This window comes from Paenibacillus sp. MT86, from assembly GCF_058792535.1.
In genome coordinates this window covers 3309458-3540143 of sequence record NZ_CM179499.1, presented here as the reverse complement: position 1 = coordinate 3540143, position 230686 = coordinate 3309458, and the positions used below count along the sequence as shown (strand labels likewise).

Sequence of the window (230686 nt, the reverse complement as noted above, 5' to 3'; positions counted from 1 at the left end):
AATACCGAAATTAATGGAGCAATTTCATGAACAGGGGTATTTGGTTATACCAGATATTTTGTCGCAGGAAGAGGTAAGCCGGCTGAATGCCGCGATCGACGAAATGGTCTCGATTGAACCGGAAGCGCTTTCGCATAATATTTATAACAGCGTAGAACGCCATGCCGAGATTGCTGCATTAATCGATCAGCCTGCCATTCTTCCGTTAATCGTTAATTTGCTTGGCCACAACATCCAGCTTCATATCTCCCACCTCACGATCAGACAACCGAATCCAAGCGAAACCCAAACGGACACGCACAGCTTTATCGATTGGCATCAAGACGGTCCGCATCCGCAGTTTCCTGTCATTAACGGCTTGACGGCAACCTATTATATTAAGGTTTGTTATATTTTGAGCGATATGTCGGAGCCGGATCGCGGCAATACGAAAGTGATTCCGGGCAGTCACAAGCAGCCGTACAATCCGAATCACAAGGATGTGCGCCAGCAGCTTGACGGAGAGGTACAAGTGTGCGGAAAACCAGGTGACGTCTTCGTGTTCGCCCAAAACTTGTGGCATGCTGGCTCGCCGAATCGCTCCACATTCACAAGGAGGCAGCTGTTCCTGGGCTACAGCCCGATCTGGATGCGTCCTATTGACTATCACTCGGCGTCTGTGAGTCTGCTGAAGGACGCCGATCCGATACGCCGCCAGCTTCTTGGACAGATCAGCGACAACAAATTCAATTATTACGTCCCAGAGGAATCGATGGTGCCTCTCAAATCCATGCTGATCAAATGAAGAATGTCAGGGTTTGTTATGTTGATACCACGGTGCCCTGACGATAGCTCAAACGCACCAGGAAGCAGCTTGCCGCCGGCAGAAGCTTCAAAGTCCATTAAATATAGGGCAGGATAGATTGAGATCATGTGCGGTGAACCGTAATTACAAATCATGGCAAGTTTTTTTCGATTGACGGCAATAAGAATACGTGATACCTTGATGGCAGGATAATAAAGGCAATGCAACCTTCGGGTTCAACCTCGCTGAAAAGTGGGTTGGACCCTTTTTGCATTCCAAAACTAGGGGAGGGTTCGTAATGTTGAGAACGGAATTGCTGTTACAGCGGCTGGGCGAGATCGGCAAGTCGCTCGAACGCAAGGGGGGAGCTCTTTTATTATTAGGCGTTGGTTCCGTTGGGGTCGAAACTGAACGGTTGGATGAATATTCGGATTTAGATTTCTTTGTCATTGTAGAGCCAAGGGAGAAAAACCGATATATAGACCGATTGGATTGGCTCGAGGACGTACACCCTCTTGCCTATGCGTTTAAGAATTCGGATGTTGGCTACAAAGTATTGTTCGAGGATGGTATTTTCGGGGAATATGCTGTATTCGAGGAGTGGGAGCTGGCGAATGCGACCTATACGGAAGGCAGAGTCATATGGAAGAACCCCCTGTATTCCAATACGGCCATCGCCAAACCTTCCAACCCGGTCCCCAACCTAAAAGTGGATTCCTTGGACTTTCCTTTGAATGAAGCGTTAACCAATCTATACGTGGGGCTCGGTCGCTATGCAAGGGGAGAGCGTCTCTCCGCGACAAGGTTTGTTCAAGGTTACGCAGTGGATCGGATTCTATCCGTGCTCCATCTGCTGGAGCAAGAGGTGGACTACTTTCCCGATCCGTTCGGCAATGAGAGGCGGCTAGAGAGGAGATACCCGCGTTTTGCTGGAATCATAGGAGATATGATTCAGGGATACGATCATGTTCCAGAATCGGCACTTCGTATTTTAAATTTCATAGAAGAGGTGTATCCAGTCAATCGAAAGTTAAGCGATGAGATACGGCGATTGGCTAACCTGACTTGCCGATAGAATTCTGTCGAGGGACAAGAATTGGGGCAATTGCCGTAAGGGACAAATTGCTGACCAATTCTTTGAAGGTACACTAGAAAAATGACCCTATTGCTTTGTGCAATCAGGGTCATTTTTACAAGATTAATGAGTGGCGAACCGAACCTCCGTAATGCTGCGCTCCTGACGGACATATCCAGATTTATATTGATCATGCCGGCATCCCAACATGCGTCTGTTTTGGTCGAATGTGCGTTTATGACCGTCTGGCGAACGAGCTTAAAGACGCTGCCGCAATACCTATTTAGTAATGTGGGAGCGGGCAATCGTTTAGGGGGCCGATAGGATTTAAAGGACTTTAAGCGTTATCTAAAATTTTTGGCAAAGCAGCACACTACAGGGCCCCGCCATGTCCCAAGCCCATTCGCAAACTGTGTTGGAAAAGACCAGAAATAAAAGGATCGACCTCTACTCCCTCTGGGCTGCCTCCCCTACAATAAGAGACAAGACAGAGAAAAGTAGGTGGAGATCGTGAGCAAACGCAGCGGAAGAGAAGGCACTCTCCTGTACGCCGGCGGACGGCGTTGGAAGCTGATTAGAGGCAACTTGGATATGTATTTGCTGCTTATACCGGGCCTTGTGTTCTTGTTATTGTTCAAATACACGCCGATGTACGGGATCGTTATCGCTTTCCAGGATTTCAACATCTTCGGCGGCATATCCGGCAGCGAGTGGGTAGGGATGGCGCAGTTCGAGAGGTTGCTGCAATCGGATGAATTTCTGCAAGTATTAGTAAATACGCTGCTCATCAGCTTGTACAAAATAACGATTTTATTCCCGATTCCGATCGTCATCGCGCTTATGCTCAATGAAGTGAGGCGCATGTTCTTCAAGCGGACGATCCAGACGATCATTTATTTGCCGCATTTCCTTTCCTGGGTCATTATCTCGGGGTTGTTCCTTAACATTCTGTCACCTACCGGCGGTATCGTGAACGAAATCATCCGTTCGTTCGGCGGAGAGCCGATCTCGTTTTTTACCGACAACAGCCTGTTCCGCAGCTTGGTTGTCTTCACGGCCGGGTGGAAGGAAATCGGCTGGAACGCTATCGTGTTTATCGCCGCGATTGCGGGTATCGAGCAGGAGCAATACGAAGCCGCAGCCATCGACGGGGCGGGGCGGATCAGACAGATGTGGTCGATCTCGCTTCCGGGCATGCTGCCTACCATCGTGTTGATGTTCATCCTGCGGATCGGCAGCCTGCTGGAGGCGGGGACGGAACAAATTTTGACCATGTATAATCCGCTCGTGTACGAGACCGGGGACGTCATCGGCACCTATGTATACCGGATGGGACTCGGCCAGCAGGATTACAGCTTCAGTACGGCGGTTGGCCTATTCAACTCAGCGGTCGGATTCCTGCTTATCGTCATCGGCAACATGCTCAGCCGCAAATTTCTGAATCGCAGCATCTGGTAAAGGAGGAACCACCATGTATAGGAAAACTGTCAAAGATTTCATGCTCGATGGCTCTATCTACGTTCTGCTCATCGCAATGGGGCTTATTACACTGCTTCCGTTTGTAAACGTATTTTCCAAGTCGATCAGTGAAGAGTGGGCCATCCTGTCGGGCCAAGTCGGAATTTTCCCGGTCGGCTTTCAGCTCGAAACGATGAAATTCGTCGTCACGAACAGCCAGTTTCTAAACTCGCTCTGGATATCGGTGCTGATTACAGTCATCGGTACCCTCGCATCGCTGCTCATTACGGCGCTGACCGCTTATCCGCTCTCGAAGCGCGAGCTGCCGGGCATGGGTATCATCATCATTTTGTTCATCTTCACGATGATGTTTAACGGGGGCATCATCCCCAACTATCTGCTCATCCGCGAGTTGGGCCTCATTAACCATCTAGGCTCACTCATTTTGCCGGCGCTCATCAGCGTGTTCAACATGCTGGTCATCAAGAGCTACTTTGAAAGCTTGCCGGCCAGCCTGGAGGAATCCGCCAAAATCGAGGGCGCGAGCAATTTAACGGTTCTGTTCCGTATTATTTTGCCGCTAAGTGGTCCCGTGCTTGCGACGATTGGTCTGTTTTACGCCGTTTATTATTGGAATGACTACTTCAACCCGATGCTGTACATCAACAGCTCGTCGCTGAAGCCGTTGCAATTGTACCTACAGGACATCGTCATGAATGCCGATACATCTTCGGCGCTTGACAAGACGGCCGACGATCTCATGAACGTGCCTGCGGAAGGCGTCCGTTCAGCAACGGTCATCGCATCCACGATTCCGATTCTGCTCGTTTATCCGTTCCTGCAGAAATATTTTATCAAAGGCGTGCTCATCGGTTCCGTAAAAGGTTGATGGAGGCATGTAAAGCAGCTTTCCAAAGGCATTAACTTTTCCAGCAATGGCGATGAACTTCAAGGCATGACATCAGGTACCGGAGAATTGCCCCTTCATCGGGACGTTGCGGGAAAATTAATGATATAGATTATATTAATTGCAGGAGGGTCTCATTATGAAAAAAGCATTCAAATTGATGTCTGTCATGGTCATCTCTGCGCTTCTGGTAATGAATATGGCTGCTTGTTCCGGCAACGGAACGAACACAGGCAACGGAACGAACACGGACAACGAAGCGACGGCCAAACCGGATGCGGAAAAGCCAGCCTTAAAGCGACTGAACGTATGGCAGAACGAAGAATACAATGCATACCCGGTAGCCAAGCTGCTCGAAGAAAAAACGGGCTACAAAGTGCAATACGATATGCTGCCTCAAGACAAGTGGGCGGAGAAGCTGAACCTAATCATGTCCTCCGGCGAAGCGTATGACATCGTCACTTCCTATAACGACATGGCTTTATATTCGGATTATGCGCAAAAGGGTGCGCTCGTCGACCTGACGCCGCTTATCGACGAATTTGGCCCAAATATTAAGGCGGCTATAAAGCCCGAATCGATGGAAGCGCTTAAGGTAAATGGCAAGCTATACGCAATCCCGGTAACCGTTACGTATGATATCAACAGTTCCATACTCATCCGTACGGACTGGCTCGATAAGCTGGGTCTGTCCATGCCGACGACGACCGAAGAGCTGACAAACGTTCTCACGCAATTCAAGGAGAAGGACCCAGGCGGCAACGGCGACCGCAACGTACCACTTACGATCAAGGGTGACCAATCGATGATCGACAATCTCGTAGGCGCGTTCGGCATCGCCAATACTTGGAACGACGTAGACGGCAAGCTTGTGCCGCGTGTCATGGACCCGGCATTTAAGGATTATGTCGCTTACGTAGGCAACTTGTACGAGAAAGGATTGATCGACCGAGAATTCGTAGCCAACAAAGACGCTACAGCGAAGGAGAAATTCGCAAGCGGCGTAGCTGGCGCCATCGTTGTTCACTGGGCGGACATTCCGGCCATCTCGGATTCCCTTGCGAAGACCAAGCCGGAGGCCAAATTCGCTTTCGTGCCGGCGCTCAAGGGGCCTAACGGAGAAGCCGGCTTCGCGGCAAACGCCGGATTTGACCGTCTGACGTTCATTCCGAAAGCATCAAAGCATCCGGAAGATGCGATCAAATGGATCAATGCAAGCCTGGAGCCGGAAACGTTCAAAAATATGGCGATCGGTGTAGAAGGCACGCATTATAAAGTAGTAGACGGAGCATACGAGCCTATCCAGCCGATCTTCACCGACGAGCGCAACTTGGCGAATAACTACATGGCGGGAACGGATGAAGAAAACTATCCGCAATATTGGCAAGCGCGCGTTCGCAAAAACCCGGTAATGTTTGATGCGTTTAACTTCCTGAACAACGAGCAGCCAGCCGAGGTGAAAATCAAAAACGTTCTGGGTCTTGCTCCGTACATGCAGCAATATTCGAAGACGAATCAGCAATTGAGCACCATGGTTGGCGACTACACGGTCAAACTGATCGCCGGCGCGGAGACCATCGATAGCCTTGCCGACTTTCAATCCAAGTTTATGTCAGCGGGCGGGGAAGCGGCTTCAAAGGAAATTAACGATTGGTACGCAACGACTAAATAAAAAACAGGATAAGCGGTGGTGATCCTTTGTTGCTCACACCGCTACTTCGATCTAAGGGAGAGATCATCATGAAACATGCAGTGTATTCGTTCGAACGTCAAGTGAAAACCCATGCCAAGGCCGACGTTGTCGTCATCGGAGGCGGACCTGCGGGGACGGCCGCTGCCATTGGCGCGGCCAGACGCGGCAAACAGGTGATCTTGCTGGAGAAGTCCGCTCAACTCGGCGGTATGGGGACGCTTGCCAACGTAAGCGTGTTTATGCCTGTCGGCAATGTGACCGGCATCTACCGCGAGATCATCAAGGAGATGCTGGCCGACTATCTGCCCGCAGGCCATGACGAATCGGTCGCGCCGCAATATTCGCCATTTTTGCTACGCCAATACTTGAATGACAAAATGAAAAAGGAGGGGGTATCAGTCTACTTCCATTGTGAATTCGTGGGCACGATCCGCAGCGGCAGCGGGATCGGTTCGGTTATCGTCTCGACGCGCGAAGGCCTAAGGGCGATAGAAGGCGATGTCATCATCGATTGCACGGGCGATGCGCGAGTAGCCATGGATGCGGGTGTACCTTACCGCACGGGCCGCGAGTCTGATGGACTCACGCAGCCGATGACACTTATGTTTACGATGCAGGATACGGGAAAGCCAGTAGAGAAGATACTTCCGGAAGGCTGTTATTATTACGAGGAGGTATCCGATCTGCCGCAGGGGCGCAGGTTATATTGGAAGCAGCGCGAAGACGGCGTTTTGCTCATTAATATGTCGCGCGTCAAGGCGAACGGAGCCGATATGGAGCAAGTCAATTACGCGGAGACCGAAGCGCTTAAGCAGGTGTTCTCGATCGCGCATTATTTGCAGAGAACGGGCTTCGAGACATACGCCATCGCACACATCGCACCGCAGACAGGTGTTAGGGAGACCAATCAAATTGAAGGGCTGTACACGTTGACAGAACAAGATGTTGTAAGCGGTACGCGTTTCCCGGACGTGGTCGCCCAAACAAATTACGAGATCGATATTCATAGCCCGGATGCGGGCAAGACAACCGACGAGCGCCGCGTAGACGGCTACGATATTCCGTATCGCACGATGGTGCCTGTCGGCGATATCGACAACCTGCTCGTTGCGGGCAGATCGATTTCCGCAACGCATGTCGCGATGTCTTCGATGCGCGTCCAAGCGACTTGTTATGCGCTGGGTCAAGCAGCAGGCATTGCGGCCGCGATCTCGCTCGAAGACGGCGTGCCCGTTCGCGAAGTAGACATTGACAAGGTGCAGGCCGAGCTTGCCAATCAAGACGCTAGACTGTTAGGCCGTTAAATTAGGAGAAGGGAGATGGCGGGCGATGTATCGATTGCTTATCGTGGATGACGAACCGGCGGTCCGAGCGGGCTTGCGCGCTTATTTCGATTGGGCCGCTTACGGAATTGAAGTGGCAGGCGAAGCGGATGATGGAGACGTGGCTCTTGAGATGATCGCCCGCGATCAGCCCGACCTTATACTAACGGACGTCCGAATGCCGAACATGGACGGTATTACGATGTCGCAGTGTATCTCGTCCGAATATCCGGCCATGAAGATCATATTCGTGAGCGGGCACGACGACGCCGATTATCTTAAATCAGCGATGAAGGTCAGCGCGGTCGACTATATATTTAAGCCGGTTAATTTGCAGGAGCTGAGTACGGTCATCAAGCGCGTCGTTGCCGATCTGGACGCGGAGAGCTCCGAACGGATTTATAAGCAGGAGCTGCTCGTTAAACTAAAGGAAGGTATGCCGCTCCTGCGTGAGAAGTTCCTGCTCTCCATGATCAGAGAGGATGCGCCGAAGTCGGAATTGGCGGAGCGGGTGTCGTTTCTGGGATTGGACTTGCCCGTGAATGCTTCCTATTGGGTGATGGTCGTCTGCGTGGATGATCTTGCCGATGTGATGGCCAGCCGTTCCGAGCGCGACCGCCAGCTGCTGTGGTATTCGGTGCTGAACATCTACGAGGAGCTGCTGGATGCGCATCTGCGAGGGTATGCCTTCGAGCAACGTACCGGCGAATTTGTAGGCGTGCTGAAGGTGTCGGAGCCCGGCGGCGATTCGGTATCCGAAGCGGCGGAGGCACTGTTTGCGCTGGCCGGCGACCTTCGCTCCAATCTGGAACGCTGGCTCAAGATCGGCGTGACGATCGGCATTAGCGATATGGCAGGCGGCTTATCCGGACTGGCGCCAGCTTACAAGCAAGCTCGCGAAGCGGTCGATTACAAGTGGTACCTTGGCAAAAACCGTATCATCACTATGGACAGTCTGGAGAGCGCAGAGCCGGAGGAAGGCGCCATGCGGAAATACGATTACGAGCTCAATGAGAAGCTGATTTCCGCACTCAAGGCGGACGATGAGGACAAGATTAGTGAAGCCGTGGAGATGATTTTTGCCAGCTTGTCCTACTCCCGCCCGGACGGCCTGAAGTACGGCCGCAATCTGTGCATGCAGCTCGTGCTCGCGATCGGACAGCTGCTCATGGAGCTTGGCGCGGGGAACCCCGAACTGGAAGTTATGGAGGGAGAGCTGACAGAGGCGTTGTACGCGAAGGAGACGTTAAAAGATATGCGGGGGCTGATCGAATCGTATCTGGCGACTGTTGGGGAACACATTCGGGAGAAGCGGACTGGCAGGGTGGCAAACGTCATTGAGCGAGTACGCGGGTATATCGATCAGAACTACGCCAATGGCGGGCTTACCGTAGCCGATATCGGCAAGGCGGTCTATTTGTCTTCCACGTACGTCAGTCTCCTGTTTAAGCAAGAGACGGGGCAGACGCTGGGCGAATATTTGACTAAAGTGCGCGTGGATAAGGCGAAGGAGCTGCTGCGCGATCCGCAGTACAAGTTTTATGATATTTGTTACGCGATCGGATATACCGACCCCAGTTACTTCTCAAAGCTGTTCAAAAAGGTAACGGGTGTTACACCTAGCGCATACCGGGGGTCTCATGCGTAGAGCCTGGGTCGCCGTAACCGGCTTGCTTTCGCCGCTGCTCCAGCCAGCGGCGATTCGCCGTTTCTCGATCCCCCGTTCTTGGTTAATCGCGTATCTGCTGCTCATTGTGCTTCCGGCGGGCATTTTCTTGTATGGTTATTACGCGCGTTCCGCGGATATTCTGAGGAGCGAGGTCATCCGGACGATGCAGCAAGCGCTAAAGCAGGCCGGGAGCAATCTCTCCTACCGGCTGGAGCGCATCGAGGATATTAGTGACGCTGCATTCATGAACGCAAACCTGCATTCGTACTTATCCATTAATTCGGATGATCAGTCCATCGGCACACAGATCAAGGTGATTGAGGATTTGCGGTATTTGGTCGAGACCGTACAGTCTAACTCCGACGTGTTTCATGTTCGGGTGTTCGTGGACAAATCTAAGCTGTATGCAGAAGAGAGAATCAATTTCTTTACGCTGGATAGCTTGATGGTTAGACCGTGGTTTCATTCCATCATCGATGGAAACGGTGGGATCGTATGGACGGGTGTCTACGAGGAGTCGTATCTCGGCGGCTCCAATGAGACGATATTATCTGCTGCCCGAATGCTGCGGGATCCCGATAATTATGACAAAGTGTCCGGTGTGCTCATGATCGACGTCCGTCAAGACATCGTCTCCAATATTTTATCCGATCTTCAGTTCGCCCCGGGCACAGCAGTTTATCTTGTTGCTCAGGATGGCTCAATCGTTTATCATCCCGATGAGGCACTTATCGGCAAGGCGGTTGAACCTCACCTGTTGGATGCGCTGAACGAGGGGGCGGAAGGAACAAAGTCGCTTCTGCTGAACAATGAACAAAGCGACGTGCTGTATACGACGCTTGCGCCGACGGGCTGGAAGCTTGTCGCCCAGGGAACGGAATCCCAGCTGTCGCCCGCTACGCAGCGACAGACGAAGCAGTCAGAGTGGCGCTCGCTGATTGAATATGTCGCGTTGTTTCTGATCCTTCCGTTTGTCCTTCTGGCGATTATCGTGCGGGGGATGAACCGGCGAGTCAATCACGTGATCACCGTCATCCGAAAGGAAGGGAAGGAGGGCAAGGAAGCGATCGACGGTCTGCATGAGTTACCGGCGGTTAATGGTGACTTCCATATGCTGGAGCGAAGCGTCGACCATCTGATCCTAAGGGTGCGTACGCTCGTCGAAGAAAACTACAGAGCTGAGATTCGCGAACGGGAAGCCCAGCTGTCAGCGTTGCAGGCGCAGATCAATCCGCACTTCCTTTACAACACGCTGGATACGATCAACTGGATTGCCATCGGTAAGGGTGCGACCGACATCAGTATGATGATCGACAGTCTCGCGAAGTATTTCCGTCTCAGTCTCAATAAAGGAAATACCATCGTAAGCGTTACGGACGAGCTGAGGCTGGCAGAGGTGTATCTCGAAATTCAGCAGAGCCGATTTTTCGGCTCGTTCGATTTCAAGGTGGCTGCGGGGGATGAGTTGAAGGCATATCGCATGCCTAAGCTTATCTTGCAGCCGATCGTCGAGAACGCGTTGCTGCACGGCATACGCAAGGCGAAGGACCGGAAAGGGCTTATCGATATTACGGTGGAGTTGGATCAAAGCGATCTCGTTTTCGTGATTTCGGACAACGGCATTGGCATGGACGAGGAGATGTCACGCAGACTGCTGACGGAGGAGCGAGTCAGCCCTGGTGATCACACGGGCAACGGAAGCTCCTACGGCTTGTTTAACGTGAACGAGCGGATCAAGCTGCACTCTGGTGAGGGGTATGGCTTGAGCGTCTCGTCGAAACTCCGTGCGGGTACCTCTGTCACCGTCCGGATGAAAGCAGAGTTTATGACCTCCCGAGATTCTGAAGAAAATAAAGTTTAGCTGCATGCGATAGGGGATCGGGGTTATCCTGGCATCGTCTACGAGCCGTAATCGCAGAAGACATTCGTTGAGTCGCCTCATTGAAGGGTGGAGACACAGTATCGGAACCTGATAGAAAGTCGCTATTTTAGCGGCTTTTTTGTTATATCGATACAAGTTCATGTCTCGAGGACGAGAACTTGTATCGATTGCCGCAAAGGAAAAGAACATGAGCTGACTATTGATTAGTTAAGTTTCTAGTTAAGTCTACATGCTCATTCATCCATAGCTTGCGAGCACAGCTCCTGAAGATGGCGGCTGACGATCTGCTCAATTGTCTCCGGCGTGTAGAGCTCAGGGCGGAGCAAAGCGAGTATCGTCAAGCCTTCGACAATCGCGGCCAATCTTAATGTTTCAAGTTGAATGTCTACCGAAGGGAGGAGAAGCTTCGCCTCAGCTAGGATTTCGAGGACGGCTTTTGTCAGGTAGTGGAGTCCGTCCGTGAGCTCGTCTTTTTTAGCTTGTAATGCCAGACTCGTGAGGGAGCGGATGGCGAAGACCCACCAGACGCCGCCGGCCGTTCGTTTTTCTGCATCCAAAGGGAGCAGTTGTAACAGAATATCCCTCGCAGCCTTCATCGGAATAGGGCTTATTTCGAGGCGCTCTTCTGCTCTGGCAACTCCTCTTGTCAAATAATAATCCACGATAAATAGCAACAGCTCGTCCTGTGTTGAAAAATAATGCCGCAATGCGCCGGGTGATAACCCTGCCGCAGCTGCAATGGCACGGATTGACGCGAATTCGATCCCTTTTTCTTTAATAATATTCCATGCTGATTCGGCGATCAGTTTTCTTTTTTGTTCGTGATCCACGACTTTCGGCAAGGCTAACGCCCCCTTGTTTTATTTAGCACAATGAATTAAAATAAATAACACACTGTGTTATTTAGAGTTTATTTAGTTATATCGCGTCGCAATTAACACGTCAATAGTACTGGACTTTGTTGTGATTGACGGGAGGGAAGCAATGCTAGAGCAAATCGATGGATTTTTTCGTTTTCGTACCACCTGTTATCATTGCAGAAGAGAGTTTTATGTCATTGAGGGGACTCAAGCTTACGACCGTGTGAAACGAAATTTCAATGGAATGCATTGCTGCGAAGATTGCAAAAACAGGATCGAGCTTGAAGCACGATTGCAGTTAGGAAGACGACTGTTGACCGGCAGAGATTAGGTTGCAGGACAGAAGGGGCCATCCCTGAAATGTATGGGCACTCGTCATACTTGCATGTTACAGGCAGAACTTCATACTCATAGGGAAGGAGCTTAGCTCCATTGGGTATTACATGCCCGGCAATGTCGAGGGACTAGAACATGGCCACATAGAAAGTCGCTAATTTAGCGGCTTTTTGTTATATCGGTACAAGTTCTTATCCCGAACAGCGGACAAGAACTTACGCAGCGCCAATGACAATTACCGACAAGTTAAATAATATGCCGCGTTTATTATAGCGGCTCCTTGAGTGCGTAACGTCTGTAAACCGCACCCTAGTGCGGTTTTTTAGAGGCTAGTCGTATTAGAAGTTATCCTGGCCGTGCACATCCGAGCACGAAGATTGTTCTTTACGCTCAATGTGTCATCTGCAAATGAAATTAGCTTATAGAGCTAGGCGAAAAGGTAGCATATTTAGCTTGTCAAACTTTTTTATCCTTTATAATATGTAAGTAGCACTTTGACTGAAGTGAGCATTCTTCAGCTGATGGTTTGAAAGCGCTCTCCTAAGTTATCCGGTTGACGAATGATCAGGTGTAATTAATTGAACGTATTTTTTACCAGATGGGTGCAACTGACATTAAAGACAGAATCAGATGGTTAAGGAGGACTGCGTTGGTTACATACAAATGGCGAATCAGGCGGTCGTTGTTCTGGAAAATTTCGGTTTCGTATCTCCTTGTGCTTGTTATCCCCATATTAATTAGCAGTTTTGTATATAAGACAGCTGTTCAAGCGGTTAAAAAGGATGCGATGCAGCATAACTTACAGATGCTGGAGCAAACGAGATTAATTATGGATGCCCGCCTTAAGGAGATCGAAGGAATTGGTAGACAGATTGTCCTGGATTCTAAGATGAATTCACTTATGAACGCCAGAGACATTGAGGAGGGCTCTCCGAAACAATACCTTGTTTGGAAATCGGTTCATGATAGTCCAAATTTCCACCCGATCAACACGTTCGTTCTTAATCATTTCGTGTTTTTTCGCAATAATTCCGTGGTAATCTCATCAGATACGGCATTTCCAGATATAGAATGGTTTTGGAAGAGCTTGTTCAGGGACAATGCATCCCTAGACAAACAACAATTTCAACGTATGCTCTGGGAACAGTTTCATCAGTCGACATTCTTGACCGGCAGTCAAGTGACACTGGATAAGAAACAACATCAAGTACTCTATTATCTACATTCGTTTCCAGTGGATGCTATAAATAATCCTCTCGGTGTCGTTCTGATTTTGATTGACCAGTATCAAATCAATCAGTTATTAAGCAAGCTGGATATCGGGGAACGCGGATTGATATATATAAGTGATAATGAAGGCAATATCGTCACATCCGTTACAGGTAAACAGACGAAGATAGCTCCAGAGGAGCTAGAGGGTACATCGAACAAAGACGGTTTTTTCAAAACAGATCATGGGGACCAGTTATATATTTCACAAGTAGTTTCGAGTCTGAATGGCTGGAAATATGTATCGGCTGTGCCTGCTTCAATGGTACTTGCCAAAGTACACCACATTAAAAACGTTACTATGGCAGCAGCGCTCATAACAATCGTATTAGGTACTTTTCTTGCCTTCTTTCTAGGTTATCGTGATTGGAAGCCAATTAAGCAATTGCTTCAACAGTTGCGTGGGTGGATGGGGAGCGGAGAGGAAGGACATACCAATGAGTATAGTTATTTGAAAGACTCCATTTCCCAGTTGATTCAAAATCACCAGCAGCTAAATGAGAAGGTTCAGGAGCATATTCCGCTGCTTCAGCAAGCATTTTTCCGGAGACTTCTTTATGGCGAATTTATTAATGATAAAGAAATAGAAATTTTTCAAAGTAATATTGGCATGGAGTTATCGGACCGGAGTTTTTTCGTTTTGCTTTTACGCCTTGATGAAGGAAAAGGAAACACAAGCGAAGCCTCTCTAGAAGAAATACGCATGTTAAAGATTGTAATTAATAATGCTATTGAAGGTTACATGAAGCATTTAACGTATTTCCAATACGATATCGACGAATATAAATTTGCGCTTATAATCGAATATCATGACGAAGACAAAGAAAGGCAGAATGGGATCGAGGGAGTAATAAAGATTATGCAGAACATAACCAGTAGCCTAGATCATCTTTGTCAAATGAGATTGTCCTTTGCTTTCGGCAGAATTTATAAGGGAATACGCGATATAAGCATGTCTTTTTATGAAGCAAAGCAAGCCCTTGAGTACGTATTGAGTAAAAACCAAGAGCAAAGATTTGCCTGCTATGAGGACATTCCTCAAGAAAGCGATAAGTACTACTTTCCAATAGATCTGGAATTAAGATTGGTAAACAGTATTAAATCAGGGAATCAAACAGATGTCGAACAAGTATTAACACTTCTCTACAATGAAAATTTTGCAACCAGGAATTTATCCTTGCCTGATGCAGAACAGTTCCTTTATTTGATGATTGGCGCTGTATCTCGGGGAATAGATCAGACAAAAGATATGGCAATTCATGAACTGTACATCGAAATACAGCAAAGAAATGAAGTCATTGAAGAGCTATTTATTAAAATCGGGAAAGCATTCCTCCGTTATTGCGAAGCAATTCATTTCAATGATCAATGTGCGAAGACTGAATTGCGAAATCAAGTAAAGTCATTTATCCAGCAAAACTTTGTGCGCGATGATTTGACGCTAGCCATGGTCGCCGACGAATTCAGAATAACAGAAACAATGATGTACCATCTTATAAAGGACTATTTGGGGATGACATTTAGTGACTACATCGAAAGCTTGCGGATCACTCGAGCTTGCGAACTGCTTAGAAATCGAGAAGTTGCGATCAAGGAAGTTGCACTGATGGTCGGATACAGCAGCGATCGTTCTTTTCGAAGAGCATTTAAGCGAGTAATGGGAGTTTCACCGATGGCCTATTCCAGTTAACCAAGAATTAATGAGTTTAAACAGATGTCCGTTGCTCTGGTCTCAAAACCAGGCAAAGGTCATCTTTTTTTTGATATTAACGAGTTTTTGACATGGGTCCGCCCTTTACAAAATGTCCTCATCAGCATCGTTGTTGCCAATATTGCTTAACATCACCTTTTTAAAGAAATGTCCGCTCATTAAATGATGTCTGTTGTGTACATTAACTTTTCCATGATAGTTTGAATTACAGTTTCCTATGACGAGTGAAGGGAGGTGAACAAATTTATGAAAGCGAATACGGAATCAATCCTACACAAACCACCGATTAGAGTTAGAATGAGAACCGGCTTTAAAAGAATGCTGAATCACTGGCCATTGTATATTCTGATTTTACCGCCGATCATTTATATAGCTATCTTTAACTATGTTCCAATGTACGGTGTCCTTCTCGCCTTTAAACAATATCTGCCTTTGGAGGGCATCATCGGTAGTCCATGGGTGGGATTCAGTCACTTTGAACAATTCTTCAGTTCCCCGTCCAGCTGGAGAATAATAAAAAATACGATTCTTATCAGCATATACTCGCTAGTCGCTGGTTTTCCGCTACCGATCCTGCTGGCTGTAGCCCTGAATGAAGTTCGAATCAAGTGGTTTAAGAAAACGGTACAAATGTTAACTTATGCGCCGTATTTTATCTCCTCCGTCGTCCTGGTAGGGATCGTGATGCAAATATTGGATCCACGTATTGGCCTTATCAATCAATTCATTCAATTATTCGGCGGGGAATCGATTAATTTTATGGGTGATCCGCAATCGTTCAGATCGATTTACGTTTGGATGGGAATATGGCAAGGAACTGGGTATGGGGCCATCATTTACTTAGCGGCGCTTGCCGGAGTAAGCAAAGACTTACAGGAAGCTTGTATCATTGATGGTGCAAGCAAGATAAGACGGATATGGCATGTTGACTTGCCAAGCATCAGACCAACTATTGTGATCTTACTCGTACTAAACGTCGGTGGCATTATGAGTGTTGGATTTGAGACCATTTATTTAATGCAAAACAATCTGAATCTTTCTGTTTCTGAAATTATATCGACTTATGTATATAAAGTGGGACTCATCAACTCTAACTATGGATTTTCTACTGCAATTGGTTTATTCAACTCTGTAATTAATTTGATTTTACTTATCACCGCCAATTTTACAGCTAGAAAGTTAACGGATTCCGGGCTCTGGTAGGCGTGGAAATTGAAAAAAGTTCAGAGGAGTGGCATTGTGAGCAAATTGATTAAACCAACAGTTGGCGATCGAATTTTTGATGTATTTGTATATGCTGTACTATGTGCGGGGTTTATTATTGTGGCTTACCCACTCCTGTATGTTTTAAGTTCATCCTTTAGCGATCCACAGGCTGTTGTTTCTGGTAAGGTGTGGCTTTTTCCGGTAAAACCAACGCTGGAAGGCTATGCTGCCGTGTTCAAAAATTCGCAAATTGTAACCGGATTCATGAATTCATTATTCTATATGATTGTTGGTACGACAGTGAATATCGTTATGACTGTACTAGCGGCTTATCCACTATCTCGCAAAGAGTTACAAGGAAGAAGCGCAATAACACTTTATTTTGTCATTACAATGTTTATTTCAGGGGGATTAATCCCCAGTTACTTACTTGTTAAAAATCTGGGATTGTTAGATTCGCGCTGGGCATTGATTATCCCTGCCGCCATGTCCGTATGGAATGTAATCATAACACGAACGTTCTTCCAGGCAACCATTCCGCAAGAGCTTTATGAAGCAGCACAGCTAGACGGCGCGGGTGATTTCCGCTTCCTCGTCAGTATCGCAATCAAACTGTCAGCTCCGATCATTGCTGTCATGGCGCTTTATTATGGCGTAGGTCATTGGAACACGTACTTTAATGCACTCATTTATTTAAAATCGCCCGATTTATTTCCTTTGCAAATCATATTAAGGAGCATTCTGGTGGTGAATAATATCGATCCGACCATGGTGGTAGATTTTGAAGCGCTTCAGCGCAAGCAAGGTCTGGCCGATGTATTAAAATACTCTGTGATCGTTGTCGCTAGCGTTCCGGTTCTGCTCATTTACCCCTTTGTACAAAAATATTTTGTTAAGGGGGTCATGATTGGCTCGATTAAAGGCTAGGCTGAAAATTTGTAGGGCGTGACAGGTTGAAAACAAATTGATGTGGGGGGTTACAATGAAAAAGAGACTTCATTTGATGGTTTTAATTATCCTTGTTTTTGCAATCACGGCCTCAGGATGCTCTTCTAACAAAGCGAATACACAGATTCCTGAAGAGCGTGAAGAAGCTGCTGTTGGGGAGACATTTCCTATTGTAAAAAACAAAACAAAGCTCAAATTTTTGGTTGTACAAAACCCGATGATCATCGATTACAAAAATAATGAATTTGTTAAATGGTACGAAGAGAAATCCAATATTGAGATCGAATGGGACGTCATTCCGTCTGATTCAGCCACGGAAAAGGTAAATCTGATATTAAACAGCGGTGATTTGCCGGATGCATTTTTTGGGGTTACTTTTAATGAGGAACAATATGCCGTGTCACAGCAGATGTTTTTGCCATTGGATGACATGATACCCACATATGCGCCAAACTTCGAAAAAGTTATGCAGAAGCATGATGGATTGAAAGGCATTATTACGGCCACAGATGGAAAGATATACGGCCTGCCTTCATGGAATGATTGTTATCATTGCAGCATGTCGAAGAAAGTTTGGATAAATAAACATTGGCTGGAGCAGCTCGGGCTGGAAGAACCGAAAACTACGGAAGAATTTTATCAGGTATTAAAAGCGTTTAAAGAGAAGGATCCGAACGGCAATGGAAAGGCTGATGAAATTCCGTTTGCCGGAGCTGCAAGCGGTGGATGGAATACCGATCCAAACATATTTCTTATGAATGCGTTTACCTATAGCAGTGCGGATGACTTAAAACTCATAGTTAAGGACAGCAAAATAGAAACCATTGTGAATACACCGGAATACCGCGAAGGGCTGTCTTACATCCAAAGATTATATAAAGAAGGTTTGCTATATAATCCATCGTATACACAAAATAATGATCAATTGAGACAATTGGCAGCTAACCCGGATGCCGAAATTTTAGGAGCTTTCGTTTCAGGAGCCAATGTTAACATTATTGATGAGGCAACCGTTGGACCGGAACGATACAGACATTTTGTCGCGCTGGCGCCGCTGGAAGGTCCTAAAGGCGTTCGACATGCGACCCATTCGAAGTATGATGCAGCTATCCCCGGATCGTTTTATATTCCTGCTACAAGCAAAAATCCGGAAGCTGCGCTTCGGTGGGCCGACTATCTCTATACTTTTGAAGGAGCTATTACGAAGAAAGTAGGGCTGAAAGGAGTTGGATGGGAAGAGGCCAAACCGGGAGATGTAGGACTGAACGGAAAACCGGCTTTATCGAAAAGACTTATTCCTTATGCCGAGGAACCCCAAAACCATTCTTTGATGCACATCGGGGTCGATTATGCACCCGAGGAATTCCGGTTCGGCGAGGCGGTGGATCCGAATGTGGATCCCTTTACGGCTGAAGGGCTGGAAAAGTTGTTACGTGATGAAACGAAAAATAAATATGAACCGTATGTACCGAAAACCGATGCATTATCTGTTTTACCACCAATTAAATTCAAGGCGAATGAGAGTCAACAAATCCAGACAATATCCGTTGAACTAGCCAACTACGTAAAGGAATCAGCTGTTCGCTTTATAATGGGTGATTTAAATCTCGATGCAGATTGGAATAAATATGTTGAGAGTTTGAACAATATTGGGTTGGAACAATACTTGGAAACTTATCAGAAAGCTTACGATCGTCAGTACAAAGAATAGACGCAATTCTAACGGCAGTTCTCCAAAATCTTTAATAAATGAGGACCCTAACTAACGGGAAGTGATCGTTGAATAAAGTAGAGCAGGCAGTTGGTCAGAGGGGACTGAACCCATAACGTGTGACAAATTAAAAACACCTTCAAGAGAATGCAACCATGTCGTAAGATATGGGGACAACTTTGGAGGTGTTTTTGCGTTGGCAACAAGAGTCAGCAATCCAGTAGAAGTGAAAAAGAAAGCTATTGAAATGAGGTCGGATGGGATTCCAGTGAAAGAAGTCATGGACAAACTAAATATACGAAATAAGACACAAGTGGATACCTGGATGAGATGGTCCCCGTCTCACAAACGAGGGTCAGTCCCTGTCTTAACTGGAAACTTTTTTTTATAGTGTGTTAATCTGTAGTGGACTCCATTTAAAAAGAGGGATGTTACTTGAAAAGAAACGTATTATATATTGAAGATAATGAGAAAATAGGCAGTTGGGTAAAGGAAGAATTGGAACAGCGAGGGTTTTCGGTTCAGTGGCTGCTAACTGGTGAAGGAGCTGAAAAAGAAGTCAATCAGCAAGACATTGTTATTTTGGATATCATGTTACCCGGTTTAGACGGATTTACTGTGGGAAGACGATTAAAGAAGACAGCTCCTGCTATTCCTATTTTGCTGTTAACTGCTCGAACATCGATAGATGATAAAGTAGATGGTTTGCAATTTGCTGATGACTACGTAACGAAACCATTCCATACAGATGAATTAGTTGCAAGAATAGAAGTATTAATCCGTCGTAGTGGTGGATCCACATCCGATCGCATTTCGTTAGGAAATCAGATTGAAGTAGATCCGGAAGGTCAAATGATATTTGACAAACACACAGGAGAAGAAATTATTTTAACAGGGAAACAGCATCAAATCTTAATGTACTTCATACGCCACCCTAATCAAGTTTTAACAAAAGAACAAATTTATGAAGCTATTTGGGAAGAAGCTTATATAACAGGCGATAAAACACTGATGGTGCATATCCACCGACTGCGTCAAAAGCTGGAACGTCATCCCAATTCCCCCGAGATTATTGAAACGTTGAAGGGAATAGGCTATCGGGTGAAACTATGAAGCGAAACAGATCATTATTTCGTCGTTTTCTAAAAGTACATTTTCTATTTATCTTTTTTCCTCCCATTATGATTATTTTCATCAGTGCGTTTTTTGGGGTTTCAGATATCCATGATAAAAATGTAAATACGTTAAATCTGTTTTACGTTACCGTACTAGTGTTTGGTTTTATTATTGTCGCATTTGTGATCTTATCTTGGCGCTTCTTCTTGAAACTTCAAAAACGTCTTGCCCGCTTACAAGAAGTCATGTCATTTTCAGCTAAAAACAACTCGTTTCCTAAAACCATATCTGTTCAAAATGATCGTATGGATGAGATAGACCAGTTAGGAAGTTCTTTTAATTGGATGATTCAGCAGCTTGAAGACAGTCGTAAACGAGAATATGAAGAGGAGTTATTACGACATCGACTCATTGCGAATTTATCTCACGACTTACGAACACCGCTTACCATTTTGAGAGGACATGTCACCCGTTTAAATAAAGAACCCATGAGTCAAGAAGGACAAAACTCGTTAACGGAGATCAACCATACGATTACAAGAGTCGGAGATCTAATGGATGATTTACTGTCCTATACATTGCTTACCTCGGGAAAACATCCTTTCGTGCCCGTTTCAACAGATATTGGACGTCTAGTAAGAGCATCTGTTGCTGCGTGGTACCCTGTATTTGAAGACAAAGAAATTCAGCTTGATGTTGATTTACCGGGAGAGGAGACTTTTTATTGGGAAGCAGATCCGAATTGGATGACACGGGTTTTGGATAATTTATTTCAGAATATTCTTCGCCATGCAGCAGAAGGGAAATATGCAAACATTGTGGTTGATGTAGAAAAAGAACAGATCATTATTGCAGACAGAGGTCCAGGTTTGGATAACTCTTCCCATGAGCATGGGGCAGGGATTGGTTTATCGACTTCAAATTATATGTTGAAAAAAATGAAGCTGAAAGCTGACTTTACCTCAAATGAAAATGGCACAAGAGTAGTTATTGGTAGAGCGTAACCCAAAGGTAACCCGGAAGTAAACACCATGATAACCGTGATGTAACTTTGCTACTTTATAATGAGAGCCATAACAGAAAGGGAGTGTTATGGTTGCTTGAAATTAATAACTTAGTCAAACATCGCGGATCTCAAGAAATCTTATCGGGTATCAGTTTTAAAGCGAGACCTGGCAGAGTGACTGGTTTTTTAGGTCCAAATGGGGCAGGTAAAAGCTCAACGATTCGCATCCTGCTTGGATTAGATCGCGCCACATCAGGGAGTGCTCTCATAAATGGCAAGCCATTCTCAGAGTTACATAATCCTCTAGCAACAGTAGGTGCTGCACTTGATGGATCTGGGGCCCATCGTATGCGAACAGGGCGGGCACACTTGCGCTGGATTGCTCGTGCCGCAGGATTGTCTAACTCACGTGTCGAGGAAGTTTTGGAAATCGTAGGTCTTACTAATGCAGCTGACAAAAGAGTGGGAAAATATTCGCTTGGTATGGGGAGAAGACTTGGAATGGCCGCTGCACTGCTGGGTGATCCCGCGATATTGGTTCTAGATGAACCCGTAAATGGGCTCGACCCGGAAGGAATTCGTTGGATCCGGACATTTTTACGTAAACGGGCTGAGTCTGGCAACACGGTGTTACTATCCAGTCATCTAATAGGGGAGCTTGCAGAGACAGTTGATGATGTGGTTATTATTAAGCAAGGAACAATCGTTGCAGATGGAACGTTGGACGAAGTAATAGGTACCCATTCCACGCTGGAGAAAGCTTTTTTTGCCCGGACATCTGATCATGCTGGTGGTGTTGTATGAGAGCATTCAACGCGGAACTATCTAAATTGTTCTCCCTGCCGGGCATTTGGCTTGCCTTTCTTGTTGGAGCATTTTCTCCTGCGGTCATAGCCGCCTTAGACAGTATAGCTCAAAAAGAGGAGATTATAACTGGAGTTAGCACACGGCTTTTGGAAGTTGGCTATATTGGATTAGCCCTTGGTGTACAAGGTGTCATCATCCTTGGTGTGCTTGCTGTCAGCAGCGAGTATTTGACAGAGAGCAGTGAATCTGGCGGAGGACAACAGATTACAACAAGTTTAACGGTTGTTTCATCAAGGCTTCAATTTTTGCTGGCAAAAGCAGGCGCTGTGACAGTAATCAGTATACTGCTTTGTATTGTTGCTATCATGACAACTGTGTCAGCTACGCATCTTGTTCTTGGTGAGTATTCCCCAGCATTTGAATGGTCGAAGCTGCTCGGTGCAGTTTGTTACTGGACATTCACTGCTCTATTAGCATTCGGGATTACTGTACTAACTAAGAATGGCACGATTCCGCTTGCTGTGCTCATCATAAATACATCCGTTGTTTCATTTAGTTTCCTGCTTTCTAAAGTTACAAAGTTAGCGTTATACCTACCGGATCGGGCTGGCCTTGAAATGTTTATGTTTCTGAGCGACAGATTCCTCACCCCGTTCATAGGCGGCATAGTCATGTCTGCCTGGGTAGTCGTTCTTTTCATTGCTGCAGCTATCGTATTCCATAGGAGGGACGTTGCTGCATGAGTGTCCCATCTATTAAAAAGATAACACAAATCCTTCGTGCTGAACTGGATAAATTAGCTACATTACCATTGATATGGCTCACTCTTATGGGTACATTCATTCTTAATTTAGGATTAGCCGCAGCTTTTACTTCTATAGGTTTACAAGGAGCAATAGGGACGCAAAAAATACTGAATATAGGGTTTGCTTCGATGGGTTATCTTCAAGCAGGATTCATTATTCTTGGGATCCTAGCTACTTGTTCAGAGTATATCGGTGGACAGATTCGAACTACGTTAGCTGCGATACCTTGTCGTGGGATTCAATTATCCATGAAGCATTTGGCATTGGCAATCATAACGGTTCCCGCGGCCTTTATTATCGCTGCATCCGGTGTACTATATACTTATATGATGATGAAAGACACAGCAGCAGCGATTGATATAGATACCATGGTAGAAGCATTAGCAGGTGCAACAGGCTATCTGACACTAACCTCACTTCTCAGTGCAGCTATAGGTGCTTTATTAAGACGAACCACCCCTGCTTTAGTGGTGCTGCTTGGTTATTATTTCGTTGTCAGTCCATTATCGAGAGATCTTCTGCCTAGTTTTAAAATGTATTTTCCGGATACGGCAGGATATTATATGTATATGCCGCCTTCCTCTGATGAAATAAATGTCCTTTCACCAATGCAAGGGACAGGGATTTCAATGATATGGACACTGATTTTTATTACGGCAGCTATTGTATTTTACCGTAAACGAGATGCTTGAGTGTAAGTTTCATCCATTCAAAAATATAACGCTAGTGATTTTTTAAAAAATTTCTGAAAAAGTACGATGGTCTATATGATAGATGTGACGGAGTACAAAAACAAAGTCTCATTGAGAGTCTCATTGAAAGTTGTAGATGGAAAAGAACCTAGACCCATAGAAAGTCGCTAATTTAGCGGCTTTTTTGTTTTATCGGGACAAGTTCTTGTTAGAACACTATGACAAGAACTTGATAACATTCCCGATATGATTTGATCGACGGCGACACGCCCTTATATTGAACTAACGGGCAGATTAGATTAGCAATCTGTAAGAAACAATCCGCACGGAAATGTACTATATTATAGTTTATGTAGCCCCTAAAGTCTAAAGAATAAACGACAAACGCAACAAAGGAGTGAAGTTATGAAATTATTGCTCACATCTGCCGGCATTAATAACAAAAGCATACACAATGCGCTAGTTGACATGCTGGGCAAGCCGATCGCCGACTGCAATGCCCTGTGTATTCCCACCGCGATGTACGGACACCCCTGGGTAGGCCCCGGCGTCAAAGCCTGGCAATTCATTAGCGGGAATTCCGAGAATCCCATGGTTGACCTAGGCTGGAAGTCCGTCGGCGTGCTGGAGCTCACAGCGCTGCCAAGCATTGACAGAGACCGCTGGGTGCCGCTAGTAAGGGAGACGGACGTCCTGCTGGTTTCGGGCGGCGACGCCCTCTACCTGTGCCACTGGATGCGGCAGTCCAGACTTGCAGACCTCTTACCGTCTCTGCAGGCAGTTTATGTGGGACTGAGTGCCGGGAGTATGGTGATGGCACCTAACATCGGGGAATTCTTCGTTGGCTGGACTCCACCCACTGGCGGCGATGACGCGCTGAGTCTGGTTGATTTTGCAATATTTCCGCATCTGGATCACGAAATGCTGCCGAGAAACACCATGGCTGATGCAGAGAGATGGGCCGCCGGGATGCAAGGGCCAGCGTATGCGATTGATGATCAGACCGCCATTAAAGTGATCGACGGAACGGTTGAAGTTGTTTCCGAAGGGAATTGGAAACGTTTTTCGCCCCTCCTATAGGAAGAGTGGAGAAGTGCACAATGGAGAAAAGATTGCCTCATTGTCCTCTAGTATTTCTCCGAGCTACACCAGGGGAAAAACATCGCATTTAACCTTGTTTTGATAAAAGGCTAGAATAAGAATGAACAAAGGGATGGTAAGCTATGCGGGCAAATGAGGAATTCAAACTGGAAGAAGGGCTGGAAGACATTACGGGAGTTACTTGTATTTACGTACCGGTAAGTGATGTTTACGAGTCTATTAAATGGTATCAAAAGAATTTAGGGTACCAACCTGCAAACAACGATCATGTTGAGCCTGGGATGGTCATGGCTGTTTTGAATATTCCCGATCGGAATGGAAACCTGCCTTCGCCTGGTTTAAGGCAAGTTGTACCCGCTCTGTTCCTTCACAAATCAGACGAAGAGGGCGGGCGATTACGCTTTTCATGGTCATTGGACAACGGCAAGCCCCACGCAATTGCATGTTTTATTACACCACGGATCGAAGAGCTATTTGAACGTTTTAAGAAAAACGGAGTGAATATTTTAGGAGAACGGGTCACAAGCGGACCAAACATAACGTTTGCTGACCCTGACGGTAACATATGGGAAGTTTGGCAGCCTTTAATCGATTAATCAGATCAATTTCGCTAACGGGAGCTGAATAAAGAAGAGGAGGCAGCCGGTCAGAGCAATCGGTTGTCTTTTTTAAATGTCGAGGGACAAGAATATGGACCATTGAAGTCGCTATTTTAGCGACTTTTTTATTTTATCGGTATAATTTTTTTGCACATGCCTTGGTACAAGAACTTGTACCGATTACCGATTAGATAGATTTATTTGAATTTTTTGAACGACCGGTCGTTAAATTATTGACAATGCATTATGATAATCCTTATAATGGCATTAATTCAGATGAAGGGAGCCTGAAGGTTATCAAGAAAAGAGAGATTACATCAAGTCATATCGTCCAAGCGGCATATGAGCTGTTTGCAGAGCATGGGATAGAGAGAACGAGTTTAGGCTTGATTTCTAAAAAAGTAGGCATAACGAAATCCTCCATATACTATCATTTTGCAACAAAGGAAGAGTTGATTAGCCGAACATTTGATTATATTTTTAGGGATCATTATTTTTCTGCTTACTTTAACGCTGAATCCGTTAATAAAGACAATTTTGTAGAGACGATAATTCGGGGCGGTTTAAATATGCTGCCAAGCGATGATGAAGAGTATCGTTCAACATTAAGAGTGCTCAGTGAGTTCACGATGCTAGCCGAGCGTGATGAGCAATTTAGAGCTCCCTTATTGAAAGTTCAACAAGATTTTATCAACGGTTTCTGTGATTTATTGTCAAAAGGCAGTGATCTGGGTCTAGTTGAACCTACAAAAATCGAAGTCAGTGCTAAAATTCTTGCCCTTCTTATTGATAATTTGTCTAGATGTAAGATGATGAAGATGGATTTGGAGTATCAGATGATTTGGGAAGAAACGGTTAATAGAATTATTATTCGAGAAAATACATAGTTAACTTATAAGGAGAGATCCGGTTGAAACATATATTGATAACAGGTACATCAAGAGGTATTGGTGAATCGTTGGCTAATCAATTAATCGATAAGAACCATCACCTTATATGCATTTCTAGAACTACGAACCAACGGATTATCGATCTAGCCCAGGGGAGGGACTGCAGAATTGATTATTTTAATTTTGATTTAACAAACATTGGCGAGATTGATCAACTTTTTGAGGACATCTTCCGTCAAATTGAGCTTTATTCCAACGATGAAGCGATCTATCTTATCAATAATGCTGCCATGTTGACTCCAGTGAGCCCAATTGAACGGATAGAAACGGATAAAATAATTGAGAACATCCATTTAAATCTATTAGCACCAATGATAATAACAGCTAACTATCTTAAACGTACCCAAGATATGAATGTGGACAAAAGAATTTTAAACATATCCTCAGCATCCGCAAAATATTTATTACCCTCACAAAGCTGTTACAGCACTGCAAAAGCTGGCCTTGACTCATTTACCAAAAGTATAGACATTGAGCAAAAGCTCGTGACATATCCAGCAAAAGTAGTCGCTGTATATCCAGGTATGATCGATACCCATTTACAATCGGAAATTCGATCTGTAAGTAATGATCTTTTCCCATATGTTAATGAGTTCATTCGATTTTCTGAGGAAGGGAAGCTACAAACGCCTGAATACACTGCGCACAAATTAATTGAGATTCTGCTAAGCGAAGATTTTGGTAAGAATGTTGTTATAGAAACCATGGACCAATAAACGTGAGTGAAGAACACCTGCGAGACAGGTTGTTTATGGGTGTGATTTGATAGAAGAAGAAGGAGAGGCATTCCAGCGCTTCGCCTTTTCTAAGAACCCATTTGTGATTAGCAATCCGTAAGAAACAACCCAAGCTGAGTTGTCCTATAATGTAGTTAATGTAGAGATCCCTCATGAACAAAGGAGAACTGAAAATGAGAAAACTCGTTCTATTTTTGCACGCATCGCTTGACGGTTTTGTAGAAGGGCCGAACGGTGAAATGGACATTGGCTGGGTTGCTTACGATGCTGATTTGGAGAAGCACGCGAAAGAAATTCTGAGTACTGCCGACACTGTCATTTGGGGACGTGGAACTTATCAGATGATGCACAGTTACTGGCCATCTGTGCCCTCGAACCCATCAGCTTCGCAGCATGAACTTAATCATGCCGAGTGGATCGAAAAGACAGCCAAAATCGTTTTTTCCAAGACGCTGGAGAAAGTCGAATGGAACAATTCCAGACTGGTGAAAGAAGATGTCGAGGAAGAGATCAAAAACCTCAAACAGCAGCCAGGCAAGGATATGGTCATCCTCGGCAGTCCTAGGTTCGCACACTACCTTATGCAGCTTGATTTAATAGATGAGTATAAAATTACGGTTTCTCCCGTCCTGATCGGCAGCGGGTTGCCGTTATTCCAAGGTCTCAAGGAGAAGGTCAATCTTAAACTTATCGAAAACAAGACATTTGATTCTGGAGCTATAGGCCTCGTTTACCAGACGGTTCGATGACTCTGTCTCCAAAAGTAGATTACGCTAACGGGACACGATATATCTCAATGAAGAAATTGAAGGTAGCCGGCCGACTCCAAAGTCGGCTACCTTTTTCGATATCTATTGCCACAGCCGTGATGAATAGGGAAAAGCCCGCTTGTTATTTAGACACCTGTCGAGGGACAAGAACATGATGACTATGAAAGTCGCAATCTATGCGGCTTTTTATATTTATGTTATCAAGTTCTTGTCAAAACATAATGACAAGAACATGGTTACATTCCCAATATTGACATCGACAGCGGCAGACGCCCTGTTATTATAACGGGCAGGATAGTCCAATCGTTCGGTGAGTAACTTCAAGCATATAATAATGAAAGCAGGGAAGTACATGAAACACGTGGAATAAATATACAGCGATTCAATAGTGGCATGACGGTGAAACAGATGTTCCTACGAAGGTCATGTTTGATTTCGTGTGCAAAGCTGTGGGTGGAGAGTTAGCTGAATCGACTGAAGAAACTAGCGAATGCAGGTGGGTTCCAAAGGAAAATGTTCTGGATTTGATCACTTTACCCGCAATCCGCATGCGTTATGAAGCTTATTTGAACTTTAACGGCTCTGTGAATTATGTGGAGTACGTCACTGCGACAACGTCAGAATGCAATGTCAAGCTTCAAAGGAATGTTTAGTTGTACGTGTTCTTAAATCCTTAGGAGGGTGACACTATGAATGATACATGGAACCCCGAATCGTCAGGTGTGCTGCGCCTTCCTTCAGGTCGACTCGTCCGCGGCCGAGCACTAAAACGTCCACTTCCCCAAGGGCTTCAGCCCACTTTTGCACTCTACCTGCTCGGACGACAACCAGCGCCCGTTACTTGGGAAAGCCGCTGGATTCCTTGGCCGGACTTCTGGCTGCCAACAAACAAGGCTGCAGCCGTTGATGCGCTTCGTGAAGCATGGACTCGGGCTGAAGTTGAACGGGTTGAAATCGCCTGTGGGGGCGGGATTGGACGAACAGGTACGGCACTAGCCTGTCTCGCTGTGATTGATGGATTACCCAATCATGAAGCTGTCGACTATATTCGGCAGCAATACAGTCCACGAGCTGTTGAGACGCCTTGGCAACGCCGCTTTGTCTCTCGTTTCAAATAGGGGGGCCCTATAGGTGGAGGATAACGCCGTGAGGTAGACAATGGTTAACTGTCAGGTGACAAAATCATAGTGACATTAGAAGCCGCTAATTATGCGGCTTTATATATTTATGTAATCAAGTTCATGTTGTCAAAGCACAATGAGTAATAGGAGGAAATAGATGATAGATATTACTATAGGAATAATATTCTATTCATTTGTAGCGGTCTTTACGATTTGGTTTAGTTTCAAACAAATTAAAAATGGTCTAAAGAAAAATCAAACCAGTACTATAATTAAAGGGTCACTTCTTCTTATGGTAGTAGCGATCCTTACTATTGCGTTCTACAATTTAGCAAAATCATTTATTTTAATTTATAGTACTTATTACAACCTGCCACTAAAAGAAATTTTCATAGTGTCAGTTTTTTTGCGACATTATGTCATCATCCTGAAAACAGGGCAACCTCAGAAAGTTGATCGAATATTTTTGTTACATGCCAATCAAATGTATGGCCGGCAAATGAATTGACCCGCCTGGAGCTAATCGTGATGATCGTCAGAGCCAAAAAGCTTCGATTGGAATCGGAAGCGAAGGCCGAAATTACCGATGCAGATCAAATCCCTGCATGGGCAAGACCATACGTGACCGCAGCAGTTTAAGCAAAACTGGTTCAAGGAAGAGGACAAGGGCTGTTCGCTCCCAGGCTCGTGCAACCCGAGCCGAATCCGTAAGTTTGATTGTTGCACTTCTCGGCCAGTAAACTAAAGTCGAATATATATGGATAGAGCTAGAGAGTACGGTTTCCTGGAAACCGTACTCTTATGTCATGTTGTATATCTTATAAGGGCTTGACTTTCCCCTGCACAGGAAACTGTATACTCTCATTATGTTACAGATTGGAGATGATATTTTGTTCAAAATCAGTGCATTTTCCAGGCTAAGCAAGGTCTCTTTAAAAACACTGCGTTATTACGACCAGATTGGCATACTTAAGCCGAGAAAGGTAGATCACGATACTGGCTACCGGTACTATTCAGCAGATCAGCTTCTTGAGCTCAATCGAATTTTATTTATAAGGAATTGGGGTTTACATTGCCCCAAATCACACAGCTGCTCCAGGAAGATATTACATTGGAGAATATTCAAGGCATGTTTAAGCTGAAAAGAAGCGAAATTCAGCAAAATATCGATTAGGAACAAGCCAAACTTGTCAGGATTGAGGAGCGTATGCAGCTTATAGAAAGAGAGGGGCAATTCGAAACTGGCCAAGATATACGAATCAAAGCCGAAGGTGCACAAACATTTCTTTTTCAAAAAGCATACGGAAGTGAAGAAGACATTCCAGGGTTATTTCATCAATTGGATCTGTTATTAACAACGGAAATTCGCCAGTTGATCCAAGGCCCTCAAGTTGTTTTATGGAAAAACATAGACGGAAAAGAGGATGAGTTTGAGTTTGAAGTCGGTTATTTCTTAACCTGCGAGCTCCAATCATCTCTAGAGCCATTTCAACAACGGATTCTTCCTCCTGAACCGATGATGGCTACAATGGCTTTTCATTCAAATTCAAAATTTGATGTTGCGGCCTGTGCCCATATAGCGAAATGGATTGAGAAAAATAACTATCAGATCAAAGAAAACGAAGCGGGTAGAGAACTGTATATATCGTTATCTCCAGAACGAGATGCACAATTCATCGAAATACAAATTCCAATACTAAATAGATAACTGAAGAAGGTGGGTTGGAATAAATTGAAAAATAAAGGGATCATCTACGTCTTGGCACTAGCCGTTTTTTTGATTGGAACCATTGAATATATTATTACAGGAATCATTGAGATGATGGCTGTGGACTTGGGAGTATCAACTTCCGAAACTGGGTTACTGGTGACTGTGTTTGCTCTTGCCGCGGCCGTTGTCGCTCCGATTTTGATTGCAGTGACGATCAATGCAGATCGGAAAAAGCTTCTGATAACCGCCCTAAGCGTATTCATTGCCAGCAATGGATTTATGTTGGTAGATCTTCCTTATGAAATAGTACTATGGGTACGAATTATACAAGGAGCTAGCGGAGGAATCGCAACCGTAGTGGCCATGGCAGTAGCGACACGACTCGTTGAAAAAGAAAGAAGAGGCAATGCTATCGGTATTATTTTGATGGGGCTTAGCAGCTCGCTAGTGCTCGGTGTTCCCATGGGCACATTTTTTAGTGAGATGTTTGGCTGGAGAATTCTATTTATATTAATCGGATTATTAAGTGTTTTTCCATTACTTATCATCTATAAAAAGGTTCCGGCAATCAAAGAGGAAGAAAAGGTTACCCTCAGAATGCAGCTCTCCATTTCTAAGGAATTCATCCATTCTGACCGCCTTGGTTATTACTTTATTTTATATCGGCGGCTATTCTTCACTGTTCACTTATATTACGCCTTTCTTGCAAGCTACATCTTCTCTTTCCATAGCCCAAATTAGCGGTGTTTTATTCCTGGCGGGAGTTTGCAGCTTTGTCGGATCAAGAGTGGGTGGACAATTGGCCGATGCAAAGGGATCGAAATTTACCATATGTCTCGGGCTCCTGTTACAAGGGGCGACTCTTCTTTTATTCGCTCTAGCCGGTGTCCATCTCTTGGTATTAATTTTGAATTTAATGATTTTTATGTTAGCAACGTGGAGTATTTCCCCTGCCCAGCAACTATATCTGGTTACTCTAGCACCTCGAAATCCAGACATCGCCCTTAGCGTAAATACCTCGTTCATCCAATTTGGTTTTGCATTGGGATCTGGACTAGGCGGGGTTGTCATCAGTCGTACATCTGTCCTGTATTTAAATTGGCTGGGTTTGGCCGCTGTATGCATAGCTTTACTTCTTTCCATCTTGTTATTTAAAAAAATGAGCAATAGGATTAAAACTCCTATGGCTTCTTAATAAGAAATGGACTGGACTCCGATTGAGTCAGTCCAGGAGACGGTGCGCAGTTTCGTCGGCGTGAAGCACCGATTTCGGTGGGTGGCAACTGTGGGCGACGTGCAATATTTCTACAAACCAAAAGTGCTGTTGATCGCGGGAGGTCGAGATAATAAAGTACCGTGGTTAAGCTGCTCCCTGATCGTGACAAGGTACTGTGTTGATAGGAGAACCGGCCAATCTAATTGAGGCTGCGGCACTATGTTGGTGAAGGCTGGGGCTCGTATAAAGGGGGGCTGATGGTGCTAGTTGAGGTAGGCGGGTTCCGCACCCGAAAAAGGGAAAGGTGAATGGTCGAAAGATAAATGTGTAGCTCTTATATATGAACCGGCCTCCAGCCAGTTCATTGTTTGATGTCGAGGAACAAGAACATGCTCCCATAAAAGTCGCTATTGCAGCGACTTTTTTTGTTTTATCGGCTACAAGTTCTTGTACCGAGGCGAGGACAAGAACATGAGCCGATTACCGATTAGATGAGGATCTGACTAGATTTCCCTGCCGTTTCATTAAGCTAATGAGCAGGATAATCCAATATTTTTATGGAATATAACAATAAATGGGACGAGGGGGGACGCAAATGCTTTTTCACTTCAGTGAAGACGATAGTATCCATATATTTGTGCCAAAAGAAAAGCAAAATCGTCCGGATTTTCCTGCGGTAGTTTGGGCACTTGATGAAGAGCACGAGTTTACGTACTATTTCCCTAGGGATTGTCCCCGAATTGTGTGTAGAAAAGATGAGGCGACAACAGACCAACATTTACAACTCTTCTTTAATAATTCTATTGCCAATACCATAATTACAGTAGAAAGTGACTGGTATTCGAGGATATCAAAGCAAAGCATATTTCGATATGGTTTTGACGATGAGGGTTTTGAGCTTTTTGATAAAACAGCTGGCTACTACATTTCTCGTCAAGTAGTGAAACCCAAATCAGTTGAAAAATATGAGAATTTGTTGGAGAGATTATTCCAAAAAGGAATTGAATTAAGAATCACATCAAATTTATACCCGCTTAAGGAAGCAATATTAGCTTCCGACTTCACTGGATATGGGATACATAGATTTAATAACGCAAAGAGACTCTAAATTAAGCTTACTGCGAAACGTTAGTTTAACAAAGACAAGAAGGCAGCCGGTCAATTGATCAGCTGCCTTAATTATGCTAACGGGCAGTTTTATAGAAGAATCGAGACAGAGGAGGCGTTCCAAAGGATCTAAGGAGAATTTGCGGCCGAAGGGATGATTAACTCGGAAGCATATGAGGCTCCGTTTAACCGACTGTTGGCCATCGTTACCGACCGAAACGGCGTGTGCTGGGTGCTGTCCTATTATCATCGAACTAAATGGCTGAGAAGTCGAGAAGCGAGTCGTCCTATGGGGCGACTTGTAGACTCTTTAGGAGCTGGAACAAGTATTGTTTCCTGTCGAGGACAAGAACATGTTACATGAGTGGGTGAGTAACTGATATTTTTGTAGCCTGTACGCAATCCTGTTTCAGCCATTTCCTAATCCTGGCGCGGGATATTTTAATGTCGACTATAGAATGTCTTATCGTCGTTAATTAACGAAACTCGATGGTTCAATGGGAACGCATAAGTGTAGGTGTTTTAAATAAAAGTGCAGGATTTATTCTTGGATGATCAGGTCCTTGCGCGCATCATCGTCAATCTTACAAGCGTGTAAGGTAATTGTCATCTAAATCAATGGTACCAACCTGGCTGCTCCTCTAAAATACTCCCTTGATAGGATTATTTTTAAGGGGGAGTTGGCGTGAGGTTTTTTGAAATGCTGCTATTCTTTTCGAGTGCGTGTTTGTTGGCAATCCAGTTCATTGTCAATCAGCGTATCCGAAGATCAGCTTTGCTCCTGACAAGCGGAGCAGGCTCCATTTTTTTAGTAATCCATTTGCTAGTCGAAGGATACAGGGCTCAGCTATTATTTTTATACGGATTTACGCTCATGATGCTTATTCTATCACTGAAAGACGCTTTCAAAAAACCTGCAGCCGTTAAGACTGCTTCGCGAAACCGTAGGGTGCTGGGCCGCCTTTTTATCGGGTTTGGGTTAATCGCAACGGGATGCTTCCTATATGTGTTTCCCGTATTCAACTTTCCGGAGCCAACTGGCGAGCTGAAGGTAAGTACACAAGTCTTTCATTTCATCGATTCAAGCCGAGAGGAGACATTTGGCACAACCGCGACAGGCAAGAGGGAATTGATGGTTCAGGTATGGTATCCGGCCCAAGCGGGCTCCGGCAAGTATGCTTCCTTTATTCCAGATACCCGGATTTTACGTTATATGGCTGCGAACTATGGCCTTCCCGGGTATACTTTTCAACACTTGAAGTACGTAGCCAGTCATGCTTATTCGGGGGCCGAAGTCTCTTCAGCACAGACTTCATACCCGCTGATCCTTGCGAATCCCGGCTTCGGCTCTTCTAGGTTCCTCCACACGTCGCAAGCCGAAAATCTCGCGAGTCACGGATATATCGTGGCCGTGATCGACCACACCTTCAATACATTTGCAACTGAGTTTCCGGATGGTCGAATCACGACCAGCACAACCAACGACTTATTTTCGCCCGACCACGATTATCGGACCGAAAGCGGAAACCGCGACAAATTGGGAAAAGTTTTAACAGATGATGTGGCTTTTGCGCTGGACCAGTTCGAGCTTATCCAATCGGGGCAGATTCCAAGTCGATTTAAAGGGAAGATTGATCTTAAGCATATCGGGGTGTTTGGTCATTCCATCGGCGGAGCGACGGCCTATGACGCTTCTTACGATCCGCGAATCACGGCTGGAATAGACTTGGACGGAGGGCTGTACCGACTGCGTGACAGAAAGGGTCTGCAAAAGCCGTTTTTATTCATCCACTCGGAAAGCGAATTTGAACAATTAAAAAAGGTGAGGGATAACCGAGTTTACACGGATGCAGAGCTTGACCGTATGGGCTCAACAAGAGAGTGGATGGATCAGGTAACGGAAGATAAAAAGCTGGAGCTTGAACGGATGCGCGAAACGGTCAGCGAAGGGGGACAAGTCCTTTATATTGAAAATACGGAGCATTTGAATTTTACCGATGTCCAATTCATTTCTCCTATTTTCAAAATACTGGGCATTACAGGGGAAATAGCACCCGAACGAGCGAGCTCCGTTATTAATGCCTATATGCTGGATTTCTTCGACATGTATCTGAAAAATCAAGGTGGAAACTTAATGAAAGGACCGGATAGCCGCTTTCCCGAGATGAAGTTCGCAACCTCGCTGTTATAAATGATGGAACAAGTAAATTTAGGACCATTTCGATCCCCCGATCAATAAAGCTCTCGTGCAGTCTGAAGGAACAGTTTCGTCCCGTGTAAAGCCTCCTTTAATGAAGTAACTGCCAAGAGAATGTCTCTAAAAGGCTGCGGATTAATTGTCCGGATGCGGACATTAGGTGGCAGTGTCGATAGCGACAAAGAAGTTTCGATACGATCGAGATTCCCAGTTCTTCTTGAATCACGCTTAATGCCGTGTTTATGTTGTGTCTGTTATATTTGGCGTACAAAGTGGTTCCAAATTGCTTAAATAACTCAAAAATCGGCGTTACGAACCCACCTTTGCACACAATCATAGGTTCATTGTCCAGATCCGTAATATGGATGGTTTGATTCTGGATTCTAGCCATTTTTTAATCTCTTCGATGGTTCCTTCGTGAAGTTCAAATGTCAGCCCCGGATGTTTCTCACCAATGATTCGCAATATATTCGACAAGAAGTGCGTGGAGGCGAAGCCGGCAAAATCGGATCGTTTAATTTTCTGGTCCCTCTCATTGCGATCGTGATCAGCGTTCTCTTTTTGGGAGAAACGATTACGACCAAGATGGGGGTGGGACTTATTCTTACCCAATATGGTCGTATTCGTTCGGAGACAGCCCCAGTATCACGGATTGTCTTTGCTGCTATTACTTGCGATCAGATGTTCTGACCACCCGAGACTTCGATTCTCTGCGCATTAACCCAGCGATTGTCGGATCCAAGCAGGTTGGCGACTACAGGACCAATGTCCTCAGGTACGCCGACTCGACCAAGGGCAGTCATCGAGGCAAACGTGTCATTATAAGCAGGTATGTCGCGTACAGAACCTCCTAGAAAATCGGTTTCGATTGCTCCAGGTGCAATGGTATTAGCGGTAATGCCTCGGTGACCAAGTTCTTTGGCCATATAGATGGTTAGAATCTCGACCGCGCCCTTTGCGGCGGAATAGGCAGAGAAGCCAGGATAAGAAACGCGAGTGAGTCCCGATGAGAAGTTCACGATACGACCACCATCTGCAAGAAGCGGCAGAAGAGCCTGGGTCAAGAAGAATACGCCTTTGACATGCACATTAAACAGGCCGTCGAACTGAGCTTCTGTAGTTTCGGCATAGTCTATCATTTCTCCGTGGCCGGCATTATTCACTAAATGATCGAAAGTGGTACGATCCCAAGTTGACCGCAGGGTCGAACGTACTGTCTCAGCAAAGACCGCAAAGCTGGCAATATTTCCAACATCAAGTTGTAATGCCACTGCTTTACGACCCAAAGATTCGATCTCAGCAACAACAGACTTTGCTTCTTCTGCTTGGCTACGATAGGTCAAGATGACATCACCGCCATGACGGGCAATACTGATGGCAGTATTGCGACCAAGTCCACGGCTACCACCAGAGACGATTGAGATATTATTCATTGTAACTTCATCCTTCCAGGCTCATTTTTAATTACATTGTTATCATAGATTATAAAGTTCACTTTAAGTCAAGACTTTTCCACTGAAGAAAAAGTGTATAATGAAACAGTGAAATAATTGATTTCATCCTATCTTCCTTCTTCTTTCACAGCATAAATTTGGATTATTTAATTAGATATGCCAAAAAATTAATTAAAGTTTACTTTAATAGGAGGCGATGAGTTTTATTTATGTTGACTATAAGGAAAGTGACTGAATTGACAGGAATAGCGGCTCCCACACTTCGATATTACGAAAAGGAGGGGCTGCTTCCACATGTGAAGAGAAATGAAAATGGGAAGCGGTTATATGACGAAAATGATTTAAGCTGGATTCACTTCGTTACTGCGCTTAGAGCTACAGGAATGCCGATTGCTCAAATTCAGAAGTATGTCTACTTGTATAAAGAAGGGGATTCGACGATTTCGGAACGAAAAATGATGATGCTCCATCATAAAAAAGAAATTGAGAAAAGCATAAGAGAGCTATATTTTAATTTGGATAAAATAAACTATAAACTTGCTCTATATGATGTAATAGAATCTCAGATTGAACGAACTAACATCAAAATTTGATTATGCCCAAATACAAAGTCGCTAATCTAGCGACTTTGTATTTTTGTATAATCCGAAATATCGGTCAAATTTAATGAACTTCAACGATGTTACAGATACGGAACGATTCCAAATAGCGCGGGAGCCCCGACAACCGTTTCATGGCATCGAGTAGGACGTACGGTTGCGCACATCGGTTTTTTTAAGATAAGGAGAGGACGAGAGGAACATGAATGTGGAAGTGTATACGTTAAATGCTTTTGCGAAAGGGGACCGTTGCGGTAAACCAGCAGGCGTCGTCTTGGAGGATGGCCTTTCGGACCGGTATAAATGCCAAGAAAATTTAATGTTCCTTCGGTTATGTTGAAAAAGCCGACCATTCAAAGAATCAATGGAGGCAGTCGAGAAATGTTTGAGACACTGAATCATGCGATTACAGCGAATCAACTGCATCCGGTCATCGATCGTGTGTTTCCCTTTGGGTTTTGGAAAAGTTGCGATTAAGCTATAGTTAGTCAGGCTGTCTTATGCGCGTTTTTTATAGTTATACAACATATGGATTCGGTTTGAATGACAGGCTCATTCTTTAAAATAGGGCGTAATCCCTCTTGAATATAGGTTCTCCACTAACTTGAAAAATTCTTCTGACGATAAGTCGTTTTGACGCTGGAGCCAAAGACGAAATAGAGAAAGGGAAGTTGTGAGGTAAAACTCAATGAAGTATGGCGTTAAGGAATGGTTTTGCGGAACGTTTAATTCTAATTGATCCAAAGTGATTTCTTTTTTTAAGCGTTTTAAAAAACGGGTACTTCCATAATCACCCAAAAGGGCATTAAGGATCAGGAGATGTTCTCTTTTATCCAGACAATAGAGCGTATCTTGATCCGTATGCATCGATAGCTCTTTATTCGCCAATTCTTTTTTCATGTCATTTAATAAGTCATTTTCAACATAGTCTAACAATTCGTAAATGTCAGTAAAGTATTGATAAAAGGTGCTGCGGTTATATCCTGACTTATTCGCAATTTCCTGAACCGAAATCTTTTCAATCGGCTTTTGGCTATATAATTCACAAAAAACTTCTATAAACGTTTGTCTTGTTTTCTCCATTATTTGGGGCTGCTTTTTCATGATACCCTCCTACTAGCCAATAAAAATATCATCCGACAAATTCTAAAATACTGATGGTTGATCAAGGAATAATAAAGATTTATGATCACATCATACAACATGTTGTCTGATAATCCAAAGGAAATGTTAATAAGTAGGGGTGGTTTTCATGTCAGCAAAACAAGACAGAATTTTAATTTTTGGTGCAGGTGTCATCGGGAGCATGTACGCAATGAAGCTTATTGAAGCAGGGTTTGACGTTACGCTGTTTGCACATTCAAAAAGATTTAAATCATTAAGCGAAAATGGCCTGCAGTATACAGAAAAAGGTTCAGTTAAATCTATACAAGTGAAGGTCATTGATTCGCTCGAAAATGACGATATATACGATTTTATTTTCGTCACCGTTCGTTATGATCGGTCCGAATCAGCGTTGTTAGCGCTAAAAGATAATCAAAGCAAACATATAGTTACGATGACTAGTAATTCAATTTGGTTTTCTTCGTGGCTGGATATTGTAGGGGATCGACTTTTACCCGCTTTTCCCGGCTTCGGCGGACAGATTAAAGATGGAGTATTGCATGCACGATTTCTACCAAAGTTTATAATGGCAACTGTATTTGGAGAGATTAATGGTGTAGTGACAGAACGCATAGAAAACCTCGCAAAATTATTTAAAACAGCAAAGCTTCCGTACGTTATTAAAAAGGATATGCAATCGTATCTCATCACACATTCCGTATCAGACATTGCCATGTTGAGCGTTTTGCATTCTGAAAATAAGATAATTGACAAAAAAAGAATCGGAACCAGAAAGACGGCACGCAAAATAACAGCCACTTTAAAAGCGTATCTATTGGCAATACAAAAAGCTGGCGTTTCAATTGATCCACCAATGCTTAAAATGGTGCTTAAATTTCCAAACTTATTTTTGGATCTTTTCTTTATGACATGGCTACGAACTAAAATGGTTAGGGATATGATGTTGCCGGATTATGCGAATAATGCGAATAATGAGATTGTGCAGCTGAGTCATGATTTAATGAAATTTTTAAATCAATATGATGTCAAATCGGAAATTCATCTTCAGTCATATTTTTGTTAAAAGTATTATGGTGATGTTTGATTTATTTTCCATTAAATCCTTCAAATTCACAGAACAATAAGCGGATGCCCGCATAAACGGAGGTACAAAGCTAAACTTGCTGCAGGCATTAAGCTAACGGACTGTTTATTGGCGGATCGGCATTTCTTGTCATGCGAAAGCATAAAGAAAAAAGAACTACTGTAATCCGCTTAATCGTCATATCGACGGTTTAGCGGATTTTGTGCAAAGATGAATTAAATCAACTTATACATAGCAACCGCACCTCTAAATCGATAGACTCTAGTTGAGGTTGTTGTGATGAAGGACGGCCAGCTCATACGAAGGGGTGTAACGAATGAACGAAATCATAAAGAAGAAGCTGCTGGACAAAAATGAACTGCTGATCAACATGGTGATCGAACGCGCAAGAAGAGATTTTCAAGACGATATCGCAATTATTGGGCTTACTGGTTCGTTTAGCACCGGGGACTTTCACGAAAAGAGCGATCTTGATTTAATTATCATAAATAATACGGAAAGGGGATGGGGAATATCCGATTGCTTCATCTTAGATGACGTTGGCTATGACATCTATTGCACCCCATGGGATACAAGAATACACGCACAATCCATCTTAGAGAGTCCTAACGTGTCGAGCCTAACCGAGCTTAAAATTCTCTATTATGCAAAGTCTGAGGATTTGGAGAAATTGAACGACTTTAGGCAGAAAGCTCTTGATGCGCTTGCGGAGCCGATAGGAGAAGCGTGTCTTAATCGAGCAAAAAAATGGATCGATCTGGCTAAGAAAGCATACAGCGATACGATGCTGGGTGATAATATCGGTTCAGTGAGACATGCATCTGCCGGCGTTCTGTACAATTTGGTCAATGCCTTGGTCAGCATGAATAACACGTGCATCAAACGAGGTGTCAAGCGATATTTAGAAGAAATACGCTCGTATCGCCATGTTCCAGATGACCTCGAATCCTTATACATGTCTGTCATCGAAGCTCATACCATTGAAGATATCAGAATTGCCTCTTTTAATATGTTGAACAGCGTTACGAGGTTACATAGCAAGATGTGTGATAACTTCATTGTTAAACCCGCTCCGACTTTTGATAATCTGAGGGGAACTTACGAAGAATTGTGGTGCAACTACCGCAATAAAATCTTGAACAGTGTTAAAACGAACGATGCCTCCTATGCCTTTCTTACGGCCTTTGGAGCACAAGGATATCTTGATGAAATGGCTGCGGAGAAAGGAACCAAGAAATTTGATCTTATGCAGTACTTTGATGCAAGTGATTTATCAGTAATGAAAGAGAAGTTCCTTGAAATGATGGATGAATATGTAGACGAATATGGTAAGGTCGGTAGAGAAGTCGAACGTTTTACAACCATCGAGCAATTATATGACCATTATATCAATCATTGATCTTACATCCCAGTTCGTGTACTATCTTTGATCATGCTTGACACGATCAACCTTTTTATCTAAGGTCCATATAAATATCAGGCGCATTCCCGTAATTTAAGTACTCGTCCATTTTTTTCGATATTGATGCGGCGTGATTCCCATTTGCGACTTAAACAATTTGCAAAAATAAGAGCTATTCGTTAATCCGATCTCTTCCGCAATAAGCGAGATCGGTTTTTTTGTAGTCGCTAGGAGCTGTATGGATTGATGAATCCTTCGGGCTGCTATGTATTCCGTGATGCTGATCCCTGTCGCTTCTTTAAAGAGATGTGATAAATGGTAGGGAGATAGATGCAGCGACTTCGCCATGTCGTCCAATCGGAAAGGAATCGTATAATTGGTCTCAATCCAGGTTAAGATGTGCTCCACCCGATGATTTTTACGGGCTTGGTAACTTGAACTCCGTAATTTCCGCTTATCCCAGATTGGTTTCAAGGAGCGAAAAAGTGCGACAAGAAACAGCGAAATTTCTTCATGTTTTTCCGTGTCGGACAGCGTCGGGAATCGATCGTTCATGCTCTTGTATACACCTTCCAGATACGGGTCGTCGACCTCGTATAAACAAGGGAAAGGAAGATTGCCTAGATAAATAAAATTGTAAAATTCATGGAGAGCGGGCCACTGTTTAAAATAAGCCTCAAACACCGTCGGTTCAAAAATCGCAATCGAACGTTCGAAGCATTGATGATCGTCGTATTCAAGCTTTAGGTGGTGGAGTTGACAGGGCTGAAATATACAAAGCATGCCCGGCTTAATCTCATAGCTGTTGTTGTTAACGATCATGGTCCCCCTTCCTTGATGAATGAACAACACTTCAAGGCCAAGATGGGAATGGAAAGTCTCTTTATGCTCGTAATTTTCGCTTTTACGTCTATAGGCAAAGTACAAGGAAGAGATACTGTAGTTGCTTGCAACGAATGACAACTTGTTTGCCTCCTTCTTCCTCGTCTTCGTACATGCATTGAATATACCATACAATCCGCAATCTAGCGTTATTTTTCCCCCATAGCAAAACACATTTACAAGTTTGCACCGGATATAATTTTTAAATAAAAAATAAAGTTGGGAGGTAAAAAATAACGTATGTTAAAGGTTGCGATTATAGGTACGGGTGCAATTTCGCCCAGTCATATCGAAGCATATCTGCAGTTTAAGGACCGCTGTAAAATTGTTGCCTTATGCGATCTTTACCCAGAGAAGGCTGAAGTAAGGCGGGAGCAGTACGGACTGGAAGCTAAAATCGCACACGATTATAAGGAACTGCTTCAAGACGGAATCGATCTCGTGTCCATTTGTATGCCTCCGTACGTTCATGCGCAGGTTGCGGTCGATTTCCTGAACGCAGGAAGCCATGTCATTGTTGAGAAACCTATGGCAGCGTCGCTTAAGGAGTGTGATGACATGATCGAAGCGGCACGGAATAACGGCAAGGTGTTGTCCGTGATCGCCCAGAATCGATTCAGAAATCCGATTATGAAGCTGAAACAAGTGCTGGATAGCGGTCTGGCCGGCAAGATTCTGCATGCCCAAGTGGATTCTTTTTGGTGGCGGGGCCATAGTTATTACGACTTATGGTGGCGCGGCACTTGGGAGAAAGAGGGGGGAGGCCCTACGCTGAACCATGCCGTACATCATATCGACGGATTGCTGTGGATGCTTGGTCGTCCTAGCCACGTACAAGCCTACATGGCTAATGTCGCGCATGACAATGCCGAGGTTGAGGATTTATCCATCGCGATGATGAAATATCCGAATGGAGCCTTGGGGCAACTTACCAGCTCGGTCGTCCACCACGGAGAAGAACAGCAATACATCTTCCAAGGACAGTATGCACGGATTTCTGCCCCGTGGCGGGTAACGGCTTCCACTTCCTTGCCGAACGGATTCCCTGATCGCGATTTGGAACTAGAAGAAAAAATCCAGAAATACTATGACGAATTGCCGGATTTGCCGTACGAAGGACATACTGGTCAGATCGACAATGTGCTGAGCGCGATCGAGCATGGAACGCCGGTGCTCATCGACGGAGAAGACGGCCGCAGCACGCTAGAGTTGATCATGAGCATCTACCAATCCGTAAGCATGGGAGAGAACGTGCAACTCCCGCTACAAAAGCATGATCCCTTCTATACGCAAGAGGGTGCTCAACTAAACGTTCCTTATTTTTACCAAAAGGGCAAGAGCATTGAGAATTTTGAGGATGGGAAGATCACGACAGGAAGCAATTATGGCGAAAAAAAATGATATAGGTGGAGGATTATCATGATGCAGAAAAGCGACGGAATGAACTATGCCCCGAAGGGGAAGCCCCAGTCCGGTGGTGAAGCCGGGCGAATTTATCATCGCCGCTGTTGCGCTCGATCCGCTTTTATGGCGGCAGAACTGTGTCTGAAAGCGCAGCAGAAAGCTATGCGGATAACGTAGTGTGTTTACAGGATTTCTCTACAATGTGATGGAATGCACATTTACTCATTTCAATTCAATATACAATTTGACATGCTGTCATACCCGTACATAGCCATGCATATATATCCCCGAGAATGTAGGTATGGGAGGCGGGTCAATGGACGGTAACAAAGCTAACAATCAGGCAAACGATCGAAGCTGGCAAAGAGGCAATGCTCAATCACAATGGAGTGCTATGCAGTCGCCGGAACACCATTCGCAAACGGTGGGGGAACGGGGACCGATTCTGGAACAGGACAGCATGCTGCATGAAACACTTGAAACCTTTGTCCACGAAAAGCTATTAGAGCGTCCGGTCCACGTGAAGGGGTTTGGTGCCATGGGTTATTTTGAAACCCTTCACTCGATGGCCGCTTATACGAAACTGTGCTTCTTGCAGCAGCCGGGACAACGAGTACCCGTTACAGTTCGTTTCTCACTTGCGGTCAGCAACAAAGGGACACCCGATACATCCCGCAACGTGCGTGGACTCTCGACGAAATTTTATACCGAGCATGGCGTATTCGACCTGCTCTGTAATCATATCCCTGTGTTCCTCGTACGAGACCCGATCAGGTTCCCTGAGTCAATTCATGCTTTCCTGCCATCACCAGTTAACAATCTCATCGATCCGAATCGATTCTGGGGTTTCATTGCTACAGCGCCAGAGGCAACCCATTTCGTTGTACGTCTGTACTCGGACGAAGGGACGGTCAAGAGCTTCCGCCATACGCCAGGACACAGTGTTAACACCTATGTTTGGAAAAATGCACAGAACGTCCGCTTCTACGTCAAATATCGCTGGATTCCGTTGGCTGGAGAGCAATATATCGATGCGCAAGAAGCAGCTCGTTTGGCTTGCGAGAACCCGGATTATTCGGGTAAAGATCTGTATGACGCGATTGCCAAAGGCACACCGGTCCAATACGGGCTGTATGTGCAGTTGATGAACCCAGAGGATGAGGCGATGCTGTCGTTCGATCCGCTGGATGACACGAAAGTGTGGGATGTGCATCAATTTCCTCTGCTGCCAGTTGGTCGACTCGTATTGGATACGAACCCTACTGATTATCAGGAGCAGGTCGAGAAGCTGGCATTCTCCCCGTCAAATCTTTTGGATGGTGCCGAGCTGTCCGATGATAAAATGCTGCAAGGTCGCAGCAATATTTATTGGGATTCACAGCGGCATCGCCTTGGATCGGATTTCCGCAAAATTCCGATTAACCAACAAGCAAACTGGTCACCGACTGAACAGGTAACGAGCGGGGCAGGTCGCTATGTAGCCGGTCGGCTCGTTCGATCCGATATTCCGAAGGCCGATAATTTCACGCAAGCGGGACAATTCTACCAATCGCTCACACAAGTTCAGCAGGATCATCTTGTTCAGAACCTCGCTGATGACTTATCGGCGGCTTCTCATGAGATTCAAAGGGTTGTGTTAGGCTATTTATTCCAGGCCGATGCAACATTAGCCGATAGGGTAGCACGTCAGATCGCCGCACCGAAGAAGGGATGATTCACGCAATGACATGAAGGAGAATGAGGTCAGCCAATCCATTCGGTTGGCCTTTTTTGGATCATAGCTACAGGTATATGTGGCCAAAAAAAGAAATCATGTCGAGGGACAAGAACATGGTCCCATAGAAAGTCGCTAAATAGCGGCTTTTTTGTTTTATCGGTACAAGAACATGAGCCGAATACCGATTAGAAAAGCATCTAACTATGTGTTCCAAACAAATTCATTAATCTAAGTGGCAGTTTTGCGTAATGGGTGGTCATTATTATCAGACAGATGGGGAATGTTTCCTTTATAATATTTAGGTGACACTCCATTGCACTAACGGGACATGTTAGTGCAATTCCAATTGGTCAGTGAATATTTAACTAGGTTTAAGAGGTTAAAAGGATAAGGGCGAATGATGTGCCAATAGGGTAAAGCCAGAGAAGAGAAGGAAATGGTGGAGGGATTGAAATGATAAACATAATTGAAGAGCTTAAGAAGATGTCCCAAAAAAAAGGGTATGAAAATAAAGACGATTTTCAACAGCTGCTGGAAAAATGTAAGGATATAACGTTGTCAAATGAAGATGCTGAATTTTTAATAGAACTGTATTTTAAGGCTAAAAATTTGTACACTCGCAACACAATATTGAAAGCACTTGTGTTCTGTGAAGATATTGATTTAAAGGAATTCTTCTTAAAAGCGTTTAAAAAAGAGCGCTACCTAGATATGAGATTGACTGCAATTCGAGGCTATGCAAAGTATGCAACTGAGAAAGAAGTAGAGAAACTAATGACTAAATTCATTGAAATTCTGATGAAGCGTCCTGAAAGCACGCCTTATAACTATCAAGAATATGAGCTGCTTCGCTCTGCTTTTGGGCTGCCGTATCTAGTAAATCAATATGGATATGCTTGTTTTGTTCAGGCATATGAGCAGGAAGAAAAACAATATCATGCCATGCCAGATGCTTTCAAAGGACATTTTACTTTAAATGAAAGAGGGGATATTGTCCAGCTTCGCTCAATAGGAGAAAGCAAGAAGATGCTTGATGAATTTAGAAGCAGAGGTAATTGAAGTTTGAAAGGTAGTGACACTAATGATGAAGAAACAACTGTTGTTTAAATTCAACAGATTCTCAGCAAATGAAGTTTTGACGGCATGGGAAAACGCGGATAAATCAAAAGATGTAATACTATTAGAATCCGCCCATTCGGATTGGTCAATAGAAGTAGACGGTTTCCAAAATATCTCTCATCAAATATTTGAACACTTTCTATCTAAAATGGATGTATTTGATAATGGAGTGCAGCTTTATTGTAAAGAAGTCTATGAAAACAGTAATTTTAATATAGAACATTTTATCGTGTCATTGCAGTGGATTTCATTACATGAAAACTCTATTACACTGGGATATTGGGGAGATTATGTAAACGTAGAGCTAAGATCCATCATAGAGTGCGACAATGGCATCTGGGAGCAGAAAGACATCTATTATCAATAGAAGCAAGATGCTTATATCAACGTGATCTGCTGCCTTCTTGTTCAACAAATGGACAGTGAGACCCTGGTATATTAACGGGAGGTTTACTGTGAAAATAAAGATTAAACATGCGATGCTTTTGGCAGTTAGTATTGTTTGGGTTGTTATCTTAGTAGGGTGTGGCAACGACAATGAGTTAACGATTGATCAAGTGGACGTTATGGCCAAGGTAATGGCGGACGGGGACTTATATGTGGAAGAGCTATTCACTTACACAGTACAAGGAGAGTATGAAAGAATTCCTAGATATATGGACAATTTCGGGGGAGCGAATATTGAATTTTTTGAAGCTTATGTACCACCGAATGACCGAGAGCTCGGTAATCTTGGTTATGTTAATTTGGAGCGTTATCCGGTCTATTTAAGAACTAAATCGGGTTCTTATTACATCGAATTACAAGCTAAAGATGAAACGAGGCAGATCTATTATCGCTATAGGCTTGATCGAGAAGCTGTGAAATATGACGATCGTGGAGAGCTGGATTGGACCGTACTCAAAGATAACAGGTTTGATCATCGCAACGTAACCGTTAGGGTATATACGGAACAGCCTGCAAAAGAGAATTTATCTGGATTTGCTTACGATCGCTCAAGAGGCAGCTTGACAGAAGTAAACAATCGTTGGATCAGGTACGAAAACACGCTATTACCTGAAGGGGATAGTGCGAGGCTGAAGTTGTATTTCCCCCCAGAGGTGCTGACGGAGAGGGAAACAGAAGAGACCTCAGCCTCACTCTCGGAACGACTGTTAGCTGAACAGAAGCTTCAGCAAAGATTCGAAAAGCGTGAACATTTACTGAAAGCGGGTCAACATATCAGCCGCTGGCTGACCTATGCAGCCATAGCAGGTATCGTTTATTATTCCCTTTCACTGCGTAGGATTTCATCCTGGTGGAAGGGGAGGCGGGTCAGCTTCGAAGATATCGCAGCGATGGATCCAATCAATATGATTTACCTTTTCCGGAAGGGAAAGCTCCGGCTTGCAGATGGGCTGGCCGGTGTATTTTCGCTGCGCCGTAAAGGCATGGTGAGTCTTTCCTTAGTGCCATCAGCTATGCGATTCCAGGAAGATTCGAGAGCGCCGAAGAGGCTTCCCGAGTTTACATTCAAGGGTAATCGTACAGCCCTGAACAAACCAGACCGTTACTTGCTTGGTTGGCTGTCTCACGGTACGACTGTCCTGAACCTGGATAAATTTTCTGGCCCTACGAAAACAGAACGCAGGAATAAAGCGACTATGGGTAAATACATAAAGCGCATGAGAAGTCTTAAAAAGGGACTGAGCCGCTGGCAGGAGCTTGTGGAGACTGAGAATAGCAAAGGGATCATGTACAAGGAATACGCGGCGAGAAAAGTCATCATACCGGCACTAGCTCTCATACATCTGGTTTTGCTCATCTATCTGTACATTGCAGACGTAACACCTTGGGGATGGGTAGGAGTATTGGCCACTGTTTTGGGCGGCGGACTCATATTAGCTATTTTTCGCTGGCGCCTCAAAAGATACATCATCGTCTTTTTGGTCGTTTGCTTTTTCGTGGCAGCTCCAATTTTGTATGATCCCCTGGTAGACGAATACTTGAACTTCGTAATTCTTTCGTTTTTACTTGTTGGGTTTTTACCCCGAGGAGCATTAGATCGACGTTCGGCAGCTTACCGAAGCGCTATAAAGCGGTATCGACGAAAGCTGGCTAGAGGCGGACATGACGTAGGAAAGGCTTGTAATGACCTCAAATGGCTGGAAAAGATGAGGGAAGATGCGCTATTACTTGGTGTGGGAGAACGTTTTATGAGAAAGGTAAGCAAAGAAATCCCGGATTTTACTTTCTCAGAGGCTTCTTCTCTGTTTAATAACGATGTGGATACCGCTATCGATTATGTCTTTAATCGTTCTTGGAAGGGAATACCTGGGGGGACAACTTCCGGGAGAACTTGGAGCAGTAATAGTGACAGTGGAGCAGACGGGGGGAGCTCATACGACTACAGTAGTGACAGCGGCAGTGATGGAGGTTCGGGAGATGGCGGTGGGGGAGGAGATTGACTAAGTTAGTAAAAATTGTCGGGTGACAAAAACATAGTAACATTAGAAGCCGCTGATTATGCGGCTTTTTATATTTAGGTTATCAAGCAATGATAAGAACATGGTTACATTCCCGATTTGATTTCATCGAGGCAGCAGACGTCTTTTTATTAAGTAAACGGGGGAAGGCGTGTCATATGACATTTTGACACTGTTGTACATAACAACGAGTGCAGTAGGATACAGAAGAGAGTTCTGGGAACTAGAAGATATCTCATCAAACCAAATCACAAAGTATTTAAGGAGAGGATTTTATGAAACAGAAAATGGGTATCGCAATTGCTGCTTCGATGATCACACTGGCTGGTTTTACAGGAAATATTCATGCAGCTTCGAAAGTAGGTGCTTCTCTTATAGCTCCCTACAACTCCAATCAGAAAGCCGAGCAGATAAAATGGTTAGAAAAGCATGCCATGCCATTAAAGTCAACGGATCCAACAGCATCTCTTCAGGATTTAAGACCGCTTAAGGATATGATCGGATCAGCTACAATTGTTGGTTTAGGCGAAGCGACGCATGGAGCTCACGAAGTTTTTACCATGAAGCATCGCATTGTTAATTATTTGACAGCTGAAATGGGCTTTAAGGCCTTAGTGTTAGAAGAGGGATGGGACAGAGCATTGGGACTCGATCGCTATGTTCTTACGGGTAAAGGGGACCCAAGCGAATATTTAAGTCCTGTATTTAACACAAAAGAAATCATTGATCTGCTTCAATGGATACGCCAATATAATGCGGATCCAAAGCATAAATCCAAAATACGGATCATCGGGATGGATATACAAACAGTAAACGAGAGTGTTTATAACAATATCCTAGCGTATATAAAGAAATACGATCCGAAACTAGTCACTCGCTTCGAACAAAAGATGAAAGGCCTTATTCCTGTAACCAAGGATTTAGATACCTTTGGCGGTCTTAAGAAAGAAACGAAAGCACGGTATGTTTCAGATGCGAAACAAATCAGCGCTTTATTAGAGCAAAATAAACATAAACTGAATGGAAAATCCCCAGAGTTCGCATGGATCAAACAAAATGCCCGTATTATCGAGCAATTTACGACAATGACAGCCGCATATCCTGATAACCTGGAAGACTTTTATTTGAAACACGATATCGCCATGTATGAGAATGCGAAATGGACTGAAGAACATATAGGAAAAACAATCGTGTGGGGCCATAATGGGCACGTGTCGAAAACAAATATGCTTCCTTTCGTATACCCTAAAATGGCTGGGCAGCACTTAGCAGAACATTATGGCAAACGGTATGTAACCATTGGAACATCTGTTTTCGAGGGACGTTACAATGTTTATAACACCAGCCAACAATTCGGGCCCTATGGAATCTTAAAATTAGATGACCCGAACAATTTTAATTATACGTTTGGACAAGTCAAATACGACCAGTTTTTTGTTGATTTACGTAAGGCAAGCGGAGTGACTAAAACTTGGCTAAACCAGCAACATCCCATTTTTGCCGGAGTAACAACGGTAGGTCCAGATATCCCAACGACTGTTGATGTATCATTAGGTCAATCATTCGACATCATCGTTCATATTCAGAAAGTGAAGCCATCTCAACTGAATCAATAAAATCTTAATTATGTATGCTTAAAAGTCGCTTAGTTGCGGCTTTTTTGTTTTAACGATTTATGTTTGTCAAAAACCGATAGACTTGAAGATTTCTTTGCAGGATCTGGAATTCCGAGTTATTTCTGTACCTTATCTTTCCAAAATATGGACTGTCATGTTGACAGCGAGAATACGGTGTATGATTTTGTTCTGGGCTGAATTTTAGAGCGGTCATTCAATATGAAAGCACATTGAAAGAGAAAATGCATAAAGCTGGCTGATTTGGTATAGTGCTTAATTACTTTTTTCCCTGTAGTATAGTAAGAGAATACTGGCACACAGGGGTCTTCCTGAGTTTTGAACAATTCTACTGTGCAGTTGGTCATAACCGTAGCTTACACTCCGTTCATTTTATGTCATATGACATTATGACACTGGCAGAATTGACATCAAGAGCAGTAGGATACGTTTACTACTTGCAAAGGATGTGAGCTCTTTGATCGCAAGAACCGTCGCCAGTTTTGTTCAAAACGGCTATTTCCTGCTGTTTACTTTCGTCACCGGATTGTTTTACTTCTGCTTTTATTTGGTTGCCATTATTCTGGGTTTGAGTCTTTCGTTTACTGTCGTGGGCGTTCCTCTCCTGGCTAACGTTTTGCGCACGACAACTGCCTTCCTGCAATTCGAACGAGTACAAACCAAGATCTATATGGATATCACCACCGAGCCTTGTGTTAAAGCTGTCACCCCGAGAGTATCCAACTGGCTCCAAGCGAAAAAGGAGTTGTTGAACCGACGCAACTGGATCGCTATTGGCTGGCTGATGTTGAAGTTTCCGGTAGGGATTTTAAGTCTGATCAGTGCGGCCTTACTCTATGTGGCGCCGCCTGTATTGATTGCGGTTCCGTTCCTCTATCCGTTTATCAGCCTTTCCATTATGGGTGCAACGGTAGACACGTTTGCCAAAGCTATGATGGTATCGGCCACAGGGATCGTACTGATGTTGGTGAGCTGCTGGCTTGCAGACCGCTTGGCGCGCTGGATAGGCGGCTACACGCGTCTAATGATCAAGCATGTGAACCGGTAGACGAATGCCCCGCTTCGCCTCGTAGGTCGTCGGAGGATAGTTTACTCTATAGCAGTTTACTTTATAATAGTTACGTAATGTCATACTGAAAGTCTTTAGGGGATGATGGTTTTGTTCGATATGATCAAGCAATGGTACTGGTACGACTGGCTCATGTTTATAATCCGCCTGATATCCAGCATTTCTCTCGTGTTTACGACAATAAGTCTGCAACAATATTTCACGCTGCCGATTGTGGTCCTTGTCCTATGGCAGCTTATTGCTTTTTCCGTTCCATGGCTTTGCTTGCAGCTCAATTATAAATACTACTTGTTTACCGAAATTGTGATCTCGGGTGGGTTGTGTTTGTATCTGGCTTCATTTTTTCCCCAAGCCTACTTAGCATTCCTGCTGTATGCATTTTTCATTGCTGCCCATAGCGCGCATAGGACCTATCTCTGGTCAGGGCCAGTAACCATCTTGCTCCTGCCAGCCATAATCAAGCAGCTTGCAGAGCAGAGTGAATACTGGGTCATGGCCGTTCACATCGGGCTGGCGTATATCTTCGGATTCTCCTTCCATTTACTCGTGCTCAATCATCGTCAAGGCGAAACGATTCGCGAGCAAAATGCGGTGTTGGAGCAGTACCTGTCCCAAATCGAGCGTATCACGCTTGCCGAAGAACGGAGCCGGCTGTCCAAAGAGCTTCATGATACCGTCGGTCATGCCTACACTTCGCTCATTATGGGATTGGAAACGTTGCGTCCTCAGATGGCAACGGATACGGGAACCGAAAGTCTCGATTCCCTATTGAACCTGGCCCGCCAAAATATGGAGGAGGTCAGAGGCTACGTGCATCAAATCGAATCGCCGCATGAGACTCTCCCCCTGCTTCAGTCTTTGAGGAAGCTGGCGAAGGAGTTTCAGGAACATGCCAAGGTGCCGGTTACTTTCCATGCCTACGGGGAGGAATACCCTGTAATGAAGCAAGCGAAGACAGCGCTCTACCGCTGCCTGCAAGAGTCGTTGACGAATGCCGTGCGCCATGGACACTCGACAGAGATTAAGGTTACCGTGCATTTCGAGCCCCAACAGACGAGACTGGAAATTCAAGATAACGGCCGCGGGATGGAGCAAGGAAGGGAGGGCTTTGGCCTCAACGCCATGAAAGAGCGGGCGATGATTTTGCAAGGCCATGTGGCCGTCTATACGGAGCGGGGAGAAGGCACTCTCGTTACCTGCACGCTACCCAGACAAACGGAGCTTAAGGATCAAGTCATCCGCCTGTTGGTCGTCGATGACCACCCCGTTATTCGTGAAAGCTTGCGGACTTTGCTGGAAGAGCAGCAGGATTTTCAGGTTGTCGGGACGGCAGAGGATGGCGAGCAAGCGATCGAGCTGTGCAGGCAAGTTAAGCCGCAGCTGGTGCTTATGGATGTTGAGATGCCGAATGTGGATGGAATCTCCGCATCCCGTACGATAAAAGAATCGTGGCCCCACATCCGGATTCTGATTCTCACCACGTTCGAGGATACCAAACAGGCTATGGAGGCGATGCGAAGCGGGGTGGATGGATACCTATTGAAGTCCATGCAGCCGTTAGAGCTGGCTGAAACGATTCGCACCGTCCACCGCGGGGGCACGCTGATCGATCAGGGCATGTCGCACAAATTATTTGCCCAACTGGAAGCGGACAATAGCGTCGATGACCATTCGTCAATCAAAGCGTCCTCGGCCTATGATTTAACGCCGCGGGAACTTGAAATTTTACAGTTTGTGTCCAAAGGGCTGCGATATAAAAGCATTGCTTCCAAATTGTATTTATCCGATGGTACGGTTCGAAACTATGCGTCATCGGCTTATATGAAGCTGGGGGTCCGCAACCGGGAGGAAGCGGTGCAAAAAGCCAGGGAGGCTGGGCTTCTGGAATAACCGCAAGTTATGTATCCTGGTGACGGGTGTCGATCATACGTGAGTGATTTACTCCGTATGATCGACACCCGTCATTTCAATTTTTATAGGCCATTTTTATTTATCAGAACTATGGTTTCTGTTCATTACGGATTGGCAATCTGTAGTAATCAAATGCTAGATAGAATAAGGCACTTGCTTCCTGCCGCTTCAGCAGCTGTATGGAACTTAGATAAGTATCTAACTGGTTTCTATGTTCATTAAGCTAACGGGAAGTTCCAATATGTGGTATTATCTATTTATTAACTTAATGACCGCGTTACTTGAATGAGTATTTTGCAGTAATCTAAGCCCTTGCTACGCAAGGATTTTCAGGCATAAAAAAGGGACTTCACCCCAACTTGCAGAAGTTTTCAAGAGACCAATCCAGAAAACTCAAGAAGGGGTAAAGTCTCTTGTATATTCTCCAAGAAAGTCTGTTTTCCTTTGAGGAACTGCTAAAAATCGAGTCAAAAGATCGTTTGCCGATCTTTTTCAGTGTGCTGGACCTCCGTCCTTACGCGAAAGAACTGAGAAGTCGTTCACCCCGAGGAGCCGACGGGCATTGCAGAGAAGGCATTTTGCGCGCCCTTCTTGCTGCTCCTCTAGAACGTATCCAGACATTTACTGGTTTACATCATCGACTGAGTACCGATCTTAGGTTTCGCTATCAATGCGGACTTCCACTCGACCGCGAGGCTCCATCCATCGCTACATTAAGCAGAGTCTTTGCCGAGCTGACGAAGAAAGAGCTGGCCAAACAGTTGTTCGAAGACTTGGTCAATCGCTGCAAGCAAGACGGCATCATCGACGGAAATCATGTTGCGATCGACAGTGCCTCGATTCACGCTTACGAAAAGAAGCAGCCTAAGCGAAAAAGCGAGCAAACGGGCAATGCGAACTGGGGAGCGAAGTTCGACTCCTTCGGTAATAAAGTGACTTGGTTCGGCTATAAGCTCCACTTGGCGGTGGATACGAAAAGCGAACTTCCACTTGCGCTCGAAGTCACGCCAGCGCATGTGAATGATGGAGAAATGGCGCCGAGCCTGATTGAGAAGGTTGCTGTCGATAAACGCACGAGATTCTTCATGCTTGATGCGGGCTATGACCAAATGAAAGTGTACGAAGCGGCTCGAAAGGTGAACGCTCAAGCCATTATTCCTCTCAATCCTCGGGGAGAAAAAGAACCGCCCGCTGGCATGACGACAAACGGAACACCCTGCTGTACGATGGGGTTCGCGATGACTTACTGGGGCGCCGACGGCGATTACTTGAAGTTTCGTTGTCCGCATGCCACAGGCAAAGTAGATTGCCCGTTAGGCATGGCCACTTGCTCAGCGTCCAACTATGGCATGGTCGTCAAAGTCGATACGAAGGACGATCTAAGGCGATATAGTAATCCGCATCGCGATACCAAGCGCTGGAAAGAGCTTTACAATGAACGAACCAGCGTGGAACGGTGCAATTCTCGAATGAAAACGTATTTGTCCGCGGATAGCCTGCATGTCTGGGGCGTTCAAAAAGTCACTACGCAGCAGTATTTGAACGCCATCGTCCTACTCGTATCTGCGCTCTCAACTGCTTCGAGAAGAAAGCAAGCCGCCGCTTAAAAAGTTCAAACTTCAAAAATTCTGGAGGTCTGTCCTTTTTCAGAAAACGCGTGATTTAGAGACGAGACAATGTCTGTTCTTCCTATGATTTATCCAAATTCGGAATTATGCAAAATGCTCCATTAAGAACAATCAGGTATTTTTTAGTCTGACTTCACTCAAAGATTTAGGTGGCTTAACGTTTGCCTGGAATAATACTGCCAAGCAAGCGACAGTGAAGGGGGGCGACACAAACTTGCAGTTGACTATGAATAATAAAGTAGCACAAAAAAATGGATCTCCTGTTTCATTAAGTACTGCTCCATTTGTTCAAAACGGTAAAACAATGATTCCCTTACGTTTTGTTGCAGAAGCATTGGACGGTTCAGTAACTTGGAATCAAAAGACCCGAACGGCGTTTGTTTCAAAACCAAGCGCGAAACTGCTGACTGACTTTAAGAGTAGTGCATTAAGCACGGCCAGAAATGCTGCAATCAATCTTCCTAGAGTATCACAGCTCACGGAGGACTTTAAACCAATTATGGAAGCATCCAGTCTTCAATATTATTTTCCGGAAAACACCCATGACCGATTCATCGAGGTCAATAATAATGTAATCCGCTATTATAAAATCACGAAGAACACTGCTTATCTTAAGTGGCAAGCTAGCATTAGCGAAAAAACCACTACGCAAGATAACCTTTATTTCATAAACCGCTCCTTTGCAAAAGAGAACGGTTCCCTACCGAATTTTAAAGATACGACATTCGCCAACTTTCGCTGGATGCCTCATATTACTTCTACTGGATATGGTTTAATCACTAAGGAGAATTGGAATGACGTTGTTTTTAAACAAGCCGAACTTCCTCAAGTTAATCTAAAAGAAAACTATATTATTGTTGACATTCCAGAAGAAAAATAATTAGAGTTGTCATAAAGAGGAGTTTGCAGTTGACGCAATTATTATCGTAACGCCGCATGTCGGTATCGGTCCTTTTCGGATATGAATGCGCAGGGAAGAGGTGGAGCGGACTTTCCAAGCTTTGGGCCATTGGAGAGCTAATCATCGTATACATGGTAATCCTAGCTATATAGAAATGCTGTTTATACGCGAACATTTCAATACGATGACAATAGTCGGGTGAAGTTCATTCAACTGATAATCCGCAATACGCGAATAACATCTGCATTCCCTGCCTGTTTCAAGGTGCAATTTCATTAAGCTAACGGGCAGGATAGTGGATCGGTTTAACAATTGTGAAAAATGTGATATAACCTTAAAGGAGTGTAAAAACACAGATCGGTTGGTAGTCCGGTCGCACAGGGTCAGTTCCAGTGTCAGTGACCTTCCCCCCTCGGGATGTCCATCACTCCAGTAAAACAGAGGGGGAGTAAGTGTGAAGCTTACCGTATTGTTTGATGAAAGTTGTAAGTACTGGATTGGTGTGATTGAGCAGGAAGAACAAGGACGTCTAAAAGCTTGTCGTCATATTTTTGGCAACGAGCCAAAGAATCCGGAGATATTAGAGTTCGTTAGCGAGAAAATGATGGAATTGATGAACCTTACGAAGGTAGGAACGGATGCGAAACGAAGTAAAAACACTCGAATAAATCCGAAAAGACTAGCTCGGCAGGCGTCTAGAGAAATTGCCCAACGAGGTTTATCTAGCCATGCTCAGGAGGCAATAAAGCTGGACCTCGAATCCAGGAAACTGCAACGAAAAGTGCATAATCGTCAACAAAATCTTGTGGAAAATGAAAGAAAATATCAACTTAGAGTTCAAAAGGCGAAGAAGAAGCACAGGGGCAAATAATCAAAACCAAGTAGCGTTTCAGATGAAGCAGGTGGGACTGGCTCCATAGCGTGAGATAAATTAAAAACACCTTCAAGAGAAAACCATGTCATAAGATATGGAGACAATTTCGGGAGGTGTTTTTGCGTTGGCTACAAGAGTAAGTTAACCGGAATATTGGATGGCATTCCAGTGAAAGAAGTCATGGACCAAAGGTACAGGCGGAAAATCGTTTTTTTTGGTTTAAGTGGAATAAGTTTTATAAGGAGTTGAGAACAGCATGATTTACTATAAAGGAGCCGTACCTGGATCAGATAACTTCATTTATTTTAAAAGCGAAGTCAAGTTGAAGGAAAGTGATGTTGTTGTATTAGATGATAAGAAGTACTTCATTGAGAGTATTGATAATGGATTGTTGATTCTTCAGAGGGTTGGGTCAATTATATCAGTAAGTGTCTAATAGGTAAAAGGACAATAAGCTACGGTTGTCTGAAACCAGTGACGAGGAAATGTAAACTGTCATTAAGCTTTTTTATGTAGAAAAGGATTCCAAGAGGTCTAGGGACAAGAACTGTCGAGGGACAAGACATGCTCCAATATAAAGTCGCTATTTTAGCGACTTTTTTGTTTTATCGGTACTAGTACTTGTTAACGGACAGGATAATTCAATGTTCGTATGGAATATAAAGAAAATTGTTTTGAGGAGGGTTTGCGTGCTTTTTCATTTTAGCGAAGACGCCAGTATCAAATTAGACGGGATGAACGGTTACAGAGGGAAGAGTGAGAAAGAAGCGAAAATGTGTTGAATGAAAGAAGGTATAGAAAATGATACGAGAAATTGAAGAGCAATTCACTGAAGAGATCCTTACCGAAGCAATAAAGCGATATGACATTAATAAAGACACTGTTCGTTCATTGGGGGGTTATGAAAGCTTTGTTTATGAATACCAGAAAAACAACGCATTTTTCATATTAAAAATCTCACATACAATTAGAAGATCAAGAAATAATATATTGGGTGAAATTGAATTTTTAAATTTTTTGTCGAATAAAGGACTGGCAGTTTCAAATGCTGTTCCATCGACCAGAGGTAATATGGTTGAAGAAATTGCTGCAGAAAATGGTTCGTTCCTAGCCACTTCATACGAAATGGCTCTTGGAAAAGAAGTGTCGGATGAAGATTGGAATGAATCGCTTTACGAAAAATGGGGCGAATTTCTAGGGAAAATCCATCATGCCACAAAGAGTTACGAATGGAGTAATCCGGCGTTTAAACGACAAGCCTGGGACCAAGAAGTTCAATTAAAGGCCGAGAAGTACCTGCGACCTGATGATGTAATGATTTCAATTGTAAAAGAAAGATTATCAAAACTTACTTCTCTGCCCAAGTCCAAAGATACATACGGTTTGATTCATAGTGACTTTAGTCAAAGTAATTTTTATCTGCATAACGGCGACATTTATTTGTTCGATTTCGATGATTGCAGTTATACGTATTTCGTAAACGATATTGGGATTACATTGTGTTATGCACTTTTTTTTCCGTATAAGGAATTTGAAAATAAAACGGAATATTATAGATTGTTTTTCCGCCATTTTATAAAAGGATATCTAAAGGAAAATACAATCCAAGAAGAAGAAATAGAATATTTACAAGAGTCTATTAAACTTCGTTATGTATTGCTGTATGTTTATTTTCATCAAGCAAACGATGTGTCAAATTTGGATGAAGTATCAATGAACAGGTTAAAAGAGCTTCAACGAGTAGCCGCTTCTGATGATCCTATGCTGCCGATTGACTTTGTTCAAGAATTTAAAAGCATTTATAATAGTATTCATTAATCTGAGAGCATCGTATTTTACTAAAGTAGGGGGAAGGGCTGACTCAACACAGCTGCTTATAGGGGCCGGCTGGGTTGTCGGGTGACAAAAACATAGTAACATTAGAGGCCGCTGATTCTGATTATGCGGCTTTATATATTTATGTTATCAAGTTGATATCAAAACACTCGGAAACCGGATTTTTAAAAAGAAATTATAGGCCAATTGGCGAATGTATAAACATTCATCCTAAATATTAGTACTACAAAGATTTTACTGATAAATAGTTAATTATCAATTACATTGTGAGGTGTAATATGAACTCCAATTTCAAGGCACCTAAATTGCTGCAACAACTTGTGGAATGGGAAGGTTCTTTTGCACATGAGGTTGCATATCTAGAAAACCCATCAGGACTTTTCCTCGGATTAGATTATAGTCAAGATGGTTACTTCTGTACTCCCGTAGACAGCATTCCATTTGCCAGCACTGGTGGAGACGGTGTACACTTTGCGCTCCTAACAGATTTTGGAATAGTTAAAGATTTAGAAGAAGCTTTAGTTATTAGAGTGTCTCCTATGGATCATGAACGTGTTCGTATAGTTGCGAAGAATATAAATGATTTTTTTTCACTTCACTTTTACAATGAATCGTTAGCATGGAACGAATTCCAAAATGAAGATCGATACTTAAGTCATCTCCAAGAAGAACAAAGTAGGGAAAGTAATTCAGAATGGTTTGATCATGATCGGTGGAAGTTCGAAAAAGGAAAGGTGTTAAATGAAGTAAAGAATCGGTTCAACATTTTGCCTATAGAACAGCCATTTTCCTATATAAACAATCTTCGTATAGAAAGATCATTCCAAGTAACTGTAAATACTCTAGATTCAATAGGCACCAAACAATTTATGCCAGCAGTGTCTAATGAAACTATAGAAATGTTAGCTCTCGTTCGCCATCTTCAACATACTTGCTCTGGTGATAAAACTTTAATTGACCGAATTGCCAATGATCTTCGTTTATTAGGGTATAACCACGAGGCTGACTCACTAGTTTCTCGTCTATTCATTTAAACATCGAACAGTTGCCGGTTGACAGCTGCACCTGCACTCCATTGCACTAACGGGCAGTTTAATGCATCTGAAGGAATTCCGGGAAATATGGGGAATTCTATTTTTACCCCCTATGGGAGATATTAGTAAAGTGAGGGAGATACGATGAGTCAAACCGCAAATAAATTTGAAAAAGAAATAATTAAAAGAGTGCGGATGAAATACCTCTTACATTTGCCAGATCAACATGAAAAAGAATCCTCAATTAAGTGGCCTTTAATCTTATTTCTTCACGGGGCAGGTGAACGTGGAGATGATCTGGAGTTGGTTAAAGCACATGGAATTCCTATGATAGCAGAACGCGATCCTTCTTTTCCATTCATTACGATCTCCCCTCAATGCCCGGAGGATTCTTTTTGGAATGCTGAACAAGACGGATTGATGGCATTAGTAGATGAGATCATTGCAAACTATAACGTAGATCCAGATCGGATATACTTGACGGGGCTAAGCATGGGTGGTTATGGGACGTGGCACTTAGCAGCAGAATATCCAGGAAGGTTCGCAGCTATCGCTCCAATATGTGGTGGAGGTAACCCCAACCGTGTACATGAGCTAATAGGAACACCCACCTGGGCATTCCATGGCGCGAAGGATGATATAGTGCCCATTGCTGAATCAAAAAAAATGGTAGACGCACTTCGCGAAAACGGTGGAAATGTCTCTTTCACAATTTATCCTGAGTCGAATCACAACTCTTGGACAGAAACATACGATAATCCGGAATTATACAGCTGGTTTCTAGGTCATTCTTTAATGGTAAGGAAATGAAGTTGTTTTACACCAACGGGACACGTTAATTTAAAATAGCATGGAGCAGTTCGCCTGTTGGCAGCTGTTCCTTTTTTTTAAGCTAACGGGCAGGGTAGTTCAATAATTTCGTGAATACTCTACATATGGAATGATTCACGAAGTGTGTGATCGAAGTTCGTAGATATATCGTTAATCGGAAACCGATAGATCGAGAGCGAACCCTTAGCAGTGCATGGCTTATAGACAGAATAAAAGAGTCGCAAATGCGACTCAATTATTACCTGTCGGGGGAGAACATGGTCCCATTGAAAGTTGCTAATTTAGCGGCTTTTTTGTTTTATCGGTACAAGTTCTTGTCCCGAGTCGAGGACAATAAGTGAATGAGTTTAAAGGACAAGCGAGTTTACAACACGAAAGGACAGGAGTTCCGGCCCTGTCCTTTCTAAATGGAGAAACCGGACCAAGGTTTACAGTTCGACTCTCCAGTTGCCCATCATCTTGGCGACTCCCGGATCGCGGTACGATAAGAATAGACTCTCCCGAGTATCAAGGGTGGAAATGTGTTCCATATCGTCCGCGTCCAACTCAAAATCAAAAATGTTGATATTTTCGACGATTCGCTCTTTTCGTACTGACTTTGGAATGACAACAACTTCTCGTTGAACAAGCCATCGCAATACGATCTGGGCGACGGTTTTATTGTGTTTTCCCGCGATCGAGGTCAGCACTTCGTTGCCGAACATATTGTTTCGTCCTTCAGCGAACGGCGCCCACGACTGGTGCTGCACGCCCTGCTCTTTTACGAAAGCAGCGCTCTCTGTCTGCTGGTAGAACGGGTGCGTTTCAATCTGGTTGACGGCGGGCACAATTTCGTTATGCACAATGAGGTCCATCAGACGATCGGGCATGAAGTTGCTGACCCCGATGGCCTTGATTTTGCCGTCATGGTACAGTTCTTCCATCGCACGCCAAGTGCCGTAGTAATCGCCAAATGGCTGGTGAATCAGGTACAGATCGAGATAGTCAAGCTGCAGCTTCTTCAGGGATTTTGCAAATGCAAGCTTGGCACTCTCGTAGCCGGCATCCTGAACCCAAATCTTGGTCGTAATGAACAGCTCCTCACGCGGTACACCGCTGCGCTTGATCGCGCGTCCGACCGCTTCCTCGTTAAGATAACCGGCGGCGGTGTCGATCAAGCGGTAACCGGCCGACAGCGCTTCGTACACCGCGTTTTCGCACTCATCAGCATCGGGAATCTGGTAGACACCGAAGCCTAGGATTGGCATTTTCACACCGTTGTTCAAAGTTACAGTTTGCATTGCGATTCCTCCTATTGATCAAATGTATAACAGCAACCGGCGCGTATCCCCAACATCGTGGACTGAAGCGGGAATTCCGATTACGACAAAGTTGCGTTACAATAAGCATAGTGCCTTCGTGTTACACGAAGGCAAGAGGCTCTTATTCTTTTTTTTCAAGGGGGATTCCACATGTATACGGTCAAAGAAGCCGCTCAAATCACGGGGCTCACTGAGCACGCCGTGCGCTTTTATACGGATAAAGCTCTAGTGCCAAGCGTACAGCGCAATGAGAATAATATTCGATTATTCGACGAAGAATCGATCAACTGGCTGCATGGCATCAAATGCCTCAAGCAATCCGGGATGCCGATCGATGTCATAAAAATGTATATCGATTTATGTCTCGAGGGGGATTCTACCATTCCACAACGCTACAGACTCATGATGGAGCATAAAGAAGCTGCGCTCGCTAAGCTCGAAGAAGCCAAACAGCACGTTGACCATTTGGAAGAGAAGACGGCACTGTACCAGGCCATTCTGGAGAACCGCTCACCAGACACGATGAATCCCGCCCACTGGGGCAGAATTCAGCATATGCACGGGGACGTGTTTTACTCGCGCTCTGCTCGTTAGGCGTGAGATACCTTTTTGACAGGACCGGCGTGCTTACCCTCGGTTATGCCTATCCGAATCTGGTGATGGCGGAAAATTATAAGGAAACGGGACAAGATCAACACATCGAGAGAACAGGCAGCCTGGGATTGTCGGTCGACCATGCGCTTGGCCGAAGCGGCATTTATGGCTTGAAAGGGTACGAGAGGGTAGAGCTGGTATATCCGAATGCCAAAACAAATGTACTTTATCCCCGAACAGTTTTGCCGACTCTGCAGGCAGACCTTGAGCCGGGAAGCCATCTGCTTCTGTCGGCGGTATGCGGGGAGACGGCAAGCAGCAAAGCTGTCCATTCTCCGGAAGAAGCATTGCGTAAACTTGGCATTGCTCTAACACAAGACGGAATCTCTATCTCGAAAGGGAGAAGCGGAAATAGGTATTCCGTTCATTTTGGGCAACTTTTTCATGGAATAGGACGTCTAAATAAATAGGACTGGAAGAAATTAGGGCTGATTTGAGGGGGAGCGCATTTGAAAAAGATATTGATTAGCATATCGACGTTCATGATTTTTTTTCTTGCGAACGTCATTCCAACACAAGCATCAGGCAATGAAGTAATCGAGCATGGTATTCTAAAGAACAATCGAGTGTTGATCCCTATACGGGCAGTATCTCAGAACATGGGTATCGATGTGAAATGGAACCAATTTCAAAAAACGGCTCAATTGACCAAAGGCGAAACTGTAATCACACTTGCGGTTCAATTCAAAAGGGCCTTAGTAAACCAGGACCGCGTTGATTTTGATGCTCCGGTTGAGCTCATCCAAAACACAACTTATGTACCTTTAAGGTTCGTTAGCCAAACCATGGGAGCAGATGTAAAGTGGGATCAGAAAACCAAAGAAGCCACCGTTATCCTTGATGGCAAGCAAGTCGTCGTTAAGTTGATGAAGCCGAAGTATCAAGTACCTACCAACCAACGACTAAGTGATACTCGTATTGCGCGGTTATCGGAGAAATTGAACGAGGCATCTGATCTATCGAAAGTGAAACAGGTTCGCACTTACTTCAAACCTTGTTTTACGGATCGTCTAATTAAGCAAATCATAGAGCAGGAAGGACTTCACTTTAAAGAAATGAATTTTGATATGAATACGGCAACGGTAAACTATGCAAGCAATACTAGCGCGATCCTTATTCAATCCTACATTCCAGGAAATATATTAACGGGCGAGCTGCATTATGTTTTTGATCGGGAAGCTCACATTATTTATGCTAATGGAGCATGGAAGGTGGACAAGGTAAGCGATCATTTGAGACAGATCCCTAATATGAGCCTGGAACCCGATCTTCAGTAGTGATATCTAATCAACTCATGCCCAGCTCAATGAATAGAGAGGATCTGGCTTAGTCATTATCCATGTAAACTAAAGAAGCCGCAATTTTGATATGATCCCCTTTAAGTAGACAGTGTGTAAAATGCGCATAAAAGTCTTCTTGGAGGAGATTTTTTTCATAGGCGAATTACGAAAAACATATGATATCGAAATCAAGCGCTAGGCTGTTGCGATGTTCCTGGAGGAAGATCTTGGCTACTGTCGGGTGACAAAACATAGTAACATAAGCAGCCGCTGAATAAGCGGCTTTTTCTATTTATGTTATCAAGTTGTGAGATAGGTCTTACTATATAAACATAGTTCGATATTACTACTTTCTGTCTGTTCTATTGGACCTAGATCTGTTATTATAAAACAAATAACGGAAAAGGCGAGGACATCAGCATGGCTAAAAAATTGAATATCTTTTTATCTTTTCTAATATCTATTATCATCGCGTTCAGCTGCGGTGTGTATTTCTCGGAAGACTTGGGTTATAGTCGGAGTGAACCAACTATAGTTAAAGCTGGGCAAACAGTGGATGCCGAAAACGAACCTTCCAACGGAGATGGCGAAAAAGGCGCAACGATTTCCACGGCTCAGAATCAAGGAGGTAACGAAACGGCCAACGACGAACCCGAAGCTACCCGAGTGACAGCGGAGAATCGTTTCAGCGACCCAAGAGAGTTCAGATACAGTGTCAATTCAGCGAACGGTATCACGCTGACGTGGCTCGTCGATAATTTGACCGGCAAAACGATCAACTACTATACCGTGAAGGTCAGCACATTTAATCCCGTAGGAGACCCTTCGTATGACGAGTACTCCGGAAAGAACTCTTTCAATCTTCAATATGTCGGTCCGGTCATACCGGGGTTAGAACTCGGTGTGTTTGAGCTCTTCACGTATCAAGGTGCTTTGGATTCAATCCGTATCGACGAAGTTGACCTGGAATACGCGGACGGCACCAAAGAAACCGTCGTCTACAATCGTACGACTAAGGACGATAGCGGGCTCAATAATTGATAGAAAAGTTTATATTGCCACTTGCATAGTATTCATGTAAGAGGAAAGAACATACATATCCATTTAAGTCCGCGTTTTACGCGGATTTTTTTTGGTTTGAAATATGTTTTGTCTCGTAATTTAGATTGAAATATCTTTGAGTGTATATCATGATATTGAATGTTAATGGTGAACAAACTAATTAATTGCAAGGGGGTTCAACGCGTGAACGTGGTATGTCTGGCACTTAGGCACTTTAGATGCAGGTCCTACCGTGTCTTTTTCAGATGGAACCTCTTGCTTAAATCTGATAAGTTTTTTTGAAAAGTAAAAGGATCAATTGTCACTCTTCTTTAAGATTCGCGAAATAATTGTATTCGTTGATATGTACCGGAGCTGGGATTTGCGTCAGCCGGATAATTGGACTCGCGATGTTCTGAAAGATAGTCGGATGCGGATCATCAATGGATTTTCGTTGATCCACGATTTTCTATAGTATTCAAATAAATGGATAGCGCTGTATAACGGGAAACGTTAGCTCATTGAAGACATAAAGAGGCAGTCGGCTTTTGGGTCGGCTGCTTTTTCTCGGGCAGGATATTTCCAATATGTGGTGTATATGATTTAATGCCCATACGTGCCCCATAGTTTAACGTGTTAGCATGAGGAGCAGATGTAATTGAATTGAATTCGCTATGTAAAAGGGTTATTAACCCATGAACCCTGACATAATGTAGTCAGAGTTCATGGATTATTATGAGTATATCAGCAAAACAAACATTTAAAGGAGGAAGTTCACATGACAAATACAAGCCCTATTATTTCCGAGGAAAGCACAGAAATTCAGCCGTTCCGTATCTCCGTAGCGCAAGACGATCTAGAAGACCTTCGGTATCGTTTATCTCGGACTCGTTGGCCGGAAAAGTTAGGTGAAGCGGGCTGGAAATATGGGGTATCGCTGGATTATGTGAAAGAATTAGCACTCTATTGGGAGAAAGAATACGATTGGCGTAAATTCGAAGCTCGCCTGAATGAGTATCCTCAATTCACTACGAATATCGATGGTGCCAACATTCATTTTTTACATGTTCGTTCGCCAGAACCAGACGCATTTCCACTACTGCTTACCCATGCATGGCCTAGCTCGATTGTCGAGTTCTTGGAACTCATCGGTCCGCTCAGCGATCCGCGCAATCACGGTGGTGATCCGGCTCAAGCGTTTCACCTAGTCATTCCTTCCGTTCCTGGATTTGGGTTTTCAGGGCCAATTCTTGAATCGGGATGGGATATCGCTCGTATTTCAAAAGCATGGGATGTCTTAATGAAGCGTTTGGGATATAAGGAATACGGTACCCACGGCAGCGATTGCGGTGCACTTGTATCCAGAGAACTCGGCATTCAGAAGCCGGAGGGTCTTCGCGGCATTCATGTACTGCAGCTGTTTTCGTTCCCTTCCGGAGATCCGGCAGAGATGGCTGACTTAACGGAAGAAGATCAGCGAAAACTTCAATTCCTTGCCAATTTCCATGAACGGGCAGGCTTTAATTCGATTCAATCCACACGCCCGCAAACACTCTCCTATGGGCTAACAGACTCGCCGTCAGGTCAGCTTGCTTGGATTGCCGATTTATTTTGTGGCTTTGGTGACCATGTGGATTTTATCGACCGGGACGCATTTCTGACGAACGTCACCTTGTATTGGTTGACCAATACGGCGGAATCATCTTCTCGCTTGTATTATGAGAACGCGCACAGCCACAGTCAGGAGCCGCAGGGACCGAATACGACACCGACAGCAGTGGCCGTGTTCGGAAATGATTTCAAATCTATAAGACGCTTTGCTGAACGTGACAACACGAATATTGTGCAATGGTCAGAATTTGAGCGCGGAACCCACTTTGCCGCAATGGATGCACCGGATCTTCTAATCCCTGACATTCAGTCTTTTTTTCGGAGATTCCGTTGACACTATTTAATATGGTTATAGAAGATAGGAGCTATAACACGTGAGTAAGCTGAACAAAGAGCAAATCCAAGAAGCAGTATCGATCAATAACCCAGTAAAATTTATAGTAACCCCGACTTGAATCGCTCGCTAGTACGCATAGCGCGTCAGACCCTGTACCTAGACTCTTTCCCGTAAAGCATTACAATTACGTCCCTTGCTGGAGCCCGGAGGCTGTAGCGGGAGTGGTTCGGAACAAGGTACCGTTAGTGCAAATCTCCCGGCGGGGCATATGGGGAAAAAGGTTTACCATATGTCCGAGGACAAGAACAAAGCCCTATTTGAGAGTCGCTAATTTAGCGGCTTTTTTGTTTTATCGGTACAAGTTCTTGTCCCAATTCGAAGACAAGAGCTTGTACCGATTTCCGTAAAGGATAAGAACATGAGCCGATTACAATTAGATAAGCGTCTAACTATATTTCCATTCAATTTCATTAAGGTAACGGGCAGGATTACTCACCAATCTGAATTGAATGAAGAATCGCTTGTGAAAGATACATTAAAACTGGCTTATGTTGCGTTAAGCAGACCGCGCTATTTCGCAGGCGTAGCGATGCATAAAGAAAATGTTTCGGATGAAACCATTTTGGTCGCAGCAAGGCATTATTGGAGATCGTAAAAGTTGAAGAGGAACACGAATCCTTTTCAGAGGAGTTGTCGCATCTGACATTACAATCCGTTAATTGATTTTGGAGAAAAAGCTATTTGAAGTGCATATCAAGCCGTTTATATGCCATGAGACACCATTCTAATCCGACTTATTATGTCGTCCGACGGGCTGCTGGATAACTATTGGGGACGAACTTAGTCCCAACCATCAAAACGCTTCTGATAACCCGAATTATATAAAGAAATATTTCAAACTGACCGAACCTATAGAAGGATTCGATATTCGATAACATGAAGAAAAGCCAATTGCTGGCACCCATAGCCTTGATTAACCGTAGAAGGCCAAATGTCCACATTTGTATATGGAATGTAAACACATGTATATCGATGCTTCATTGCCCTCTACTTATAATGAAGTTGCCGCAGCAAATAGCATGGAAGGTCATGCGGGTTGCTTGTGGTAATTCGTGCAAATGACAAAGGGAGGGATATTCGTGGGTTTACGGCAGAGGGTTATTTTTTTAGTTATATTTGTTACCGCTTTCATAATGGTGACCACCCTTTCGGAGAGGTCCAATGCCGCAACAGGGAATATGGCTCTAGGGAAGACGGCTTATTCGTCGTCGAACGAAGTGGATTTTCTCGGACCTGAGAAAGCGGTCGATGGGGGCACCGAACATGCAAGCCGCTGGTCTTCGGAAAGAACGGACGATCAGTGGTTTTACGTTGATCTGGGTGTGCCTGTAGAAATCGGAAGAGTAATCATCAACTGGCAGACTCCGGCGGAGCAATATCAGATTCTCGTATCCGACGATGCGGTATCCTGGCGGAACGTATTCGCGGACAACCGCGTGCTCGTCGCGTCCGGGCCGGGTGAAGATACGATCGATTTCGAGCCGACTGTGGCGCAATACGTCAAGTTTCAAGGGGAGACGCGACGTCCTATTGAAGGCGTTTATTACGGATACTCCTTCTGGGAATTCGAGGTATACAAAGGCAGACCTCAACTGCAGCCAATTATGGACGCGGTGAAAAACAGCATCGTCGTCTCGGAAGGGGATACCCTGCTGAATCTGCCCGCTGTACCGGAAGGTTATACGCTGACGCTGGTGAACACGGACAGCTTGCCGGTGATCGACGTGCAGGGCAATATTCATGCGCCGCTTGTCGATACTCAGGTTCAGCTGCTGCTGCAAATCCAGAGCGACAGCGATCCGACTTATCTTTTAACGGATAATGCGCTAGTCACCGTACCCGGTCTCTACGAGCAGACGAGCGATCGGAACCCGGAGCCGCGCGTCATTCCTTCTTTGCGTGAGTGGCTGGGCGCAACCGGCGAGTTCCGCTTGTCGGACAAATCCAAAATCGTCATTCGCGCAGATGATGAGGCGGCTCTGCGGGGGACGGCTGACATTTTGCAGCAGGACTTATTGGATTTATCGAAGTTGTCACTGACCGTTGAGGTTGGTTCTCCTCAAGAGGGAGATATCTATTTGATGCTGGATGCCGCCCATACGGGATTGGGGAAAGAGGGATATGAGCTGAATATCGGCGAATATGCTTCTGTTGCTGCGTCCGAGCAGACGGGTGTCATGTTCGGCACGAGAACGATCTTGCAGCTGCTCGGCCACGCTGCCGATCATAAAGCGATGCCTAAGGGGCAATCGCGCGATTATCCGAAATACCCAGATCGGGGCTTTATGCTCGATGTGGGCCGCAAGTTTTATACGATCGAGTTTTTGCAGGACTATGTCAAGCTGATGTCCTACTATAAGATGAACCGGTTCCAGATTCACCTGAACGATGATGTCGGCGATGTCGGTTACTTCCGTCTGGAGAGCGAGAAATTTCCGGGAGTGACGAGCAAGGACGGCTATTATACGAAGCAGCAATTCAGAGACCTGCAGCTGCTTGGGATGGAATACGGCGTAAACGTCGTGCCGGAAATTGATACGCCGGGCCACTCCGGCGCGTTCATCGCCTACGATTCTCGATTGGGCAGCAACAATCAACTGGATATCCATCGTCCAGAGACGCTCGACTTCATTAAAGCGCTGTTTGACGAGTATCTCGACGGCAGCAATCCGACCTTCGTCGGCCCGGATGTGCACGTCGGCACGGATGAATATTTCGGCGACGACAAGGAGGCGTTCCGCAGGTACGCGGATATGCTCCTTAACCACATTAACAGCAAAGGCAAACGCGCCCGTCTATGGGGCAGTCTGTCCGCATACGACGGCACGACGCCGGTCAGCAACAATGCGACGATGGACATCTGGTATGAACCGTACGGAAGCGCTCAGCAGGCCGTGGAGCTCGGCTACGATATTATCAATACCAATACGAATTTGCTCTACATCGTTCCGCAGCTGTACCGCAGTTATTTGAATTACGATTTTATTTACAACGAGTGGGAGCCCAACGATTGGCTGGAGACGAAGCTTCCTTATGCGCATCCGCAGGTCAAAGGCGGCATGTTCGCGCTCTGGAACGATGTGTCCGTAGAGAAAGGCGTATCCATGGCGGACTCGCATCAGCGGATCTTGCCTTCCATGCAAGTGCTGGCGGAAAAGCTGTGGAGAGGCAACCGAATCGATCGGAACTTCGCAAGCTTCCAGGCGGATGCCGCAAAGTACGTGGACCCGCCGGGTGTTCATCAGTCACACAAGCTTCAAATCGACAATGAGCGGCATCTCGTGCTGGATTATACCTTCGACGAAGGCTTCGCGGACCGTTCGGGGAACGGCTTTGACGGCAACGCGGTGAATGCTGGAACAGAGAAGGGAATCTTCGGTCAAGCCGTGAGGCTAAACGGCGGGGCCAGCTACGTGGAAACGCCGCTTCGCACGCTTGGTTTCGGCTGGACGATGTCCATGTGGATCAAACCGGACGCTGACAACCCGCAAGGAGTTGTGCTGCTGGAATCTCCGGACGGACAGCTGAAATACAACATTGGGGGCAGCGGCAAAATCGCCATCACAAAAGAAAATTACGTCAGCGAATTCAATTATAAGCTGCCGACCGATCGCTGGACCCACGTCAGTATGATCGGCGACGACACGGGGACCTCCATCTTCATTAACGGCAGTGAATATACGGCTACTCTCAAAGACGGCTCCAAGCTGGAAACATTCGTTCTGCCGGTAGCCAAAATCGGCAGCGAGACGAATGCCTTTCAAGGCTTGATTGACGAACTCATCGTAAGGAACACCTACTTGGACCTGCATGGAAATCTGGCTTTGCATAAGCAAGCTGAATCATCGCAGCCGGAATCTTCGTCCTACACGGCGGATAAAGCGGTGGACGGCAGAGGGGATACCAGATGGTCCAGCGATTGGGTGGACGATACCTGGTTCATGGTGGATCTAGGTGAAGTGAAGAACATAGATGCTGTATCTATTTTGTGGCAAACGGCATATGGTTCGAAGTACCGCATTCTCGTGTCCGAGGACAAGGAGAACTGGACGAACGTTGTGAAAGACAACAACGGGGAGATTAACGGAAAGCCGGGACGTGTCGTGACTACCTTCCAGAGCACGCAAGCCAGATACGTGAAGTTCGAAGGGGTGTCCAGAGCTACTATGTTCGGCTATTCCTTTGAGGAATTTGAAGTGTACGGCGAGGAATATAAACTCGGCAATCTACGGCCGATTATCGACCTGTTGACGGCAATCGAGGCCGACAAGCTTGTGGAGGACAATTACTCTCCTGAGGGCTGGGCACAGCTTCAGCAAGCGATTGGCCAAGCGACTGCGGCTATTCAATCCGCCCAACTGTCTCGTCCTCAGGCCGAGCAGGCGTATGCCGAGCTAAGCGTTGCTCGCGATCGTCTCACGATCGAAGACGTAATGGACCTGATCGAGCTTAATGTGAACGGAAGTATCGCATCCAACCTTTACCTGCCGCAGAAAGGGCAGCTCGGTACGCGCATCGTCTGGAACAGCTCAAAACCCGACTACCTGAATGCGAATGGACAGTTGTTGAAACGTCCGTCAAGCGGGTCGGGCGACATGGAGGTCGTGCTGACCGCGACGATCAGCAAGGGAGCTGCATCCGCGGAGAAAACGTTCAAGATCAAAATCAAAGCGCTGCCTGGCTCCGGCGGCGGAGGATGGGTTCCGACTCCAGTAACTCCTGATCCGGAAGAAGGCCAAAACGGCGGTTCGAATCCGGGAGGTGAAGATCCAGGCAATGGCAATGAGAACGGCAGCGGCAATGAGAACGGCAACGGCAATGGCGGGGAGTCCGGCGGATCGACAACGGTTCGGCTGAACGATATTGCGAGCCATTGGGCAGAAGCGTCCATCAAACGGGCGGTTGAGCTTGGATTCGTAACGGGCTACACCGACAAGACGTTCAAGCCGAATAAGACGGTCAGCAGAGACGAATTCGTCGTCATGCTGGTCAAAGCGTTGAAGCTGCGGGGTGCGAACAGTTCGCTGGACTTCGCGGACGCAGGTTCGATTCAAACCTGGGCGAAGCCTTATATTGCGCAAGCCTTGGAATCCGGCCTGATCAGCGGCTATGCGGATGGAACATTCCGACCGAAGGTTTCGATTCGTCGAGCAGAACTGGCAGCAATGATTGTTCGCGGCTTGGGTCTGAAGACTGCGGAAGGGCATGGGCTCTCTTACGCGGACGCGGATCAAATCCCGGCTTGGGCGAAGCCGTACGTGGCAGCAGCCCAGGAGGCGAGAGTGATGAACGGTCGCGGGGACAACCGTTTCGCGCCGGCCGTCTCGGCGACGAGAGCTGAAGCCGTGACCGTTATTCTGAATATGCTTGATGCGCTTGGGGAGTTGAAGGAACAGGAGCAGAACTAATTATGCATAGAAAGAGAGCGTGAGATTAGGTGAAAACTAGACGAAGTTTGACTGCTATGCTGCTTGTCCCGGTCATGCTGTTATCGTTAATCTCCTCCGTGTATGCGGAGGAGGCGGGCGGAGAAAGCGCCGGCTTTTATAATCTGGCCCAAGGGAAAACGTACACGTGGTCGGAACAGCCGGAGGGCGTTTTCCCGGATGACGGGACGAAGCTGACGGACGGCAATGCCGCCGACCCCTCGCGTGACAGCGGCAACTGGGTGGGCCACCGCAACAAGAAATCCCGTTCGGTTGTATTTGATCTAGGCGAGCAAAAGACGGTTCAGGAGGTGAGCGCGCGTTTCCTGCACGATTGGCCGAACAACGAAACGCTTGTGCCGCTCACCGTTTCGTTCTACGCGTCGGACGATGGGGTGAGCTGGGGCGTATTGTCTCATAATGCAACTCAGTTGTTATGGGGCGACCAGACCAACATCGAGACATTTGCATGGGATGGCAGCCCTGAAACTGGAACTGTCAAGCGTGGCGATTATACCGAAGGACTCGTATATGCTCGGTATGTGAAAGTGGTGTTCTCCATGCATCCGAGGGCATGGAGCATGATCGACGAGGTGACGATTACCGGTGCGGATGGCTTGATCGCCGGAGCACAGCCGGTACAGCCTGAGCCGTACGCCCTCCTGCAGCCTGGAGATGCAACTGGCGGGATTCAAAACCTGGGCTTGCTGTATAACGGACACTACGCGGACGGCACAGGAAATTGGACGAAGGAACGGGCTATCCCTAATATCAGTTATGTGAACGAGCAGGGAGAGCCTGTCGATTGGCTGTTCGACGGCGTACTGTATCTGGGCTTGACGTCGGATAACGGCAGAGGCTTCGGAGCGGCAGAAGCGGCCGGCAAAGCCAGAAAACAGGAATGGGAATGGTATTTGGATAAAACGTTTAACGCTGGCGGCGATATGAGCGCGTTGAACGAGGCGACGGTCGATGCAGGCGTGAAGCTTGGCGAGCCCGACCATAAGACGAAGGTTGTTCTGATGATTCCAGAACCGGGCGAGTATCAGTCCGACTTCGGCAGCATTGACGGCGAGGATCTGAACTTCGATGTAGGTGCGGTCGGCGATGCCGCATCGCTGGATAACAGGTCCAAAGCGATTCAGTGGTGGGTCGATGAAGTGCAAGCCAGATGGACGGCTGCGGGCTACTCGAACCTGGAGCTCGTCGGCATGTATTGGCTGGAGGAACAAATCAGCACGCATGCGACCGGGCCGGAGATGGTCAAGAGAGCGAGCGACATCGTTCATAACGCAGGCCTGAAGCTGTTCTGGATTCCTCATTTTATGGCCTATAAGGCATTCATGTGGAAGGATGTCGGCATTGATGCCGTATCTCTGCAGCCGAACTATTTCTTCGAGAAACTGGACCCTTCGCGTCTGGAGGATACAGCGGATATGGCGAAGCGGTACGGCATGTCGCTGGAGCTGGAATTCGACGACCGGATGATCAACGACGCCGTCTTCCGCGAGCGGTTCATCGAGTACTTGAACAGCGGCGTGGATACCGGTCTGATGCAGCATGGATATAAAGCTTACTATCAAGGCAACAACGCTGTATACAACGCGGCGAAAAGCACAGACCCTGCTACCCGAGTGCTTTACGATTGGCTATACCAATTCTCTAAAGGCACTTATCAGAAGCAAGACGCTGCTCCGCCTGATGTTGTAGCGCTCATGAACGGGCAGCCGATCTCGGAGCATACGATCGTGCCTGATACGACACAGGCCGCATTCACCTGGACCATTCCGGGAGACGACGGGAGCGGGATCGTTAAAGTTACGGCCAAGTATGACGGCAAGCCTTATACGGAAGGAACTGTTGTAGATCTGACGGGTAAGCCGGGCAAACATGTGCTGGAGCTGACGGTGGCGGCTGCCAAATCCAAGACGGTTAAATTCGTAATAGAAGCTCGTTTGGGCGCTGAAGGCCTATTGGCTCTTGTTGATAAGTACGCGGACAACAAGCAGCTTAGCAATGCCGATACGGTTCGCGCTATGCGCAACGCCTTGATCATGATGGAGCGTACGCAAGAGAGCGACCCTGAGCAAGCCAGGGACTATTTGCTGGCATTCTATGCGAAGCTGGAAGAAGCTAAAGGCCTTGAGTTTGTAACGGAAGGCGCTTATACAGCGCTGAAGGAAGGCGTGTATTTCGAGGCTGGCAGCATCGCACAAGATAAAGAAGCAGAGGCATCCTCAACGGAAGCCGCAGGTCTGGAGCCTGCGAAGGCGCTCGACGGCGCACCGGCCACGCGTTGGGCAAGCGAAGTCCGCGATACGGCTTGGTTCCAGGTTGATCTGGACAGCCAGCAAACCTTCGATACGATCCGCATCGATTGGGAATATGCGCGCGCGGACCAATACCGTCTGAGCGTCTCGGATGATAAGCAAACGTGGGAGCCCTTGAAGGTCGGCAACAATGGCGTAGTTAAAGCTGCCGACGGCAAGAACACCCTGGTTTTCCCGGCAACGACGGCAAGATACATCAAGTTCGAGGGATTGAATCGGGCAACGTTTTACGGTTATTCCTTCTATGAATTCGGCGTGTACGATCTTGCTCCGCAGCAAGAACTAAAGACGTTGGACGGCATACAAGCCGCTGTGGACGCTTCCACGAAGAAAGTCACGATTGACGGTCTGGTCATGATTGGCAAGAAAGAACATTTGTATGTGAAAGTGCTTGACCCAAAAGGCAACATTCAATATACCGGTCAGACGGGCACTGAGGATGACGGAAGCTTCCGCATCGCCTTTACGTTGACCGGAGAAGAGCAAGGGAAGTATGCGGTCGAGCTTGAAACGGATGACATGACGATTCCCGAGCTGGTAACCTTCGAATACCGCAAGGCGCCTACGAGTGGTGGAGGCAATGGAGGCGGCGGTGGAAGCAATGGTGGTGGCAGCAGTGGAGGCAGCGGCGGAGGCAGCAGTGGAGGCAGCGGCGGAGGCGGTCAGGCGCAGAATCCGTATACCTTGCAAGCGGACGGTTCAGTCAAAGCCGTGCTTGTCCCAACGATGAACGGCCAGCAGGCTGCCGCTGCGGTCGGGGCGTCGGATCTGAAGGCCGCCATTCAGAGGGCAGTGGCCGACAGCAAAGGCAATAAACATGTTCATGTTGAATTGAAGCCGTCGAACGCGGCTGGGAGCTATGCTTTGGAGCTTCCGGCGGCTAATCTGACGAACCAGCCTAATCTGATTCTGCATATCTCCACGCCGTACGCTCAGCTTGTTTTGACTGGTGACATGCTGGCAGGAGTCAATGAGAATGCTGGAAAGCTGCTCGTAATCGTAAGCGATTATGCGGGCGAGTATCGCAGTAACGAAGCGGCCGGGCTGATCGGCAACAGGCCAATCGTAGAAGTTGCATTGCAACTCAACAGTGAAGCTCTGTCTTGGAAAAATACGAAGGCATCGATTTCGATTGCCATTCCGTATTCGCTTCAAGCAGGAGAGCAAGCTGTTGATCTGCAAGCTTTCGAGTTGATGGGCGACAGCGCGGCGGCAATTAATGGCGCGTCTTATGACAAAGACAAGAATATGCTGCGATTCTCCATCGACCATGTCGGCGTCTATGCTATCGGCGGCAAGAATCCGGCTGCATTTAGCGACCTTGGCAAGCATGAATGGGCGCGCGAGGCGATCGAGAAGCTGGCGGAAAGAGGCATCGTCAAAGGCACCTCGATCGAAAAAGGCAAGTTCAGCCCCGCAAATCAGGTAACGCGAGCTGATTTTATCTTGATGCTGGTGAACATGCTTGACCTGCGTGCCGAAATCGCCTCGACGTTCGCCGATGTGAAACCGAATGATTATTACTATGATGCGGTCTCCATCGCCAAGCAATTGGGAATCGCTTCGGGAGTGAACGAAGTTAACTTCGCTCCTCGTGATTCAATCAGCCGCCAGGATGCTATGGTTATGCTGACCCGAGCGCTGCAAACGACGGGGGCAATAAAGCCGTCCGCATCCGGTTCAACGCTTGAGGGCTTCCGTGATGCGAGCCAGATTGCGCCATATGCTGCGGACAGCGTGGCAACGATGTTCGAGTATGGGCTGGTTACGGGCTCTAACGGCTACATGAAGCCGAAGAGTACGACCAGCAGGGCTGAAGCGGCGATGTTCTTGTATCGCGTTCTTCAATTAATCGAGGGGCAGCAGCAGTAGAAGCGGGAACAATTGATTTAAGCACATTCCGATTAGCGCGGCAACGCGCCCGGGGTGTGCTTTTTCGACGATACAGAATAGAACTTCTTAAACGGAGGGATGAGAGGTTGAAGAACTACTTGAATGAACAAACTATGTTATGCTGGATACAACAAAGTGCGTTCATTTCAAGAAAGGGGTTTAAAATGCCATGTGCCGAAATATCAAGACCTTATTCAATTTCGACCCGCCTGCGACGGATGAAGAAATTCAGGCTGCAGCGCTGCAATTCGCAAGGAAGCTCTCGGGGTTTAACCGTCCTTCCAAAGCGAACGAAGCGGCGTTTAACCAAGCGGTGCAAGAGTTTACCGCCGTTGCACGGCAGCTTCTGGATTCTCTGGTGACTCAAGCCGAACCCCGCAATCGAGAGGTCGAGATCGCTCGGGCCCGGGAACGAGCCGCTAAGCGATTCGGAGAATCCTAAGCGGGTATAGACGGAATCCCACTAAAGGTACCTAGGTTTTTTGGAAACTCGATCGTTTTGACTCCTGAACGTAAACGCTGTCGAAAGTATTGAAACTCCGCCTAAAGCTTCATTGTTTCCACCGACAAAAGAGGACGTTCAACATGAAATGCCAGACGGGGGTTAATTGTTACCATTCGAGATCTCTCTCAAGTATTGTATGGGTGGGAGAATGTTATCAAGTTCTGGCGAGAGACAAGAACAAGGTCCCAATGAAAGTCGCTTATTTAGCGACTTTCTTTGTTTTATAGGTACAAGTTCTTGTCCCGAGTCGAGGACAAGAACTTGTACCTATTACCGTAATGGACATGAACTTGGTCCGATTACCGATATGATAAATATCTAATCAGCTTGTTATTCTAACCATGATTTTGTATTATACGTGTTTTTTGATATCGTTGTCGCACATTATCACAGAGCTGCTGGGAACAATCAGTTTAAGCCACCCCAAATAAGTTGGAGGAAGTGCATGAAATGTTTCGGATCAGCGGCGATTCTCCCAGTGATCCCATCGCCCGGAGCCCGGAAGCCTACGGACGACCAGTTGGAATGGTCCTGCAAAGTGGCTGCCGCGCAGGAGAAACTGGTTAGGGGGTATGATTAATGCCAAGGATGTGGAGAGAAGACAGGGCAAATAAGAAGTCTGATGGATGGAATCGGCCTGCGATAATCGCCTATGACTCTTCTCGATGGGGTAGTGTTACCGGGCTCAAGGTGTGACGACCATTCGCTTTGGAGTCTTGATAACCCTTGTTGTACTTGAATCTTAAGTATATTCTTGAAGAAGGGAGGTGGCCAGATGGAGAAGAAACGTTCCGCCAAATATAACACACCAAAGGATTCACGTTTGCTTGAATCAGACAAAGAAATTCGTTTCGAGCTTCCTTACGAGACCGAATTTGAAAATTTATCTTATATTGGCGTCGTTTTATACGAAACATGGCATGTGCCCGGTCACCATCATGAACATTTTGAACTGTGTTATGTGGAAAGTGGGCAAGGGTGGTTTACGATAGACGGATCTTACTACACGGTTAGTCAGGGAGATCTTTTTATAACGAAACCAGGCGAAAGTCATCAAGGAGCTGCCGCTGGAGACTTGCCGTTTAGGTTGTATTACCTTGGCTTTAATCTCGAGCAGATGAGAAGCTTGGAAGTGGAATATTACAAAATCGGTTTTAATCGGGTGGAGAAGGACGAAAATGGTCTCATAAAAAGCATTTTCGATAACATTTTTGAAGAACTGCGCATGAAAATCTTTTTAAGTAAACCGATGGTACAAGGATTGTTTATCCAATTGCTTGTCTCCATAGCACGAATCTATAAGGCCTCATCGCAAGAAAGAAATCATGGAGCGAAAAAACTGCCTTCGGACATTATCGAAATTTTAAATTTCTTGCATGCCGAAATTCGTGCCGACCTTACAATCAATGACCTTGCGCATCAGTTCCATATCAGTCGTTCCCATCTGGCCCGGGAATTTAAAGAGCATTTGGGGGTAACCATCGGGGAGTATATTCGTTCACTCTGTTTGGACAAGGCGAAGCACTTGCTGCTTGAAACCGGTGAATCGGTAAGTTCCATCGCCGTGAAGCTGCATTTCACATCGATCCATTCGTTCAGCATATTCTTTAAGCGGCACAGTGGAAAATCCCCCCTCGAGTTTCGGAATCACAATACCTCTCGTTGACCGGTCCATCCTGCGCAGTGCAAGACGCAGAAAAGAGTTTAATTGGTGAAAATGTTTAAATTTAAAGCAATTATTTAAAAATACATCCCGCAGTATCACAAGTATAATTACAGCAGATTCAAAAAAAGTTAGGATGAGGTGTTGACAGATGGTAAATCATCATGATGTACGTGTGAATTGTCTTCCATCGGAGCGGGATGTTGCTTTTTTTGACGAGAATGGTTATTGGATGTCTCCGGTCATCTTCTCGGCGGAAGAGCTTGCTCAGATTAAGGAACATCAAGACAAGATGTACAAAGGTGAATACGAGACGGGGAGAGAACCGGTATGCAATTGGTTGGAAGGTCAGAATAACCCGAAAGCATTGCGAAAAACGGATAACTCTCATTGGTCCGATAGGACGCTTCGTCAGGTTGCGACCGACCCTACCATCGGAGCCATTGCCGCCAAACTGATGCATGCCGATGCGATTCGGCTGTTTCACGACCAACTGCTTTATAAACCGGGCAGAGGTAATGGTAAGGAAACGGCTAATGTGGGCTGGCACCAAGATTATTCGTATTGGCAATGCTGTAAGGAGCCGTCGCTCATTACTGCGTGGGTGGCATTTACCGATGTGGACTTGTCCAATGGGTGTATGCAAATGGTGCCGCGAAGTCATAAATGGGGGCTTCTGAACGTGAGTGATTTCTTCGAGCAAAACATGGAGAAGCAGCAGGAAACGATGGATATTCCGGAAAATGAAAGCTTCACTACAGTTCCGATGGTGATGAAAGCCGGTCAGGTAAGCTTCCACCACGCACTGACCATTCACGGCAGCGGCCCTAACATAACCGAAGGCGCTCGACGCTCGATGGCTGTGCATTTGATGACGGGGGAGACGAGATACACCTACAATCCAAGAGGAGATGGCCATTTTAATGCGCAAATGATGGCAGGTAAAGATGGAGAGCTATTCGCAGGTGAAGCCTGGCCTGTGCTTTATGAGGCCAAGATCTAATGAAAGTAGCGATATATAAGGCTTTGTGGGGCATGACCGGCAGTTGGGAAGAAAGCTTCAAGCCGATCGCTGGGGCGGGATACGATGGGGTTGAAGCTGGCCTTCCCGGCCCGCAGGATCAACAGCGTAAAGCTCACGATCTCGAGATCCGTCCAAATTCATGCCCGTGTCGGCTATGCTCAAGGACCGCAAGTTCCGCATCCCGCAGCTCCCGAATACCAGCAGGAACTCTTAACTCATACCCGTTGGTGGCGCGAGATTTATCAACATCGTAGTAAAGAGGGAGCAGAGTGCTTGTCGGTTACGACCGATTTCGGCCCGCCAAATTATTTGAACACAATGCATTTCAGCAATGAACCTGTGGCGAATTTATGGGAGGTGTGCGACTGGATGAGACAATATATCGCTGCTGAAATTGCACACGAATCCTTTAAAGAGTAACGATCAGCCGACATCATGTTCAAGCGTATTCTCTATTACAATGAGAATGCGCTTTTTTGTGCTTCCGTACCATAAGCAACTTTTGTTCAACTAATAGGCAGGATAGTCAAATATCCAGATGTGTTGATGGTATCCTTATCGACGATCATTACCTTACTGGCGGTCCAAACGATACAATTGTTCCTCGTTAATGATAAGATAGAAAATTTATCAAGAACCAGGCACTACAAAAAAATTTCATCATATATAGTTGATATCCGTTCGGATTTGATGAGGAGGATATTATGCAACCTATGTTACCTATGGAAAAATATTTTGGGCAGTTTGAACTGGTCCATGCTTTTTATGGGGCAATGCCTACAGGTGTCAGCGTTTCCGAAACCGGTCGTATTTTTGTTTGTTTTCCGAAATGGGGAGACGACGTTCCATTTACTGTGGCGGAAATTGTTGAGGGTGAATTGCAGCCTTATCCCAGTTTAGAAAACAATATGGTTAGTACTGGTAATATCACAATGTCTTTCGTCAGTGTCCAAAGTATCGTTGCCGATGGAAGAGGAACGCTTTGGGTACTAGATACAGGGGCACCAAATTTTTCTGAACCTATTCAAGGGGGAGCAAAATTAGTTGCTGTTGATTTAAGCACGAATACAATAAGGAGAGTATATACCTTTACAGAAGATGTTGTCTTGCCAACCACTTATCTGAATGATGTCCGTTTGGATTTTCGGGTTGGAAGCGCGGGATATGCATATATAACGGATTCTTCTTCCAGAGGGCCAGGGGCTGTTATCGTCGTCGATTTAGACAATGGGAACGCGTTTAGACGATTAAATGGGGCAGAATCAACTTCACCTGATCCCTATTTTTTACCGAAAGTAGAAGGTGAAATTTTGATGAATCGAAACCCGGACGGCTCGACTTTCCCATTTAGATTGGCTTCCGATAGTTTAGCGATTTCTCCTGATGGAAAGGTTTTATTTTATGCTCCGCTAACCAGCCGTCAACTGTTCTCCATCTCAACAGAAGCCCTTAGAGACAGAAGAATACAGGACATGAATTTATCCCAATATGTGCAGTATTGGGGAGAAAAAGGTGCGTCTGATGGAATGATCACCGGCGCAAAAGGAACTGTTTATGCGGGAGACTATGAAAACAACAGTATCCGGAAGATATTGCCGAATGGCGCAATGGAAACCATCGCGCATGACCCGAGAATTTTATGGCCGGATACTTTTTCGATTGGACCCGATCAATACTTATACGTCATTGTGAATCAATTACATCGGCAGGCGAGATTTCATTATGGGAGAGACCTGCGGGAAAAACCATATAGTTTACTTCGTATGAGAATTGATGAATTCCCTGCTCCTACCTTTTCATAATAATCATAAACAAGGTAGCTATCCCTCATCAGGGGGCTGCCTTTTTTGTCAGTTGAAATTATGATATATTCCCGCAACTGGGCACCTGACCCCGAAAAACGCTTGCGCAGCAAATATTAAAGGGCTTTTTGAGGTCGGATGACGATGGTGTACTTGGCGGGAAAATGTTGCTTCCTAGAAGCAAAAGCCCCTCCGCAGTTTTGCGGAAAGGGCCGTGAACCATTGTGGTTTTATGCATTTTGCCTGGACGAAATACGGTGTCAGGACAGAATGTTCATGGCGGTCTGAATGTTTTTCAGATCAAGCTGAATTTGCTCAGGAATATGGTAGGGATGGTATAGGCCCCTCTGCATCATGTAGTTTGTTATCTTTTCATGGGACTCTATGGCTTCTTCGAGCTGTTTCATCAAAATCTGCTTGATTTCAGGGGTGGCACATTCGGTCACGGCCATGGCGTAGTTCCTGACTCCGCTCTTGGCATTCATCAAAAAATCCATTGCGATCACGTCATCGGTCAGCATATGAAGCCCTGTCATGTGTTCTAATATTGGGTTCATGTTTTATCTCCTATAGGGTCGCTTTAGACAGCACTCCACCGAGTTCCTGAAGCTGCTGTTGTGATAGTTGTACGTCTTGTTGCAAAATTTGCATGAGCTCAGGGTCGGTTACCAGAGCTTGCATGGTCTTGGATTTGGTCATGCAAACCGTCTTGAACGCAGCTATTTCATGTACCTCAAGCATCTCATGCAAAGCATAATTGGAATTCATTCGGATTGTCCTCCCGCGTATCTATCCATAATTTAAGGCTTTAAGATGACTTTAATGCAATCGTCCGTTTTGGTATCGAACACTTCATAGCCCCGTTTTGCTTCGCTGAGCGGAATGACGTGCGTAACAATGTCTCCTGGATCCACTTTTCCAGAAGTAACCAGATCATACATGTACGGCATGTAGTGAATGACCGGAGCTTGTCCGGAGCGGATATTCACGTTTCGCTGCATGATGTCGCCGAGCGGGAATCCGTTATAGCGTCCGCCGTATACACCAGTGACTTGGATGGTCCCGCCTTTGCGGACAGCCTGTGACGCAATGATAAATGCGCTCATGGTGCCGCCTTGCAGTTTCAAACCGCTGGCTAGAAATTCGAGATCGCTCATCTTGCCGTCCATGCCTACCGCATCAATGACGACATCGGCGCCGCCTTTGGTCATTTCCTTGAGATTGTTGCCGATATTCTTATCCTGTTCGAAGTTCACGATTTCCACATGGTTCGTTCGCTTTGCATGCTGTAAGCGGTAATCGACATAGTCAACGGCGATGACCCTCTTTGCTCCCTTTAGCCAGCAGAATTTCTGGGCCAGAAGTCCGACCGGACCGCAGCCGAGCACGATGACCGTATCTCCATTCTTGACGCCGGCGTTATCTACGCTCCAGAATGCCGTCGTCATGGCATCGGCGATCAAGCTTAGCTTTTCGTCCGGTTGCTCGCAGTTTTCAGGAATCTTGAAGTGGGTGAAATTAGCAAACGGAACTCGTAAGTACTCAGCTTGCCCACCAGGGTAACCACCGGTCGTTCCGGAGTAACCGAAATAGGCGCCCATATCCCCGTGTTCGTTTGAATTGTCGCATTGGCTTTCCAGCTGATTCTTACAATAAAAGCATTCTCCGCATGCGATGTTGAAAGGGATGATCACCCGGTCGCCTTTCTTTACCTTGGTCACTCCAGGACCTACTTCTTCTACAATCCCCATCGGTTCATGCCCGATGACATAGTTTTCCTGAAGGTTAGGGATCATTCCGTGAATCAGGTGAAGGTCCGAACCGCAAATGGCGGAACTGGTGACTCTTACGATCATATCGTCCGGTTTTTCAATCTTCGGATCCGGCACCTCTTTGACCACGACATTTTTAATCCCTTGATACGTTACCGCCTTCATGCTTTGTGTCCTCCAATATGTTCATCTGGGGTCCGATCAAACATCCCTTTACGCGACGTATCATCCGGGAACAAATCCATCTGCCCGATCATCACCGTATTGTTTGCCGAAAGCTGGTCGAGTTGGTACTGTTCGTTCAGCTCGTAAGGATGGAACCATTTTTTGCGAATCATGAGCTCCGTGATTTCTTGGTGCATTGCAATACCCTGCTTAAGATGATTGTGCAGCAGGGCTCTTACATCCGGTGAAGCCGTTTCCGTCAGGGCGATGGACAAATTACGCACACCCTCCTTGGCACGAAGAAGGAAGTCCATGGCAAACGTCATATCTGCCATTTCCGGCATATTTAATGAATTAATCGGATCTAAATAATCGGTATTCATTTGAATTCCCCTTAATGTGTTATAGGTGTCGGACTATTCGGAACAGGCGCTTGGAAAGGAGCTCTTGCGTAGATTGCTTGCAGCTCGGCGAGCTGTTGTATGGATTGGATTACGTCTTTCTGCATTAAGTCCTTTAGCTCTTGATCAAAGACCAGGCCTTGCATAAGTTTTGACTTAGCGAGGCAGAGCGTTTTAAAGTTTAACGCTTCATGCAGTTCCATCGATTCGTGCGGTGCTAGCGTTGGATTTTTCATTCAGAAATGATCACCTCCCTTTTCATCAACGTTAGATTTTCCAACGAATCGGATCTTATACTAAAATGGATTGCCAGAGATGTAAGATCCGTATATTCCCATACCGTTCACAGGAATATAAACAAATTCTTAACCTCATACTTAATTCTGTTTAACTTAACTGAAAGATCTTGCTCAAGGGAGGAGTACTCACTGTGCCCAATAAAAACAAAATTGATCTAGGCACCGAAACTACAAGAGAACCGGCAGAAGGTACACTTAATTCCAGCGGTAATACGCTGGAGCAGCATGCATCTAACGCTGCTTCTGAGGCACAAACTGCTTTAAATCAGGCGATAAGCTCGATAAGTGAATCTAATGCGGCAACAAATTCACAAGCTTTGGAGAGGGCCCGGCAGCAATTGACCCAAGCTGAGGAATTTTTAGATCAAGCGCAAACTTCAGCATATGCATTACGTCTGCCTGACCAACGATAAAACGGTTTTGGCATTTCTTCTTTTTCGGATACAGTAGAGTCAGGCTTATTAATGTCGAGGTATGGTCGTCTGTCTATATCGAGTATATCCCGATGATGTTTCCGAACTTACGCCGATACTTTTTCCGCATGGGCAAATGACCTGCGTAGCTGCTCAAGGAACGTATTTGCCTTAGACACGGTGAGTTTCCGTCAAAAGGCTTCGGCTTTTGACGAAGCTTTTTGTTTTTTGAGCTGTCTCAGACATTTTCAAAAAAAATTATCGAAACCGGATATGATTAAGCAGTGGAGCCCAATATATACAATTTGCCGGACTTTGATCACTTTTTTGGGAAAAATCCCCTTTCAGTAGACAAGAGAAAAAAGACATCTGTTAAGATGGACTTAATCTTGCCTAACGAATGAAGGGATTTTTTCATTACTAAAAAAGAAAAGGACAAGAACATGTGCCGATGTGTCCCAAGCTGATCCGTCTACCCAGTAACCGTGTCGCCAATCACAAGTATTTCGTTGGTAATGGGCGCGGGCTTACGCTTTTGGGTCCGGAAAAAATGATATTATCAATTACGATAAACGAGATTTATGTATAAGCCATCCTTTATTTCAAATTCTGCAAATCGATCGAGCCTGTTGATCTTGTTACCAATTATTACATACCTTATAATCTCATTATGTGACAATGCGTGCACAGTAAGAAAAAGAACAAATTCAAAAAGATAGGAAATCACCCATGAGAAAATTGCTAGTATGCACGTTAGCTATCATGCTAAGTTTAGCTGCGTTTACCCCCGCTATTTACGCTTCTGAAGTCCAAGTATCCGTGGATGGGCGTGATGTGCAATTCCCGGATGAGCACCCATATGTCGATCAGAGATCCAACCTTACGATGGTTCCACTTGCTTTTATATCCGACAAGCTTGGAGCTGCTACGAAATGGGACTCAAAATTAAAACAAATCACGATCTCGCTTAACCGTGACACTGTTATTTTGGTGATTGGCGATCATCATGCACTGGTGAACGGTAAAAGAGTAGACTTTGAAGGGTCGGCAGTGCTCAAAAACGGCCGCACGATGGTTCCGTTGCGTTTTATAAGTGAAGCCCTGCATGCTAATGTGGAGTGGCAGCCCACGCGCAATCTGGTGAGCATTATGACCTCCGTGGCCAATGTTCCGAAAGGAACATGGATATGGGACAGTCAGATCATCAAACAGGATCAAGAGAAAATTATAAGCTTTGCAAAAATGAAGGGTGTGACATCTGTTTACCTTCAGGTGAATAGAGATATCGATCCAGCGATATATGAAGGTTTTATACGAAAAGCCAAAAGCGAAGGAATTCAAGTGGAAGCCCTTGAGGGGCGCCCCGAATGGGTCTATAAGTCTAAGCAGGAGGATATTCGAAAATTCATCACGTGGGTTAAAACCTACAATTCCTTTGTTGGCCCGGAGGCAAGCTTTACAGGACTGCATTTCGATATTGAACCTTATGCGCTAAGCGAATGGAAAAAGGACAACAAGGCGATTATTGAAAGCTGGATGGACAATTTGAGACTGATCGAGAAAGAAACCAGAGGGAGCGGCTTGAAAATTGCTATCGATGTTCCGTATTGGCTGAATACGATTAATGTTCCGGGGAAGGATTACAGTATGAGCGCATGGCTGCTCGAGAAGTTCGATTGCCTCGTCATAATGAATTATCGGAATCATGCATTAGGCAGCAATGGAATTGTGGAAAATGCGCAGGCCATGCTGAGAGAAGCATCCACTCTGAAGAAGAAAGTTGTTGTTGCTGTAGAAACGGTCAAAAGCACAGAGGGTCCGCGGGTCTCATTCTTTTCCATGAGCAATGAAGTGATGGAAAAGGAGCTTCAATCTGCCCATAATCAATTGGCTCGCTACGCAAGCTATGCCGGCTTTGCCGTTCACGATTTTAAAAGCTGGCAGGACATGAAATAAGCAGCTGGTGTTTATCTAATTGTCTGACGTTTAAGTCGAAGGGCATTAAAACGGCTTGCTGATCGGGGAAAACTTTACCGCATATGCCATAGCTCATAGCACTCCCAAATAATTAAGCTAACGGTGTCGAGGGACAAGAACAGGGTCCCATAGAAAGTCGCTATAATAGCGGCTTTTTTGTTTTATCGGTACAAGTTTTACAATTTTTAATGAAGAAGGAGAAGTTGATGAAATTAGATTTTCCCCCATAGACGAACTACCATCTCCTGTCATATTTCACTGTACAAAGGATAAGAGATGCAGTCCATTTCCAAGGTAAGGTCTTTACGAGAACAAAATATACGTACGTAATTATGTAATAGGCGATACAAAAGGACATTAAAAAGAAAATGGCACCCTTTGGGTGTCGCTTGAGCATGTTATGGTTTTAATAACTTATCCGATAGCGTGAGGTGATACAGATCTCGCCTGTCGCCGGTGTCGGCTGTGGCCCCTGCAGCTGTAATTTGTATGGAGTTAAAGTTAGTTTTGGTAAAGCTCAAGCTCGAACCGGGGTCAACCTTCAACTTTTATCGAGATTTTATCTGATATTGAACTTGTGAACAATTTAAGTACGTAAGGGAGGTATGGAAATCCACTGGACTTACAAGTGGTATCGTATGGAAAAGAATCTAGATTAACAATATACTAGCTATAACAGTTTATTGTTGAGGAGAATATTAAATGGATGAAGTCAACGAATCAAAACAAATTGTATTACAAATGGGCGGTGCCTTGCCGGACATACTGTTGGATGATAAAATCTAGACATAAAGAAGGCTGCATATGGAACGTGCAATCTTGATGATGAATGTGCGAGAAAACCAGGGAGGAGAGTCAGTTACATGGCAAAGATCGTTTTCGCATTGAACCAGTCTCTGGACGGATTCGTTGACCACGACCACACGGCATTTCAGCCCGACCCCGTGCTATTCCGTCATTTCATCGACGACGTGCGCGGCCTCGCAGGCATCCTGTACGGGCGCCGTATGTACGAGACCATGCGGTATTGGGACGGAGACCATTTAGAATGGGATGCGCCGGAACGGGAATACGCAGCGGCGTGGCAAAGCAAACCGAAGTGGGTGGTGTCGAGGACGTTAAAGTCCGTCGGTCCAAACGCTTATCTGATCGAGGGCGACCTCGCAGCGGCCATACGTGGGCTGAAGGCTCAGCATGAAGGAAAGATTGAAGTTGCCGGACCGGAGTTGGCCCACAGTCTAACGGAGCTTGGTCTCGTTGATGAGTATCGACTCTATCTCCATCCAGTCGTGCTGGGTCACGGCAAGCCGTTCTTCGCCGGTCCGCGGCCGCCGCTGCGCCTCGTGGCAAGCGATCGAATTGGCGAGAAGGTGATAAGGTTGACCTACGTTCCAGCTTAGTGTGCGGTTGACCCAGCGGCCTAAAGGGCACGTTACTTTAATAGGGATTCTCCTTCTGTAGCGGCAGTCAGAGGATCTCTTATTCTTTGAAATTTGTTCAGTTATGTGAAATGACATAGTTATTAATGGAATTGACGATTGACCTTCGTTGGAAGCAAAGTTATCCGAAAAACGGAATCTCAGACAAAGCAGTGAAGGCAAATTGAATTTTCCATTAAAGTAACGGGAAACGAAAGCACGATCAAAATAAGAAAGCAGCTGATCTAGGTGATCAGCTGCTTTTGTTGTAGTATCAGGAAGATTTTTCATATTCCTTTATTTGGTGTAAAATATGAAATAAAAAGGAGTAGACGAACGGTTACAGAGTGAAAAGTGAGAATGTATTCTAAAAGATTTACAAGAAAAAGATAAATTATTGAGCTGAAAGGTGGAAAACGGTGAGACTAAAAAAAAGAAGAAACCGGATGTTCTTTGTATTTATCATCAGTGTATTGTTTGTCCTCATTAGTGCAGGATGTTTTGCATCACAGGAGACTCATCAGCTTGAGCAAGTGAAAGAGCAGGAGCAGAAGCAGAAGCAGGAGTATGACCAAGGAAGTGGAATGAAATTTTCCAGCCTTTCTGAACAGAAGATCGAGGATTTTGCTAAGCTCAGTAAGGTATGGGGAGTGGTGAAATATTACCATCCAAAGGTTGTATCTGGGGATATAAATTGGGACTATGAGCTATTTCGTGTGATGCCTTCTATTTTAGAAGAAAACTCGGATGTGAATTCAATTCTCTATGATTGGGTTCATACGCTAGGTAATGAGAGCATTTCCGGGGATCTTGAACAGCAATACCAGTTTTCCGATGATTCCATACAAATCAGTCCAACCACAGATTGGTCCAAGGATGAGGAATATCTTGGAACAGATCTGAGTCTTGAATTATCAAAAATTTTAGATTCTAACATTTCAGAACGAAAAAATGCATACGTTAGCTTTAATGATGAATCACCCTTAGGGATTATGCATAATGAAAACGCTTATACTAATATGAAATTTGATGACACGGGCTACAGGTTGCTTGGCTTATTCCGCTATTGGAATATTATCGAATACTATTTTCCTTATAAAGATGTCATAGGAGAGGATTGGGATCAAGTGCTTATAGATTTTATTCCTAAAATGATAGATGGATCTGATTATCATTCCTATTTCATGACATTAGCAGAACTAACAACTAGAGTACACGATTCTCATGTTTATTTGAGTGGCAAAAATAGAGAGTCCATTACTGAGTATTTTGGAACGTATCGGCTTCCCGTAAACTTTGTTGAAATTAACAATCAGATTGTTATAAGTACAGTCCATAACAAATGTGGACTTGAGGTCGGAGACATTGTACTAAAAGTAGGTGATAATAATATTGATGAATTATTAGAAGATAGAAGAAAATACATCTCACAATCACGAGAAGACACGTCAGGACATGTCTATAATGCATTATTCCGAACTCATCAAAAGAATATGGACGTTACTGTCATTCGACAGGGAAAAACAATGAACATAAGTGCGACAAGCAGCCTAGAAGAGAATAATTACTTTGTTTATACGAAATCACAAGCAATGGAGAACGGAGAGATCTACTATATTAATGCCGGTCTGTTGGAAGATGGCGAGATTGATAATATCATGAAAAAATGGTGGGACACTAAAGGTCTGATTGTTGATCTTAGAAACTATCCTTCTAGCTCAGTTGACTATAAATTGGCCCAATATCTGATCCCTTCTGAGGAAGAGTTTGCCAAAGTATCACTTCCTAATCGTGCAGTACCAGGTGAATATTATTTTGAACCTCTTACCTCAGGGAAGCCTCAACGGACAGATGACGAGGTTTTTAAAGGGAAAATTGTGATTCTAATCAATGAACATACGATTAGTAACGGTGAGTTTACAACGATGTTGCTGAGAAAAACAGAAAATTCAATAGTTCTTGGGAGGCCAACTGCTGGAGCGGATGGCAATGTATTCAATATTACTCTTCCAGGAAATATAAAAACTGGCATAAGTGGAATTGGTGTATTTTATCCAGATAAAAAACCAACGCAAAGAATAGGAGTGCAGCCTGATATTCGTCTTGATCCAACGATTGAAGGACTTATGGAAGGTAGGGATGAGTATGTTGAGAAAGCTGTTGAAATAATTAAAAATGGTTATTAAACTATTTCCTCCTACATAGACAAGAACTTCATCGGTTGAACTATAAATTTAATAATTGAATTCTTTTTAAAACCCGTTTGATGGACCCATTGAAAGTCGCTAATTTAGCGGCTTTTTTGTTTTATCGGTACAAGCTAGCCTAAGATGTCGGGGACCCAAGGCGATGACAAGAACTTGTACCGATTGCCGGAATGGACAAGAACAAAGTCCGATTACCGATTAGATGAGTATCTAAATGAAAAGCGATTAAAACCTCATGAAGTAGCATTATGTAGGACAGTTTCCGCATTTTATAAATGCTCCGCCGCGTGCCAGAGCGAAGAAGATGAGCAGTGCAATAATCGAGCCAACGATGGCTGGAATAATATGAAATCCGCTAATAACCGACCCCCTTGGTCCCAGCAATTCTGTTCCTAACCAGGAACCGATACAACCCGCAATAATGTTCCCAAGTACACCGCTCGGTACGATCCGCCCAAACAAGTTGCCGCTTAACCAGCCAATAATTCTACACCAACAATGAGTACCCAGAGCAGATCCATGGATTGTTCTCCATTCTTCGGGTTTATTACTAGTTATGTTGGGCTCAGGGTAATATACCTCATCTTCCAGTTGGTGGAGGAATCTACAGTGTCTGTGCTAAGATGAGGGTAAATGATGATTCAAGCTGGGGAACAAGGCTAGAAGGGGTGCACATTGAAGAAAATACTTGTCATTGACGATGAAGTCGCAATCAGAGATTTAATTGAGCTCGTACTGAGAAGAGAAAACTACGTCGTTCAAACGGCTGAAAACGGAAAAATAGCCCTGCAGCTGCTGGATGCTTTTGGGCCGGACCTGGTGCTGCTTGACTTGATGCTGCCTGACTGCTCCGGATATGACCTGTGCAAGGAAATCACCGGGAAACGTGCCGTTCCTGTGATCATGCTCTCTGCCAAAAATGAGGTAATCGACAAGGTGTTGGGACTAGAGCTAGGGGCGGAAGATTACATGACCAAACCCTTTGACAATCGTGAATTGCTCGCTCGGATCAAGGTGATTCTGAGAAGAAACGAGAGCAATGAGGAATCAAGTGAAGGAACAGAAGTGAAATCTACACGCATCATTCATGAAGAGCTGACATTTGATCTGGAAAGCCGAAGGGTGCTGAAAAACGGTGTACCCGTGTCTTTAACGGCCAAAGAGTTTAAAATTCTGGAAACGTTACTCAAAAGGCCGGACAAAATCTTTACCCGGGATGAGCTGCTGCAGATCGGATGGGGATATGACTTTATGGGAGACAGTCGCAGTGTGGATATGACCATCATGCGATTGCGGAAGAAGCTGGAGGATAACGCGGACGAACCGAAGTATGTCAGGACGATCTATGGATTTGGCTATCAACTTGGAGGTGGCGAGGCCTGAAGTATGCAACCCGGTTACTGCTGAATTATTTATTTTTCTCCGTGCTGTCCTTTGGCATCATCATTTTTGCGGTGAATAAAGCCATCGATTACTACAGCTTCATTACCATCGAAAAACAGATGATGGAGAAGGCGGATCTGTCCGAGTTGTCTTTCCGTGAGGTGTTGGCACAGCATAGATCATCGACAGGAGAATCGCAGACAGAAGAAATCGTCAGACTTGCTCTGGAGAAGCTGAAAGCTTCAGGCAAGGAAGTACGTATCTATGATAGCTCCAAGCGGTTGCTGGGCTTGGCAGTGGATGGCATCATCATTAATGAAGGCAAACCGCTTATTTTTGACAAAAATATTGAGAAAGCCCTGAGCGGCAGTTATGCCTACACCGTAACGGAAGATCATCTGCTTTATTTTGCAACTCCCATTCAGAATCAATTTTACGAAAATGCTTATGTGTATGAGTTCGTGGACGACATTTCGTACTTTTATGCGATTATGGATCAAATCCGTTATATCTTGTTTGCGGGTGCAGGCGGATTCATTGTGCTGATTACGTTAGCCAGTCTGTGGATTGCCCGCAACACAACCAAGCCGATTAAGGTGCTGCTTGGCGCAGTGCAAAGTTTCTCTAGACAAGAGTTTCGAAGGGTTCATCTTAACCGGAAGGATGAGCTGGGCATGCTGGCAGATGGGCTGGATTCCATGGGGCGTCAGCTAAATGATTACATTCAGTACCAGAAACAATTTGTCTCCAACGTATCTCACGAGTTAAAAACACCATTGGCAGCCATTCGTGGTTTCTCTCAATACTTGGTTGAAGGGGAGAACGAGAACAAGGAGCTGCAAAAAATCTATGCTCATCTGCTTCAGGAATCGGATCGGCTGACGCGCTTGATTAATGAATTGTTGTTGCTATCCCGATTCGACAAGGCTGGTTCTAACGAACTGGAAGCCCGGAAAACGGAAATGAACGAACTGATTCAGCAAGTGGCAATGAATATGGAAGCGAAGGCTAAGGATAAAGGGATCAAGATTATGGTTAGTAAAGCACAGGGAGAATCGGATGATGAAGGTACAACAAGAGTTTATGCCAACACAAATCCAATGTTAATGTCCCATGCGATCGCCAACCTTGTGGACAACGCTATCAAATACTCAGGCAATCACTCACAGATTAAAGTAGAGATGGAACATACGCCAAGCGAGGTAGTTATACGGATACGTGATCAAGGTATCGGTATCGCGGGCGATGAGCTGGAGCGAGTGCAGGAACGATTTTACCGGGCGAAAAATGCAAGCACAGCGAACGGTTCAGGTCTTGGACTTTCGATTTGCAAAGAGATTGTAGAGCGGTTTAATGGATATATTGACATGGAAAGTCAGATCGGGGAAGGAACGACCGTTACGATTGTTTTGCCTCGTGTGTAGACCTGCATCTAAACCCAAGCCTAAATAGGTAACGTTACAAGATTGGTACATTTCTGTTATGAGACTAACAAATGCTTTTTTTATAATCACTTCATAAGAACAAATCACACATTTATGGAGGGATCATGATGAAACGGATAAACAAAGCTGGAGCTGTTACCCTGCTGAGTATTTTACTAACGGTAGCATTAGCAATGACGGGCTGTCAGTCTAGTGGTGCCAAGTCGCCAGAGGCGACGCAGAACGAACAGGCCAAAGGCGAAGGAGCATCAAATTCTACTGCGCCTGCTTCAGAAAATTCGGAAGGACAAAGTGCTGAAGCTATTAAGGAAGGTTCGATGGAGAAGGAAGGCAATGTAGTGCTGAAGGAGCTTGCTTTTGTCTATAATGAGCACACCATTGCGATTTCGGATACAGCGAATGAAGATCAGATGGAACAGATGCTGGGCAAACCGGATAACCTGAAATCTCATACGTACAGTGCCGGCGATGGAACAAACATGGATACGTTAATCGGTTTTACAGAAAAGGTTTATACGTATCCTGGTCTGGAGATTAAAACAATCAGTATACCGGAGGGGAAACAAGACTCCATCTTTCATATCGAAATTACAGATCCTAAGTACGCGACAGTGCGAAACATTAAAGCAGGAGATAGCCTGGATACACTCAAAAACGCCTACCCTGAGGGGAAACTGCTTGGTGATGGAGCCCCTAATGAGGAGGATGACTTCCGTTACGAGCCATCCAATTATGTGGATGTGATGTCGTTTCATATCAAGGATGCCAAGGTGGAGAGCATTCAGATCTACAGCCTTCTGGACTAATATTTAGTGATCGATGTTGGTAAGCATTCATACGATTCACCTTTAATACCTGCCCGGGAGAGGGGCAGGTATTTTCTGGTTTATAGACTCGTTTTATAGAATGTGTCGGAGGACAAGAACTTGTGCCGATTACCGATTAGATAAGTATCTAACTATGTTTCGAAGCAATTTCATAAACTAACGGGCAGGATATTTGAAGATCAAACACATTGAGCCTTACACAAGTGACGGTGAAATTTTGGGCTTCACCGTGTATAAAAAGGCAGGAGGTGCCCTTATCCTGCCCTTCTTGCGTGTTTTAGATTTTGGCTTCTACTGTACTAAACTATCAAAATCCGGCTGCAATTTGTTCCGCAAAACATACAGCATGATGGCACCGACAAGGAATGCGACGGCATCCGCAATGACGAGCGACCAGATCACCCCGTGGAAGCCGTTCATCCAATTGGCGATATAGAGCACAGGAATCAGAGTAGCTCCTTGAATAACGGACATAATAAACGCGGCCGTTCCTTGCGCTGTTGCTTGGAAAATCCCCGTAAACAACGTGGTCATTCCAGTAATGAACAAGGATAAGAATGTCACATGCAAAATGTAGCTGCCCATTTCAATTAATTGCGGGTCATTCGTAAATAAACCGATTAAGTGATCGGAAATCAGATAGACGATGACACCGAATACGATGGCTAACGCCACAATCGTTTTGATCGTAAATCCAATGGTTTGCTTCATCCGTAATTTATTCGCTGTAAAGGAAAAGGCAATGAGCGGCACGACTCCCTCGCATAAGCCCATCAGAATAAACTCAGGAAATTGCAATAAACGTGATGAAATTCCGTAAGCCGCTACGGCCGGATCTCCATATTCAATAAGAAAACGATTTAAGATGAGCGACATAGCACCCAAAAAGATACTCATAATAAAGACGGGAACTCCGATTTTGAATACATTGCTCAGAATCTCCTTGGAAGCCTTGAACCATTTTACGGAGACGGTTAAGAATTGGCTCTTGTATCCAATATGGAAGGCGTAGAATGCACTCGCAACCAAGTTGGAAATGACCGTAGCAGACGCAACGCCAATCACATCCCAATGAAACACGAAGATGACGAACGAATCGAGAATAATATTGACGACCACACTGAGAATCATACCGATCATCGATGTGATGGCTGCACCCTCCGAGCGCACGATATTCTCCAGCGTGAAGAATAATACGACGATTGGTGAACCGATAAGCATAATCGTGACATAGTCCTTCGTGAATCCGAAGGAGTCAGGCGTTGCCCCCAGGCCATAAACGATGGGATCGATCAACGGAAGACCGACGGCCATCACAATCAGACCGAGAACCAAACTGCTGTAAAAAGCGAATGAAGATACTTGCTTTGCACCATCATATTTTTTCTCACCCAGCAAACGGGAGATGAATGTACCGCTACCCATGCCAATCAAGTTGCCTAGCGCCATAATAATTGCGAATAACGGCAAGGTTAATGCGAGTGCGGTTAACATGGCGGTATTTTGAAGTGTACCAAGGAAATAGGCATTCAAGATGGAATAGATGACACTCATTGACGTGCCTAGCATCATAGGTACAGCGAAGTGAGCTACGGCTTTTGCGACCGGGGCTTTTTCAAAGTAATGGAGGTTTTCTGCATCCATGCGGGTCACTACTTTCTTTATTTATTTTGGGTCCAATCTTACAGTGTTAGATTGAACCTTACAGTGTTAGATGATATCATGAACCTATGAACCTGTAAAGAATAAACTTACACTGTTAGATAAAAGGGCGGATAACGATGAAAAAACAGCAACCTCAGATTTCGGAGGATAGGATTTTGGAAGCCTCGTGGGAGTTACTCGGTGAGGAGGGGATCGAGAAATTCAGCATGAGACGATTGGCCGTTAGGCTAGGGATTCAGGCTCCCTCTATATACTGGTACTTTAAGAGCAAGCAGAATCTCTACCAGCGTCTGGCCAACCAGGTATCGAAAATCATTCTGGAGGAGTACCACCCCGAGGGGGACTGGAAGGAGCAGTTGAAGGGACTTGCGGTAACGGTCCGAAGCGTGCTCAGCCGGTATCCTTGCTCCACGCAGCTCATGATGTCGACGCTGCCCCACGAACCGGACATCATCCGGTTCACCAACCGTATGCTGCTCTGCGTGGAATCGACGCCGCTTGAGCAAGAGCAAAAAATACAAACGGTTCTTACGATCATGAATTATGTCTTCAACTTCGTTTTGGATGATTATGAGCACCAGCGCAATGTCTCCGCGATTCTTAAGGACCATGGAGCGGGAGCGCTTCCGGGTGAGGAAATGACTCGCCTTCTGGATTCCATGAGCGAGACGGATGCGGGACTGTTCCGGAGAATGTTCACGAACGGGCTGTTCGAACTAATGGGTACCGACAAGGCGTTCGAATTCGGCTTGAAGCTGATTCTGCTCGGGATTGAGCAGGTGATCAAGGAGCAGGAGAAGTAGGAAGTAAGAACCGCCCATCCGGTGATCGGATGGGCGGTTTTGAATAGGTTTACCGTTTAGTCGCACCAAAATTCGCGCTATAGATGATACGTTGAATCGTATCATAAGTAAGGGCAAGTTTTTTGCGGAATTTCTTGTAAGTTACGGATTTTTGTATATAGGTTTGCAGGTTCCGGACTATGGTAACGTTTGAAAAGGTACATAGGGTTATCGTATAAGTGTTGTATTTGGTAATGTGAAAACCGTCAATGACTGGGATGCATTGTTCCAATCCTTGATGTCCGGTTAAACCGTTATCCTCGTAGGCGGAAAAAGTGAAGCACTGATTGACAGCACCAAAGGAGGGGAACGGCGATCCGTTGAAGTTTGCGGGTTGTGGAGGATTTCTTTTCGGGGACAAGAACATGGTCCCATAGAAAGTCGCTAAAATAGCGGCTTTTTTGTTTTATCGGCACAAATTCTTGCCCTCGAATCAGGACAAGAACTTGTACCGATTGCCGTAAAGGACAAAAACATGAGCCGATTCCCGATTAGATAAGAAATTTCATTAAGCTAACGGGCAGTTTACTTTAATAAGAACGAAACTAATTCAAGAAAATTATCGTTTATAATATGGGATTAATTTACAAACTAAATCATTCGGGAGGGCTTGTGTGGATGTCAAAAAAGCCAGTAGGAGCAGCTGCGGTTATTATGAATTCGGAAGGGCGAATTCTTCTAGTAAAACATAACTACGGAAAATACAATTGGGAACTACCTGGTGGGTTATCTGAGCAAAATGAGTCTGCAGAGAATACAGCAAAGAGGGAAGTGTTTGAAGAAACTGGTCTTGAAGTTACTGTAGAGCGCTTGACTGGCGTGTATTATGAACCCAATCACGATATGCATCACTTTGTTTTCACTTGTAAGGTGGTCGACAATCAACAACCACAGCCAGATGCGGAAGAAGTTACTGAATGTATTTTTTTCAATTTAGAGGATTTGCCTAGGCCGATTAGTGATTTTACTATTTCACGTATAAAGGATGCTTTTAATACAAGTAGTGATCATTTATTCCACATCATCGGACCTAGACAGTGGTTTGAATAATGTTTTTTACATAAATCATTAAACTAACGGGAAACGATAGCTCAATAAGAACAAGCAGCCGATCAACGTGGATCGGCTGCTTGTGTTCAGTTTATAAAGGAAAATGTACATACAATCCATAAACGGGATCAGAACTATAAACAAGGAGAATTGTTGGGCGACTGTCGAGGGACAAGAACATGGTCCCATTGAAAGTCGCTATTTTAGAGATTTTTTTATTTTATCGGTACAAGTTCTTGTCCCAAGCCAAGGATAAGAACTTGTACCGATTGCCGAAATGGACAAGAACATGTTCTCATCTACGATTAGGTATATATCTAATTAGTATTCTACTTAGCCGATTCTCACGATCAGCTACCGCTTTCTGTTGAGGTAACAAAGGGTAAGCTACATCTGTCAGATAACTAGGACTCATGCAACTGCCCGGACTCCTTGTGACGCCAATTTACGAATAACAAGGCCAATGCAATTAACGTGAGGATAATCCCAAGTACTCGAAATCCCTCGAAGCTGAAGTTATCTCCCATTACGCTGCTAATGAGTAATGAAGAGAGAATGGTTCCCAGGTATCTTGAGGTATTAAATATTCCAGATGCTACGCCTATAATTTCTTTTGGTGAACTTTTGAATAAGGCCGCTTGCATAGCGACACTGTTTAACCCGTTGCTAATACCGAATGCAGCTAAAGCCAGACACACACTGATAACCGGTGAAGTCTGATCCAGTGTCATGATCACGATCCATACGGACCCAAATGTCATCAACATTCCGGACATAAGCAATGCTGGCCCGGGTCCTGATTTATCGATCCATCGTCCTGCCATTGGAGAAGCAACGAGCGAGCACAAGCCTAAGCTTAGCATGAGCATCCCGGTATGGAACTCGCTGACATGACGTACGATTTGCAAGTAGGACGGAAGCCCGAAAAAGAGAGAGTAAAAAAGCAAGTTAACGACCATGAATTCGACATTGACCCAAGTCATTGCAGGATATTTAGCGAATGTGCGTAAAGGAATAAAGGGTGCCTTCGCTTTTAACTCATGTCGCACGAAAGCTCCCAGTCCAACGAAGCCAATCAGCCCGACAATAACGTTACTAAATGAAATTTGACCAGATGATTTTGCGGACAATACTCCAACGAGCAGAGCAACCAGACCCACGGTGAATAGCAGAACTCCTGGCGCATCAATCAAATCAGACCATCTGCGAAAGGACATGTTGCGAGCAACGGATGTCATAGACGGAACATCATTAGGAATATGCCTCCAAGCTAATAAAAAGCTTGTCACTACGAAGGGGATATTAACCAAAAAGATAGCAGGCCAGCCCCACCAGTGAATGATGACCCCGCCAATAAAGGGGCCAACCGCTGCCGCTCCGGATAGGAATATGGTCAAGACTGACAGTGCAGTTGCTTGTTTCTCCCTAATATGAATTCGCACAAGGGCCATTCCAACTGCAACCATCATGCTTGTTCCGATGGATTGTACAATGCGGAACACGATGAGCCAACCAAAGTTTGGCGATAGTGGAGCTAATAATGATGCAACGAAGGATACAACAAGCCCGCTAAGAAATATCCTCCTCCGACCGAATAAATCGCTGGCTTTTCCCATGATCGGTTGAGCGATAGCACTCGCAATGTAGAAAGAAAAAATGATCCAGGATACCACTGTAAAGTCGAGTTGGAACACATTTTGTAGCCTTGGAATAGCAACTGAAACCATTGAAGAATTCAAAGGGTTCAATAGAATCCCTAGTCCAACGGAGATCATCAACCACCTACTGCGAATACTCATTTCAATCCCCCACTCTGTATATTTGTGTCATCATCGTACTTGAAATCATTTATTTATTCCAACGCATTTTATGTTATGATTTCATTGACTCAAGGGAATGAGAGGAGGGTGTGAAATGGAACTTCTTCAACTGAAATATTTTCTCGAGGTAGCTCGTTTGGAACATATGACTGAAGCAGCACGAAGTCTGCATGTCACTCAATCGTCACTAAGCAAAACGATTGGGCGCTTGGAGGAGGATTTGGGGGTCCCGTTATTCGATCGAATAGGGAGGAAACTGCGATTGAATGAGTTTGGAAGCAGATTCTATCGCCGTGCTGAAAGGGCGTTGTTTGAATTGGAACAGGGGAAGCAGGAGATTAGCGATGTGTCCAGCCAAGAACATGGCACACTCGAATTGGCGGTGACCACCGCAAGCACATTGCCTCAGATCCTTCGAGAGTTTCGGAACAAGCGTCCCGATATCCAATTTCATGTGCAAATGCTCACCACGCAGGAAATGGTTACGCTTCTTCATAGAGGAGAGGTTGATTTTTGCTTGTCCTCACCTCCTATAAATGGGGAAGACATTGAATGTCAAATCATGTTCATCGACCCGATTCTTGTAGCTGTTCCCACAGGGCATCGGCTTGCTAACCGAAACAGCATATCTTTGACTGAGCTAAGGGATGAATGTTTTGTTGGTGTAAAAAGAGGCTACGGTACTCGTGATCTGGTGGATTCTATATGCATATCGGTTGGATTTGTACCTTCATATGTGTATGAGGGTGACGAACCTGCAAGGCTAAGTTCTCTAGTAGAAGCGGGAATTGGCATAGCCTTTATACCAAGTACGGCAAGGCATTCTGGGGAACATATCAAATATCTCAAAGTAGAGAATCATGAATTGGTACGGGAGATCGCTTTGTTATGGCACAGGAGTCGGTACATTTCGCGGGCTGCTCTCGAATTCCGTGAGGTAGTTGTGGAATATTTCGGGACGATATCCAAACAGACAAATTAATTATCCTTCATAAAAGCCAGAGAATGTTGGGCGACAAAAACATAGTCCCATTGAAAGTCGCTATTTTAGCGGCTTTTTTCTTTTTCGGTACAAGTTCTTGTCCAGTGCCAAGGATTAGAACTTGTACCGATTGCCTTAAAGGACAAAACAATAGGCCGATTTTCGATTAGATAAGCATCTGATTACTGCTGAGTTTCAGTGGGTTCGTTACCTCGCCGCGAGAATAAATAAATCGTTAAAATCCTAAAGAAAAGTAGAAATTGTATGGTGAAATGTCGTTTTTGATAGATGTATCAAGGATGATAATCCATTAAAGTGGTAGATATCATATGATGGTGAGTATTCACCGGAAATAGAGGAGGTTATCATTTGGATAATCATGATTTGGTACAACGACAACTATGGTTTGTGAATCAGAGACTCGGGATGTTTATTCACTTTAATAGTGCTACATTTCAGTTTGCTGAAACGGAAATTAAGGATTGGGAATACGGGCATGAGAATCATGATGAACCTCGCAGATTCCCATTTGATCCAAAACTCTGGAATCCTGAGCAGTTGGACTGTGCGCAATGGGCGAAAGCGGCTAGATCCGCGGGGATGAAATTCGCTGCACTGACAGCAAAGCATCATGAAGGATTCAGCTTGTGGCCTACCCGATATACGGAGCATTGCATCCGTAATGCAACCGACAAAAGGGATGTCGTCAAAGAATATCTTGATGCATTTAGGGAGAAAGGTATTAATGCGGGTCTTTATTTCTCTATGCTAGACTTGCATCATCAAATCGGTCGAAAAAAATGCACAGCGGAAGATAAGCGGTTCATTAAAAATCAAATCGAAGAATTGCTGACAAACTATGGCGAACTTCCGTTTTTGATCATTGACGGATGGAACGCCCATTGGGGAGGCCCTAATTATGAGGACCTTCCGTTTGAAGAAATTAATGAACTCGTGAAAAGTTTGCAGCCTCAGTGCTTATTGATGAATATTAGCTGTGAATCGACTTTGGATCATACAGATATCGTTTTTTATGAAAATGCTGCTGGGCAAGAAATTGAAGAATCCTTTGTAGGTCCTGGTGCGAGCTGCAATATCTTAACTGAAACGTGGTTTTGGAGAGCTTCGGATACGAAAATGGAACTCAAAACCACTGATTGGGTATTGGATAAAGTACAGGATGCGAACAACCATAACGTGTCATTTTTATTAAATGGAGCTCCAGATCAGCGCGGCTTGTTGGATGCGAATGTGTTAGAACGTTTTAAAGAAATCGGAAAACGATATCGTCATCCGGTGGAACTCCAAACTATTCCAGCAAACTGGCTGATTAGAAAATAACTTGATCATTATTAACGAAGCACACAGCTTAAAAAAGCGCTTGACCATTGAATGGTAGCAGCGCTTTTTTCAATTGGGAGGACGTTTATTCTTGTGTTAATCCACTCGAAATACCTGATAACGCTTCCGATACTCTCCAGGTGTAAACGAGGTTTGGCGTTTGAATAGGCGCGTAAAATAATTGTTGTCATGGAATCCGCATTGTTCACCGACTTGGATTAAAGGTAGTTCTGAATTCGCTAGGAGCTGTTTAGCACGTTCGATCTGGAGATGATGCCTGTATTGCAGAGGACTCATTCCCGAATACTGTTTCAGACAGCGCGCCAAATAATCGAAGTGGTAATGCAGGTCGTTCTCCATCTGTACGGAATCAAAAGGATCTTCTAAGCAATCCGCCAAATAGGAGGCAACTTTCTCCCCAAGAAAAAGGGATCGGGCCTGTGGGCAATGTCATTAAGATAAGCTCAAAGGCAAGATTGGAAATACGATGGATTCTGAAACGGCATGGGGAAGCGCCCTGTGCCGTTTGTTTTCTCATGGAGACAAGTGAAAATGCGTACAGCAAACTAAGCGGACGATATACCCGCTTTAAAAATGTTCATTGGGGCCGGTTTATGCTACTCTATAAACGAAGCTAACAGCTGATTTGTAGCGGATTTTGCGCGTATTCTGCTGTCCTGGGCGGATGGGTCGAATCGGCAAAATATTCTTACCTATCAGCGCTTCTACATTAGGCGGGGGTTCATCGTCCCGCGAGCGCAGGAAATGTCTACAAACGTGAACGGCAACCGTGAAGTTGACTTGGTATTGGTGCTGTTTATCTTTTCGGGAAATGATTACGTGCGAGGTAATCATTTCGGCGAAATTGTACATGATTAATCTTGCGAAAATCTCCTGAGCGATGGACTCTTGTCTTTTTGCGTGAAAACTCGTAAGACCTACGGTGTATTTTAATGCCCGGAATGAGGTTTCAATACCCCATCGCATGCTGTAAATGGACTTGATTTCGACGGGTGAGAACTCGTCTGCAGATAGATTGGTAATGACGGTTTCATAAGCGCCAGTAGGCAGGAGGAAACGAACAACCCGAAAGGAAATCGGGTAAAACAAGTTCTTCTGCAAATCCACAAATTCAAATGAGGAATGGGAAGGGACGAACTTGTACATTTCAGGATGAGCCTTGACCTCTTTGGTTTGTTTTTTGGTGAGTATCACTTGAGCGTCAAGATCAAATTCTCCGCTAGTGGGCAAACGCAAGCCTGAAAGAATACCATTGGAGTTCAAATCCTTTACGCGTATGACGTAGTTCCACCCTTTACGTTCAATATGCGCAAAATTGTTGTAGCTCTCATAGCCGCGATCGGCAATAACAATGACTTTTCCTTGGATGGGGGAGCGGTCCACCATATCGGCCAGTGCCCTGCCCTCATTCCACAACCTACGGGGCTGAACAATGGCATCCACGTAAAGTCTGTTGCACAAGTCATAGGCTGCGTTCAAATGCAGAAGGTTAAAGCCTTTCGTGTTCGGTTGACTTTGAAAATATGTATCCGTGTCGGCAGGGTTCGTTGCGATATGCAAATCCGAACCGTCAATGGCAAGCAATCGATATCCTCGGTAGTACTTGATATCCGTATACGATTGCGTAAATTTGTGAAATAAGGATTCCACAGCAGTTGGCAGGATTTTATTCCTCTGCTGGACAAAGGCAGACGTGGTCACGGTGTGTACGTTATAGCCCTGAGATTCCAAGAGTTCCTTATAAATGCTATTGCCGCCCATGGAGATCAGGAGCTGCATGACCGTTTCAAAGGGCAGCTTTTTCTTTCGGGTAAAATCCTTTTCAGGGTTTTTGACATAAGGTGCTGGATCGGCTGACATCTCTCGTATGAGGGATGTCAGTGTTTGTTTTAGCGCGTTCGCGTACTCATTCATTGGCAAAACCTCCTCGTTTTTCAAGGGGCTTCGCCACACATTTCTAACGACTTGTCAAGTCTTTTTATGCCATATACAAAAAAAAGAGCGTGGCTATCTTTTCGATAACCTGCTCTTTTCTTGATGTTTGGTCCTGAGCCTTAACTAAATGACATTGGGCCTGTGGGCTGCTTTTTTTCATGCTGCTTTGAATTTCAATGAGGAATCGGCCAAATAAAATTTGCAACTCGTAGGAGCGGTATGCTGAAAGGATGCTGTGTACTTTTATCATTTCCTTCAGAAGGGGGACGACCGTACGCAAATCTATCCCGGTAAATTTGGGGATGTCCACCATGCCTGGAGGAGCCTCGGTATCCTGGTCCGTCCTGTTCAGCAGAGGCTGCTGCCAATTGTTTTTATCGACTAGCATAGGCTTCGACAATAGCGGATATTCAAAATGAATCCAATACACCTCCGTATTTGTATCAGTTGGGCGATAGCCGCGATTCATTTTTCCAGGCTCAAGCACCAATACCATGCCTTTTTTGATTTCATATTGAATCCCGTTTTCCTCCATATAGAGTGTGCCACTGACGCAAATAATAATGTCAAAAACATCAAATTGACGCCTTGCCGGCGGCCATAAGGTATGGCCGACCGTGGCTAGCAGGGGGAATGGGGGAACTTTCAACTCAAGCACTAGCAATATCAATCACCTACAAAATTGGATGTAGAGATTGTACTATAATAAAGGCGCATTGTCAGCATCATCAAGGTCATCCATATAATAGTCAGTCATTGCACCAATTAAAGATTTTAATGAGGCAATTGGAAGCCTAATTATTGTATAAAGGAGACTATGATTATGAATCTTAACCGATTGATTGATATGAACAATTTGTATATCTAATAGCCCTCCCAATAAGTATAATTTACCAATTATGTGGAACTTACAATATTCTGTCATGTTGCTGTAATGGACATAAGTGTGATGCACGATATATAAGCTATCGGGAAACGAAAGTGCAATAACTAGGGAGCAGAACGCCGCGCGGCAGGCTGCTCCCTGTTTTCATAAATTCTCTGGGCACCCTATTCCCAAATTATATCTCTATCTTAGTAGCGAGCTAATCCGTTACGCTTTGCTTATAAAGGAACGCACACCATTGACGATTAAGGCGATGGAGAACACAATCACAGATATGATGCCTACTGTGTCAAATACAGGTTCCAAGCTTGGCAGTAATTCCGAAACTGGGACGTAAATTAGGCCGAAACCACCAATGACTCCGCCGAGATAGCTAAGAAACTTAGACATAGCGTCTTCACCTCCTCTATTAATAATACTTAGCTTATGCATGCAAGATCGGTAATGCGATAGACAAATAAATGTTTAATATTTTAGAACGCGATAGGAGCCCTACAATCTAAAACGAATAAATGGTTCACGAGAGTTATTGCTAACCGGCAGGAAGCCAATACAATGAGGTTGTGAACAACCGACAAGTGGGTGGAACCATGAGATCCTTTTCGATAAGCAAAAAATTATCGTTATGTTTGTCATTCTATGCATACTGCTGACAGGGGTGGGATTTTACTGGTATCGCATGACAACGCTGACGATAACGGTTTCCGCGAATATAACGATGTCAGGCTGCTAACGATGGCCGTGAAATTTTTCAGCCCAGGTACACAGCATTGGGGCGAAGACGCGACACAGGTTTTGTATGGATTGCGGATCGCGAGGGGCGGTTTGAGTCAGATTGTGTCGGAGGACAAGAACATGAGCCGATTACAGATTAGATAAGCATTTAACTGGGTTTCAAATTCATTAAGCTAACGGGCAGTATAGTTTGACAACTGTATGGGCAAAACAACAATTTCAAACTCTCCACTTAACCACCACTGTATAATTTGGTGGTATGTTTTTTATGCTAACTTTGTAGCATAAAAACGAACCCTGTAAGGAGGAGAAGAATAAATGTTCGTCACGATCAAAGGAGCAAAAGAAAATAATCTGAAATTTAAACCTACAGATTCCTAAATAAAAGCCAATTGCATTCACGGGACAGTTCGTCAGCGGGAAATAACGCTGGCGTTTGAACCAAGCAGCGGTTATAGTTTTAGCGCCATATCCAAAGAAAAGGAGGTGGATTCATTATGACATATAAAACCGCTCAAATAGCAGCATTAGTAGGAGTCCATCCCAATACCATACGGCTTTATGAAAAGCTGAAACTACTTCCTCCGGTACCAAGGACAGAAAGCAACTACCGAATCTTTAATGACAGACATCTTGAACAGCTTCGGCTGTTGCGTACTGCCTTCCGCGCGGAGATTATCAGTGACAGACTCAGGCAGGAAGTCTATGAAATCGTGAAGATTGCGGCAACAGATGATATTGAGGGCGCGTATCAAAGCACATTGAACTATTTAGAGCATTTGCGGATAGAAAAAGCCAGAGCTGAGGAAGCGATCAGCATCACGCTTAATATCATTGAGAAGAGCAAAAAGTCAGTAGAAACGATTGTGTTCATTGGCAGAGTTGAAGCTGCTAACGCTCTCGGCATCACAAAAGACGTTCTTCGGGATTGGGAGAGAAACGGCTTGATTGAGGTGCTGCGGAATACCAACGGATACAGAAGATACGGCTCAAAGGAAATGAACCGACTGAAAATCATCTGCATCCTTCGGAGTGCCCATTATTCCATGATGTCCATTCTGCGCATGCTGAATCGTCTGGATCGTGGAGAAGGGAATATACGGGAAGTTATTGATACGCCAGGTGAAGAGGAAGACATTGTTTATGCTACTGATCGGTATATTACGGCACTCGACATGGCAGAAGCAGATGCACTGGAAATGCTGAAAATACTTGATGCCATGAGGAATTAACTATTGTTATTATTGTCGGTCTTATAGTTGTTCAATATTTTTATTAATGGTTTTAATATTTGAGAAAGCCAATATTGTCGAGATTCAAGAACATGGTCCCATTGAAAGTCGCTATTTGAGCGGCTTTTTTATTTTATCGGTACAAGTTCTTGTCCCGAGCAAAGGACAAGAACCTGTACCGATTGCCGATATGGACAAGAACATGTTCCGATTACCGATTAGATAAGTATCTAACTATTAAGCGAAAACAGAATAGCCATAGTTGATACAGAAATTAATTCTCGAATGTGGGGAGAAGTATTTGTTTTGGGTTATGATAATAAGAAGACCTTTGGAATAATCACTTTGAATTATTCCTAATTATTTGCTGTTACTCGTTATCTGATAAAAACACATTTAAATTTTTTGAACTGGAACAAGTGAGAAATGAATTTATTCATATTGACCTTGACCTACAAACTACATATAAAGACACGTGTGTTTCTTCCCCCAAACATTGGGGGATTTTTTTATTGTTGTTAAGAAAACCAGAAGCATCAAGGTAAGTGCGATCAATATTCATCGAAATGGTGTGTCATCACAAAAAAAGAATACAGCCGATCACGCAGAAAGTGTAGCCCCACAAAAACGGAAGATTCACCCGTTCAAACTGCTGTGATAGCTTGGAAGGGAGCTGAAAAGCGAAGTGCAACATTACATACAGAAAGGAGACACACATGAATCGGCAGGCCTCTTTAAAAGCCCGTATATCTTCGCAAAAAGCAGTGAAACCAAAATCAACGTTATGGAAAGACCTCAAGCGTAACCGTTTTCTCTATCTGCTGCTGCTTCCAGTTGCAGCTTATCTGCTTTTATTCAAGTACGCTCCGATGGCGGGAGAGATCATTGCATTTAAGAATTACCGCTTGTCAGAAGGAATCTGGGGCAGTCCTTGGATCGGATTCGAACAGTTTGAAAAATTGTTTTCCAGCAAAGAATTTTATCTGGTTCTTAAAAACACACTGCTTCTCAATTTGTATCATCTGGTGTTTGCATTCCCGGTTCCGATTATCCTGGCCATTATGCTAAATGAGGTTCGGGTGGAGTGGTATAAGCGAACACTGCAAAACTTGCTCTATATTCCTCATTTTATTTCCTGGATTGTGCTGGGAAGCATCATTATTGCCCTGCTCTCTCCGTCAACCGGCTTTGTCAATTATGTACTGCAGGCGTTTGGCCTCGAACCGATCTATTTTCTTGCCGACAAGTTTTGGTGGCCGGTCACGTTTATCGGATCAGGAATTTGGAAGGAAGCCGGATTCGGAACCATTTTGTATCTGGCTGCGATGGCATCGGTTGATCCGACACTGTACGAAGCTGCTAAAATCGATGGGGCGAACAAGATCAGACAGATCTGGCACGTAACCCTTCCAGGCATTCGCAGCACGATTGCAATTTTATTGATTCTCCAAGTCGGGCGCATGATGGATGTCGGCTTTGAGCAGGTCTATGCTCTTCGGAACCCCACAGTTACAAGCGTAGCGGAAGTCATCAGCACGTTCGTGTACACCCGGGGAATTGTGAATCTGCAATACAGTTATACCACGGCTCTCGGGCTGTTTCAGTCACTGATTGCACTCATCTTAATCGTGTCGGTGAACCGGATTATTAAAGCATTGGGGGGGAGAGGCTTATGGTAACAGACACAAGATCGATAGCTAAGCCGCTCCGCCGTCCGTTCATTCGATCGAAACTGCTGCATGGGTTGAATTATCTCTTATTGGCTCTCTGTGCCTATACGACCTTATTCCCATTCATCAATATTATTGCGGTATCTTTCAGCAGCAGCCGGGCTATTAATGCAGCCGAAGTTTTTATGTGGCCGGTTGATTTTAACCTGAACGCATACATGAATCTGATCGAGGATGGACAGCTGTTTGTCGCGATGAAGAACACGTTTCTGATCACCATCGTTGGAACGGTATTGAATATGCTCTTTACCATCATTGCGGCATATCCTCTCTCTAAATCCCGCCTCAGAGGCAGAAATACAATGCTGATGCTCATTCTGTTCACCATGCTGTTCAGCGGAGGGCTGATTCCGAACTTCCTGCTGATCAACAGCCTGGGTCTGGTTAACAGTTACTGGGGGCTATGGTTCCCTGCCCTAATCAGCGCCTACAACATGTTTGTCATGAAGTCTTTTATGGAAGGGCTGCCGCAGGAGCTGGAAGAATCAGCCCAAATCGACGGTGCTGGAGAAGCCCGGATTTTATGGCAGATTGTCTTGCCGCTGTGTAAACCGGTCATCGCTGCCCTGACTCTCTTTTACGCCGTCGGATGGTGGAACTCCTATATGAATGTATTAATCTATATCCGGGATACGGATAAATTGTCGCTGATGGTTAAGCTGCATCAGATGATTTCCCTTCTGAGTCCCGAAATGCTCCGGAGCGGAGAAGGGGTTCAGCAGGTTGCCCTGACGCCGGAAGGCATACGCGCAGCGGCGGTTGTTATCGCCATTGTACCGATTTTGTGCGTGTATCCTTTTCTGCAGAGGCACTTCATTAAAGGGGTGCTGCTCGGCTCGGTGAAGGGGTAATGCGTTAATTAATGAATGCGCTTTATTTGCGCATTTGTTATACTAAATTCAAATCATTGGAGGTCATCGGTAAACATGAAACCAACACACAAGGGACGGCTTTTGCTTCTGATCATGCTGGCTGCGGCTATGATACTGAGCGCATGCTCGGGCGGAGACAAAGAAGCAAGGGTACGAATGCTGCTACTTCTCAGAATGGAGGCACGGGGGACAGCAAGAAAGTCAGCATCTCGATGTTTGACCGTGGACAGGTGTCCAGCGACGAAGGCACTTATGAAGATAACCGCTGGGTAAAATGGATTCGGGAACAGTCCGGCATTGATGTGACGATTGTTCCCGTACCGCGTAATGAATCCCAGAATACATTGAACGTGATGATTGCCTCCAACCAAGCTCCGGATCTGATCTGGGAATTCGACCGTGCCTATATCGGCAAGCTTGTCTCGCAGGGAGTCGTGCAGCCTGTTGATGAATATATCGAACAATATAGCACTTCATACAAGAAGTATTTGGAGGAGAACCCGGAATTGAAAGCTCATTTGACTTTCGATGACGGAAAAATGTATGCGGTCGCAACGAAGCGGCCCATTACCGCTGTTGCAAATCATGGCATCTGGATTCGTCAGGATTGGCTGGATGAGATCGGAATGGAAAAGCCTAAGACGGTCGATGAACTGATTCAGGTTGCCCAGGCATTCAAAGAGCGTTATCCGGACAGCACACCGATTGTCGGGCCCAATGCTGTGGATATTTATGGCGCTTTGAATGCGGCCATGAATTTTCAATGGTATCTGGAAGACGGCCAAATGAAGTACGGTGCAACGCTGGACCGTTATCGCGATGCGATTGCCTTGGAGAAAGAGCTGTTTGATCTCGGATTGGTGGATAAAGAATATTTCACTGACAGCAACAATCAGCGTGCGAATCAACTCTGGACTACAGGCAGAGCGGGAATCTGGATGTCTCAATGGAGTTCGGGCCAGGTTGAGCTGATGCTGAAGGACTTGCTGGCCAACGTGCCGGATGCCAATCCGGTTCCGCTGGAATCGGTAGAGACCGTCAACGGAAAGTTTGGTCTTTACCAAGAAGCGATCCCACATATTTTTGTGGCTTTTAATAAAGAAATGAAAGACCCTGAAGCTGCTGTGAAATACCTGGACTGGATTGTGGATGAAGGATGGTTCACGCTGATGAACGGAGAAGAAGGGGTTCATTATACTAAATCCGGAGATACCGTGAAGCGTCTGGATTCGGACAAATATAATAAAGAGGTTTTATATGCAAATGAGTATGCCGTTCTAAGACAAATCGACGTGAAGCCGGAGGATTTGATTAAGCAGGCTGCGGATGACGAGCTGTCACAGCGTCTAGCTTCGCTGAGCGCAGATGCTTTGGAAACGGCGTTAAAGAACGAGTTCCGCCGAGACATCCCGTATCAGCCGAATTTTGATGAGATTAATGAAATCCGGTCTACACTGGATACATTCATCCGCGAAACCCGGGCTACGACAGTAACGCAGGGAGAGAAATATACGGCTGACTGGGCGATCGAGGAAATTCGTAAAGAGTGGAACCGCCTGGGCGGACCAGAAGCCGAACAAGCAGCGCAGCAATGGTACGAGGACAATAAAGCCAACTTTTAAATGAATGACACACAGACAAGGTGGGGGAGACATGGGGCGAATTCATAATAAGCGGTTGATTAACGCGATTGTCATGCTGTCCGCTATGCTGCTCTTCCTTGTCTGTTCTTCTATTTTTATAACCTATATATTTTTTAACGGACAATTGAATCGGCAGTTGACCGCAACGAACATGGAGCTGCTCAAGCAGCAGGAGCATAAGCTGAACCTCGCTCTTCAAAACATCGATAAACAGGCCATACAGCTGCTGAGAAACGACGAAATCATCCGTTTTTTTGAATATGAGCTCAGTGAGCAGGTCATGAGGAACAACCGGTACCGGATCACGAACATGATCACGAATGTCATCAACAGCAATGACTATATTTTTTCCGTGGATTTCTATTCATACGTTCAGAACCGCCTCGTGTCCGGGAACATACTTACGGAACAGGATTTGCAGCAGGACTTTCAGTGGATCAACCAGTTTCGGCATTATGACGGTTATGCCAACTGGATGCCGACCCGTAAAATTCAGCTCAGCCGGTCTAATTATCCCATATTCCGCAATGTGACAACCCTGGTCCGTACCTACCCGCTGATTCATTCCCCAGCCGGAAGAAAGGGGGCTGTAGCGGTCAACGTAAAGGAAGATGTTTTGTTTGATCTGATTCGCAACTCTTCCGGAGATGATGTTGGTGAGACATTTGTAGTGGATCGGGAAGGCGTCGTAGTGCTGCATCATGATAAGAGCAAGCTGGGCAAAGATATCAGCGAGTTTCCGTATATCAGCAGTATGATGGAGGCAGCCGAGGATGAAGGCATGTTCTTCAGCAATGTAGAGGAGACGGAGTCATCCGTATTTTTTGTAAGAAGCAATTATTCCGGCTGGAGTATTCTGCGTGTCGTGCCGGATGTGCAGATGACACGCCCGCTTGAAAGCATCCGGAATGCTTTGATACTGTTGGCTCTGGTATTGTTTATCGCAGCTGCCATATCGGCGGCCGTGATCGGGAGATGGACCTACAAGCCAGTTAACCGCTTTATTCAATCGATGAGTCAGCATCTCAAGGTGACCACCTCCAAAAAGCCCTATCGCGATGAATTTCAATATTTAGAATCTACCGTGCAGGAAATACTCCTGGATCGGGAGCAGTTGCAAAAGGATTTGCACGAAAGCAGGCCGTATATCAAATGGAAGCTGATGACGGATCTGATCTCGGGAAACCGGAACAGTTTTGCTCCACTGCAGTCACTTATGACCCGCATTGGGGCAAGTCTCCACAGCGGACAATATATCGTCATGAGTGTTGAATTTGATAACCGTCAGGATATTCCGGGCCCGCGTGATCTGACACTGTACTGCTACGCTTTATGTAATGTGGCCGAGGAACTGATCAATGCAGAAAATCTGGGCCTCGCTGCGGAAACCGGAAGCGGGAAAGCCGTGATTCTAATGAGTTTTGAAGATTCTGAAGATGAGCAGAGAGTGATGATGCGGGCGGTGTCGGTAGCCGACTTGCTTAAGGATTTTGTTCAGGAGTATTTTGGCCGTACGGTCACCATTGGAATCGGAGAAGCGGTCCGTGAACTGAAGAATCTCCATCAATCCTATAAATCATCGGCAGAGGCTTTAAGATACAAGCTAGTGACCGGAGGCAATACTATCATCACCGCGGACGATATTTCAAGCGAGCCGTCTCCGAAGCTGTACCGGCTGGTAGCGATGACCGATCATATTCTCGCAGCCGTCAAGCTTCAGGATAATGACAAAATGCGTCATCAGGTAAGGCGTTGGTTTGAGCTGCTTGCGGAGCAGAGCGTTCCCCCGGAGTTAATCGTTCAGCTTGTCGTTCAGTGTATGATGAAGGCAGCCACAGCGGCCGCTGAGATCGGAGTAGATCAAAACCGCCTGTTTCCTGAGCAATCACTTTATGAAAGACTCAGCCTGTATGAACGCTTGGAGCAGCTGGAGGATTTCACCGCCGAGGCAATGAACAGCATTATCGAATTGATCCGGCAGAAGCGCAATGGCCGTGAACGCAGCGAAGTCATCGACAAGGTGCTTCTGTATTTGCAGGAGCATTACATGCGCAATGACCTGTCCTTGAACCTACTTGCCAGTGAGTTCGGCATCAGCGTATCTCATTTGAGCAAGCTGTTCAAAGAGCAGACGGAATGCAATTTTATTGATTACTTAATGGAACTCAGGATGAATAAGGCGAAGGAACTGCTGTCCGGCAGCGGTGAGAAAATAAGAAGGATTGCAGAAATGGTCGGATACTCCAATGTCAACAGTTTCGTGAGAATTTTCAAGAAAATCACGGGACGAACTCCGACTGAATACCGTGAACACTTTTCCGATCCGGACAGGATAAAAGATTCCGATAAGGAGTGACGGTACTATGATGATGAGGAAGTCGGCAAGAAGATGGACCGTATATCTATTAATCTTCGCGATGGTTTGTTCCTTGTTCTGGGAGGCGGGCGCTGCAGGTGCTGAGCCGGAGGATGCCGAGCCTGTGGGCAGCGTCACAGCAGATATTATTCCTTCAGATGATACGTACGTGAACGACGGTGCGGCAAATGAAAATAAGAATTATGGGACCGCAGCCACTTTGAGAGTGAAAAATATGCAGGCAGACCGTAATGTCACACGCCAGTCTTTCCTGAAATTTGATTTGCAGGAGGTTAGCGGACCTGTTCAGTCGGCTACCCTTGCCGTATACGGACACGTAACTGACGGAGCTGGGAATCAGGTGGATATTCAGCTTCATGAAGTAGACAACAACAGCTGGACCGAAAGTACGATAACATGGAAGAACAAACCTGCTCTGAGAGAAGAGATTGGATCCTTTACCGCGGATCGTCCTGCGCAGTGGTATGAAGTCGATGTGACCGATTTTATACGCAAGCAGACCGTGAACGGTGGAATTGCCAGCATCGGTCTGAAACAAAGCGCACCTATCGGCTTGGTGGTGGATCTGAACAGTAAAGAGAACCCGTCTTATCCCCCCAGATTGAAGGTTGTCTATGAACCGGCCCTGGATCAAGCAGCTCCTGTCTGGCCGGCTGGCAGCGAGTTGTCTGCAATCACCGCCAGCCCTGCTGGCGTTGAACTGCAGTGGAGCGCTGCCGTTGATGATGTAAGCGTCATCATGTACAGAGTGTTTATCAATGATGAGCCGGTTGGAGAGACCGGCGGTTTAGTCAGAAACTTCAGAACCAACTCCTTAATCGGCGGGCAAACCTATACGTTTCGAGTGGAGGCCAAAGATGCAGCAGGTCAATGGTCTGAAGGAGGGCCTGAGCTTGTATTGACCCTTCCGGAGACCGCATCTTTTGTCCCTGCCGAAGATGCTTACGTTAACAACGGGAACAGCAATATGAACAACTACGGCAGTGCAGAACGTCTTCTGGTGAAGAATGTAAATTCAGATCCCAATGTGACCCGCCAGGCATTCCTGAAGTTTGACACGGCCCCATACAGTGCGGAAGTGCGCACCGCTGTACTTCATTTGTATGGTGCTGTCACAGACGGAGGAGGATCTGTGATAGATACACAGGTTTATGGTGTCGAAGACCTTTCTTGGCAGGAGGCGATGGTCACATGGCTGACGAAGCCGGATGCGGATCATTATCTCGGTATGTTTAAAGCAGATAAGACATGGAAGTGGCACCAAGTAGATGTGACTTCTTATGTGAAGAAGCAGCGCGAGCTTGGCCTAGAGAAGATCAGCTTCGGATTACTTCAAGAGGCTCCGAATGGATTGGTTATTCAACTTCACAGCAAGGAGAACAGTCAGTATCAGCCTTATCTTGAAATTTCTAGTGATCGACAATCAGCCCAAGCTCCTTCATGGCCAGTGGACTCTTTCTTGGCAGCCTCTCATATCCGTGAAGACGGGGTAGACTTAAACTGGAGCGAAGCCGGAGGAGGGGATTCGCCAGATAGATACCGGATTCTCCTGAATGGCAGCGAAATCGGGATAGTGCCAGGTACTGAAACCGAATATTCTATAAACGGTCTCCAGGTAGGCGGGCGCTATACTTTTAAAGTTGAAGCATCTTATTCCTCACAAGAATGGAGCCAGGACGGACCCTATCTGACGGTCGCATTTCCTCGAACCGAATTGAAGCAGACCCGGTTAGGCAATGTATTTCTTCAGGGTGAGCAGGTTCAATTTGAATTGCATACTTTAAAACCTTCTGCAGAGTGGACGAGCCGTAATATGGCTGGTGCTGTCAAAGCCGCGGGGTCTGTCAATCCGCAGAACGGAATGGCTGTTATTGAGCCGTCGCAGATCGGACCCGGTTATTACACACTCGATGTATCGGTAAATGAAGCGGGTAGCGGTTCCAGCACTTTAAAAACGACCTTTGCCATTCTCTCGCCCTTTGATATCAGGACGGTTGCCGATTCGCCGTTCGGGATCGCAGCTCATCTCCACCGAACCTCAGTCGGATGGGATGCAGCTCTTGCTGAGCTGATCGCTAAAGCTGGCGCTGGCTCTGCACGCGGAGGGATGGAATGGGGCAGTATTGAAAAAACCAAAGGGGAGTATACGTTTACTCCACAGCCGGATTTCTTTATGCACAAGCTGGAGGCAGAAGGCGTTCGGCCGCTCTTTGTATCAGCCTATAACAACCCTTTCTATGATAACAATGCTACCCCATTCACCCAGGAAGGACGTGAAGGCTTTGCCGGCTATGCGGATGCATATGTCAAACATTACAAAGATCAGCTTTACGGTATTCAGGTATACAATGAGTTCAACGGAGGGTTTGGTAAACGCGGCGACAGTCCAGCCGATTCAAGGCCAGATTATTACTTCGAGCTGCTGGTTGAAACCTATAATCGGATCAAGGCCTCAAATCCGGAAATGCCAGTTATCGGTATGGCAACTGCCGGGATTCCGCTGAACTGGATCGAAGAGGTGTTTAAGCGCGGCGGACTGGATTACATGGATGTTGTAGCGGTTCATCCTTATCGCTATCCGCAGGCACCGGAAGGGATGGAGGTCGGGCTCCGTGACCTTCAGAATCTGATCAAGAAATATAACGGTGGAGAATTAAAGCCGATCTGGATTACGGAAATCGGCTTGCCTACCCATCAAACCGCCAGCGGAGTGGACGAAAAGACACAAGCTGATTATGCAGTACGGTCCCATGTTGTCGCATTGGCAAACGGTGTCGAGATAGTATACTGGTATAATCTGATGAATGATGGGCTGACTGCAGATTATAATGAGCATAATTTCGGGTTGATCCGTTTTGCTGAAGATCCGCTCGGTGCCTATGTCCCTAAACCTGCTTATGTATCCTATTCTGTGATGACACGAGAGCTGACGGGGGCAAGCTTCGAGAATCAGGAGAGCTGGGATCCGCAGATCCGAAGCTACCGGTTTCAGAAGAACAACGAATCGCTTCGCGTAATCTGGTCCGTTTCCTCAGAACCGGTTCAAGCTGCGTTAAAGACGAATCAGCCGGTCAGCATCACCGATCTCTCAGGAATTACAGAGACTTACTATCCCCTGAATGGCTCCATTTATTTAACGCTGAACGGTGAACCGGTATATGTGAAAGGGGATATCGCTGACCTAGCTTTGGATGAGACGTTTGCAATAGATGGTGAGGATCATTTCACAGGAGAACCCGTGAGCTTCAAGGTTCAAATTGATAACCAGACAGGGCAAGCTCTTTCCGTGTCCCTGGAGGCCGAGGGTGAAAGTTATCCGATCTCAGTATCTCACCTTGAAGATGAGCAGCAAATGATCACCATTCCGGAAGCCGTACATCAAAGCTATCGCCGCATTGATGTTTATCTTAAGAGCGAAGGCCGGACTTTTGGTCAACTGCGTTATGAGGTCCAGACACTGGAGGCTAGAAAAGTACAAGTGCGTCCCGTGCTGAATGAGCTGGAGAATGGCGGCTACGAAAAAAGCCTGAATGTTGTCGTGAACAATTTCAGCAAATACAATGAACTGCCGATCAGCCGCTTATCCTGGCAGGTCAATGGACAGACCGGCAGCCGGACTTTGAACACATCGGTTGAACCGGAAGGATCAGAGACTATTCAGATTCCGGTGACCGGAGTAGATACCGGTCAAAACGTGCCTGTACAGGTAAACCTGGAATACACGAAGGCCAGCGGACTATCGGGATTTGAATATAAGGGCAATCTCAATTTTCAACCGATCCAGACGGAATTCAGCGATATACCCGACATTGATCTATCAGAAGGTACCGTAAAGCTCAAAGATTATGCGGGAGTGGATGATTTAAGCGGAAAAGTCTGGCTGCGGTATGATGACGATCATTTTTATCTGAAGGCCGAAATCCGGGATGACATTCATGCTGCACCGTCAAAGGGAGAGGACATCTGGAACAATGACGGAATTCAGTTCGGATTATCCTATGGCATTCCCGGAGAGTCGAAGGAATGGTTCGAGTATGGTATAGCCGATACGCCGGAAGGACCTCAGGTATATCGATGGAAGACAGCCGGTGGTCTTCCGGATGGGACTATTTCGCTCGCACAAGCAAGCGTAGCTCGCCATGAGGAGGATAAACTTACCACTTATGAATTGGCACTTCCGTGGTCCGAACTTGCAGGCATTTTACCTGCAGCTGGAGAATCGGTAAGCTTTTCGCTACTGGTGAATGATCACGACGGCAATGGGAGAAGAGGCTGGATTGAATGGGCATCGGGAATCGGCTCGTCCAAGCAGCCAAGTCTGTACCGTTCGTTTCAATGGATTGTAAAGCCTGATACACATCCTCCCGTCGAAGAACCGGGCGGCGGTTCCGGATCTGAACCCGAAGTGCCTCCGTCAAACGTAAATCCGGGTAACGGTCAGCCCGCTCCGGAGACGAAGTCACCGGGTAATCATGCGACAAACGGGGGAATTCTTCTGCAGCCTGGCGCTGCTGGAAAGTTGTCTTTGGGCAAGGGAATACAGATTGACATTCCTGAAGGAGCGGATCCTCGTGCTCTTCGAATCACCATTCAAAAGCTGGATGAGATCGATGCTCTGTTACAGCCGGGTCAAGTTATTCTTAGCTCCGTGTACGAGGTGCTCAAAAGTCAGCCGGGCTTCTTCAAGAAACCTGTGAAGCTGAAGCTGCAATATGATCCGTCGCTGCTACATACAGGGCAGGAACCGGTCCTGTTTTATCTTGATGAGAAATCAGGACAGTGGGTCACTATGGAAAGCCAGCATGCGGATGGATATGTGACGGCAGAAACGGATCACTTCACCAAATTTGCCGTGTTCGCGGTATCCGCGCAGGAAGCAGGTTCGAGCTACCACGATCTGAACAATCACTGGGCTTCGGCCTGGATCGAGCAGGCCGTTCAGAAAGGGATTGTGAAAGGTTATCCGGATGGCAGCTTTAGGCCGGATGCTGAACTGACCCGTGCCGAATTCTCTGTCATGCTGGCAAGAGCTTTGGCTTTGCCACAAGCCCAGAGAGGCGTTACCGGCAGCTTTGAAGATGAAGATTCTATACCATTATGGGCCAGGGAATCGATTGGAAATGCCGTTTCAGCAGGGATTCTGCAAGGTTATCCTGATCACTCCTTCGGGCCTGGACGGAATATCAGACGGGTGGAGATTGCGGTGATGCTGGTCAAGGCAGTGGAACATTTGACCGGTGTCCGGCAGGAGAAAACGAAAGGCGTACTAGACAGCGGATTCCAGGATGATGCACAAATTCCTCTCTGGGCCAAGAATCAAGTGACCCACGCGGTGGAAATGAATCTTTTACAGGGACGAAGCGGAACGTGGTTTGCTCCACTGGAACCTGCTACCCGTGCCGAAGCTGTTGTTATGGTATTAAGACTGCTTGAGCATAAAATCTAGACCACTTCATTTCCACTACGCCTCCAACTGTAAACAGGAGCTGCCAACAGAAGCAAGATCTGTTTGCAATTCCTTTCCGTGGCTGCGGGGAATGTGTGTATGCCAAATCAAGTATTAACTACCAATCGGTGTCGAGGGACAAAACATAGTCCCATTGAAAATCGCTATTTAGGGCTTTTTTTTCGGAACAAGTTCTTGTCCCAAACCAAGGACAAGGACTTGTTTCCGATTACCGATTAGAAAAATGTTTGGATTGGAGGGCACTGAGCAGTTCTTCCAGGTGTTTCAATAGGTAATAATTCCATTGTGGCAGCTGGTTCAATTGTAACGAAAGATGTGCTAGCAAACACGATAGTCGCGGGTAATCCAGCCAAGGTACTTGAGCACATTTCAGAGAAACGAAGAATTAAAAAAATTAGATTAAGTAAAAGGGAAAGATAGCACTAAAATACAAGAAAGCAGCCAACCCACATAATTGGCTGCTTTTGTTTGAATTAACGGCTGTCGAGTGACAAGAACATGCTCCCATTGAAAGTCGCTAATTTAGCGGCTTTTTTATTTTATCGGTACAAGTTCGAGTCCCGAGCAAAGGACAAGAACTTGTACCGATTGCCGTAAAGGACAAGAATATGAGCCGATTACCGATTAGATAGTTGTCTAAGAACTGCCGTAATGGAATTGAAACAAATTTGGGAAAGTGCCTACTCAACGGAACAGGCGCACAAGCGTAGAAATGAGAAAAATGTGACTCCACTAACACTTGGAGATAATAGTGGCCATCGGCATAGAACAAATACGCCCATTAAGTCGGTGTCGGTGAGGAACAGGAGTAACTAAGTTCTTGTTATTTAATGCTTGTTTCAGAAAAAATCAGTATTTCCGAGCAGTTATTTGGTAAATTCAAATTTTTTTGTAACTTTGTTTGCTTTATTGGTGTTTACTAAGTTGAAGGAAATAACCTCCATGCAAGAAATAGGATCATAAATCATATGGAGAAGTGAACGTACACATGGTTATATTACAAAAATAAAAAACGAAGGAGAAGTGAAGATGTCTAAATTTATAAAAACCATAACTTTGAGCACGGCTATAACCCTCAATAAGCCATGATTTTGAAATTATTCTATGCTTTACTTCTTAGTATACCGTTTACGATTATAAATTTCAGTGCATACCTAAAAGGCAACACACCTTCAACTATGAACTTAGTGAGTACTATTCTCTTTTTAATTTTGTGGATGTCATGGGGAGGTTACAGTAACTATAGGGACAGACCGATCATTCGTTTTCTTAAGTTTAGCTCCATTTACTGTCTTGTCTCTATTGCATGTGTTTTTGTAATGTATCATATAGATTCAATACTTTTTTCAATACCAGTAGGAATAATTATTTTAGGTCCAGTATATGGGTTAAGGTATTTCTTACCCTCGGTTTCATATGAAGTATTCGGATATATCTGTGTAATAATAGTGCATGCTGTCAGTTTGATTGGTTCCTTTATAGGATATGTGACAAGTAAAAAAGCAGCACGAGAGTAAACCGTAATGGATGTTCGAGGTTTATTCTAAATTTTTCCTGAATAACAAAATTTTACGCAACTTCAACTTCCATTATTTGGTGTATTATATGTAGTAAAAAGGACGGGACGAACGGTTAGAGAGTGAGAAAGGAGCGAAAATGTGAGGACGTATTTTAAAAGCAATAGAATATTGATTGGTGTGGTATTTATAGTTTGTGTAGTAGGAGGTGTAATGGTATTCCAAAGCACATATGCTAAAAGTACGACTAATCAAAGCCACACAAATTCTCCTAACTATCCAGAAAATGAACATGGACAGACATACGGTTCTGCTGAAGAAGCCACCTCCGTTGAAATGCTGCCTGATTTAATCCATGCAGGAAGTGTGAATGGCATTAAAGGGTATTTGCTAAAAAAAGATTATCTCGGTGAACCTGGTGATGTCCCATTGTATGATGTTTATGGGACAACTATAATTGGTTCTTTTCATGTTAGCGCTAAGTATATGAGCTATCCTAAAAATAAAAACGGACAAACGTACGGTTCTAGCGCAGATGCTGCTTCTCCAGAAATGGAACCTGATTTAATCAGTGCTATAGGTGTGGATGGCACTGCAGGATATGTGCTTAAAAAAGACTTTGATGGCGAGCTACCAAACTCACCCGAGGAAGCCATTGCAATACAGAACAATAGATCACCTGATGGTCGTGATATTCCTCTGTTTGATGTTGACGGTGAAACTGTAATTGGTGTGTTTCATGTTGGAGGAAAGTAATAAAAAAGATGATAAGTGTTACGCCTCCACAATTCATGAAGCCGGTTGAAAAAATCGTGTAAATCTAAGGGAGACTTATGTGGAACGACATATTTTGAAAGACAAGGACATGATGGCTTTGAAAGTCGCATTCTATGCGGCTTTTTTAGTTTGAAGTATACTCAATGACAAAAACTTTTCTCAAGAACTAACATGAGGACACACAAAAAAAAGCCTTTAGTTACATTAAATGATAGAAATTAGTTGAGTACATTGTGCTAATTGACTTGTTTTTTAAAAGGGAGCTAAGAACATGGAATGGCCATCAATAAGAGATTTGCTTGATGTCCCATTTCACCTTACAGGAGAGAACATTGCATGTGAAGACTTCAGAAGTAGATATAAAACCACAATTATTTCAAAGAAGTGAAGATCTCTTGTCGGGGGACAAGAACATGGTCCCATTGAAAGTCGCTAATTTAGCGGCTTTTTTGTTTTTATCGGTAGAAGTTCTTGTCCCGAGTCGAGGACAAGAACTTCTACCGATTGCCGAAAAGGACAAGAACATTCAGCCGATTACCGATTAGATATATATCTAACTGGGTTTCCATGCAATTTCATTAAGCTAACGGGCAGAATTACGTACTAACCGTGTTTCTCCGCCGATATGAGAAAAAACATGGAGAAACCAATTGTTCTCCATGCTACAATGAACGCCATGGAGGTGCGTGCACATCCATGGACTATAAGCAAAGAATTCAATCCGTACTTAATTATATCGAATCGCATGTGCAGGAAGACATTCCGATGAGTCGCTTGTAGCGTTAGCCGGCTTCACCCTCATGTCATATGTACGCGGTCGCAAATTAGATCTTGCTGCCGAACGATTAAGGAATAGCAATGATAAAATAACGGAGATCGCATTTGACTACGGCTTCGAATCCCTTGATGTATTCGGAAGAGCTTTCAAACGCGTGTAGCGATTACGTACAATACCTACTAAAACCCCCGACGTGCATTATACACTCGTTAACAGAAATTATCGTGGAAAGCCAGTCCTCATCTCTGGGAGATTTACATACACGAATACCACAGCAGAGATATGGAACGTATCTCCTGGTACATACCAAGTAATGGTGACAAATTTGAACGATTTTTCAATTTGAGGGAATGGATATATTGATGCTATCTTCTAAGTATTTCCTCAACAACAAATAACATCTTAGAAGGGGTGAGTGATCATGAATAAGAAGTATTTAAGAAGAGCTATAATTATTGCATCATGTTGTCTTATATTAATGAGCGGATTTTTTTTAATCAGAGAACTTATAGATAATAAGCAACTGTTGATGGTAGTTTTGGCTCTAATGTAACTACTGGATTGAAGGCCTATCAGTCGAAGTTTGGTTTATCATCAGATGGTGTTGCTGGATCAGGCACTTGCTCGAGTATGAGCAACTATGTTGTAACTGAATCCACTAATCATTTATTTTATCTTAGTACACCGTTCAGCTCGACATATTGGGTATATTACACGCTCCAGATGAATTCCCTTCGCCTACCTTTTCATAATAATCTTAAACGAAGGTAGCTATCCCTCATCAGGGAGCTGCCTTTTTTGTCAGTTAAAATTATGATATATTCCCGCAATTGGTCACCTGACCCCGAAAACGTCTGCGCAGGAAATATTTAAGGGCTTTTTGCGGTCGGATGACAATGGTGTACTTGGCGGGGAAATTTTGCTTCCTAGAAGAAAAAGCCCCTCCGCAGTTTTACGGAAAGGGCCATCTCAAAAAATGCTTGCCTTAAGGGGTGCCCGTCTTTGACGTGAACCTGTTTGACTATAACGGGGAACATTTTGTTCTCTGAAGTCTCCGGCTAAAATCAAAAACGGACCTGACCATCGTCGTTTTAAGCCTTTTGCCGGGATGAAAAACTGTGTCAGGACGGAATGTTCATAGCAGTTTGAATGTTTTTCAGATCGAGCTGAATTTGCTCTGGAATATGGTAGGGATGATATAAGCCATGCTGCACCATGTAATTTGATATCTTCTCATGAGAGTCTATGGCTTCATCGAGCTGTTTCATCAAAATTTGCTTGATTTCGGGGGTGGCACATTCGGTCACAGCCATGGCGTAGTTTCTGACGCTGCTCTTGGCGTTCATCAAAAAATCCATTGCGATCACGTCATCGGTCAGCATATGAAGACCAGTCATGTGTTCTAATATTGGGTTCATTTTTTTATCTCCTATACAGTCGCTTTAGACAGCACTCCACCGAGCTCCTGAAGCTGCTGTTGTGATAATGTCGCATCTTGTTGCAAAATTTGCTTGAGCTCCGGGTCGGTTACCAGAGCTTGCATGGTCTTAGATTTAGTCATGCAAACCGTCTTGAACGCAGCTATTTCATGCACCTCGAGCATCTCATGCAAAGCGTAAGTTGAATTCATTCAGATTGTCCTCCCATGTATCTATTCATATTTAAGGCTTTAAGATGACTTTAATGCAATCATCCGTTTTCGTATCGAACACTTCATAGCCCCGCTTGGCCTCACTGAGCGGAATGACGTGCGTAATAATGTCGCCAGGGTCCACTTTGCCAGACGTAACCAACTCGTACATATATGGCATGTAGTGAATGACCGGAGCTTGTCCGGAACGGATATTCACGTTTCGCTGCATGATGTCACCGAGCGGGAATCCGTTATAGCGTCCGCCGTATACCCCAGTGACTTGAATGGTTCCGCCTTTGCGGACAGCCTGAGATGCAATGATAAATGCGCTCATGGTGCCGCCTTGCAGCTTCAAACCGCTGGCTAAAAATTCAAGGTCGCTCATCTTGCCGTCCATTCCTACCGCATCAATCACGACATCGGCGCCGCCTTTGGTCATTTCCTTGAGAGTGTTCCCAATATTCTTATCCTGTTCGAAGTTTACGATTTCCACATGGTTCGTTCGCTTCGCATGCTGTAAGCGGTAATCGACATAGTCGACGGCTATAACCCGCTTAGCTCCTTTCAGCCAGCAGAATTTCTGGGCCAGGAGTCCGACCGGACCGCAGCCGAGCACGATGACCGTATCTCCATTCTTTACGCCGGCGTTGTCTACGCTCCAGAATGCCGTCGTCATGGCATCAGCGATCAAGCTGAGCTTTTCGTCCGGTTGTTCGCAGTTTTCAGGAATCTTAAAGTGGGTAAAATTGGCAAATGGAACCCGTAAATACTCGGCTTGCCCGCCAGGATATCCGCCGGTCGTTCCGGAGTAGCCGAAATATGCGCCCATATCCCCGTGTTCGTTTGAATTGTCACATTGGCTTTCCAGCTGATTCTTACAGTAAAAGCATTCTCCGCATGCGATGTTGAAAGGGATGATCACCCGGTCGCCTTTCTTTACCTTGGTCACTCCAGGACCTACTTCTTCTACGATCCCCATCGGCTCATGCCCGATGACATAGTTTTCCTGAAGGTTAGGGATCATTCCGTGAATCAGGTGAAGGTCCGAACCGCAAATGGCGGAACTGGTGACTCTTACGATCATATCGTCCGGTTTCTCTATCTTCGGATCCGGCACCTCTTTGACCACGACATTCTTAATCCCTTGATACGTTACCGCCTTCATGCTTTATGTCCTCCAATATGTTCATCTGGGGTCCGATCAAACATCCCTTTACGCGACGTATCATCCGGGAACAAATTCATCTGCCCGATCATCACCGTATTTTTCGCTGAAAGCTGGTCGAGTTGGTACTGTTCGTTCAGTTCGTAAGGATGGAACCACTTTTTGCGAATCATGAGCTCCGTGATTTCTTGGTGCATAGCAATACCTTGTTTAAGCTGAGTGTGCAGAAGGGCTCTTACATCCGGTGAAGCCGCTTCCGTCAGGGCGATGGACAAATTACGCACACCTTCCTTGGCACGAACAAGGAAGTCCATGGCAAAAGTCATATCTGCCATTTCCGGCATATTTAATGAATTAATCGGGTCTAAATAATCGGTATTCATTTGAGCTCCCCTTAATGTGTTATAGGTGTCGGACTACTCGGAACAGGTGCTTGGAAAGGAGCTTTCGCGTAAATTGCTTGCAGCTCGTCGATCTGTTGTATGGATTGAATGACGTCTTTCTGCATTAAAGCTTTTAGCTCTTGGTCAAAGACCAGGCCTTGCATCAGTTTTGACTTGGCGAGGCACAGCGTTTTAAAGTTTAGAGCTTCATGCAGTTCCATCGATTCGTGCGGCGCTAATGTTGGTTTGTTCATGGAGAAATGATCACCTCCTTTTTTTCATCAACGTTAGATTTTCCAACGAATCGGATCTTATACTAAAATGGATTGCGGGAGCTGGAAGATCCGAATATTCCCATACAGTTGCAAGAATATAAACAAAATCTTAATCCGATACTTATTTCTGTTTTAAATGATCTTGCAAAAGGGAGGAGGACTCACTGTGCCAAATAAAAACAAAATTGTTCTAGCCACCGAAAATGCAAGAAAACCGGCAGAGGGTTCACTTAACTCGAGTGGAAATACACTGGAGCAGCATGCATCTAACGCGGTTTCTGAGGTGGAGACAGCTTTAAATCAGGCAATAAGCTCGTTAAATGAATCTAATGCAACAAATTCACAAGCGTTGGAGACGGCCCGGCAGCAATTGACCCGAGCAGAGGAATTCTTAGATCAAGCGCAAACTTCAGCAAACGCATTACGTCTGCCGGACCAACAATAAAACGGTCTTGGAGCTGATAAGCTTGGCAGAGATTTCCCTTCTTTTTCGGATACAAGTAGGGGCACTAATGTCGAGGTATGTCGTATGTCTATTGTCGAGTAGACGCTGTGGATGATGTTACCGAACTTACGCCAATATTCTCCGCAGGGGCAAATGACCTGCGAAACGCTCGGAGCAACGTTTTTGTCATAGAACACGGAGAGTTACCTTCAAAAGGCTTCGGCTTGTGCCGAAGCTTTTTGTTTTTTGAGCTGTCTCAGACATTTCCAAAAAACTTTATCGGATCCGGATATGATTACGCATCGAAAGCAACTCAGGAAGGGAAACGGTATACATCATGTTAAATTGTGCTACCGTCGGCTTCATTGTATTTTTTATCGTCACCATAACGCCGCTGATACAGAAGCGAATATAAAACTTGATCTTTTACTATGTAAACTACATATTCACAAAAACATTGCAACCTCTGCTGATAAATCAAGGGTTCTTTGGCTTGTTACACAATTCTAACATGTTGTCCTCATAATTTTTAGAACCACTGTTTGTTGATCTGTACTTGGTATTACTAATGATAAAACAGTTTTTATTGAAAAATTCAGATTTAAGCCAACCAATTGCTTGGATGAAATCACCTGCAAAGGTTCATAATAACCTCGTTGTGCAAAATACATGTTCAGGTGATGGTAACCATGGTATGGAACAAGTTAACGAACGTGCTTGACCGCAGCAACGAGGATTCCTCGGGAAAGAATGAAATCCCATTAACAATGGACGCCCTCAGACAGATATTAGTCAATATGTCCGATGCGGAAGTCATTGAACGTCCGGCTCTTGACGAGCGGACAATTACTCTCATTTATATAAGAACTTTAATCGATTTAGAGCGCCTGAATGAATCTGTCATCGGGCCGCTTAGTGTCCTTACCGATAATACAGTTTGCGAATGTATCACAGCGTCCAGTATTTCGGAAGTTACCAGTCAGCAGAAAGCGAAGCTGCTTCTTATGCAGGGCTCGGTGCTGGTGCACGACGACAGAATTAACCGGTGGTGGGCGGTGTCTCTGCCGAGTTCCTTGGGTCGCAGCATCGAGTCTTCCGATACGGAAACCATTATCTTAGGGCCTAAAGACAGCTTCAGCGAAAAAATCGATGAAAACATCACGCTCATTCGCAGGCGGCTACCGACGCCTGATCTGAAAACTGAACAATACTCAGTTGGTTCCCTCAGCAAAACCACGATCGTGATCATGTATATGGAAGGCATCACCAATCCGAAGCATGTCGCCGTAGCCAGAGAGAAAATCGAGGCTATTGATTATGATATGATTCTGGAAGCGTCCCATCTCGGTTTTTTTATGGAAGACCATGTCCACAGCGTTTTTCCGCAATTTATGCAGACCGACCGACCGGATGCTTCAGCATACTACCTCGGTACGGGTAAGCTTGTCATAATGGTGGGAGGCACGCCCTTTGTTCTGATCGCTCCCATGACGTTCTTCCATTTGTTCCATTCTCCCGAGGATTATATTAACCGCTGGATCGTGGCCAGCTTCCTTCGGCTAGTCCGCTATCTAAGCTTCATTCTTTCCATCACATTAATTCCGCTATATGTGGCATTAACGACCCACCATTATCAAATGGTTCCGCTGCAGATCCTGTTCGTGCTTCTTGATTCCAGGAGCAAGCTTCCATTTACGCCTTTCTGGGAAGCCTGCTGCATGCTGATTACGCTGGAAATCATAAAAGAAGCCAGCCTACGAATGCCCGCCAAGTCGGGCCAAACGCTGGGGGTCATCGGGGGGATCGTGATTGGTCAAGCAGCAGTCGAAGCAGGCTTTGCCAGCAAGGTGCTGATCGTGCTTGTCGGAATCTCGGCCATCGCTTCATTCCTGGTGCCTAACTATATGATCACGAAAGCCAATACGATTGTTCATTTCGCTTTGCTCATTCTAGCCTCTTACCTCGGACTTCTGGGTGTCGTGCTGGGTATTATTCTGCTGCTCATCCACCTGAATGGGCTATCTTCCCTCAGACAGCCATATTTTGCACCGGTCGCCCCTTTTTTCTGGAGAGATTGGAAGGATCTATTCATCCGGGCTCCCATGCCATCATTAAGAAGCCGGCCAATATTTTCGAGCCCCCTGAAAAAGTGGAGATACAGCCGAAGGAGATGATCGCGTGTCAGAAATATCGTTGTTCCAGAGAGATTCCACGTTTGGCGGCAAGTATATCTTTCTTATCGTGAATCGCCTTCAAATGCTGTACTTTGTGCTGCTTATGCCCCAGTATCTAGTTCATCCCTATATGGTCTGGGCCATCATCATTGTTGGCATTATATCCAACATTAATCTGCTGCTGCTTGCCAAATGGTTCGCTTCGCCCTATGCCAGCAAAGGCTATATCGGCTTCGTCGAGCTTTTCGGCGAAAGGAAGGTTCGTTTGTTCTCCTTCATCGGAATGCTGTTCATCTTTGTCAAGATTACGGTGACTACGCTTGGCTATACCGAAATCATACATCAATTCGTGCTGCCGTCCTTCCAGAGGGAATGGCTGCTTGCTTGCCTATTTGCTGTTGGCTGCTATCTGGCCGTGAAAGGCATGGAGAAGACGATTCGTTTCATCTTCATTGTCTATTTATGCTCGTTCTGGTTGATAGTGCTGTACATTCCTTTCTTCTTGCCTCCTATCGCCTCGATACCTGATCTGTACCCGATCATTCCGATAGAACGAGACGAAGGGATTTGGAAGGGCATGCTGCTGATCTGGGCATCGCTGTCTGGACCTGAATACCTCATATGCATCGGTGCCTGGTTCAGCCCCCGGGACAAGCTGCTTAAGCCGATGGCGATCGGGAACGCATTGACGATTGTGGAATATCTGGCACTGTTTATCGCGTCGACGTTGTATTTTGGGCAGGAATATTTGAGAAAAAGCAGCTACCCGGTCATCAACATGGTTCGCTATTTGCAATCGCCGATCTTCGAACGTCTGGATATCATGATGATTTGTATCCATTTTTTCCACTATGTGTTTGCCATTGCTATGCTCATTCTGCTGTTCTACGGTTCTCTCCGGATCATTGCGGGGAAAGCCAAGAAACCAGCCAGCAGATCCGGCTTCATTGCGAGTTTCATGGTACTGTTTCTATGCATGCTCATCGTCTACCACTGGTTCTGGAAATCCGGTACACAGGGACATTTCTGGCCGGTGCTTCAGGTCTGTTTCGCTGCGGTATCCTTCTTGGCGGTACCCGTCTTTATGGTAGCCGCTGTAAGAATAAAGGGGCGTGCCTAACATGAGTTGGAGAACGAAAGCCACATTATGGGCTATGGCGGGTATTCTATTTGCAACTCCAGGATGCTCAAGCCGGGATTACAATATTATTGAAGAAATCGCACCTATCATTCTCTGGACCATCGATCAGGGTCAGGACGGCATGCTGGAAATAAGCCTTCTGGTGCCTCCTCTAGGCAAAGAAGAGAAAAAGATGATAACACTTCATACCGATCTTCTAAAGGAGGGTAAAAAAGAATTTAACCGAAGCTATCATCGGGAGCTGAAGACCGGCCAGAAACGGGTCCTGTTCATCAGCGAGGAGTTTGCAAGGCAAGGGATGCAGCCCATTATCGACACCATACTAGCGGATCCCAAATTGTCCATGCGCCTTTATTTGGCCGTATATCGGGGAGATTTACAGGGGTACTTGCAAAAGAAGATTAAGAAGGATCCGCTTATCGATTATTATATATATCGCAACTTCAAGCATTATGAAAGCAGAAGCCCTGGGGAAATGACCGTCGTCAATCTGCATCAATTTATGAAAAATTTCTATTCACCGCTTGCGGATCCGGTTCTGCCCGTATTTCAGGCGGATCAGAATAACTTAACCTATGAGGGAACCGGTCTATTCCGTACAGATAAACTGGTTTCCGTATTGAGCCGAACCGAAGAACAAATGTTCCAGCTTCAGTACAAAAATCATCGCCTTCAGGATCTTTCTCTGCCAGAATTGTCGGTCAACGTCAGCGATGTCCACGCCAAGTCCGACTGGAAGGTGGACCGCAAACAGACGAGAGTAACAATTAACACGGAAATCCGATGCCGAATCGAGGAGTACCACGGAAAAAAAGATTTACTGGACCCTGCCCAGTTAGACGAGCTTAACCGGAACATCGGAGCCTATATGGATAAACAAACCGTATCGCTTTTCAAAAAAATGCAGGAGCTGAAAGTGGATCCTTTAAACATGGGATCATACGCTTCAGGGGCTTTTCAGAGTCGGATCGAAAGAAAGGATTGGCAAAAAGAATGGCCGCAAATGAAGGTCGAGGTACATTACAAGATATTTATGGAGCCGCTGACAAATTCGCTCAGCGGAAGCCGGTAATGGATAAAAAATGATCTGGTGTTCATAAGCGTTCTGCCGCGAAGCTTCATACATCAAGGCTTCCCGGCCGATCACTGCCAGCGATAACAATACCAGCAGCCATGTAAACCAGAAGGCCGCTTGTCAACAGAGGTTCCATTTGCCCTCGGAAGGGATTCTGATCCGAAACGCAAAGCAGGCTCCGCAAATGGACGGGTAGGAGATGCAGTATATCTGAACGTTATTGTTGCGGCTGCAATCATCAACTTAATGATGACGAAAGTTAGTTGCATCCTAGGAACTGTGCGAAGTCGGGATTGTCCGTCAGGTTCGCTTTGCGATGATTTAAGTGAAGGATAACGTCAAGGGTATGTAGTCGAAACAATCAGAACAAACTCAAAGCTCATACTCGCCTTTTATTCCAAAAAGATTTTTATGTCAAATTGTGTAGAATTATTGAAATGTTTGCGATTCGCAAATATAATAAAGCTAAAAATTTAATACATAATGCACAAACTTCTAACACTTCTAATAGCTGATCGCTCAATTACACTCATTAAACATATGTCAATCTTGCAAGGGAGGTGTTACCCTATGTCAGATTCTTTCAATGAACAGGAGATATTAAAGCTATTAAAAAAACTAGACCAAGTTTCTCGTTCTCAGGAAATGGAAGGGACAGGAGCATCCCCATCAGTTTCCCATAGTATGAACACTGATTATGAGGTCTCAGATGGGTATATTAAGGTGGAACATGGGAAAATCATCGTAGGAAACCCAACCAATGGTGGCCAATTCCCGACTATTAAAGCAAACTCGCCTGTTAAACTGTTGGTGGATGGCCAAGAGATCAGAAAGGAAACGAAGGTTTCTTCTGAGAGTGTGGTAGAGTGGAAGATTGAAGAGAATTCTCTATTTGAGGTATCGGTCTCAGAAGATAAATTAGAAGCCTATTTGACCATAAATCGCATACAGAGGTGTGCGTGGTTGTTAGAACAGAAGACTCCCTCATTGAATGTAACACTCGCTGCAGAGGAAGATTTAAATATTATTTTAGAAATTGTAAACCTACAGGATATTCTTACGATAGTTGAAAATATGAACATTAAAATGAATCTTGATGTAGCAGCGATTCAGGCCGAAATCCTGCAACCTTCTTTTAAACCAATAATAATCGGAAGAGGTAAGGCACCCGTTCAAGGTGAGGATGCACTACTGGAACTGTTCTTCTCTGAAAATATTGAAAACATCTTTAACGAGGTACGAGGAGTAATGGATTATAAAAATCATATGAACATTCCCTCTGTTAAGAGCGGTGATGTCATTGCTAAGAAGACACCGGCAGTTGAAGGACTGACAGGGTATGATGTATTTGGCAATGTGCTGCTTCCCGATCCAGTCAAGGAGATTCGCATTACTGGTAAGGATAATGTAGAAATCACATCAGATTTCATCGTCATCGCTCGGAAAGAGGGGAGACCTCGAGTCACAGGTAATCATATTAAATATTTTGATATCAACACCGCTTATATAGTACCCGGTAATGTTGATTTACAAACAGGTAATATCGTGTTTGCTGGTGATGTGATCGTTCATGGCGATGTTATGGATAACATGATTATTGAATCCCTCGGTAACATTTATGTGTCTGGCAGTGTTTTCAACTCGACATTAACAGCTACCGGCAGTATTGCAGTGAAGGGGAGCTTCATTGGAAGTCATTTATATTCCGGGTATTTTGGTATGTTCTACAACAGGCTCAATAATAGCTCTAAACAGTTGATGGAAATTCTAGAAATAATGATGGAAAACGTAAGGATATTGATATATGAAATCAGTAAAAAAAACAAGCAGGTGCGGTACGGACAAGTGTTGTTGTTAATTACAGAGAGTAAATTCCAGCAAGTCCGGGATCTCGTAAAGGAACTGCTTGAAGTTGTTTCAAGTTTACAGACTTATAATATAGATAATCTACAGCAATTAAAATATTACTTGGAGTTATTCTTACAGCCCCCAAAAATTGTTGAAGTTATGACAGCTCCTCGTATGGAAGATTTTGTTCGGATTTTAAAAGAAGCATTCATGAGAGTTGCCTTAAGTCAGGAATCCCATGTGCAGATTAATGTTAACCAAGGACAGAACTCAACATTAAAGTCCAATGGAGATATCCTGATTCGAAAAGAAGGAGTTATTCAATGTGATCTCTATTCAGCAGGGAATATCATTTTCCTGTTGGACAACGCTGTATGTCGAGGCTCAAAACTTGAAGCAGGTGATACCATATCTGCCATGTATGTAGGTGGGATTACTGGCGTTGCAACCAGTCTTAAGGCAGGGAATAAGATTATAATTAGGAAAATGTTTGAAGGACGGGTCACCGTTGATCGATATAGTATGGACATCTTTGACCCAATTGAGGGTAAAACGTTTGACCGCAACAGCTTTAAACGACATAATTGGAAGGCGGGTGATTCATATTGATCAGTTCATCGGGAGAAGGTTAAAAAGAAACATCTATTCGAGGCAAGGCAGCTTGCTTCTTTCACAGAACTGTATTTTGGACCATCACCATATTAATCTCTTGCATCAGCACGGTATCGATTTATGGAAAGAAGATCCCCAATATGTTACGGAAATCCTAACAAAAGAAGCGGTTTTAGAAGTTCAAGCGATCTTCGAGAAGATTCGTTACCAATCCGAACAGCTTTCCAATCAAGATATACAAGAAGCAATAATTCCGAAGATCCAACAATTATGTATCAACAACCTATCGAATGTTATATTGGAGCTAAGTAAGAAGGATAATTATACCTATCGTCATTGTATAGGTGTTTCCCTCATCTCATATTTAATCGGTAAATGGTTAGGTTTAAAGGATGAAGAACTACAAAATCTCGCAATTGCTGGTTTATTGCATGATCTTGGAAAGATCAAAATCTCTGACTCGATCTTAAATAAAACAAGTAGCCTTAGTGCCGATGAGTATGCCGAGATGAAACTTCATACTCATTTCGGGTATGAAATGATTCGGAATATTTCAGAAATGACGGAACAACAAGCCCTAGTTGCCCTTCAGCATCATGAAAGAGAAGATGGCAGCGGATATCCGTTTAGGATTGCGGGGGTGAAGATTACACTTTACAGCAAGATTGTAGCGGTAGCTGATGTGTTTCATACCATGATCTCCGAACGAACATACAAGAAACCCATACCTTTGTATCAAGTGTTTGAGGAAATCTATAATCGTGGTTATAAATTATTTGACTCTATGGTTGTCCATTGTTTCATAATGAACATGATGATCAGAATGGTCGGCGATCATGTGATTTTGACAGATGGTCAAGTAGCTCGAATCGTTATGCTTCATTCAGATGACCTTATTAATCCTTTAGTAGAGGCTAATGGGAATTTTTATGATTTACGGAATTCTGAACATAAAATTTTGGATTTTGTATACAACCAATAACTTTACCAGAGGAGGGTCCTTTGAGTCTCTATGTTAAAAACACTACGAAAGAATAGAAAGATGACTATGCAGGAGGTTGCAGACTCAATCGGTGTAGCTAAAAGCACTTATGCCTGTTATGAACTAAATCATCGGCAGCCACCGATCGAGGTGTTGCATAAGCTATCCATACTGTTTGACACATCCGTTGACTATATAATCGGTGCAACAAATATTCCTCATCCCCCCCAAGATAAAGATATGAATGCGAAAGTGATTCTCAAGAATTCCAAGCTTCATTGGGATGGCATACCATTAACGGAGGATGATCTTCAAATCGTTCATGATCTACTTGAAATGGTTGTTCAAGAACGGAGTAGTTCTAAAATCAAGAAAGGGTTACCAAGAACTTGAGATTGCTTGAATTCGAGGTGTAAATAAAAAAGATGGAAGAAATAATCGAATCCATGAAGCATTATAAGCTGAGCAAAGAAATAAAAAAATTACTGGCACAAATTCATCCAATGAATAAAGGACAAACTGATTTATCCAACTTGTTTGAAAAACTCTACCATGCAGATTTAATAGGGATGCAAGAAAAACTTTCTCTTGAAACTAGAATGTATCTAAATCAATATTGTCTGGCTATGGAAGAAAAATTAAACGGTATGTTATGTGTTGTATATTTATATGAAGAAAATGAAAAAAGATTATGGCTTGGTGCTGGACCGAGTATGCCGGGAAGTTATAAAGAATATTCTCATGGACTTGATGTGAAACTAGATATTCTAGGTGGATCGGAAGTACCGGTATACATCAGAAACGTATTAATTGTAGATGATATTTATCGCAGTGAAGACCTCGTTACATTAAATCATAAGAAAGCAATGTTGGAAGACGGATTTAAATCATATTGCTGCACTCCATTAGGATATCAGGATAAGATGATCGGGTTCACCGTGTTGTTTTCTGATCAACAAAGAGACTTTACTGACTATGAAATCGATATGTTTCAGGATAATCGCAATCAAATTGAAAAAAAATTGTCTCAAATCAAAGATGACATGATTTTCTTATTAAAGAAACAACAAAAACTCGATCAGTTAGCCTGAAAGACCGATCCTCCTCTGAGGCAAAGGGATGGAAGCTCCGTGGAATAATTATCTAGATTGCTTATGATCATCCAGACGACATAAACTGTCTCATCACTCAAAACAATCATCAGTTTTATCTCCGTTTTCTGTTCAAGCGAGTTGCCGAACTGGCTGGCCGACACATCTATTTCCTTGTTGTCCAGCTCCGGCAGTATTAGCTATTTCAACTCATCTCGATGCGCTAATATTATGAAATTATGCTCGGACAGCATCACTAGGTCCGTTTCCAAGCAAGTTGCTTCATGGCTTTAATTTCACGAATCACGACTATAGCGAACTGGCAAAAGGCGAGTCCTCCGTGGATTAGGAGGACGTGCGAATGACGGAGATTCCAATGAACGATTACATCAATAAACTGGTACAAGAAATCGAGAAATACCGTAAAAAGCTTGAGGAACTTAGCAGGGATCGCCACCTACTTCACAACGATATCGTTATGCTCTCACAGGAGCTTGACGAGAAAATAGTTTGTTTCATGAAGATGCATAATCAATCAGGAGAGTAGAGCTGGAATAGATCTGCTAGACAACCTATATCACACTGGAACTGTATGATTCAGATAATGACTTGCCGGGAATCCAGGATGAATGATAAATCCGGCAATCGAAGAGGGTTTGACATCGCTTGGCCTTTCCGTTAATTATGTCGGGGGACAATAAGATGCTCACATTGGAAGTCGCTATATTAGAGGCTTTTTTTATTTTATCGGTACAACTCGATAGTTATTCAGCAGATTGGTCCGTGTCCTTGTCGGAGGACAAAAACATGGTCCTATTGAAAGTCGCTAAAATAGCGGCTTTTTTGTTTTATCGGTACAAGTTCTTGTCCCGAGTCAAAGACAAGAACTTGTACCGATTGCCGTAATGGACAAGAACATGAGCCGATTACCGATTAGATAAGTATCTAACTATGTTTCCATGCAATTTCATTAAGCTAACGGGCAGGGTAGTTCGAATAGGTTGTGGAATAAATATACAAACGTTACTGCATAAGGAGGTCGTAATATGCCATTTCCAACGCATATCGTTGCCAAAGGTGGATTTGTAGAAGATGGGCAAGGAAATATACTTTTAGTAAAAACTCGTGACGGTGGTTGGGTATACCCTGGTGGACAAGTGGAAGTTGGAGAAAATCTGATAGAAGGTTTGATTCGCGAAATCAAAGAGGAAAGTGGAAATGACAGTTCGGTTAGCTACTTAATTGGTGTCTATTCGAATTTGAGCACCAGCAGATTTGTCATTTATGTTATCAAGTTCTTGTCATCCGACAATCTTGATGTCCAATGATACAAACATGCCATAATTAATACTCAATAAAATCAAGGGTTCTTATTAGTTGAAAGGGGATGTTTGTGTCCTAGCTCAGTGACACAAACATATACTTATAAGGCGCGAAAATTATTTACCGAAAATTATGACTATGATAAGATAATAGCAAAATCTTGTCAATAAAAGGTGTTTTATGTACGAGCCAATTCCTATTAAACGAAGCAGTCGGTATGGAAGTAGCTATTGGGAAAGGTATAGTTACAAGCTTCAAAAGGACGTTCAATTGTTCGGTGATCTTAAGTACGATCATTGGATATTGGTCGAAACGGATCCCAACATTCTTAAATTTTGCGAAAGACCAAACAGTGAGAAACTGCTAGAAAATAATTTACATAAGGTTTTTGATATGTGGCAGCTTGAACGAAACGGAAAAGAAACGTTTGTAAACGTAAGATATAAAAACCAAGAGACTGATCATGAGAGGTTAGAAAAATGGTGCTTTAAATAAGGATATGACTATAAAGTACTCTACGAAGAGGACATACGCGGACAAGATCTTTACCTGAAAAATATGAAGTAGTTACTGCCATATATCGGTCAACGGAATATTCCCATCGAAACGGATAAAAGGCACATTCTACGTGCTCTCGGTGACGAAACTAAAACTATCGGAGAGTTGCAAAGCATATGTTCAACAATTCCGATCAGTCGTATCCATATATTTCTTAATTTATTCAGGAGAACTAATTGCATCCAATATAAAGGAAGTCGAATTAGGAATCTTGACCGAGGTGAAGCGAATTGGGTAGAAAACGGATTTTAGAAAATGTCGAAATTGAACCGAAATATTTGGATATAAACAACTGGCCAGTCGTTTTAACCGACGATTGGTCGGAAGAACGTAAAGAGGTTTTCCTTAAAAGGAAAGCTGCAGTCGAAATGAGGGGGAACTTGGATACTGTCAACTTTAGCAGTGGCGATGGGGGCGGCAGTGTTTAGGTTTATCCAAGGTTAGCTGTCTAAACAAAAGAATAGTGGCGAAAAGAGATCAAACCCTACTCAACTTGTAGGGTTTGATCTCTTTTCTAATCTGTTCACCGATGAAAACAGACAAGCCATGTCCTCAATATTCATGGGTTGTCTGTTTTTCTTAAAACCCCTTATATTGAGGCTCTTCATTTTCCAACTGTTGTACGCGGTTTTCTACTTGCTGCACGATTTGTTGGGTTTGCTGGGCCGCATTCGTAAAGAGCGATTTTGCTTCTTGATTTTGTGTTTCCAAAGCAAATTGTTCCAGACTCGCCTGAGCACTTTTTAAAGATGCTACGCACGTTTTCACTTGAGAAGCAACTGTCACGGTGTCACCTCCTTTACCTTAGGATAGGATAATGTTTCACGGGTAATGGGAATAGATGCTTACATTCTCCCAATACCGAAATTAATATTTCCGTCTCGCAACAAAAGCATACGTTAGAAAAATTTTCAGATGGAAATGCATGAAAATAATGGAATAGGGACATATTAACCTTTGTCGATTAATGTGATTGGAAAGGAATGGTGATATTATGCCGGATTGGCTAGAAATCGCTTTGCGAACGTTATTGGCTATGGGGGTTCTTTTTGTCCTAACGAAGATATTGGGTAAACGACAGGTATCACAGCTTTCATTGTTTGAGTATATCACCGGAATCACGATCGGCAGCATTGCAGCTTACGTTTCGTTGGATCTGGAGACCAATTGGTATTTAGGCTTGGTTGCGATGACGGTTTGGACCGTTGTTTCTTTAGGGATTGAATTTCTACAGCTGAAAAGCAAAACGGCAAGAGACCTATTCGACGGCAAAGCAACAGTGCTCATTAAGGACGGCAAGATCATGGAGGATAACCTAAAAAAAGAAAGGATTACCACGGATGAACTTATGGAACAGCTTCGAATAAAGAATGTGTTCAAAGCTGCCGATGTTGAATTCGCCATCATGGAGTCAAGCGGTGACGTTAGCGTTCTTTTAACCAAGGAAAATCAACCGTTAACGCCTAAACACCTGGGAATAAATGTCGGGCCAGAACAAGAACCTCAATCGGTCATTATGGATGGAAAAATAATGGACGAACCGCTTGCCACGATAGGTCTAAACAGGAAATGGCTGGATACGGAACTGGAGAAATTAGGTGTTTCGATTGATAACGTATTTCTTGGACAGGTGGATTCCTATGGCCAGCTATACGTTGATTTATTTGATGATCAGATCAAAGTACCGAAACCCCAGAAAAAAGCCGCGTTGCTTGCAACATTGAAAAAGTGTGAAGCGGATCTCGAAATGTTTGGCTTATCTACCAAAGAACAAAATACAAAGCAGATGTACGAGCAATGTTCAAAAGCGTTAGAAAAGATTATTGATGAAGTTAAACCATTGCTGATTCGTTAACAATTCGCTAATTATACGTCAGCTGAAAATCGAGGAGGATGTTCATGGCAAATAATATAAAGAAAAATTTAACGCGGGTACAACAGGAATATAAAGAATTGGCGCAAAGCGTCGAACCTCCGAGGCCCATACTCAAAAACTTCATTCGTGCGTTTATAGCTGGCGGGGCCATTTGTTTGGTTGGACAAGCCATCCAGGAAATGTTTGTGCATTGGGGCGGCTTTGATGAGAAAAAAGCTGGAGACCCTACCGTGGCGGTTATGATACTCCTTTCTGTCATTCTGACCAGCATGGGGGTGTACGATAAGTTTGCCCAATGGGCTGGTGCGGGTTCCGCAGTGCCTGTGACGGGATTTGCGAATTCGATGGCATCCGCTGCGATTGAACATCAGAGTGAAGGTATGGTGCTCGGTGTTGGCGGTAAAATGTTTAAACTGGCTGGACCGGTTATTGTATTTGGTACAGTCGCCGCCTTTGCGGTAGGAATTGTACATTTGCTGATCAAAGGCGGGGGAGGCTCTTAATATGTTAAAGGGACACCAGAGTTGGCTATTTGAGAACAAGCCGTTCATCCGATCAACAGCAACGGTAGTGGGTCCATTTGAAGGAAGAGGCCCGCTGGCCAAAGATTTTGACATTGTCCATGGAGAATCCATGATGGGACAAAAGAGCTGGGAGAAAGCAGAAAAGGTATTGATTGAAGAAGCGGCAAAACTGGCTATTGAAAATGCGGGGTTGACAAAGGAACAAGTACAGTTTTACATAGGCGGGGATTTGATGAATCAAATCATTAGCAGCAGTTTTGCCGCGCGAACATTATCGATCCCTTACATCGGTGTGTTTGGCGCTTGTTCAACCTCGATGGAAAGTCTGGCATTAGCAGCTAACCTTGTAAATTCCGGTTCGGCGAAATTTGTGTTGGCGGGGACATGCAGCCATGATTCCAGTGCGGAGAAACAGTTCCGATATCCGACCGAGTACGGTTCGCAAAAACCGCCAACCGCCCAATATACGGTAACCGGGGCCGGTGCTGCCATCGTATCCATGGAAGGTGACGGACCGGTTGTTACATCTGCCACCATTGGCCGGGTTATCGATATGGGCATTAAAGATCCGTTTAATATGGGCGCAGCGATGGCTCCTGCAGCGGTAGATACCATTGAGGCGCATGTTCGAGATTTGGGAATTGAACCGGGTTATTACGATTTGATCGTTACCGGCGATCTTGCGAAAGTCGGATATGAAATCGCCTGTAAATTGTTTAAGAAACATAACTTTCCCATCGAACAAACCGAATATTCCGATTGCGGGATGATGATTTACGATTATGAAACCCAAATGGTTCAAGCCGGAGCAAGCGGCTGCGGTTGTTCGGCAGTTGTTACCTATGGACATTTGCTAAATCGGATGCGAAGAGGTGAACTGAAACGAATCCTCGTTGTCGCTACGGGGGCGCTGCTATCCCCGATTTCATTTCAACAAGGGGAAAGCATTCCTTGTATCGCTCATGCCGTATCCATAGAGGCAGGGAGGGAGATATTATGATTTTTCTTTGGGCTTTTTTGGTGGGAGGTGCAATCTGTGTTTTCGGACAATTTTGTTTTGATGTCTTGAAACTTACACCGGCCCACACCATGACCCTGCTTGTTGTATTGGGTGCGATTGTCGACGGAATTGGATGGTATGATCCGCTGATTGAATTTGCCGGGGCAGGAGCATCGGTCCCGATTACAAGCTTTGGTAACGCGCTTGTCCATGGTGCGCTTCAAGAACTAAAGAGCAATGGCTGGATTGGGATCATCACCGGAATTTTCGAAGTGACCAGTGCCGGAATATCCGCAGCGATTATTTTTTCGTTTCTCGCTGCATTGTTCGTAAAACCCAAAGGATAATACGGGGCCCAATCCGAATTTCGTTGGCTAAAATACACTGTAACGGTCGGTCAGGGCGATCCCTAACCGGCCGGTTTTGATTATGAGAAACATTTACTTGTTCCAATCTGTACGGAATGTCCCCATCGATAATCTCAAAGGTTACGTTGACCAAGCTATAAAAGCCATATACTGTCAGACGCTATTTATTTCGGTTCCTATATTCTCCATCACTTCTTTGGTTCGCTCCATTAAACTCGGCTCGGTTGGAACATTTTCACTTGCCTTTCCATCCAAGATTATTGGAGATTTGTTACTTGTCGTTTTGATTCGCTGTTTAAATTGTGATTTAAGTTCGCTTTTTTCCATATTTTCTCCTTTTCATTCGCCATTTTCAGAATATGCAACTGATATTATTCCGATTTTCATATCCTTTATGCATCATAGGAGTCAGGTCCCCAAAAGGCTGTGTTTCCGCCTGCATATAGACAACCAACCCGATAAAATGACCGGAAACCGGGCGGATGCCGTTGTCGCTTCTATGCGCCTGCCATAGACTAATGCTGTAAGTTCAACTTTACCTAACCCAAGGAGGAATGTTTTCAAATGCAGTTTATCAAACAGGCAATGCCCATGTATACGCATGACCAGGCCGCTTATGTCAGGCAAATGTACGATTGGCACATGAAAATGGCTCAGTATCACGAACAATTACGTACCTTTCATCTGGAAAGGGCGAAACAATTTCAAAAGCTCTCCGAAGAAAAAGCGAAAACGTCAGAAATATCAGCCGCTTAAAGGCGAACCGACATGGAGCGATGTGATGAATTGGCAGCATTCCGAATCAAAATCTGGGACCGCTATATAACCCTTCGTTCCCAATATGGAACCCGGATGCCCTTGTCTTTCGACCAGTTCTGGTATGACTTTTTGGCCAGGCACATGCTATCCGAATGTGGCGTAGAGCAAGTATATGAGGACTTCTGCAACAACTGGGAGAATCGGTGTGTGAAAAATGTTTGCGATTCGAGCCATCGGTAGAATGCCTGCGAAATAGGACCAAATGGCCGGCTGTTTCCCAAAATGGGTTGCTCCGGCCTTTGATATTTGTATACAGGGGACAAGGGTAGATGGGATCAAATCCAAGCGGACTTTCACGATGCGGATAACTGCATAGGATGATTCGTTTCTGGACAACTTAAATGCTGTTTGCATAAATTTGGAAAGGCGGATGCCTGCATGTTACCAACATTCAGTACAAGCATTAAAAACTGGACTACTTCTGCCCCGACAACCAAATCGATGTAAAAATTGCATCTGGAGCAACTGGGATGGGTTGAAACAATTTTGTTCGAAACCTGTCTGCATTAAGAAACAACCAGTATAAGAGAAAGTCCATCTTCTTTTACTTGATCATGTTCGGTTATCTGCAAAGAATTCTTGCCCAGTGACTGGCATTTTTGCCGAGGACGCATATAATGACGTGATCCAACTTTGAGGAGTGATGAATCATGTCCGTTGCGGCTCAAACAAGTACAAAGAGTTTACCTCCCTTTTCCATATGGGGAGTTCATGCATCTGTCGCCGGAAGACCGGTTGTGTGGGGCAAACTAGTGATGCGTGTTTTGCAGGACCAGCAAATTCAAGGCACCATCCAATTTCGCGGAACGCCGATTCCGATTGAAGGAAGCTGGAATGAAAGCACGCAGCAGATCATGTTTCATTCCCCCTACGCCGCCTACTCCGGCCAATTAACCATCTATGACGATGTCAAGATTCAACTTCGGCATTTGGTTCTCACCGGACGTCTGCGGATGCTACCCTCTTCTTTACAGGCGGGCGAATATGGAACCTGGGTAGCGACAACTGATATAAGCTTGGCGGGGTATAGCGGCTATATCCCACCGCAACCGCCTTCAACTTCGCTGCCGCCGGTCGGCGTATTTGTAACGTCGAATATACTGTATGGAAACTCGCGTATATAAAACAGGCACATATCGGATGAAAAATGATCGGTAAGCGGATAACGGAAAGGGGTGGCATCGGTGGACGAAAATTAGATTCATCATGCAATCGAACAAGCCTATCAATTGATTGTTGAAGCACACCGCAACATGACTGACATTTGGCGCACTCACGTACTATTTACGCGACAATGGTGGTTGGGAGTAGGTTTATCGATATGCCCCTGGCTATTTTGGATCGGATTTCGGGATAAGAGAGCTACGGGACAGTTTCTCCTATCCGGGTTTATGATGATTATCGTGTCGTCGTGGCTGGACCAGCTTGGGATTGCCATGGGACTTTGGCATTATCACTGGGAAGTCATACCATTCATGCCCGCTAATTTTCCATGGAATTTTTCACTTCTTCCCGTCACGGTTATGTTCTTACACCAGTACAAGTCTGGCATACATCCGTTGTTCAAAGCTCTCCTATTTGGGGGATTTTCCGCTTTTGTGGCCGAGCCGGTCTCACAAATGGCCGATTTATACCACCCCGTTCACTGGAAACATACCTATTCTTTTCCTATCTATGTTGGGCTGTACTTGCTGGCTTCAAGCATTGCCAAGAAGGGCATAGATTTCGGTAAGTCTTTTCAGAAAGACTCTAACCCCTGACAATAGCCAATCATCAAATTTTACCATTCATTATTATTCTGACGGGTTGACATATTACATATGGATGCCATTTCAGGAGGTGATTCAACATGACGGTAGCTTCTCAAGTGAAAACAGCTGTAGCTTCATTAAAAAGCGCACAGGCCAGCTTTGAACAGTTTGCGTTAAATACACAAAACCAGCAGGCCAAAACCACGTTCACAAATGCAGCGCAACAGACACAAAACATTATTGACCAGGTCACTCCACGGTTACAACAAATTGAACAGGAAGAACCGCAGTATAAAGGTTTCTAAAAAAGGCCATGCCGATCTCTTCTCGGCATGGCTGCCCCTTTATTTCCTCGTAGATGACTGGATTGGGAGGCTGATTTTCTTGGCATGGATAGCAGGATTATGGCTAGTAAATACGGCACTGTTGATCATTATTGCGGTTCGGGAGGTGCGCCGCCCCGCCAAAGCGTTGACTTGGATATCAGTCGGACTTGTATTACCGATTATCGGATTCGTTTGTTACCTGTTCGTAACGAATCCTGTGCAAATGCGGCGGGACAAGCTCGTTTCTTCGCACAATAACCCGATAGCGTTGCCTCCAGCATCTGGTGACTCCGCTTTTGTTATCGCTCGGGCTTTGCAACCTTTGTCTGTCAGTGGCCTTCGAACCGGTTACGTCCAAATCCTCACGAACGGGATGGAAACCTACGGAAAACTCCTTCAATCAATTCAGGCCGCACAAAAGACAATCGATCTGGAATATTACATATACCGGAATGACCATATCGGTAAACGTATCACAGATGTGCTGATTGAACGGGCTCTATTCGGTGTAAACATTCGTTTTATTAGGGATGGCTGGGGAAGCCGGTCGTTTCCCAAACATGTGATTCGCCGGATGATAGAAGCAGGCATTGAATGCAGGACCATCTTTCCCTTGCGATTCCCCTGGGTATTATCCAACTTGACATACCGGGATCATTGCAAGATCGTCATCGTCGACGGTAAGGAAGCCTTCATGGGAGGAATCAACGTTGGGGACGAGTATACCGGAATGAAGCCGGATGTCGGTTTTTGGCGCGACACTCATATGCGGTTAACCGGCGAAACAGCGGATGATGTGAAAGCCGTTTTTGAGGCTCACTGGGAAATGGCGTCACCGGACATGCTCCATTTAACGAGAAAGGCAAAATTTCTCCCTGAATCGGCTCAACTTTCTGACGATAAAGCCATTCATCCATTTCCATCCGGCAAAACAGAACGAGGATACGGATGGGAATGGGGATCGGAGCTGGGAACGATGGAAGGCACCCACATGGGAAAAGCTTCCCCATCCAAGGATTCGCATAACGTCTATATACAGATATTCGAAGGCAATCCCGGGCTGCCTACTCCGGTCATTCGGGAAATGCATTTCATCTGCCTGACGCAGGCGACCCGAACCATCGACGTGACCAACCCTTATTTTATACCCGATGCGGATATCATTATGGCCATCAAAACAGCCGCGGCGCGTGGCGTTCGAGTGAGATTACTGGTGCCGCGCCAAGTGATTCCTAAAGTTGCAGGAGCTGCAAGCCGTACGTATTATGGCGAACTCGTGGAAGCAGGGATCAATGTGTTTCAGTACAACAAAGGGGTATTGCACGCCAAAGTCATGATTATCGATGGCGAGATTGCCGAAGTGGGTTCTTCCAACTACGATCTCCGTAGTTACCGTTTAAACTACGAAGTGTGTGCAGTGATGTATCATTCTGATGTGGCCCGGGAGCTTACGGAACAATTCGAACGGGATCTTGCCGAGGCTACTCCATATCGTTTGGAAGATCATATGCATCGTACTTCTTCCGAGCGCATGCTTGATCAAGCAGCGCGTTTGTTATCTCCTTTGTTATAAATCTCAAAAATTACATGGAATTGAATCGAAGTCCAATTTACACATGTATATGGCGAAAGGGGAGAAGGCTTCCAACGAATACAAGTAATATCGGATTTGGGCAACAGTCTATGGTGCAAATATCACGCCCGGCATATAGTGTAGAAAAAAAGGAGCTGCATCATAGATGATCATGATGAAACCGATTGAAGTTGAAGGTCATCAGGTTATAAGTATCGAGGTCGCCCTGCCCAAAACAACACTTCTGGCCATCACAACCGATCACGGATATATCATGTGCGGAGCGCTTGATATTCGTTTGTTAAATGAGAAATTAAACGATCGCCGCATTGTGGCAGGACGCGCAACCGGGGTACGGACAATAGAGCAATTGCTGGATGCCCCACTCGATATGGTGACCACAGAGGCGGAATTACGCGGAATTTGCCCTGTGGGATGAAAGGAGCAGATGCGCTTTTAAAGATGGTAAACGAGGTTAGTTAATTTTAAATCCATACTTAAGGAAAGTAGGGGGATTTTTTGTTAACGGGTCTGCATATTGTTTTCCTTGGAGGCGATGCCCGACATCTTGAAATCATTCGGTCATTCACAGACCTGGATGCAAATGTTGTGGTAATCGGTTATGAAGATTTGCACGAACAACTTCTTGAAGTTCAGCATTCCAAGCTTACGAGGGAGGTGCTTCGCAATGCTGATGTATTGATATTACCGGTTGTCGGTACAGACGACCATGGCAGAGTAGAGTCTTCATTTTCATCTGAAACGTTATTGCTGAACAAGGAATATATGTCTTCCTTGCCGAAACACGCAAAAGTCTGTACTGGCATAGCCAAGTCTTACTTGAGGAACCTTTGCGTGGAACTAGGAATAGATCTGATTGAATTATTCAGCAGGGACGATGTTGCCATATACAATTCCATTCCCACTGCGGAAGGCGCCTTATTGATGGCCATTCAACAGACGGAAATTACCATACATGGTTCGCGTTGTATGGTGCTGGGTTTGGGGAGAATCGGTCTTACGCTAGCCGGAATGCTTCAGCGCCTGGGTGCACACGTCAAAGCGGGGGTGCAGAAACCGGAGCAGTTTGCACGTGCATGGGAGATGGGGATTGAGCCGTTTTATACGAAAGATTTGTACGATGAAGGCGTAAATGTGGATATTATTTTTAACACGGTTCCGGCGCAAATCCTTACTTCTCGTGTGTTGACCCGTATTCCGCATCACGCTATTATTATTGATTTGGCTTCCAAACCAGGTGGAACCGATTTTCGTTTTGCCGAAAAACGTGGAATCAAGGCCTTGTTGGCACCAAGTTTACCGGGATTGGTCGCGCCAAGAACGGCTGGACGTATATTGGCGAGAACGTTATGTCAATTGATCCAGGACGAACGGAGTCAAGATCGTGAGCAAATGGATTCACTTGCTTTTTCTTCCGGGTTATGAGATCGCGAACGCTGTAAAACGAATTATTTAGAGAGGCGTCATTACTTGTTTATACTTCATCAGAGAGGCCGGCAAAAGCCGGCCTCCGTCTATTTCCGTAAGAATCGGATAATGAAGCGCGTGGTGGATCGGCTCTTTCGTAGATCAGAAGTCGGTTTCCAAGGCTAGAGTTCGAGGAACCTCCAAGTTAAGCTGGTCTCAGTAACCCCCGCAGAAGAATTCCCTGAACACTCGGCATTACAATCGATCGTAGGGCAAGTTTGGCAGGATAAAAAGAATTACTCGGGAGTACTCGTGCAAGAGAGGTTAGATGGCAAATTGCGATCCATGAATGATCACCAGGACGAGACAAATAGGCTACCAGAAAAAGTAAGTCAGGCAGCCTATTTGCTCTAAATACAAGGAGGGGACTGTACCCCACCATTAGTATATATACCGTGGAGGTTGTATAAGTACAATTATCGAGTTGGAACGAGGTCCGATCAGTGCTGATAGATAAAAATTCTTCGAGGTAAACTTTATCAAATATCGTCCAAAATATGCTAAATAATGTATATTTTTATTATACCTGACCGGCTTTTGGTTAGCTGTACGGGTCGCCTAGACGGGTCAGCGCCAATTGGACGGCTTCACTGCCCAGTTTTGCCTTCAGGCAAATGCTATTGAACCAATTCCAGCTACCACGTCGTGAAGTCACTAACCATATCCTTGCCAAGTATTGCAAGCATCTGCGGGCGGAACTCTGCGGACAGCAATTCCTTCATCAAATCCATTTGTTCGTTTGTAAAATGGTATGCCTCTGCTTGTTGCTCCGCTTTTCTGCCATTCACGGTAATATGTAAAATGCGCTCATAGCTTGTCGTCGTCTCTTCGCTGGAGCTTCCGTCCTCATGCTGCACCGTAACTGTTTCCGTATGTTCAATCGTTTCAACATGGGATTCCAACTGATTCATCTCCCAGGACACCTCATGGAGGATACCGATTCTTGTTGAATCAAGCGTAACTACATCCATTCCGTTTTCTGTATCCATGACCGTCTTCACCGCAAATACGGCTATAATGTCCGCCCAATTATCGATTCGCGTGTTATCTGCACTATCAGTATAATGGATCTCCACTCGGTCTACGTTTCCAGCGGATTTCTGTATTTCTTCCAGCTTTGCCTCAAATTCAGCGTCCATCTCTTGAACGATTTGAGAAAGCGGCTTTACATCAGCATCCGTATTTTCGCCGGATACGAAAATACCAAATGGAGAGGAAATAACGGCGGCTATCGCCATTACTATGCACAGCAATACGATCACTGAACTACTGATCCCCAAAAGCGCCGCCAATCCTTTGACAAGTATCGCGATGGCTTTTACAACCATTTTAATGATACGAAGATTCAATCTCGCGGCAGCTTGCGCCCTTTGAAGAGTGCGGCGTGTCGTCATCGCCGTTTGCGCAGCCCGCTGTGCTGTCTCAATGGCGTTCACTTTCCGTTCTGAACGGTCGGCATTTGGGGCCTGTCCCAGCCACTGCCCCGTTTTGATAAATGGTGACAATGCTTTGAATGTTCGTTCTTCTTTCCTCTTGATCGTTTGACCTGCTATATCAGTCACGAGCGCATTACGTCGAGGCGCTCGTACATTTGCTGTATGCAACGCCGCGGCGGCGCGTGTCTTTTTCTGGGCTGACTTAACGTCCCATTTCGGGGCCGGGGCACGATTCCTTTCATTTCTTGAACGATGCGAAAACCGGGCATCGCACAAGCCAACTCGAAAAGTAAGAGAATAACAAATATACTTCACAAAATAACCGTTTCGTGAAGTATTAAATTAATGTTATAATTTGGACGAAGAGGGGAGGGCGATGCGATTATGACAAAGCGCTGCATCGATGATTTAATAGATTCGTTTACGGTTTACCTTGAAATCAACAGGAACTATTCGAAGGGAACCGTTGAAAATTACAACCGCACGATGGTAAGGCTTGCTTACTGGCTTAAAGAAACAAGAAACATTACATACATCGAAGATATAACGGCTAATGACCTTCAATTATTTTTAGGTACATTAAAACATCCCAAACACACAACGAATACGAATAAAAGGCATCCAAAATTGGGCACCGTTTTTGCAGCCACGACGAGAGCACGCATCATTTCCTCAATAAAACAGTTTTTTAAATGGGCTGTTAAACAACAATACCTTCGATATGATGTTTCCCAGTATATAGAGAACCCTAAACTCGGTGAACGGCTTCCTAAAAGCCTTTCTCTACAGGATGCCATGATGTTTGTGTCATTAGACAGAATCTAAATGAAAATCAGCTGTGGTGATTCTTTTCTCAACTTCTGTTTCACAAAACTCGTATTTTGTACATATGTTTTATAGTGGATGTTTGCGACATATGCTGATTTTATTAAAAGTTATTGTTATTTTCTTCCGGATTTTAGGGATGCTCTTACAGTTCGTTTTTGAGCAATGGTTTCATTTCTTTTCATTAAGTACAGTCCTTTCTTTTTTTTTACTGTATAAACAAAAACTCGATATTTTATACACAATCTATGTAGCGAACATGTGCAACAATTTGCTGATCATCTGACTTTGTCCAGAAATTTGCAATACAGTTCTCTGGCCCGTAAATTTCGCTCACTATTTAGCTATTCTTCCCAGTTTAAACTCACCAAGAGCTCAATTCTCCGCTTTACCACTACTTGTGATACAGTTCTCCGCGCTATCTGTAACGCAAGTATTACGAAAAAGAGGGAGCGCTGTTATGCTCCCTCATAATCTTCAACTCATTCCAATTCCAAAATTGACTCACCACTAATTATTGTGCCATTAACTTTCCCCTCGCAAATTTCTTTCATTGAGCCCGGCTTGTCAAAATTAAACACATGCATTGGGAGATTGTAGTCTCTAGCTAAGATGAAAGCTGATTGATCCATTACCTTCAAGTTATATTTTAAAACATCGTTGTAGTGAAGTGACCTGAACTTCCTTGCTTCTTTGTCGAACTTAGGGTCTGCATTGAGAACACCGTCCACCCCTTGTTTTGCTACTAACAATGCTTCACAATTAACTTCGATTGCCCTTTGAACGGAAGGGTAAACGTAGGGTTGCCCGTTTCCTCCTGCAAAAATTACTATGTAGCCCTTTTCCAGATGGTGAACTGCTCTTAGTCTGATGTATGGTTCTGCAACTGATGTAATAGGTATTGCTGTCATTACACGAACTTCTTTGTCTGTTTTGGCTTTAAGAACTCCTCGAAGCATCAAGCTATTAATAACAGTAGCAAGCGTCCCGATGTTGTCAGCTTCTGCTCTTTCTATTCCCCAGCTTTCCGCCATATTGCCGCGAAAAATATTCCCTCCACCTATAACTAATGATACCTCAACACCTAGATTTACAACTGACATAATTTCATTAGCAATATGGTCTAACCTTTCGGGCTCAAAACCAAATTCCGTGTTTCCGGCCACTGCTCCACCACTTAGTTTAATAAGAACTCTTTTGTACCTTGTCAAATTAACACCTCCGCGCAAATAAAAAACACTAAAGCAACGAATGCTTTAGTGTCTTAATGGAACGTGAATATGAAATTGTAACAATCGACTTATCATAAGTCTTCCGTTTCCTCCTCATATTCCCACCCCTTCCAGTAATTTTTCATCAATTCATTCTATACTGTGTGAGGGTAAAATGCAACCGAAAGCGACAGGATTTCAACCATATATTAATTCCATGAGCACCTGATCTACGGGGCTATTTCTGTATCTTGAGGAGGTATTTATTTTGCGTTTCATCGTTACGTGTCAGGATTTAAAATTGCTTCGGCACGCCAAAGCAATTCAACTAGAGCTCCTCGATCCTGTCCAAGATTACTTCAACCAACTAAAGGTCGAACTCGAAGACAAAGCTAAGGGCGAATTCCGCTTCTGCTTACATAGTTGTTCTTTTTGATTTTATGTAGTTCTAATGTGCTCGACTTTGCTAATTCTCTCTGAATAATTCGCAAGCAATAGGTCCAATAATCCATCCGGTACTAGTTTTTCCTGTTCATTATTCTCGAATCCATTAATTGATTTCCAAACTGATTTATATGGAGTTATTCCTTCTATGCCTTCGATAACTTCCCTTTTGTATAAGTCATGATCAACAAGATCAGCTTCATAAATGAAATCTACTTCATGACCTATCTGATCCAAGTATGAAAATAGGTTTTCGATGACAAACTTTAGCTTGGGTTCTTGTATTTGGGCATTTAATTCTTCTTTTACTTCTCGAATTATCGTCTCTTTACTATTCTCTCCATACTCAACCGTACCACCAACCGGTCGATAATAAGTCTTGTTTACGGCTTTATCATATGATTCTTCAACTAATATTTGATCGCCTCTTCGAATTAGACACAATGAAACGGTCCTAATGATCATACAATGATTCCTTTCTATGTTTTTCTATGTATTTTAGAGACTGTCGTATAACGTCTTATTCACTACTTCGTAAATAATTCCATATGAAGGGTATTCTCTAAACTTTTGAAAATATCCTGCCCGTTAGTTGAGAAGAAGCAGCCGACCAAAAAGCCGGCTGCCTCTATATGTCTTCATTGAGCTATCGTTTCCCGTTAGCTTAACGGGCACCGATCACCCCCACCACTTTCCCCACACATTATCCGTTGTTCAAATTCAATTATTTTATCTTCACAGTGTTTTGTAGCAGCATGATGATTAGTTTTCATTCTGTCTTGCTTTAGCCACTCTCGGTAATTGTTTCTCAAAAATGGATAATACATTTGAAATCAAATGTTCGCTCGGATTTTTGTTGTCTTTTAAAAGTGTATATATAAGGTTCAAAAAAGTCTTTGCATCTTTCTCTGTTAAACTTTTGATTGATTCCATGGTGCTATCACTTGGAAAATTTCTTCCTTCGTCTCCATAACTATTCCTCCATCTTTAAATATCATTTATTCTTCCGTTACAAAGTGTTGTTTCCAAGCCACCTCCCTTGATTAAAACGTTTCCAGTGGTTGAAAAGTTATTTTATGGTTTCCCGTTAGTTGAATAAATAGCTATTCAACCCACTTCGGTATTTGTCGCCTAAAATACTTCCCAACCTTCTCTAACTCATCCATAACGAGCTTTATTTTATCGTCTTCTAGAAACCAGTTCTCTTTAGTTGTCCCTGATTTATCAATTATTGGACTAACATAAAAAACAGTCTCTCTAGGAAAATGAAATTGATAAGTTAGTAGTGCTCTTCGTGCATGATAATTTTTACAGACCAATAAAATTTTTTTAGGGTGAATCCCTTGTTGCTGTAATACTTCCAAAGAGAAGCGAGCATTCTCAAAGGTATTCGTTGCTTTATCTTCTTTAAGTATTGCTTTAGGATTAACCCCTAACGAAACACCCACATTTTGTAGATATTCCCATTCGGTTGTTTCTACATATGGGGTGGAACCTCCAGAAGGTAATATCAAGGAAGAGAGCCCTTGATGGTATAACGTTGCGGCTCTTTCCATTAACTGAGGTTGACTCGCGCCTGGGATTAAAATAACATCTGCGTGTCCGATCTCCGTTTCGAAAAACATAAAATCACTGATGCAATCAAATGGAAAAGACATAGTGAACCTCCTTACTGAATTGACATATGTATTCGCCGTTGTATCCCACCATCCTGCCCGTTAGCTTAATGATAATGCATGAGAACATAGTTAGATACTTATCTAATCGGTAATCGGCTCATGTTCTTGTCCTTTACTGCAATCGGTACAAATTCTTGTCCTCGACTCGGGACAAGAACATGTACCGATAAAACAAAAAAGCCGCTAAAATAGCGACTTTATATGGGATCATGTTCTTGTCCCTCGACATATATTGAACAATGTTCATATGGACCGTTTCCTTGCACGAGATCCACATATGTACAATGCTCACTTATTTCTCCATGATCCATTAAAATAATTTAATTTGTATGGGTAACAGTGGAAATATGATATTACAATTACAATTGTGCATTTTTTTATGACACAAATTTCCCACATAAAAAACAAAAAAAGCCTGATCCATCAGGCTTTTTCTCAATAATTTTGTAGGTTCATTTGTGTCATTGCCGTCTTGATAACATAAAATAAAAAGCCGCAATTTATGCGGCTTTCAATGTTACCTTGTTCTTGTCACCCGACATCAAGTAAATTATAAGTCTGCTTTTACTTTTTTTGACGTTTTAGTAATTTGAAGTGTCAAACGAAAAATGAAATGTTTTAGTTTGTTCTCCACCGATTTTTTTATAGAATTTTATAGCATGTTGATCAACGCTATCAGCTTGAACAAACATTTCCTTAATGGATTTTGATATGCAGTATTCAATCATTTCATGTACTAACCTACTACCAATTCCTTTTCTTTGACATTTATTAATGACAGCTAAATCATAAATGTACATCGAAGACCCCTCACGGTCATACATCTCTAATTCGAATCCAGTTAATCCTCCTACAACTTTGCCATCGATGGTTGCCACAAAGCAGACAAAGTTTGGATTTTTCAATAGTTTATCAATATTATCTAAATTTACATAATTCGGATTCGGCGATTCAAACTCTACATTAAACAATAATACTAGCTCAGAAAACTTTGAATTGTCTCTAATTTTCAATTTTGTGTACTCTACAACACTCTTATTCATTAAAATTCTCCCCTATCCTTGTCTTGCTTAAATCACTTTACTTTATTAATTTGTATTTCACATTGCTCTTGAACTCTCGGGGATTTCTGTTAACGTCTTATTCACGTACTTCGCAAATCATTCTATATGTAGGTTATTCTCTAAACTTTTGAACTATCCTGCCCGTAAGCTTAAAGAGGCAACTGATCGCTCTGACCAGCTGCTTAACTTTTTTATTCAACTATCGTTTCCCGTTAGTTGAACAACAGTATGTTATTTTAGTATAAAACTGTTAATAAAGTCTCTAATAATAGGCTTATGACTCTTTGCAAGACTATCAGGGATTTCATTTAAATCAATGAACTCGAATTCTAATGATTCAGAACGGTTAACAATCAACTCCCCTTCAAAATACTCAGCAAAGAAAGCATTGACAACAACATAGAATTCATCACCATTCGGTTGCTTAATGTAATGATCTTGACCAGAGTAGACATTAATTAGTTTTAAATTGTCGATAGATAAGTTGGTTTCCTCTTTTATTTCTCTCTTTGCAGTTTCCTCAATTGATTCCCCTAACTCCATTAATCCACCAGGTATTGCCCATGAACCTACAGGATATTTTCTTTTTTGGAGCAGAATCTGATTACATTCGTTCTTTATTATAACGACTGATCCCACAAAAATTAACGGTCTGGTTCCGACAACAGCCCTGAGCTCTTCAACATATCCCAATTATATCTCCTCCTATTAAAAAACCTCCTGATAACCCTTCTTCATCCAAGCTATGCTATCCTGCCCGTTAGTTGAACAAAAGCAGCCGATCACGTTGATCTGCTGCTTTCTTGTTTTAATGAGCTATCGTTTCCCGTTAGTTGACATTGATTTTGCCAAATAGACCATTTCCTCTTTAGTAAAAACTTTGCTGTCGATTTCAATAAAAGTACTATCCTGAACCCAGCGAAGTAATCCTCCTGCTATATGGTTAGCCCATGGTTCAAATCGCCCTTCACTTCCGTTTATGTTAATTTTCTCTCCACGTTCACTAAATTTAAAATTCTCAACAATAGTTCTTGTTGTATTTATTCGATTTCGAATATCAATGCTAGTGACCTCTCGTTCTATTTTATAGCCAACAGCATTGTGTTCTTCAATTGCAAACAAATATGTCTGTCCAGATTCATCAAAGAAATGAAGTCTAACTTTCGAAACGGGTTTACCGGGGACAAATGGATATGGTTCCTTAATCTCCAACTTATACGTTTGATCCGTGTGAGATGGTGCAAGTAGTTTGAAATCGGCAGCATTTTGTAATTTGTTCAATTCAACATTTAAAGAAAAAAGCTTAGGAGTAGATGCTGCAAAGAGTGGTTCATGGTTGATTCCAACTGACAAAGTACAGATAAAAATCAAAGAAACAAACCGTTTAAACAAGGCATTCCCTCCAGTATTTTGGTGATATTATACCCTTGTTTAATTCAACTATCCTGCCCGTTAGCTTAAAGAAACTGCAGTCGATCAACTGGTCGGCTGCAGTTTTATCTTTAGTGAGCTATCGTTTCCCGTTAGTTTAAATACACTAATGCGATTTTGTTTTCACTATTCGTATTACCATCTACATTGCTTTAGGCTTTCCCTTTCTGGTACATTGCTTTTTTTTCTAACTTTAATGATTTTTATTCCATTCTCAGGTGTATCGATTAATGTGAAAATGATTCTATCATATGAAGGAGCGTGATGTCCTGAATAGTTTAATGCACTTGCAATAACTAAATGTCTTCGTTTATCGCCATTAATTCGCTCAACGCTATCTATCCTTGGACACATTATAAAATCTGGAAAATCCTTCTCGATTACAGAAAAGTATCTGGTGTACAATGTCTCCTCCAGAAGTTCTTCTTTAGTTGGTCCAACAGGTTCATACTTCCAGCCTACAATGATCCAATCATAAAGCTCTTGCGAAGTTAATCGGATTTTTTTCTTGTTCTTTGTAAGTACAATTTCACCATCAACGGGAGTGCATGTCTTGATAAGACGACCCTTACAGTTATACGCTGGTTCTAAAGTTATTAGATCACCGTTGATCATGTTTATTTTTAAAAGCAATGGAACTTTATCACCCTCTAACTCGGTTGCCTGTTCGCTTGGACTTGAAGTATTAATCCAATTAATAACCCTTCGAATAATCCTTTCGTCATATCCATCTGTCATTCTGAAAATCCTTGAATCATCTGTTCCTTTTAAACGAATTACTTGTATTGATGAAACTTCACTATCAGTTAGTTTTATTAAATTAGTTCCGTCACTAGCTTCTGCTAATAAATGTGTTGAGAAAATTATTCCAGCAAGCAAAAGGAACACAGTTAGATTCATTTTCTTCAATTTTCATCACCTATGGATACCTTCACCATTTTTTTGGAAAAGTATGTACCCATAATTCAAACGTTTCATTGAACTATCCTGCCCAACTCTAGAGCGTGGAATAAGCCAGCCAATTCATATCGGTCCTCTTTTGGGAATCGCATTACGCTATAGTCTTCGTTAGCGGAACGTCCTTAACGTTGTCATAGTACACTCCAGATTATTTCTCTTATTTCCGGTAACCTTTTTTCTTCGAATATTGGATGGTCCTTAAACCACTTAATATTAAGTGGCGAAGGATGCGGTAACACGATCGCCGGTTTATTATTAATTTGATTATTCTTAAAGACCAACTCTTCAAAATTCTCTTTAGGAAACAAAAACTTTGCAGCTTTTGCTCCAATGATTACAAATAATTTATTATCAACCAATTCAAATTCCCTGGATAGCCATTTTCTAGCACAAGCTGATGGAGGAGGGTTGTCTCCGCCTTTTGCTTTTTTGCCAGGGAAACAGTGCGACAATGCGGTAACATAAAAATTATCTTCATTGTAAAAGACATCGTCGGTTATTTGATACCATTTGTATTTCAATTTCGCTCCGGTTAGATCATTGAATGGTTTTTTTGTTATGTGAACATTATTGGAGGGAGCTTGACTTATTTGCATTATTTTTGAGCGTTCATTTCCATGAAAAATTGGAACCGGCTTGAACCCGAACTTTTCTTTACAATCTTCACACATAAGAATTCTTTCTTTCAATTCATTAAAGTTCAATGTTAACCCCACTTTATTGATTAAAGTTAATGTTCTTCAGTCATTGGTTATGTACAATCGACACCTGATATTAAAAATTCGATAGACTTACTATTTTTCCTTCTTCCGCATTATCCTGCCCGTTAGCTTAATGAAATTTCTTATCTAATCGGGAATCGGCTCATGTTCTTGTCCTTTACGGCAATCGGTACAAGTTCTTGTCCTTGGCTCGGGACAAGAACTTGTACCGATAAAACAAAAAAGCCGCTAAATTAGCGACTTTCTATGGGATCATGATCTTGTCCCCCGACAAAAATCCTGTTGCTCCAGTCTCTCCAGTGACTCCGGTAGCTCCAGTCTCTCCAGTGACTTTATGCCTGTTTCTTGCTAAAACTGCATTTCTTCGTTTTTGATTGAACCGTTTTTTAATTACATCAATTTCCTCTCTTTTAGAAAATGTAGCTTCCATGTGAACGAAAACTGCTTTTTCGTGAAAGAGATTACTTAAATCGTCCAGTAGTCTCTCCATTATCCATTCCCATTTATTTTTTGAAAGATCTATAATTGCTTGTTCCATAGTTGTATCTCCTTTTTAATATCATGGATGTACGCTCTGTGGTGTAGTTCTAGCGCATTCAATTCAGGCATGCCAATTAGTTTGTTAGATCAGTGAAAGTGATAGGATTAGGCAAACATTTGGCACTAATGTTATAACGTTTTCTTTGTCAACTGATGCATAATATGGATGAGCATAGGCGCTCGTATCGGAGCGGTCCAATGAGGAAAAGTCGACGGAGTAAGCCTCCCTCTTATAGAGGTAATGGAGGATAAGATCAAATCGATTTACACATCATAATTGAGCATTTTGCATTAATCTGAGCCCTTGATACACAAGGATTTTCAAACATAAAAAAGGGACTTCACCCCAATTTGGAGAAGTTTTCAAGTGACCAAACCCAAAAACTCCGAGAGGAAGTGAAGTCACTTGTATATTCTCCAAGAAAGTCTATTTTCCTTTGAGGATCTGTTAAAAATGCAATCAAAAGATCGATTGCCCATTTTTTTTAGCGTCTTGGATCTTCGCCCTTATGCCAAGCAATTGAGAAGTCGTTCACCCCGTGGCGCTGACGGGCACTGTAGAGAAGGAATTCTTCGTGCACTTTTGGCTGCGCCGCTTGAGCATATTCAAACGTTTACTGGCTTGCATCATCGATTGGAAACAGATCTTCGATTTCGCTATCAGTGTGGACTTTCATTAGATCGCAAAGCACCGTCTATTTCTACGCTAAGCCGGGTCTTCGCCGAACTGACAAAGAAAAAATTGGCACAGCAGCTATTCGAGAATCTGGTCAACCTCTGTCAGCAAGAGGGCATCATCGACGGCAGCCACATTGCGATCGACAGCGCCGCCATCCATGCTTATGAGAAGAAGCAACCCAAGCGCAAAAGTGAGCAGACCGGCGATGCCAACTGGGGCGCAAAGTTCGATTCATTCGGCCACAAAGTCACTTGGTTCGGATACAAACTCCACCTAGCTGTTGACACGAAAAGCGAACTTCCGCTAGCACTAGAAGTCACGCCCGCACATGTCAATGACGGAGAAATGGCACCTGGTCTGATTGCGAAGGTAGCTGCCAAAACGAGCGCGAAATTCTTTATGCTCGATGCGGGCTACGATCAAATGAAAGTTTACGAAGCCGCTCGAAACGTGAAAGCGCAAGCCATCATCCCTCTGAACCCCCGAGGAGAGAAAGAACCTCCTGCCGGGATGACAGCAACCGGAACGCCATGTTGCTCGATGGGGTTCGCCATGACTTACTGGGGTGCTGACGGCGATTACTTGAAGTTCCGTTGTCCTCATGCCACGGGCAAAGTCGACTGCCCATTAGGCATGGCGGCTTGCTCGACTTCCAACTATGGTATGGTCGTCAAGGTGGATGCGAAGGACGATCTTCGGCGATACTGCAGCCCTCATCGAGATACAAAACGCTGGAAGGAGCTTTACAACAAGCGTACAAGTGTGGAACGATGCAACTCCAGAATGAAAACCTATCTTTCGGCTGATGGCATGCATGTCTGGGGCATCCAGAAAGTAACGACTCACCAGTATTTGAATGCCATCGTGCTGCTTGTATCCGCTCTTTCCATTGTTTCTAGAAAACAACAAACGGCAGCTTAAAAATTGAAACTGATGAAATTCTGCTGGTCTGCCCATTTTTAGAATCGAGTCACTTAGTAGTCTGGGGCTATTGATTTCTGCTGTCTGTTACACAAAAACGGAATTATGCAAAATGCTCAATTAAAAACTGGAGGAATTATTATGCAAAATGTAATTTTGAACAATGGTGTTGAAATGCCCATTATCGGTTTTGGTGTTTTTCAGATGACTGATGAAAAAGAATGTGAACAAAGCGTTTATGACGCTATTATGGCAGGATATCGGCTGATTGATACAGCTGCCTCTTATCTTAATGAAGAAGCCGTTGGAAGAGCTATAAGACGCAGTGGCGTCGCAAGAGAGGAATTATTTATTACGACGAAACTTTGGGTTCAGGATACGGGCTATGAGCGCACAAAAAAGGCATTTGAAAAATCATTGAAAAGATTGCAGTTGGATTATTTGGATTTATTTTTAATTCATCAACCATTTGGAGATGTGCATGGATCTTGGCGGGCTATGGAGGAATTGCATCGTGAAGGAAAGATCCGTGCAATCGGCGTTAGTAACTTTCACCCGGATCGCCTGATTGATTTGATTCTTCATAATGAAGTCGTTCCTTCCGTAAACCAGGTTGAAACTCACCCTTTCAACCAGCAAATCGAGAGTGCAAAATTCATGAGAGAGAACAAAGTTCAGATTGAGTCATGGGCACCTTTTGCAGAAGGGAAAAATAACTTGTTTCATAATGAGGTTTTGACATCTATTGCTGAAAAATATAATAAATCCGTTGCTCAGGTGGTTTTACGTTGGTTGACACAAAGAGAAGTCGTTGTGATTCCAAAGTCTGTTCGTAAAGAAAGAATTATCGAGAACTTTAGTATCTTTGATTTTAAATTAAGCCAAGAGGATTTGGAGTCTATTACTTTATTAGATACGAAACAGAGTTTGTTCTTTTCACATCGTGATCCTGAAATGGTAAAATGGATCGGTACCCGTAAACTTGATATCTAATTATCGTAGGAACAGAGAATAGTTAGTTTTGCAACAATTAGAAGTTAAATTAAGGAGCAGATGCACTAAAGCAATCTGCTCCATTCAAAATAATTTAAGAATATAAAGAAACAAGGAGGACTCAATGACTGATTTAATCTATAAAAGTCAGAAAGAGCTAGCTAAAATCATAGAGACATATTCAGGACGCGATGGTGTTCATGTAACTCCGATATCGTCTTTATTTTTTCTTCGCCGTTCCAGAGTTACCGAATTAAGTCACAGTATGTATAAGCCTCGCATTTGTATTATCGTTCAAGGCGCTAAGGAGGTGTTTTTGGCGCAGGAGCACTTTAGGTACGGTCCTAGAGATTACCTTGTTACATCGGTTGATCTCCCTGTTTCCGGGCAAGTAACGGAAGCCTCTCCGGAAATTCCGTATTTGGCCCTCCATCTTGAATTCACCCCCAGTCAAATCTTAGAAGTAATACGTGATTTTAAAATTCAAGCAGAAAAAAAAGAAAATGCTAAGCGTGGTATGTTTGTCAGCCCAATCGAGTCATCGATGCTAGATGCGGTCATCAGGCTAGCACGTTTGTTGGAAAATCCAAACGATATTCCGGCACTTGCTCCTCTATATACGAAAGAAATTCTCTATAGAGTGTTGCAAGGACCGCACGGGGGATCACTGGAACAAATTGCAATTGAACAAAGCTCTACCCATCTTATTAGAGACGTCATTGAACAGATCACGAATAACTATGATCGCTCTCTTCGGGTTGAGGAACTTGCGGAAATAGCAAATATGAGTGTTTCTTCACTTCATCGGCACTTTAAAGAGGTAACCGCGATGAGCCCCATTCAATTCCAAAAACAACTGAGGTTACAAAAAGCGCGGCAATTGTTATTGTCCGAGTCAACAGATGCGGCGGATGTAGCATTCCGGGTTGGTTATGAGAGTCCTTCACAATTCAGCCGTGAGTATTCCCGCATGTTTGGTTTTCCACCCAAAGAAGATATAAAGCGCTTGCTGGAGAACTATGACGAAACGATAAACGCGTGACTTTTTTGCCTGATCATTGACTGGTGGCCTGTCGTCATGGTAATTTAAAACGGCCCACGAAAGTGGATGCCGTTTTAACAAGTTGTGGCTGAATCTGATAGATCGCAGGACTGGCTTATAGATATGCGAGGATTAACGTATCGAATCAAATGATTCGATACGTTATTTTTGAAGTTTATTGAGACGTACTAAAAAGAAAGGAACAACTACCATAGCAAGCTGCTCCTTCATTAATGACCTAACGATTCCCGGTGCTTACTTTCTGATGGCTACTGATTATCTCAAGCAGCAACTTTAATATCCTTTTGGGGTCTTGTACTCCATAAGATAAAGAACGAGACAATAACGATTGCCAGACATACCCAATAAACCTCACGAAACCCTGCAAATTGAGCAATGATACCGCCTCCTAAATTTCCCATTAACCTACCAATAATAGATACGTTGTAATAAATCGTTGAGGACATTCCCGGTGAATTTGGAAGCAGCTCCGTGAAATAACCTAGTCCATTGCCCATTACGATAGCTACAAACGCTGCCTGCAAAAGCTGTGCTGCGATCAGTTGCCATGAATCCGTAGAAACAGTCAATGTAATATTATAAGAGATTGCAATAATACAAGCACTGATCATCAAAGAATGGTTCGATATCTTTTTGCCCATGGCACCTAGCATAAACATAATAGGAATCTCCAAACCAGCACAAATACTAACAATCAATCCGACTTCTGTATGCGTACCATGAAGCTCGTTTACAATGAACAATGGCATGACGATCCCGTTTATGGCATTAACCGCAAAGAGTAGGGTCAAGGCGATCATTGGATACCAGATCTGCCTGCGGTTGAGTGAAGTTGAACATTTCTCAGGTCTCTTCTTTTGAACAGCTTCCTTTTTAGGCAGAAATAGTAACACAAGAGATGCGATAGTAAGAAAAATTGTGGCGGTCCCTAGAAATAGGCCCTTGTATCCAAATGTCCCCAAAATTATAGTTCCGACTAAAGGCCCACCCAGGAATCCGAGAGATACAAGTGAACGTAAAGTTGACATCGCAAACGTCTTATCATCGGAGTTGCTTTCATTTGCAGATTCCTGAGCATAGGCATAAATTTGCGGCATGGCGGCAGCTCCTAAACCACTAAAAAAACTAACGACAATTAGCAAAATTAAGAAGTTATCAAAGACTAAATATGCAATATAGCCCAATGCCGATGATACCGTGGCTAAAATAATGATTAATCTCCTGTCCAGCCCACGATCTGAATATTTACCAATGAACGAGTTGGCCACCACGCCACTTAATGAACTCACAGCTGTAAGAACGCCGAAGGCCCCCGTACTCATTCCCATATCCTCTGTAAAATAGAGAGCTAAGTACGGCAGCGTAATCGAAATCCCGGTGCCCACTAACAGAACACAAATTACAAATAAAGGATATCCCTTGATCGCAAACAGTTTTTTTAATCGTGTGTACAACTTCATCCTCCTTAAGACATGATTAACGCTGCAATAAAAAACTCCATCATATCGTGAAGGGATTTTAGTGTTTAACGAATTATCTTATATCAACCCCATTTTGTTTCTATCAACTTATTTTCTATTGGAACAGTTTTCATATTCAGCGACCGTTCTTTGTCTTTCAATAAACGTTTCACAAATAAAGTGAATAGGATCAAGGATACCCCAACAGATACCGCGCTTACCGCGAACAATACCTGTAATCCTTAAACGCCCGCCCCACAATTTCTCGCTTGTTACGCCCGAATATATATTTGCCATATCAAAAAAAATGATGCTTTTTTAATCACAGGACGGCTGTTTTCTTCATTAAGCACCCAATGATGATGCCCCCGCTCCGCAATTCAGGATCCCATACAGCCAAGGCACAACCGGGCACATCCATGACGGATTTTCAAGTTTTACATATTCCATTTAATGAACCCATCCTTTCTAGCTAAATTCCAGGCGGCGTGGTAGCGAAAACCACAGCCCGTCGAACCAGTATAGCTGCTGTTCGGTATAAGCATCCATTTTGGCGGCTTGCAGGCTCGCATCCAATTGCTACGGACGACTGCGCCAATGATGGCGGAGGTAATACCCGGCTGCTCCGTAACCCATTTTACGGCCGTTGTTACCGGATCCAGACTGTGCTCTTCACACCAGATCCGGTATCGTTTAACTGCGTCGAATGTTGCCTCTTTCCAGTAGCGCTCCTGGTAGAAAACCCCCGCATTGTTTCCGAGCCCAAACCGCGTCCCTTCTTCGATACGGGCGTTTTTTCCGTACCGGCCCGTCAGAATGCCGCCCGCTAGCGGGTTGTAGCTGAGAATGCCGATTCCATCTTCAAGCGCCATGGGAACCAGGTCCTCCTCAATCATACGAAACAACAGATTGTAGCGCGGTTGAACGCTTACGAACCGGGCGTAATTTTTCTGATCTGCAATACCGTTTGCCTTTGCCACCTGCCAGGCACGCCAATTCGGGATTCCGATGTAACGAACTTTACCTTGCTGAACAAGATCGTCAAACGCTCGAAGCGTTTCATCCATGGGGGTGTTCGGGTCAAATTGATGCGCTTGGTAGATGTCAACATAGTCCGTCTTCAGGCGGCGTAGACTGTCTTCTACTGCCGTAATGATATGCTTCCGGCTCAAGCCACTTTCATTGGGACCAGGTCCCATAGAACCGAAACACTTTGTCGCAAGCAATACTTTGTCTCGTTTTCCCTGCAGTCATTCCCCGATGATTGATTCGGTTGCACCCGCGACTGCGTGCGATTCCCTTCCAATCGGATACACATCGGCCGTATCGATGAAATACACGCCGTCTGCATAGACTTTGTCCAGAAATTTAAACGAAGCCTTTTTGTTCGCCTGATTCCCAAAGGTCATCGTTCCCAGGCACAAGCCACTTACCTTTAATCCTGTATTTCCGAGCGAATGAATATCCATCGGATCACCTCACCAACATACTGAATGACTGCCTTTTGTTAATTCTCTTTGGCGAATACTTCTTTTGCGACCATTATGGCTGACATCGCCTTTGGCCAGCCTGCATAGAAAGCAAGATGGATCATCGCTTCGACGAGCACTTCTTCCGAAAGAACGTTTTATTTCCAAATTCAAATGGTTTTTCAGTTGCTGCGTATTTCCGCCAGTAATTAAGCTGGATACCGTAATCAAACTTCGGTCGCGCGACGAAAGCTCCTTACGCTTCCATATATCCCCGAACAAAACTTCGTCCGTTAGTTCCACCATCTTCGGTGCGAAATCTCCGATCGCTCTTTGTGCAACAGTAAGTTCTTTTGAATCTGACAATGCGTATCCCTTCTTCCTCCTTAGTGTAGTGCTCTAGGTTGTAAATTTTTTTGTTGTCAGCAAATATATTCTCAGCCCTATTATGAACCAAAAAAAAATGGGATAGATATCCTATTCGTCTAGAATGTTTGCCTAATCCTCTCGCCAAAAGATCATTATAAAATGCATCAACTGATAATTAAAAAAGAGTATCCACTTTAGTGGATACTCTTAAACAAGTTAGATAGTTAGTTTATAAGATAATCGCGTCTTTTTCTGTGCGAAATGACTAAATTAAACAAAACACTAAAGAAGTAGGCATGTATTAGACCGATCGCTCCCCATTAGGCTTCCGTAAGTTTTTATTAGGTTGTTCACGCAATTAATTCACTAAAATGTGGATCAATGAAAAGTGATTCCCCTACAATGTAGCCTTATTTGTGTCAAATTCCTACAATGGGGTCACTTTTGTGCATTTTTTCATGACACAACTTCGACTACATAAAAACAAAAAAAGCCCAATAAATCAGGCTTTTCAGCTTTAATAAATGTAGGCACTTTTGTGTCGTTAGACATTTCTTGACTTGATTGATATCAATGGAGCACAAAGGAAATTTTCATCAGATTATTCCTAACCCACCCACATAAAAAACACATTAATTGTAATACTAAAGTTAACTTAACTTAATCGGAGGTATTATGAAGAAACTTTTGATTTGTATCTTGCTTACTCTCACTGTTCATCCTGTTTTTCAAGCTGAGGCTGTTAAAAAACCCGAGGTCGGTTATGGTTATGACGCACCATTAAGAATAAAAAAAGTTATATTACCTGAGGTGCCTAAAAGTTGGAGGCTTGAAACCAAAAATTTCGAGAACAGCATCTTATTAGCTTATTTTGACTCAAATGATAAATTAATTTTGACCATTTCTGAAGAGAATCGAAGATTAATGGTACCTGTAGCTGGGTCAGAACAAGCGGAAATCAATAACACAACCTATATTTATCACCCATGGATCAGTAGACAGCGTGGGTGGGTTCTCTGTTGGATAAAGGGTGATGTTTATTTTGAAATGAATAGCTTTGCTTTAAACGTTGACGAAATGATTACAATTGCAGAAACCATAACAAAGCAAATAAAAGAATAAAAAAAGCCTGTCCCCCAAAGGGCTGCAGGCTTTTTTTATCAATTTGGAGGATTTTGTCTCAAAATTTGGACGTTGTTCCATCAACACCCAGATAGAAACCACCTTGCATAAGGGCGTTAGTGTGCGATTCTATTATGACCTGATAATGCTTGTAACCTAAAACCGGAACTGTAATCGGAGGTTGGTTTCTAAGATCTTGGTCTGACATGTAGGTTTTTGAAAAAAATGTATTTCCATCTACATCAGTTACACGCAGAGTAAAATATGCTGGGTTTCCTGAATTAACTCCATAAACATAAAGTTTCCTGATTTCCATAGTATGGCTAGAAGAAGGTTTAACTAATGCTCCATGTATGACACCGCTTCCTTGGTATAAGCCACCAAATGGTCCATGTTCTTGGAAATATTGTGGTTCTATGTCCCCACCTGATTTACTTTCCTCGCTCACGTTACTTCCAGCAGAGGATTGGCTTAGAGAGGTATCTTCTGAAGAGATTGCTGTACTTGGGTCAGCAAAAGCAGAACCAGTTAACATAGCGGATAAAATAACACATGTTACCAAAGAAATTTTAAGTTTACTCTTCATGATAATTCATCCTCTTTTCCTATTATTTAGGTGTTCATATATATTAACGCGAACAATGTTTAATAAGTTGGTAGAGTTCCAAAAAAATTTGTAGGCTTTAGATTAAAATAAAAACGCGGATCAAGTTCTTGTCCATTACGGTAATAGGTACAAGTTCTTGTCGTCCGACATGACTATATTCAGGCTCAGACGCAAATTTAATCATATCCTCCCTCAGGATTTTTTTCCTTGGATATTGATGATATTTTAAGAGGAAAGTATAATCAATATTTAATAGACGCTATTACTTTTTATATATGAAATAGAAATCCACCCGGATATTCAAGTTACCGGAACCATTGAAGCTTTTCCGAATCGATCATCATTCAGCTTGCCTATGACTCATAATTGCCGCGGCAACGACGTTAACGAACTGCTGACATTTGATCGTTTCCACAAAGGAACCGATGATCAAGAATATACGGAAAAGTTCGGTTTACCGGAAATGGCCAACTGATGGTCAAAATATCGGGCTAGTGGATAAGCGTTGGCGCTAACCAACTTTGCATAGCTATTCAACAGTGGAAGGAGCAGTTTAGAATGACAACCGTTTCGCAGATTTTGGAGTTCAACCATCAGTTTGTAGAAAATAAAAAGTACGTAAAATATATCACTGGCAAATTCCCCGAGAAAAAACTCGTCATTGTAACTTGCATGGATACGCGTCTTGTAGAGCTTCTGCCCAAGGCGTTGAATGTCCGTAACGGCGACGTGAAGCTCATCAAAAACGCAGGTGCGATCATCTCGCATCCGTTCGGAAGCGTTATGCGGAGCGTCCTCGTCGCTTTGTATGAGCTAAAAGCTGACGAAGTTATCGTCGTTGGGCACCTGGATTGTGGCATGGCTGCGCTCAACGCAGATCAAATGATTCAGCATATGAAGGACCGAGGCATCACCGATGAGGTACTGTCGACGCTTGAGAACTCCGGCATCAAATTGAACGAGTGGCTGAGAGGATTCGATAACGTACAGGAAGGCGTTAAGGGGACGGTCGGTCTGATAAAGAACCACCCGCTTCTTCCGCCCGGCTGCAACGTTCACGGGATGGTTATCGACCCTAAAACCGGTCAGTTGGAACTTGTTGTCAACGGTTATGAACAATAAACTACCCTTGGCTTTAACTAACGCGGATAGGATGGCGGTGCAAGGACTTGCTTCCTGGCACTGTCATTTTCACCTCAAGTAATCGGCTATGTAACCAAGTTCTTATCAATTTCGGCAAAGTATATAAGCTCTTGTCACTGAATTTTGACAAGAGCTTATATATGTGTATCAAAAAAGTCGCGTATCTGGCGACTTTCTAAGTAATCATGTTCTTGTGAGCCGACACGATGAGAAAGATATGTTATGCTAGCCGGTCTAGCCTTCAACAGTCCTCATTAAGCTTTGGTCTCCCGTTAGTGGAATACAAATCTTACTTTGACTGACTCTAAATTTTCACCAACCATCTTTGTAACTTTGTAAATGACAACATGTTATTTTAGGAGACAAGCAAAAGTGACGGTCTCTCGGCCCGCCATTCTCAATTTTCAAGCAATTATTCTACTTTTAGTTGTATTACCTCTTCTTACAAGCTACGATCTTCTGGATTTGCAGATAGTTTTATAAACAACTCTTTAATTAATTTTATCAGCGTTCTTGATCTCATATTGTTTAAGTACTTATACTTTACAGTGTCAGCTAATCCAGATGCAAAGCTAATATTATTTCTTGTTTCATAACTGGTGTGTTTGCAAGAGCATCGCTTAGCTGTTTGTAATAATAAGTTTCTGCTTATCATTGATACTCTCTCTGCCAAAAACTCACGTGATCTTGCGCAAATTGCCGGAAGGTCCTTGGCTTCCTGCCTAACAATCGCTCAAGGTCGCTCGTCACTTTGTTAGCCATTCCGAGCTTGGTCGTCAAGTACAGCATCGTCATGACGGTTGCGAACTCCTTAGGAATGCCGCGGGTGATGATCGTTTTCTAAAAAGCGCCTGACGAAGGATTGGAATATGTGATTCGACGGTCCAGCACATTTCTTAATATATCCGCGGCTTGCTGGTAAGTAATCGCCTCTGATCCGGTTAGTGTATACCCCCGATTCTGATGGTTCTCTGAGTCCATCAATACAAGAGCCGAAACCTCTCCAATATCTCTCGTGTCGATAAAGCTGACCTTCGCTTTCCCCGCTGGAATGAACAAATCGTCATGCTCTCGGATGTCGGCCTGATGCGTCGTACTCAGGTTCTGCATGAAGAAACTCGGCCTTATAAATGTATAGGGTATACCGGACGTTTTAATCATCTTCTCGATCTTATATTGCGGCGGGAAAGGATTACGTTCGATGCCCAGCAGTGACAAAAAGACGATGTGCGAAATGCATTTGTCGACGCACCGACTTAGAAACGGGTTCATGGCATTCGGATCTGACATCGCGGGAGGGCGGATGAGAAAAACTTTGTCTACCCCATCCAAGGCGGCATCAAAGGTCGTCGAGTCCTCGAAGTCGAAGCGAACGAGTTCAACCATCTCGTCCACGACGCCCTTTACTGCTTCCGGCCTGCTTGTCGCTCCTTTCAGAGCAATGCCGTGCCGAATCAGATGCTTGGCAACATACATTCCTACGTTTCCGGTAACGCCCGTCACTAACACTTTGCCCGATGACATCATCATACTTGTCGTCCCAGCTTTGGCAGTAGAATGAAGGTGATACCAGCCACGAGAACATGTAAATTGTGCGTTGCAAGCTCGTAGTCGCTGTGCAGCGATGTCGCCGCAGTCACCGTGTTGAAAGCAAGCCCGAACAAGATCAGCAATATGAAATAAAAAGCAATAGCGCCGACGACGCAAGCGATTGACGTTGTGGATAGGATAAAACCGGCGTATAACCGATCTTTCTCCTGTCCAATTACTGCCTTCTCAAGACCAATGACGGCTCCGAAAATATAAAAGAACGAAAGACCAACTACCGAAATAATCAACACTGCAAGCAAGCCGGCACCGATATAGGCGCTAAATTTTTTTCTGTAAGTCATTGCTATTCTCTCCCTAACCTGCATTGTAATTTCTCATTAATTATCCACAAAGTTGCAGATCATCATACTAACCGTTTTGCGAAGCGCTTCGGCTGCCTCCGGATCAACCCCGGTTAATGCCAGCTTCAAGGTACGTTGGCTGAACGGTTCGATTTCCAGATACAACGAATTGGCTTGATCCGTCAGAGAAACGCGGAACGATCTGCGATCATGTGGATTTGGCGTTGACTGAAGTAGGCCCTTTCCCTTCAATCTCTCTATGACGCCTGACATTGTCGGACGGTCCATGTGCAAGCGCTCCGCGATGTCGGCAGGCGTCGTGCGACGATGACCTTCGTCCAATTGTTCTTGTACGTGCAGATCCTGAATGACCCCCCACTGCGCCACCGTCAAATTTACGTCTTGAAGCTGTCTTGCCAAGTGCGACTTCATCTGTTGCGTAATTTTGTTCAACAAATAACCGATGTTTTCTTCTTTCTCTTTCACGCTTTCTCCCTTTCCATCCAATTTAGTTTTAGTTTGTATATGATTAGCATACTAACTATATGATCGCCATGCAATCCTTTCTTTCCCTTGTGATTAACCGATTTATTACATTGCAAGTATATATCGTTCATCTCTAAGAATGAAAGACATCTCCACTTCATTCCCCTCTTGATGAGATGTGATGGTTTCTACTTCTGCATGCACAACAAATAGGAACGTACCTCACCGCTGTTCTCCTTGTGCTCGGATAGAATCAAGAATCAGCCCTTCAAGAAAAGTTTAGATTCTTTCTCTGAGAGCAAAAGAAAAAGCACCCCGAAGGATGCTACCTCTCCATCACAGGACCCATATATTCTGATTCGCACGAAACACAGGACCAGAAGAAGGGATTCGATTGATTTTGCTTTAATTCTCCGTCACATTTGTGACACTTGTACGTATATTCTGAAACCTGAGTTAGTTTTATTAGGGTATGTGAAAGACCCTGCCGAAGAGTAAAATACCGCTCGTCCATTTGCCCCCCCTATCCTACAACATTGAGTTTTTCCTTCCTCAGATATAATCAATTTCGACATCAGAATTGATTGCCCTTCATCTTCCACTTCTTTTTTTCATGACGATTCAGGTTCTAACAGATCGAAATCTCCAATGAGACATAAACACCAAAGGAAAATGAGAATGCGATAGCCGAAACAGAACGAGGATTGCTAGTAGCAATCGTGTTTAAACATATCCGCTGTATATTCAAACATGTTCACCTATTTTCAGTGAGTTCTTTGGATATAAGTACTTTGCGTTCTGACTTATTGCATTATTCCGTCGGCAACTCCCACCATGGTTTCAAACCTATAACTTCGCAAGTGATGCGAGGTCTGGGCCACTACCAACTCAAACATTGTCATTGGTGACAATGAGAGAACTTTATTTTGGGGTCATGTTTTTGACGTTGTGAAGGCAAGCCTTATTGGTAACAATCCATGAGAATAACGTTTAGATTTGTATTTTCAAAAATTTACATTGAATATTACTTGGTATTTGTGAATATGTACAAAGATTAGAATCTCTTTCTCAGAAAGAATTTTCCTGGCCATCCATACATGATACATATATCAATTGTTCTCTATAATATTTTTAAACAAACAATAATGTGATAATTGCAGCGATAATGCTAGTCATTACAGCTACTAATAAGAGAATGACAATAATTGTGATAATGTGTACTAGTTTATTTGATTTCTGCAACGTTGATTCTCCGGAAGCGTCAATAATTTTGTGTAAATGAAAATATCCTTATCCTGTAGAAAATTGTGTTAGTTGTTGTTGGCGAACATCGCTTGGAGTTCTACACGGGCCTGATCAAAGCCAATGTGACAACGTGTAGCGAAGCGTTGGTTGTAGCTTTCAAACTGTGAGACTAAGAATTTCTCTAGTGCCTCTTCGTGAGGAAACTGTTCTTTACGCTTCGTATATTTCTTAATCTGTTTGTTAAACGATTCAATTAAATTGGTAGAATAAATGCTTCTCCAGATGGGCTTTGGAAAACTGTAGAACGTGAAGATATAAGGATTCTCTCGTAGCGATTTGATGACTTTGGGATAAGAAGTTTTCCACTTGTCACAGAAGGTTTCTAAAGCAGCTCTTCCCGATTGCTCATCCTCGGCACGGTATACGGATTTGAAATCTTCACAGATTTCTGCCCGATCCGACACGCGCACTTTATGGGCGATGTTACGGGATAAATGAACACAGCACGTTTGATACTTCGCTTGCGGATAGACCTCTGCAATCGCATTTACCATGCCAGTGAGACCATCTGAAATAAAGAGAAGGATTTCCTCCGTTCCACGTTGTTTCACATCCAGGAGTAACTCTTTCCACACGAAAGCCGATTCAGTAGGTGCAACGGCATAAGTGAGAACTTCTTTTGAGCCATCTTCACGAATTCCCACCGCAAGATAGACGGCTTCTTTCGATACCGTGTCACGCTTAACAGCGATATATGTGGCATCTACATAGACGCAGACATAGCGCTTAGCAAGTGTTCGTTTCATAAAAGCATCGACATGCTCTACCATGATGTTTGTCATATTAGAAACCGTTTGTGGGGTATAGTGATGGCCGTACATTTTCTCGATGAGATCAGCAATCTCCGTCATCGTTACACCCTTTTGAAACATGTGGATAACAAAGGATTCAAGTGTGTCATTGGAACGCTTATAAGGCGCAACAGTTTGCTGTTTAAACTCTCCATTGCGATCTCGTGGTATGTTTAGGTGCAAGTCCCCATACTCTGTGTGGAGCGTACGTGCGTAAATACCGTTACGAGAATTGCCCGAATTAATGCCTAAGCGATCATACTTTTCATAATCTAGAAATGCAGTAAGTTCCGTTTCTAGCAAATGGTTCATGGCAGTTTCTAAATGCTTACGAAATACTTTTGTAACATCATGCTTCGTGACTAGAGCTTGGACAAGATCTGTTGTAAAATGATTCATAGGGAAGTCCTCTTTTCTGTGAATTGTGTTGTGGTGACTTAATTCTACAAGAAAAGGGCTTCCTTTTTCTATTTATCTATTTACACAAAATATTTTACGCTCTCAAACGATGCTGAAGTATTAAAATTACTTAAAGAAATTAAAGAAAATAATAGAGTCAACCATAATTGAAAATAGTTAAAAATTGATGTTAAAAATGCCTTTCACTACCTGCTTGTTCGCTCAACAAATGTAGTTAACTGCTTATCTAATCAGTAATCGGACGATGTTCTAGTCCTTTACGGCAATCGGTACAAGTTCTTGTCCTTAACTCGGGACAAGAACTTGTACCGATAAAACAAAAAAGCCGCTTAAATAGCGACTTTCAATGGGAGCATGTTCTTGTCCCTCGACACATATATTAAATATAAAATAAAAGTTAAAAAACAGTGGTCAAACCCTCAATCCCTCCACCCGCATAGCGGGTGGTTTTTTGTTTCGCGCGTTTCACGCACTCAACTGGCTAAAGCCATAACAAAAAAGCCGCATTTTATGCGGCTTTCAAAGTATCATCTGCTATCATTAATGAGCTATTTTGAAAGACTGAGTTGATTGACAGCCTCAATAAATTCTTTCTTATTATCTACATTGTACTCTTGCGGAAGTAGGTTGATAAGATTATTAACATCACTTTTAATTTGCTCAATACTGTCAGTGTCTTCGACCTTGTCCAATGAATAATTTACCATTAGACTAAACGTTCCTTCATCGATTTGGGATAGAAGTATATCGATGTACTGACTATTTAGTTCTGTTTGTTCCAAAGAGCTTTTAAAAATTGTGAAAGAGTTAATCGAACGTTTTAATCTCTCGTTCCCATTAATCAGTGAACTCATAACTTCTTCTGTTTTCTTGTGCTGACCAGCGTCATCAAGATGTTGCTCGAACTGGTTTAGGCCATAAAGAAAGCTATGATACGCTGCTGTGTCACCGGTTCCATAATCCTTGTGGTTTTCTATGGAGCTGTTTAATAGAAGAACTATTAATAATATGTTAAGAAAAATAGAAATGATTAGGGATAGTTTAAAAGAGACACTTTTCATTTTATTCATTTCCAATCACTGTGAATTTATAGTATGGTTCACATATGCGGTATTGGTCCATCCGTAGAGTGTAACTGGCCAAGATCCTCCATATGGAATAGGATAAATTGCATACCTTACTCTTGCTTGAGGAACAACATAAACATTAGTATATTTACTGTACATATCATACGAATATGAAGCTGTCACTCCTCTCTCCTTTCCTTCCCCCCTTGTAGCATAATCAGCATCTTTGTAACTTATTGTATTCGGCAAGCTTGACTTTGCAGAGTCTGGATTTTTAAACTTTACTGGTTGAACAGTACCCGTCCCTTCCGATGTATCAGTTCCTTTTTTAACTGTGATATTGTTCATGACCATGTTAAATGGGGAAAATGCCACATCTGAACCTGGTATCCAATAGTTCAAAATTGTAAAAATAGTACCAATTCCTCCAGATACATACGGATTTACTTTATATTCTTTAAGATTATGTTTAGGAATAGTACTATATATATCGAATTCCTGGGATTGATTCATAACTTTAAACTTTACCTCTATTTCATTGACTTCAGTGGGGTAATAAAGTGAACTAGGATAAATTCTGTTCATTGTATCCAACCTAGCCCATGCGGATACAATTTCTTTACCTCTGTTATTACTGGGACTATAGGTTGCTTTAGCACTCACAGCTACAGTACTGTTTGTAGAATTGTTGGAATTATCATTACTATTACCTAGCATGAATAAATTTGCATATGCGCTCCCTTTATAATAATATGTTCCATCACATTCGGCAGCAAATGTATTATTTACTGGCAATAGGAATGAGCTACTAATTAAAACGAGAATTGTAAGAGTGTGTATGATCTTTTTGTTCACTTTCTTAACCTCCTGAATTTTCGGTTTGAATTTCCATAATTTCTTCATTTATGAAGTCACCATCACCGAAAACGAAATACTGAATCTCTTCTCCAAAGTTACCAAGTGTTAAAGTGAAATAACGTTGTCCTGTTTCAGCAATTGCTCCAATTCCAATAATAATTGGCTCTGTCTCACCAGATTTATGTATTAAATCAGCATCCAAAGGACCGTATAAATAAGTATTACCATTTTTCAAGGTTGCTTTTGAGATTAGTGATTTAGTTAGCACTACATTACTCTCTTTACCATTTAATAAAATAGTGCCTTCACCAGTAACGGAATAGAACTCTCCTTCGGGTGCTAATTGTATATCTAAATTCATGTTTGTTTGGTTAGATTGTTTTGTTGCTAGCAAATTAAATGTTGTTTTCGATGTTGATTCTTCTTCAATTTCCTGGTGAAGTTCTGTTTTTAAATCTTCAGGCAGTGCATCTGCGACATAATTATCTGTTACGTTCATACTTATTACACCTTTACTATCGATATTAACGACTTCATTAGATTTGTAGCCAGTACCAAGAATTAAGGCCACGCTACCTATTATGGTTATACCAATTAATGCTCCTACCGTTTTCTTTCTTCTCAAAATGATTCCCCCTCTGTTAATCTAAGCTGTAAGCCAGCTACTACTATTAAATTTACTGGCAGCATAAGGAACAATAACATATATTAGTTTTAATAAACAATATATTATCAATTTTTATCAAACACCAATATAAGGAATTAATTATGATGTCGTTTAACAACGTATATCCGATCTATCGCAAATATTCGGCAGGCAGAGGGAAATAATGAAGCTCGGGCCCGGTGCTTCCAGAAAATGAGAATGGTACTTCTTTCGGCTAACGTTGCTGTATCTACGAACCCGAGAGCTTAAGGCGCTAATGGGCCGGGTCTAACGCACTTAGCCTAGCAGGGTTGTTGCTGATCGAGTTTACTCTGCAGACCAAGGGCCGTATGGCCCACAGCGTGAATATTTTGTTAGGCGATGTCGTTGCCCTCGCGGTTAGTCGGTGCGAATGTGTCCGCCTGATTACACTTCCCTGCCATTCTTCTTCGGGCGGACAGAGGAGCCGTCAGGATCCGATGCGTGAATATGATGTTAGCTGAAGTACACTAGAAATACCGAATCATTAGCTCTTCTCATACAAATTAATCTTCCACCCATTACTCCAATTTAAGAATCTTATATGTTTATATCCTACATCAAGATAATATTGATTTAATCTAGCATTCTCGGCCATGCAATCGAGTCTTATAAAGGTTTTACCTTATCTCCTGAAAAATCATCTTGGATCCTTTTCAATCTTTCAAGGTGTGGTTTCAAATTTCCTAACATCAATGCTTTATAATTCTCCGCTAGATAAAACATGTTAGCTGCGTCGTTATCCTTAAACGATGTAATCGTCTTATTTAACTCATAGAGCTCCGTCGCCAGCGAGCTCAAGGTTTCTCTAGTCTTCGTATCTATCGTTTTAGGATTAGCCTTCCAATACGAATAGCTTATATCGTATAACGGCCACCATATTCTCGCTTCACGAGCAAGAATAAACATGTCCAGCTGCTCATCCGTTGTCATTGCCGTATTATTAACAAAATGCATAGGAACAGCATTATTAATGTAGGTATCGCTAAACTCAATGAGTGTTGAAAGTTGATCATCGATTTCTTCCGCTTGTATCTTCGCCTTATTGATCAATTGCCGAATCTTAGCTGGATCTTCTTTTTCCTTCGACTCACTAATTGCCATTAAAGTGTCAGCAAGCGGAATCGTTTCAGAAGCGTGCTCTACTAAATAAACAAATGCAGAGTCGTTTTTCTGCTGGTACAGTGAATAGAGGTCATTGTATTTTACAGATGATTGGTTTTCCAAATGTCTGTACATCGTAGCGTTTATTAATATGAAAATAATAAGTATTAATGCGTAAATCTTTATGTGCTTGGGCAAAGTGTACTTCCTTTCTAAAATTTAATTATTAGCACTATTGTTCTAATAACTCCGAAATGAAATCGCCAATTTGATTGAAATATGTCAGTTATTACAGTCCTGCTTTCGTACACATTTAAAGATTACTTTAGCATGGAATTCATCAACCATAAATGGTGAAAATATTCCACCAAACTGCCTGTTAGCTAAATGAAATTGCATGGAAACCCAGTTAGATACTTATCTAATCGGCAATCGGTTCATGTTCTTGTCCTCGACTCGGGACAAGAACTTGTACCGATAAAACAAATAAGCCACTAAATTAGCGACTTTCAATGGGACTATGTTTTTGTCCCCCAACAGCTATCAATGGGGTAAATGTTAGTTCATTGTCGCCTCATCTTTCCTACAACACTATTCGGGGACATTCTCTAGGGAAATAGTACGTATACTCGTGCTCTTCATCAAGTGCCCAAACTACCGCAGGAAAATCCGGACGATTTTGCTTCTCTTTTGGTACAAATTTATTGATACTATCGTCTTCACTGAAGTGAAAAAGCATGTGCGCCCCCCTCGTCCCATTTATTGTTGTATTCCATAAAAATATTGAATTATCCTGCCCGTTAGTTGAACAAAGGCAGCCTTTGTTCAACTAATGTTTCCCGCTGCAACGGCATGGTCGAGGTGGGTTTTAATTCGGTTTTAATTCTCCGAGCTATTTTATTAGAATGTTTAGAAAAAAGTCGGGGTTACACCTGGAGAATTTTATCCCTATTCTGTTGCTTGGTTTTTCTTCACAATGGGTTGGACTAAATGCAGTTATCGTATGTATTCCAAAAGCTATTCTATGTTCAGAGTTTCCAATGCAGATGAAAATACCTCCTCAATATAGTTTCTTGAGTATTGAATTAACACGCAGTCTCTCAACTTCTTTTGAAATTTCCATTTGCAATTCCGTAATTAACATCAGTTTTTTACTTTCTTGTGATTCAGGATTTTGCTCAAGCTTTTTGAGCATTTTTGGCACTTCCCATATCGAACGCAAGGCAAATGCAGCTAAGAATCCGAAACGAGGCAGGTCTTCGTCTCCATCCCACCCAGTCTTCCTCATCCCTTTCAAATAAGAAGTAATAAATAATTCAAGGTACATCTTGAAATGTTCAATCGGTACCTGGCCCCGACTAATACTTAAACCTAAGAACCGACCTAAATCCTCACCGATTCCTGAAATACTTGTGAATTGCCAATCAATTAAGGTTAGTTTCCCCTCTTGTTGTTGAACAGAATTTAACATGATATTCATCTCATAAAAGTCTTGGTGAGCAAGTGTTTTGGGAAGTAGTTCGATTCCATATAGCCAATCATTGATCCATTTTTCAAGTTGAGTGAATTGGTCCATTATAGCCGCCACTCTTTGATCAGATAACAAAATGCGTTTAGAGTGAATATCAGGCTGATATTGATATGCATAACACTCATTTAACCATGAACGCATCCATTGCTGATTTACCCAGTGGAATTCCGGTAGCGGCTTTCCAAGTAGGTAAGCAGCTTGAAACTCCCCAAGCTTTTCTGTTACCAAACCATAATCATCCCACTCCCATTGCCGCTGGTCTTGCTCTATATCCTCAATCCATAGCCAAACGGATCCATTGTCTTTTTCATCAATAGCAAAACACTTAGGAGTCAATATATTTTGGGGTAAATTATCAAGCAATCCAGAACTGTATGCCAAGATCTCTCGCCGCCAATAATTATAATGAGCTGGGTTCTCACGCAAGGGATCGGGATTAATTACTTTCAGAATAAATGACCAAGATTGTTGCGCCCCACTATTTATTTCGGTTGTCCCAGATATCCGGTAGACCCCACCTGTCACAAAATTTTTGTCAACTGCACCGATCGAATTGCAGGACCAGTTCGTAATGATTCCTTTTTCAGACTGAAGATAGTTGTTTGATAAGTTACGAAGCCAATCTGTATCTATCATTTCTGAGATACTTTGTATGTCCATTCGTCTCTCCTTTCCTTAAATATTGAACAAGTTATTCAGCTTCCTTTTAATATTCCACCAAACATTGTAACTAACCTGCCCGTTAGCTTAATGAAATAGCGATTGGAAAATGATTAAATATATGAATAACCGGTAATCGAAACATGTTCTTGTCCTTTTCGGCAATCGTTAAAAGTTCGTGTCCTCGAACCGGGACACGAACTTTTAACGATATAACAAAAAAGCCGCTAAATTAGCGACTTTCAATGGGTCCATATTCTTGTCCCCCGACAAGAAAACTCATCAAGAACTACTGCCCTAGTTGAATAACACTGCTCGTTAATTAAGATTATTTCACCCAGCACGTTTTAGTATGTCTCTTACAAAATCGCTTTTTGCATTTGTATAACCGGAACGGTCACCTTTAAATTGTTTAACAAGCATTTTTTTCAACTGACTGTATCTTTTTGCGTCTACCGTTGTTGATGTTGAAAATGTTCTGAAGGTACTCGTCCCAAATCTTGAAACCTATTGTCTTACCGTAGTAATGACAAGTACCGTATATAGGTGCCTTACTTGCCGCATCTGTCTTTGATGTGTAATCAGTGATGTAGATAAGTCCGTTGATAATCTCCCCGTCTTTAACGCTACGCAAATCTATAGGTTGTATGTTTATCACTACTTAATCTCACCTCAAAAATATTGGTCATTAAAATAGTTCTATATCATCAATGCAAACCCCTTTTTATTCCGGGTATCCTGCCCGTTAGCTTATGAGATTGCTTGGAAACATAGTTAGATACTTATCTAATCGGTAATTGGCTCATGTTCTTGTCCTTTACGGCAATCGGTACAAGTTCTTGTCCTCGACCAGGGACAAGAACTTGTACCGATAAAACAAAAAAGCCGCTATAATAGCGACTTTCAATGGGACCATGTTTTTGTCCCCCGACAAATATCTATACCCTCTTTAAAAGCAGTTTGATACGTATTGCGGATTTGCTCCTCTATTTTTCCCTGAGCCATTTGTGTGAGTTCCTTTTCGGTAAGGTCCGTATGCAATTCATTGATCCCTGCCTTAGGGCATTCCCGACAAATCCTTAAGACACTGTAGGCTGATTGATTATTGATGCTTCTTTCTTAACAAAACACCTAAGTGATTCTCTGTGCATATACTGTATCATTACTACAGGATTATGATTAAATACAACTCAATCCATACATGAAATAATCAAGGAGAGGTTAATTTTGAAAATTCCAAAGACAGCCAAAGTTAGTATCCCCTTTCCATCCGTATGGGGGATTGATGCTTCTATTGCGGGGAGATCCATTATTAGAGGTATACTTACCATTGATCCCATTGTAGACAACAAAGTAGTAGGTACAGTTAATTTTCGTGGTATACCTATTCCGATTAATGGGTATTGGGACGAAAGCGCTAAACAAATAAGTTTCGATTCACCATATGCCTCCTTTTTTGGCAACTTGACAATATTTGATGAGACCGCTATAAGCATTCGGCATTTCATTTTAAGTGGACGGTTTATAATGAAACCTCCCTCTTTGCTGGCTGGTGAATACGGAAATTGGATTGCTACAACCTTTACAACCCGTTTGGGACCTCCCATATATACTAATGTTTTACCACCTGCTGGTGCCTTTTCAGTCTCAAGTATGCTCTTGGGACAGCAATTGTTTTAATTAGACCATGACTTTATAAAAACAACCTTCGTTTGTGATTGACTAAGGTTGTTTTTTATAAAGTGTTCTCGAAAAATACAGCCTTGCTTTAAATCTGAGTTTAGCGTATATCTCCGTTAAAATGTACTCGGAACCCTTTGATGATCGTGCCTAGTTAGATAAACAAATATTGATACTTCCTTATAGAAATAGCCTGCTTGGTTAGGTACGTCTCAACTGGTTCAATTTTGTAACTTCCATTTACTAACTCAGCTTCATAGGGAACGGGAGGAAGTGTACCAAGATCATCATAGGTTAATTCTACAGAGAACGAAATGTTTTGAGGGTTTGAATCATCAATTTGGCTGATTTTGTAATTCTTCAGGGGATTGTCTTTGTTAAGCTCAAATTGGCGTTCCAATTTTTCATAGTCTTCACCGCTAACTTTTGTAGTTTCACTAATGTCTTGCTGTACATACCCTGTGAAGTATGAATTCGCCGCACTTTCAAAGGAATAAGTGCTTAAAGAATCACTTGAAGAATGTGTGTTTGTAACCTCGCTTGCCGAAGCAATACTACCAAAACTAAATGTTACTGCCATCACTAAAGCCACCAATAAGGATCTTTTTTTCAATTTATCCCCTCCTTTTTCTATATCATACCTTTTACACAAAATAAGGGAATAATACTTTAGTCCTCATATTTCACATTCTTATTATATTCAACTTTCTTATATGTTGGAGATGAGGGGTTCATATCAATAATCACTGTTTTTATTTGCAATTTATATTTACCGTTTTTGAAATCAACATTATACGTTACAGGTGGAAGTTCACCATTAGCCGTTTCTTCTACTTTCACAAATACTTTAATACTTCTAGGGTCGGTATCATCTACTGAAGTAATCTCGAAATCTTTCACGTGATTGTGAGTGTTATTTAAGATTGTTCTTTCAAGTGCAGTTTTTTCATCTTTATAAATGTGATTATCAGAGATTTTTATAGCATCTTCAAAATTACCAGTTTGTAAATCACTAAAATATCTTTCTACGACAGCAATTGCCTCGGTCCTTGGATTATCGGGCAGTTTCAATGCATTATTTGCACTAGCATAACTTAAAGCAGATGCTAAACTGCCGACTGCAATAAAACTAACTAAAAATTTTGATCTCACGTTTTTCCATCTCCTTAGGCTTATTCTAGGTTCTTATATATAAACACCCCATTTGTTTTAAAAGTTGTTTTTTTAGTGGGTTTCTCACCTTTATTTTCTTTTGGGCTTATGCCAGCAGCTCTAAAGCAGGGTTCGGTCAATAGCTAGAGCGCTTTAGCCTTGGTAGAATCGCTCCCGGCTAAGGCGCTCTACGATCCTGGCCAACGCTGTTCTCACTGGCGTAGAACACCCGTGTGGTATGTCCAGTAACCCCTACATTTCTTCTACTTCTACCCATATCTTTTATTATCTTCAGTTATCCATGCATCAATCGTTATATTTATTTTTTCTGACTCGTTAAGCCTCCTTCAATTACATGCCCCAATACCATCGAAAGTGTAATATTCACTTCTGAACTTCGCTGATCGAGATATCTGCAAATGTGACGCAGCTGCTCTTTTCTTTTCGGATCTAATTCCCTAATGATTCCTTTGCTCAAGACGGAGGCTGCAGGAATGCTGAAGTACGGTATGTTAGATTTCGTCATTGAACTAAGCGAAATAAATAAGACTTGCGGTATTAGACAAAGTGCACCTGTAAGAAGACAATCCTATTGTCTTCTATTTTTTTGGTTTTTTTCTAATCTTCAAACCATTATCTTCAGCAGTTTTAATAATAGCGCTTATCAACTCTTGAGCTTCCTTATCACTATCAAGAGCTGCTTTTTAAATGGGGATTATTCATGAATTTGTTTTACTATATCCGTCAATTCTTCAAGCGTGGCCGTATTGGCCGAAACAGTGAAGAGGTGACCATCAGAGATCAAATGTACGACTTTTCTGACTTCCCCATCAACATACAATGCTTTCAGACCATTAATCTCTGTCAATTCAGAAGTCTCGAGGTAATAACTTTTCTTCAGGCTCTCAATGGTATCTGACACCCCCATATATGCATCCACTTGGCTTATACGAATTTCATCACCATCTGCGGTTGTTAATAAGGACCTAAGGTGAAGTCCATACTCTTTTTGCAGGGCTTGGATATTTATTCGAGTCAGTCCCGAGGAACTGAGTTTTGCGGATGCGTTATCTTAGTGGAATATGTATATCCGCAACCGGCACATCAGCTATATTGACCGTATCGGGATCTTGAACACCGTTGTTTCTGGCTTTATTTCAACAGTTTCTTGGCCTGGTGATGAATATTCAGGCACCGGAGCTTCTTCGTTTTGAATTGTTGCTAGAGATGACTCATCAACGGGAACAACTGTTTTTACATCAGCGTCGGCAGCGTATGAATAGTAAGCAAATCCTCCGCCACCAAGTGCAAGCGCACTAGCTAAGGCTGCAACAGCTACTTGTTTTTTCATTTTATAATTCTCCTTTTAATAGACTATTACAGTACTTACAGTAGAGTTGTTACTTTTATACATGAGGTCATAAATTAAAGATTAAGTACTACCTCCTGGATGCGTATAATACACCCAATATGTCGAGCTGAACGGTGTGTGAATATAAAACATATGATTAGTGGATTCAGTTACGACATAGTTAGTGGTAGTACCAGCGTAGCTGTCACCAAGGGCAAAGTAGATGTAAATTAAATGGTGAAATTTATTGATAACCTCGTTATATTCCTGCTGGGCATCGGTGATTGCAAGCTTCGAATAGATTTCCAATGACTTCCGGCTTTCATGACCGGAATACGGCTGTATGAGTGCGTCATCGATGCCCTGTTTATTGAGCCAGGTCAACAGAAAATGACGCAGCTTGTGTGGCGACAGGTTTTGAGCAAGTTTAGCTTCCTCCAAATATTTGGCCAAAATCTTCCGTATTCCCCGATCCGTGTACATTTTCTTCCACGATGATTCAAATAAATAGACCGCATGTTTTTTCTTCAAAGTATTCGAGTAAATGACTGAACAATCCTGCCCCGTTTATTCAGTGATGCACGCTGAAACTCAAAAAAAACGATGGATCGGTTCCATCGTTCGCGATCTCATAACCCGGAAGGACAAGCAAGTATATCCAATTGCTCTCGATTTTGACTCCGTTCGTCCTGGATCAATTGACATAACGTTCTCGCCAATATACGTCCAGCCGTTCTTGGCGCGACCAATCCCGGTAAACTTGGTGCCAACAAGGCCTTGATTCCACGTTTTTCGGCAAAACGAAAATCGGTTCCACCTGGTTGGGAAGCCAAATCAATAATAATAGCGTGATGCGGAATACGGGTCAACACACGAGAAGTAAGGATTTGCTCCGGAACCGTGTTAAAAATAATATCCACATTTACGCCTTCATCGTACAAATCTTTATAAAACGGCTCAATCCCCATCTCCCATGCACGTGCAAACTGCTCCGGTTTCTGCACCCCCGCTTTGACGTGTGCACCCAGGTGCTGAAGCATACTGGCTAACGTAAGACCGATTCTCCCCAAACCCAGCACCATACAACGCGAACCATGTATGGTAATTTCCGTCTGTTGAATGGCCATCATTAAGGCGCCCTCCGCAGTGGGAATGGAATTGTATATGGCAGCATCGTCCCTGCTGAATAATTCAATCAGATCGATCTCTAGTTCAAAGGTTCCTCAAGTATGACTTGGCTATGCCAGTACAGACTTTTGCGTGTTTCGGCAAGCAAGACATATATTCCTTGTTCAGCAATAACGTTTCAGATGAAAATGAAGACTCTACTCTGCCATGGTCGTCTGTACCGACAACCGGTAATATCAATACGTCAGCATTGCGAATCACCTCCCTCGTAAGCTTGGAATCCTGAACTTCATGAAGTTGTTCGTGCAAATCTTCATAACCGATTACCGCAACATTTGCATCCAGGTCAGTAAATGACCGAATGATTTCAAGATGAGTTTACCATCTTTAAAAGCGCATCTGCTCCTTTCATCCCAGGGCAAATTCCGCGTAATTCCGCCTCTGTGGTCACCATATCGAGTGGGGCATCCAGCAATTGCTCTATTGTTCGTACCCGGTTGCGCGTTCTGCCACAATGCGGCGATCGTTTAATTTCTCATTTAACAAACGAACATCAAGCGCCCCGCACATGATATATCCGTGACGGTTGTGATGGCCAGAAGTGTTGTTTTGGGCAGGGCGACCTCGATACTTATAACCTGATGACCTTCAACTTCAATCGGTTTCATATGATCATCAATGATGCAGCTCCTTTTTTTACACTATATGCCGGGCGTGATATTTGCACCATAGACTGTTGCCCAAATTCGATATTACTTGTATTCGTTGGAAGCCTTCTCCCCTTTCGCCATATACATGTGTAATTGGACTTCGATTCAATTCCATGTAATTTTTGAAATTTATAACAAAGGAGATAACAAACGCGCTGCTTGATCAAGCATGCGCTCGAAAGAAGTACGATGCATATGATCTTCCAAACGATATGGAGTAGCCTCGGCGAGATCCCGTTCGAATTGTTCCGTAAGCTCCCGGGCCACATCGGAATGATACATCACTGCACACACTTCGTAATTTAAACGGTAACTACGGAGATCGTAGTTGGAAGAACCCACTTCGGCAATCTCGCCATCGATAATCATGACTTTCGCATGCAATACCCCTTTGTTGTACTGAAACACATCGATCCCTGCTTCCACGAGTTCGCCATAATACGTACGGCTTGCAGCTCCTGCAACTTTAGGAATCACTTGGCGCGGCACCAGTAATCTCACTCGAACGCCACGCGCTGCGGCTGTTTTGATGGCCATAATGATATCCGCATCGGGTATAAAATAAGGGTTGGTCACGTCGATAGTTCGGGTCGCCTGCGTCAGGCAGATGAAGTGCATTTCCCGAATGACCGGAGTAGGCAGCCCGGGATTGCCTTCGAATATCTGTATATAGACGTTATGCGAATCCTTGGACGGGGAAGCTTTTCCCATGTGGGTGCCTTCCATCGTTCCCAGCTCCGATCCCCATTCCCATCCGTATCCGGATCGTTCTGTTTTGCCGGATGGAAATGGATGAATGGCTTTATCGTCTGAAAGTTGAACCGATTCAGGGATAAATTTTGCCTTTTTCGTTGAATGGAGCATGTCCGGTGACGCCATTTTCCAGTGAGCCTCAAAAACGGCTTTCACATCATCCGCTGTTTCGCCGGTTAACCGCATATGAGTGTCGCGCCAAAAACCGACATCCGGCTTCATTCCGGTATACTCGTCCCCAACGTTGATTCCTCCCATGAAGGCTTCCCTTCCGTCGACGATGACGATCTTGCAATGATCCCGGTATGTCAAGTTGGATAGTACCCAGGGGAATCGCAAGGGAAAGATGGTCCTGCATTCAATGCCTGCTTCCATCATCCGGCGAACCGCATGTTTGGGAAACGACCGGCTTCCCCAGCCATCCCTTATAAAACGAATGTTCACACCGGATAAAGCCCGGTCAATCAGCACATCTGTGATACGTTTACCGATATGGTCATTCCGGTAAATGTAATATTCCAGATCGATTGTCTTTTGTGCGGCCTGAATTGATTGAAGGAGTTTTCCGTAGGTTTCCATCCCGTTCGTGAGGATTTGGACGTAACCGGTTCGAAGGCCACTGACAGACAAAGGTTGCAAAGCCCGAGCGATAACAAAAGCGGAGTCACCACATGCTGGAGGCAACGCTATCGGGTTATTGTGCGAAGAAACGAGCTTGTCCCGCCGCATTTGCACAGGATTCGTGACGAACAGGTAACAAACGAATCCGATAATCGGTAATACAAGTCCGACTGATATCCAAGTCAACGCTTTGGCGGGGCGGCGCACCTCCCGAACCGCAATAATGATCAACAGTGCCGTATTTACTAGCCATAATCCTGCTATCCATGCCAAGAAAATCAGCCTCCCAATCCTGTCGTCTACGAGGGAATAAAGATAAAGGGGCAGCCATGCCGAGAAGAGATCGGCATGGCCTTTTTTAGAAACCTTTATACTGCGGTTCTTCCTGTTCAATTTGTTGTAACCGTGGAGTGACCTGGTCAATGATGTTTTGTGTCTGTTGCGCTGCATTTGTGAACGTGGTTTTGGCCTGCTGGTTTTGTGTATTTAACGCAAACTGTTCAAAGCTGGCCTGCGCGCTTTTTAATGAAGCTACAGCTGTTTTCACTTGAGAAGCTACCGTCATGTTGATCACCTCCTGAAATGGCATCCGTATATAATATGTCAACTCATCAGAAAATAAATGAATGGTAAAATTTGATGATTGGCTATTGTCAGGGTGCATACAAATATCAAAGGCGGAGCAACCCATTTTGGGCAACAGCCGGCCATTTGGTCCTATTTCGCAGGCATTCTACCGATGGCTCGAATCGCAAACATTTTTCACACACCGATTCTCCCAGTTGTTGCAGAAGTCCTCATATACTTGCTCTACGCCACAGTCGGATAGCATGTGCCTGGCCAAAAAGTCATACCAGAACTGGTCGAAAGACAAGGGCATCCGGGTTCCATATTGGGAACGAAGGGTTACATAGCGGTCCCAGATTTTGATTCGGAATGCTTCCAATTCATCACATCGCTCCATGTCGGTTCGCCTTTAAGCGGGTATCGCTGGATATTTCTGACGTTTTCGCTTTTTCTTCGGAGAGCTTTTGAAATTGTTTCGCCCTTTCCAGATGAAAGGTACGTAATTGTTCGTGATACTGAGCCATTTTCATGTGCCAATCGTACATTTGCCTGACATAAGCGGCCTGGTCATGCGTATACATGGGCATTGCCTGTTTGATAAACTGCATTTGAAAACATTCCTCCTTGGGTTAGGTAAAGTTGAACTTACAGCATTAGTCTATGGCAGGCGCATAGAAGCGACAACGGCATCCGCCCGGTTTCCGGTCATTTTATCGGGTTGGTTGTCTATATGCAGGCGGAAACACAGCCTTTTGGGGACCTGACTCCTATGATGCATAAAGGATATGAAAATCGGAATAATATCAGTTGCATATTCTGAAAATGGCGAATGAAAAGGAGAAAATATGGAAAAAAGCGAACTTAAATCACAATTTAAACAGCGAATCAAAACGACAAGTAACAAATCTCCAATAATCTTGGATGGAAAGGCAAGTGAAAATGTTCCAACCGAGCCGAGTTTAATGGAGCGAACCAAAGAAGTGATGGAGAATATAGGAACCGAAATAAATAGCGTCTGACAGTATATGGCTTTTATAGCTTGGTCAACGTAACCTTTGAGATTATCGATGGGGACATTCCGTACAGATTGGAACAAGTAAATGTTTCTCATAATCAAAACCGGCCGGTTAGGGATCGCCCTGACCGACCGTTACAGTGTATTTTAGCCAACGAAATTCGGATTGGGCCCCGTATTATCCTTTGGGTTTTACGAACAATGCAGCGAGAAACGAAAAAATAATCGCTGCGGATATTCCGGCACTGGTCACTTCGAAAATTCCGGTGATGATCCCAATCCAGCCATTGCTCTTTAGTTCTTGAAGCGCACCATGGACAAGCGCGTTACCAAAGCTTGTAATCGGGACCGATGCTCCTGCCCCGGCAAATTCAATCAGCGGATCATACCATCCAATTCCGTCGACAATCGCACCCAATACAACAAGCAGGGTCATGGTGTGGGCCGGTGTAAGTTTCAAGACATCAAAACAAAATTGTCCGAAAACACAGATTGCACCTCCCACCAAAAAAGCCCAAAGAAAAATCATAATATCTCCCTCCCTGCCTCTATGGATACGGCATGAGCGATACAAGGAATGCTTTCCCCTTGTTGAAATGAAATCGGGGATAGCAGCGCCCCCGTAGCGACAACGAGGATTCGTTTCAGTTCACCTCTTCGCATCCGATTTAGCAAATGTCCATAGGTAACAACTGCCGAACAACCGCAGCCGCTTGCTCCGGCTTGAACCATTTGGGTTTCATAATCGTAAATCATCATCCCGCAATCGGAATATTCGGTTTGTTCGATGGGAAAGTTATGTTTCTTAAACAATTTACAGGCGATTTCATATCCGACTTTCGCAAGATCGCCGGTAACGATCAAATCGTAATAACCCGGTTCAATTCCCAAATCTCGAACATGCGCCTCAATGGTATCTACCGCTGCAGGAGCCATCGCTGCGCCCATATTAAACGGATCTTTAATGCCCATATCGATAACCCGGCCAATGGTGGCAGATGTAACAACCGGTCCGTCACCTTCCATGGATACGATGGCAGCACCGGCCCCGGTTACCGTATATTGGGCGGTTGGCGGTTTTTGCGAACCGTACTCGGTCGGATATCGGAACTGTTTCTCCGCACCGGAATCATGGCTGCATGTCCCCGCCAATACAAATTTCGCCGAACCGGAATTTACAAGGTTAGCTGCTAATGCCAGACTTTCCATCGAGGTTGAACAAGCGCCAAACACACCGAGGTAAGGGATCGATAATGTTCGCGCGGCAAAACTGCTGCTAATGATTTGATTCATCAAATCCCCTCCTATGTAAAACTGGACTTGTTCCTTTGTCAACCCCGCATTTTCAATAGCCAGTTTTGCCGCTTCTTCAATCAATGCCTTTTCTGCTTTCTCCCAGCTCTTTTGTCCCATCATGGATTCTCCATGGACAATGTCAAAATCTTTGGCCAGCGGGCCTCTTCCTTCAAATGGACCCACTACCGTTGCTGTTGATCGGATGAACGGCTTGTTCTCAAATAGCCAACTCTGGTGTCCCTTTAACATATTAAGAGCCTCCCCCGCCTTTGATCAGCAAATGTACAATTCCTACCGCAAAGGCGGCGACTGTACCAAATACAATAACCGGTCCAGCCAGTTTAAACATTTTACCGCCAACACCGAGCACCATACCTTCACTCTGATGTTCAATCGCAGCGGATGCCATCGAATTCGCAAATCCCGTCACAGGCACTGCGGAACCCGCACCAGCCCATTGGGCAAACTTATCGTACACCCCCATGCTGGTCAGAATGACAGAAAGGAGTATCATAACCGCCACGGTAGGGTCTCCAGCTTTTTTCTCATCAAAGCCGCCCCAATGCACAAACATTTCCTGGATGGCTTGTCCAACCAAACAAATGGCCCCGCCAGCTATAAACGCACGAATGAAGTTTTTGAGTATGGGCCTCGGAGGTTCGACGCTTTGCGCCAATTCTTTATATTCCTGTTGTACCCGCGTTAAATTTTTCTTTATATTATTTGCCATGAACATCCTCCTCGATTTTCAGCTGACGTATAATTGGCGAATTGTTAACGAATCAGCAATGGTTTAACTTCATCAATAATCTTTTCTAACGCTTTTGAACATTGCTCGTACATCTGCTTTGTATTTTGTTCTTTGGTAGATAAGCCAAACATTTCGAGATCCGCTTCACACTTTTTCAATGTTGCAAGCAACGCGGCTTTTTTCTGGGGTTTCGGTACTTTGATCTGATCATCAAATAAATCAACGTATAGCTGGCCATAGGAATCCACCTGTCCAAGAAATACGTTATCAATCGAAACACCTAATTTCTCCAGTTCCGTATCCAGCCATTTCCTGTTTAGACCTATCGTGGCAAGCGGTTCGTCCATTATTTTTCCATCCATAATGACCGATTGAGGTTCTTGTTCTGGCCCGACATTTATTCCCAGGTGTTTAGGCGTTAACGGTTGATTTTCCTTGGTTAAAAGAACGCTAACGTCACCGCTTGACTCCATGATGGCGAATTCAACATCGGCAGCTTTGAACACATTCTTTATTCGAAGCTGTTCCATAAGTTCATCCGTGGTAATCCTTTCTTTTTTTAGGTTATCCTCCATGATCTTGCCGTCCTTAATGAGCACTGTTGCTTTGCCGTCGAATAGGTCTCTTGCCGTTTTGCTTTTCAGCTGTAGAAATTCAATCCCTAAAGAAACAACGGTCCAAACCGTCATCGCAACCAAGCCTAAATACCAATTGGTCTCCAGATCCAACGAAACGTAAGCTGCAATGCTGCCGATCGTGATTCCGGTGATATACTCAAACAATGACAGCTGTGATACCTGCCGTTTCCCCAATATCTTCGTTAGGACAAAAAGAACCCCCATAGCCAATAACGTTCGCAAAGCGATTTCTAGCCAATCCGGCATAATATCACCATTCCTTTCCAATCACATTAATCGACAAAGGTTAATATGTCCCTATTCCATTATTTTCATGCATTTCCATCTGAAAATTTTTCTAACGTATGCTTTTGTTGCGAGACGAAAATTTACCGTACTAAACTTTTTACCAAAGGAACTGCCATTTTTTAGACTATTCTACTGCTCATGAGGCCGGTGATTATCTTATGAAGCCGAATAGAGCCTTATTAGCTCTTGCGAAAACTCCTTTTGCTGAATGAACTAAAAAAATTTAACAATGCTAACTGTTCCAAATCTGCAAATCCAAATATTCAAATTATTTCAAGTAGTATTTTTTGCAATCGAAATGCTCATATTATCTGTGTCATTTTAAAGGAGGTGAATATGCTATGACCGTATCATCCGATGTAAAGACGTGCTTGGCTTCCCTTAAAAGCGCCCAAGCAAGTTTGGAACAATTCGCTCTAAGCACGCAAAATCAAGAAGCAAAAACATCGTTCACAAATGCAGCTCAAACTACGCAACAAGTTATTGACCAAGTCGCTCAGCGAGTTCAACAACTCGAAAACGAAGAACCGCAATATAAAGGTTTTTAAAACAAGAAATAGGGTCATGGTATATCACTGATCCATGGCCCTTTCTATATTTATTTGATATTTTAAATACAATTGCAATCTTGGACAGTTATGCTTCATTCCACTCCGATGTCCCCAAACCCAAGTTTCGCATAATGCAGGTTTTCCAGTTTAAAATTTGACTCCAATTGAGTCTTTTTTCATGCCACACCGTTGTCTTCTTTTGGTCTTCCATATTCATCAAGCAATTTTTGAAAGTGCTTTGCCCTATCTAAATGGTATACTCGAAGTTGCTCATGATAATGGTGCATTTTCATGTTCCATTCATACATTTGCTTAAAATAAGCAGTATGGTCATGGTTATAGATTGGCATTGCATAATGAGTAAAATGAGTCAAGTCGGCTCCTCCTTAGGGGTTCATGTATGTTTGCCTTGCATAACATCAGTCTATGGAGAATTATCTATATGGACCACGGCGGATATCACGATAAAGAAAAAATATATTGTCAAGCGCAAGAAAACCTCAGAAGGATGTTTTGCATCTTTGGAAGGCATCTATTCTGAACTAACTAAGTAATTTGAAAGTGAGTGCCAGCTGATTGAACAAGTTTTTCGGAATTTATTTGGGGCTTTTGTTCCCAAATCCGATGAAACCCGGGCCTTGTGCGAACCTACAACAACGGGGAAAGCAGGCGTGCTCCTTGATCGAGAATGCGCTGTGAACGGGAGCGCAGCAGCAAATCTTCTATGCTCAACGGTACCGAATCATTAAGATCTCGCTCAAATTGTTCCGTTAGTTCCCGCGCCACATCCGCACTGTAAATGAATTCGCAGACCTCGTAATCCAAGCGAAAACTTCTCATATCATAGTTTGCAGCGCCTATTTCAGCAATTTCCCCATCGATGATCATCAGCTTCGCATGCAACATTCCCTTCTTGTAAAGGTAGATATGAACCCCAGCTTCCAACAATTCTCCGTAGTATGTACGACTTGCAGCTCCCACGATCACAGTTGTGGGGTCGAATTTGAGAGGAACCAGTAATTTTATGCGAACTCCGCGTGCCACTGCAGTCTTTAACGCCATGATTATATCTGCGTCTAGCACAAAGTAGGGTGTGGTGATATCAATGGTCTGGGTCGCTTGTGTCAGGCAAATAAAGTAGGCCTCCCGGATGACTTGAGTGGGAATTCCAGGATTACCTTCCAACGTCTGAACATATGCTTGCTTTAACTTAACTGTGTTCGGAACGTCGTCAACAACGGTGCCATCCACGGTGCTGAGCTCAGTGCCCCATTCTGCCGACCATCCGGTAAGAGAGGTCCTGCCGGATGGAGCGATGTTCTGCGAAATATGCCTTGCACCCTGAATAGGTTTTCGCGTATCCTCAATTTTCTTGTTAAGTATCATCGTCTTTATTCGTTCCGGGGAAGCGATGTTCCAATGGGCCTCGAATATATCTGAACATCGTCTGCAACATCACCTGTGATTCTCACATGAGTATCACGCCAGAACCCTAGAACCCTACGTCTGGCTTCAATCCGGTATATTCATAACCGACGTTGATGCCGCCTGTAAAAGCTTCCTTTTTGCCGATCACGACGATCTTGCAATGATCCCGGTAATTCCAATTGGACAATACCCAAGGGAAGCGCGTAGGAAAAAACGTACGGCATTCAATCCCTGCATCCAACATCCGAATGATCTGAGTTCGCGGAAATTTTCGGCTCCCCCAACCATCTCTTAGAAAACGGATCCGCACACCGGCCCCGGCCCGTTCCACCTTAAACCTATCAAAAAAACTGTCTTGACATCTTGTAGCACCATATTAGTTGGTCCGTTATTTCATCCAAGATTGTGCCCATCAAAGCGGTTTTGGCGTCATCATAACATCATAACCTTCGAACGACCACCCATTAAAGGTTAAACACAGGATTCCTTCTTCTTGTTCCAATTCCTTCTGAACCATCTTGATAGGGAAGGATTTGCCACTATCCCAATCCCCAAAAACCCCAATCGTTGCAAGGAGTAAGCTGGGAGTCTTGACAATAGAAGTTACTGCGTTGACCATATATTTAAAATCAAGTAAATCGATATCCGTCTCATTATCTGGCCACATACTAAGAGTCCCCTCAATAACGTTTTACTTTCATAGTCCAATACTCCCATTTTATCAGAAAAGCAGAAAGAATCCTTTGTTTTTGGCAGACGGACTTAAGACATTTATATGGACTTAAATTTTTTATTTTTCTCCATATAAGCCCGGTCCGCTTCATTTATTTTTTCCATTGCAAGGCGTAAAGGATGATGTGATATTTCGGTTGGCTTTTTTCTGCGTTTTCTTATTGTTGAATAAGGACAAATGATGTTACTGGATTCTTTTAACCAGTTTAATTCTTCGTCATCCGGCCTTGAAATAAAAGAAATAGGAAAATCGAGATTGTCTGGAAAAGAAAATGCAAAAACAGTAATCTCGCTGTCCAGAACATCCGTTGCATTTGCAATTTTGTATGTTGCAGCGTAAGTTGGTGCAATCTTTATCCATGTTTTAAAATGCTTGAAAGCTAGAAAACCAGTTGCTTTATCGATCATCCATTTTAAACGATTAAAATCATTCGGGGTTCTAATTGGATAACGGCGGATCCACGCATCCAGCAAATCGACAATATAACGCCGATCGCACACCGACGAAATTTTCTGCAAAGTAGAACCTTCCCTGTAAAAGGGTTTATCCTCAACGTCATAATATTTGGGTATTCCCCATAATGACTTTTTCCACATAACGTAAGCGTATGCAAATGGACAAATGGGTGGATGGGCCGCCCCTTTTTCTTTTGAAATGTTAGTGAATCTTTTAATACAAGATTTATGTTTTGATAAGAGTGTGTTTCTTAGATATTTTGAAATGGATTTCATTGTTAAATTTGAGGACTGTTCAAGTTCAGACAGTATCCTTGTGATACTAGCGTTATGGCGAAATGATTCAAGTTCAAACCAACTTTCTATGGGTTCCATTTGGTTAACTTTACCGGTGCCATTTGCATTTATATGAGGATGTTCGGTTTTATGAAAGATAGGGGAATAAGACCTTATGAGATAATAGGCTTCGTATTCGATCGTGTGTTTATTTATACAGTCAAATAGGAAATTCAATAGATCCGGAATTTTATCAAGATCATTACGATAATAAAGGTGAACCCTGCTTAAACATAATTTTTCCTCTTGACTCAGAGTAAGCCATTGACTGACGGATTGATCCCGAACATGTTCAAATTTAAGTTTCCCCCACTCACTGTGGTACGGATTCTTATATTCCATAAATGCATAACCGCAATTACAAACAAAGGGGGCTTGGAAGTACCTATCGGAAAGTTCATATGGAACCGAAGTATGGCATTCTGGACAAGCGGAGAGAAGCCGCGTTAAATGAAACGGGCAATAATGCATCAATTTAAATTGATGCAAGATGCTATGGTATCCGGATTTCATACAATCTAAACAAAAATGAATATTGCTTCGAAAATAACGATAGGAATTATTGGCTGCCGGACTTCTTAAATATTCGTGGAGAATGTCGTTCTTGTGCAGGAACCCTGAAATGCCGTTTATGCAATCGAGGGTGTATTGTTTCAAACGGAATCCAAGTATGTCCATGAAAGCATTATCATCAAAGGCATATAGCGTATAAAGATTATGATCTCTGATTCCTGGAACAGACTTTAGATGTCGCACTCTGTCACTTCCGAATACGGAAAACAAATCTCTCTTTTCAGCACGATTGGAGTATTTAATTTTCTCAAAAATAGACCATGGTGATTCCAAATCGCAAACCCAATTCGGGTTCCAAGTTAAAGGGTAGATCGTATCCGTTTTTTGGTACTGTTCGAGGGAAATCATTTCTTCATTCTCCTTGAGATGTTTGTTAGCCCCTATTCCTCTGAATTTTCTTCTATCGCCGGAATTCGTAATTCCGCATTAATATAACCCGAGCTTCGGATCGCTTCTTTCCATAAAGCAGTTGTCAGCCACCTCGTCTGAAGCTCTCCGCCTACTCCATACTCACGTAAAGCTTGTTCAATCGATGCGATTACATACTGCATCGGAATTTCGATTTTGGAAGAAATCTTGGACTCTTGATGCAAAGAAACAAATAGATTGAAAATGTCTTCCGTAAAGTGTTCCAACCTCTCCCCTGCCGCAAATGCCTCGGGGAAAAAGAATCGGGTAAACGACCAGCCGCTGCCTATTGGGAATTCACTATTTTCGTCGAAGTTTTTCAAACAGATCCGCAAATCTTCGGCGGTTTTAATACCGGTAAACCGATGTTCGTGGACCATAAATCTACCGATAATTTGATCCTCGTTTGCCTGCATGTATGCCGTTCTTTGATGACGTAATTGTTCTTGACCGACAAGAATGACTGTTAACGCAATGCGAGAAGCATCCAATTCGTTAAATACATCCATCAGCCAGCCATATTGCAAATCATGCAGAACCTGCGCTTCATCAATAAACATGACGACTCGTTTTTGCCTAGATTGGCTGCCCCTTTCGAGCAAATACTTGTATAACCTATCTCGTTTCACACCAGCTTTTCCTGAGAAAGGAATTTTATGACCGACATCTTTTAACAGCGCCTCAAAAAAGCTGCCTTCATTTGCTAATTTAATGTGCTGACTTTTGATATGAAACACCGGCAAGCTGTTGCCAAAATGATTAGGTAACGCACGCAAAAGAAACTCAATAGCCCGTGTTTTTCCAAGCCTTGGTCTTCCGTAAATAATTCCCCCAGGGTACCTGTAATTAATCCACCGGGTCACATCTTGAAACATTCGCAGCACAGGGTTTGTAGGAATCAGGTACTCACCCGTTTCGATTGGATGGGACCCAACCGGTATTAAAGGCCTGTTTGTATCTGGATAAATATCGGCATTTTGCGAATAAGGCATATTGTTTGCCATCTCTTTCAATACTCCTTGGCTTCTTGTTATTAAAATGTGATGGTTTTAAACTTCTGGCGCAGCTTTTCCAAATCGTCATTACGTTTGATCGGGCTCAGTGTGCTTATCTTCTTCTCCGTTTTTTGCGGAGTAACATTATCAACTGAGGTATTACCGGCCTCTTGGGTGTTTTGATTTTGATTACGGTATTTCCTTACATGCTCAAGCTCGTTTCGGGACTTCTTATTCTTCTTTGCACGCTGCTCCAAATGATTATGCAAGGATTCAACGGGGTCATCTGTTTCTGATAAGTAAATGATTTTTCGCCTGACCAATTTATTAATTTGTTTCCGCATTTGTAAGGTGTGTGGGGTGATTCCCCATTTTCCGCTAGCTGTAAGGTAGCCAAATTCTGTACCATCCTTAAAAAACGCTTTTACAACTCGAAGGTCTTTAATATTGACGACGAGATGAAGTTCTTGGCTGATTAGCTTAAAGCTTCTCGATAAGACTTCGCTTCTGTATGGGACCCCTTCGAAGGTAATAAATGGTCTCTTACCTTCTTTCTCATTTCCTTGGATAGTCCTTTTTGTTGTGTAACATAAAAAATAGTCTTCATTTCGTTTTTCCTCGGCCATCGTTCGCGGCATCATATCACGCATGACGACGCGTTGTCTCATCACTTCCAACGGGCTTAAATAGTTTAAGCCACTATGCGGCTCGTTGTTATAGTTTGCTATCAAAACTTCCGTAAGCTGTTCGATCTCATCAACCGTAATTTCGTACTGTATTGCCGCTTTTTCAGGTTGTTTTCGTTTTATATCTTGAGGATTATTCCCAGTCGTATTGACCAGTCTTTTATATCCGTTGTTGGCCAGCATTCCAAAAAAACGTTCGATAAAGGGACGCCGTTCAGGAGTGCTGATGGGACCGGCATTTACAGCACAACCAACCAATTCTTTTAAACGTTGTCTAACGATCTCCGCCATATGGGCCTTGAAGTTATCGAAACAAAACTCATTCCAAACTGCCCACTCCGTTTCTGGAATGGCCGTAGAATGATGTCCTCCGTTTTCCGGGTATTTAAGGCCAGGTATGGTTAAGTTTTTTGGAGCCCAAGGCATTATTGCATTTCGAATACATTCCAAAACATCCATAACCGAGTACTGGGTTTTTAAACATAAATGGTGACCTAATGAAACCCGGGTAGCTACATCAATAATGGATAAAAGCCAGATCCGATCCATGATCTCAACATATTCGTCGCCGTTTATGTTTTTGAATTTGATTGCGATTATGGCGTCTATCGCATGAGCATCGAATTCGACCCGTTCGAATGGGCGCATGAAAGACATTTCATTTTTTTCGCCCGCCCCAGAATGTTTAAGCTGTCTTACCGCTTCTTCACCGGTTCTTTTAGCGGATTCGGAGGGATATTCCTTTTCAAGTTTTTCAATGTAACGATACAAGGAACGGCGTGCTAAATCTTGCGTGTTAAAGGGATATTCAAGTTCCGATATGCCAACGGCGCGGCAGGCATTTAAAAACTTCGGATGAAGATGCTGAACCAGAATCGCGGGTTCAGACACTTTTTTCTTCTGTTTCCTGAAGTAATAATCAACAATCGTTTCGCGGATCGAAGGATATGTTTTTAATAGCAATTGGAAAACGCCGGTTAATTTTACACCGGTCTTGTGTTGCTCTAGGGAAGGCATTTTTTTTCTTGAATAAGTGGTGAGCTTCTTATGGGGAACAAGGGCTCGATAACCCCAAATATATCCGTTATCGTCTTGCATAAAGCATCTTTTCACGAAACGGTGTACTTCCTTTTGGTCTAAACCCGTCTCTTCCGTTATTTCACGAATCGGCCGATCGCTTAGATACATTTCGACCGCGGCTTTCCTTTTAAGGAAAACCTCTTTACGTTCTTCCGACCAATGGTCGGTTAAAACGACTGGCCAGTTGTTTGTATCCATATATTTCGGGTCAATTTCAACATTTTCTAAAATGCGTTTTCTACCCAATTCTCTTCACCTCGGTCAAGATTCCTAATTCGACTTTCTTAATATTGGATGCAATTAGTTCTCCTGAATAAATTAAGAAATAGATGGTTTCTCTGATACGACTGATCGGAATTGTTGAACATATGCTTTGCAACTCTCCGATAGTTTTAGTTCCATCACCGAGAGCCCGTAGAATGTGCGCTTTATCCGTTTCAATAGGAATATTCCGTTGACCGATATATGGCAGTAACCACTTCATATTTTTCAAGTATAGAGCTTGCCCGCGTATGTCCTCTTCGTAGAGCACTTTATAGCCATATCCCGATTTAATGCACCATTTTTCTAGCCGCTCATGATCAGCGTTACTTTGATTTTTATATCTTATATTCACAAATGTTTCCTTCCCGTTTCTTTCAAGTTGCCACATATCAAAAACCTTATGTAAATTATATTGCTGCAGCTTCTCATTGTTTGGTCTCTCGCAATATTTAAGAATGTCGGGATCCGTTTCGACCAATATCCAGTGGTCGTACTTCAGATCACCGAACAATTGAACGTCCCTTTGAAGCTTGTAACTATACCTTTCCCAATAGCTACTACCATACCGACTGCTTCGTTTAATAGGAATTGGTTCGTACATAAAACACCTTTTTCTACAATATTCTCCTATTATCTTACCATCATCAGAATTATCAGTAAATAATTTTCGCACTTTATAAGTATATGTTTGTGTCACCGGAAGCATAAAAGGGGATGTTTGTGTCACTAGCTTAGGACACAAACATCCCCTTATAATATAAAGGAACCCTTGATTTTATTGAGTTTTAATTATGGCATGTTTGTGTCATTAGACAGATTCGTATGAATCTGCTTAGTTTTTGCTTTCTATTATGTTAAGCCGTTATAATCCTTTTTACTTGCGCATCTTCTATTTTATCGAACAACTTTAACTTTCCAATTGGATTCTTTCTTCATTTAGATTCAATCGTCTGATTACAATTCATCTAATCTAAAGGCTTTAATCAAACTCTCAATTAATTCAGTCTAATATCGTCATTAATCGATCATTTTGTTCAAGTTTGTTTAGTTTCGTTGGTTCTTAATCGATTTGATTTTTATTAATGCTCAATTGAACTATTTTGTGCTTGCTTGTTATCATCCATCATCCTAATTTTTTATTAACCCTCCCCTCTCTACATCTTAATGATTTACCATTATATGTAATTTAATCCGCCTTGAAATATAAAAAAACCGGCCATATTCGGTCGGTTTTTCTCCCGCATGATCGGGACAATGCACGATTCACATAATATTGGAATATATTGTGCTGTTCGGCTCATATACTCATCATGATTAGCCCGTCTCGTCAAAGTCAGGGACAACTGTAAGTCAACCACGCTTATCAAACCCATGCACCTGTGCAGTCCCCTCCTGTTTTTACTTCAGATTCGCAGACCACTTCTCGGCACGAGCCTGCAGATCATCCAGAAACTTCTGAATATCCGGAGCATTACCGGACGCTGCCTGGCTGATAAATCCGTTTATGGCTGGAGCGATGTCGCTCATATAGAACGGATTGGCTTCATCCATGAGCTCGGAGTGGCCGACTTCCGCGATCTCAAGTGCCTTTTTGACGAATTTGTCTTCCGGTGTTACAAAATCGGCATTTTTTAGCGTTGGGGTACTGGAGAAGTTTTCATACATGTATTTTTGCGTCATGTAACTGGTCAAGAACTTTAACACTTCCCATGATGCATCCACATCTTTGGCATTTTTTGCCATGATGAACGGGTCAACCGCCACCCATCCTTCGCCTTTAGGACCCATGTTCAGCACAGGCTCAAAACGGTCCAGCAGCTCCTTGTTCTGCTTCGACCGGTATTCACTCATCGTGGAGCCGCCGGTGGAATCCAGCGCGATGGCGATATTGTTTTTCTCGAGTCCGAAGTTCTCTGCACCCTGGGCATTCACGAACCCGGCCGGCGGCAGCTGTGCGGCTTCCTTCAGCCATTCCATCACTTTGACCATTTCCGGCGTATTCAGGTGCCACTTGATGTTCTTGATGTCCTTCAGCGATCCTTCCGCTCCTTTGGCGCCATATGCAAGGGTTAATGCAACAAAGGTAGATCCGTTTAATGAGTTGCCGCTCCAATACAAACCGAAATTGTCTTCACCGGTTTTCGGGTTTTTGCCGGTCATTTGCTTGGCTTTCTCCAGAATTTCATCCGGTCCCGGCTGTGCCGAGAGTGTTTCAACGCCCCAGTCTTCAAACAGCTTCTTATCATAAATCGTCATCCGGCGGCCAAGCACGGCAGGTATCCCAAATTGTTTGCTTCCGTCCGGCGACTTGGTGCTGTAGGAATTATTCATAATGCCTTCCAGATAGATGCTTGGGTCAAACGAAGTATCTTTTGCAATCAAGTCGTCCAGGTCACGCAGCAGCCCTTCCTGGTACCATTGCGATGCAAAGGCTCCCCCGGTATACAAGACATCCGCATCGCCGGAGAGCAGCATGGCCGTTTGTTTGGCTTTTACGTTCTCCCAAGGGATTTGATAAACCTCCAGCTTGATGTTCGGATACATTTTTTTGAACGTTTTATCCAAATATTCGTTGAGCCCGATCGTCGGATTGCCTGTCAGCGCATCGATCCCGTTATCCAGCTGCCAGCCTGCCAGCGCAACGCGAACCGTTCCTTCCATATCCGATACTTTTTCAATTGTAACGCCGCCTGTCACATCTTTACCTGAACTGCCTGAACAAGCGGCCAATGTAAACACCAGCACGAATGACAGGATCAGCAGCACAGCTTTTTTCATCACGTCAACACCCCCGCATAATTTTAGCTTTACTTTCTGAATTACTGCTTGATACCGGACAGCGCAATGCTTTCGATAATATAGCGCTGCAGGAACATATAGACGACGATAACCGGAATGAGGCTCGTGGTTGTGGCCGCCATAATAATGGATGGCTGTTGGTTAATACCGTTGTTGTACGTAAACATGGCTAAACCGATCTGGATCGTGTACTTGGCAGCCGATTTCAAGATCAGCAGCGGCCACAGCATATCATTCCATACGCCCAAGAACAGCAGAATGACCATGGTGGCGATAATCGGCGTACACAGCGGCAGATAAACCCGGCTGAATACCGTAATTTCCTTGGCTCCATCCAGTACGGCCGCTTCCCTTAAACTGCTGGGTAATTGATCAAAGAACGCTTTGGCTAAAAAAGTACCGAACGCATAGTTCATGGCCGGCAAATAAAATGCCAGATAATTGTCGACCAACCCGAGTTTACTGAACAAAAGATACTGCGGAATCATGGTCATTTCGAACGGAATCATCATCGTGCTTAGCGCCAGCAGCAGTACGAAATTAGCTCCTTTGAAGCGAAGCTTGGATAAGGCATAACCGGATAATAATGCGGACAACGAGCTGATGATAATGACCCCTGCGCTGACAAGCGTGGAATTGCCGATATATCGGAACATATTGATGTTGGTGAAAGCGGCTTCATAGGTTCGGATTGAAGGCTCCTCCGGCCATATTTTCGGCGGGAATGAAATATTTAACCGTGCGGCCCAATCGAAGCTCGTTACCAGCATCCATAAGAATGGCACAATCATAATGAATGAACCTACCAATAGGACCAGCGTTAGCATCAGCTGTGGAAGCGTGATTCGTTTACGGCGCACCGGCTCCTTGGGCAAGGCTGAACTGCTCATAGTTACCCTCCTGTCTTCTGGAATAAGGTTCCCCCTACGGATCCGAAAATGGATAATGGGATTAATCCAAGCTGTCTTTACGTCGGTTGAGCAGCATGAGGAACACGGTTAAGATGAGTATGATGACGAATAACAGATAGGATACGGCCGTAGCCAGCCCCATCTGCGAAGAGAGGAATGCATTTCGGTAAATATACAGCACCACGGTCATCAAGCTTCCCCCAGGATTACCTGCGGTTCCGCCGATTAACCATACATCCGTAAACCGCTTCATTCCGCCGATGGTTCCCATGATGAGCATGAACACAAAGATCGGACGCAAGTATGGAATCGTTATATACCACCATTTCCGGTACGTGCCTGCACCGTCGACCTCGGCAGCCTCATAGAGATCCCGCGGGACGCTTTGCAAACCGGCCAGAAAAATAATGGTGTTATATCCTAGTGCACCCCACAAGCTCATCATCACGATACTGTAACGCGCGACTTCCGGGTTCGTGAACCAGCCGACCGGATCGATGCCGAACAAACCAATCACGAAGTTGATCAGCCCTTCCTTGGACGGAAAAAACAAGAAAGAGAACAACAAGCTTGTAGCAACGCCGGATACGACGTTAGGCAGAAAATAGACCGCTTTGAAAAAATTGCGTCCCAAATGCCATTTCAGATTATTAATCAGGCTTGCCAGAACAAATGAAAGCGCGATCCCTAGCAATACGGACCATATTCCCATGACGAACGTATTTGTAAGCGCTTGCCAAAATAAGGAATCCTCTAACGCGTAACGATAGTTGCTCAGGCCCACCCAGTTTCCGGATAAATTGAGCCCGGATGTCTGATGAAAACTCATAAACAGTGCGGCAAACATGGGATAAATGGCAAATACGATGACGCCGATAATCAGAGGGGCGCTGAATAGATAGCCCATCCAGTCATTGCGCGTAAATCTGAACTTTCGTTTTGCCCATTTTCCATGTTCCGCAGTCCATTTCCCTTCTGGGGTGGATGACAAACCGATCCTCCTCCTTTCGTTAGTAACCGGATCCATTCCGGCAATCGGACAAGACGTTCATGTCCATTCTGTACATGGTTATGTGGATGAATCCGGATTATGTGTTATTCTTTTTTTCACAGACGTGAATGAAAGATCAACACCTTAAAGCGATTCTTTATCGGCAGTGTATGCAGCTGCCCGCTTCCGGGTGTATGCCTAGGTTGAACCCCATATCGATAAGCATAAAAAAAGCACAGCCTCCAATAGGCTGTGCTTTTTATATTCAAAGTGCTTAAACTTCGATAATGATGGGTAGAATCATCGGCCTTCTCTTGGTCTCACTGTATATGAATTTGCCGACATGGTCCTTCAAGGTTTGCTTGATCAGATTCCATTGGGTGGATCCGGTTTCAGTCAAATCCTTCATTGAAGACGAGACGATATCATGGATCTGACCCATGAATTCCTCCGAATCTTTTACGAAGATAAATCCCCTGGATATAAGCTCGGGCTTGGCCACCATCTGCTTTTCCGATTTGCTGAGCGTGGTGACGATAATGAGCATTCCGTCGGAGGACAGCTGCCTGCGGTCCCGCAAGACGATATTGCCTACGTTGCCGATCATCAATCCGTCCACCAGGCTGTTGCCTGAAGGGATTTTGGGACCTAACGATGCCATGCCCTGCTGGATTTGTATCGTGTCGCCATTCTGAACGATAAACACGTTCTCATTCGGGATTCCCACGGACTCGGCCAGCTGACGATGCTGATAGAGCATTCGGAATTCACCGTGAACGGGGATCAAATAGTCCGGTTTCATCAAAGTGAGCATCAATTTCAATTCTTCTTGGCTGCCATGTCCGGATACATGCATCCCTGAAGTCGCACCCGATCCATAGATGACTTGGGCTCCCAGCACATATAAATTATCGATGACATGAGCCAGATTCCGCTCATTACCCGGTATCGCCCCTGCAGCAATAATGACGGTATCGCCCGGCAGAATCTCGATATGGGGATGCTTGGAGTTGGCTAGCCGTGATAAGGCTGCCATAGGCTCTCCTTGACTTCCCGTGCATAACACGGCGATTTGGTCCGGCGGATAACGCTCGCTGTCTCCAGCATCGATCAGCAAATCATCGGGCATGTTGAGATACCCGTGCTCCTTGGCCACCGCAACGACATTAACCATGCTCCGGCCGAGCAGAATCAATTTCCGTTCCGTCTCTACCGCGGCATCGATGATCTGCTGGACACGGTTGACGTTCGAAGCGAATGTGGAGATGAATACCTGCTGTTTGGCCTGGGCGAAAGCCTCCAGGATATGACCGCCAACCAAGCGTTCCGAAGGGGTAAACCCGGGTCTTTCGGCGTTTGTGCTTTCCGATAGCAGCACCTTCACGCCCTGCTTGCCGATTTCTGCCATTCGGTGTAGGTCAGGATAAGGTCCCTTCACGGGAGACATGTCGAATTTAAAATCTCCCGTGTGGACGACATTACCTTCCGGAGTTTGAAAAACGATGCCCACGCAATCCGGAATGCTGTGACTGGTCGAAAAAAAAGAGGCATGGATGGCACCCGCTTGAATAGTGGAATTCGCGTCGATCGTGTGAAGCTCGGAATTACGCAGAATACGATGCTCTTTCAGCTTGATTTTAATCAGCTCAATCGTAAGCTTCGTCCCATACACAGGGATCGGCAGCTGCTTCAGTAAATAGGGAATTCCACCAATATGGTCTTCATGTCCATGAGTGACGACAAGGGCTCTGACCTTATCCGCGTTGTCCAGCAAATAGGTGAAGTCGGGAACAATCAAGTCGATGCCGGGCAGGTTTTCGTCAGGGAATTTCGAGCCGCAATCAATCACCACAATATCTTGATCGTACCAGCAATTTTTGTTCAGCTATATTCATGGCTAGGTTGCCTCCTTGTCTCTACTCGCCTAGATCCATATCTTTCAAGGCATGATGTTTCTTCTATATTATTGAAGTTCTCGCAAAACTTATGCACCGCGGGTAACAATGGTTTCGCCAGTCGTGATGCAGGGTAACGACAGAAAACCCGCCGATCTCAAACGGTATGCCATTTGTCTTTAGCGATTTCAGTTGCAGCCAGATAGGAATTCAGACCTCAGACTTCTTTAAAAGTTGAAAAATGAAAAAGACTGCCGGATAATCGGCAGTCTTTTGAATATAGCGCAAGTCGCGTCTTACGAATGCTTCCCCTGTTGTTTAGGAGCTTTAACCGGCTTATCGTTAACGCTGACAAAGATCGGATTAGAATAAAACCACAGGTCGCTGTAATTCCGTTTATTAATTTCCGCAAAGCGCTGCTCGTTGTCTTCGATGTCCGTTTTCGGATCCATGAGGGGATCGCCAAGGTGGGTTTCTCCGTCAACATTCACGCCAAGGTTCGTCCCTCTTAACCGGAAATATTGGTCCTTCGTTGCTTTCGTCCGATAAGTGATCACGTTGTATCCATCCCGATCGGTTGTCCAATCCTTGCTCGTAAACCGTTTCACCACTTTGGTCGAATCGTTGGTGCTCTTGCTGTATGCCGCCGTACCTGGTTGTGCTTTACCGGTGACATCACCCGAGATCAAATCGACATGATCCACGGCTACGGAGTCGCCGTTGTTATTTTGTTTCGGACTTTTGAATCGGATCGTAATTTCGATAGGATTCCCTTGTTTCACTTGAAGTCTACTCCCCATCTCGGCCTGCTTATTTCCATGGCGAACGCGGAAATCCAAGGCGTTGATTAAATCGCCGTGCACGGAGAACGATTGGCCTGAACGCATGCCGTTCAGCACGCTTTGCATATCCTTTCCGTTCACCCATGTGTAATTTTTGGCGTATTGTCCCGGCCAATAACCGCTGGAGTATAAACGGTTGTCACTAATCTCAAAATGAGAATCCGAGTTCGCAAAGTTCCAGAATTCGCGTCCTTCGCCGAGCAGCGCATCCCATACGCCGCCAACTTTGGCAATCATGTAATCAGCGCCGCCGTAGGTTCTGTTTTCCGGCGTAGTTAAATTTAGTCCGCCACGATCCGGTTCCATCTGATTCCCGGGCATTCCCTCCATCCCGAATACGACATTCGGCGCGATGTTGTTGAAATCCCGTATGTCAGCGATCGTATATACGGTTTTTCTGGAAGGATGATTGAGCAATGCATAACTGCTGTTGGCGTAGTTTTTTTGGAGCCAGGCCAGTGCCGTTCGGGCATCTTCGGACGTCGTGTAGGCCCGGCTGTCTGTTTTTTTCCAATCGGCGACTTCTTTGGGATCAAACATCGCTTCATCTCGATCCGTAAATAGATACTCGAACTGACGGGCTGCCCTAAGGCTCGCCTCTGAACCGAACGAGCCTGCTATAATGCCGACTCCCACATGTTCGTATGTAGGCATGTCCCATTCAAAACCCGAATAGATAATGTTATTCTTGTATTTCCCTGCTGCCTGGAGCTGCTGGATCTTAGGGATCTGATACTGCGCCATTCCTTGGGAGAACGGAACAGGTCCGCCGGCAAGAGGATTCCCCTCATCATCCCGTTTAGAAACTCTAAGATGGTCCGAAACGGCGATCCAATCCAAACCGTACTTTTCGAACCCGTTGTCCAACAATTCCTGCAAGGATTGACTGGCATAATCGGACTGATACGTATGCGCGTGATACTCCCCAGTCATCCATTTGCCGTTGCTTTCCGGCTTAAACTTACCCCCATCCGCCTTCGCATGAACAACCATGCCTTGCGAAAGGATGGACAAGCTGAGCGCCAAAACCATGATGGTTTTCTTCTTTAGCTGCATTTCATGGCACCTCCGAGTTGATATCAATCGTAAAAACTACTTAAGTGTAAGCCTTCTTGATTAAGAGAATGTTATGACAAATCGATACATTTGTAAGAATAGTCACCGTTATCTTATGTTCAATAAAATAAATAAGCTCTCGGCTGTGTAACTCGAAATAAGTAAGGTCATCATCCATTAGGTTACATATATTATATTATGTAAACCATTATTAAACAGAATGACTACAACCTGCATTCGGTGTAGTCATTTCGATGAGCTTCTTCTAAGATTACATTTCTTTGGATAAAGTTCGACGTACCAACTTAACCTGTCCATTCACCCCCGAAGGCAAAGCATTCTTGCCATACAAGTTCTCCAGCGTATTGGCTGCACGGATGGCAAGCTGATGGATCCCCTGTTCCACATACGGCGTTATATTCCAATGATACGGCGGCCACAGCCGGATGCCAGCGCTTGTATCATTCACATATAGGCAAGCTGTCTCCCTAATATCTTCGGCTTCCAGCCATAACTCCTCGTCCGGCGCTAAGTTGACCTCAGTCAGGTCTACCTCCTGGAAGTAATCGCCCGCTCCCGCATAATAAGGATAGCCGGCAGAAGCCCAAGAACCAAACATATGTTCCGAACACGCATTTAACCTCACCCCATCTTCTATTTCAAACGGCCCAATCAAATAGGCTGGGAATGAAATCGCCGGCATCGGCTCCAGTAAGGAAACCGTCAATATCTCGAGCTCGTTCTCGCCCGTCACCAAATGAGCCGTGATATCTAGGGTAGCATAGTTTGAATCCTGCCAATCGGATGTCTTCAGCGCATTCTGCCTGACGCCATTCACGAAGATTTCAACATTGCGCCTGCGCTGCAGGAAGCCGATATGGGCCGGTATTTTCTGCTCCACATCGTCCAGAATCAACTCAAGCCTCGCTAATGGATGGACATCTGGTGGATACGATTGATCTCCGCCATTCGGAGAATGCAATTGTTCGATCAGTGCCTGCGTCACGGTAAACGTTGTACGGTACGTGTTCACTTGCCCAGGCATCGTGGCGTTCATCCTGGAGTTTCGGTCATTCAGCGTGACCTGCCACTGGTCCAGTAATAAAACGTTGGGTTCAAGAGACTGAAAACGCCACTTATCTTCGAGAACGATAATATCCTCGGTTTTTTGCATCTTGCCGAACGTTTGTTCTATTTCGTTAATTGAGCACTCCTCAGGACCAACCGATAGAACTCGCAGTTCTCCAGGTGCATAGGTAAGAACGGAATCGCCTACTAACCGTCGAATGCTCCCGCTTTCCAAGTCCCACTCTTCCATAAGGTTCCCGGTTTCTCCTGCATCAAGCTTCATGGAAACGTTATGCTCCGCCCAGTTCATAAACCATACAAATACACGGTCACCGAACACACGTTCTACATGGATCAAATCCTCATATAGTCCTTCAATCAGCTTCCATCGTAAGGCAGCAGTTTTCTTTAATAACCCGCTTACCGTTTCACACAAGTGCTCGAGCAGATCTGGTGCCTGCTCCTTAATACGGCCTCCGGACATCTCTGGATCGGCAAGTATCCGCTTTTCTCCGGAATCGAGATGATCCTCGATCAATGTGTCTTCGTGGTCCTTGTCCTCCAACGAATAAAATAAAGCTTGCCCTTTGCCAACGGGGCGTAAAGCCCCATGCTGAGGATTCGGGCTAAAAAGCTCATGCATTTGCTTTGCCAGCTCCGGGTCCTGGCGCACGGACTCGCTATGCCGCGGAATTGCCCCTACGGCAACCAGCGTTCCGCCTTGCTTTACATAGGCAACCAGAAGAACGGCAATGTCCCTTGACATGACTTCCACCTCGGGCATAACCAAAACCGAATATGCGTTCCCGTCACCACTGAATCGCACCCCTTCTCCATCAACAAGGGCAGCATTACGAAGCTGACATTCATCAACATAGTCATAATCAATGGAATGGCGCAGCATGCGATCCGACAAAAGCGAGAACAAGGTATCGGATGAAGGAAACCGGTTAGATTGCCCCGATGCGAACATATTTTCGCACACCGATTGAATAGGCGATAATAGAAGAACCTCCGCGGTTCGTTTTCCGCTTGCGCCGAGCAGACTCAATCGACCGAGATAGTCGGCAAAAGCACGATAATGCGGCCAATGCGGCGCATGTTTGAATTCCGTGGGAGGAAAATCGGTTTTCCGATACCCTGCAAACGAATAATAGAACGCATGCGGGATAAACAGATTAACGCCCAGGAAAGCCATGAAATTGGCATCGAGCCGCCTTTGACGCATGGAATAGCCGTGACCGCTGGCACCAAAGGCCTCGCAGATCACGCGTTCTTTATTATCGAGCCCGGCTACGGAAGCCGCCGTCTTCACGGACACGATCCGGTGCGGATTCTCCTTCGTGCCGATGCCGGGCGTCAAATAATCCACGCCTGCATAGTGGTACTGCTGCAGGACGCGCGTCTGGTTGCCTTGCGACCTGGCTTGCCCCCAGACCGGCTCCTCCAGCGTATGACCGATGTACAGCAGTCCATGCCCTTCGCACCATGAGGAAATCGCTTGATGATACCCCTCCACATACCAGCGCGTAATCGTATCATAATATTGCTGTTTCGTTGCCCGGCTGCCGTCTGCCATGTTATATAGCAAAGCTCCTAATCGCGGGATGAGATCATACCCGTTCTCTTGCCGGTACCGCTCACCCATTCCTTCAGACCAAGCAAAGACCATGCCAGGCAGGGTAGCGCCTACATCGTGAACAGCCGTCCGGATCGCTTCCACCCCGAAGAACCCGTCGTGGATCATGAGCCCCGGCTCGTCGGTAAAGACGCCTTGTATCGTCGTTCCGAAATATTTCTGCAAAGACAGAAACGGTTCATAGGCCATCCGGATGAACGCCTGGACCGCCTCCGGATTCAACGTATCCAAGTAGTACCCATTGGCAAACGTGATGCCTTCCGCAATTTCGCAGGACCAGCAGGCCAGCACGACATAAGAGTCTTCCGCATTCGGAGGCGTCCAATCCCGTCCCCATTCATGCGTGAGGTCCTCGGATTCTTCATGGAGCAGCCATTCCCCGTCAGACTCGACGGCACGATAGGCCAGAATGGCAATCAGCTCATTATTCTCATATCGTGCAAAATCCAGCTTCAAGCTTTCTTGCCCGGAACCGGCGTAACAACGCCTTTCCTCCACTCTTAAGTAACGCATGCGATATTCCGGATGCTGTCGCGTCAGCTTGCCGCCCACCGTCCCGCTTGGCCAATTATCCTCATCGTACAGCCAGACGACCATGTTGCGTTTTTGGCATTCCACGGTGCAGAATTCCAAAGCTTCCATAAAAGCCTGCGAGAGGTATGAGGCTTGCATTCCATGACGCGCATGCAGAACAACGCCTCCGACGCCCGCTTCAAACATCGATTGAATCTGGCTTTCCAGCTCAGCTTCCTCGAGCTCGTGATTCAGAAACCAGAATGGCTGCGGGCGGTAGGTTGCGTCCGGATTCTGGAATTGCTGCTTCAACCGCATGAGATCCATTTCGATTTCTTCCTTAACATGAAGACTGTTCACACACATCACCTGTCTTTGTTCGAATTTGAACTGGCTCCTGACATGAGTAATCGAATGAAGAATCCCCCGACGACGGAGCGATTCTGGAAGTTCATTTGCTTGCCGCTGATGGTGTCATACCAATCGGTCACCGGAACTCGAGCGGAGGTTTCATTCATGAAATCCCATAGGGGCGCGATCATGGACTCAAACCCGGCCTGCGTGGTACTCATGGCTGCACACCATACCAGCCAATCGGATTTCGTATACGTATCGCGGCTGTCCAGGGGAAGGCCGTAACGGTTCTGTAGATGCTGGTAATACTCCAGTTCCCGTGCAGACACTTCTGTTGGAAACAGGTTGAACTCCAGCAGCCGATCCCACACCAAATTGTATTTCATGCTCCAGGAATCGCCGGCGCTGTCGAACGTAAGCTTGTAATGGTCGCCGGCATCGGCCATGGACATCCATTCATTCGCCATGTTCCGTGCAGCTTCGTGATAAGCTCCGCCTTCCGGGAGGCCGAGCCGATCGCACATGTAGGAGTATGCGGCAATGCCCAAGATCGCCTTGATGGACAGATTAGCATTATGCGCCAAATGTCCGGCGAAGTCATCCGTGCACAGCTGATTATCCGGATCGAGTCCATTCTTCAGCAAATACCCAGCCCATGCGGTAAGGGGCTCCCAGTGCTCCCTGGCAAACTCGGCATTTCCTTCATACTTGCATACCGCAGCCGCCATCAGGAGCATATTACCGCATTCCTCAATCGGCATCTGGTATTCCAGCTTGTTCTCGCCATACACTTGACCGTTGGCTTTCGGGTACGTGCCCACGTCATGGGGCGCAAAATCGAACGTCCATTCATCGCTCATCGCATACTTAAAAATCGGACGCATCATGCCCTTGATCAGTTCAGGGTTATATCTCAGGAACAATGGAATCGACGGGTAGCTGACATCGACCGTGGCAATGCACCCGTTGCTGAAATTCTCCTTGGAGAAAAACAACACGCGGCCCGCTTCGTCGGCAACCAGTTTATGCGCGGCAATCGCCTGCCGATAGGTCAGCGCCAAAATATCCCGGTACCGATTGCCGCCTGCGGCTTGGCTTTCGGTCATGAGCTCGCGGTTAAATCCTTCGCATCGCCGCATGATCGTTTCATACTGATCGGCTGCCGCTAACAGCATGTCATGGAAGGTCCATCCGTTTCGCTTCCAATAAGCATCCAGCGGCTTGCGGAAATATTCGATCGCATGGATATCGTCATACGCCAGCATCAGATATTCGGATACCCATTCATCCCCGACGGTCCCGCATTCGATTTCGGCTGCCATGACGGGAACGTGATCGGAGACGGAGCGCGGCTTCTGCGCATCATCTTGGGAAGGTAATTGACCTGTCCTAACATACTGCTCCCGGGTCGTTACCGAATGAATCACCGTCTGTATCCGCGATGAACGCGGCACCGCCAGGACCATATACCCCCAATCGATTCGGGTGTCATCACCGGCAAGCTGCAGGATCGGCTGTTCGACAGTCCCCATCGACATCGCATTCAATCGTCCGTCGATCACGCGGTGCTCCCAGGTCACCTGCTGATCCGGGGTATGGACGCACCATTCGCCCGTTACATCGATGTAAATCTTAACGTCATGCGCTTGCCCATCCAATGAACGCACGTGAAAGGTCAGATAGGTGACGGGCCGGGATAACAGATCGAGATCGTCCAGCAAAAGCGGGGTGGTAAACTGAACTTGAAGTTCAATGCCTTCCCCTTGAAACGTATACCGGGTCGTTACGGGCTCAACCGTCAGATCGGTTTGCTCAAGCGCTTCAGGCTCAAGTTGTTCTGTCGGCTCCTGCGTGATAACTCTTCCCATGAATCGTCGCGGTACGCCATCAATGATGGCTACTCCCGTCATGCCCTGAATCTTGTTCGTCCAATGCCGGGTATGGTCGTCATACAGACGGTCCGCTGCGGACCATACGCTGAAATAAGGATCTACGGTTACCAGCGGCACGGATGGGGGTCTGAAATTCGTTGTCATCTAACGTCAACTCCTTCATGTCTTCTTTATTCTTCAAGCTGCCTGGATCTCCTTGCGATTTGGAAATATTGATTCAATAAACAGCAAAGGCTTCGCCCCCTTGGATGACAAGGTCATGCGAAGCCTTCCTAATTAACGGGCTCCCCTGATCATGGATATGATTAGTTCGGCATTTGAACGGTCACAACGTCTTTCCCCTTCAGATTTTCATTCGTGAACTGCATCGCCTTATCGTAACCGGTCTTTCGGAGCTGTTCCCGCAGTTCGTTGATAATGCTCATGGCGGCTTCATCCGATTTGGCAAAAACCGCTTCCTTCCACGCATCGCCCATCCGATCCATCGAAGGCTTCAGCATTTCCCATTCCGGCGCTTTGGTGATGACATCGCCGGGGTTGTACGCCGTAATGACCTGAATGCCGTTCGGACGGAGGATTTTGCGAGCGTTCTCCATCGCGTCCAGCCTTTCTTGTTCCGCCCAGATGTCTCCTCCCGCAGCGGAATTGATGCGGTCAAGCCCTGTCAGCGATTCCAGGCCGATGCTGATGCCTTCGTTCTTGCGCAGCTTCATGTTGGTGTCCGTGCTGAATTTGTCAAACCATTCCTGATTCGCGACAGGCTTGCCGTCCTTCATGTCCCAGTGAACGCCCTGCACCCCGTACCTAGCCAGCATAAAGCCTTCATCGGAAGCCATAAAGTCGAGGAACTTGAGCGCGGCATCCACGCAAGCGCCTTTACAGTTTTTGGTGATCGCCGTCACATTGTTGCCTTGAATTCCCAGATCGACAGGCCTGTCCGGTTCGACGTCAGCGCGCTCCAGCGGGCCGAGCGGAATGTAGTCGCTGCCCGGATGCGAAGAGACATATTCCTTGGAAGCATCCAGGATAGCCGGGTAGTGGGCGGCCAGGATGGCGATGCGGCCTTGATTGATTTTTTCCTTGGCAATCGGGTCCGTCTGGGTGAAGGCTTCAGGATCCATCAGCCCTTCTTCAACCAGCTTTCGATAGAACAGCGTGTATTCTTCGTAGCCCTTGGTGAAGAAGTTATGCTCGAGCGTGCCGTCGCCTTTGTCTACGTAACTCGCTCCGGAATAAAACATGGTGTTGCCGATGCCGACGGCCCAGCCGTTGCTGAAGCCGCCCAGCGGAAAGACGGGCTGGCCGTTCTCCTGCAGATTGGCATCCTTGATTTTTTTGAGGAAGCTATAGAAATCGTCCTTCGTCACGACGGATTGCGGATCAACGCCAACCTTCTCGGCGATGTCTTTGCGCACATAGAAGCCGTAGAGCCAGTCCATGCCATCTTCGTTGGTCGCCGGCTGATTTTGCAGCAGCAGATACTTTTTGCCGTCGTAAGCGTTAATCGCTTTTTCATACAATGCCGGCGGGACATTTTCTTCCGCGATGGATTTGGACAAGTTCGGATAATCCTTCAATTTCTCGGAGATATCGACCAATTGTCCTTCTTTGGCCGCCTTGATGATTCCGTCCAGTTCCCCGCCCCAGGCAGGTCCGGTATAGATGTCGGGCAAATCCTGGGTCGCGAAGATCTGATTGACCTTTTCCGTCTCGCTGCCCTTGGTATATTCCCACTCCAGGGTAACGCCCGTCTTCTCCTTGATGACTTCTTCGACCGGCGTCATCGCATCGGAACCGTTTGAGCCATTCCAATTGTGTAATATTTTGAGTTTGTATGAATTCTCTCCTTCTGCGCCTTCTCCGTTATCTCCGTTCCCTGATGAATTCGTGCAGCTGATCAGCAAACCTCCAACCATGATGGACACGAGCAATGCGGATACGCCTTTCGACCAAATCCTCTTCAAACCAATCGCCTCCTGGAATATGGATATCAATGATCTTGGTAAAGCTTTGGACAAATTCCGGGTCAGGATGACCTAACCTTTAACCGAACCGATCATAACCCCCTTTACGAAATATCGCTGCAGGAACGGATAAATGCACAGGATCGGGAAGACCGTGATGACAAGCAAGGCCATGCGAAGCGATTCGGGCGTCGCGCCTGCCCCGCTGGTTCCGCCCACCGTCTGACCACCCTGCTGCGCCGCGCGCTGCATCGAATTGGATAATGCTTCTGCTTCGGTCAGCATTTCTTGCAATAAGGTCTGCACCGGGATCAAATCTTTGTTGGATACGTAGTAAGCGCCCGAGAACCAATCATTCCAATGGGCCACCCCGATGAAGAGGGAGATGGTTGCCAGCACCGGTCCCGAGAGCGGCAGTATGATCCGAACGAAGATTTGAAAATCGCCGTAACCGTCAATGCGGGCGGATTCCTCCAGCTCCTCCGGTATGCCTTGCAGGAAGGTGCGAATGATGACGATGTGCATGAAATTGAACAGCATCGGCAGCACGTACACCCAAAAGGTATTGATCAGATGCAGCTTCTGCAGCGTAATGAAGAACGGGATGAACCCGGCGCTGAAAATCGTCGGCAGAAAGATGTAGAAGGTAAAAAAGGAACGGCCGGGCAGCGTCTTCTTGGAAAGCGCATAGGCCATGAGCGTACACAGCACCACATGCAGGAATGTTCCGAGCACGGTGCGCATGAGCGTAATTTGGTATGCCTTCCATATACGGGCGTTATCGAACACCTGGGCATAGTTCTCCAGCGTGAATTTACGGGGAAGGAAATAGATGGCCCCCATCATCGAATCTTTGCCGTCATTCAAGGAATACGCCAAAATGTATATGAACGGGTAGATCATGGAGAAGCCGATCAATGCGAGAAACGTGTAGTTAAACACCGAGAAGAAAGACCATTTGCGTTTCATTACGTCACCTCCTTAAAACAGGGATACATCGCTGACTTTGCGGGCGATCCGATTGACCGTCAGAACCAGGATGAGCCCGATGATGCTTTGGAATAGCCCGACGGCCGCGGCGTAGCTGAGTCGTCCTTCCCGGATACCGGAGTTGATGGCGTGCACGTCCAGAACGCTGCCCATGCTGGCAGTCGCCGGTCCGTTCAGGAGCAGGAGCTGTTCATACCCCGCGCTCATCAAATTGCCCACCGCGAGAATAAACAATATGATGGCCACATTGCGGATACCTGGAAGCGTCACGTGCCACATCTGCTTGAAACGCCCCGCGCCATCCATTTTGGCAGCTTCGTAAAGCTGCTGGTCGATGCCCGCAATGGCGGCCATAAAGATAATGGAATTCCAGCCGATGTTCTTCCAGATATCGGAACCTACAATCATCTGATAGAACCAGGTTGGATTGTTCAGAAACTGGATCGACTCGGCCCCGAACGAGCCCAAGAGGTCATTGACCGGACCGCCGTATGGGGTCAGCAGCCGCTGCATCAAGGTGACGACCACGATCCAGGATACGAAATAAGGCAAGTAAGACAGGGTCTGAATCGTCTTCTTGAATTTCATCTTCCGGACTTCATTCAGCAGGAGCGCAAGAATGATCGGCATCGGAAATCCGATCAGCAGCTTCATGAGGCTGATGATGACCGTGTTGCGGATGATGTCCCCGGACTGATAATAATTGAAGAATTGTTCGAAGTACTTGAATCCGGCCCAGGGGCTGCCTGTAAATCCGCCTATGAAGGTGTAGTCCCTGAAGGCAACTTGAATTCCGTACAAGGGCACATAGGAAAACAGAAAAAACCAGACGATGCCGGGCAGCATGAACAAGTAAAAGAGCTTGTGCTGCCAAATTCGCTTGAATACTCGGTTGCTTGTCCATCGTGACTTGTTCACATTCCCACCTCTCCTTTCTCACATGGGGCGGCGATGCCGCCCCGTTCCTCTATAGTTCTGGTACATTCAACCGCAGCGTGATGATTTCAAACGGCGTGAAGGATAGCGCGATTTCAGACGGCTCGTTCAGCTTCAGCTGCGTAAGGCGGTTCTCCATCAGATCGGCAATCCAGGCCTCGGCGGCTTGAAATCCAAGCCGAAGCGACGTTCCCGCATGCGTTCCCGAAGTTTCATACAGACGAACGATGATATCGTCCCCGTCCTCGGCTTTTTTGACGGACTCCACCATGATGTGCGGATGATCGGGCCTGAAAAACGCTTGGGATAAAGGCAGCTTTCTTGTCTCCTGATCCGATACGTCAGGCAAGGACACCGTGCGAAGCGGGACGTTTAGTTCATGGCCTCTTCGGTAGATTTCGGCTTGCACATGATTCCCTTGGTGCGGATACAACGAATACGTGAATCGATGCTCCGCGCGGTCCGCCTCCGGATCGGGATAGGAGCTGCTGCGGAGCAGATGGAGATCCAGCACGTTATCGATGGCGCGATGGCCATACTTGCAATCATTGAGCAGCGCGACGCCATAATCCGGCTCCGATAAGTCCACCCATTGATGTGCGCAGATCTCATCCTTCGCAAAATCCCACAGCGTATTGCGGTGAGTCGGTCTGCTCAGGCTGCCGAACTGGATTTCGCAGTGGACCTGATCCGTGCGAATATTAACGGGGAACGACGTTCTTAACATCTTGCCATTCTCCCTCCAATCGACGTCCGTCTCGAAATCGATGCGCCGACTGCCCGCCGTCAGCACGACGGTCTGGGTCAGCGAGGACTCCCCGTAACCGTACTCGAAGACAAGCCCGATCCTCGGCCCCTCCCGAAGCTCCCGCATGCTCAGTAGGTGTAACCGTGTACCCGGATTCGCCGCATAGTCATGGCGGAAATCCCATGCGTCCCCGCCGTCATGATACACACGAAGATCGTTGCCTAATCGTCCCTGCTGGATGACTTCGCGGTTTTCCGCTTTATCCAGAACCGACAGGATAGCCCCGTTTTGATCGAACGTCACGATGACCTTGTCGTTCTCCAGGCTTCGTCCTTCAGCTGCAGCGTCTGCGCCCGCCCCTGGCGTTTTAGTCAAGATTTCAGAGGAGGATGCGGCTTCTCCATCCGCTTCCAGGCCGGCGTCATTCGATAAAACTGCATATCCCATCGATGGAACCTGCACGCGATGCCAGCGTCCGTTCATGCGCAGCCACTCTCGTCGCTCCCAAGGCAGCGAATTGAAGATGACGGTTTGCGCGGAAGCCGTGTCACTGCGTGCTATATGGTCAGCTAAATAGCTGTAGGTGTCGGCAATCATGGTTTCCGTCTGCCCAAGCAGCTCTTCATACCGCGCCAGCGACTCATCGTACACCCGCTTGATCGAAGATCCCGGAAGAATATCGTGGAACTGATACAGCAGGACTTCCTTCCAGATCGTCTCCAGCGCCTCAGCTGGATAATCCCGCCCTAGCCGGGCTGCCAGCACGGAAGCAAACTCCAGCTCGCGCAGCGCTTTCTCCATCTTCCGGTTGTAACGCTTGCTCCGGGCCTGACTGGTCAAGGTTCCTTGATGCTTCTCCAGGTAGAGCTCCCCGCGCCACGTCTGGAACGACTCGCGCTCTTCATTCAACCGTTCGAAGAACTTCCACGAAGGCTCTTGCCGGACGGGAGACAAACCGAGCAGGTTTTCCTCGCGAGCCAGCCGTTCCAAATGCTCTTCGCCCGGACCGCCGCCGCCGTCTCCAATGCCGAAGAGCATCAAAGCATGGCCGGATACGTTCTTATCTAAATACTCCCGCTCCGCTTTGGCGATGGAACGAGGGGCTGCCGGACTGTTGTACGTATCTTCAGGAGGCATATGGGTCAGTACAGCGGAGCCGTCGATGCCTTCCCAGAGGAAGGAATGGTGAGGGTGCCGGTTGTACTCGCTCCATGAGAGCTTCTGGGTCATCATATAATCCACGCCGGACTTTTTGAGCAGCTGCGGCAGGCTGGCGGAGTAACCGAACACGTCCGGCATCCAGAGCGATTTCATCTCCAACCCGAATTCCTGTTGAAAATATCGCTTCCCGTACAGGATCTGACGAACCAGTGATTCCCCGCCCGGCACATTGGTATCCGATTCTACCCACATGGCTCCCTGCGGTTCCCATCTTCCTTCGCGCACCCGTTCCTTGATCTGTTCATACAGTGCCGGATAATGCTGCTTCATCCAGTCATATAGCTGGGGCTGGCTTGCCCCGAACACGTAGTCCGGGTAGCGTTCCATCATGCGAAGGACAGTCGAGAACGTTCTGGCGCCTTTCCGGATCGTTTCGCGGATCGGCCACAGCCAGGCCAAATCGATATGCGCGTGACCCACGGCGCTGATCGTTAAGACCGGATCGCCGCCTTTCAGGCTCAATGGTTTAGCCAGCTTCTTCTTCGCCTCCGCGACGCGCTCCGGCGAGAAATCCGTGAGCCGTAACGAAACGTCATACAGCGCCTGATAGATTCTCTCTTTGCGGGCGGTTCCCGCCGGGAGCTGCTCGGCGGCTTCCAAGAGTACCTCGACATCGTAATATAGGCTCCGGATATCTTCCCGGCAGCTGGCGATGACGGCTTCTTTCAAAGTCCCTCCCCGGTATTTGCCAAAGAGATCGTTATTGCCCGCATCGGCCCAAACTTCAATATCCGATCCGGTCAGGAACATGTCATGAAGCCGGACGACACGTTTGCCGGGGAGCCCTAAGGAAAAATCGAATTCCGAATTCACGGTGGTCAATCCCTGTACCGGCGATCCGTTCGGATCCGCCAAACACAACTCGCCGTTAATGTCCAGCAGGAGGACGAGGTCCTCCTTCTGGCTATGCTCCGGAACGCTCCCGGCAAAACGGAACCAGGCGCAGTCCCACAGGTCCCCCCATCGCTGTCCATGGACAAGCGTCATTTTCGTTCCCGTCTTTCGATCCGAGTACGATACGGGTTCAGGCGTAACCCATGCCGTCACTTCCAACTCGGCAACCGGCTCATAGATGGCTTCCCGGAGTTTGTTTAACATTTGTTTCAACGGTTCAAGCCTTATCGGTTCGTATGGCATGATGATCTGCTCCTCTCTATTGCATCAGTCGGCTGCAGGTTCCGTCACGGATTGGGGTATCCAATCCACTTGAATCACGGCCTGGTTCGCCGCACCGTGTTCGTACTGCAGCAGGACGGTTAACGACTCCCGATCCCATACCCAGTCGGCAGGCATCGCTTGATTCCCGGTGACGTACTGGACGGACGCCGGCTCGGTCGGACAATACAGCCTTGCGCTGGCCTGCATATTGGCCGGTCCCTTGGCTGTGAATCGGAACCCGGCGTCCGATTGGTCGAGCTCCTCGATTCTGGAGGAAGCTGCGATGATGGACACTTTGCCTCCGGAAGGACGACCGGCTTCAACATCATAGAGAAGCGCCTGTTTCCCCGGGCTTAACGTAAACTGATCATGAACGGAGAGTTTCGAATCGAACAAGTCCACGACAGGACCCGATATCGTCAAGTCTTTATCGGTGACGGACTCCTCCAGAACCGAAGCAATGATATAAGGACCGCGCTGCAGCTTGAAATAATGCTTGGCATGCCAGGGCGGTACCGTGCCGAGTAGCGCTTCTATCGCAGCCTGGACGGAGCGGCGCAGCCGGTCAGCCCCTTCCTTCGACAAGGTCAGGTCGGCCGGATGCTGATCCAGCCAGCATACAATGCCTTTTCCTGCCTGATGGATTCCTTCCGCTTTCCCCTTCAGGCCAAGCTGCTCAAACAAATGCTCCCGCGGGGAGTTGTACTTCGAGCCGAACGCTCCGCTCTCGAGCTCCGCGTTCCACCAGGCGCGTATGCCGTGGTACGGATCGCTGTCATCGCCGACATAGATCAGTGCGCCGCCATCCCGCACCCACTGCGCGAGGGCATTATGAATGTCAGGATACTCCGGCTTGATGAATTCATAGCTCAGCACAAGGACGCGATATGGAGCCAAATAACCCGGATAACGCCTTACATTATCCAGCTGAAGCGTGCGTACCGGGATGCCATGCTTCAGCAGCGGCAGCGTCAGACCGTAAAACGGAGAGAAATCGAGAAGCTCCGTGTCGCCCGCCTCCTGAAAACCTTCGGGATCCGTGCCGTCATATTTCCCGGCATCGGGCGCTCCAGGCTCAGGCTTCATTCGCTGAAACATCGCGGAGTCTGCAATTAGAACGCCGACTTGCAAGTCGTCTTCCGCCGATTCGATCACTTTCTGGTCCATGTTGCCCAGCGTATGCATGACCTGGAGCAGCGTCGTTGCATAGTCGGACGGGATGGACTCTTTGCCTGAACCGTCTTCGGAAGGATATCTCCCTTTAAAGATTCGCCGCGGCCATGGCGATACTTCATAATGGGAGACCCCGGGATGCAGCAGTGATGCGACCACGGTTTTTAGATAGTTCTGCTTGTAATCCGCCCACGTGTGGTTCGGATTATCTTCAATCGGGTCATGCAGGAACCACATGCGTCTGTCCGTTCCACGAACCAGCTCCTGCATCACGCCGTATTCAAGGTAAGCGGTTTCAAATGTCCGCTCCTTACGCAGCCCCTCATATACATTCGGCGTCCGGGAGGTCCCCGTCCAGATCTGTGCAATGTACCCGTCTATGGACGGGAGCTCCACGAGCGCCGATTGCGGACTTACGATTCGCCATTGGGTGTAGTTGATCAAACTATGAGTCGGAACGTAAAAGCGAAGGATTCGATCATAACGCTTTAACGCGTAATCCTTCATCTCTGCGCATAACCGGTCGAGCACGCGGGTATATAAATACGCTTTCAATTTGGAAGCCCGGTATTGTGCGTCTGGCGAAGCATGCGGCGGAATCCATGGCTCCTTGTAATACAGCAGCCATTCCCGTTTGAACGCTTCCGAATAACCTCCGTTCACCCAAAATTCAGGCTCTTCCAGATGAATGGCTTCCACGCCCGCATCCACCGCGATGCGTATTCGGTCCGCGATGAAGCGGCCAAAGGAAATCGTAGGCACCATGTAAGGAATGACCGGTTGTTTGCCATGCAGGATCATCTCCCCATAGCGATCCTTCTGGGCTTCATCCCAATGGGGTACGCCGTCTATCTCCCCGTCCAGGTAGCTGTTGTATTGCCCCCAAGCGACTCCGGTCATCAGATGGACGACGTATCCTTTCTCTTTCCATTTCCGAATCCGCTCGGGCATGGTTTCGTCAATCCCATAAACCATCACGAAGTCTGTCTGAAGATCATAGTCGGGGTGATACGGTGCAGACTCTTGAAACCCGGTTCGTTCTTCCCTGCGATCTCTCGGCACGTTTTATACCTCCCTGCTCAGGTTAAATGTACTGTCGCTTCATAACCTCCATCATTTTCTAGAATATAATATATAATATTAATATATTCAATATGTTTTTTATTCGAATTAAAAAAGCCTTCTCCGTTGGATGACGGAAAAGGCTTATTTTTGGCGTGAATATTAAGTTCATGGAACCTGGCCTGATGTTTGGCGAACCACAAGCTCGGGCTCAATCAGTATTTTGCTGTAACTCTTGGCTTCTCCTGTGCCGCGCAGCACTTCCAGAAGTTTGCCGGCGGCTTGATATCCCATATCCCGCTCAAACTGCTTGACATGGGTGAAAATGCTGAATTCCTCCACGATGGAAGTCGGATCGTCGAAGCTGACGATCGATACGTCCTCTGGCACCCTAAGCCCCGCTTGCTTTGCCATCTGATAGATCTGCACGCCCAGTCTCCCGTTAAGCGAAATATAGGCGGTTACCATACGATTTCGGATGTAACGGTATAACGGGTGGGCTTCCGCATCCTTGAGCACGTTCAGCGGTTTGAAATCCGTAATCATATGCGCCGGATTGATGAGCGCGCCTTTGTCCTTCAATGCATCGATGTACCCTTCGATCCGCTCCTGAACCGTCACGGTCTGAAGGGGAGAATCCGAGCAGATGGCGATATCACGATGCCCAAGCTCCCATAGATGCTCAACGGCGAGCCTGGTGCCCCGCCTTCCATCGGCCGCAATATAATGCGTCTCGACGCCAGGCAAATACCGGTCGATCAACACAAAAGGAAAACCGGACAGCTTCATGCCCAGTATCTCCTCGTTGTAGTTCTCCTCGTCGATCGGGAAAATAAGCAGGCCTTCGGCTCCGAGAGCCTTCAGATCCTTGATGGCGTCTTTTTCCTTGTCGAGTTTGCCGTCCGTCAGCATGATCATGCTGCGGTAACCTTCGTCACTAAGAGCCTGCTCGATCCCCTCAATGAGTCTCATGGCAAAGTAATCATGAATGGTGGGCATAATCACGCCAATCATGCCCGTTGCCAGCGTCCTTTCTCTTCCCTTGTGCGACGAAGCCGACGGCTGCGCTCCGGGTAAGAAGTCCGTTTCTTCTGCAACAAAGCTTCCTTTGCCCGGCACGCGGGCAATCAATTTCTCGTTCGCTAATCCGGTCAGCGCATTGGCAACCGTTATCTTGCTGACATGAAACTGGTCCATCAGCTCCTTCTCTGTCGGTATGCGATCACCGGGCTTCATATTTTCTGATGCTATGACGTGTCGGATATAGTCCTGGATTTGCTGATACAACGGAATTCGATCATTTGTACTCATACTAATCACATCACCAATTCATTCATGATATTTGAAATATATAATATATCCTTACACATACAAGCGCAATAAACAAGCATGAGCTGACAACGGCCAATTACGACAATACCTTGATAGGATAGCGTTTAACATGCCTGATTTGCAAGAATCATAGGAAGTTTTGTCGAACCTCTTGTAAAGTTATATTTGAATATATTAAATATGTGTTGGTAAGCGATGTGCTACACGATGTTGGTGCCAAAAAGGAGGGCTGAATGTTAACGGATGAGCACGCGCTTCCAATTGACAACAGACCATAACAAGGAGTGAATTCGCCATGGCTCGTAGATTCACGATTCTCTGTTTAGCCATACTTTGTGCTTTTTCATTAAGCGGCGGCGCAGCTTATGCTTCGGATACGGATGCACGGTCAGCCAAACCTGACGGTTCCAATAACCGCGAACTGCCAAGTTTCAAGAAGCCGAAGCATTTGGATGTCGCAGATATTTATGATGCGCCAGGTGACATTAAATTGATGTTAGGAACCTTGCAGGGGATCGTTAACCGGGAACAGCCCCGAATCTATTTGATTGAGTCCCAGGAAGAAGGGAAAATGACCTGGCTTGAAGATATAAACGTGCCTTATACGCTTCATGAAGACTATTGGGACGTATTCGCTGCTTATCGTGGCGAAGCCAAAGGCATGATTGTATATGATCCGGAAGTTCCCGACACGATTAATGTCGCCACCACCCTCGCAGGACTGAAGAAGGCTGTCGTTGCCAGTCCGGAGCTGGCCGCCCAATTGTCCAAAGCTCCTTATAACTTGAAGACGCTGGATGATTTGCGCGGCAAATTCGATAACCGGCTCGAAGCTTACACCTGGCAGTACGAGAATCTGTGGAAGCAGACGAATCATCAGATGTTAGTCGGACTGGATCCGGATACGGCGATCCGAATTCCTTCCGGCCTCCCGGAATCGTTTGTAACGATTGCAGAGGAGAAGGAGCAGATTCGCGATGCAAGCAATCGTGATACTTACCCGCTTGATTTATCCTCTCTCTTGGGAAAATCAGAGGTATATCTTCGGTTTGACGATGCTTTCACCCAGGACGGTTGGGGCCCTGCCGTACACGAAGTAACGGTCAAGGCTGACGGCAACGTGATCGCGAGTTTCATCGCAGGTACACCGGAAGAAGAGGCCTATCTATATGATCGGCAAAATTCCAAGTTCGGTGAAGGACAAGGCGGTCACCGCTTCGCCGATAACGGCAGTTATTTTGTGTACGAGTTCACCCCTCCTGCCGGAACCAAGAACCTGGTCGCCGAAGTGGATATGTGGAACCAGTATAAGGTTTCCGCGGGAAATATCCGTCCGCTATCTGCTGAGCAGCAGGAACCCTATGGTTATTTAAGAGATTACGCCGTAGCCAACAAAGCGATGGTATTCTGGCTGGATTCCAATGTCCCTGAGCAAAAAGCGCTGTTCGAAAAAATCCTGTCCGGTGTGAAGCCGGGTACCCCGTACCTCGGCTGGTTCAGCAACGATGTGGAAGGCGAGTTCAGCTCGGTCGAGATCGCTTCCCGATATGGCGTTTATGTGCTGGCGGCCGACTGGTTCAGCAATCTGACCGTCTTCTCGGGAACCAAGCCAAACTTCAAGCTGGCGAAAACACCTCCGCAGCCAGCTCTGGAGAACAAGATTTATGTAACGTATACTTTTACGGAAGGCGACAACTTCCAATACAACCAGCATCGCATGCGCGTCATGTGGGATGACCCGGCTCGCGGCAAAGTCCCGATCAACTGGACCTCCAGTCCTCTGCTTTATGAAGGTGCTCCAGCGATATTGAATTATTATCTCAATTCGGCTACAGAGAACGATTTGCTGATTGCCGGGCCGTCCGGTGCCGGATATTTTTACCCAAGCCCATGGCCGGATGCAAGCTTTCAGCAGTTCTTGCGGTCTACCGAGAAATACCTGAAAAAGACGGGAATGACGATCCCTTATGTTCTGAATCGAGTCGATAGTCAGAATGTGCCGTTATCACCGTTTAAAGCAAAAGCATATGAGGAGGAATATAACGTACCCGGTTTATTTATTAGCTATGAAGACAGATACGGGGTTGAAATCGTAGGCGACAGCCTGCCCGTGTCAACGATCCGCGGGATCAGCACCGTGCAGGACGGATTGCAGGTCCTGAATGAGGCCAAGGCAAATTGGGACGGTAAGTCACCGCTCTTCGTTTCCCTCGGCATGCTTGCCTGGAGCATGACTCCGTCGGATGCGCTGGCTCTAACCGAGCAGCTTGGAGCAGACTTCAAAGTTGTACGCGCCGATCACTATTTCTCCTTGATCCGTGAAAGCTACGGCTTGCCGGCAAGCAAGAAATGATGATGTCTGGTTAAACGACTGCATATTCCTTAAGGCAGCGGCAGGCCCAATCCAATCGGGTCTGCGCTGCCTGTTTTATTATTGTATTTCTCCATTTTAGTGGCCGGGTCTTTCGTTGTATTTCATGGCATTAACTATATATAGTTAATATCATTAATTATATATAGTTAACGCTATGAATTAATTGATTAATACCGTTAAATAATAATCTCTATTATCCTTCATCATACTGCAATCTGAGCTGTGCCTCCAATATGATCGTACTGACTTCGTTTACAATCCGTCTCTCCTCGCACCCTTTCATCTCTTCACCTCTTAAAAAGGAAAAACAATTCCTTGCCTGCTCGGAGCCTGGAAAAGAGGCTGAATTATTTCTTGGGTAATCGCAAAAACCACATCGTTTCGACAGCCGATCTGAGGACCGGCTCTCTTCCCTACTCTATTGCAGTCGACAATCACATGGCGATAAGATCCTCTCCCCCATACGATTCGCAGCCATATTACGGCCGTGAAGATCCAGCCTATCACGGGTCCGAAGCTGTCTTTGAACCATGCGAAGATGGATTGTTGACCCCCCTATTCGTGGATGGTTACACGCCCATGCTCAAGAGCATGCTCGTGGCCGGCGGCGGATTCATGGAGATGATTGTGCTGATCTATCTTCAGCATCACATGAAACGAAGGATGAGATACCTCTCGATCGTCATATTGTCTATTTTGCTGGGAGGACTCACCCTGGGACCGTTGATGGGAGCTATCGCCGCATTCGGGCCAGTTCCCGCGATGGAATCCCGCTATCCCGCATACGAGCAGTGGATGCTGGTCACCATTACGAAATATATAACCCATGTCGATTTTCTGGCTTTGTACCAATGGATATCGGGGACATTAATCCGTATTTCGTTGTTCCTGTTTATCATGGCGGACGGTATTCCTTTTAAAAAACCCAAACGACGCTTGTGGTACGTGTTAGGGGTGGGTGTAGCCACATCCATCATCTCGATGATCCCGGTAATCGATCGGCAAATCGAGTTATTCGTGCTGGGCAAATATTCGCCGTCCTACCTGGTCTTCCTTTCCGCGCTGACGCTGTTGATTGCCATTGCTGTCACATTTCGAGCCAATACCAAAGGGGGGTAGACGATGTCAAACTACAGAAATCGAAATAGCATGTTCCGCCGAAAAAAAAACCATCTTCGGTCGCAGTGGACAGGCTACCTGCATCCGACGCATTGGATGAGGAAGCCCTGCGATCCATGTTTGCCAACTCCGCGGATGTGATCATCAAATCTTTCCCGGGAAAGCATGAAGATGCTATCCCCGTAGTGCTGCTGTATAGCGAAGGAATGGTTGATGCCATGGTGATGACCCAATATGTGCTGCCGGATCTGGAAGAAAAACTGGAACATTTCAGGGATTGGGAGCCTTTAGCCAGAGAATTGGATAAATCGATGGAATGGAGCAAATTGAAGGAGCCTGCCGATGTCGTTAAGCTTCTGTTTGCGGGACGAATGATCCTATTTTTTTCAAGAGAGAAATGCTTTTATTCCATCGATATTGCCTCCCTTCCCAATAGACAACCAGAAGAGTCCAATACGGAGGTCTCCATCAAAGGGGCTCGAGATGCATTTACGGAAGATCTGTTCATGAATGTGGCACTCGTACGAAAAAGATTGCGAACGGCCACGCTCCACAATGAGCAAATGATGATTGGCGATCGCAGCCAGACCAGAGTAGCCCTTCTGTATATTTCCGATATCATACGCCCGGAAGTCATCAACGAGGCAAAGTCGCGCTTAAAAGGCATCCATGTCGATGCGCTAGTAACCAGCGGTCAGCTGGAGGAGGCACTTTCCGATTCGACCCTCTCCCTGTTTCCGCTCATGGACTACATTGGCAGGCCGGATTTTGTCGTGGAATGCTTGCTTAAAGGACGTTTTGTCATCCTTGTGGACGGGTCGCCAATGGCGTTGATTGCGCCTTGCAACTTGCTGGAGTTGTTAAAAACGCCGGAAGACTCCTATTTTCCTTATCATTTCGTCATCTTTGAGCGTCTTCTCAGGCTCCTTGGTCTCGTACTCGCCATTATGCTCCCGGGATTTTGGATTGCCTTGATATGCTACAACATGGATCAGCTTCCCTTTCTGCTACTTGCGACCGTCACGGTCTCCCGTTTCGGGATTCCGCTGTCGGCGCCAATGGAAATCTTATTGATGCTGGGCATGTTCGAATTATTCAGGGAGGCAGGCATTAGGCTGCCGAAAGCTGTCGGTCAAACCATCGCGGTCTTAGGCGGCCTCATTATCGGGGATGCTGCCATACGCGCTGGCTTAACGTCGCCCGCCATGCTGGTCGTATCTGCAACGACGGCAGTCGCGACGTTTACATTGGTAAACCAGACACTGAGCGGAACGGTCAGCATTATTCGGCTGTATGTGCTGATTTGGTCTTCCTTGCTTGGCATGCTGGGATTTTTTATTGGTGTATTCAGTCTCATTGCATACCTCTCCGTATTGGAATCCTTCGGACTTCCGTACCTTGCTCCTCTATCGCCGCTGACCTTCAAGGATTTAATGAATGCCCTCTTGAAAAAACCGTGGGCTTTCAACAAAAACCGACCGGAAATGCTGCAGAATATGGATAACACTTCTGAAGAAAGGGAACCAACGTGAGATGAGAAACTGTATCATTATCATAAAATTAATATGGTTAACGGTAATGCTCATTATGTTAACGGGCTGCTGGGACATCAAGGAGATACAAGACATGAATTACATCACCGCCATCGGCATCGATCAAGAGGACGGTGATTTTGTCGTATACACTCAAATGATGGATTTTACGGCGGTCGCCAAAACCGAAACGGGAAAAGCAGAAAAGCCACCACAAGTATGGACTTCCAAAACCAGGGGCAAGACGTTTGACATGGCGGTCAATGCCATCTATGATTCAGCGCAGGTACGCACAAGCTGGAGCCATATCTCATGTATTCTCATCAGTGATACCGTCTTGAAATCGAAAGTTCTAACCAAATTGGATACGATCGGTCGTTATCAGGAAATTCGTATGACGCCCTGGGTGTTTGGAACAAACGAGTCTATCGAGCAGTTGTTTAATGTTCCTGCTTTCTTCAATCTCTCCCCGTTAAATACGATAGCTCATGAGCCTTCCGAAGAGTATAAACAGAGATCCTATATCGTACCGATTCGATATTTTGATTTCATGGCGCTGATCACCGAACCGGCCAGTACGGTACTGCTTCCAAATCTATCGATCGATAAAGGGACCTGGAGCCTGAATCAAAAAGAAAATCCGAAGCTGGTGATTAACGGAGTATACGCTATATCCGAAGTGGTATCGAAAGGTTTCTTTCCAAACGACAAGCTCACCGGTCTACGCTGGATGGAACCCGATACGAAACGCTCTCACGTCATGATTACAAATAAGAGCGGGAAATACGCTGCGAACGTCGTTTTGTCGAATCCTAAAGTTCGCAAGGAATTGAGCATTGTCAACGGAATGCCCCGATTCCGCATCAACGTGAAGTTAGGAGGTAACGTGGTAGAAGCGCTCGACGACATGAACAAAACCGAAATGGAAAACCAGGCGGCCGCGGAAGTACGGGAGGAGATTATATCTACGTATAAGAATGGAATTGCCTCAAAGACAGATCTGTACAGCTTGGAGCACGTTTTGTTTAAGAAAGACACCCGACTTTGGAAAAAAATTCATCGGTCGTCTGTCCAACCGATGGATGCAGGTTCTTTGGAAACGGTACATGTTGAAGTCCATTTGGATCATGCAGGCATGAAGCTGCTCCCCCATCAAGATGGACCCGCTGCCCCAACGACCAAAAAAGAGGCAGGATCCTGACGATCTGCCGTTAAATGAACCCATAATTAAGGCAGCCGGTTCTTGGAGTCAAGAATGGCTGCCTTTGATTTGAAGCAGGTAGTATTCCTATGACATATATGATAAAGATGAAATAAACGTTGTTTGTAAAGTTGATCGTACGCGCTTGGCTACACGACAATTTCCACACCTTCATCCTCAAACAAGTCATCATAAGCAACGTAGAGGCCTATGGCTGAGGCGATTAATACCAAAATAGCTGCGATGAACGCCAATTGTTTAACCGTAGCTTTGTTTGATTTCCCTTGCTGTCTTCGTTTACGTTGCACTCCTCGGCCCATACTGCATACCTCCCGCTTTCATGCCGTTACAATAAAATATGATTCGGACATGAAAATGTTGTTAGGCAAAGCACGCTTATTATATCGTGTGGATAAATGGTGAACCGACAAACCCGGGGATTGATGGTGCCACGATATGATATACCGGGGGAATCTTTTATCATAATGCAGGAGCTTGCTCTTAGAGCAACTATAGGTCGTTAAAATGAATCACCATGCCCGTCTTTCATCGGATTTCTTGAATCTTGCATGGGTTAAACATTCCGGGTCAGCCTCTTCGATATACTGTAATTCATGCGTATACGGTTCAAGGCCGTTTAAGAGTATACGCTGCGCGATGTAGTCCCAATAGGATCGATCACTCGGCACGTCGTTCACAGGCCAGAATAAACCATCCGTTAATAGAATCAGATGTGCTAATCGGGATCTATTGATTTTTCCGTATTCGAGAAAATCAACGGCACGGGGATCCCCGTTCAAGACGCCGTAGCCTCCATTCACGTTGCTCTTAAAACGGTTCTCCCTTATGATATCGATTACCGTCCCGTGGAGTTCTTGTTGACGGGTCAATCCCTGATTCACGCCTTCCTCCCATTTCGCGATGGCTGGAGTTTCCAAATGAGCAACTTGTCTCCAGGTTAATGGCCGAACCTCCCCGTCCTGGTACACGGCAAGGATCATGCAGTCACCGGTCTGCAGGAATTCCACGCGTTCCTCCTGAATTCGTACTAGAGCAAGAGCCGTTCCCCAGAGCCCGTCTTTTTTCTCCATATCGACATGGGCTTGCTGCATGAGTTCTCTTAACTTATCGTTTGCTGCCGCAGTATGCTCCGCAAGATGCTCCACTTGATCCAGTGATTCAAAAAAGTTCTTTACCGCTTGAGCAGCAAGGTACCCTCCCGTTTCCTTCTTGTCGCTGAGGTAGGGAACTACGGAGGATACCCCGTCTAACACGCCGTACAATCCGGCCTGCTCATGAATCATAAGTGCATCTTCATTTAAGAAATGGATCCCCTTAAGGGTATACTGCTCAATGGTTACCATAATGACCCCTCCTACACAATGAATTCTGGTTTATTTGCTGGATTCGTTATTTTCGCCTGACCATATTCCAAAATAGAAGACAAGTTACAAGCAGTGCGACCAGAAAGCTGCTAATGGCCGGGACGACAAGCTGGAATACGTAGGACAGTCCCCGCCCTTCTACAACCGTCATCATGGCCGCGAACATGGCAAGGATATAGACCGTAACGAATACGCACCAAAAGGTTATAACCGGATGCGCATGCGCTCTTTTCGTGGGCGATACGTACAAATGACGGTGAATCCACCATGCGGTCAGGACCAAGCCAAATAGGGTGCTGCCGTGTTGGCCTAATTTGTACACCGGAATTTGTAAGGCGCCGATATGCAGCATTTCCGAAAGAAGCGGAATCTGATTGACGATCCATGCTCCCTTGTGGGTGAACTGATCCCAGAGCAAATGCGTGCCAACGCCTGCCAGTCCTAAGAGGATTACGGCCAGCCACCCTATGGGAGAGACTGGAAGTTTGCCATCCCGCTGCCAGCGGTACGGGAACCAAGAAGGTAAATAGACGTGCAGAACCGGGCGTATGACCTTCTCAAAAACAACGTACAGCAGCAATATCATCGGGAGATTGAATAAGAGAATACCCGGACCCTCATGCCCCCATACGCCAGCCGCCCGAAAACGGATGAAATATTCAAAATCCGGCGCCATGCACCCGATAATGAGCGCGGACACCGGTAATGACTTCTTCTTCCACCACGGCATTGTGATGACGGGATGCGCGAATGTAAAAGGCATAATCTCTCCTAACTGTTGATTTTATGTATAAACGATTTTTTACTATTCTAGCATCAACACGCTTCTAAGGGATACGATATTTTCATCAATCGAAAAAGGACAGGCTTCCGCCTGCCCTCTCAAAACCATGATTTACAGCAGTTCACGTGCGAGCAGGCGATACACCTCCAGCCGCTTTTCCTGCGAATGCGGAATGCTGCATATCATTGCTTCCTGGAATCCGTAGTGCGCTTGCTCTTCCTGTAAGCGGGCCGCGATGTCTTTTACAGCTCCCACCAGATGAATTTTGCGCCCTTCCTGGATAGCCATCCGGTCAATTTCCGTTAAAGATACATTCTGAGCCTCTTCGGGTGTCATCACCTGCGTAATTCGGCCCTTGCTCATCATCAGCCGGAAAATATCCTGCGGCAGCGCTTCATACTCCGCTTCTTCCATTGTTTCCGCTGTCGTTACCATATAGGATACGTTAATTTCAGGCTTCTCCATGAACGGGGATGGTTGGAAGTTATCACGGTAATGGTCCAATATGTCTATGCTCATCGCTCCGTTAAAGAACTGTGCGAAGGAGTAACCGACCCCCATCTGTGCCGCTTGCAGCGCACTGTTGCCGCTAGAGCCGAGCAGCCACACTTCAGGCAGGGCGACTCCCGTAGGCGCAGCGGCATTCGTGGCATACAGTTCATCTTCCGGCACCTGGTCGCGAAGAAGCTGCATGGTGACGGAGAGCTTGTCATACATGTTATGAAGCATCAGCTGCCGCCCTTCGGACAGAGCGTACATGGCACTCGTATCGCCGCCTGGCGCTCGCCCTACGCCGAAATCAATCCTTCCGGGCGTAAATGCGCTTAACGTCTTAAATACTTCCGCGAGCTTCAGTGGAGAGTAATGCATCATCATGACGCCGCCGGTGCCGATGCGTATCCGATCGGTTTTTGCCGCAAGCCGGGCGGCCGTCACTTCAGGTGCGGAGCTGGCAAACGTATGTCCTCCATGATGCTCGGCCATCCACATTCTGCTGTATCCCAATCCATCGGCCAGAACAGCCAGCTCTTCGGCTTTCATCAATGCGCTTTCCGCCGTGTTGCCGCTGGTGACGGGAGCTTGATCCAGTACGCTTAATCTCATATGATATCTTCCCTTCTTCGATTCGATTAGATGACCATTTTGCTGCTGATCCATTCCTCCAAGGCGCTAACCTTGTCCTTAAAGCGTTCTCCGCGCATTTCCTCCGACAACGAAGCGATGGTCTCTCGCTTTAATACAGCTTTCCAGGAAGACTCGGCTTCTTCCATCAAATCGGATAGCAGGCAGCAGCTCTCTTCTTTTTGCAGGTCGAGCATGTCTACGAGAATTCCGTGGGACGAGTATAGGGACTGCTGTCCTTCCACCGCGAGGTAAACGTCGTATACACGGATATCCTCAGGTTTCTTCCTTAATCTGAATCCGCCCTTGATGCCGGGGACGGACGTGATCAGATCAGCGGTTACCAGCTTTCTCAACAATTTCTGAAAATAGGTCACGGAAGTTCCCAGCTGCTGGCTAATCGCTTCCCCGGGCAGCACCGCCCTGTCCGGCAGCATGTTGAGCAGAACCAGGGCATATACGGACTGTTCCACGCCGGTTTTCATATGCATAAACAGCACCTCGTTTTACGGTATGGATTTGGTTTAAAATATTTAAAGCGGATAATGAATATCCACGTTATATCATATATCAGGCGGGTTGAAATGTAAAACCTAATGTTTGCGTTCATCTCATATAACATGCTGAACAGGATCGTGTTGCTGGCATGACCCAGTTCAGCAACGTTTGGATATGACCGAATCATGACTAATGCATGACAGGTGTATGGCTTTTATATGACAGAAGTAACTGTTTCGATAGACTGCCAAACCCTATACTCATGGAAACACATGACAAAAAAACACCGCTCTCATTGAAAGCGGTGTTCTTCCCTTAGTCAATCCGGATCCCTTAGTGCCTGCTTGAGCAGCGGAATCACCTTGGTCCGGTCATTCATGCCGATTTTCTCATAGATGACGCTGATGTAGTTGCGAACCGTACCTTCCGTGATATATAACATATCGGCGATCTCGCGGTTGTTCTTATATTCCGTCATCAGCTTTGCAATTTGCAATTCCCTGGGGGTCAGATTATAGTTCTGGACCGGAAACTGTGGAACTCCGGTCGTTCTTAATCGGGCCGCCAACTTTGCCGCCACCTTCGAAGGGAGCATCAGTTCGCCACGAATCGCCTCGCGGATCGAGGCGATGATTTTATGGGACGTAAAGTCTTTAAGCAA

General features: G+C 44.8%; 200 protein-coding genes and 9 pseudogenes (2 of these 209 cut by a window edge). 117 read left to right on the top strand and 92 right to left on the bottom strand.

The features are described from left to right. The 8 genes from AC3RCL_RS15685 to AC3RCL_RS15650 form a co-directional block, all read left to right on the top strand. On the top strand, window positions 1-784 hold the 3' portion of the coding sequence (locus AC3RCL_RS15685; RefSeq protein WP_492530554.1) for a phytanoyl-CoA dioxygenase family protein. 20 nt of this gene lie to the left of the window's left edge; only the last 784 of its 804 coding nucleotides appear in the window; the start codon falls outside the window, past its left edge; its stop codon occupies window positions 782-784. Window positions 785-1082: 298 nt separating this feature from the next. Then, window positions 1083-1859: a hypothetical protein gene (locus AC3RCL_RS15680; protein WP_096773815.1), complete on the top strand. Its 777-nt coding sequence runs from the start codon at window positions 1083-1085 to the stop codon at window positions 1857-1859. A gap of 510 nt (window positions 1860-2369) precedes the next feature. Then, complete coding sequence (locus AC3RCL_RS15675) at window positions 2370-3317, top strand: ABC transporter permease (protein WP_096773814.1); 948 nt, start codon at window positions 2370-2372, stop codon at window positions 3315-3317. Window positions 3318-3330: 13 nt separating this feature from the next. Continuing rightward, the gene (locus tag AC3RCL_RS15670) at window positions 3331-4206 is read left to right on the top strand and encodes a carbohydrate ABC transporter permease (protein ID WP_015735479.1); all 876 of its coding nucleotides are present in this window, start codon (window positions 3331-3333) and stop codon (window positions 4204-4206) included. 157 nt (window positions 4207-4363) lie between these two features. Then, a complete protein-coding gene (locus AC3RCL_RS15665) occupies window positions 4364-5896 on the top strand; it encodes an extracellular solute-binding protein (protein ID WP_492530550.1) in 1533 nt (510 codons plus the stop codon). A gap of 68 nt (window positions 5897-5964) precedes the next feature. Continuing rightward, window positions 5965-7221, top strand: coding sequence for an FAD-dependent oxidoreductase (locus AC3RCL_RS15660; protein ID WP_492530548.1), 1257 nt, complete (start codon window positions 5965-5967; stop codon window positions 7219-7221). Between the two features lie 25 nt (window positions 7222-7246). After that, the gene (locus tag AC3RCL_RS15655) at window positions 7247-8887 is read left to right on the top strand and encodes a response regulator (RefSeq protein WP_492530546.1); all 1641 of its coding nucleotides are present in this window, start codon (window positions 7247-7249) and stop codon (window positions 8885-8887) included. Beyond that, entirely contained in the window at window positions 8880-10769 is a 1890-nt protein-coding gene (locus AC3RCL_RS15650; protein WP_492530544.1) for a sensor histidine kinase, read from the top strand. The genes AC3RCL_RS15655 and AC3RCL_RS15650 overlap by 8 nt, the downstream gene beginning before the upstream one ends. A 254-nt stretch (window positions 10770-11023) precedes the next feature. On the opposite strand, the gene AC3RCL_RS15645 is transcribed toward AC3RCL_RS15650, so the two are convergent. Further along, entirely contained in the window at window positions 11024-11632 is a 609-nt protein-coding gene (locus AC3RCL_RS15645) for a TetR family transcriptional regulator C-terminal domain-containing protein (RefSeq protein ID WP_492530542.1), read from the bottom strand. Between the two features lie 1003 nt (window positions 11633-12635). Between AC3RCL_RS15645 and AC3RCL_RS15640 the strand changes: the two genes are divergently transcribed. The 22 genes and pseudogenes from AC3RCL_RS15640 (at window position 12636) to AC3RCL_RS15535 (ending at window position 35457) form a co-directional block, all read left to right on the top strand. Then, window positions 12636-14945: a helix-turn-helix domain-containing protein gene (locus AC3RCL_RS15640; protein ID WP_492530540.1), complete on the top strand. Its 2310-nt coding sequence runs from the start codon at window positions 12636-12638 to the stop codon at window positions 14943-14945. Between the two features lie 267 nt (window positions 14946-15212). Beyond that, a complete protein-coding gene (locus tag AC3RCL_RS15635; protein ID WP_192571818.1) occupies window positions 15213-16169 on the top strand; it encodes an ABC transporter permease in 957 nt (318 codons plus the stop codon). A 33-nt stretch (window positions 16170-16202) separates the two neighbouring features. Continuing rightward, window positions 16203-17099, top strand: a complete 897-nt coding sequence (locus AC3RCL_RS15630) for a carbohydrate ABC transporter permease (RefSeq protein WP_492536376.1) — start codon at window positions 16203-16205, stop codon at window positions 17097-17099. A gap of 55 nt (window positions 17100-17154) precedes the next feature. Beyond that, the gene (locus AC3RCL_RS15625) at window positions 17155-18831 is read left to right on the top strand and encodes an ABC transporter substrate-binding protein (protein WP_492530537.1); all 1677 of its coding nucleotides are present in this window, start codon (window positions 17155-17157) and stop codon (window positions 18829-18831) included. Between the two features lie 196 nt (window positions 18832-19027). Beyond that, window positions 19028-19186, top strand: a pseudogene (locus tag AC3RCL_RS15620) (IS3 family transposase); the annotation flags it as partial. An 80-nt stretch (window positions 19187-19266) separates the two neighbouring features. Continuing rightward, the gene (locus tag AC3RCL_RS15615; RefSeq protein WP_277745884.1) at window positions 19267-19944 is read left to right on the top strand and encodes a response regulator transcription factor; all 678 of its coding nucleotides are present in this window, start codon (window positions 19267-19269) and stop codon (window positions 19942-19944) included. Next, window positions 19941-20951 carry a HAMP domain-containing sensor histidine kinase gene (locus AC3RCL_RS15610; RefSeq protein WP_492530534.1) on the top strand — a complete coding sequence of 337 codons (1011 nt, stop codon included), beginning with the start codon at window positions 19941-19943 and terminating at the stop codon, window positions 20949-20951. The genes AC3RCL_RS15615 and AC3RCL_RS15610 overlap by 4 nt, the downstream gene beginning before the upstream one ends. Before the next feature lie 92 nt (window positions 20952-21043). After that, on the top strand, window positions 21044-21757 hold the full coding sequence (locus AC3RCL_RS15605; RefSeq protein ID WP_277745882.1) for an ABC transporter ATP-binding protein: 714 nt from the start codon (window positions 21044-21046) through the stop codon (window positions 21755-21757). Continuing rightward, the gene (locus tag AC3RCL_RS15600; protein ID WP_213578694.1) at window positions 21754-22503 is read left to right on the top strand and encodes an ABC transporter permease; all 750 of its coding nucleotides are present in this window, start codon (window positions 21754-21756) and stop codon (window positions 22501-22503) included. Before AC3RCL_RS15605 ends, AC3RCL_RS15600 begins: the two co-directional genes overlap by 4 nt. Then, a complete protein-coding gene (locus tag AC3RCL_RS15595) occupies window positions 22500-23258 on the top strand; it encodes an ABC transporter permease (protein ID WP_213578693.1) in 759 nt (252 codons plus the stop codon). Before AC3RCL_RS15600 ends, AC3RCL_RS15595 begins: the two co-directional genes overlap by 4 nt. Window positions 23259-23663: 405 nt before the next feature. Next, entirely contained in the window at window positions 23664-24338 is a 675-nt protein-coding gene (locus AC3RCL_RS15590; RefSeq protein WP_492530529.1) for a Type 1 glutamine amidotransferase-like domain-containing protein, read from the top strand. 143 nt (window positions 24339-24481) lie between these two features. After that, window positions 24482-24955, top strand: coding sequence for a VOC family protein (locus AC3RCL_RS15585; protein ID WP_492530527.1), 474 nt, complete (start codon window positions 24482-24484; stop codon window positions 24953-24955). A 242-nt stretch (window positions 24956-25197) separates the two neighbouring features. Continuing rightward, a complete protein-coding gene (locus tag AC3RCL_RS15580; RefSeq protein ID WP_492536374.1) occupies window positions 25198-25845 on the top strand; it encodes a TetR/AcrR family transcriptional regulator in 648 nt (215 codons plus the stop codon). Between the two features lie 23 nt (window positions 25846-25868). Beyond that, entirely contained in the window at window positions 25869-26624 is a 756-nt protein-coding gene (locus AC3RCL_RS15575; protein ID WP_492530525.1) for a (S)-benzoin forming benzil reductase, read from the top strand. A gap of 194 nt (window positions 26625-26818) precedes the next feature. Then, window positions 26819-27394, top strand: coding sequence for a dihydrofolate reductase family protein (locus AC3RCL_RS15570; protein WP_492530523.1), 576 nt, complete (start codon window positions 26819-26821; stop codon window positions 27392-27394). Window positions 27395-28104: 710 nt separating this feature from the next. Further along, the gene (locus tag AC3RCL_RS15565) at window positions 28105-28533 is read left to right on the top strand and encodes a protein-tyrosine phosphatase family protein (protein ID WP_492530521.1); all 429 of its coding nucleotides are present in this window, start codon (window positions 28105-28107) and stop codon (window positions 28531-28533) included. Between the two features lie 893 nt (window positions 28534-29426). Next, window positions 29427-30244: pseudogene (locus AC3RCL_RS15560) on the top strand (MerR family transcriptional regulator). Between the two features lie 24 nt (window positions 30245-30268). Next, window positions 30269-30988 carry an MFS transporter gene (locus AC3RCL_RS15555; RefSeq protein WP_492536234.1) on the top strand — a complete coding sequence of 240 codons (720 nt, stop codon included), beginning with the start codon at window positions 30269-30271 and terminating at the stop codon, window positions 30986-30988. Then, window positions 30888-31442 carry an MFS transporter gene (locus AC3RCL_RS15550; protein ID WP_492536232.1) on the top strand — a complete coding sequence of 185 codons (555 nt, stop codon included), beginning with the start codon at window positions 30888-30890 and terminating at the stop codon, window positions 31440-31442. Before AC3RCL_RS15555 ends, AC3RCL_RS15550 begins: the two co-directional genes overlap by 101 nt. A gap of 616 nt (window positions 31443-32058) precedes the next feature. Beyond that, a complete protein-coding gene (locus AC3RCL_RS15545; RefSeq protein WP_492536230.1) occupies window positions 32059-32571 on the top strand; it encodes a DUF6886 family protein in 513 nt (170 codons plus the stop codon). Between the two features lie 684 nt (window positions 32572-33255). Continuing rightward, entirely contained in the window at window positions 33256-34761 is a 1506-nt protein-coding gene (locus AC3RCL_RS15540) for an alpha/beta hydrolase family protein (RefSeq protein WP_492536228.1), read from the top strand. Between the two features lie 423 nt (window positions 34762-35184). Continuing rightward, window positions 35185-35457, top strand: coding sequence for a hypothetical protein (locus AC3RCL_RS15535; RefSeq protein ID WP_492536226.1), 273 nt, complete (start codon window positions 35185-35187; stop codon window positions 35455-35457). On the opposite strand, the gene AC3RCL_RS15530 is transcribed toward AC3RCL_RS15535, so the two are convergent. Further along, window positions 35445-36200, bottom strand: a complete 756-nt coding sequence (locus AC3RCL_RS15530) for an SDR family NAD(P)-dependent oxidoreductase (protein ID WP_492536224.1) — start codon at window positions 36198-36200, stop codon at window positions 35445-35447. The two genes, AC3RCL_RS15535 and AC3RCL_RS15530, sit on opposite strands and share 13 nt — an antisense overlap. A gap of 230 nt (window positions 36201-36430) precedes the next feature. Here AC3RCL_RS15530 and AC3RCL_RS15525 point away from each other — a divergent pair, with 230 nt between their 5' ends. Next, window positions 36431-36814: a MerR family transcriptional regulator gene (locus AC3RCL_RS15525; protein WP_096773792.1), complete on the top strand. Its 384-nt coding sequence runs from the start codon at window positions 36431-36433 to the stop codon at window positions 36812-36814. Between the two features lie 558 nt (window positions 36815-37372). Here the strand turns inward: AC3RCL_RS15525 and AC3RCL_RS15520 are convergent. Then, window positions 37373-37924 (bottom strand): TetR/AcrR family transcriptional regulator, encoded by a 552-nt coding sequence (locus AC3RCL_RS15520; protein WP_492536222.1) that lies wholly within the window; start codon window positions 37922-37924, stop codon window positions 37373-37375. Between the two features lie 148 nt (window positions 37925-38072). Here AC3RCL_RS15520 and AC3RCL_RS15515 point away from each other — a divergent pair, with 148 nt between their 5' ends. Together AC3RCL_RS15515 and AC3RCL_RS15510 are read left to right on the top strand one after the other, a co-directional pair. Then, entirely contained in the window at window positions 38073-39008 is a 936-nt protein-coding gene (locus tag AC3RCL_RS15515; RefSeq protein ID WP_492536220.1) for a ketopantoate reductase family protein, read from the top strand. Window positions 39009-39345: 337 nt separating this feature from the next. Next, window positions 39346-40428 (top strand): nucleotidyltransferase domain-containing protein, encoded by a 1083-nt coding sequence (locus tag AC3RCL_RS15510; RefSeq protein WP_492536218.1) that lies wholly within the window; start codon window positions 39346-39348, stop codon window positions 40426-40428. Between the two features lie 96 nt (window positions 40429-40524). Here AC3RCL_RS15510 and AC3RCL_RS15505 read toward each other — a convergent pair whose 3' ends face one another. Further along, window positions 40525-41394 carry a helix-turn-helix domain-containing protein gene (locus AC3RCL_RS15505; protein WP_492536216.1) on the bottom strand — a complete coding sequence of 290 codons (870 nt, stop codon included), beginning with the start codon at window positions 41392-41394 and terminating at the stop codon, window positions 40525-40527. 159 nt (window positions 41395-41553) lie between these two features. Between AC3RCL_RS15505 and AC3RCL_RS15500 the strand changes: the two genes are divergently transcribed. The 15 genes from AC3RCL_RS15500 to AC3RCL_RS15430 all read left to right on the top strand — a co-directional run bounded on the left by AC3RCL_RS15500 (window position 41554) and on the right by AC3RCL_RS15430 (window position 59715). Further along, on the top strand, window positions 41554-42714 hold the full coding sequence (locus AC3RCL_RS15500; protein ID WP_492536214.1) for a Gfo/Idh/MocA family protein: 1161 nt from the start codon (window positions 41554-41556) through the stop codon (window positions 42712-42714). Between the two features lie 18 nt (window positions 42715-42732). Next, on the top strand, window positions 42733-42894 hold the full coding sequence (locus AC3RCL_RS15495; protein WP_492536212.1) for a hypothetical protein: 162 nt from the start codon (window positions 42733-42735) through the stop codon (window positions 42892-42894). A gap of 139 nt (window positions 42895-43033) precedes the next feature. Beyond that, complete coding sequence (locus AC3RCL_RS15490; protein WP_492536211.1) at window positions 43034-44431, top strand: catalase; 1398 nt, start codon at window positions 43034-43036, stop codon at window positions 44429-44431. A gap of 456 nt (window positions 44432-44887) precedes the next feature. After that, on the top strand, window positions 44888-45493 hold the full coding sequence (locus AC3RCL_RS15485; protein WP_492536209.1) for a hypothetical protein: 606 nt from the start codon (window positions 44888-44890) through the stop codon (window positions 45491-45493). Between the two features lie 22 nt (window positions 45494-45515). After that, window positions 45516-45920, top strand: a complete 405-nt coding sequence (locus AC3RCL_RS15480; protein WP_492536207.1) for a hypothetical protein — start codon at window positions 45516-45518, stop codon at window positions 45918-45920. Window positions 45921-46008: 88 nt separating this feature from the next. Then, the gene (locus AC3RCL_RS15475) at window positions 46009-48000 is read left to right on the top strand and encodes a DUF2207 domain-containing protein (RefSeq protein WP_492536205.1); all 1992 of its coding nucleotides are present in this window, start codon (window positions 46009-46011) and stop codon (window positions 47998-48000) included. Between the two features lie 293 nt (window positions 48001-48293). Next, the gene (locus AC3RCL_RS15470) at window positions 48294-49634 is read left to right on the top strand and encodes an erythromycin esterase family protein (protein WP_492536203.1); all 1341 of its coding nucleotides are present in this window, start codon (window positions 48294-48296) and stop codon (window positions 49632-49634) included. Window positions 49635-50112: 478 nt separating this feature from the next. After that, window positions 50113-50700: a sensor domain-containing protein gene (locus AC3RCL_RS15465; RefSeq protein WP_492536372.1), complete on the top strand. Its 588-nt coding sequence runs from the start codon at window positions 50113-50115 to the stop codon at window positions 50698-50700. Window positions 50701-50820: 120 nt separating this feature from the next. Beyond that, entirely contained in the window at window positions 50821-52611 is a 1791-nt protein-coding gene (locus tag AC3RCL_RS15460) for a response regulator (RefSeq protein ID WP_492536371.1), read from the top strand. 434 nt (window positions 52612-53045) lie between these two features. After that, window positions 53046-54239: a transposase gene (locus tag AC3RCL_RS15455; protein ID WP_028407136.1), complete on the top strand. Its 1194-nt coding sequence runs from the start codon at window positions 53046-53048 to the stop codon at window positions 54237-54239. A 91-nt stretch (window positions 54240-54330) separates the two neighbouring features. Further along, entirely contained in the window at window positions 54331-55140 is an 810-nt protein-coding gene (locus AC3RCL_RS15450; RefSeq protein ID WP_492536369.1) for a copper amine oxidase N-terminal domain-containing protein, read from the top strand. Window positions 55141-55615: 475 nt separating this feature from the next. Then, window positions 55616-56032 carry a YjdF family protein gene (locus AC3RCL_RS15445; protein WP_492536201.1) on the top strand — a complete coding sequence of 139 codons (417 nt, stop codon included), beginning with the start codon at window positions 55616-55618 and terminating at the stop codon, window positions 56030-56032. 804 nt (window positions 56033-56836) lie between these two features. Next, window positions 56837-57853 (top strand): phosphotransferase enzyme family protein, encoded by a 1017-nt coding sequence (locus AC3RCL_RS15440; RefSeq protein WP_492536199.1) that lies wholly within the window; start codon window positions 56837-56839, stop codon window positions 57851-57853. 296 nt (window positions 57854-58149) lie between these two features. Then, entirely contained in the window at window positions 58150-58905 is a 756-nt protein-coding gene (locus AC3RCL_RS15435; protein WP_492536197.1) for a hypothetical protein, read from the top strand. A gap of 144 nt (window positions 58906-59049) precedes the next feature. Beyond that, window positions 59050-59715, top strand: coding sequence for a carboxylesterase family protein (locus AC3RCL_RS15430; protein WP_492536196.1), 666 nt, complete (start codon window positions 59050-59052; stop codon window positions 59713-59715). Window positions 59716-60164: 449 nt separating this feature from the next. Here the strand turns inward: AC3RCL_RS15430 and AC3RCL_RS15425 are convergent, their stop codons facing one another. Beyond that, window positions 60165-61016 (bottom strand): aldo/keto reductase, encoded by an 852-nt coding sequence (locus AC3RCL_RS15425; RefSeq protein WP_492536194.1) that lies wholly within the window; start codon window positions 61014-61016, stop codon window positions 60165-60167. A gap of 171 nt (window positions 61017-61187) precedes the next feature. Between AC3RCL_RS15425 and AC3RCL_RS15420 the strand changes: the two genes are divergently transcribed. The 14 genes from AC3RCL_RS15420 to AC3RCL_RS15355 all read left to right on the top strand — a co-directional run bounded on the left by AC3RCL_RS15420 (window position 61188) and on the right by AC3RCL_RS15355 (window position 80663). Next, the gene (locus AC3RCL_RS15420; protein WP_213578668.1) at window positions 61188-61631 is read left to right on the top strand and encodes a MerR family transcriptional regulator; all 444 of its coding nucleotides are present in this window, start codon (window positions 61188-61190) and stop codon (window positions 61629-61631) included. A gap of 29 nt (window positions 61632-61660) precedes the next feature. Further along, the gene (locus tag AC3RCL_RS15415; protein ID WP_213578667.1) at window positions 61661-62101 is read left to right on the top strand and encodes a hypothetical protein; all 441 of its coding nucleotides are present in this window, start codon (window positions 61661-61663) and stop codon (window positions 62099-62101) included. Between the two features lie 39 nt (window positions 62102-62140). Then, window positions 62141-62968 (top strand): copper amine oxidase N-terminal domain-containing protein, encoded by an 828-nt coding sequence (locus AC3RCL_RS15410; protein ID WP_492536191.1) that lies wholly within the window; start codon window positions 62141-62143, stop codon window positions 62966-62968. 555 nt (window positions 62969-63523) lie between these two features. Beyond that, the gene (locus AC3RCL_RS15405) at window positions 63524-64012 is read left to right on the top strand and encodes a hypothetical protein (RefSeq protein ID WP_492536190.1); all 489 of its coding nucleotides are present in this window, start codon (window positions 63524-63526) and stop codon (window positions 64010-64012) included. Between the two features lie 778 nt (window positions 64013-64790). Beyond that, window positions 64791-65957, top strand: a complete 1167-nt coding sequence (locus AC3RCL_RS15400) for an epoxide hydrolase family protein (protein ID WP_492536188.1) — start codon at window positions 64791-64793, stop codon at window positions 65955-65957. Window positions 65958-66378: 421 nt separating this feature from the next. Continuing rightward, window positions 66379-66615: a hypothetical protein gene (locus AC3RCL_RS15395; RefSeq protein ID WP_492536187.1), complete on the top strand. Its 237-nt coding sequence runs from the start codon at window positions 66379-66381 to the stop codon at window positions 66613-66615. A gap of 484 nt (window positions 66616-67099) precedes the next feature. Further along, complete coding sequence (locus AC3RCL_RS15390) at window positions 67100-71428, top strand: discoidin domain-containing protein (protein ID WP_492536186.1); 4329 nt, start codon at window positions 67100-67102, stop codon at window positions 71426-71428. Window positions 71429-71457: 29 nt separating this feature from the next. Beyond that, window positions 71458-75648, top strand: coding sequence for a DUF4855 domain-containing protein (locus AC3RCL_RS15385; protein WP_492536184.1), 4191 nt, complete (start codon window positions 71458-71460; stop codon window positions 75646-75648). A 190-nt stretch (window positions 75649-75838) separates the two neighbouring features. Beyond that, the gene (locus AC3RCL_RS15380) at window positions 75839-76111 is read left to right on the top strand and encodes a DUF2277 domain-containing protein (protein ID WP_192571867.1); all 273 of its coding nucleotides are present in this window, start codon (window positions 75839-75841) and stop codon (window positions 76109-76111) included. Between the two features lie 508 nt (window positions 76112-76619). After that, window positions 76620-76754, top strand: coding sequence for a hypothetical protein (locus tag AC3RCL_RS15375; protein ID WP_277745850.1), 135 nt, complete (start codon window positions 76620-76622; stop codon window positions 76752-76754). Between the two features lie 195 nt (window positions 76755-76949). Then, window positions 76950-77840 carry a helix-turn-helix domain-containing protein gene (locus AC3RCL_RS15370; protein WP_492536181.1) on the top strand — a complete coding sequence of 297 codons (891 nt, stop codon included), beginning with the start codon at window positions 76950-76952 and terminating at the stop codon, window positions 77838-77840. A 148-nt stretch (window positions 77841-77988) separates the two neighbouring features. Continuing rightward, window positions 77989-78840 carry a phytanoyl-CoA dioxygenase family protein gene (locus tag AC3RCL_RS15365; protein WP_492536179.1) on the top strand — a complete coding sequence of 284 codons (852 nt, stop codon included), beginning with the start codon at window positions 77989-77991 and terminating at the stop codon, window positions 78838-78840. An 84-nt stretch (window positions 78841-78924) separates the two neighbouring features. Further along, on the top strand, window positions 78925-79281 hold the full coding sequence (locus tag AC3RCL_RS15360; RefSeq protein WP_492536177.1) for a hypothetical protein: 357 nt from the start codon (window positions 78925-78927) through the stop codon (window positions 79279-79281). A 284-nt stretch (window positions 79282-79565) separates the two neighbouring features. Next, window positions 79566-80663, top strand: a complete 1098-nt coding sequence (locus AC3RCL_RS15355) for an L-dopachrome tautomerase-related protein (RefSeq protein WP_492536175.1) — start codon at window positions 79566-79568, stop codon at window positions 80661-80663. A gap of 260 nt (window positions 80664-80923) precedes the next feature. Here AC3RCL_RS15355 and AC3RCL_RS15350 read toward each other — a convergent pair whose 3' ends face one another. Genes AC3RCL_RS15350 through AC3RCL_RS15330 form a run of 5 tightly spaced genes read right to left on the bottom strand, consistent with a single transcriptional unit; the run spans window position 80924 to window position 83237 of the window. Further along, window positions 80924-81220, bottom strand: coding sequence for a spore coat protein (locus tag AC3RCL_RS15350; RefSeq protein ID WP_492536173.1), 297 nt, complete (start codon window positions 81218-81220; stop codon window positions 80924-80926). Window positions 81221-81230: 10 nt separating this feature from the next. Beyond that, on the bottom strand, window positions 81231-81431 hold the full coding sequence (locus tag AC3RCL_RS15345) for a hypothetical protein (RefSeq protein WP_492536171.1): 201 nt from the start codon (window positions 81429-81431) through the stop codon (window positions 81231-81233). A 32-nt stretch (window positions 81432-81463) separates the two neighbouring features. Then, window positions 81464-82600, bottom strand: coding sequence for a zinc-dependent alcohol dehydrogenase (locus AC3RCL_RS15340; RefSeq protein WP_096773758.1), 1137 nt, complete (start codon window positions 82598-82600; stop codon window positions 81464-81466). Further along, window positions 82597-82983, bottom strand: coding sequence for a spore coat protein (locus tag AC3RCL_RS15335; RefSeq protein WP_492536168.1), 387 nt, complete (start codon window positions 82981-82983; stop codon window positions 82597-82599). Before AC3RCL_RS15335 ends, AC3RCL_RS15340 begins: the two co-directional genes overlap by 4 nt. A gap of 11 nt (window positions 82984-82994) precedes the next feature. After that, complete coding sequence (locus tag AC3RCL_RS15330; protein ID WP_492536166.1) at window positions 82995-83237, bottom strand: spore gernimation protein GerQ; 243 nt, start codon at window positions 83235-83237, stop codon at window positions 82995-82997. A 194-nt stretch (window positions 83238-83431) separates the two neighbouring features. Here AC3RCL_RS15330 and AC3RCL_RS15325 point away from each other — a divergent pair, with 194 nt between their 5' ends. Continuing rightward, window positions 83432-83713, top strand: a complete 282-nt coding sequence (locus AC3RCL_RS15325) for a hypothetical protein (RefSeq protein ID WP_492536164.1) — start codon at window positions 83432-83434, stop codon at window positions 83711-83713. Between the two features lie 729 nt (window positions 83714-84442). Next, window positions 84443-85669, top strand: coding sequence for a copper amine oxidase N-terminal domain-containing protein (locus tag AC3RCL_RS15320; protein WP_192571876.1), 1227 nt, complete (start codon window positions 84443-84445; stop codon window positions 85667-85669). Between the two features lie 419 nt (window positions 85670-86088). Here AC3RCL_RS15320 and AC3RCL_RS15315 read toward each other — a convergent pair whose 3' ends face one another. Continuing rightward, a complete protein-coding gene (locus AC3RCL_RS15315; RefSeq protein WP_492536162.1) occupies window positions 86089-86211 on the bottom strand; it encodes a hypothetical protein in 123 nt (40 codons plus the stop codon). A gap of 342 nt (window positions 86212-86553) precedes the next feature. Between AC3RCL_RS15315 and AC3RCL_RS15310 the strand changes: the two genes are divergently transcribed. Then, window positions 86554-87090, top strand: coding sequence for a dihydrofolate reductase family protein (locus AC3RCL_RS15310; protein ID WP_492536161.1), 537 nt, complete (start codon window positions 86554-86556; stop codon window positions 87088-87090). Between the two features lie 437 nt (window positions 87091-87527). Beyond that, window positions 87528-89294 (top strand): S41 family peptidase, encoded by a 1767-nt coding sequence (locus tag AC3RCL_RS15305; RefSeq protein ID WP_492536159.1) that lies wholly within the window; start codon window positions 87528-87530, stop codon window positions 89292-89294. A gap of 267 nt (window positions 89295-89561) precedes the next feature. On the opposite strand, the pseudogene AC3RCL_RS15300 reads toward AC3RCL_RS15305, so the two are convergent. Beyond that, window positions 89562-89836 (bottom strand): annotated as a pseudogene (locus AC3RCL_RS15300) (GlsB/YeaQ/YmgE family stress response membrane protein). A gap of 154 nt (window positions 89837-89990) precedes the next feature. Between AC3RCL_RS15300 and AC3RCL_RS15295 the strand changes: the two are divergent. The 3 genes from AC3RCL_RS15295 (at window position 89991) to AC3RCL_RS15285 (ending at window position 92949) form a co-directional block, all read left to right on the top strand. Continuing rightward, window positions 89991-90698 (top strand): response regulator transcription factor, encoded by a 708-nt coding sequence (locus tag AC3RCL_RS15295; RefSeq protein ID WP_492536157.1) that lies wholly within the window; start codon window positions 89991-89993, stop codon window positions 90696-90698. 71 nt (window positions 90699-90769) lie between these two features. Then, window positions 90770-92122, top strand: coding sequence for a sensor histidine kinase (locus tag AC3RCL_RS15290; protein ID WP_492536155.1), 1353 nt, complete (start codon window positions 90770-90772; stop codon window positions 92120-92122). 125 nt (window positions 92123-92247) lie between these two features. Then, entirely contained in the window at window positions 92248-92949 is a 702-nt protein-coding gene (locus AC3RCL_RS15285; protein WP_228468926.1) for a hypothetical protein, read from the top strand. A gap of 312 nt (window positions 92950-93261) precedes the next feature. Here the strand turns inward: AC3RCL_RS15285 and AC3RCL_RS15280 are convergent, their stop codons facing one another. Further along, window positions 93262-94614, bottom strand: a complete 1353-nt coding sequence (locus AC3RCL_RS15280; protein WP_492536152.1) for an MATE family efflux transporter — start codon at window positions 94612-94614, stop codon at window positions 93262-93264. 137 nt (window positions 94615-94751) lie between these two features. Between AC3RCL_RS15280 and AC3RCL_RS15275 the strand changes: the two genes are divergently transcribed. Both AC3RCL_RS15275 and AC3RCL_RS15270 read left to right on the top strand, forming a co-directional pair. Beyond that, entirely contained in the window at window positions 94752-95438 is a 687-nt protein-coding gene (locus AC3RCL_RS15275; protein WP_492536150.1) for a TetR/AcrR family transcriptional regulator, read from the top strand. A 657-nt stretch (window positions 95439-96095) separates the two neighbouring features. Next, on the top strand, window positions 96096-96527 hold the full coding sequence (locus AC3RCL_RS15270; RefSeq protein WP_375119813.1) for an NUDIX hydrolase: 432 nt from the start codon (window positions 96096-96098) through the stop codon (window positions 96525-96527). Between the two features lie 404 nt (window positions 96528-96931). On the opposite strand, the gene AC3RCL_RS15265 is transcribed toward AC3RCL_RS15270, so the two are convergent. Then, window positions 96932-98326: an MFS transporter gene (locus AC3RCL_RS15265; RefSeq protein WP_492536148.1), complete on the bottom strand. Its 1395-nt coding sequence runs from the start codon at window positions 98324-98326 to the stop codon at window positions 96932-96934. Window positions 98327-98441: 115 nt separating this feature from the next. Between AC3RCL_RS15265 and AC3RCL_RS15260 the strand changes: the two genes are divergently transcribed. Beyond that, window positions 98442-99329 carry a LysR family transcriptional regulator gene (locus AC3RCL_RS15260; RefSeq protein WP_492536146.1) on the top strand — a complete coding sequence of 296 codons (888 nt, stop codon included), beginning with the start codon at window positions 98442-98444 and terminating at the stop codon, window positions 99327-99329. A 369-nt stretch (window positions 99330-99698) separates the two neighbouring features. Continuing rightward, complete coding sequence (locus AC3RCL_RS15255; RefSeq protein ID WP_492536144.1) at window positions 99699-100670, top strand: alpha-L-fucosidase; 972 nt, start codon at window positions 99699-99701, stop codon at window positions 100668-100670. Window positions 100671-100766: 96 nt separating this feature from the next. On the opposite strand, the gene AC3RCL_RS15250 is transcribed toward AC3RCL_RS15255, so the two are convergent. From AC3RCL_RS15250 to AC3RCL_RS15235, 4 genes are all read right to left on the bottom strand, one after another. Continuing rightward, window positions 100767-101030, bottom strand: a complete 264-nt coding sequence (locus tag AC3RCL_RS15250; protein ID WP_492536367.1) for a helix-turn-helix transcriptional regulator — start codon at window positions 101028-101030, stop codon at window positions 100767-100769. Between the two features lie 252 nt (window positions 101031-101282). Beyond that, window positions 101283-102605 (bottom strand): IS4 family transposase, encoded by a 1323-nt coding sequence (locus AC3RCL_RS15245; RefSeq protein ID WP_492531316.1) that lies wholly within the window; start codon window positions 102603-102605, stop codon window positions 101283-101285. A gap of 64 nt (window positions 102606-102669) precedes the next feature. Then, entirely contained in the window at window positions 102670-103284 is a 615-nt protein-coding gene (locus tag AC3RCL_RS15240) for an AraC family ligand binding domain-containing protein (RefSeq protein WP_492536142.1), read from the bottom strand. Between the two features lie 435 nt (window positions 103285-103719). Next, window positions 103720-103902, bottom strand: coding sequence for a hypothetical protein (locus tag AC3RCL_RS15235; RefSeq protein ID WP_492536140.1), 183 nt, complete (start codon window positions 103900-103902; stop codon window positions 103720-103722). Window positions 103903-104744: 842 nt separating this feature from the next. Between AC3RCL_RS15235 and AC3RCL_RS15230 the strand changes: the two genes are divergently transcribed. From AC3RCL_RS15230 to AC3RCL_RS15185, 10 genes are all read left to right on the top strand, one after another. Then, window positions 104745-105479, top strand: a complete 735-nt coding sequence (locus tag AC3RCL_RS15230) for a MerR family transcriptional regulator (RefSeq protein ID WP_492536139.1) — start codon at window positions 104745-104747, stop codon at window positions 105477-105479. Window positions 105480-106195: 716 nt separating this feature from the next. Beyond that, the gene (locus AC3RCL_RS15225; protein ID WP_492536137.1) at window positions 106196-107158 is read left to right on the top strand and encodes an ABC transporter permease; all 963 of its coding nucleotides are present in this window, start codon (window positions 106196-106198) and stop codon (window positions 107156-107158) included. Beyond that, the gene (locus AC3RCL_RS15220; protein ID WP_492536135.1) at window positions 107152-108060 is read left to right on the top strand and encodes a carbohydrate ABC transporter permease; all 909 of its coding nucleotides are present in this window, start codon (window positions 107152-107154) and stop codon (window positions 108058-108060) included. Before AC3RCL_RS15225 ends, AC3RCL_RS15220 begins: the two co-directional genes overlap by 7 nt. An 11-nt stretch (window positions 108061-108071) precedes the next feature. After that, complete coding sequence (locus AC3RCL_RS15215) at window positions 108072-109703, top strand: extracellular solute-binding protein (RefSeq protein ID WP_492536134.1); 1632 nt, start codon at window positions 108072-108074, stop codon at window positions 109701-109703. Between the two features lie 31 nt (window positions 109704-109734). Continuing rightward, window positions 109735-112080, top strand: coding sequence for a helix-turn-helix domain-containing protein (locus tag AC3RCL_RS15210; RefSeq protein WP_492536132.1), 2346 nt, complete (start codon window positions 109735-109737; stop codon window positions 112078-112080). A 7-nt stretch (window positions 112081-112087) separates the two neighbouring features. Then, complete coding sequence (locus AC3RCL_RS15205) at window positions 112088-117547, top strand: CBM96 family carbohydrate-binding protein (protein WP_492536131.1); 5460 nt, start codon at window positions 112088-112090, stop codon at window positions 117545-117547. Between the two features lie 1751 nt (window positions 117548-119298). Then, window positions 119299-119841, top strand: coding sequence for a hypothetical protein (locus tag AC3RCL_RS15200; protein WP_492536130.1), 543 nt, complete (start codon window positions 119299-119301; stop codon window positions 119839-119841). Between the two features lie 359 nt (window positions 119842-120200). Next, window positions 120201-120407, top strand: coding sequence for a hypothetical protein (locus AC3RCL_RS15195; protein ID WP_492536128.1), 207 nt, complete (start codon window positions 120201-120203; stop codon window positions 120405-120407). Between the two features lie 255 nt (window positions 120408-120662). After that, window positions 120663-120800 (top strand): helix-turn-helix domain-containing protein, encoded by a 138-nt coding sequence (locus AC3RCL_RS15190; RefSeq protein ID WP_492536126.1) that lies wholly within the window; start codon window positions 120663-120665, stop codon window positions 120798-120800. Between the two features lie 401 nt (window positions 120801-121201). Next, window positions 121202-121411, top strand: coding sequence for a hypothetical protein (locus tag AC3RCL_RS15185; RefSeq protein ID WP_492536124.1), 210 nt, complete (start codon window positions 121202-121204; stop codon window positions 121409-121411). Between the two features lie 350 nt (window positions 121412-121761). On the opposite strand, the gene AC3RCL_RS15180 is transcribed toward AC3RCL_RS15185, so the two are convergent. The 5 genes from AC3RCL_RS15180 to AC3RCL_RS15160 are packed head-to-tail and all read right to left on the bottom strand — an operon-like array spanning window position 121762 to window position 124075. After that, the gene (locus AC3RCL_RS15180; RefSeq protein ID WP_009594198.1) at window positions 121762-122058 is read right to left on the bottom strand and encodes a spore coat protein; all 297 of its coding nucleotides are present in this window, start codon (window positions 122056-122058) and stop codon (window positions 121762-121764) included. 11 nt (window positions 122059-122069) lie between these two features. Next, window positions 122070-122270, bottom strand: a complete 201-nt coding sequence (locus AC3RCL_RS15175; protein WP_100537101.1) for a hypothetical protein — start codon at window positions 122268-122270, stop codon at window positions 122070-122072. A 31-nt stretch (window positions 122271-122301) separates the two neighbouring features. Then, window positions 122302-123438 (bottom strand): zinc-dependent alcohol dehydrogenase, encoded by a 1137-nt coding sequence (locus AC3RCL_RS15170; protein ID WP_100537100.1) that lies wholly within the window; start codon window positions 123436-123438, stop codon window positions 122302-122304. Next, window positions 123435-123821, bottom strand: coding sequence for a spore coat protein (locus AC3RCL_RS15165; RefSeq protein WP_009594188.1), 387 nt, complete (start codon window positions 123819-123821; stop codon window positions 123435-123437). The genes AC3RCL_RS15170 and AC3RCL_RS15165 overlap by 4 nt, the downstream gene beginning before the upstream one ends. An 11-nt stretch (window positions 123822-123832) precedes the next feature. Then, complete coding sequence (locus AC3RCL_RS15160) at window positions 123833-124075, bottom strand: hypothetical protein (RefSeq protein WP_009594190.1); 243 nt, start codon at window positions 124073-124075, stop codon at window positions 123833-123835. 187 nt (window positions 124076-124262) lie between these two features. Here AC3RCL_RS15160 and AC3RCL_RS15155 point away from each other — a divergent pair, with 187 nt between their 5' ends. The 10 genes from AC3RCL_RS15155 to AC3RCL_RS15110 all read left to right on the top strand — a co-directional run bounded on the left by AC3RCL_RS15155 (window position 124263) and on the right by AC3RCL_RS15110 (window position 134792). Further along, entirely contained in the window at window positions 124263-124541 is a 279-nt protein-coding gene (locus AC3RCL_RS15155; RefSeq protein ID WP_100537099.1) for a hypothetical protein, read from the top strand. 689 nt (window positions 124542-125230) lie between these two features. Continuing rightward, window positions 125231-126715, top strand: a complete 1485-nt coding sequence (locus AC3RCL_RS15150) for a spore germination protein (protein ID WP_100537098.1) — start codon at window positions 125231-125233, stop codon at window positions 126713-126715. Between the two features lie 4 nt (window positions 126716-126719). After that, complete coding sequence (locus tag AC3RCL_RS15145; protein WP_100537097.1) at window positions 126720-127835, top strand: GerAB/ArcD/ProY family transporter; 1116 nt, start codon at window positions 126720-126722, stop codon at window positions 127833-127835. Window position 127836: 1 nt separating this feature from the next. Further along, window positions 127837-128928: a Ger(x)C family spore germination protein gene (locus AC3RCL_RS15140; RefSeq protein WP_100537096.1), complete on the top strand. Its 1092-nt coding sequence runs from the start codon at window positions 127837-127839 to the stop codon at window positions 128926-128928. Window positions 128929-129501: 573 nt separating this feature from the next. Next, a complete protein-coding gene (locus tag AC3RCL_RS15135; RefSeq protein ID WP_165789632.1) occupies window positions 129502-131388 on the top strand; it encodes a flagellar assembly protein A in 1887 nt (628 codons plus the stop codon). Next, window positions 131336-132373 carry an HD-GYP domain-containing protein gene (locus AC3RCL_RS15130; protein ID WP_245256185.1) on the top strand — a complete coding sequence of 346 codons (1038 nt, stop codon included), beginning with the start codon at window positions 131336-131338 and terminating at the stop codon, window positions 132371-132373. The genes AC3RCL_RS15135 and AC3RCL_RS15130 overlap by 53 nt, the downstream gene beginning before the upstream one ends. Before the next feature lie 30 nt (window positions 132374-132403). Next, window positions 132404-132766: a helix-turn-helix domain-containing protein gene (locus tag AC3RCL_RS15125; protein ID WP_100537093.1), complete on the top strand. Its 363-nt coding sequence runs from the start codon at window positions 132404-132406 to the stop codon at window positions 132764-132766. Between the two features lie 32 nt (window positions 132767-132798). Beyond that, entirely contained in the window at window positions 132799-133464 is a 666-nt protein-coding gene (locus tag AC3RCL_RS15120) for a GAF domain-containing protein (RefSeq protein ID WP_100537092.1), read from the top strand. 361 nt (window positions 133465-133825) lie between these two features. Further along, window positions 133826-134011 (top strand): aspartyl-phosphate phosphatase Spo0E family protein, encoded by a 186-nt coding sequence (locus AC3RCL_RS15115; RefSeq protein WP_100537091.1) that lies wholly within the window; start codon window positions 133826-133828, stop codon window positions 134009-134011. 499 nt (window positions 134012-134510) lie between these two features. Beyond that, a complete protein-coding gene (locus tag AC3RCL_RS15110) occupies window positions 134511-134792 on the top strand; it encodes an NUDIX hydrolase (protein ID WP_100537089.1) in 282 nt (93 codons plus the stop codon). Window positions 134793-135924: 1132 nt separating this feature from the next. Here the strand turns inward: AC3RCL_RS15110 and AC3RCL_RS15105 are convergent. After that, a complete protein-coding gene (locus tag AC3RCL_RS15105; protein WP_100537087.1) occupies window positions 135925-136131 on the bottom strand; it encodes a DUF1657 domain-containing protein in 207 nt (68 codons plus the stop codon). Window positions 136132-136339: 208 nt separating this feature from the next. Between AC3RCL_RS15105 and AC3RCL_RS15100 the strand changes: the two genes are divergently transcribed. The 4 genes from AC3RCL_RS15100 to spoVAE (AC3RCL_RS15085) are packed head-to-tail and all read left to right on the top strand — an operon-like array spanning window position 136340 to window position 139092. Then, window positions 136340-137200, top strand: a complete 861-nt coding sequence (locus AC3RCL_RS15100; protein WP_100537086.1) for a DUF421 domain-containing protein — start codon at window positions 136340-136342, stop codon at window positions 137198-137200. A gap of 44 nt (window positions 137201-137244) precedes the next feature. Then, a complete protein-coding gene (spoVAC, locus tag AC3RCL_RS15095) occupies window positions 137245-137724 on the top strand; it encodes a stage V sporulation protein AC (RefSeq protein WP_005832062.1) in 480 nt (159 codons plus the stop codon). A 1-nt stretch (window position 137725) separates the two neighbouring features. Further along, complete coding sequence (gene spoVAD / locus AC3RCL_RS15090; RefSeq protein WP_127510464.1) at window positions 137726-138745, top strand: stage V sporulation protein AD; 1020 nt, start codon at window positions 137726-137728, stop codon at window positions 138743-138745. After that, a complete protein-coding gene (gene spoVAE / locus AC3RCL_RS15085) occupies window positions 138742-139092 on the top strand; it encodes a stage V sporulation protein AE (RefSeq protein ID WP_005832063.1) in 351 nt (116 codons plus the stop codon). Before spoVAD (AC3RCL_RS15090) ends, spoVAE (AC3RCL_RS15085) begins: the two co-directional genes overlap by 4 nt. A 174-nt stretch (window positions 139093-139266) precedes the next feature. Here spoVAE (AC3RCL_RS15085) and AC3RCL_RS15080 read toward each other — a convergent pair whose 3' ends face one another. Next, window positions 139267-139440 carry a hypothetical protein gene (locus AC3RCL_RS15080; protein WP_153784608.1) on the bottom strand — a complete coding sequence of 58 codons (174 nt, stop codon included), beginning with the start codon at window positions 139438-139440 and terminating at the stop codon, window positions 139267-139269. A 237-nt stretch (window positions 139441-139677) separates the two neighbouring features. Here AC3RCL_RS15080 and AC3RCL_RS15075 point away from each other — a divergent pair, with 237 nt between their 5' ends. From AC3RCL_RS15075 to dpsA (AC3RCL_RS15045), 7 genes and pseudogenes are all read left to right on the top strand, one after another. After that, window positions 139678-139869 carry a hypothetical protein gene (locus AC3RCL_RS15075; protein ID WP_492536118.1) on the top strand — a complete coding sequence of 64 codons (192 nt, stop codon included), beginning with the start codon at window positions 139678-139680 and terminating at the stop codon, window positions 139867-139869. 818 nt (window positions 139870-140687) lie between these two features. Then, the gene (locus tag AC3RCL_RS15070) at window positions 140688-141056 is read left to right on the top strand and encodes a hypothetical protein (protein ID WP_246000696.1); all 369 of its coding nucleotides are present in this window, start codon (window positions 140688-140690) and stop codon (window positions 141054-141056) included. A 129-nt stretch (window positions 141057-141185) separates the two neighbouring features. Further along, on the top strand, window positions 141186-141692 hold the full coding sequence (locus AC3RCL_RS15065) for a CBO0543 family protein (RefSeq protein WP_492536116.1): 507 nt from the start codon (window positions 141186-141188) through the stop codon (window positions 141690-141692). A gap of 89 nt (window positions 141693-141781) precedes the next feature. Then, on the top strand, window positions 141782-141988 hold the full coding sequence (locus AC3RCL_RS15060) for a DUF1657 domain-containing protein (RefSeq protein WP_029197844.1): 207 nt from the start codon (window positions 141782-141784) through the stop codon (window positions 141986-141988). Between the two features lie 79 nt (window positions 141989-142067). Further along, window positions 142068-143582, top strand: coding sequence for a phospholipase D-like domain-containing protein (locus AC3RCL_RS15055; protein ID WP_492536114.1), 1515 nt, complete (start codon window positions 142068-142070; stop codon window positions 143580-143582). 166 nt (window positions 143583-143748) lie between these two features. Next, window positions 143749-144065, top strand: a pseudogene (locus AC3RCL_RS15050) (YunC family protein). 36 nt (window positions 144066-144101) lie between these two features. Then, entirely contained in the window at window positions 144102-145028 is a 927-nt protein-coding gene (dpsA, locus tag AC3RCL_RS15045) for a dipicolinate synthase subunit DpsA (protein ID WP_492536112.1), read from the top strand. 677 nt (window positions 145029-145705) lie between these two features. On the opposite strand, the gene AC3RCL_RS15040 is transcribed toward dpsA (AC3RCL_RS15045), so the two are convergent. Further along, window positions 145706-146632 carry a hypothetical protein gene (locus AC3RCL_RS15040; RefSeq protein WP_492536110.1) on the bottom strand — a complete coding sequence of 309 codons (927 nt, stop codon included), beginning with the start codon at window positions 146630-146632 and terminating at the stop codon, window positions 145706-145708. A gap of 258 nt (window positions 146633-146890) precedes the next feature. On the opposite strand from AC3RCL_RS15040, the gene AC3RCL_RS15035 reads away from it, so the two are divergent. Next, window positions 146891-147331: a site-specific integrase gene (locus tag AC3RCL_RS15035; protein ID WP_492536108.1), complete on the top strand. Its 441-nt coding sequence runs from the start codon at window positions 146891-146893 to the stop codon at window positions 147329-147331. Between the two features lie 482 nt (window positions 147332-147813). On the opposite strand, the gene pyrH is transcribed toward AC3RCL_RS15035, so the two are convergent. From pyrH to AC3RCL_RS14985, 10 genes are all read right to left on the bottom strand, one after another. Beyond that, window positions 147814-148542, bottom strand: coding sequence for a UMP kinase (pyrH, locus tag AC3RCL_RS15030; RefSeq protein ID WP_492536106.1), 729 nt, complete (start codon window positions 148540-148542; stop codon window positions 147814-147816). Between the two features lie 438 nt (window positions 148543-148980). Next, a complete protein-coding gene (locus AC3RCL_RS15025) occupies window positions 148981-149451 on the bottom strand; it encodes an NUDIX hydrolase (RefSeq protein ID WP_492536104.1) in 471 nt (156 codons plus the stop codon). A 638-nt stretch (window positions 149452-150089) separates the two neighbouring features. Further along, a complete protein-coding gene (locus AC3RCL_RS15020; protein WP_492536102.1) occupies window positions 150090-150644 on the bottom strand; it encodes a YdcF family protein in 555 nt (184 codons plus the stop codon). Window positions 150645-150777: 133 nt separating this feature from the next. Further along, a complete protein-coding gene (locus AC3RCL_RS15015; RefSeq protein WP_492536101.1) occupies window positions 150778-150912 on the bottom strand; it encodes a hypothetical protein in 135 nt (44 codons plus the stop codon). 334 nt (window positions 150913-151246) lie between these two features. After that, complete coding sequence (locus tag AC3RCL_RS15010; RefSeq protein WP_492536099.1) at window positions 151247-151708, bottom strand: GNAT family N-acetyltransferase; 462 nt, start codon at window positions 151706-151708, stop codon at window positions 151247-151249. Between the two features lie 252 nt (window positions 151709-151960). Further along, window positions 151961-152422 (bottom strand): NUDIX hydrolase, encoded by a 462-nt coding sequence (locus AC3RCL_RS15005; protein ID WP_387800067.1) that lies wholly within the window; start codon window positions 152420-152422, stop codon window positions 151961-151963. 123 nt (window positions 152423-152545) lie between these two features. Then, window positions 152546-153121, bottom strand: a complete 576-nt coding sequence (locus AC3RCL_RS15000) for a hypothetical protein (RefSeq protein WP_492536097.1) — start codon at window positions 153119-153121, stop codon at window positions 152546-152548. A gap of 174 nt (window positions 153122-153295) precedes the next feature. Next, a complete protein-coding gene (locus tag AC3RCL_RS14995; protein ID WP_492536096.1) occupies window positions 153296-154069 on the bottom strand; it encodes a hypothetical protein in 774 nt (257 codons plus the stop codon). Between the two features lie 182 nt (window positions 154070-154251). Continuing rightward, entirely contained in the window at window positions 154252-154824 is a 573-nt protein-coding gene (locus tag AC3RCL_RS14990) for a uracil-DNA glycosylase family protein (protein WP_492536094.1), read from the bottom strand. Window positions 154825-155086: 262 nt separating this feature from the next. After that, window positions 155087-155380, bottom strand: coding sequence for a hypothetical protein (locus AC3RCL_RS14985; protein WP_492536092.1), 294 nt, complete (start codon window positions 155378-155380; stop codon window positions 155087-155089). Between the two features lie 408 nt (window positions 155381-155788). Between AC3RCL_RS14985 and AC3RCL_RS14980 the strand changes: the two genes are divergently transcribed. The 3 genes from AC3RCL_RS14980 (at window position 155789) to AC3RCL_RS14970 (ending at window position 159017) form a co-directional block, all read left to right on the top strand. Further along, window positions 155789-156982 carry a transposase gene (locus tag AC3RCL_RS14980; protein WP_487717185.1) on the top strand — a complete coding sequence of 398 codons (1194 nt, stop codon included), beginning with the start codon at window positions 155789-155791 and terminating at the stop codon, window positions 156980-156982. Between the two features lie 141 nt (window positions 156983-157123). Then, window positions 157124-157975 (top strand): aldo/keto reductase, encoded by an 852-nt coding sequence (locus AC3RCL_RS14975; protein ID WP_492536090.1) that lies wholly within the window; start codon window positions 157124-157126, stop codon window positions 157973-157975. 124 nt (window positions 157976-158099) lie between these two features. After that, the gene (locus AC3RCL_RS14970) at window positions 158100-159017 is read left to right on the top strand and encodes an AraC family transcriptional regulator (protein ID WP_492536088.1); all 918 of its coding nucleotides are present in this window, start codon (window positions 158100-158102) and stop codon (window positions 159015-159017) included. A gap of 281 nt (window positions 159018-159298) precedes the next feature. Here the strand turns inward: AC3RCL_RS14970 and AC3RCL_RS14965 are convergent, their stop codons facing one another. The 4 genes and pseudogenes from AC3RCL_RS14965 to AC3RCL_RS14950 all read right to left on the bottom strand — a co-directional run bounded on the left by AC3RCL_RS14965 (window position 159299) and on the right by AC3RCL_RS14950 (window position 162333). Next, window positions 159299-160492, bottom strand: a complete 1194-nt coding sequence (locus tag AC3RCL_RS14965) for a sugar efflux transporter (RefSeq protein ID WP_492536086.1) — start codon at window positions 160490-160492, stop codon at window positions 159299-159301. Between the two features lie 241 nt (window positions 160493-160733). After that, window positions 160734-160948, bottom strand: a pseudogene (locus AC3RCL_RS14960) (aldo/keto reductase); the annotation flags it as partial. Further along, a pseudogene (locus AC3RCL_RS14955) lies at window positions 160936-161907 on the bottom strand (aldo/keto reductase). The pseudogenes AC3RCL_RS14955 and AC3RCL_RS14960, both read right to left, overlap by 13 nt. A gap of 69 nt (window positions 161908-161976) precedes the next feature. Then, entirely contained in the window at window positions 161977-162333 is a 357-nt protein-coding gene (locus AC3RCL_RS14950; protein WP_347177546.1) for a carboxymuconolactone decarboxylase family protein, read from the bottom strand. A 678-nt stretch (window positions 162334-163011) separates the two neighbouring features. Between AC3RCL_RS14950 and AC3RCL_RS14945 the strand changes: the two genes are divergently transcribed. Further along, window positions 163012-163458, top strand: a complete 447-nt coding sequence (locus tag AC3RCL_RS14945) for a DUF4367 domain-containing protein (RefSeq protein WP_277748928.1) — start codon at window positions 163012-163014, stop codon at window positions 163456-163458. Window positions 163459-163516: 58 nt separating this feature from the next. Here AC3RCL_RS14945 and AC3RCL_RS14940 read toward each other — a convergent pair whose 3' ends face one another. Further along, window positions 163517-164044: a hypothetical protein gene (locus AC3RCL_RS14940; RefSeq protein WP_492536083.1), complete on the bottom strand. Its 528-nt coding sequence runs from the start codon at window positions 164042-164044 to the stop codon at window positions 163517-163519. Window positions 164045-164623: 579 nt separating this feature from the next. On the opposite strand from AC3RCL_RS14940, the gene AC3RCL_RS14935 reads away from it, so the two are divergent. After that, window positions 164624-165187, top strand: a complete 564-nt coding sequence (locus AC3RCL_RS14935) for a beta-class carbonic anhydrase (RefSeq protein ID WP_492536081.1) — start codon at window positions 164624-164626, stop codon at window positions 165185-165187. An 861-nt stretch (window positions 165188-166048) separates the two neighbouring features. On the opposite strand, the gene AC3RCL_RS14930 is transcribed toward AC3RCL_RS14935, so the two are convergent. The 11 genes from AC3RCL_RS14930 to AC3RCL_RS14880 form a co-directional block, all read right to left on the bottom strand. After that, window positions 166049-166738, bottom strand: coding sequence for an NmrA family NAD(P)-binding protein (locus tag AC3RCL_RS14930; protein ID WP_492536079.1), 690 nt, complete (start codon window positions 166736-166738; stop codon window positions 166049-166051). Continuing rightward, window positions 166735-167100 carry a hypothetical protein gene (locus tag AC3RCL_RS14925; RefSeq protein ID WP_492536077.1) on the bottom strand — a complete coding sequence of 122 codons (366 nt, stop codon included), beginning with the start codon at window positions 167098-167100 and terminating at the stop codon, window positions 166735-166737. The genes AC3RCL_RS14930 and AC3RCL_RS14925 overlap by 4 nt, the downstream gene beginning before the upstream one ends. A 36-nt stretch (window positions 167101-167136) precedes the next feature. Further along, window positions 167137-167586 carry a MarR family winged helix-turn-helix transcriptional regulator gene (locus tag AC3RCL_RS14920; RefSeq protein WP_492536075.1) on the bottom strand — a complete coding sequence of 150 codons (450 nt, stop codon included), beginning with the start codon at window positions 167584-167586 and terminating at the stop codon, window positions 167137-167139. 1310 nt (window positions 167587-168896) lie between these two features. Continuing rightward, window positions 168897-170081 (bottom strand): IS256 family transposase, encoded by a 1185-nt coding sequence (locus tag AC3RCL_RS14915; RefSeq protein WP_492536073.1) that lies wholly within the window; start codon window positions 170079-170081, stop codon window positions 168897-168899. Between the two features lie 569 nt (window positions 170082-170650). After that, on the bottom strand, window positions 170651-171172 hold the full coding sequence (locus AC3RCL_RS14910) for a hypothetical protein (protein ID WP_492536071.1): 522 nt from the start codon (window positions 171170-171172) through the stop codon (window positions 170651-170653). A gap of 6 nt (window positions 171173-171178) precedes the next feature. Further along, a complete protein-coding gene (locus tag AC3RCL_RS14905; RefSeq protein ID WP_492536069.1) occupies window positions 171179-172024 on the bottom strand; it encodes a hypothetical protein in 846 nt (281 codons plus the stop codon). A gap of 4 nt (window positions 172025-172028) precedes the next feature. Next, entirely contained in the window at window positions 172029-172652 is a 624-nt protein-coding gene (locus AC3RCL_RS14900) for a hypothetical protein (RefSeq protein WP_492536067.1), read from the bottom strand. 669 nt (window positions 172653-173321) lie between these two features. Further along, window positions 173322-173939, bottom strand: a complete 618-nt coding sequence (locus AC3RCL_RS14895; RefSeq protein ID WP_492536065.1) for a hypothetical protein — start codon at window positions 173937-173939, stop codon at window positions 173322-173324. 460 nt (window positions 173940-174399) lie between these two features. Continuing rightward, window positions 174400-174555: a DUF6886 family protein gene (locus AC3RCL_RS14890; protein WP_347177547.1), complete on the bottom strand. Its 156-nt coding sequence runs from the start codon at window positions 174553-174555 to the stop codon at window positions 174400-174402. Window positions 174556-174876: 321 nt separating this feature from the next. Then, complete coding sequence (locus tag AC3RCL_RS14885) at window positions 174877-176007, bottom strand: phosphotransferase (protein WP_492536063.1); 1131 nt, start codon at window positions 176005-176007, stop codon at window positions 174877-174879. 333 nt (window positions 176008-176340) lie between these two features. Beyond that, window positions 176341-176430, bottom strand: a complete 90-nt coding sequence (locus tag AC3RCL_RS14880; protein ID WP_492536365.1) for a hypothetical protein — start codon at window positions 176428-176430, stop codon at window positions 176341-176343. Between the two features lie 804 nt (window positions 176431-177234). Between AC3RCL_RS14880 and AC3RCL_RS14875 the strand changes: the two genes are divergently transcribed. Next, the gene (locus AC3RCL_RS14875) at window positions 177235-177687 is read left to right on the top strand and encodes a hypothetical protein (RefSeq protein WP_277748933.1); all 453 of its coding nucleotides are present in this window, start codon (window positions 177235-177237) and stop codon (window positions 177685-177687) included. A 154-nt stretch (window positions 177688-177841) separates the two neighbouring features. On the opposite strand, the gene AC3RCL_RS14870 is transcribed toward AC3RCL_RS14875, so the two are convergent. From AC3RCL_RS14870 to AC3RCL_RS14825, 10 genes and pseudogenes are all read right to left on the bottom strand, one after another. Beyond that, window positions 177842-178300, bottom strand: coding sequence for a hypothetical protein (locus AC3RCL_RS14870; RefSeq protein WP_277748934.1), 459 nt, complete (start codon window positions 178298-178300; stop codon window positions 177842-177844). A 56-nt stretch (window positions 178301-178356) separates the two neighbouring features. Beyond that, complete coding sequence (locus AC3RCL_RS14865) at window positions 178357-178839, bottom strand: hypothetical protein (protein ID WP_492536060.1); 483 nt, start codon at window positions 178837-178839, stop codon at window positions 178357-178359. 715 nt (window positions 178840-179554) lie between these two features. Beyond that, window positions 179555-179767: a hypothetical protein gene (locus AC3RCL_RS14860; protein WP_492536058.1), complete on the bottom strand. Its 213-nt coding sequence runs from the start codon at window positions 179765-179767 to the stop codon at window positions 179555-179557. A 180-nt stretch (window positions 179768-179947) separates the two neighbouring features. Next, window positions 179948-180190, bottom strand: a complete 243-nt coding sequence (locus AC3RCL_RS14855; RefSeq protein WP_277748937.1) for a hypothetical protein — start codon at window positions 180188-180190, stop codon at window positions 179948-179950. An 81-nt stretch (window positions 180191-180271) separates the two neighbouring features. Further along, window positions 180272-180673: a tyrosine-type recombinase/integrase gene (locus AC3RCL_RS14850; protein ID WP_492536056.1), complete on the bottom strand. Its 402-nt coding sequence runs from the start codon at window positions 180671-180673 to the stop codon at window positions 180272-180274. Window positions 180674-180819: 146 nt separating this feature from the next. Next, window positions 180820-181684, bottom strand: a pseudogene (dpsA, locus tag AC3RCL_RS14845) (dipicolinate synthase subunit DpsA). Window position 181685: 1 nt separating this feature from the next. Beyond that, window positions 181686-181986, bottom strand: a pseudogene (locus AC3RCL_RS14840) (YunC family protein). Window positions 181987-182157: 171 nt separating this feature from the next. Next, the gene (locus AC3RCL_RS14835) at window positions 182158-183675 is read right to left on the bottom strand and encodes a phospholipase D-like domain-containing protein (RefSeq protein WP_492536054.1); all 1518 of its coding nucleotides are present in this window, start codon (window positions 183673-183675) and stop codon (window positions 182158-182160) included. Between the two features lie 85 nt (window positions 183676-183760). After that, window positions 183761-183967, bottom strand: coding sequence for a DUF1657 domain-containing protein (locus AC3RCL_RS14830; RefSeq protein WP_029197844.1), 207 nt, complete (start codon window positions 183965-183967; stop codon window positions 183761-183763). 385 nt (window positions 183968-184352) lie between these two features. Further along, window positions 184353-184577 carry a hypothetical protein gene (locus tag AC3RCL_RS14825; RefSeq protein ID WP_492536052.1) on the bottom strand — a complete coding sequence of 75 codons (225 nt, stop codon included), beginning with the start codon at window positions 184575-184577 and terminating at the stop codon, window positions 184353-184355. A 237-nt stretch (window positions 184578-184814) separates the two neighbouring features. Between AC3RCL_RS14825 and AC3RCL_RS14820 the strand changes: the two genes are divergently transcribed. Beyond that, window positions 184815-184988, top strand: coding sequence for a hypothetical protein (locus AC3RCL_RS14820; RefSeq protein WP_153784608.1), 174 nt, complete (start codon window positions 184815-184817; stop codon window positions 184986-184988). A 174-nt stretch (window positions 184989-185162) separates the two neighbouring features. Here AC3RCL_RS14820 and spoVAE (AC3RCL_RS14815) read toward each other — a convergent pair whose 3' ends face one another. The 4 genes from spoVAE (AC3RCL_RS14815) to AC3RCL_RS14800 are packed head-to-tail and all read right to left on the bottom strand — an operon-like array spanning window position 185163 to window position 187915. Then, entirely contained in the window at window positions 185163-185513 is a 351-nt protein-coding gene (gene spoVAE, locus AC3RCL_RS14815) for a stage V sporulation protein AE (RefSeq protein WP_005832063.1), read from the bottom strand. Then, window positions 185510-186529 carry a stage V sporulation protein AD gene (gene spoVAD / locus AC3RCL_RS14810; RefSeq protein WP_007784321.1) on the bottom strand — a complete coding sequence of 340 codons (1020 nt, stop codon included), beginning with the start codon at window positions 186527-186529 and terminating at the stop codon, window positions 185510-185512. The genes spoVAE (AC3RCL_RS14815) and spoVAD (AC3RCL_RS14810) overlap by 4 nt, the downstream gene beginning before the upstream one ends. A gap of 1 nt (window position 186530) precedes the next feature. Beyond that, window positions 186531-187010: a stage V sporulation protein AC gene (gene spoVAC / locus AC3RCL_RS14805; RefSeq protein ID WP_005832062.1), complete on the bottom strand. Its 480-nt coding sequence runs from the start codon at window positions 187008-187010 to the stop codon at window positions 186531-186533. 44 nt (window positions 187011-187054) lie between these two features. Beyond that, on the bottom strand, window positions 187055-187915 hold the full coding sequence (locus tag AC3RCL_RS14800; protein ID WP_100537086.1) for a DUF421 domain-containing protein: 861 nt from the start codon (window positions 187913-187915) through the stop codon (window positions 187055-187057). Between the two features lie 383 nt (window positions 187916-188298). Between AC3RCL_RS14800 and AC3RCL_RS14795 the strand changes: the two genes are divergently transcribed. Beyond that, window positions 188299-188505: a DUF1657 domain-containing protein gene (locus AC3RCL_RS14795; protein WP_492536050.1), complete on the top strand. Its 207-nt coding sequence runs from the start codon at window positions 188299-188301 to the stop codon at window positions 188503-188505. 179 nt (window positions 188506-188684) lie between these two features. Here AC3RCL_RS14795 and AC3RCL_RS14790 read toward each other — a convergent pair whose 3' ends face one another. From AC3RCL_RS14790 to AC3RCL_RS14695, 20 genes and pseudogenes are all read right to left on the bottom strand, one after another. After that, complete coding sequence (locus AC3RCL_RS14790; protein ID WP_492536048.1) at window positions 188685-188882, bottom strand: hypothetical protein; 198 nt, start codon at window positions 188880-188882, stop codon at window positions 188685-188687. Between the two features lie 274 nt (window positions 188883-189156). Further along, window positions 189157-189894 carry a phospholipase D-like domain-containing protein gene (locus tag AC3RCL_RS14785; protein ID WP_492536046.1) on the bottom strand — a complete coding sequence of 246 codons (738 nt, stop codon included), beginning with the start codon at window positions 189892-189894 and terminating at the stop codon, window positions 189157-189159. Between the two features lie 454 nt (window positions 189895-190348). Further along, window positions 190349-190603 (bottom strand): P-loop NTPase fold protein, encoded by a 255-nt coding sequence (locus AC3RCL_RS14780; RefSeq protein WP_492536044.1) that lies wholly within the window; start codon window positions 190601-190603, stop codon window positions 190349-190351. A gap of 104 nt (window positions 190604-190707) precedes the next feature. Continuing rightward, window positions 190708-192381: a hypothetical protein gene (locus AC3RCL_RS14775; RefSeq protein WP_492536042.1), complete on the bottom strand. Its 1674-nt coding sequence runs from the start codon at window positions 192379-192381 to the stop codon at window positions 190708-190710. Between the two features lie 32 nt (window positions 192382-192413). After that, window positions 192414-193445, bottom strand: a complete 1032-nt coding sequence (locus AC3RCL_RS14770) for an ATP-binding protein (RefSeq protein WP_492536040.1) — start codon at window positions 193443-193445, stop codon at window positions 192414-192416. 29 nt (window positions 193446-193474) lie between these two features. Next, entirely contained in the window at window positions 193475-195448 is a 1974-nt protein-coding gene (locus AC3RCL_RS14765) for a TnsB C-terminal domain-containing protein (RefSeq protein ID WP_492536038.1), read from the bottom strand. Then, window positions 195441-195977 carry a hypothetical protein gene (locus AC3RCL_RS14760; RefSeq protein WP_492536036.1) on the bottom strand — a complete coding sequence of 179 codons (537 nt, stop codon included), beginning with the start codon at window positions 195975-195977 and terminating at the stop codon, window positions 195441-195443. The genes AC3RCL_RS14765 and AC3RCL_RS14760 overlap by 8 nt, the downstream gene beginning before the upstream one ends. A gap of 887 nt (window positions 195978-196864) precedes the next feature. After that, window positions 196865-198244 (bottom strand): extracellular solute-binding protein, encoded by a 1380-nt coding sequence (locus AC3RCL_RS14755; RefSeq protein WP_192572647.1) that lies wholly within the window; start codon window positions 198242-198244, stop codon window positions 196865-196867. Between the two features lie 41 nt (window positions 198245-198285). Beyond that, complete coding sequence (locus AC3RCL_RS14750) at window positions 198286-199155, bottom strand: carbohydrate ABC transporter permease (RefSeq protein WP_036663034.1); 870 nt, start codon at window positions 199153-199155, stop codon at window positions 198286-198288. A 61-nt stretch (window positions 199156-199216) separates the two neighbouring features. After that, on the bottom strand, window positions 199217-200167 hold the full coding sequence (locus AC3RCL_RS14745; protein WP_492536034.1) for a carbohydrate ABC transporter permease: 951 nt from the start codon (window positions 200165-200167) through the stop codon (window positions 199217-199219). A gap of 274 nt (window positions 200168-200441) precedes the next feature. Further along, window positions 200442-202034 (bottom strand): annotated as a pseudogene (locus AC3RCL_RS14740) (ribonuclease J); the annotation flags it as partial. 324 nt (window positions 202035-202358) lie between these two features. Beyond that, on the bottom strand, window positions 202359-203960 hold the full coding sequence (locus tag AC3RCL_RS14735; protein WP_492536032.1) for a CehA/McbA family metallohydrolase domain-containing protein: 1602 nt from the start codon (window positions 203958-203960) through the stop codon (window positions 202359-202361). Window positions 203961-204231: 271 nt separating this feature from the next. Further along, complete coding sequence (locus tag AC3RCL_RS14730; RefSeq protein ID WP_492536363.1) at window positions 204232-207546, bottom strand: glycosyl hydrolase; 3315 nt, start codon at window positions 207544-207546, stop codon at window positions 204232-204234. Beyond that, window positions 207546-209570 carry a glutaminase family protein gene (locus AC3RCL_RS14725; protein ID WP_492536030.1) on the bottom strand — a complete coding sequence of 675 codons (2025 nt, stop codon included), beginning with the start codon at window positions 209568-209570 and terminating at the stop codon, window positions 207546-207548. The genes AC3RCL_RS14730 and AC3RCL_RS14725 overlap by 1 nt, the downstream gene beginning before the upstream one ends. A 161-nt stretch (window positions 209571-209731) precedes the next feature. Beyond that, on the bottom strand, window positions 209732-211390 hold the full coding sequence (locus AC3RCL_RS14720; RefSeq protein ID WP_492536028.1) for an extracellular solute-binding protein: 1659 nt from the start codon (window positions 211388-211390) through the stop codon (window positions 209732-209734). A 72-nt stretch (window positions 211391-211462) separates the two neighbouring features. After that, window positions 211463-212359, bottom strand: coding sequence for a carbohydrate ABC transporter permease (locus tag AC3RCL_RS14715; RefSeq protein ID WP_015735219.1), 897 nt, complete (start codon window positions 212357-212359; stop codon window positions 211463-211465). Between the two features lie 12 nt (window positions 212360-212371). Further along, the gene (locus AC3RCL_RS14710) at window positions 212372-213298 is read right to left on the bottom strand and encodes an ABC transporter permease (protein WP_015735218.1); all 927 of its coding nucleotides are present in this window, start codon (window positions 213296-213298) and stop codon (window positions 212372-212374) included. A 49-nt stretch (window positions 213299-213347) separates the two neighbouring features. Then, window positions 213348-216422: an alpha-mannosidase gene (locus AC3RCL_RS14705; protein ID WP_492536025.1), complete on the bottom strand. Its 3075-nt coding sequence runs from the start codon at window positions 216420-216422 to the stop codon at window positions 213348-213350. A 24-nt stretch (window positions 216423-216446) separates the two neighbouring features. Beyond that, the gene (locus AC3RCL_RS14700; protein ID WP_213578604.1) at window positions 216447-218678 is read right to left on the bottom strand and encodes a hypothetical protein; all 2232 of its coding nucleotides are present in this window, start codon (window positions 218676-218678) and stop codon (window positions 216447-216449) included. A gap of 168 nt (window positions 218679-218846) precedes the next feature. Further along, window positions 218847-219989 (bottom strand): GntR family transcriptional regulator, encoded by a 1143-nt coding sequence (locus AC3RCL_RS14695; protein ID WP_192571938.1) that lies wholly within the window; start codon window positions 219987-219989, stop codon window positions 218847-218849. A gap of 316 nt (window positions 219990-220305) precedes the next feature. Between AC3RCL_RS14695 and AC3RCL_RS14690 the strand changes: the two genes are divergently transcribed. From AC3RCL_RS14690 to AC3RCL_RS14675, 4 genes are all read left to right on the top strand, one after another. Beyond that, window positions 220306-222363 (top strand): GxGYxYP domain-containing protein, encoded by a 2058-nt coding sequence (locus AC3RCL_RS14690; protein WP_492536022.1) that lies wholly within the window; start codon window positions 220306-220308, stop codon window positions 222361-222363. Between the two features lie 375 nt (window positions 222364-222738). Continuing rightward, complete coding sequence (locus AC3RCL_RS14685) at window positions 222739-223503, top strand: GerAB/ArcD/ProY family transporter (protein ID WP_492536020.1); 765 nt, start codon at window positions 222739-222741, stop codon at window positions 223501-223503. A gap of 116 nt (window positions 223504-223619) precedes the next feature. Further along, window positions 223620-225035, top strand: a complete 1416-nt coding sequence (locus AC3RCL_RS14680) for a spore germination protein (protein ID WP_492536018.1) — start codon at window positions 223620-223622, stop codon at window positions 225033-225035. Between the two features lies 1 nt (window position 225036). Further along, complete coding sequence (locus AC3RCL_RS14675) at window positions 225037-226236, top strand: Ger(x)C family spore germination protein (RefSeq protein ID WP_492536016.1); 1200 nt, start codon at window positions 225037-225039, stop codon at window positions 226234-226236. Between the two features lie 149 nt (window positions 226237-226385). Here the strand turns inward: AC3RCL_RS14675 and AC3RCL_RS14670 are convergent, their stop codons facing one another. From AC3RCL_RS14670 to AC3RCL_RS14645, 6 genes are all read right to left on the bottom strand, one after another. Then, window positions 226386-226556, bottom strand: a complete 171-nt coding sequence (locus AC3RCL_RS14670; RefSeq protein ID WP_492536014.1) for a hypothetical protein — start codon at window positions 226554-226556, stop codon at window positions 226386-226388. Window positions 226557-226766: 210 nt separating this feature from the next. Then, on the bottom strand, window positions 226767-227600 hold the full coding sequence (locus AC3RCL_RS14665; RefSeq protein WP_492536012.1) for a protein phosphatase 2C domain-containing protein: 834 nt from the start codon (window positions 227598-227600) through the stop codon (window positions 226767-226769). Between the two features lie 46 nt (window positions 227601-227646). Then, window positions 227647-228384, bottom strand: a complete 738-nt coding sequence (locus tag AC3RCL_RS14660) for a DUF4184 family protein (RefSeq protein ID WP_492536010.1) — start codon at window positions 228382-228384, stop codon at window positions 227647-227649. A gap of 132 nt (window positions 228385-228516) precedes the next feature. Then, window positions 228517-229509: an MsnO8 family LLM class oxidoreductase gene (locus AC3RCL_RS14655; RefSeq protein ID WP_192571946.1), complete on the bottom strand. Its 993-nt coding sequence runs from the start codon at window positions 229507-229509 to the stop codon at window positions 228517-228519. Window positions 229510-229535: 26 nt separating this feature from the next. Continuing rightward, complete coding sequence (locus tag AC3RCL_RS14650) at window positions 229536-230018, bottom strand: RrF2 family transcriptional regulator (RefSeq protein WP_192571947.1); 483 nt, start codon at window positions 230016-230018, stop codon at window positions 229536-229538. A gap of 326 nt (window positions 230019-230344) precedes the next feature. Then, window positions 230345-230686: the 3' portion of a response regulator transcription factor gene (locus AC3RCL_RS14645; RefSeq protein WP_192571948.1), read on the bottom strand. It continues 309 nt past the right edge of the window; 342 of the gene's 651 nt are visible here — the last part of the coding sequence; its start codon lies beyond the right edge, outside the window — the gene reads right to left on this strand; the stop codon is at window positions 230345-230347.

Coding starts and splice junctions, on each gene's coding strand:
- AC3RCL_RS15680 (WP_096773815.1), top strand. CDS start 1,083: ATGTTGAGAACGGAATTGCTGTTACAGCGGCTGGGCGAGATCGGCAAG.
- AC3RCL_RS15670 (WP_015735479.1), top strand. CDS start 3,331: ATGTATAGGAAAACTGTCAAAGATTTCATGCTCGATGGCTCTATCTAC.
- AC3RCL_RS15665 (WP_492530550.1), top strand. CDS start 4,364: ATGAAAAAAGCATTCAAATTGATGTCTGTCATGGTCATCTCTGCGCTT.
- AC3RCL_RS15660 (WP_492530548.1), top strand. CDS start 5,965: ATGAAACATGCAGTGTATTCGTTCGAACGTCAAGTGAAAACCCATGCC.
- AC3RCL_RS15655 (WP_492530546.1), top strand. CDS start 7,247: ATGTATCGATTGCTTATCGTGGATGACGAACCGGCGGTCCGAGCGGGC.
- AC3RCL_RS15650 (WP_492530544.1), top strand. CDS start 8,880: ATGCGTAGAGCCTGGGTCGCCGTAACCGGCTTGCTTTCGCCGCTGCTC.
- AC3RCL_RS15635 (WP_192571818.1), top strand. CDS start 15,213: ATGAAAGCGAATACGGAATCAATCCTACACAAACCACCGATTAGAGTT.
- AC3RCL_RS15625 (WP_492530537.1), top strand. CDS start 17,155: ATGAAAAAGAGACTTCATTTGATGGTTTTAATTATCCTTGTTTTTGCA.
- AC3RCL_RS15610 (WP_492530534.1), top strand. CDS start 19,941: ATGAAGCGAAACAGATCATTATTTCGTCGTTTTCTAAAAGTACATTTT.
- AC3RCL_RS15600 (WP_213578694.1), top strand. CDS start 21,754: ATGAGAGCATTCAACGCGGAACTATCTAAATTGTTCTCCCTGCCGGGC.
- AC3RCL_RS15595 (WP_213578693.1), top strand. CDS start 22,500: ATGAGTGTCCCATCTATTAAAAAGATAACACAAATCCTTCGTGCTGAA.
- AC3RCL_RS15590 (WP_492530529.1), top strand. CDS start 23,664: ATGAAATTATTGCTCACATCTGCCGGCATTAATAACAAAAGCATACAC.
- AC3RCL_RS15585 (WP_492530527.1), top strand. CDS start 24,482: ATGCGGGCAAATGAGGAATTCAAACTGGAAGAAGGGCTGGAAGACATT.
- AC3RCL_RS15580 (WP_492536374.1), top strand. CDS start 25,198: ATGCATTATGATAATCCTTATAATGGCATTAATTCAGATGAAGGGAGC.
- AC3RCL_RS15570 (WP_492530523.1), top strand. CDS start 26,819: ATGAGAAAACTCGTTCTATTTTTGCACGCATCGCTTGACGGTTTTGTA.
- AC3RCL_RS15565 (WP_492530521.1), top strand. CDS start 28,105: ATGAATGATACATGGAACCCCGAATCGTCAGGTGTGCTGCGCCTTCCT.
- AC3RCL_RS15545 (WP_492536230.1), top strand. CDS start 32,059: ATGCTTTTTCACTTCAGTGAAGACGATAGTATCCATATATTTGTGCCA.
- AC3RCL_RS15530 (WP_492536224.1), bottom strand. CDS start 36,200: ATGAATAATATCTCAATCGTCTCTGGTGGTAGCCGTGGACTTGGTCGC.
- AC3RCL_RS15525 (WP_096773792.1), top strand. CDS start 36,431: ATGTTGACTATAAGGAAAGTGACTGAATTGACAGGAATAGCGGCTCCC.
- AC3RCL_RS15520 (WP_492536222.1), bottom strand. CDS start 37,924: ATGAAAAAGCAGCCCCAAATAATGGAGAAAACAAGACAAACGTTTATA.
- AC3RCL_RS15515 (WP_492536220.1), top strand. CDS start 38,073: ATGTCAGCAAAACAAGACAGAATTTTAATTTTTGGTGCAGGTGTCATC.
- AC3RCL_RS15510 (WP_492536218.1), top strand. CDS start 39,346: ATGAACGAAATCATAAAGAAGAAGCTGCTGGACAAAAATGAACTGCTG.
- AC3RCL_RS15500 (WP_492536214.1), top strand. CDS start 41,554: ATGTTAAAGGTTGCGATTATAGGTACGGGTGCAATTTCGCCCAGTCAT.
- AC3RCL_RS15495 (WP_492536212.1), top strand. CDS start 42,733: ATGATGCAGAAAAGCGACGGAATGAACTATGCCCCGAAGGGGAAGCCC.
- AC3RCL_RS15490 (WP_492536211.1), top strand. CDS start 43,034: ATGGACGGTAACAAAGCTAACAATCAGGCAAACGATCGAAGCTGGCAA.
- AC3RCL_RS15485 (WP_492536209.1), top strand. CDS start 44,888: ATGATAAACATAATTGAAGAGCTTAAGAAGATGTCCCAAAAAAAAGGG.
- AC3RCL_RS15480 (WP_492536207.1), top strand. CDS start 45,516: ATGATGAAGAAACAACTGTTGTTTAAATTCAACAGATTCTCAGCAAAT.
- AC3RCL_RS15470 (WP_492536203.1), top strand. CDS start 48,294: ATGAAACAGAAAATGGGTATCGCAATTGCTGCTTCGATGATCACACTG.
- AC3RCL_RS15460 (WP_492536371.1), top strand. CDS start 50,821: ATGATCAAGCAATGGTACTGGTACGACTGGCTCATGTTTATAATCCGC.
- AC3RCL_RS15440 (WP_492536199.1), top strand. CDS start 56,837: ATGATACGAGAAATTGAAGAGCAATTCACTGAAGAGATCCTTACCGAA.
- AC3RCL_RS15435 (WP_492536197.1), top strand. CDS start 58,150: ATGAACTCCAATTTCAAGGCACCTAAATTGCTGCAACAACTTGTGGAA.
- AC3RCL_RS15430 (WP_492536196.1), top strand. CDS start 59,050: ATGAGTCAAACCGCAAATAAATTTGAAAAAGAAATAATTAAAAGAGTG.
- AC3RCL_RS15425 (WP_492536194.1), bottom strand. CDS start 61,016: ATGCAAACTGTAACTTTGAACAACGGTGTGAAAATGCCAATCCTAGGC.
- AC3RCL_RS15420 (WP_213578668.1), top strand. CDS start 61,188: ATGTATACGGTCAAAGAAGCCGCTCAAATCACGGGGCTCACTGAGCAC.
- AC3RCL_RS15400 (WP_492536188.1), top strand. CDS start 64,791: ATGACAAATACAAGCCCTATTATTTCCGAGGAAAGCACAGAAATTCAG.
- AC3RCL_RS15395 (WP_492536187.1), top strand. CDS start 66,379: ATGAGCCGATTACAATTAGATAAGCGTCTAACTATATTTCCATTCAAT.
- AC3RCL_RS15380 (WP_192571867.1), top strand. CDS start 75,839: ATGTGCCGAAATATCAAGACCTTATTCAATTTCGACCCGCCTGCGACG.
- AC3RCL_RS15375 (WP_277745850.1), top strand. CDS start 76,620: ATGAAATGTTTCGGATCAGCGGCGATTCTCCCAGTGATCCCATCGCCC.
- AC3RCL_RS15370 (WP_492536181.1), top strand. CDS start 76,950: ATGGAGAAGAAACGTTCCGCCAAATATAACACACCAAAGGATTCACGT.
- AC3RCL_RS15365 (WP_492536179.1), top strand. CDS start 77,989: ATGGTAAATCATCATGATGTACGTGTGAATTGTCTTCCATCGGAGCGG.
- AC3RCL_RS15360 (WP_492536177.1), top strand. CDS start 78,925: ATGGGGTTGAAGCTGGCCTTCCCGGCCCGCAGGATCAACAGCGTAAAG.
- AC3RCL_RS15355 (WP_492536175.1), top strand. CDS start 79,566: ATGCAACCTATGTTACCTATGGAAAAATATTTTGGGCAGTTTGAACTG.
- AC3RCL_RS15350 (WP_492536173.1), bottom strand. CDS start 81,220: ATGAACCCAATATTAGAACACATGACAGGGCTTCATATGCTGACCGAT.
- AC3RCL_RS15345 (WP_492536171.1), bottom strand. CDS start 81,431: ATGAATTCCAATTATGCTTTGCATGAGATGCTTGAGGTACATGAAATA.
- AC3RCL_RS15340 (WP_096773758.1), bottom strand. CDS start 82,600: ATGAAGGCGGTAACGTATCAAGGGATTAAAAATGTCGTGGTCAAAGAG.
- AC3RCL_RS15335 (WP_492536168.1), bottom strand. CDS start 82,983: ATGAATACCGATTATTTAGATCCGATTAATTCATTAAATATGCCGGAA.
- AC3RCL_RS15330 (WP_492536166.1), bottom strand. CDS start 83,237: ATGAAAAATCCAACGCTAGCACCGCACGAATCGATGGAACTGCATGAA.
- AC3RCL_RS15320 (WP_192571876.1), top strand. CDS start 84,443: ATGAGAAAATTGCTAGTATGCACGTTAGCTATCATGCTAAGTTTAGCT.
- AC3RCL_RS15310 (WP_492536161.1), top strand. CDS start 86,554: ATGGCAAAGATCGTTTTCGCATTGAACCAGTCTCTGGACGGATTCGTT.
- AC3RCL_RS15285 (WP_228468926.1), top strand. CDS start 92,248: ATGATGAAACGGATAAACAAAGCTGGAGCTGTTACCCTGCTGAGTATT.
- AC3RCL_RS15280 (WP_492536152.1), bottom strand. CDS start 94,614: ATGGATGCAGAAAACCTCCATTACTTTGAAAAAGCCCCGGTCGCAAAA.
- AC3RCL_RS15275 (WP_492536150.1), top strand. CDS start 94,752: ATGAAAAAACAGCAACCTCAGATTTCGGAGGATAGGATTTTGGAAGCC.
- AC3RCL_RS15270 (WP_375119813.1), top strand. CDS start 96,096: ATGTCAAAAAAGCCAGTAGGAGCAGCTGCGGTTATTATGAATTCGGAA.
- AC3RCL_RS15265 (WP_492536148.1), bottom strand. CDS start 98,326: ATGAGTATTCGCAGTAGGTGGTTGATGATCTCCGTTGGACTAGGGATT.
- AC3RCL_RS15260 (WP_492536146.1), top strand. CDS start 98,442: ATGGAACTTCTTCAACTGAAATATTTTCTCGAGGTAGCTCGTTTGGAA.
- AC3RCL_RS15250 (WP_492536367.1), bottom strand. CDS start 101,030: ATGGAGAACGACCTGCATTACCACTTCGATTATTTGGCGCGCTGTCTG.
- AC3RCL_RS15245 (WP_492531316.1), bottom strand. CDS start 102,605: ATGAATGAGTACGCGAACGCGCTAAAACAAACACTGACATCCCTCATA.
- AC3RCL_RS15235 (WP_492536140.1), bottom strand. CDS start 103,902: ATGTCTAAGTTTCTTAGCTATCTCGGCGGAGTCATTGGTGGTTTCGGC.
- AC3RCL_RS15230 (WP_492536139.1), top strand. CDS start 104,745: ATGACATATAAAACCGCTCAAATAGCAGCATTAGTAGGAGTCCATCCC.
- AC3RCL_RS15225 (WP_492536137.1), top strand. CDS start 106,196: ATGAATCGGCAGGCCTCTTTAAAAGCCCGTATATCTTCGCAAAAAGCA.
- AC3RCL_RS15220 (WP_492536135.1), top strand. CDS start 107,152: ATGGTAACAGACACAAGATCGATAGCTAAGCCGCTCCGCCGTCCGTTC.
- AC3RCL_RS15215 (WP_492536134.1), top strand. CDS start 108,072: ATGAATGCGCTTTATTTGCGCATTTGTTATACTAAATTCAAATCATTG.
- AC3RCL_RS15210 (WP_492536132.1), top strand. CDS start 109,735: ATGGGGCGAATTCATAATAAGCGGTTGATTAACGCGATTGTCATGCTG.
- AC3RCL_RS15205 (WP_492536131.1), top strand. CDS start 112,088: ATGATGATGAGGAAGTCGGCAAGAAGATGGACCGTATATCTATTAATC.
- AC3RCL_RS15200 (WP_492536130.1), top strand. CDS start 119,299: ATGGTATTCCAAAGCACATATGCTAAAAGTACGACTAATCAAAGCCAC.
- AC3RCL_RS15190 (WP_492536126.1), top strand. CDS start 120,663: ATGTCATATGTACGCGGTCGCAAATTAGATCTTGCTGCCGAACGATTA.
- AC3RCL_RS15180 (WP_009594198.1), bottom strand. CDS start 122,058: ATGAACCCAATATTAGAACACATGACTGGTCTTCATATGCTGACCGAT.
- AC3RCL_RS15175 (WP_100537101.1), bottom strand. CDS start 122,270: ATGAATTCAACTTACGCTTTGCATGAGATGCTCGAGGTGCATGAAATA.
- AC3RCL_RS15170 (WP_100537100.1), bottom strand. CDS start 123,438: ATGAAGGCGGTAACGTATCAAGGGATTAAGAATGTCGTGGTCAAAGAG.
- AC3RCL_RS15165 (WP_009594188.1), bottom strand. CDS start 123,821: ATGAATACCGATTATTTAGACCCGATTAATTCATTAAATATGCCGGAA.
- AC3RCL_RS15160 (WP_009594190.1), bottom strand. CDS start 124,075: ATGAACAAACCAACATTAGCGCCGCACGAATCGATGGAACTGCATGAA.
- AC3RCL_RS15150 (WP_100537098.1), top strand. CDS start 125,231: ATGGTATGGAACAAGTTAACGAACGTGCTTGACCGCAGCAACGAGGAT.
- AC3RCL_RS15140 (WP_100537096.1), top strand. CDS start 127,837: ATGAGTTGGAGAACGAAAGCCACATTATGGGCTATGGCGGGTATTCTA.
- AC3RCL_RS15135 (WP_165789632.1), top strand. CDS start 129,502: ATGTCAGATTCTTTCAATGAACAGGAGATATTAAAGCTATTAAAAAAA.
- AC3RCL_RS15125 (WP_100537093.1), top strand. CDS start 132,404: ATGTTAAAAACACTACGAAAGAATAGAAAGATGACTATGCAGGAGGTT.
- AC3RCL_RS15120 (WP_100537092.1), top strand. CDS start 132,799: ATGGAAGAAATAATCGAATCCATGAAGCATTATAAGCTGAGCAAAGAA.
- AC3RCL_RS15115 (WP_100537091.1), top strand. CDS start 133,826: ATGACGGAGATTCCAATGAACGATTACATCAATAAACTGGTACAAGAA.
- AC3RCL_RS15110 (WP_100537089.1), top strand. CDS start 134,511: ATGCCATTTCCAACGCATATCGTTGCCAAAGGTGGATTTGTAGAAGAT.
- AC3RCL_RS15100 (WP_100537086.1), top strand. CDS start 136,340: ATGCCGGATTGGCTAGAAATCGCTTTGCGAACGTTATTGGCTATGGGG.
- spoVAC (WP_005832062.1), top strand. CDS start 137,245: ATGGCAAATAATATAAAGAAAAATTTAACGCGGGTACAACAGGAATAT.
- spoVAD (WP_127510464.1), top strand. CDS start 137,726: ATGTTAAAGGGACACCAGAGTTGGCTATTTGAGAACAAGCCGTTCATC.
- spoVAE (WP_005832063.1), top strand. CDS start 138,742: ATGATTTTTCTTTGGGCTTTTTTGGTGGGAGGTGCAATCTGTGTTTTC.
- AC3RCL_RS15080 (WP_153784608.1), bottom strand. CDS start 139,440: ATGGAAAAAAGCGAACTTAAATCACAATTTAAACAGCGAATCAAAACG.
- AC3RCL_RS15075 (WP_492536118.1), top strand. CDS start 139,678: ATGCAGTTTATCAAACAGGCAATGCCCATGTATACGCATGACCAGGCC.
- AC3RCL_RS15070 (WP_246000696.1), top strand. CDS start 140,688: ATGCGTGTTTTGCAGGACCAGCAAATTCAAGGCACCATCCAATTTCGC.
- AC3RCL_RS15065 (WP_492536116.1), top strand. CDS start 141,186: ATGACTGACATTTGGCGCACTCACGTACTATTTACGCGACAATGGTGG.
- AC3RCL_RS15060 (WP_029197844.1), top strand. CDS start 141,782: ATGACGGTAGCTTCTCAAGTGAAAACAGCTGTAGCTTCATTAAAAAGC.
- AC3RCL_RS15035 (WP_492536108.1), top strand. CDS start 146,891: ATGACAAAGCGCTGCATCGATGATTTAATAGATTCGTTTACGGTTTAC.
- AC3RCL_RS15025 (WP_492536104.1), bottom strand. CDS start 149,451: ATGATCATTAGGACCGTTTCATTGTGTCTAATTCGAAGAGGCGATCAA.
- AC3RCL_RS15020 (WP_492536102.1), bottom strand. CDS start 150,644: ATGTCTTTTCCATTTGATTGCATCAGTGATTTTATGTTTTTCGAAACG.
- AC3RCL_RS15015 (WP_492536101.1), bottom strand. CDS start 150,912: ATGAACATTGTTCAATATATGTCGAGGGACAAGAACATGATCCCATAT.
- AC3RCL_RS15010 (WP_492536099.1), bottom strand. CDS start 151,708: ATGAATAAGAGTGTTGTAGAGTACACAAAATTGAAAATTAGAGACAAT.
- AC3RCL_RS14985 (WP_492536092.1), bottom strand. CDS start 155,380: ATGGAACAAGCAATTATAGATCTTTCAAAAAATAAATGGGAATGGATA.
- AC3RCL_RS14975 (WP_492536090.1), top strand. CDS start 157,124: ATGCAAAATGTAATTTTGAACAATGGTGTTGAAATGCCCATTATCGGT.
- AC3RCL_RS14970 (WP_492536088.1), top strand. CDS start 158,100: ATGACTGATTTAATCTATAAAAGTCAGAAAGAGCTAGCTAAAATCATA.
- AC3RCL_RS14945 (WP_277748928.1), top strand. CDS start 163,012: ATGAAGAAACTTTTGATTTGTATCTTGCTTACTCTCACTGTTCATCCT.
- AC3RCL_RS14940 (WP_492536083.1), bottom strand. CDS start 164,044: ATGAAGAGTAAACTTAAAATTTCTTTGGTAACATGTGTTATTTTATCC.
- AC3RCL_RS14935 (WP_492536081.1), top strand. CDS start 164,624: ATGACAACCGTTTCGCAGATTTTGGAGTTCAACCATCAGTTTGTAGAA.
- AC3RCL_RS14930 (WP_492536079.1), bottom strand. CDS start 166,738: ATGATGATGTCATCGGGCAAAGTGTTAGTGACGGGCGTTACCGGAAAC.
- AC3RCL_RS14925 (WP_492536077.1), bottom strand. CDS start 167,100: ATGACTTACAGAAAAAAATTTAGCGCCTATATCGGTGCCGGCTTGCTT.
- AC3RCL_RS14915 (WP_492536073.1), bottom strand. CDS start 170,081: ATGAATCATTTTACAACAGATCTTGTCCAAGCTCTAGTCACGAAGCAT.
- AC3RCL_RS14910 (WP_492536071.1), bottom strand. CDS start 171,172: ATGAATAAAATGAAAAGTGTCTCTTTTAAACTATCCCTAATCATTTCT.
- AC3RCL_RS14890 (WP_347177547.1), bottom strand. CDS start 174,555: ATGCTTTTTCACTTCAGTGAAGACGATAGTATCAATAAATTTGTACCA.
- AC3RCL_RS14885 (WP_492536063.1), bottom strand. CDS start 176,007: ATGGACATACAAAGTATCTCAGAAATGATAGATACAGATTGGCTTCGT.
- AC3RCL_RS14880 (WP_492536365.1), bottom strand. CDS start 176,430: ATGCTTGTTAAACAATTTAAAGGTGACCGTTCCGGTTATACAAATGCA.
- AC3RCL_RS14860 (WP_492536058.1), bottom strand. CDS start 179,767: ATGGGGGTGTCAGATACCATTGAGAGCCTGAAGAAAAGTTATTACCTC.
- AC3RCL_RS14855 (WP_277748937.1), bottom strand. CDS start 180,190: ATGAAAAAACAAGTAGCTGTTGCAGCCTTAGCTAGTGCGCTTGCACTT.
- AC3RCL_RS14850 (WP_492536056.1), bottom strand. CDS start 180,673: ATGTACACGGATCGGGGAATACGGAAGATTTTGGCCAAATATTTGGAG.
- AC3RCL_RS14830 (WP_029197844.1), bottom strand. CDS start 183,967: ATGACGGTAGCTTCTCAAGTGAAAACAGCTGTAGCTTCATTAAAAAGC.
- AC3RCL_RS14825 (WP_492536052.1), bottom strand. CDS start 184,577: ATGCAGTTTATCAAACAGGCAATGCCCATGTATACGCATGACCAGGCC.
- AC3RCL_RS14820 (WP_153784608.1), top strand. CDS start 184,815: ATGGAAAAAAGCGAACTTAAATCACAATTTAAACAGCGAATCAAAACG.
- spoVAE (WP_005832063.1), bottom strand. CDS start 185,513: ATGATTTTTCTTTGGGCTTTTTTGGTGGGAGGTGCAATCTGTGTTTTC.
- spoVAD (WP_007784321.1), bottom strand. CDS start 186,529: ATGTTAAAGGGACACCAGAGTTGGCTATTTGAGAACAAGCCGTTCATC.
- spoVAC (WP_005832062.1), bottom strand. CDS start 187,010: ATGGCAAATAATATAAAGAAAAATTTAACGCGGGTACAACAGGAATAT.
- AC3RCL_RS14800 (WP_100537086.1), bottom strand. CDS start 187,915: ATGCCGGATTGGCTAGAAATCGCTTTGCGAACGTTATTGGCTATGGGG.
- AC3RCL_RS14795 (WP_492536050.1), top strand. CDS start 188,299: ATGACCGTATCATCCGATGTAAAGACGTGCTTGGCTTCCCTTAAAAGC.
- AC3RCL_RS14785 (WP_492536046.1), bottom strand. CDS start 189,894: ATGATACTTAACAAGAAAATTGAGGATACGCGAAAACCTATTCAGGGT.
- AC3RCL_RS14780 (WP_492536044.1), bottom strand. CDS start 190,603: ATGTGGCCAGATAATGAGACGGATATCGATTTACTTGATTTTAAATAT.
- AC3RCL_RS14775 (WP_492536042.1), bottom strand. CDS start 192,381: ATGATTTCCCTCGAACAGTACCAAAAAACGGATACGATCTACCCTTTA.
- AC3RCL_RS14770 (WP_492536040.1), bottom strand. CDS start 193,445: ATGGCAAACAATATGCCTTATTCGCAAAATGCCGATATTTATCCAGAT.
- AC3RCL_RS14755 (WP_192572647.1), bottom strand. CDS start 198,244: ATGAAAAAAGCTGTGCTGCTGATCCTGTCATTCGTGCTGGTGTTTACA.
- AC3RCL_RS14750 (WP_036663034.1), bottom strand. CDS start 199,155: ATGAGCAGTTCAGCCTTGCCCAAGGAGCCGGTGCGCCGTAAACGAATC.
- AC3RCL_RS14735 (WP_492536032.1), bottom strand. CDS start 203,960: ATGCAGCTAAAGAAGAAAACCATCATGGTTTTGGCGCTCAGCTTGTCC.
- AC3RCL_RS14730 (WP_492536363.1), bottom strand. CDS start 207,546: ATGTGTGTGAACAGTCTTCATGTTAAGGAAGAAATCGAAATGGATCTC.
- AC3RCL_RS14725 (WP_492536030.1), bottom strand. CDS start 209,570: ATGACAACGAATTTCAGACCCCCATCCGTGCCGCTGGTAACCGTAGAT.
- AC3RCL_RS14715 (WP_015735219.1), bottom strand. CDS start 212,359: ATGAAACGCAAATGGTCTTTCTTCTCGGTGTTTAACTACACGTTTCTC.
- AC3RCL_RS14705 (WP_492536025.1), bottom strand. CDS start 216,422: ATGCCATACGAACCGATAAGGCTTGAACCGTTGAAACAAATGTTAAAC.
- AC3RCL_RS14695 (WP_192571938.1), bottom strand. CDS start 219,989: ATGAGTACAAATGATCGAATTCCGTTGTATCAGCAAATCCAGGACTAT.
- AC3RCL_RS14690 (WP_492536022.1), top strand. CDS start 220,306: ATGGCTCGTAGATTCACGATTCTCTGTTTAGCCATACTTTGTGCTTTT.
- AC3RCL_RS14680 (WP_492536018.1), top strand. CDS start 223,620: ATGTTTGCCAACTCCGCGGATGTGATCATCAAATCTTTCCCGGGAAAG.
- AC3RCL_RS14675 (WP_492536016.1), top strand. CDS start 225,037: ATGAGAAACTGTATCATTATCATAAAATTAATATGGTTAACGGTAATG.
- AC3RCL_RS14670 (WP_492536014.1), bottom strand. CDS start 226,556: ATGGGCCGAGGAGTGCAACGTAAACGAAGACAGCAAGGGAAATCAAAC.
- AC3RCL_RS14665 (WP_492536012.1), bottom strand. CDS start 227,600: ATGGTAACCATTGAGCAGTATACCCTTAAGGGGATCCATTTCTTAAAT.
- AC3RCL_RS14660 (WP_492536010.1), bottom strand. CDS start 228,384: ATGCCTTTTACATTCGCGCATCCCGTCATCACAATGCCGTGGTGGAAG.
- AC3RCL_RS14655 (WP_192571946.1), bottom strand. CDS start 229,509: ATGAGATTAAGCGTACTGGATCAAGCTCCCGTCACCAGCGGCAACACG.
- AC3RCL_RS14650 (WP_192571947.1), bottom strand. CDS start 230,018: ATGCATATGAAAACCGGCGTGGAACAGTCCGTATATGCCCTGGTTCTG.